At 63.7% G+C, this 162758-nt stretch carries 127 protein-coding genes, 1 tRNA gene and 1 pseudogene (1 of these 129 running past the window's edge); 59 read left to right on the top strand and 70 right to left on the bottom strand.

Translation table 11 applies throughout. The features are described from left to right. Window positions 1–1252, top strand: partial view of an alkaline phosphatase D family protein gene (locus NTD82_RS26675; protein WP_262130900.1) — the 3' portion only. The gene continues 650 nt to the left of window position 1, outside the view; only the last 1252 of its 1902 coding nucleotides appear in the window; its start codon lies off the left edge, out of view; it ends in the stop codon at window positions 1250–1252. Between the two features lie 36 nt (window positions 1253–1288). Here NTD82_RS26675 and rssC read toward each other — a convergent pair whose 3' ends face one another. From rssC to NTD82_RS26690, 3 genes are all read right to left on the bottom strand, one after another. Further along, on the bottom strand, window positions 1289–1771 hold the full coding sequence (rssC, locus tag NTD82_RS26680; RefSeq protein WP_095157885.1) for an anti-sigma factor antagonist RssC: 483 nt from the start codon (window positions 1769–1771) through the stop codon (window positions 1289–1291). After that, window positions 1768–2952: a two-component system response regulator RssB gene (rssB, locus tag NTD82_RS26685; RefSeq protein ID WP_110972653.1), complete on the bottom strand. Its 1185-nt coding sequence runs from the start codon at window positions 2950–2952 to the stop codon at window positions 1768–1770. The genes rssC and rssB overlap by 4 nt, the downstream gene beginning before the upstream one ends. A gap of 317 nt (window positions 2953–3269) precedes the next feature. After that, window positions 3270–3974: a VacJ family lipoprotein gene (locus NTD82_RS26690; RefSeq protein ID WP_095157888.1), complete on the bottom strand. Its 705-nt coding sequence runs from the start codon at window positions 3972–3974 to the stop codon at window positions 3270–3272. A gap of 169 nt (window positions 3975–4143) precedes the next feature. Here NTD82_RS26690 and NTD82_RS26695 point away from each other — a divergent pair, with 169 nt between their 5' ends. Both NTD82_RS26695 and NTD82_RS26700 read left to right on the top strand, forming a co-directional pair. Then, complete coding sequence (locus NTD82_RS26695) at window positions 4144–4734, top strand: phosphonoacetaldehyde phosphonohydrolase-related protein (RefSeq protein WP_110972655.1); 591 nt, start codon at window positions 4144–4146, stop codon at window positions 4732–4734. A 122-nt stretch (window positions 4735–4856) separates the two neighbouring features. Then, on the top strand, window positions 4857–5120 hold the full coding sequence (locus NTD82_RS26700; protein ID WP_095157892.1) for a DUF4404 family protein: 264 nt from the start codon (window positions 4857–4859) through the stop codon (window positions 5118–5120). A gap of 47 nt (window positions 5121–5167) precedes the next feature. Here the strand turns inward: NTD82_RS26700 and queF are convergent, their stop codons facing one another. Together queF and NTD82_RS26710 are read right to left on the bottom strand one after the other, a co-directional pair. Beyond that, entirely contained in the window at window positions 5168–5998 is an 831-nt protein-coding gene (gene queF, locus NTD82_RS26705) for an NADPH-dependent 7-cyano-7-deazaguanine reductase QueF (protein ID WP_262130901.1), read from the bottom strand. Window positions 5999–6055: 57 nt separating this feature from the next. Next, on the bottom strand, window positions 6056–6547 hold the full coding sequence (locus tag NTD82_RS26710) for a cupredoxin family protein (RefSeq protein WP_262130902.1): 492 nt from the start codon (window positions 6545–6547) through the stop codon (window positions 6056–6058). Window positions 6548–6700: 153 nt separating this feature from the next. Between NTD82_RS26710 and NTD82_RS26715 the strand changes: the two genes are divergently transcribed. Together NTD82_RS26715 and NTD82_RS26720 are read left to right on the top strand one after the other, a co-directional pair. Next, window positions 6701–7381, top strand: coding sequence for a heavy metal response regulator transcription factor (locus tag NTD82_RS26715; RefSeq protein ID WP_095157899.1), 681 nt, complete (start codon window positions 6701–6703; stop codon window positions 7379–7381). Beyond that, window positions 7378–8721, top strand: coding sequence for a heavy metal sensor histidine kinase (locus NTD82_RS26720; protein ID WP_262130970.1), 1344 nt, complete (start codon window positions 7378–7380; stop codon window positions 8719–8721). The genes NTD82_RS26715 and NTD82_RS26720 overlap by 4 nt, the downstream gene beginning before the upstream one ends. Before the next feature lie 9 nt (window positions 8722–8730). On the opposite strand, the gene NTD82_RS26725 is transcribed toward NTD82_RS26720, so the two are convergent. The 3 genes from NTD82_RS26725 to NTD82_RS26735 form a co-directional block, all read right to left on the bottom strand. After that, window positions 8731–9975 (bottom strand): lipoprotein-releasing ABC transporter permease subunit, encoded by a 1245-nt coding sequence (locus NTD82_RS26725; protein ID WP_095157903.1) that lies wholly within the window; start codon window positions 9973–9975, stop codon window positions 8731–8733. A 66-nt stretch (window positions 9976–10041) separates the two neighbouring features. Beyond that, window positions 10042–10725, bottom strand: coding sequence for a lipoprotein-releasing ABC transporter ATP-binding protein LolD (gene lolD / locus NTD82_RS26730; RefSeq protein ID WP_175653784.1), 684 nt, complete (start codon window positions 10723–10725; stop codon window positions 10042–10044). 7 nt (window positions 10726–10732) lie between these two features. Then, complete coding sequence (locus tag NTD82_RS26735; protein ID WP_262130903.1) at window positions 10733–11983, bottom strand: lipoprotein-releasing ABC transporter permease subunit; 1251 nt, start codon at window positions 11981–11983, stop codon at window positions 10733–10735. Window positions 11984–12077: 94 nt separating this feature from the next. Here NTD82_RS26735 and NTD82_RS26740 point away from each other — a divergent pair, with 94 nt between their 5' ends. Further along, window positions 12078–12665, top strand: coding sequence for a PilZ domain-containing protein (locus NTD82_RS26740; protein ID WP_095157909.1), 588 nt, complete (start codon window positions 12078–12080; stop codon window positions 12663–12665). 27 nt (window positions 12666–12692) lie between these two features. Next, window positions 12693–13415, top strand: coding sequence for a glycerophosphodiester phosphodiesterase (locus NTD82_RS26745; protein ID WP_095157911.1), 723 nt, complete (start codon window positions 12693–12695; stop codon window positions 13413–13415). A gap of 42 nt (window positions 13416–13457) precedes the next feature. Here NTD82_RS26745 and sthA read toward each other — a convergent pair whose 3' ends face one another. The 3 genes from sthA to NTD82_RS26760 all read right to left on the bottom strand — a co-directional run bounded on the left by sthA (window position 13458) and on the right by NTD82_RS26760 (window position 17600). Continuing rightward, entirely contained in the window at window positions 13458–14852 is a 1395-nt protein-coding gene (gene sthA, locus NTD82_RS26750; protein ID WP_095157913.1) for a Si-specific NAD(P)(+) transhydrogenase, read from the bottom strand. Between the two features lie 174 nt (window positions 14853–15026). Beyond that, window positions 15027–16049 carry an FAD:protein FMN transferase gene (locus NTD82_RS26755; RefSeq protein WP_262130904.1) on the bottom strand — a complete coding sequence of 341 codons (1023 nt, stop codon included), beginning with the start codon at window positions 16047–16049 and terminating at the stop codon, window positions 15027–15029. Window positions 16050–16136: 87 nt separating this feature from the next. Further along, window positions 16137–17600, bottom strand: a complete 1464-nt coding sequence (locus NTD82_RS26760) for a glyceraldehyde-3-phosphate dehydrogenase (RefSeq protein ID WP_095157917.1) — start codon at window positions 17598–17600, stop codon at window positions 16137–16139. Between the two features lie 169 nt (window positions 17601–17769). Between NTD82_RS26760 and mfd the strand changes: the two genes are divergently transcribed. From mfd to NTD82_RS26775, 3 genes are read left to right on the top strand one after another with little or no spacing between them, the layout of a single operon-like run. Further along, on the top strand, window positions 17770–21219 hold the full coding sequence (mfd, locus tag NTD82_RS26765) for a transcription-repair coupling factor (RefSeq protein WP_095157919.1): 3450 nt from the start codon (window positions 17770–17772) through the stop codon (window positions 21217–21219). A 10-nt stretch (window positions 21220–21229) separates the two neighbouring features. Next, window positions 21230–21802 (top strand): CsiV family protein, encoded by a 573-nt coding sequence (locus NTD82_RS26770; RefSeq protein ID WP_095157921.1) that lies wholly within the window; start codon window positions 21230–21232, stop codon window positions 21800–21802. A gap of 4 nt (window positions 21803–21806) precedes the next feature. Then, window positions 21807–25103: a DEAD/DEAH box helicase gene (locus NTD82_RS26775; RefSeq protein ID WP_262130905.1), complete on the top strand. Its 3297-nt coding sequence runs from the start codon at window positions 21807–21809 to the stop codon at window positions 25101–25103. 46 nt (window positions 25104–25149) lie between these two features. Here NTD82_RS26775 and nagZ read toward each other — a convergent pair whose 3' ends face one another. From nagZ to NTD82_RS26790, 3 genes are read right to left on the bottom strand one after another with little or no spacing between them, the layout of a single operon-like run. Then, on the bottom strand, window positions 25150–26148 hold the full coding sequence (gene nagZ, locus NTD82_RS26780; RefSeq protein WP_175653864.1) for a beta-N-acetylhexosaminidase: 999 nt from the start codon (window positions 26146–26148) through the stop codon (window positions 25150–25152). A gap of 22 nt (window positions 26149–26170) precedes the next feature. Further along, the gene (locus NTD82_RS26785; RefSeq protein ID WP_262130906.1) at window positions 26171–26695 is read right to left on the bottom strand and encodes a L,D-transpeptidase; all 525 of its coding nucleotides are present in this window, start codon (window positions 26693–26695) and stop codon (window positions 26171–26173) included. 45 nt (window positions 26696–26740) lie between these two features. Then, window positions 26741–27454, bottom strand: a complete 714-nt coding sequence (locus NTD82_RS26790) for a TetR/AcrR family transcriptional regulator (protein ID WP_262130907.1) — start codon at window positions 27452–27454, stop codon at window positions 26741–26743. Window positions 27455–27659: 205 nt separating this feature from the next. Here NTD82_RS26790 and lexA point away from each other — a divergent pair, with 205 nt between their 5' ends. Beyond that, entirely contained in the window at window positions 27660–28274 is a 615-nt protein-coding gene (lexA, locus tag NTD82_RS26795) for a transcriptional repressor LexA (RefSeq protein WP_262130908.1), read from the top strand. A gap of 13 nt (window positions 28275–28287) precedes the next feature. After that, a complete protein-coding gene (gene sulA, locus NTD82_RS26800; protein WP_095157933.1) occupies window positions 28288–28761 on the top strand; it encodes an SOS-induced cell division inhibitor SulA in 474 nt (157 codons plus the stop codon). Between the two features lie 57 nt (window positions 28762–28818). Here sulA and NTD82_RS26805 read toward each other — a convergent pair whose 3' ends face one another. From NTD82_RS26805 to NTD82_RS26835, 7 genes are all read right to left on the bottom strand, one after another. Next, on the bottom strand, window positions 28819–29052 hold the full coding sequence (locus tag NTD82_RS26805; RefSeq protein ID WP_095157935.1) for a hypothetical protein: 234 nt from the start codon (window positions 29050–29052) through the stop codon (window positions 28819–28821). Between the two features lie 51 nt (window positions 29053–29103). After that, the gene (locus NTD82_RS26810) at window positions 29104–29625 is read right to left on the bottom strand and encodes a DUF6586 family protein (RefSeq protein WP_262130909.1); all 522 of its coding nucleotides are present in this window, start codon (window positions 29623–29625) and stop codon (window positions 29104–29106) included. A gap of 157 nt (window positions 29626–29782) precedes the next feature. Then, complete coding sequence (topA, locus tag NTD82_RS26815) at window positions 29783–32392, bottom strand: type I DNA topoisomerase (protein ID WP_262130910.1); 2610 nt, start codon at window positions 32390–32392, stop codon at window positions 29783–29785. A 100-nt stretch (window positions 32393–32492) separates the two neighbouring features. After that, window positions 32493–32744 (bottom strand): DUF1653 domain-containing protein, encoded by a 252-nt coding sequence (locus NTD82_RS26820; RefSeq protein ID WP_095157941.1) that lies wholly within the window; start codon window positions 32742–32744, stop codon window positions 32493–32495. Between the two features lie 77 nt (window positions 32745–32821). Next, on the bottom strand, window positions 32822–33997 hold the full coding sequence (gene fadA, locus NTD82_RS26825; protein WP_095157943.1) for an acetyl-CoA C-acyltransferase FadA: 1176 nt from the start codon (window positions 33995–33997) through the stop codon (window positions 32822–32824). Window positions 33998–34028: 31 nt separating this feature from the next. After that, on the bottom strand, window positions 34029–36176 hold the full coding sequence (gene fadB / locus NTD82_RS26830; RefSeq protein WP_095157945.1) for a fatty acid oxidation complex subunit alpha FadB: 2148 nt from the start codon (window positions 36174–36176) through the stop codon (window positions 34029–34031). A 502-nt stretch (window positions 36177–36678) separates the two neighbouring features. After that, window positions 36679–37116 carry a hypothetical protein gene (locus NTD82_RS26835; protein ID WP_262130911.1) on the bottom strand — a complete coding sequence of 146 codons (438 nt, stop codon included), beginning with the start codon at window positions 37114–37116 and terminating at the stop codon, window positions 36679–36681. Window positions 37117–37225: 109 nt separating this feature from the next. Between NTD82_RS26835 and NTD82_RS26840 the strand changes: the two genes are divergently transcribed. Further along, entirely contained in the window at window positions 37226–37669 is a 444-nt protein-coding gene (locus NTD82_RS26840) for a universal stress protein (RefSeq protein WP_095157951.1), read from the top strand. Window positions 37670–37711: 42 nt separating this feature from the next. On the opposite strand, the gene NTD82_RS26845 is transcribed toward NTD82_RS26840, so the two are convergent. After that, window positions 37712–39631 (bottom strand): ATP-binding cassette domain-containing protein, encoded by a 1920-nt coding sequence (locus tag NTD82_RS26845; RefSeq protein ID WP_262130912.1) that lies wholly within the window; start codon window positions 39629–39631, stop codon window positions 37712–37714. A 205-nt stretch (window positions 39632–39836) separates the two neighbouring features. Here NTD82_RS26845 and NTD82_RS26850 point away from each other — a divergent pair, with 205 nt between their 5' ends. Next, a complete protein-coding gene (locus NTD82_RS26850; RefSeq protein ID WP_371864317.1) occupies window positions 39837–41762 on the top strand; it encodes a transglycosylase SLT domain-containing protein in 1926 nt (641 codons plus the stop codon). Between the two features lie 96 nt (window positions 41763–41858). On the opposite strand, the gene NTD82_RS26855 is transcribed toward NTD82_RS26850, so the two are convergent. Both NTD82_RS26855 and NTD82_RS26860 read right to left on the bottom strand, forming a co-directional pair. After that, complete coding sequence (locus NTD82_RS26855) at window positions 41859–42662, bottom strand: MOSC domain-containing protein (protein ID WP_262130913.1); 804 nt, start codon at window positions 42660–42662, stop codon at window positions 41859–41861. A 73-nt stretch (window positions 42663–42735) separates the two neighbouring features. Next, window positions 42736–43671 (bottom strand): chemotaxis protein CheV, encoded by a 936-nt coding sequence (locus tag NTD82_RS26860; RefSeq protein ID WP_095157957.1) that lies wholly within the window; start codon window positions 43669–43671, stop codon window positions 42736–42738. 384 nt (window positions 43672–44055) lie between these two features. Between NTD82_RS26860 and NTD82_RS26865 the strand changes: the two genes are divergently transcribed. The 3 genes from NTD82_RS26865 to NTD82_RS26875 all read left to right on the top strand — a co-directional run bounded on the left by NTD82_RS26865 (window position 44056) and on the right by NTD82_RS26875 (window position 46551). Further along, window positions 44056–44493 (top strand): histidine kinase, encoded by a 438-nt coding sequence (locus tag NTD82_RS26865; RefSeq protein WP_262130914.1) that lies wholly within the window; start codon window positions 44056–44058, stop codon window positions 44491–44493. A 502-nt stretch (window positions 44494–44995) separates the two neighbouring features. Further along, a complete protein-coding gene (locus NTD82_RS26870; RefSeq protein ID WP_256587814.1) occupies window positions 44996–45901 on the top strand; it encodes a sensor histidine kinase in 906 nt (301 codons plus the stop codon). Continuing rightward, a complete protein-coding gene (locus NTD82_RS26875) occupies window positions 45898–46551 on the top strand; it encodes a response regulator (protein WP_095157960.1) in 654 nt (217 codons plus the stop codon). Before NTD82_RS26870 ends, NTD82_RS26875 begins: the two co-directional genes overlap by 4 nt. Here NTD82_RS26875 and yegS read toward each other — a convergent pair. Beyond that, window positions 46535–47434 (bottom strand): lipid kinase YegS, encoded by a 900-nt coding sequence (yegS, locus tag NTD82_RS26880; RefSeq protein ID WP_095157962.1) that lies wholly within the window; start codon window positions 47432–47434, stop codon window positions 46535–46537. The genes NTD82_RS26875 and yegS overlap by 17 nt on opposite strands. A 304-nt stretch (window positions 47435–47738) precedes the next feature. On the opposite strand from yegS, the gene NTD82_RS26885 reads away from it, so the two are divergent. Continuing rightward, a complete protein-coding gene (locus NTD82_RS26885; protein WP_262130915.1) occupies window positions 47739–48977 on the top strand; it encodes a glycosyltransferase family 4 protein in 1239 nt (412 codons plus the stop codon). Window positions 48978–49073: 96 nt separating this feature from the next. On the opposite strand, the gene glp is transcribed toward NTD82_RS26885, so the two are convergent. Both glp and moaB read right to left on the bottom strand, forming a co-directional pair. After that, window positions 49074–50300 carry a gephyrin-like molybdotransferase Glp gene (gene glp / locus NTD82_RS26890; RefSeq protein ID WP_262130916.1) on the bottom strand — a complete coding sequence of 409 codons (1227 nt, stop codon included), beginning with the start codon at window positions 50298–50300 and terminating at the stop codon, window positions 49074–49076. Beyond that, complete coding sequence (gene moaB, locus NTD82_RS26895) at window positions 50284–50823, bottom strand: molybdenum cofactor biosynthesis protein B (protein WP_262130917.1); 540 nt, start codon at window positions 50821–50823, stop codon at window positions 50284–50286. Before moaB ends, glp begins: the two co-directional genes overlap by 17 nt. A 194-nt stretch (window positions 50824–51017) precedes the next feature. Between moaB and NTD82_RS26900 the strand changes: the two genes are divergently transcribed. The 3 genes from NTD82_RS26900 (at window position 51018) to NTD82_RS26910 (ending at window position 51961) form a co-directional block, all read left to right on the top strand. Further along, on the top strand, window positions 51018–51239 hold the full coding sequence (locus NTD82_RS26900; RefSeq protein WP_095157970.1) for a YgdI/YgdR family lipoprotein: 222 nt from the start codon (window positions 51018–51020) through the stop codon (window positions 51237–51239). A 140-nt stretch (window positions 51240–51379) separates the two neighbouring features. Then, window positions 51380–51456: transfer RNA gene (locus NTD82_RS26905), tRNA-Pro, on the top strand. 136 nt (window positions 51457–51592) lie between these two features. Continuing rightward, complete coding sequence (locus NTD82_RS26910) at window positions 51593–51961, top strand: glycine zipper domain-containing protein (RefSeq protein ID WP_095157972.1); 369 nt, start codon at window positions 51593–51595, stop codon at window positions 51959–51961. Between the two features lie 109 nt (window positions 51962–52070). Here NTD82_RS26910 and NTD82_RS26915 read toward each other — a convergent pair whose 3' ends face one another. From NTD82_RS26915 to NTD82_RS26925, 4 genes and pseudogenes are all read right to left on the bottom strand, one after another. After that, entirely contained in the window at window positions 52071–53654 is a 1584-nt protein-coding gene (locus NTD82_RS26915; protein ID WP_262130918.1) for a malate:quinone oxidoreductase, read from the bottom strand. 384 nt (window positions 53655–54038) lie between these two features. Continuing rightward, complete coding sequence (locus NTD82_RS29510; RefSeq protein WP_371864319.1) at window positions 54039–54806, bottom strand: methyl-accepting chemotaxis protein; 768 nt, start codon at window positions 54804–54806, stop codon at window positions 54039–54041. A 165-nt stretch (window positions 54807–54971) separates the two neighbouring features. Beyond that, a pseudogene (locus NTD82_RS29515) lies at window positions 54972–55664 on the bottom strand (methyl-accepting chemotaxis protein); the annotation flags it as partial. A gap of 215 nt (window positions 55665–55879) precedes the next feature. Continuing rightward, window positions 55880–57640, bottom strand: a complete 1761-nt coding sequence (locus NTD82_RS26925; protein ID WP_262130920.1) for an ABC transporter transmembrane domain-containing protein — start codon at window positions 57638–57640, stop codon at window positions 55880–55882. Window positions 57641–57886: 246 nt separating this feature from the next. Here NTD82_RS26925 and NTD82_RS26930 point away from each other — a divergent pair, with 246 nt between their 5' ends. Then, entirely contained in the window at window positions 57887–58060 is a 174-nt protein-coding gene (locus tag NTD82_RS26930; RefSeq protein WP_262130921.1) for a PA1571 family protein, read from the top strand. Window positions 58061–58248: 188 nt separating this feature from the next. Here the strand turns inward: NTD82_RS26930 and pdxB are convergent, their stop codons facing one another. Beyond that, on the bottom strand, window positions 58249–59394 hold the full coding sequence (pdxB, locus tag NTD82_RS26935; RefSeq protein ID WP_262130922.1) for a 4-phosphoerythronate dehydrogenase PdxB: 1146 nt from the start codon (window positions 59392–59394) through the stop codon (window positions 58249–58251). Between the two features lie 159 nt (window positions 59395–59553). On the opposite strand from pdxB, the gene NTD82_RS26940 reads away from it, so the two are divergent. Then, entirely contained in the window at window positions 59554–60945 is a 1392-nt protein-coding gene (locus tag NTD82_RS26940; RefSeq protein ID WP_262130923.1) for an MATE family efflux transporter, read from the top strand. Window positions 60946–60949: 4 nt separating this feature from the next. Here NTD82_RS26940 and tusA read toward each other — a convergent pair whose 3' ends face one another. Both tusA and rlmM read right to left on the bottom strand, forming a co-directional pair. Further along, the gene (gene tusA, locus NTD82_RS26945) at window positions 60950–61192 is read right to left on the bottom strand and encodes a sulfurtransferase TusA (protein WP_262130924.1); all 243 of its coding nucleotides are present in this window, start codon (window positions 61190–61192) and stop codon (window positions 60950–60952) included. Between the two features lie 27 nt (window positions 61193–61219). After that, window positions 61220–62284, bottom strand: a complete 1065-nt coding sequence (rlmM, locus tag NTD82_RS26950) for a 23S rRNA (cytidine(2498)-2'-O)-methyltransferase RlmM (protein WP_262130925.1) — start codon at window positions 62282–62284, stop codon at window positions 61220–61222. A 248-nt stretch (window positions 62285–62532) separates the two neighbouring features. Between rlmM and acnA the strand changes: the two genes are divergently transcribed. Then, a complete protein-coding gene (gene acnA, locus NTD82_RS26955; RefSeq protein ID WP_262130926.1) occupies window positions 62533–65232 on the top strand; it encodes an aconitate hydratase AcnA in 2700 nt (899 codons plus the stop codon). A gap of 608 nt (window positions 65233–65840) precedes the next feature. Next, on the top strand, window positions 65841–67406 hold the full coding sequence (locus tag NTD82_RS26960; RefSeq protein ID WP_262130927.1) for a methyl-accepting chemotaxis protein: 1566 nt from the start codon (window positions 65841–65843) through the stop codon (window positions 67404–67406). Between the two features lie 57 nt (window positions 67407–67463). On the opposite strand, the gene NTD82_RS26965 is transcribed toward NTD82_RS26960, so the two are convergent. Continuing rightward, window positions 67464–68366 carry an EamA family transporter gene (locus NTD82_RS26965; protein ID WP_262130928.1) on the bottom strand — a complete coding sequence of 301 codons (903 nt, stop codon included), beginning with the start codon at window positions 68364–68366 and terminating at the stop codon, window positions 67464–67466. A 114-nt stretch (window positions 68367–68480) separates the two neighbouring features. Here NTD82_RS26965 and NTD82_RS26970 point away from each other — a divergent pair, with 114 nt between their 5' ends. Next, window positions 68481–69263: an AraC family transcriptional regulator gene (locus NTD82_RS26970; RefSeq protein WP_262130929.1), complete on the top strand. Its 783-nt coding sequence runs from the start codon at window positions 68481–68483 to the stop codon at window positions 69261–69263. Window positions 69264–69277: 14 nt separating this feature from the next. On the opposite strand, the gene NTD82_RS26975 is transcribed toward NTD82_RS26970, so the two are convergent. The 4 genes from NTD82_RS26975 to NTD82_RS26990 form a co-directional block, all read right to left on the bottom strand. Next, the gene (locus NTD82_RS26975; RefSeq protein WP_262130930.1) at window positions 69278–70162 is read right to left on the bottom strand and encodes a pseudouridine synthase; all 885 of its coding nucleotides are present in this window, start codon (window positions 70160–70162) and stop codon (window positions 69278–69280) included. Between the two features lie 50 nt (window positions 70163–70212). Beyond that, window positions 70213–70524, bottom strand: coding sequence for a transcriptional regulator (locus NTD82_RS26980; protein ID WP_095157997.1), 312 nt, complete (start codon window positions 70522–70524; stop codon window positions 70213–70215). A gap of 94 nt (window positions 70525–70618) precedes the next feature. Continuing rightward, window positions 70619–71050, bottom strand: coding sequence for a D-Ala-D-Ala carboxypeptidase family metallohydrolase (locus tag NTD82_RS26985; RefSeq protein ID WP_095157999.1), 432 nt, complete (start codon window positions 71048–71050; stop codon window positions 70619–70621). Window positions 71051–71167: 117 nt separating this feature from the next. Beyond that, window positions 71168–71404 carry a glutaredoxin family protein gene (locus NTD82_RS26990; protein WP_095158001.1) on the bottom strand — a complete coding sequence of 79 codons (237 nt, stop codon included), beginning with the start codon at window positions 71402–71404 and terminating at the stop codon, window positions 71168–71170. A 169-nt stretch (window positions 71405–71573) separates the two neighbouring features. On the opposite strand from NTD82_RS26990, the gene NTD82_RS26995 reads away from it, so the two are divergent. Further along, the gene (locus tag NTD82_RS26995) at window positions 71574–73532 is read left to right on the top strand and encodes a monovalent cation:proton antiporter family protein (protein ID WP_262130931.1); all 1959 of its coding nucleotides are present in this window, start codon (window positions 71574–71576) and stop codon (window positions 73530–73532) included. A gap of 6 nt (window positions 73533–73538) precedes the next feature. On the opposite strand, the gene NTD82_RS27000 is transcribed toward NTD82_RS26995, so the two are convergent. Further along, window positions 73539–74747 (bottom strand): ammonium transporter, encoded by a 1209-nt coding sequence (locus NTD82_RS27000; protein WP_095158037.1) that lies wholly within the window; start codon window positions 74745–74747, stop codon window positions 73539–73541. Window positions 74748–75057: 310 nt separating this feature from the next. Between NTD82_RS27000 and NTD82_RS27005 the strand changes: the two genes are divergently transcribed. The 7 genes from NTD82_RS27005 (at window position 75058) to NTD82_RS27035 (ending at window position 83275) form a co-directional block, all read left to right on the top strand. Next, complete coding sequence (locus NTD82_RS27005) at window positions 75058–75372, top strand: YqjD family protein (protein ID WP_262130932.1); 315 nt, start codon at window positions 75058–75060, stop codon at window positions 75370–75372. A 9-nt stretch (window positions 75373–75381) separates the two neighbouring features. Beyond that, the gene (locus tag NTD82_RS27010) at window positions 75382–75750 is read left to right on the top strand and encodes a phage holin family protein (protein WP_095158007.1); all 369 of its coding nucleotides are present in this window, start codon (window positions 75382–75384) and stop codon (window positions 75748–75750) included. After that, a complete protein-coding gene (locus NTD82_RS27015; protein ID WP_095158009.1) occupies window positions 75747–76091 on the top strand; it encodes a hypothetical protein in 345 nt (114 codons plus the stop codon). The genes NTD82_RS27010 and NTD82_RS27015 overlap by 4 nt, the downstream gene beginning before the upstream one ends. A 100-nt stretch (window positions 76092–76191) precedes the next feature. Beyond that, window positions 76192–77355: an EAL domain-containing protein gene (locus tag NTD82_RS27020; RefSeq protein ID WP_095158011.1), complete on the top strand. Its 1164-nt coding sequence runs from the start codon at window positions 76192–76194 to the stop codon at window positions 77353–77355. A gap of 62 nt (window positions 77356–77417) precedes the next feature. Then, window positions 77418–78749, top strand: coding sequence for a deoxyguanosinetriphosphate triphosphohydrolase (locus tag NTD82_RS27025; RefSeq protein ID WP_095158013.1), 1332 nt, complete (start codon window positions 77418–77420; stop codon window positions 78747–78749). 229 nt (window positions 78750–78978) lie between these two features. Then, window positions 78979–79605 (top strand): response regulator transcription factor, encoded by a 627-nt coding sequence (locus NTD82_RS27030; protein ID WP_095158039.1) that lies wholly within the window; start codon window positions 78979–78981, stop codon window positions 79603–79605. A gap of 7 nt (window positions 79606–79612) precedes the next feature. Then, window positions 79613–83275, top strand: coding sequence for a transporter substrate-binding domain-containing protein (locus NTD82_RS27035; RefSeq protein ID WP_262130933.1), 3663 nt, complete (start codon window positions 79613–79615; stop codon window positions 83273–83275). 39 nt (window positions 83276–83314) lie between these two features. Here NTD82_RS27035 and NTD82_RS27040 read toward each other — a convergent pair whose 3' ends face one another. Next, a complete protein-coding gene (locus tag NTD82_RS27040; protein WP_095155712.1) occupies window positions 83315–83659 on the bottom strand; it encodes a YggL family protein in 345 nt (114 codons plus the stop codon). Window positions 83660–83873: 214 nt separating this feature from the next. Between NTD82_RS27040 and dacB the strand changes: the two genes are divergently transcribed. Beyond that, window positions 83874–85322, top strand: coding sequence for a D-alanyl-D-alanine carboxypeptidase/D-alanyl-D-alanine-endopeptidase (dacB, locus tag NTD82_RS27045; RefSeq protein WP_095155711.1), 1449 nt, complete (start codon window positions 83874–83876; stop codon window positions 85320–85322). An 11-nt stretch (window positions 85323–85333) separates the two neighbouring features. On the opposite strand, the gene NTD82_RS27050 is transcribed toward dacB, so the two are convergent. Together NTD82_RS27050 and rlmKL are read right to left on the bottom strand one after the other, a co-directional pair. Then, on the bottom strand, window positions 85334–87724 hold the full coding sequence (locus NTD82_RS27050; RefSeq protein WP_262130934.1) for a diguanylate cyclase: 2391 nt from the start codon (window positions 87722–87724) through the stop codon (window positions 85334–85336). Window positions 87725–87822: 98 nt separating this feature from the next. After that, window positions 87823–90015 carry a bifunctional 23S rRNA (guanine(2069)-N(7))-methyltransferase RlmK/23S rRNA (guanine(2445)-N(2))-methyltransferase RlmL gene (gene rlmKL, locus NTD82_RS27055; protein WP_262130935.1) on the bottom strand — a complete coding sequence of 731 codons (2193 nt, stop codon included), beginning with the start codon at window positions 90013–90015 and terminating at the stop codon, window positions 87823–87825. Between the two features lie 537 nt (window positions 90016–90552). Here rlmKL and rmf point away from each other — a divergent pair. Beyond that, complete coding sequence (gene rmf / locus NTD82_RS27060) at window positions 90553–90768, top strand: ribosome modulation factor (RefSeq protein WP_010223328.1); 216 nt, start codon at window positions 90553–90555, stop codon at window positions 90766–90768. 93 nt (window positions 90769–90861) lie between these two features. On the opposite strand, the gene NTD82_RS27065 is transcribed toward rmf, so the two are convergent. Continuing rightward, window positions 90862–91887, bottom strand: coding sequence for a quinone-dependent dihydroorotate dehydrogenase (locus NTD82_RS27065; RefSeq protein WP_095155709.1), 1026 nt, complete (start codon window positions 91885–91887; stop codon window positions 90862–90864). Between the two features lie 156 nt (window positions 91888–92043). Here NTD82_RS27065 and NTD82_RS27070 point away from each other — a divergent pair, with 156 nt between their 5' ends. From NTD82_RS27070 to cobA, 5 genes are all read left to right on the top strand, one after another. Continuing rightward, on the top strand, window positions 92044–93255 hold the full coding sequence (locus NTD82_RS27070; protein ID WP_262130936.1) for a CmpA/NrtA family ABC transporter substrate-binding protein: 1212 nt from the start codon (window positions 92044–92046) through the stop codon (window positions 93253–93255). Between the two features lie 13 nt (window positions 93256–93268). After that, window positions 93269–93844, top strand: a complete 576-nt coding sequence (locus NTD82_RS27075; RefSeq protein ID WP_095155707.1) for an ANTAR domain-containing response regulator — start codon at window positions 93269–93271, stop codon at window positions 93842–93844. Window positions 93845–94028: 184 nt separating this feature from the next. After that, window positions 94029–95240, top strand: a complete 1212-nt coding sequence (locus NTD82_RS27080) for a nitrate/nitrite transporter (RefSeq protein ID WP_095155706.1) — start codon at window positions 94029–94031, stop codon at window positions 95238–95240. A gap of 9 nt (window positions 95241–95249) precedes the next feature. Continuing rightward, window positions 95250–96920, top strand: a complete 1671-nt coding sequence (locus tag NTD82_RS27085) for a bifunctional protein-serine/threonine kinase/phosphatase (RefSeq protein WP_262130937.1) — start codon at window positions 95250–95252, stop codon at window positions 96918–96920. A gap of 28 nt (window positions 96921–96948) precedes the next feature. Then, window positions 96949–97692: a uroporphyrinogen-III C-methyltransferase gene (gene cobA, locus NTD82_RS27090; protein WP_262130938.1), complete on the top strand. Its 744-nt coding sequence runs from the start codon at window positions 96949–96951 to the stop codon at window positions 97690–97692. A gap of 67 nt (window positions 97693–97759) precedes the next feature. On the opposite strand, the gene NTD82_RS27095 is transcribed toward cobA, so the two are convergent. The 9 genes from NTD82_RS27095 to ppsA all read right to left on the bottom strand — a co-directional run bounded on the left by NTD82_RS27095 (window position 97760) and on the right by ppsA (window position 106196). Further along, window positions 97760–98797, bottom strand: coding sequence for an OmpA family protein (locus NTD82_RS27095; protein WP_262130939.1), 1038 nt, complete (start codon window positions 98795–98797; stop codon window positions 97760–97762). A gap of 108 nt (window positions 98798–98905) precedes the next feature. Continuing rightward, a complete protein-coding gene (gene sigX, locus NTD82_RS27100) occupies window positions 98906–99496 on the bottom strand; it encodes an RNA polymerase sigma factor SigX (protein ID WP_175653824.1) in 591 nt (196 codons plus the stop codon). Between the two features lie 88 nt (window positions 99497–99584). Further along, window positions 99585–100409 carry a mechanosensitive ion channel family protein gene (locus NTD82_RS27105; protein ID WP_095155701.1) on the bottom strand — a complete coding sequence of 275 codons (825 nt, stop codon included), beginning with the start codon at window positions 100407–100409 and terminating at the stop codon, window positions 99585–99587. Window positions 100410–100411: 2 nt separating this feature from the next. Beyond that, window positions 100412–100660 carry a CrfX protein gene (locus NTD82_RS27110; protein ID WP_095155700.1) on the bottom strand — a complete coding sequence of 83 codons (249 nt, stop codon included), beginning with the start codon at window positions 100658–100660 and terminating at the stop codon, window positions 100412–100414. Window positions 100661–100761: 101 nt separating this feature from the next. Next, window positions 100762–101757 carry a zinc transporter ZntB gene (locus NTD82_RS27115; RefSeq protein WP_095155699.1) on the bottom strand — a complete coding sequence of 332 codons (996 nt, stop codon included), beginning with the start codon at window positions 101755–101757 and terminating at the stop codon, window positions 100762–100764. A 28-nt stretch (window positions 101758–101785) separates the two neighbouring features. Beyond that, window positions 101786–102274, bottom strand: a complete 489-nt coding sequence (gene rraA, locus NTD82_RS27120) for a ribonuclease E activity regulator RraA (RefSeq protein WP_095155698.1) — start codon at window positions 102272–102274, stop codon at window positions 101786–101788. Window positions 102275–102366: 92 nt separating this feature from the next. Next, window positions 102367–102666, bottom strand: a complete 300-nt coding sequence (locus NTD82_RS27125) for a Rieske (2Fe-2S) protein (protein WP_262130940.1) — start codon at window positions 102664–102666, stop codon at window positions 102367–102369. A gap of 52 nt (window positions 102667–102718) precedes the next feature. Continuing rightward, complete coding sequence (locus NTD82_RS27130; RefSeq protein WP_262130941.1) at window positions 102719–103711, bottom strand: alpha/beta fold hydrolase; 993 nt, start codon at window positions 103709–103711, stop codon at window positions 102719–102721. Window positions 103712–103820: 109 nt separating this feature from the next. Beyond that, window positions 103821–106196 carry a phosphoenolpyruvate synthase gene (ppsA, locus tag NTD82_RS27135; RefSeq protein ID WP_095155695.1) on the bottom strand — a complete coding sequence of 792 codons (2376 nt, stop codon included), beginning with the start codon at window positions 106194–106196 and terminating at the stop codon, window positions 103821–103823. A 176-nt stretch (window positions 106197–106372) separates the two neighbouring features. Between ppsA and NTD82_RS27140 the strand changes: the two genes are divergently transcribed. Further along, entirely contained in the window at window positions 106373–107191 is an 819-nt protein-coding gene (locus tag NTD82_RS27140; protein WP_095155729.1) for a pyruvate, water dikinase regulatory protein, read from the top strand. Between the two features lie 162 nt (window positions 107192–107353). Here the strand turns inward: NTD82_RS27140 and NTD82_RS27145 are convergent, their stop codons facing one another. Further along, on the bottom strand, window positions 107354–112219 hold the full coding sequence (locus NTD82_RS27145) for an NAD-glutamate dehydrogenase (RefSeq protein ID WP_262130942.1): 4866 nt from the start codon (window positions 112217–112219) through the stop codon (window positions 107354–107356). Between the two features lie 341 nt (window positions 112220–112560). Between NTD82_RS27145 and NTD82_RS27150 the strand changes: the two genes are divergently transcribed. The 10 genes from NTD82_RS27150 (at window position 112561) to NTD82_RS27195 (ending at window position 125509) form a co-directional block, all read left to right on the top strand. After that, window positions 112561–112911 (top strand): hypothetical protein, encoded by a 351-nt coding sequence (locus NTD82_RS27150; protein ID WP_262130943.1) that lies wholly within the window; start codon window positions 112561–112563, stop codon window positions 112909–112911. Window positions 112912–113072: 161 nt separating this feature from the next. Beyond that, complete coding sequence (locus NTD82_RS27155; protein ID WP_095155692.1) at window positions 113073–114032, top strand: AAA family ATPase; 960 nt, start codon at window positions 113073–113075, stop codon at window positions 114030–114032. 4 nt (window positions 114033–114036) lie between these two features. After that, a complete protein-coding gene (locus NTD82_RS27160; protein ID WP_095155691.1) occupies window positions 114037–114981 on the top strand; it encodes a DUF58 domain-containing protein in 945 nt (314 codons plus the stop codon). After that, entirely contained in the window at window positions 114978–115472 is a 495-nt protein-coding gene (locus NTD82_RS27165; RefSeq protein WP_095155690.1) for a DUF4381 domain-containing protein, read from the top strand. Before NTD82_RS27160 ends, NTD82_RS27165 begins: the two co-directional genes overlap by 4 nt. Next, window positions 115465–116553: a vWA domain-containing protein gene (locus NTD82_RS27170; RefSeq protein WP_175653837.1), complete on the top strand. Its 1089-nt coding sequence runs from the start codon at window positions 115465–115467 to the stop codon at window positions 116551–116553. Before NTD82_RS27165 ends, NTD82_RS27170 begins: the two co-directional genes overlap by 8 nt. Continuing rightward, window positions 116550–118274, top strand: a complete 1725-nt coding sequence (locus NTD82_RS27175) for a VWA domain-containing protein (protein ID WP_262130944.1) — start codon at window positions 116550–116552, stop codon at window positions 118272–118274. Before NTD82_RS27170 ends, NTD82_RS27175 begins: the two co-directional genes overlap by 4 nt. Further along, window positions 118271–119890 (top strand): BatD family protein, encoded by a 1620-nt coding sequence (locus NTD82_RS27180; RefSeq protein WP_262130945.1) that lies wholly within the window; start codon window positions 118271–118273, stop codon window positions 119888–119890. The genes NTD82_RS27175 and NTD82_RS27180 overlap by 4 nt, the downstream gene beginning before the upstream one ends. Window positions 119891–120039: 149 nt before the next feature. After that, window positions 120040–121281: an exonuclease SbcCD subunit D C-terminal domain-containing protein gene (locus NTD82_RS27185; RefSeq protein ID WP_262130946.1), complete on the top strand. Its 1242-nt coding sequence runs from the start codon at window positions 120040–120042 to the stop codon at window positions 121279–121281. Beyond that, window positions 121278–124925, top strand: a complete 3648-nt coding sequence (locus NTD82_RS27190) for an AAA family ATPase (RefSeq protein ID WP_262130948.1) — start codon at window positions 121278–121280, stop codon at window positions 124923–124925. The genes NTD82_RS27185 and NTD82_RS27190 overlap by 4 nt, the downstream gene beginning before the upstream one ends. Continuing rightward, on the top strand, window positions 124922–125509 hold the full coding sequence (locus NTD82_RS27195) for a glutathione S-transferase (RefSeq protein ID WP_262130949.1): 588 nt from the start codon (window positions 124922–124924) through the stop codon (window positions 125507–125509). Before NTD82_RS27190 ends, NTD82_RS27195 begins: the two co-directional genes overlap by 4 nt. Before the next feature lie 122 nt (window positions 125510–125631). On the opposite strand, the gene NTD82_RS27200 is transcribed toward NTD82_RS27195, so the two are convergent. From NTD82_RS27200 to NTD82_RS27250, 11 genes are all read right to left on the bottom strand, one after another. Next, entirely contained in the window at window positions 125632–125811 is a 180-nt protein-coding gene (locus NTD82_RS27200) for a hypothetical protein (RefSeq protein WP_262130950.1), read from the bottom strand. Between the two features lie 121 nt (window positions 125812–125932). Beyond that, window positions 125933–127051, bottom strand: coding sequence for a lactonase family protein (locus tag NTD82_RS27205; RefSeq protein ID WP_262130951.1), 1119 nt, complete (start codon window positions 127049–127051; stop codon window positions 125933–125935). Beyond that, on the bottom strand, window positions 127020–127331 hold the full coding sequence (locus NTD82_RS27210) for a DUF5629 family protein (protein WP_262130952.1): 312 nt from the start codon (window positions 127329–127331) through the stop codon (window positions 127020–127022). Before NTD82_RS27210 ends, NTD82_RS27205 begins: the two co-directional genes overlap by 32 nt. A gap of 99 nt (window positions 127332–127430) precedes the next feature. Then, window positions 127431–129806 carry an efflux RND transporter permease subunit gene (locus NTD82_RS27215; RefSeq protein WP_262130953.1) on the bottom strand — a complete coding sequence of 792 codons (2376 nt, stop codon included), beginning with the start codon at window positions 129804–129806 and terminating at the stop codon, window positions 127431–127433. A gap of 20 nt (window positions 129807–129826) precedes the next feature. Beyond that, on the bottom strand, window positions 129827–130858 hold the full coding sequence (locus NTD82_RS27220; protein WP_262130954.1) for a WD40/YVTN/BNR-like repeat-containing protein: 1032 nt from the start codon (window positions 130856–130858) through the stop codon (window positions 129827–129829). 256 nt (window positions 130859–131114) lie between these two features. Next, window positions 131115–133772: an aminopeptidase N gene (pepN, locus tag NTD82_RS27225; protein WP_262130955.1), complete on the bottom strand. Its 2658-nt coding sequence runs from the start codon at window positions 133770–133772 to the stop codon at window positions 131115–131117. 13 nt (window positions 133773–133785) lie between these two features. Next, window positions 133786–134616, bottom strand: a complete 831-nt coding sequence (locus NTD82_RS27230) for a DUF2797 domain-containing protein (RefSeq protein ID WP_262130956.1) — start codon at window positions 134614–134616, stop codon at window positions 133786–133788. After that, window positions 134613–134873 (bottom strand): YeaC family protein, encoded by a 261-nt coding sequence (locus NTD82_RS27235; RefSeq protein WP_095155678.1) that lies wholly within the window; start codon window positions 134871–134873, stop codon window positions 134613–134615. The genes NTD82_RS27230 and NTD82_RS27235 overlap by 4 nt, the downstream gene beginning before the upstream one ends. 13 nt (window positions 134874–134886) lie before the next feature. Next, window positions 134887–135771 (bottom strand): rhomboid family intramembrane serine protease, encoded by an 885-nt coding sequence (locus NTD82_RS27240; RefSeq protein WP_262130957.1) that lies wholly within the window; start codon window positions 135769–135771, stop codon window positions 134887–134889. Continuing rightward, complete coding sequence (locus tag NTD82_RS27245; protein WP_262130958.1) at window positions 135768–136739, bottom strand: metallophosphoesterase; 972 nt, start codon at window positions 136737–136739, stop codon at window positions 135768–135770. The genes NTD82_RS27240 and NTD82_RS27245 overlap by 4 nt, the downstream gene beginning before the upstream one ends. Next, window positions 136739–137629: an NAD(+) kinase gene (locus tag NTD82_RS27250; protein ID WP_095155675.1), complete on the bottom strand. Its 891-nt coding sequence runs from the start codon at window positions 137627–137629 to the stop codon at window positions 136739–136741. Before NTD82_RS27250 ends, NTD82_RS27245 begins: the two co-directional genes overlap by 1 nt. 102 nt (window positions 137630–137731) lie before the next feature. Between NTD82_RS27250 and NTD82_RS27255 the strand changes: the two genes are divergently transcribed. Together NTD82_RS27255 and NTD82_RS27260 are read left to right on the top strand one after the other, a co-directional pair. Continuing rightward, on the top strand, window positions 137732–138694 hold the full coding sequence (locus NTD82_RS27255) for a DUF1853 family protein (protein WP_262130959.1): 963 nt from the start codon (window positions 137732–137734) through the stop codon (window positions 138692–138694). Window positions 138695–138799: 105 nt separating this feature from the next. After that, window positions 138800–139348: a cytochrome b gene (locus NTD82_RS27260; protein WP_262130960.1), complete on the top strand. Its 549-nt coding sequence runs from the start codon at window positions 138800–138802 to the stop codon at window positions 139346–139348. Here NTD82_RS27260 and NTD82_RS27265 read toward each other — a convergent pair. Both NTD82_RS27265 and NTD82_RS27270 read right to left on the bottom strand, forming a co-directional pair. Beyond that, entirely contained in the window at window positions 139345–140235 is an 891-nt protein-coding gene (locus tag NTD82_RS27265; RefSeq protein WP_262130961.1) for a 1-aminocyclopropane-1-carboxylate deaminase/D-cysteine desulfhydrase, read from the bottom strand. The two genes, NTD82_RS27260 and NTD82_RS27265, sit on opposite strands and share 4 nt — an antisense overlap. Before the next feature lie 278 nt (window positions 140236–140513). Then, window positions 140514–142550 (bottom strand): NADPH-dependent 2,4-dienoyl-CoA reductase, encoded by a 2037-nt coding sequence (locus tag NTD82_RS27270; protein WP_262130962.1) that lies wholly within the window; start codon window positions 142548–142550, stop codon window positions 140514–140516. 191 nt (window positions 142551–142741) lie between these two features. Here NTD82_RS27270 and NTD82_RS27275 point away from each other — a divergent pair, with 191 nt between their 5' ends. Then, window positions 142742–143860, top strand: coding sequence for a carbon-nitrogen hydrolase family protein (locus NTD82_RS27275; protein WP_095155670.1), 1119 nt, complete (start codon window positions 142742–142744; stop codon window positions 143858–143860). Between the two features lie 4 nt (window positions 143861–143864). After that, window positions 143865–144917, top strand: coding sequence for an AraC family transcriptional regulator (locus NTD82_RS27280; protein WP_095155669.1), 1053 nt, complete (start codon window positions 143865–143867; stop codon window positions 144915–144917). A gap of 571 nt (window positions 144918–145488) precedes the next feature. Here NTD82_RS27280 and NTD82_RS27285 read toward each other — a convergent pair. Beyond that, complete coding sequence (locus NTD82_RS27285) at window positions 145489–146385, bottom strand: DUF2242 domain-containing protein (protein ID WP_262130963.1); 897 nt, start codon at window positions 146383–146385, stop codon at window positions 145489–145491. Window positions 146386–146579: 194 nt separating this feature from the next. Here NTD82_RS27285 and NTD82_RS27290 point away from each other — a divergent pair, with 194 nt between their 5' ends. The 3 genes from NTD82_RS27290 to NTD82_RS27300 all read left to right on the top strand — a co-directional run bounded on the left by NTD82_RS27290 (window position 146580) and on the right by NTD82_RS27300 (window position 153589). Then, window positions 146580–148244, top strand: coding sequence for a cyclic peptide export ABC transporter (locus tag NTD82_RS27290; protein WP_262130964.1), 1665 nt, complete (start codon window positions 146580–146582; stop codon window positions 148242–148244). A gap of 75 nt (window positions 148245–148319) precedes the next feature. Continuing rightward, window positions 148320–150800, top strand: a complete 2481-nt coding sequence (locus tag NTD82_RS27295) for a TonB-dependent siderophore receptor (protein ID WP_410017092.1) — start codon at window positions 148320–148322, stop codon at window positions 150798–150800. Between the two features lie 326 nt (window positions 150801–151126). Continuing rightward, a complete protein-coding gene (locus tag NTD82_RS27300; RefSeq protein ID WP_262130966.1) occupies window positions 151127–153589 on the top strand; it encodes a TonB-dependent siderophore receptor in 2463 nt (820 codons plus the stop codon). Window positions 153590–154041: 452 nt separating this feature from the next. Here NTD82_RS27300 and NTD82_RS27305 read toward each other — a convergent pair whose 3' ends face one another. Together NTD82_RS27305 and NTD82_RS27310 are read right to left on the bottom strand one after the other, a co-directional pair. After that, window positions 154042–158169, bottom strand: coding sequence for an amino acid adenylation domain-containing protein (locus NTD82_RS27305; RefSeq protein WP_262130968.1), 4128 nt, complete (start codon window positions 158167–158169; stop codon window positions 154042–154044). A 13-nt stretch (window positions 158170–158182) separates the two neighbouring features. Next, window positions 158183–162758: non-ribosomal peptide synthetase (locus NTD82_RS27310; protein WP_262130969.1), on the bottom strand; the 4576-nt coding region annotated here is incomplete at its 5' end.

Consider the following 162758-nt stretch of genomic DNA (forward strand, 5'->3'; position numbering starts at 1 on the left):
GCCAGCGCTGAAAAGCAACGAAACCCTGCGCGAGCGCTTCTTCGGTGGCGTGCGCAAACCGATCTTCACCAGCAGCAATGCCGACAACCACTTGGTGACCTTCGGCGAAACCCTGGCGATGTACCTGCTGGTCTGGTCGCCCGTGCCGTGGACGCTGATTGCGCCGGACATGCCGCCGCTGAACGCCGAACACCAAACGCGCTACAGGCTGGAACAGGGTTGCCTGGATGGCTTCGTCGCCGGGCTGGGCGGGGTCGCCCGGGTGTTGGCGCACTTGCCGAGCCTGATGATTTTCGACGACCACGACATCACCGATGACTGGAACCTTTCGGCGCAATGGGAGGAAACCGCCTACGACCATCCGTTCTCGCGCCGGATCATCGGCAACGCCCTGCTGGCTTACCTGCTCTGCCAGGCCTGGGGCAACAACCCGGACGTGTTCGGTGATCTCCTGGAAAAATGCCGGCAACTCTTCGCCAGCACGGCGGACGACCGCCACCTGGACAGTCCGCAGCAGGATCAGTTGATCAACGACCTGCTGCGCTTCCAACAGTGGCATTACCAACTCCCGACCAGCCCAGCGCTACTGGTGCTGGACACCCGCACCCGGCGCTGGCGCAGCGAAAGCAATCTGAAGAAACCTTCAGGCCTGCTGGACTGGGAAGCGCTCTGCGAGTTGCAGCAAGCGCTGCTCGACCACCCGTCGGCGATCATCGTTTCGCCCGCACCGATCTTCGGCGTCAAGCTGATCGAGACGGTGCAGAAGGTGTTCAGCTGGTGCGGTTACCCGCTGCTGGTGGACGCGGAAAACTGGATGGCTCACCGCGGCGCGGCACAGGTGATCCTGAACATCTTCCGCCACTCGCGCACGCCGGGGCACTACGTGATCCTCTCCGGCGACGTGCACTATTCCTTCGTCTACGAAGTGCTGATCCGCCACCGCCAACGCAGTCCGCACCTGTGGCAGATCACCAGCAGCGGCATCAAGAACCGCTTCCCCGCGCGCCTGCTGGACACCTTCGACCGCCTCAACCGCTGGCTCTACGCACCGCGCTCGCCCTTGAACTGGTTCACCCGCCGGCGACTGATGGAAGTGGTGCCGCGCATACCCAGCCACAGCAAAGCCGGCGAGCGGCTGTGGAACAGCGCGGGCCTGGGCCAGGTGTTTTTCAATGAACAGGGGCAACCGGAGCGGGTGTTCCAGTTGAATGCGGATGGGTCAGAGGCGACGGAGTTTCCGCGGCGGGAATGACAAGGGCCTCATCGCGGCGATGAGGCCCTGAAGGGTTCAGCTACGCTCGAGCGCGTTCACCAGGTCATGGAAGGCTTCACGGTTGGAGTCATTCAAGCCCATCAGGATCTTGTGCGCCTCCAGCACCTTGGCCCGCACCACCTCTTCGTCCTGGTCCTGGGAAGGCAGGTCGGTCAGGCATTCCGGGCACGGAATCGGCCGGTCGACGATGTTGAACACCTGATCGAAGCCCATCGACTGCAACAGGCGAGTGATGTCGGCGTGGGTGGTCACCACGGTCGGCAGCAGGCCAACCTTCTGCCGCGACAGAATCGACAGCTTGGCCAACAGGCCGAGCGTGGTGCTGTCGATGCTCTGGGTTTCTGTGAGATCGATGACGATCGCCGAGAAATTCAGCGCGGTGAAGATCTTCTCAATAGTTGCATCCAGCGCCGAACACAGGGTCAGACGCACTTCACCGACAAACTTCAGAACAAAGGTGCCGCTCTGTTCGGCGAACTGGATTCTACCGGTACTCATTGAAGGTTCCTGCTCAACACCAATAGGGCGATATCATCCGGCATCTCCCCAAGCGTAGCCAATCCGAATCGTTGCCGCAGGCCATCCAGGCTGCCGCCCGCATCCCTGACAATCTCAGGCAGGGATGCTTCTTTTTCTTTGAGTGTTGCGCCGGGCAAAAGGTCCAGAATGCCATCAGATAGCAGGGTCAGGCTGAACTGCGACGGCAGCTCCAGGACGTGATCCTGGTACGTTGCTTCGTCGAACAGACCGACCGGCAATCCTCGGCCTTCCAGATAAAGGCTCTGCTCCGGGGTATACAGTACCGGCAGCGGCAGGTGGCCGCCGATGGCATAGGTCAGCAATCCGGTGTCTTCATCGATGACACCGCCAACCATGGTCACGTGCTTGCCCAGCTTGCAGTTGATCAGGCCGCGGTTGATGTGCCCGAGCACTTCCGACGGCTTGAAGTCCCGCAGGGTGCCGCTGCGCTTGAATTCGAACAGCAGGCGGGTGGTCATGAACTTCAGCAGTACGGTCACGAAGGCCGAGGACGCGCCATGGCCGGACACGTCCGCCAGGTAGAAGGCGATCCGCCGCTCGTCGACGCGGAAGTAATCAGCAAAGTCGCCAGAGAGATACAGCGACGGGATGATCTGGTGTTCGAAGGAAAACTCGCCAATGCTCCACGGACTTTCCGGGAGCATGTTCATCTGCACCTGGCGACCCGCTGTCTGGTCTTCCTGAAGCAGGTGGAGGCTGGCTTCAAGTTCGCGGTTGGCGGTTTCGAGCTTTTCCCGGTAGCGCTGGTTTTCCTTGATCAGGTACGCACGATCGAGCGCGCGGCGAACCGAGTGCTCGAGCACTGCGAGGTCTTCAAGCGGCTTGATCAGGTAATCGGCAGCGCCCAGACGCAGGGCTTCGACAGCATCGTTCATCACGCCCGCACCGGAAACCACGATCACCGGCAGGTCAGGCGCACGTTCGGTCACTTGTCGGATCAGCTCCAGACCGCCCATTTGCGGCATGCGCAGGTCACAGAGCACAAGGTCGGGACGATCCTGCTCGAAGACTTGAAGGCCCTGCTGGCCATTGCTTGCCTGCAGGACACTGAAACCGCTGTCTTCCAGGTAGGCGGCGAGGCTCTCGCGCACCACGTCGTCGTCATCGATTATCAGCAGCGTTGCACTGGTTTTCTGCATGTGGGCAAACGGCGCCAGAAATAGGTTGGCGTAAGCGGCTCGACAGGTTGGAGCACACGTACTGGATTCTCTTCTAGCCACTCTGTCTATCTGAGTTGTAGGTCAGAAAAAGCCGACCGACAACTTGCAGAGGTGCCCTGTAAGGCGCAGACGGTACTCCCATCCGCCAGGCGTTTCAAGCATGCACCGCCGCTCGCGTGCGGCTGTTTGCAGTGCAAATCACCGGTGGTTATAAAAACCCGGTTTGTGGCAACTCAATGGAAGGATGCCCCAATGAAAAAGGCGACCCGGAGGTCGCCTTTTCTACTTGCCGACGATCAGAAATCGTCTTCGACGTCGCCGTCCTTGACCTTGAACTCGCGGTTCTGCAGGTAGGCGTTGCGGATGAAGATGTACTTGTCGCCCTGGATCATCTTCTCCGCCGACAGCAGGCTGGCGCGTGTGTCGACCAGGTCGACGCCGATCGCGGTGTTGCGGGTCGGCACGTGATTCACGTAGCGGTAGGGTTCAGTGTAGGTATCGGGATACTTGCCCAGCGCATCGCGCACGGTGCTCGGACCCAGCAACGGCAGCATCACGTAAGGACCGCTGTGTACACCCCAGTAGCCCAGGGTCTGGCCGAAGTCTTCATCATTGCGCTGCAGGCCCATTTTGGTCCCCACATCGAAGAAGCCGCCAAGACCGAAGGTGGTGTTGACGATCAGCCGGGCGGTATCGACACCGGCCGCATGGGGCTTGAGCTGGAGGATGTTGTTGGCCAGGTTGGTCACATCACCCAGGTTGAGGAACATGTTATGGATGCCGTCTTCCACGAACTGCGGCGTTACAAACCGGTAGCCCTGGGCGATCGGCTTGAACGCATAGGTGTCGACCGTGTCGTTGAAACGGAAAATCGGCCGGTTGATGCTTTCCCAAGGGTCTTCCTCGGTAGCCGCCTGAGCCGCGAAAGGCGCCAGCAGCGCAGTTGCGCACACGCTGGCCCGGAACAAACGATCGAGCACGCTCGCACCGATCCCACGCATAGATGTTCTCCTGATGAACGCAACGCGCGAAACAGCTCCGCGCCAAAGTGGACGAGTATAAAGCCTAGTAACGTTTGCGTCGCAAATAGTTGACGCCACGCGCGTCAAACGCCCGTCACCAAATCGTCACGAACGGCCAGTAGTGTCCTGATATTTCAGGGATGTTGCCATGCCTCACGCGCCCGCCTTCACCGCGCTCCTGTTCGGACTTCGTGGCTGCCTGGTCGACTTCGGCGGCCGTAGCCTGGACAGCGCGCCGGACCTCCCCGTTCTCCCCACCCCCGGTGCCCTCGACGTACTCGACTGGCTACGCCGCCATCGCGTGCCCTGCGCCTGGCTGGACGAAGTGCCGGCGCACACCGGCCAACACCTGAGCCGCGCCCTGCCCGACTGGCTGGCGGCAACGCCGCACCACGACGCCAAGCCCTGGCCCGCGCCGGACGCCTGTTGGCGGGCATTGATGGCCATCGAGGCCAGGCAACTGGATGGCTGTGTGCTGATCAGCGGCGAACCGCGGCTGCTCCAGGCCGGCCTCAATGCCGGCCTGTGGACCATCGGCCTGGCGGCCTGCGGCCCGTTGTGCGGGTTATCCGAAACCGAGTGGCAAGCGCTGGACGACAAGCAGCGCGAGCACAAACGCGGCAAGGCCACCCTGCAACTGTTCAGCCTCGGCGTGCATTCGGTGATCGATCATTTGCAGGAGCTGGCCGACTGCCTCGCCGATATCAGCCAGCGCCGGCTCAAGGGCGAAAAACCCTGATCACCCGCGCTTGATCCGGATCATGCAAAGCCGGCCCGTGTGGATTAATCTGTCAGCCATGCATGGACCTTTCGCACAAGGCAGGGGTCCATGGCTGTGCCTACTGATAAAGGGAGATCACCATGCCTGCCCGCGAACTGCAAGAACAGCTCAACACCCTGCGCGAGCAACTGGAGCAAAACCCGCCGCTGTCGCTGGAAGAGCGTGAGCAACTCCAGGTGCTGATGCAGCAAATCGATGCCCAGATCAAACTGGAAGCGGCAACCCAGGACACCAACCTGGTCGACGGCGTCAACCTCGCCGTGGAACGCTTCGAGGTCGATCACCCGGGCCTGACCGCCACCTTGCGCAATATCGTTCAGAGCCTGCAAAGCATGGGGATCTGAACCCACCCCGCTCAAATAAAAAGCCCCGTCTAGACGGGGCTTTTTCGTTACTGCCGGACCAACCGCCGGTTATCCGGGCTCACCTGACCGAGGCTGCGGTACGGGTTGATGTCCAGCCCGCCACGGCGCACATAGCGCGCGTACACCGTCAGGTGCTGCGGATCGAGCAGGCGCTTGAGGTCGAGGAAGATGCGCTCCACGCACTGCTCATGGAAGTCCGCGTGCTGGCGGAAACTGATCAGGTACGTCAGCAGGCTTGCCGCATCCAGCTCCGGGCCGCGGTATTCGACGACCACGCTGCCCCAGTCCGGCTGACCGGTCACCGGGCAGTTGGACTTGAGCAAATGGCTGTGCAGGGTCTGCTCGACCACCTTGTCCGTGTTGCAACGCAGCAACTCAGGTTGCGGTTGCTCGTAGTTGCTGATGCTGACGTCCAGCTCGTCGATGCACTGGCCCGGCAACCCGGCTACACCCTCTTTTTCCACATCACCCAGGCGGCGGATACGCACGCTCACCGGCTTGCCGGCGGCCGCGCCGAGGTCTTTCTCCAGGCAGGCCTGCAGCGCCTGCGGCGAGTCGAAAGCAGTCTGGTTCAGCGAATTGAGGTAGAGCTTGAACGACTTGGACTCGATGATGTTCGGCGAATCCGCAGGAATGGCGAACTCACCGATGGCCACCACCGGCTTGCCCGATGGCAGCAGCCAGGACAGCTCGAAGCAGTTCCAGAAATCGGTGCCGTGCCACGGCAGGGTCTCGGCGCTGACGCCCAGCTCGGCCCATTTGGCGGTACGCGGGATCGGGAACAGCAACGAAGGCGTGTAAGTGGAAACGTATTCGCTGGCTTTACCCAGCGGGGAATGTTCTGCAGCGGGGTGCATGGCTCAAACCTGAAGGACGAAATTGCCGTAGTTTATCGGGTTTGCGCCTGCCTTTGGTCATTGCGCGATAGTCAGCTTGCCAACCATCCCGGCCTGATAGTGCCCCGGCACGTTGCAGGCGAACTCGATCGGGGTCGACTGGCTGAAGCTCCAGGTCAATTCACCGCGCTGGCCCGGCGCGACCATCACCATGTTCGGCTCGTCATGCTGCATCGCGCCGTGCTCCATTCCCCCATGGCCCATGCTGGCGTGGTCCATGGTCGCCATCGCCAGCATTTCCTTCTGGTGCTGCGCATGCATGGCCGCATCGCCAAGGTTGAACTCGTGGGCCACCTGACCCTTGTTGATCACCACGAAGCGCACCGTCTCGCCGGCCTTCACTTCCAGGCTGCGCGGCTCGAAGTACATGTCGCCCAGCACCACCTCGACGGTGCGCGTAGCCTTGGCCGCTGGCGCTGGCTGGCCGAAAGCGAACGCGTGTGCGCCCGGCGCGGCCATGGCCGGAAGGCTGAGCAGTGCGAGGACGGCAGCGGTTATCAGGGATTTCATCGGGGTGTTCCTCATCATCGATCGCTTCATGCCGCCATCGTGCAAAGCCGGCGCTGGCGTCCACCTGACGAAAAGATTACAACTTTGTCAGCTTCGCCCTGCCTGAATGCAGGAAAGGTATAACGTCCCTGCCCCACCGCCTCCGAGAACCCCATGAAACTGTTGATCGTCGAAGACCAGGCCAAGACCGGCCAGTACCTGCGCCAGGGCCTCAGCGAGGCCGGGTTCAGTACCGAGCTGGCCAACGACGGCGACAGCGGCCAGCACCTGGCCCTGACCGGCGACTATGACCTGCTGATCCTCGATGTGATGCTGCCCGGTCGCAATGGCTGGCAGATTCTCCAGGCTGTGCGTGACGCCGGCCTCAATGTGCCGGTGCTGTTCCTCACCGCCCGCGATGCCGTGGAAGACCGGGTCCACGGCCTGGAACTGGGCGCCGACGACTATCTGGTCAAGCCGTTCGCCTTCTCCGAGCTGCTGGCGCGGGTCCGCACCCTGCTGCGTCGCGGCCTCAACCCGGCTCAGGAAACCACCCTCGGCCTGGCCGACCTGCGCCTGGACCTGATCCGCCGCCGGGTCGAACGCGGCGGCCAGCGCCTGGACCTGACCGCCAAGGAGTTCGCCCTGCTGGAACTGCTGCTGCGGCGCCAGGGCGAGGTGCTGCCTAAATCGCTGATTGCGTCGCAGGTCTGGGACATGAATTTCGACAGCGACACCAACGTCATCGAAGTGGCGATCCGCCGGCTGCGTCTGAAGATCGACGATGCCCACGACAATAAGCTGATCCACACGGTGCGCGGCATGGGCTATGTGCTCGAAGAGCGTCCGGCCTGATGCTCCGGCTGTCCCTCGGCGCCCGCCTCGCCCTGCTGTTCGCCGCCTGCACCGCCGTGGTGTCGCTGCTGGCGGGGATCCTGTTCAGCCGCGCCAGCGAAACCCACTTCATCGAACTCGACCAGCAATTGCTCAACAGCCGCCTGCCGGTCCTGCAGCGCATGCTCGAGGGTGTGCACAGCAGCGCCGACCTCGCCTTGCGCCTGCCCGCCCTGCAGAGCGAACTGAGCCACCAGTCCGATCTGGCCCTGCGTATCCGCGGCACCGACGGCGAGATCTGGTTTGACAGTCGCGCGGGCCTACCTGATGCGCCGGCAGGGCCTGGCCTGAACACCCTGCGCGCCGAACATGCCGACTACCGCAGCCTCGGCGTGCAACTGCCAGACCTGCAACTGACGCTGCTGCTCGACATCACCCACCACCAGCACTTCCTGCAACGCATGCAGCGGCTGATCTGGCTGACCGTCGGCCTCTGCGCCCTGGCCACCGCCCTGCTCGGGGTCTGGGCTGCGCGCAGCGGCCTGCGCCCGTTGCGCCAGATGGGCGAGATTGCCGCCAGCGTTTCCGCCCGCTCGCTGACCACCCGCCTGCCGGTGGGGCAGATGCCGGTGGAACTGGCGGAACTGGCAACCACGATGAACGCCATGCTGGAGCGACTGGACGACGCCTTCCAGCGCCTCTCGGCCTTCTCCGCCGATATCGCCCATGAATTACGCACGCCGCTGTCGAACCTGCTGACCCACACCCAGGTCACCCTGACCCGGCCGCGCAGCCTGGACGAATACCGCGAAGCGCTGCACGGCAACCTCGAAGAGCTGCAATGGATGGCGCAACTGGTCAACGACATGCTTTACCTGGCCAAGGCCGACCACGGCCTGCTGATGCCCAACCGTGAGCCATTGGCGTTGCACGAGGAAGTCGATGCGCTGCTGGAGTATTACGCGCCACTGGCCGAGGACGCCCAGGTCCGGCTGGCGCGCAACGGCGCCGCCACGCTGGACGGCGACCGGCATATGCTGCGCCGCGCCTTGTCCAACCTGCTCGACAATGCGCTGCGCTACACCGCACAGGGAGGAGATATTCAGGTAGGTATCGAGGAAAGTGGCGGGCAACTACGCCTGGAAGTGGTCAACCGCGGCGAGCCGATCGATCCGGCGCTGCTGCCGCGGCTGTTCGATCGTTTCTACCGCGCCGACCCGGCACGCCGGGCCGGCAGCAGCGAACATGCGGGGCTGGGCCTGGCCATCACCCAATCCATCGTCCGTGCCCATGGCGGGACGCTGCGCGCCGAATCGGCCGATGGCTGGACGCGTTTCATCATCCAGCTACCGGCCGCCTGACAACGCCGTTTACTCGTAGCGCAGCGCCATGGCCGGCTCGACCTGCGATGCACGCCAGGCCGGGTAAATCGTCGCGAGAAAGCTCATCACCAGGCCGGCGCTGCAGATCAGCGCCACATCGCCCCACTGCAACTCCGATGGCAGCGAGCTGATGAAATACACGTCAGAGGTGAAGATATGCTGGCCGCTGATGCGCTCCAGCCAACCCACCAGCGCGCTGACATTCAACGCCGCTAACACCCCGAACACACCGCCGATCAGGGTGCCGACCACGCCGATCAGGCTGCCCTGAACCATGAACGCGCCCATGATCTGCCCGGGTGTTGCGCCGATGGTGCGCAGGATGGCGATATCCGCGCCCTTGTCGTTCACTACCATGATCAGGGTGGCGATGATGTTGAACGCCGCCACCGCGATGATCATCAGCAGCAACAGGCCGATCATGGTCTTTTCCATTTTCATGGCGCTGAACAGGCTGCCCTGGGTGTGGGTCCAGTCGTCGGCGCGGTACTGATCGCCAAGGCCCGCGACAATCGCCGCGGACACCGCCGGCGCGGCGTACAGATCCTTGAGCTTGAGGCGCACGCTCTGCACCTGGTTCGGCTCCCAACGCTGCATCTGCGCGGCGTCGGCCACATGGATCATGCCCATGGAGCCATCCAGCTCGGCGCCTACCTTGAAGATCCCGACCACGTTGAGGCGCTGCATGCGCGGGGTGATGCCACCCGCTTCGCTGCTCACCTCGGGCACGATCAAGGTCAGCTTGTCACCGACGCTCAGGCGGAAACGCCGCGCGGTGATTTCGCCGATGACCACGCCGAACTCGCCCGGCTTGAGGTCTTCCAGGCGACCCTGGACGATGTGCTCGGCGACGATCGAAACCTTGCCTTCCTGTTCCGGGTCGATGCCATTGATCTTGATCGGCTGCATCGAGCCCTTGTAGGAAAGCATGCCTTCCATTTCGGTGAAGGGCACCGCGGCGATGACCTCGGGATTCTTCAACGCGGCGGCGGCCACCGGCTGCCAGTCGTCCAGCGGCTTGACGCCGACGATGGTGGCGTGCGGCACCATGCCGAGGATGCGCGAGCTCATCTCGCGCTGGAAGCCGTTCATCACCGACAACACCACGATCATCGCCAGCACGCCCAGGGACAGGCCGATCATCGATGTCATGGAAATGAACGAGATGAAATGGTTGCGGCGCTTGGCGCGGGTGTAGCGCGCGCCGATGAAAATAGACAAGGGTCTGAACATGAACGGATGCACCCAGCAAGAATAACGGCCAGGGCGCCCGGCATCGGCACGGGCGCCCTCCTCGAATCAGATCGGAACCAGGTGACCCTCTTCCAGGCGCAGCACACGATCCATCTGCCGCGCCAGGTTCAGGTCATGGGTCACCACCAGGAACGCGGTCTGCGACGAGCTGCTCAGCTCGCGCATCAGGTCCTGGATGCCCTGGGCGGTGTGCTGGTCGAGGTTGCCGGTGGGCTCGTCGAGCATCACCAGGCCCGGCCGGTTGACCAGGGCGCGGGCGATGGCCACGCGCTGGCGCTCGCCACCGGAGAGTTCGGACGGCTTGTGGCTCAGGCGGTGACCGAGACCGACACGCTTGAGCAGCGCCTCGGCGCGCTCGCGGGCTTCCGGGATCGGCGTGCGGCCGATCAGCAGCGGCATGCACACGTTTTCCAGCGCGGTGAATTCCGGCAACAGGTGATGGAACTGGTAGACGAAGCCCAGCGCGCGGTTGCGCAGCAGGCCGCGGGCACGCTCGCCGAGGGCCGAAAGCTCCTCGCCGGCCAGCCAGACGCTGCCTTGGCTCGGCGTATCGAGGCCGCCCAGCAGGTTGAGCAAGGTGCTCTTGCCCGAACCGGAACTGCCGACGATCGCGACCCGCTCACCGGGGAGCAGTTCCAGTTGCAGGTTCGACAGCACCTGCACCGACTCCGGGCCTTCCTCATAGGATTTGCCCAGGTTGCGGCAACTCAGTACGGCTTTATCACTCATGCCCAACTCACTCATAACGAAGCGCCTCCGCGGGCTGGGTGCGTGCCGCACGCCAGGCCGGATACAGGGTGGCGAGGAAACTCAGGACCAGCGCCGCGCCACAGACCATCCACACGTCTTCGGCCATGATCCGCGACGGCAGGTAGTCGATGAAGTAGACATCGGCGTTGAGGAACTTGTGACCGATCAGCCGCTCGAGGCCGGCGATGGCGGCACTGACGTTGAGCGCCGCAAGGATCCCGACCGCGGCGCCGATGGCCGTGCCGACCACGCCGATCACCGTGCCCTGGACCATGAAGATCGCCATGATCTGCCGCGGCGTCGAACCAAGGGTCCGCAGGATCGCGATATCGCCGCGCTTGTCGTTCACCACCATCACCAGCGTGGAAATGATATTGAACGCCGCCACCGCGACGATCAGCAGCAGCAACAGGCCGATCATGGCCTTTTCCATGCGAATCGCCTGGTACAGGTTGCCGTAGCTGCGGGTCCAGTCGCGGGCATAGAACTCCTGCTCGCCCAGTTGCCGGGCAATGTTGTAGGCGTTGCGCGGGGCCTGGAACAGGTCGTCGAATTTCAGCCGCAGGCCCTGGACCTGATCAGCTTTCCAGCGGTGCAGGCGGGACAGGTCGGAGAGGTTGGTCAGGCCCAGGTAGCCGTCGATTTCACCGGCGCCGACATGGAAGATGCCGGTCACGGTGAAACGCTTCATGCGCGGGAACATCCCGGCCGGGGTGACAGTGACCTCGGGCGCGACGAAGGTCAGCTTGTCGCCGACGCTGACGCCCAGTTTGGCGGCCGCCTTGTCGCCGATCATGATGCCGAAGCTGCCGGGTTCCAGGTCTTCGAGGCGGCCTTCGCGGATGAAGTCGCCGATAATCGAAACCTTGCGCTCTTGCGCCGGGTCAACACCGTTGAGCAGTACCTTCTGTACCTTGCCTTCGTGGGTCAGCAAACCCTGCATCTGAGTGAATGGCGCTACCGCCAGCACGGACGGATTCTGCTTAACTCTATCGGCAAGGGCCGGCCAATCGCTCAGCGGTTGACCGGTCTCAAGCGTGGCATGAGGGACCATGCCCAGTACGCGGGTACGCATCTCATGATCGAAGCCGTTCATGACCGAGAGCACCACGATCATCACCACCACGCCGAGGGCGAGGCCGATCATCGAGGTCAGGGAAATGAACGAAACGAAGTGATTGCGCCGCTTGGCACGGGTGTAGCGCGTACCGATGTATACGAAAAGAGGTCTGAACATGTCGGGGCTTGTTCGGATGAAAGAGGAACGTCCTTGTGGCGGGGCCAGGACGGCGGATTTACACTCAGACCACCGCCGCTACCATGGGTTCGCCATGTCGACAATAGATGAAGAAGATCGCCGCGAATACTACCGTATCGAGGACCGGATCGCACTGGAAATTACCCCGCTGAGCGCGGCTGAAGCCCTTGGCACAGACTTGTTGCAGGATGATTCACCGCTGTTCAATCTGCTTAGCGAACTGCACCTCAGCGAGTTCGAATCCCAGCACCTGCTACGCCAGCTCAGCGAAAAGGATCGCACCCTGGCGGCCTTCCTCAAGGCCCAGAACAAACGCATCGACCTGCTCAGTGCAGTGGTGGCACAGACCCTGATCGGCGAGATTGGCGCGCCGCAGCCGGTCATCCTGTCCGAAGGCGGTGTCGAGTTCACGCACGCCAGCGCGTTCACGCCCGGCAGCCGCGTGGCACTGAAAATGGTGCTGATGCCGCGGGCCTCGGGCTTGCTGTTGCGAGCGAAAGTCACGCACTGTGACAAGAAGGCCGACGGCCATTACGAGATCGGTACCGAATTCGTCGATATCAGTGACGCCCAGCGTCAACTGCTGGCGCGCTACATCCTGCAACGGCAGGCGCAACAGCGCCGCCAGGCCCTGGAACAGAACGGCCCGGCAGCCTCCTGAGCTTCAGTCTTTCTTGAAGGAACAAACGTGACCCAGATTTACGGCCATCGTGGCGCCAAGGGCGAAGCCCCCGAAAACACCCTGACCAGCTTCCAGCAGTGCCTGAAACACGGCGTGCGGCGTTGCGAACTCGATCTGCACCTGTCAGCCGACAACGAACTGATGGTGATCCACGATCCTACCCTCAAGCGCACCACCGGCCGTCGCGGCAAGGTGGTGGAGCACAGCGCTGCGGAGCTTGTGACCTACGACGCACGCAACGGTGGTCCGGGCTGGGTGCAGCCGTGCCCGATCCCGCGCCTGGAAGAGTTGTTCGAGAAATGCCCGTTCGAGCACTGGCAACTGGAGGTCAAGAGCGCCTCGCGCACCCGCGCCGCCACCACGGTCCTGGCCATCCGGGAAATGGCCCAGCGCTTCGGCCTGCTCGACAAGGTGACCATCACCTCCAGCTCGCGGGAAGTGCTCGCCGCTGCCCTGGAACTGACGCCGGACATCTCACGTGGCCTGGTAGCGGAATACACCTGGCTCGACCCGCTGAAGGTCGCGCAGAACTATGGTTGTGAATTGCTGGCACTGAACTGGACGCACTGCAGCCCCGAACGCCTGGCCAAGGCCCAGCGCCAGGGGCTGCATGTGTCGGTGTGGACGGTCAACGAACCGGCGCTGATGCGTCGGCTCGCTGACTTCGGCGTAGACAGCCTGATTACAGACTTTCCCGGTTTGGCCACTGCCACCCTCGAGAATCGCTGAAATCGGTCTCCCCGGCCGGCTCAGGCCACCGGCCGGAGCCGCTCAAAAAAGCCGGTTGAGGCCGTCGTACGCAGCCACCCGATAGGCCTCGGCCATGGTCGGGTAGTTGAAGGTGGTGTTGACGAAGTACTTCAGCGTATTGCGCTCACCCGGCTGGTCCATGATGGCCTGGCCGATGTGGACGATCTCCGACGCCTGGTAGCCGAAGCAGTGCACGCCGAGGATTTCCAGGGTTTCGCGGTGGAACAGGATCTTCAGCATGCCTTGCGGCTCGCCGGCGATCTGCGCACGCGCCATGCTCTTGAAGAACGCCTTGCCGACTTCGTAAGGCACCTTGGCCTGGGTCAGCTCCTGCTCGTTCTTGCCGATCGAGCTGATCTCCGGAATGGTGTAGATCCCGGTCGGCACGTCGTTGACGAAGCGCCAGCTACCGTTGTCGACGATGCTGCCGGCCGCCGAGCGACCCTGGTCGTGGGCAGCACTGGCCAGGCTTGGCCAGCCGATCACGTCACCGGCGCCATAGATGTTCGGCACCTGGGTCCGGTAGGCTTCGTCGACTTCGATCTGGCCACGGCTGTTGACCTTGATGCCGATGTTTTCCAGGCCCAGGCGGTCGGTGTTGCCGGTACGGCCGTTGCACCAGAGCAAGGCGTCGGCCTTGATCTTCTTGCCCGATTTCAGGTGCAGGATCACACCGTTGTCCAGGCCTTCGACACGCTCGTAGTCTTCGTTGTGGCGAACAGTGATGTTGTTGTTGCTGAAGTGATAGCTCAGGGCCTGGGAGATTTCCGAGTCCAGGAAGCTGAGCAACTGGCCACGGTTGTCCACCAGTTCCACCAACACGCCGAGACCGCTGAAGATCGACGCGTATTCGCAGCCGATCACACCAGCGCCGTAGACGATCAGTTTGCGCGGGGTGTGGCCGAGGCTGAGGATGGTGTCGCTATCGTAGATACGCGGGTGGTGGAAATCGATATCGGCCGGGCGATAAGGACGCGAGCCAGTGGCGATGATGATGTGCTTGGCCACCAGCTTCTCGACCACACCGTTGGCGCAGACCACTTCGATGGTCTGCTCGTCGGCGAAGCTGCCGGTGCCGACGAACACGTCGACGCGGTTGCGGGCGTAGTAGCCGGTACGCGAAGCGACCTGCTTGGAGATCACCTTTTCCGCGCTTTTCAGCACGTCAGGGAACGAGAACCAGCGCGGCTCACCAATGGCCCGGAACATCGGGTTGGTGTTGAACTGCATGATCTGGCGCACCGAGTGACGCAGGGCCTTGGACGGGATGGTGCCCAGATGGGTGCAGTTGCCGCCGACCTGACGACGGCTATCGACCATCGCTACCTTGCGTCCTGCTTTGGCGGCATTCATTGCCGCCCCTTCTCCTGCGGGGCCGGAACCCAGCACCACTACGTCGTAGTTGTAGACAGCCATGCGTACTCCTTCAGAACAGGCCCGGGCGCCAGGTCAGCGGCCGGGGCTTCGATCATGACGCCTCGGGGGGCGCCATGAAAAAATTCGGGTGCAGTCTAATCAAGCTTGAACGGCGCGCACATTAACCCTTGGTCGCGTCGTAGGCTATTTTTCTCTGCACTACATGCAAGACATTCATTTCTCGTTCGTTGCGTCGCCCGTTCCGACGATTCGCTCGAATGCCGGGGTCACACGGGCAATGAACCCCGTCTCGGCCCGCACCACAAATACGGCGGCGAGGTCCTGTGCCACGGCAAACTCCCAGCCCTGCTCCGGGCCCAGTATCAGCAACAGCGTGGAATAACCGTCAGCCACCAGCGCGGAGGGATCGAACACCGTCACCGCCGCCAGCGCATGCGCGACCGGCCGGCCAAGACGGGCGTCGAAGGTGTGGGAAAAACGCTGGCCATTCTCCTCGAAATAGTTGCGGTAGTCACCCGACGTCGACACACCAAGGCCGTCGATACTGAGCACCTGCTGGGCAATCTGGCGGTCTTCGCGCGGCAGTTCCAGAGCGACCCGCCAGGGACTGTCGTCAGGCTTGTACCCCACGGCCTTGAGCTCGCCCGTGACCTCCACCAGCATATTGTTGATGCCCAGGGCGCGCAGGCGCTCGACGATCAGATCAACACTGTAGCCGGCGGCGATGCTGTTGAAGTCCAGCTCCAGGGCGATGTCCTTGCACAACTGCTCGCCGTCGATGCGCAGATGGCCCTGGCCAATACGCTGGCGCACCTCTGCCAGCCGGTTCGGATCGGGGATTTTCTCCTCCCGCGCCAGGGGACCGAACCCCCACAGGTCCAGCAGCGGCTCGACACTCAGGTCGAAGGCCCCACCACTTTCGCGCCACAGCGTGTCGCCCAGTTGCACCAGCTTGAGCACACCTTCCGGCATGACCTGACAGCTGCCTGCGGGCAGACGATTGAAGCGCGCGACCATGGAATCGCTACGGTAGGTGGAAAACTGCTGGTCGATGCTCGCGAGAATGCCCTCGATCTCGCGCTGCACCTGCTCCGCATCCGGCCCCTCGGCGGGCCGCACGTACTGCACGGTGTAGCTGCTGCCCATGGTGGGGCCGCTGATGCGCTCGACCGGGTCGTCCTTTTCGCAGCCGGCCAACATCAACAAAGCACAGAGGGTGCCCAAGGCTGCTTTCAAAACGCTCCTCCTTACTCGGCCGGCTTCACAACGCTCAAAAAAAACGGGAACCCGTAGGTTCCCGTTCTTTTCAACACACCAAGAAGCTTAGCGTGGGAATGCAGGCGGGTTCACACCAGCCATGTCTTCCATCACGCGCACTACCTGGCAGCTGTAACCGAACTCGTTGTCGTACCAGACGTACAGAACAACGCGGCTGTCGTTGCAGATAGTCGCTTCGGCATCGACCACACCCGCGTGGCGGGAGCCGACGAAGTCGGTGGAGACCACTTCCTGGGAGCTCACGTAGTCGATCTGCTTGTGCAGTTCCGAGTGCATGGCGGTCTGACGCAGGTACTCGTTGATCTCGTCGCGCGAGGTCGCCTTTTCCAGGTTCAGGTTCAGGATGGCCATGGAGACGTTCGGCGTCGGAACGCGGATGGCGTTGCCGGTCAGCTTGCCCTTCAGGACAGGCAGAGCCTTGGCGGCGGCGGTAGCAGCGCCAGTCTCGGTGATCACCATGTTCAGCGGCGCGGCGCGGCCACGACGGCTGCCCTTGTGGAAGTTGTCGATCAGGTTCTGGTCGTTGGTGAACGAGTGAACGGTTTCGACGTGGCCGTTGATGATGCCGTACTTGTCATTCACGGCTTTCAGCACCGGCACGATGGCGTTGGTGGTGCAGGAAGCGGCGGAGATGATCTTGTCGTCGGCGGTGATTTCGCCGTGGTTGATGCCGTGAACGATGTTCTTCAGCGCGCCCTTGCCAGGTGCGGTGAGGATCACACGGGCAGCGCCCGGGCAGGCCAGGTGCTGGCCCAGGCCGTCGGCGTCACGCCATACACCGGTGTTGTCGACGATCAGGGCATTGTTGATGCCGTACTGGGTGTAGTCGACTTCACTCGGGCTCTTGGCATAGATCACCTGGATCAGGTTGCCGTTGGCGGTGATGGTGTTGTTTTCTTCGTCGATGGTGATGGTGCCATCGAACGGACCGTGAACCGAGTCACGGCGCAGCAGGCTGGCACGCTTGACCAGATCGTTCTCGGCGCCTTTGCGCACAACGATGGCCCGCAGGCGCAGGCCGTCGCCGCCACCGGTTTTCTCGATCAGGATGCGCGCCAACAGGCGGCCGATGCGACCGAAGCCGTACAGGACAACGTCGGTGCCTTTGCGTGCGGAAGCGTTCTGCTGACCGACGACTTCAGCCAGTTCTTCGCGAACGAACTGCTCGGCGCTACGGCCATTGCCTTCCAGCTTGAACTTGTTGGCCAGCTTGCCGAGGTCAACCGAAGCAGCGCCCAGTTTCAGCTCGCTCATGGCCTTGAGCAGGGGGAATGTCTCGTGGACGGACAGTTCGGTTTCGTCAGTCTGGCGATGGCGAGCAAAGCGGTGAGCCTTGAGGATCGCGATCACCGAACGGTTGATCAGGCTACGGCCATAGATCGAGCTCACCACGTTGTTATTGCGGTAGAGCTGACCGATAAGCGGGATCATCGCTTCTGCAAGTGCTTCACGATCGATCCACTCACCAAGACACTGGTCGGGCTTCTGAGTCACGGGAACCTTCCACATGTAGGGACAGAAAAAAGGGGCTACATTATGACGCCGCATATCGCTTCGAGCAATGAGCGCCTGTCGACAGTCCCACCTGAAAGGATTTTGCCCGCTGCACGCCTGACAGCACGGGCATTGGCCCGTTACAATCGGCCTCTTTGTCGCAACGCTTGGAGCTCGACCTCCCGTGCCTGTTCTGCGTCTACCGCACCTTCCGGCCACTGCCGGCAAACAAACCTGGGGCAACCTGCCCGGCGCCGCACTCAGCCTGGCCATCGCCGAAGCTGCCAGTGCCGCCAAACGCTTCACCCTGCTGCTGACCGCCGACAGCCAGAGCGCTGACCGGCTGGAGCAGGAGCTGCGTTTCTTCGCGCCTGAACTGGCGGTATTGCCGTTCCCCGACTGGGAAACCCTGCCCTACGACCTGTTCTCGCCGCACCAGGACATCATTTCGCAACGGATCGCCAGCCTGTACCGGCTGCCGGAGCTGGACCACGGCATTCTCGTGGTGCCGATCACCACCGCCCTCCATCGCCTGGCGCCAACCCGCTTCCTGCTGGGCAGCAGTCTGGTGCTGGACATCGGCCAGAAGCTCGACGTCGAGCAAATGCGCACGCGCCTGGAAGCCAGCGGCTACCGCTGCGTCGACACGGTCTACGAGCACGGTGAATTCGCCGTTCGCGGCGCATTGATCGACCTGTTCCCGATGGGCAGCAAGCTGCCATACCGGATCGACCTGTTCGACGATGAAATCGAAACCCTGCGTACCTTCGACCCGGAAACCCAGCGTTCCATCGACAAGGTCGAGTCGGTGCGCCTGCTGCCCGCGCGGGAATTCCCGCTGCAGAAGGACGCCGTCACCCGCTTCAAGGCGCGCTTTCGCGAGCGCTTCGACGTCGATTTCCGCCGCAGTGCGATCTTCCAGGACCTGACCAGCGGGATCATCCCCGCCGGCATCGAGTACTACCTGCCGCTGTTTTTCGACGAAACCTCGACCCTGTTCGACTACCTGCCCCAGGACACCCAGGTGTTTTCCCTGCCGGGCGTGGAACAGGCCGCCGAACACTTCTGGAACGATGTGCGTGGCCGCTATGAAGAGCGCCGCATCGACCCGACCCGCCCGCTGCTGCCACCCGCCGAGCTGTTCCTGCCGGTGGAAGACTGCTTCGCCCGGCTCAAAGGCTGGCCGCGCATCGTCGCCAGCCCGGACGACATCGAGGGCGGTGGCGGCCGTGAGCGCTTCCCCGCGCGCAAGCTGCCGAACCTGGCCATCGAAGCCAAGGCCAGCCAGCCGCTGGCCGCGCTGTCGGCGTTCCTCGATGATTTCCCCGGCCGGGTGCTGTTCACCGCCGAGTCGGCGGGCCGCCGTGAAGTGCTGCTGGAGCTGCTCGAACGCCTGAAGCTGCGTCCGCAGACCGTGGAAGGCTGGGAAGACTTCGTCACCGGCAAGGACCGCCTGGCGATCACCATCGCGCCGCTGGACGACGGCCTGGTACTCGACGACCCGGCCGTGGCGCTGGTCGCCGAAAGCCCGCTGTTCGGCCAGCGCGTCATGCAGCGCCGGCGCCGGGAAAAACGCAGCGACGTCAACAACGACGCGGTCATCAAGAACCTCACCGAACTGCGCGAAGGCGCGCCGGTGGTGCATATCGACCACGGCGTCGGCCGCTACCTGGGCCTGGCGACGCTGGAAATCGACAGCCAGGTCGCCGAGTTCCTCACCCTCGAATACGCCGAGGGCGCCAAGCTCTATGTGCCCGTCGCCAACCTGCACCTGATCGCCCGCTACACCGGCAGCGACGATGCCCTGGCGCCGCTGCACCGGCTCGGCTCCGAGACCTGGCAGAAAGCCAAGCGCAAGGCCGCCGAACAGGTCCGTGACGTGGCCGCCGAACTGCTCGACATCTACGCCCGCCGTGCCGCGCGCAAAGGCTACGCCTTCGCCGACCCGGCCGCCGACTACGCCACCTTCAGCGCCGGTTTCCCTTTCGAGGAAACCCCGGACCAACAGTCCGCCATCGAAGCCGTGCGCGAAGACATGCTCGCCGCCAAGCCGATGGACCGCCTGGTCTGCGGCGACGTCGGCTTCGGCAAGACCGAAGTGGCGATGCGCGCGGCGTTCATCGCCGTGCACAGCGGCCGTCAGGTGGCGATCCTGGTGCCGACCACCCTGCTCGCCCAGCAGCACTACAACAGCTTCCGCGACCGCTTCGCCGACTGGCCGGTGAGCGTGGAAGTGATGAGCCGCTTCAAATCGGCCAAGGAAATCAGCAGCGCCATGGCCGAACTGGCCGAGGGCAAGATCGACATCGTCATCGGCACCCACAAGCTGCTGCAGGACGACGTCAAGTTCAAAGACCTGGGCCTGGTCATCATCGACGAAGAGCACCGCTTCGGCGTGCGCCAGAAAGAGCAGCTCAAAGCCCTGCGCAGCGAAGTCGACATCCTCACCCTGACCGCCACGCCGATCCCGCGCACGCTGAACATGGCGGTGTCGGGCATGCGCGACCTGTCGATCATCGCCACCCCGCCGGCGCGGCGCCTGTCGGTGCGCACCTTCGTCATGGAGCAGAACAAGAGCACCATCAAGGAGGCGCTGCTGCGCGAGCTGTTGCGCGGCGGCCAGGTCTACTACCTGCACAACGACGTGAAGAGCATCGAGAAATGCGCCGCCGACCTCGCCGAGCTGGTGCCCGAGGCCCGCATCGGTATCGGCCACGGGCAGATGCGCGAACGCGAACTTGAACAGGTGATGAGCGACTTCTACCACAAGCGCTTCAACGTGCTGATCGCCTCGACCATCATCGAGACCGGCATCGACGTGCCGAGCGCCAACACCATCGTCATCGAGCGCGCCGACAAGTTCGGCCTGGCGCAGTTGCACCAGTTGCGCGGCCGGGTCGGACGCAGTCACCACCAGGCCTACGCCTACCTGCTGACACCGCCGCGCCAGCAAATCAGCGCCGACGCGGAAAAACGCCTGGAAGCCATCGCCAACACCCAGGACCTGGGGGCCGGTTTCGTCCTGGCGACCAACGACCTGGAGATCCGCGGCGCCGGCGAGCTGCTCGGCGAAGGCCAGAGCGGGCAGATCCAGGCCGTCGGGTTCACCCTGTACATGGAAATGCTTGAACGCGCGGTCAAGGCCATCCGCAAGGGCACCCAGCCGAACCTCGACCAGCCGCTGGGCGGCGGGCCGGAAATCAACCTGCGGTTGCCGGCACTGATTCCCGAGGATTACCTGCCCGACGTCCATGCCCGCCTGATCCTGTACAAGCGCATCGCCTCGGCGGTGGACGAGGAAGGTCTCAAGGACCTGCAAGTGGAGATGATCGACCGCTTCGGCCTGTTGCCCGAGCCGACCAAGAACCTGGTACGCCTGACCCTGCTCAAGTTGCAGGCGGAAAAGCTCGGCATCAAGAAAGTCGATGCCGGCCCCAATGGCGGCAAGATCGAGTTCGAGGCCGAGACACCGGTCGATCCGCTGGTGCTGATCAAACTGATCCAGGGTCAGCCCAAGCGCTACAAGTTCGAAGGCGCTACGCAATTCAAGTTCATGGTGCCCATGGAGCGCGCCGATGAACGATTCACCACACTGGAAGCGCTGTTCGAGCGCCTGACACCGAAAACCGCTTGAAGGAAGATCCATGCGCGCCATTCGTAACCTGAGCCTGCTGCTGGCGTTGTGCTCGCCAGCAGCCTTTGCCGACACCCAATACCTGATCGAGATGATCCTGGTGCGGCAGAACGCCGTGCCTGCCGTCACCAGCCAGTTCGCCCCGGAAAACTGGAGCGATGGCGCCAAGCCGGTCGCCGACTACGACATTCGCCAGCCGCTCCTCACCGAGCAGGCCGAGCGCCTTGCCGCCGACAGCCAGTACAGCGTGCTGCTGCACAAGGCCTGGCAGCAGAACGTCGGCGCCGAAGGCTCGAAAATCGCCTTCAGCGATGGCCAGGAACAGTTCGGCCACTTCCCCATCGAGGGCAACCTGAGCGTGAGCGAAGGCCGCTTCATCGGCGTCGAGGCCACTCTGTGGGTCAACCAGTTCGACGCCAATGGCGGCGTGCTTCAGAGCGAGCAGTTCAAGCAAAGCAACAGCAACGTCAAGAACGCCGAGCTGACCTACCTCGATGGCGGACACCTGGCGCTGGTGTTGAAGATTCGCAAGGCCGGTACTCCCGCCAACGCAGCGCCCGACCCTGCACTGATGGAGCAGTAACGGAATGCCGGGGCCGCTCGATTCGCTGCTTGCCGACGGCAAGTGGAAAGAGGGATTCAGCCACAACGCCCTGAGTCGAGGACTACGTTATGCAGAAGATCAGCGTGTCAGCATCAAGAGCAACGGCGGCGACATAATCCTCGCCACCTGCGCAGGCTCAGGCGGCAATCGTTACCAGCAGACCATTTCCGCCTTCACTCGCGCGGGACGTCCCGGGCTTACTTGCCGCTGCTCGTGCCCGGTCAGCCAGAGTTGCAAGCACTGCGCCGCCGTGTTGTTCCATGCCCAGCAAAAGCTCACGGCCGGCACAGGGCAGGAAATGCCCAGCGACCTGCAAACCTGGCTGGACGGCCTCGAGAAGCCTCGCGCAGACAGCGGCGCGGCCAAACCGGACCGGCAAGGTCGCGGTGTCTACTACTTCATCCGGCTCGAAAACGGTACACCCTTCCTCAATGTGAAGAAGGGCACGCGCCAACCCGATGGCCGCATCCAGGTTGCCCGGCTGCACTCGATCTATGACCTGCTGTACGAACCGCCGAAGTTTGTGATGCCCGAGGACCGCGAGATTCTTCTGCGGCTCAACCGCAAGCCCGGCAGTTACCAGATGAGCTTCCCGCTAGACGACCCACATGACGGCGAACTGTTCCAGCAAGCCTTGGACACCGGCCGACTGATGATCGACGAGGACATGCCTCCCGTGCAGCCCGGCCCTTCCCGGCACGGCGAGTTTCGCTGGGTACGCATGAACAACGGCAACTACCGCGGCGACTGGTATGACGGCGAGGAGCCGGTAGGCATGACGCTCCCCTTCCAGCCGCTGTATTACTTGAGCGGATTGACCTTGCAGGCCGGCCTGCTCCAGCACGACCTGGACCCTTACGTCGCCCTGCAACTGACCCGCGCCCCGGACGTTCCGGAGCCGCTGGTGGCACAACTCAGCCACCGCCTGAGCGCGCTGAATCAACAGGTCCCGACCCCGACAAAATTGCAGGAAGAAACAATCGACCATCTAAGCCCTGTTGCCCACCTGATCCTGGGCAGCCACGAATTCAGCGCCTACGCCCCGAAAACCGGGCGCATGCAACGGCAACTGCAACACCGCGCCGCGCTCTCTTTCAACTATGACGGCGTCCGCGCCAGCGGCACCGACGGAAAATCCCCGACCCGCCTGGTCGGCAGCACCACCCAACATATTCAGCGCGACACACAGGCCGAACAGGTGTTCAGGAAAACCCTGCAACGCTGGGGCTTCAAGGTCGCCACCCGGCAAAGCAAGGCGCTGCCGGAGACTGCCGGGGAACTGCTCCTGCTCGACACCGACCAGCAGTGGCTGGCATTCGCCCGCGAGGGCATCCCGGCGTTGCGCGAGGCCGGCTGGGAACTCGAGATCCACGATGACTTCGCGTTCATCCTGCAGGAGGTCGACGACTGGTACGCCGATATCGAGGAAAATCCCAGCCAACAGTGGTTCGACCTGGAACTGGGCATCGTCGTCAACGGCGAGCGTCACAGCCTTCTGCCGATCCTCCTGCACCTGCTGCGCAGCAACCCCGAACTGCTTCGGTCCGGCGAACTGGCCAGACGCGGTGACGACGAACACCTGCTGATCGACCTGAATCGCCACCGCCATGGCAGCGCCGCAGCCCGCGTCGCCCTGCCCTACGCGCGCATCAAGCCGCTGATGGCCACCTTGGGCGAGCTGTACCTGACCGAAAATGATGGCCGCTCACTGCGCCTTGCCGCACCGGATGCGGCGCGCCTGAGCAACCTGGACGAGGTGCCCCTCACCTGGCTCGGCGGCGAACGTGTACGCGACTTCGCGACGCGCCTTAAAAGCGCCCAGTACACCGAAGTCCAGGCACCGGAAGGCCTCAATGCCACGCTGCGCCCCTATCAACTGGAAGGCCTGAGCTGGCTGCAAACACTGCGCAGCCTGGACATCGGCGGCCTGCTTGGCGACGACATGGGCCTGGGCAAGACCCTGCAGACCCTCAGCCATGTGCTGACGGAAAAGAACGCCGGCCGCCTGCAGAGTCCGGCACTTGCCGTCATGCCCACCAGCCTGATCCCGAACTGGCTGGACGAAGCCGAGCGCTTCACCCCGCAACTGCGCGTGATCGCCCTGCACGGGCCGGGCCGCACCAAGCACTTCGCCAATCTGAAGGACTACGACCTGGTACTCAGCACCTACGCGCTGCTGCCCCGGGACCTGGAGCACTTCACCCCGATCGACTGGCACCTGGTGATCCTCGATGAAGCGCAGAACATCAAGAACGCCACCAGCAAGGCCGCACAAGCCGCGCGCGAGCTAAAGGCCACCCAGCGCCTGTGCCTGACCGGCACGCCCATGGAAAACAACCTCGGCGAACTCTGGTCGATCTTCCACTTCCTGATGCCGGGCTGGCTGGGCGACAGCAAACGCTTCGCCCGCGACTACCGCACCCCGATCGAAAAACATGGCGACGGCGAACGCATGAGCCACCTGGCGGGCCGCATTCGTCCGTTCCTGTTGCGCCGCACCAAGGAGCAGGTGGCCAAGGAACTGCCGGCCAAGAGCGAGATCATCCACTGGGTCGACCTCAGCGATGCCCAGCGCGATACCTATGAAACGGTGCGCGTGGCCATGGACAGCAAGGTCCGCGCCGAAATCACCCGCAGCGGTGCGGCGCGCAGCCAGATCGTCATCCTTGATGCCCTGCTGAAGCTGCGTCAGGTGTGCTGTGACCTGCGCCTGGTGGCCAACGCCAATGTCAAAGGTCCGCAGTCCGACAAGGGCAAGCTGGGCAGCCTGATGGACATGCTCGATGAGCTGCTCAACGAAGGCCGGCGCATCCTGCTGTTCTCGCAGTTCACCTCGATGCTGGCGTTGATCGAAGAAGAACTGCAAAAGCGCAAGGTGAGCTACAGCCTGCTGACCGGCGACACCAAGGACCGTCGCACGCCCGTGCAGCAGTTCCAGAACGGCGAAACGCCCGTGTTCCTGATCAGCCTGAAAGCCGGCGGCACCGGGCTGAACCTGACTGCGGCCGATACGGTGATCCACTACGACCCCTGGTGGAACCCGGCCACGGAAAACCAGGCCACCGACCGCGCCTACCGCATAGGCCAGGACAAGCCGGTATTCGTCTACAAGCTGATCACCCGCGGAACCGTGGAAGAGAAGATCCAGAAGCTGCAAAAAGACAAAGCCGCCCTGGCTGCAGGGCTGCTTGAAGGAAATGAGGCGGGTCAGTGGAAGCTGGCGGCGGACGATATCGAAGCGCTGTTCGCGCCGCTGCCGGAAAGCAAGAAAGCCAAGTGATGAAGGCAACAGCCCGCCGCCTCTCGACGGCGGGCATGCTCGGCAATCAGTCGACCAACTGGGCCTGTTTCAAGGCGCCCAGCGCTTCCAGCCAGCGCGGCTGCTGGCGGTAGTCGGTACGAGCAAAGCCCTGGCCGCGCATGGCCGCGATGCGCGGCGATGGCGTGACCTTCAAGCGCTGGGCAGCACTCAGGGCCAGCTCGGCCGCCGCCCGGTCATTGCACACCAGGCCCATGTCGCAACCGGCGGTCAACGCGGCCTCGATGCGGCTGGCCGCATCGCCAACCACGTGGGCGCCGGCCATGGACAGGTCATCGCTGAAAATCACCCCGTCGAAGCCCAACTCGCCACGCAGGATGTCTTGCAGCCAGCGGCGGGAGAAGCCTGCCGGCTGGTTGTCGACCTGTGGATAAATCACGTGGGCCGGCATCACTGCGGCCAGTTGGCCGCTCAGACGGGTGAACGGCACCAGGTCCGCCGCGCGGATCTGCTCCAGGCTGCGCTCGTCAGTAGGAATAGCCACATGGGAGTCGGCTTCCGCCCAGCCGTGGCCGGGGAAGTGCTTGCCACAGGCGGCCATGCCGGCGGCGTTCATGCCGCGGATGAAAGCGCCGGCGAGCGCGGTCGCCCGCTCAGGATCGCCTTCGAAAGCGCGGCTGCCGACCACGGCACTGCGCTGGTGGTCGAGGTCCAGCACCGGCGCGAAGCTCAGGTCCAGGCCGACCGCCAGGACTTCAGTGGCCATCAGCCAACCGCACTGCTCCGCCAGGTACTCGGCATTGGGATTGTCGGCAATTGCACGCATCGCCGGCAGGCGCACGAAGCCCTGGCGCAGGCGCTGCACGCGGCCGCCTTCCTGGTCGACGGCAAGGATCAGCTCAGGGCGAATGGCGCGGATCGACGCGGTCAGCTCGCGCACCTGGCGCGGGCTGTCGATATTGCGCGCAAAAATGATCAGGCCGGCCACTTCGGGCTGGCGCAGGAGGTGGCGGTCTTCGGCGGTCAGCCAGGTACCGGCGATATCCACCATCAGGGAGCCTTGCAGGCTGGCACTCATAAATGATCCTTCAGTTGACGGGGGCGCTGGCCCACTGCGGGCAGGCGGCTTCTTCTATTTGCACCGGACAATGCGCCGGAACCCGCTCGAACAGGCTCACCAGATCGGCATTGCGCAGGCGCACGCAGCCATGGGACAGCGGCACGCCCATGGGTTCCGTGTCAGGTGTGCCATGCAGGTAAATATAACGACGGAAGGTGTCCACCGCACCGAGGCGGTTGCGGCCGGGCTCGCAGCCACTGAGCCAGAGAATCCGCGAGAGGATCCAGTCGCGCCCGGGAAATTGCGCGTGCAGGGCGGGCGTCCAGGTTTCGCCGGTCCAGCGTCGCCCGCGAAGCACCGCGCCTTGAGGCAGCCCGACGCCGATCTTCGCGCGCACCTGATGCAGGCCGCGCGGCGTGCAGCCGGAGCCATTGCTTTCACCTGGACCATTGAGCGCCGTGGACACCGGCAGACGCACGACCAGACGGCCTTGGGAGAACCCGTAGAGGCATTGGTCGGCGAGGGAAATATGCAGCAGATCGAGAGTAGACATGGGGCGCTAGCTTAGCCGAAGCCAGTCGTCGCGCCCAGTCGCGAATCAGGCCTTGGCCGGTGCCGGCGTGCTGCTCGACTTGTTGCGCGGACGCAATTGCGCGGCAGCCATCGCCTCGTCCGTGACACCGCTGTCGGCACGCATGCCGGCGGCGAGAAACGGCACCATCAGGCGCATAACCTGCTCGATGGAGGTATTGATGCCGAAATCGGTTTCCGCGATGGCCCGCAATGCCTTGATCCCGGACATGCTGAACGCGGCGGCACCGAGCATGAAGTGCACGCGCCAGAACAGCTCGATGGGCGGGATGCGCGGAGCGGCTTCATTGACCAGCAGCATGTAGCGGCGGAACACTTTGCCGTACATGTCTTCCAGGTAACGCCGCAGGTGCCCCTGGCTCTGACTGAAGGCCAGGCCCAGCAAACGCATGAAGATGGACAGGTCGTTGCCGCTGCGTGGCTGCACCACCAGCGCCTGCTCCACCAGCATCTCCAGCAGCTCTTCCAGGTTCGGCTTGTGCTCCGGACGCGCCTGTCGGCGATCCAGTTCACGCTCGAGGCTCTGGCAGAAAGGCCCGAGGAAACGCGAGAAGACCGCCTGGATCAGCGCCTTCTTCGAACCAAAGTGATAGTTGACCGCGGCCAGATTGACTCCGGCTTTGCTGGTGATCAGCCGCAACGACGTTTCAGCGAACCCTTTTTCCGCGAACAGCTGCTCGGCAGCATCGAGAATGCGTTCAACGGTTTCCGATTGGGCCATGGGTAATCCACCTGACAAACAGTTGTTTGAAACATACGTTTCATGGTCGTGACTGTCAAGTCAGGCGGGCAATTAGATCACAGCTTCAGGCGCCAGGCGGGCAAAGTTCACGCGGCTTTTTCCGACTGCTTGCAGCTTCATGCTTGCAGCGACACTTCTACTGTATATAATCCCAGTCACTGTATAAAAAGACAGAGCCATCGACATGCTAAAACTGACGCCACGCCAAGCTGAGATTCTGGCTTTTATCAAGCGCTGCCTGGAAGACAACGGCTTCCCCCCTACCCGGGCTGAAATCGCCCAGGAACTGGGCTTCAAGTCTCCCAACGCCGCCGAGGAGCACCTCAAGGCGCTGGCGCGAAAAGGCGCCATCGAAATGACCCCCGGTGCTTCCCGCGGCATTCGCATCCCCGGCTTCGAAGCACGCCAGAGCCAGGACGACAGCTCGCTGCCGATCATCGGTCGCGTGGCCGCCGGCGCGCCGATCCTCGCCCAGCAACACATCGAGGAATCCTGCGCCATCAACCCCACCTTCTTCCATCCTCGCGCCGACTACCTGCTACGCGTGCACGGCATGAGCATGAAGGACGTCGGCATTTACGACGGCGACCTGCTGGCCGTACACACCTGCCGTGAAGCGCGCAATGGTCAGATCGTCGTAGCCCGACTGGGTGACGAAGTGACGGTCAAGCGCTTCAAACGTGAAGGCAGCAAGGTCTGGCTGCTTGCGGAGAATCCCGAATTCGCGCCCATCGAGGTGAACCTGAAAGAACAGGATCTGGTGATCGAGGGTTTGAGTGTCGGCGTCATTCGCCGATAAATCAGGAGGCGTCATGCAGTTTCCACACGCACCACAGCAAGTACAGTTAACCCTGTTCGAGGCATTCCTGGCCCAGCCGGTCCTGCCGAAGCTGAAAACCGAAGCGCCCGCACGCGTCAGCAGCACCCCGGACGCGTTCAGCGAGTTGTCTTTCCGTGGTGCGCTGGAGCACTGCCAGAATCTGCTGGCGCCGATCCTGCGTGAGCTGAGTGAAGAACAGGATGCCCGCTGGCTGACCCTGATCGCCCCGCCCGCCAGCCTGACGCAGACCTGGCTGCGCGAAGCCGGGCTCAACCGCGAACGTATCCTGATCCTGCAACCACGCGGCAATCAAAGCGCGATGCAACTGGCCTGCGACGCCCTGCGCCTCGGCCGCAGCCACACCGTGGTGAGCTGGCTGAACCCGGTCAGCGCCGCCGCGCGGCAACAACTGACCCGTGCCGCACGCGCCGGTAGCGCGCAAAGCCTGAATATTCGTTTGGGCTGATACTTGAATTGACCCGCGAGAGTCCGGCTTCCTCATTGCGAGGAAGCCCGGTCACCATCAATGAAGGACCCGCGGACCTTCGTCCCGCTCGATCTCACCTTCCACCAGACGACCTGCCATCTGCACGCCAACGCTGAGCATGGCCTTGGCCACCTCTACATGCTGGCCCTGCAGGAACGCCTTGGCGTCTTCGGAGAAGTTCAGGGTTACCAACGAACCCTCGTCCTCGGCACGGCGCAGCTCGATCCGGCCATCAGGCAACTCGACAATTTCTAGAAAGGACGTGGGCATATCAGGAATGTTCTCCAGGAAAGACCGGCATTGTAACAGTGACCGTTACGATCAGCACTCACTCAACCCCTCGCGAAAACGGACGGCAAGCTTCTTCAGATTCTGCCGCCACTCCTCCAATTCCTCCCGAGAAAGCGGCGCCACCTCGGGTGCGTCGAGGCTGACAGCATGAATCAACGGCTGAGTAACATCGCCTTTCGGGGCTTTTGTTGCGACCGGCGGTTTGAACAAATCGGAATAAGCTTTTAACAGTCGTGCCAGCCAGGTCTCTGATTGCTGGGCCAGTTCCACCAGTTCGGCCATTTCCGGAATGGCGATCGCTTCCAGCACCTCAGGGGTCAGCAAGGCCTCAGCCCGTGGCGCGGCGGCCTGTGGCAACCGATAGAAGCCGGCGATTTCATGGCACAGCCCCAGCAGTGCACCGTAGAGGTGAAACAACGTTGACTCGCGCTCGGCCTGGAGCAGCGCCTGGGCGTTCATGGCCCGACTCTCCTGAGCCTTGCCCATACCTTCAAGCGCAAGGCCGGCGAAGAAAATTTTCTGATTGGTACGGGTATAGAGTTCCTGGGCCATGAAGGCGCTCTCCGATAAGGCTGCGGGGCGAGGTCTGTCAGTTTCGGGGAAGCGTTTCCCCCGCGCAAGGATCTGTGATGGATAAGGTCCGTCCAGACAAACAAAAAAGCCGTGCCCGACACTGTCAGACACGGCCCTCGAACGCGAAGATCAGCGCTTAGCGCTTGTCTTCGACCTTCCACGCATTGCCGTCATAGAACGCACGCCAGCCGGTCGGCTTGCCTTCCACTTCGGTCTGCACGTACTGCTCCTTGGTCTTGCGGCTGTAGCGAATCACCGCCGGGCGACCATCCGGATCCTTCTGCGGTGCTTCGCAGAGGAAGTGATACTTCGGATCGATCTCATGCTTGTGCGGGATGATCTCGATCACCAGCGGCGCGCGGGTTTCGCGGTTTTTCGGGAACTGGCTGGCAGCCAGGAACAGCCCGGAAGCACCGTCACGCAGCACGTAGGTGTCGTTGACCTTCTCGCACTTGAGCTCCGGCATGTCCACCTTGTCCATCTTCGGTGGCGCTGCTTCGCCGTTCTTGAGCAGCTTGCGGGTGTTCTTGCACTCCGAGTTGGTGCAACCGAAGAACTTGCCGAAACGCCCGGTCTTGAGCTGCATTTCACTGCCGCACTTGTCGCATTCCAGGCTCGGACCTTCGTAGCCCTTGATCCGGTAGTTGCCTTCCTCGATCTCGTAGCCGGTGCAGTCCGGGTTGTTGCCACAGATGTGCAGCTTGCGCTTCTCGTCCAGCAGGTAGGCATCCATCGCCGTCGAGCAGATCGGGCAACGGTGCTTGCCAAGCAGCACGAGGGATTCGGACTCGCCTTCGTCATCCGCGGCAATCTCGTCGCCCGGCACCAGGTTCACGGTGGCCTTGCAGCGCTCTTTCGGCGGCAGGCTGTAGCCCGAGCAACCGAGGAACACACCGGTGGACGCGGTGCGGATCATCATGTGCCGGCCGCATTCCTTGCATGGAATGTCGGTCGGGGTCGGCTGGTTGGCGCGCATGCCGTTTTCGCTGGCCTCGGCGACCTGCAGCTTCTTGCTGAAATCACCGTAGAACTCGTCCAGCACGTTCTTCCAGTCACGCTCGCCATGGGCCACGTCGTCGAGGTTCTCCTCCATGCCGGCGGTGAAGCCGTAGTCCATGAGGTTGGAGAAGCTCTCCGACAGGCGCTCGGTGACAATGTCGCCCATCTTCTCGGAGTAGAAGCGGCGGTTGTGCAGGGTCACGTAGCCGCGGTCCTGGATGGTGGAAATGATTGCCGCGTAGGTCGATGGACGACCGATACCGCGTTTTTCCATTTCCTTGACCAGACTTGCCTCGGAGTAACGCGCAGGCGGCTTGGTGAAGTGCTGGCTCGGATCAATCTGGATCAGCTTGAGCACTTCGCCCTGGTTCATTTCCGGCAGAACGTCGTCGTCGCCCGGTTTGCTTTGCTGCGGCAGCACACGGGTGTAACCGTCGAACTTGAGGATGCGGCCCTTGGCGCGCAGCTCGAAATCACCTGCGGCAACGCTGACAGTGGTCGACAGGTACTGCGCCGGTGGCATCTGGCAGGCCAGGAACTGACGCCAGATCAGCTCGTACAGGCGCTCTGCATCGCGCTCCATGCCGCTGAGCTTGCTCGGATGGGTATTGACGTCGGAAGGACGAATCGCTTCGTGCGCCTCCTGGGCGCCTTCCTTGCTGCCGTAGACCAGCGGGGCCTCGGGCAGGTATTTCTTGCCGAATTCGCTTTCGATGTAGCTGCGCGCCATCTCCAGTGCATCCGTCGACAGGTTGGTCGAGTCGGTACGCATATAGGTGATGTAGCCCGCTTCGTAGAGCCGTTGCGCCATCATCATGGTCTTCTTCACGCCGAAGCCGAGGCGATTGCTCGCCGCCTGCTGCAGGGTCGAAGTGATGAAGGGTGCCGACGGCTTGCTGCTGGTCGGGCGGTCTTCGCGCTTGGCCACGGTGTAGCTGGAAGACTTGAGCTTTTCCAGGGCCGCCATGGCCTGTGCTTCGTTCAGCGGCTTGAAGGCCTCGCCTTTTTCCCGGGCAACCTCGAAGCGCACCTTGGCGTTCTTGGCAGTACCGAGGTCAGCGTGGACTTCCCAGTATTCTTCCGGGATGAAGGCACGGATTTCCCGCTCACGCTCCACCACCAGCTTCACGGCTACCGACTGCACGCGGCCGGCCGACAGGCCCCGGGCAATCTTCTGCCACAGCAGCGGCGAGACCATGTAACCGACCACGCGGTCGAGGAAGCGGCGGGCCTGCTGCGCGTTGACCCGGTCGATATCCAGCTCGCCTGGCTGGGAGAAGGCTTCCTGGATGGCCTTCTTGGTGATTTCGTTGAACACCACGCGCTTGTAGCGGCTGTCATCCCCACCGATGGCTTCCCGCAGGTGCCAGGCAATGGCTTCCCCTTCGCGGTCCAAGTCGGTTGCGAGATAGATGGTGTCGGCATCCTTGGCGAGGCGGCGCAGCTCCTCGATCACCTTCTCCTTGCCCGGGAGAATCTCGTACTTGGCTTTCCAGCCATGATCGGGATCGACACCCATGCGGGCGACCAGTTGCTTGCGCGCCTTTTCCTTGGGCGACAGCGCCGGGGCCTCGCCCGCGGTCTTGCCACGCTTGGCAGCCGGTTCCTTGGTGGCACTGGCCGAACCGCTGGTGGGCAGGTCTCGGATATGGCCGATACTCGACTTCACCACGTACTGGTTGCCCAGGTACTTGTTGATGGTCTTGGCCTTAGCCGGGGATTCCACAATGACCAGCGATTTGCCCATGGATCGGAAAATTCCTGAATACTGAAAATAAAAACACGGCAGGTACCTGACGCGGCACCGCTATATATAGTGGCTATAGAATGAGGTCAAGCGCGGGAGTTCAGCCGCCTGCACCATCCGGACGGGAAAACAGTGTCGTTTCCGCCTCAATCAAAGCAAAGCGTGGCACCTGCTCGCCGTCAACTTCGACCGACTCGAGAAACATCGAAAGAGGCCTGACCCAAAGACCGAATTCGCCGTACAGGGCTTGGTAAAACACCACCCACTCCTCGGTCTCGGAATGCTGTGCAACGCTGAAGACACGGTACTCAGGCCCCTTGTAGTGCCGGTATACGCCTGGTTGTATCTGCATGCCGCTGGCCCTCTTGAAAAAAAATTCCGAAAAAACAAAAACCGGGGCACCAGGCCCCGGTTTGGTCAACCACGCGATCAGACGCGCTCAAAGACCGTGGTGATGCCCTGGCCGAGGCCGACGCACATGGTCGACACGCCGAAGGTACCGCCGTTCTGCTTCATGACGTTGAGCAGAGTGCCGGAAATCCGTGCACCCGAGCAACCGAACGGATGGCCCAAAGCAATCGCGCCGCCGTGCAGGTTAACCTTCTCGTCCATCTTGTCGAGCACTTTCAGATCCTTCAACACCGGCAGGGCCTGTGCAGCGAAGGCTTCGTTGAGCTCGAAAAAGTCGATGTCGGCAATGCTCAGACCCGCGCGCTTGAGCGCTTTCTGGGTCGCCGGCACCGGGCCGTAACCCATGATCGCCGGGTCGACACCCGCCACCGCCATCGAGCGGATCACGGCCAGCGGCTGGATGCCCAGGTCCTGGGCACGCTGGGCTGACATCACGATCATGCACGAAGCGCCATCGGTGATCTGCGAGGAAGTACCCGCAGTCACGGTGCCGCCTTTCGGGTTGAACGCAGGGCGCAGTGCAGCCAGGCTTTCCAGGGTGGTGTCCGGACGAATGGTTTCATCGTAGTCGAAGACCTTGAGGAAGCCATTCTCGTCGTAACCCTGCATCGGGATGATCTCGTCCTTGAACTTGCCTTCCACGGTCGCCTTGTGGGCGAGCTGGTGGGAGCGCAGACCGAACAGATCCTGCTGTTCACGGCTGATGCCGTGCATTTTGCCGAGCATCTCGGCGGTCAGGCCCATCATGCCCGACGCCTTGGCGGCGTACAGCGACATGTGCGGATTCGGATCGACGCCGTGCATCATGCTGACGTGACCCATGTGCTCGACACCACCGACGACGAACACATCACCGTTGCCGGTCATGATCGCCTGAGCGGCGGTGTGCAGCGCGCTCATGGACGAGCCGCACAGGCGGCTGACGGTCTGGCCCGCAGCAGTGTGCGGGATCTGGGTCATCAGCGACGCCATGCGCGCGATGTTCCAGCCCTGCTCCAGGGTCTGGTTCACACAGCCCCAGATCACGTCCTCGACTTCAGCCGGGTCGACCTTGCTGTTGCGCTCTAGGACTTTGCTGATCAGGTGCGCGGACATGTCTTCGGCGCGGGTATTACGGTGCATGCCACCCTTGGAGCGGCCCATCGGTGTGCGACCGAAGTCGACAATCACCACGTCTCTTGGATTCAGGCTCATATATTTTCTCTCGCTCTATACCGTTGGGCGCTTAACCGAAGAAGCTCTGACCATTTTTGGCCATTTCACGCAGCTTCGCGGTGGGGTGGTACAGCGGGCCCAGATCGGCGTACTTGTCTGCCAGGGCGACGAATTCGGCCACACCGATCGAATCGATGTAACGCAGCGCGCCGCCGCGGAAGGGAGGGAAACCAATGCCGTAGACCAGGCCCATGTCGGCCTCGGCCGCGGTTTCGACGATGCCGTCTTCCAGGCAGCGCACGGTCTCCAGGCACAGCGGGACCATCATCCAGTTGATGATGTCTTCATCAGTGACTTCGCGTTGTTCGAAAATGATCGGCTTGAGCACTTCGAGGACCGAGGCGTCGGCAACCTTCTTCGGCTTGCCGCGTTTATCGGTTTCGTAGGAGTAGAAGCCCTTGCCATTCTTCTGGCCCAGGCGGTTGGCTTCGTACAGCGCATCGACAGCCGAACGACGATCATCCTTCATGCGGTCCGGGAAGCCCTCGGCCATTACGTCGCGACCGTGGTGGCCGGTGTCGATGCCGACCACGTCCATCAGGTACGCCGGGCCCATCGGCCAGCCGAATTTTTCCATGACTTTGTCGATGCGGACGAAGTCCACACCAGCGCTGACCAGCTTGGCGAAACCGCCGAAGTACGGGAACAGCACGCGGTTGACCAGGAAGCCCGGGCAGTCGTTGACGACGATCGGGTTCTTGCCCATTTTCTTGGCGTAGGCCACGGTGGTGGCGACGGCCACTTCACTGGACTTCTCGCCACGGATGACTTCGACCAGCGGCATCATGTGCACCGGGTTGAAGAAGTGCATGCCGACAAAGTTTTCCGGACGCTTGAGCGCCTTGGCCAGCAGGTTGATGGAGATGGTCGAGGTGTTCGAGGCGAGAATCGCATCGTCCTTGACCTGGCCTTCGACCTCGGCCAGAACGGCCTGCTTGACTTTCGGGTTTTCGACCACGGCTTCGACGACGATGTCGACGTTGGCGAAATCGCCGTAGGACAGGGTCGGACGAATCGCGTTCAGCGCCTCGGCCATCTTGGCCGGGGTCAGACGGCCTTTCTCGACGCGCTTGCCAAGCAGCTTGGAGGCTTCGTTCAGGCCCAGCTGGATGGCTTCCTCGCGGATATCCTTCATCAGGATCGGCGTGCCCTTGACCGCGGACTGGTAGGCGATACCGCCACCCATGATGCCGGCGCCGAGTACGGCGGCCTGCTTCACGTCATGGGCGATTTCGTCGTGGGCCTTGGCTTTGCGCTTGAGTTCCTGGTCGTTCAGGAACAGGCCGATCAGGCTTTCGGCAACCGAAGTCTTGGCCAGTTTGGCGAAGCCGGCGGCCTCGACTTCCAGCGCCTTGTCCCGACCGAAGTTGGCGGCTTTCTGGATGGTCTTGATCGCTTCGACCGGCGCTGGGTAGTTCGGGCCGGCCTGGCCAGCAACGAAGCCCTTGGCGGTTTCGAAGGCCATCATCTGCTCGATGGCGTTGAGCTTGAGTTTTTCCAGCTTCGGCTGACGCTTGGCCTTGTGGTCGAACTCGCCGCTGATGGCGCGCTTGATCAGGTCCAGAGCTGCTTCAGCCAGCTTCTCGGGGGCGACAACAGCATCGACAGCGCCAACTTTCAGCGCATCTTCAGCACGGTTTTCCTTGCCCGATGCGATCCACTCGACCGCGTTGTCGGCGCCGATCAGGCGCGGCAGGCGAACGGTACCGCCGAAGCCCGGGTAGATACCCAGTTTGACTTCCGGCAGGCCGATCTTGGCGCTGCTGGACATGACGCGGAAGTCGGCCGCGAGGCACATTTCCAGGCCGCCGCCCAAGGCGATGCCGTTGATGGCAACGACAGTCGGCACGCCGAGGTCTTCGAAGTCGCTGAAAATGCGGTTGGCTTCCAGGTTGCCGGCGACCAGGTCGGCCTCGGGCAGCTTGAAGTTATCGACAAACTCGGTGATGTCCGCGCCGACGATGAAGACGTCCTTGCCACTGCTGACAATCACGCCTTTGATCGATGCGTCGGCCTTGATGGTGTCCACCGCCTGACGCAGTTCGTTCAGGGTAAGACGGTTGAATTTGTTGACGGACTCACCCTTGAGGTCGAACTTCAGTTCGACGATGCCGCTTTCAAGAGCCTTAACCGTGATGGCTTTACCTTCGTAAATCATCAACTGATCTCCACGATATGGAAGCTGAACTGTACACGCTGATCGCTGTGACGACGGTCGACCGGCTCATGGCCGTTGGATGTCGATCCGTTGTCCCAGACATACCCGTCAGCGCGATAGTCGGGATTCTGTACGAGCTTTCTGACGATACAAACGCTCAATTCATACGCCCGTTTGATTCGGGTGTGCACACAGTTACCGAAATGGTCGGCTTTGTCAAACCCCCATGAGCGCTGGACAAACGCGACTTTCCGGTCATTTCTGGTTGAGACTTGAGCAACTCGCCATGACGGTGATCCACCATCATTCACGTAAGCGATTAGACGTTGCGCGCGGCAAATGGATCCGGCGCATAAACAGCGTGGAGGAGAAAAAAGAAGGGCGTTTTACTGGGCACGAAAATAAATCGCGCACTACACTGCGAGCTACTGAAGCACTTCCCGGCCTGCCTGGCCTTTTTTTTCGATGCATACAGCCCGCCCGGGAAACCTGGCGGGCTTTTTCATGCGAGGGTTTTCAACGCCTCAGCAACATCCTGCAACACCGAGGCATCCTCACGCTCACCCCAGCAGAGGGCGACCATCTGCGCAGTGGCCTCGACTTTATAGACACTCGCCGGCAACCGCTTGAGCTGTTCCAGCACCCGCTCATCGTCGCAGGGCTCGCGCCACTGGTTGAGCCAGGTGCCCGGCGTGGTTTGCCAATAACACCAGACATCGCTGCTGCCACGGCGTCGGGCCTGATGGTATTGCGCACAGGTGCCCGGTGGTTCTTCCGGCAGCCAGTGCGGCCAGGTCTGCGGTGCAAGCTGCATCGCCAGCCCCATGCGTCGAGCCTCCAGGCGCAGCGCCATACGCCCGCTCATGCGCCGCGAAGGCAACAGCCAGGCCAGCGGACTGAGGATCAGCGCGAGGATTGACACTACTACCCAGACCGTCATATCTGTTATTCCTATCAAGACTTTGCAAATGAGCTGGTTAGCCGCACTGGATGCGATCAGCCTGAAACGGACCATACTTTAACTATCGCGATTGTCAGGAGAGCCTCTCATGCCCTACGAACACATACTGGTCGCCGTCGACCTGACCGAAGAATGCGACCCGGTCATCAAACGCGCCCGCGAGCTGGCCACCCCGGGCAATGCCAAAGTGTCGCTGGTGCATATCGTCGAGCCGATGGCCATGGCGTTTGGCGGCGACGTACCGATGGACCTGTCGCAACTGCAACAGCAGCAGTTCGACCAGGCCAAGGAGCGCCTGGAGCGTCTGTTCAACAAATACCCGGAAATCAATCGCGGCGATTCGCACCTGACCTATGGCCAGCCACGCCAGGAGATCCACCAGTTGGCCAAGGAGCAGAAATGCGACCTGATCGTGGTCGGCAGCCATGGCCGCCACGGCCTGGCCCTGCTGCTCGGCTCCACCGCCAATGACGTGCTGCACGGCGCGCCGTGCGATGTCCTGGCGGTCCGCCTGCAGAAGAAAGCCGAGTAACGCAAAAAGGCCCGGAGTTTTCGCTCCGGGCCCCTTCCCGCCTCAACCGTCCAGTTCGGCCCAGCGCTCGACCAGCACGTCCAGCTCTGCCTGCATCCGCTCGAGGTCAGCCAGCACCTTGCTGGTGTGCTCGCTGGACTTCTGATAGAAGCCCGCATCGGAAATCTGCAGTTGGATCGCGGCGATCTTCTGTTCAACCGCCTCAATCTGGCCCGGCAGGGCTTCCAGCTCGCGCTGGAACTTGTAGCTGAGCTTTTTCTTGGTATCCGCAGCCGCTGCAACCGGCGCAGCCTCGGCCACAGGCGCGGTGACCACCGCGGTGTTCAGCTCGGACTTGCCGGACTTGCTCTCGCTGACGCCCAGCAGACGCGGCGAACCGCCCTGACGGATCCAGTCCTGATAGCCGCCGACATACTCGCGTACCTTGCCCTCGCCCTCGAACACCAGGGTGCTGGTCACCACGTTGTCGAGGAATGCCCGGTCGTGGCTGACCATCAGCACGGTGCCCTTGTAGCCCGCCAGTACTTCTTCCAGCAGCTCCAGGGTTTCCACGTCGAGGTCGTTGGTCGGTTCGTCGAGTACCAGCAGGTTGGCCGGCTTGCTGAACAGCTTGGCCAGCAGCAACCGCGCACGCTCGCCCCCGGACAGCGCCTTGACCGGCGTGCGCGCACGCTGCGGGCTGAACAGGAAGTCACCCAGGTAGCTCAGGACATGGCGGCTCTGGCCGTCGATATCGATGAAGTCGCGACCTTCGGCAAGGTTGTCGATAACGGTCTTTTCCAGCTCCAGCTGATTGCGCAACTGGTCGAAGTAAGCCACTTCCAGACGCGTACCCGAATCGACCTTGCCGCCGGTCGGCTCCAGGTCACCCAGCATCAGCTTGAGCAGCGTGGTCTTGCCGGTACCGTTGGCACCCAGCAGGCCGATACGGTCCTCGCGCTGCAGGACCATCGAGAAATCCTTGACCAGGGTCGGGCCGCCGGGGTGAGCGAAGCTGACGTTTTCCAGCACCATCACCTGCTTGCCGGACTTCTCCGCAGACTCGATCAGGATATTGGCCTTGCCCTGGCGCTCGCGACGTTCGCTGCGCTCGACCCGCAGCGCCTTCAGCGCACGCACGCGGCCTTCGTTACGGGTACGCCGGGCCTTGATGCCCTGGCGGATCCAGACTTCTTCCTGGGCCAGGCGCTTGTCGAACAGCGCGTTGGCGGTTTCCTCGGCGGCCAGTGCGGCCTCCTTGTGCACCAGGAAGCTGGCGTAGTCGCCGTTCCAGTCGATCAGGCCGCCACGGTCCAGTTCAAGAATGCGCGTGGCCAGGTTCTGCAGGAAGGAACGGTCGTGGGTGATGAACAGCACCGCGCCGCCGAAACCGCTGAGGGCATCTTCCAGCCAGGCGATGGCACCGATGTCCAGGTGGTTGGTCGGCTCGTCGAGGAGCAGCAGGTCCGGCTCGCACACCAGCGCCTGCGCCAGCAGTACGCGGCGGCGCCAGCCACCGGACAGCTCGGCCAGGGTCTTGTCGGCCGGCAACTGCAGGCGGCTCAGGGTGCTGTCCACCAGTTGCTGCAAGCGCCAGCCGTCGCGGGCTTCCAGGTCCTGCTGGACGTGCATGAGTTTTTCCAGATCGGCATCGGTATGGATGTTCTGGCTCAGGTGGTGGTACTCGGCGAGCAAAGCGCCGACGCCGGCCAGGCCTTCGGCAACCACGTCGAACACGGTACGGTCGTCGGCTACCGGCAATTCTTGCGGCAGCTCACCGATTTTCAGCCCCGGCGCACGCCAGATTTCGCCGTCATCGGCCTTTTGGTCGCCCTTGACCAGGCGCATCATGCTCGATTTGCCGGTGCCGTTGCGGCCGATGATGCAGACCCGCTCACCACGGGCGATCTGCCAGGACACCTTGTCCAGTAAGGGCATGGTGCCAAAAGCGAGGGACACATCGCTGAATTTGAGCAGGGTCATGTTGTTCTCCAGAAAGCGGGCGCGCATTCTACCTGACTTGACCGGGCAACACAGTACACATGGCCGTCCGCCAGCCCGCAGCGCGTTACATCCGGATGCAAGCACAATGCTTTCATCCGGCGCGGGCAAACGGCTAAGCTTAAGCCCGTGAACCCACAGTGCTGGCGACGCCGACACTCGTTTTGGTCAACTGTCTGGAAGTATCATGCGCCGCCTGCTCAACATCGTTTCCTGCCTGCTCCTCTCGGCCTCCGTGGCCGGTGCCGTGCAGGCTGCCGACCTCGCCCAACAACGCCAGATGTACGACGAAGCCAAGCGCGCGCTGGCCAAGGGCGATACCGGGCCCTACCGACGTTACGCCGCCGCCCTGCAGGACTATCCGCTGGAGCCGTACCTGGCCTACGACGAGCTGACCGCGCGACTCAAGACCTCCAGCAATGCCGAGATCGAGAGCTTCCTGGCCAAGAATGGCGACCTGCCCCAGGCCAACTGGATGAAGTTGCGCTGGTTGCGCTGGCTCGCCGAGCGCGGCGAGTGGCAGACCTTCATCAAGTACTACGATCCCAAACTCAATTTCACCGAACTGGACTGCCTCAACGGCCAATACCAGTTGGGCCACGGCCTGCGCGCCGAAGGCTTCGCCACCGCAGAAAAACTCTGGCTGGTAGGCAAGTCGCAACCGGCCGCCTGTGACGTACTGTTCGACCAGTGGGCCGCCCAGGGCCAACTGACCGAAGCCAAGCGCTGGCAGCGCACCAAGCTGGCAGCCCAGGCGCGCAACTACGCGCTGGCCACCAATCTGGTGAAGACCCTGCCGACCCTCGGCGAACAAGGCCGCCTGCTGATCGATGTCGCGCAGAAGCCGGAACTGCTCAATCAGCCGTCGCGCTTCGTGCCGGTCAACGAAGCGATGTCCGATGTGGTCAGCCTCGGCTTGCGCCGCCTGGCCCGTCAGGACCCGGACCGGGCCATGGCGCTGCTGGACGACTACGCCACCCGCATGCATTTCTCCAGCGACGAAAAAGTCGCCATCGCCCGCGAAATCGGCCTGACCCTGGCCCGCCGCTACGACCCGCGCGGCCTCGACCTGATGACCCGCTACGACCCGCAACTGCGCGACAACACCGTCAGCGAATGGCGCCTGCGCCTGCTGCTGCGCCTGGGTCGCTGGGAAGATGCCTACGAACTGACCAAGCGCCTGCCGCAGGATCTGGCCACCACCAACCGCTGGCGCTACTGGCAGGCCCGCAGCCTGGAGCTGGCCCAGCCGCAGAACCCGCAAATCCCGTTGCTGTACAAGACCGTGGCGCGCGAGCGTGACTTCTATGGTTTCCTCGCCGCCGACCGCGCACAAACGCCGTACCAGTTGAACAACAAGCCGCTGGTGATCAGCCAGCAACTGATGAACAAGGTGCGCAATACCCCGGGCGTGCGCCGGGCGCTGGAATTCCATGAGCGGGGGCAGATCGTTGACGGTCGCCGCGAGTGGTACCACGTCAGCCGTCACTTCAACCGCGACGAAATGGTCGCCCAGGCGCGCATCGCCTACGACCTGCGCTGGTACTTCCCGGCCATTCGCACCATCAGCCAGGCGCAATATTGGGATGACCTGGATATCCGCTTCCCGATGGCCCACCGCGACACGCTGGTACGCGAAGCCAAGGTGCGCGGCCTGCATTCGAGCTGGGTATTCGCCATCACCCGTCAGGAAAGTGCGTTCATGGACGACGCCCGCTCCAGCGTCGGCGCCAGCGGCCTGATGCAACTGATGCCGGCAACCGCCAAGGAAACCGCACGCAAGTTCAGCATTCCGCTGGCTTCGCCGGCCCAAGTACTCAACCCGGACAAGAACATCCAGCTCGGCGCGGCGTACCTGAGCCAGGTCCATGGTCAGTTCAACGGCAACCGGGTGCTCGCCTCGGCCGCGTACAACGCCGGCCCGGGCCGCGTGCGTCAGTGGCTGCGCGGCGCGGACCACCTGAGTTTCGACGTCTGGGTCGAATCGATCCCATTCGACGAAACCCGCCAGTACGTGCAGAACGTGCTGTCTTATGCGGTGATCTACGGGCAGAAGCTCAATTCACCGCAGCCGCTGGTGGATTGGCATGAGCGTTATTTCGACGACCAGTGATTGAGTGCGGGGCCCGCTTTGGCGGGCCTTCGCGAGCAAGCTCGCGCCTACAATGCCCCTGTAGGAGCGAGCTTGCTCGCGAATGGGCCCAAGCTTTTACTCCAGCACCTCAACCGCCATCCCCACCTCAAGCACACCCTCGCCATCAGCCACCAGGTTCTGGCCGAACATGGCCTCCCCTTCTTTCTGCCGATAATTCATCAGCGTGGCAAACGGCTCGCGGTCCGGGCTGCGTTCGCCGGTGGCCGGGTCGATGGTGGTGAGGATGCAGCGCCCGCACGGTTTGACCACGCGGAAAGTCTGCTGGCCAATACGAATACGTTTCCAGCCGTCCTCGGCGAATGGTTCGCTGCCCTCGATAACCAGATTCGGACGAAAACGCATCATTTCCATGGGGCGACCGACCCGCTGTGTCAGGTCATCAAGCGACGCCTGACCAATCAGCAGCAGCGGGAAACCGTCGGCGAAGGCCACGCGGTCACTGTTTTCGCCATAGCCAGAAGGCAAGTAGCGTGTGCGCTTTTCAGGCACATGCACCAGGCGCACCGCACGCCCCATAAAGGCGCTCAGCCACTCCGCCGCCACATCGCCGGCATCCGGAACCTGGAGGGTATCGCGCCAGATGGTCACGCCACGCAGCGCATCGTCCGGGCTCGGCACCGCGACATGCAGCGTTGGCTGGCCCGGTGCATTGAGCAGCAGTCCGCCGTCAGCCGCATACAGCGCCGACAACTGGCTCATCTGTGGGAAAGCGCGTTGGGTCAGAAAACGGTTGTTGCCAGCATCCACCAGCATCCAGCGACGATCACCGGCCAGGCCCAGCAGCCCGGCGGGCGACTGCTGCAGCGCTTCGCCCTGCGCGGATTTGACCGGGTAACGATAAAGCGCACTCAAACGCATGAGCCGATGCTCCCTGACGAAAAAGCGCAGCTTACACCCGATGCCCGGCATTGGCTGCCGGGCAGGCGTGGGGTCAGACGGTGGCTTCGTCGAGCATCAGGCGCTGGCGAACCACATCCACCAGGCGGTCAGGCTGGAATTTGGAGAGGAAGTTGTCGCAACCGACCTTCTTCACCATGGATTCGTTGAAGCTGCCGGACAGCGAGGTGTGCAGTACCACGTACAGTGCGCGCAGACGCGGATCGTTGCGGATCTCCGTGGTCAGGCGATAGCCGTCCATTTCCGGCATTTCGGCGTCGGTGAAGATCATCAGCAGTTTTTCACAGACATCCTCGCCAGCATCCGCCCAGCCCTTGAGCATTTTCAGGGCCTTGAGGCCATCGCTGGCCACGTGCAACTTCACGCCCAACTGGGAGAGGGTTTCACGCAATTGCGCCAGGGCCACAGTGGAGTCGTCCACCAGCAGCACTTCGCGGCCATAGGCGCGGCGCAGGACCGGATCGTCGAGCTTTTCCCGGGAAACCTTGGCGTTGTACGGCACGATTTCCGCCAGCACCTTTTCCACGTCGATGATTTCCACCAACTGCTCGTCGACCTTGCTGATGGCGGTGAGGTAATGCTGACGCCCCGCGCTGGTTGGCGGCGGCAGGATGGCTTCCCAGTTCATGTTGACGATGCGGTCGACGCCACCGACGAGGAAGGCCTGCACCGAGCGGTTGTACTCGGTGACGATGATGGTGCTGTTCGGACCCGGTTCCAGGGGACGCATGCCAATGGCTTGCGACAGGTCGATAACCGGCAGGGTCTGGCCGCGCAGGTTGACCACGCCGCAGACGTAGGTGTGGCGCTGGGGCATCAGGGTCAGCTTGGGCAACTGCAGGACTTCCTGCACCTTGAAGACGTTGATCGCGAACAACTGCCGCCCCGCGAGGCGAAACATGAGGATTTCCAGGCGGTTCTCGCCTACCAGCTGTGTCCTTTGGTCTACCGAGTCGAGAATGCCAGCCATTGAATCCCCCAGGCTTGTTGCAAAAGGTAAATATGCATCGGCCTTATATCGGCCGCTTATGCGACAGCTTGACCCTATGAAGAAAATGCTGCGTGAAGCGTTGATATCACTTTAGCATCATGCTTTACTGCACTCACAGTTTTTCCTGCCATCCCGCTCCGCAACGGGGCCACACCTTAAATTCCTCATCAGGGAAACCCCTACCATCAATCGGGAGGGACCTGATGTTCGTGAAATCAGTTAGCCATTAATGTGACGCCATTCTCAATGCATGAATGGAGTCGGGCCCTTGTTCGCTATCACTTCGCTGTGGCCAGCCTCTGTCCCTGACCTATCACCCGTCTGCTTCCAGGCCTGTTGCCTATGCCAGCCAGGAGCCGACTGATGCTGAACGACTCACCGGATATGAGCCCGCTACACGATTTCCTGGATGACGCCTACGCACTCTTGAGCCGCGCCCACGACTGCTTGCAACATTTCCAGTTGATTGGCGAGGATGCGGATGCCAGTGATTGCCTGATCAGCACCCTCCGCACCCTTATGGAAAAAGCCGGGCCTCGGGAGCAGGTGCAGATCGCCGATTTCTGCGAGCAACTGATTGCCCTGCTGGAACCGGGCCATCCCCGTAACCCGCTGCGCGGAACGGCGCTGGGTATCCTTGAAGCATGCCTGAGCCTGCTGGCCTGGCAGATCGAGTTGATCGATCCGTTTACCGGCTCACTGAATCTGGATAGTGAAGAACAACAGGAGTTGCTCACACATCTGGACAAGGCACTCGATCCTGCGCGGACGCCGTGCAATCAATCCGTCGAAAACGTCTGATCAGCTCGCGCGCTGCATCCCAGAGCCTTCAGCAGCGCATGGAAAGATGATCGAAGACAAACAAACGACAACTAAGCTCACACGAAAAACTTGTCCGGCATACAGCATGCTAGTGTTTTGCGTGCACTAACGTGCAACTAAGCACAGCCTTCTAAAACAACTCTGCCGGTTTGGAAAAAGTACATCCGACTTTTTAATGAACGTTTAAGTTCGCCAGTCGTAGTGGCAAAGTGCTAGAATCCGCGCCAGGCGGAACGCCCGTACCAGCCCGCAAAACCTGACTATTCAGACCAATTATCGGCCCGCGACCATTCGACCCCGAAGTGATACCATGCGCCGCTCCGAGCCGGTTGCCGACTGTTGCCACTGCTGGAACATGGCGCTTTCAGCGCACTAAAAAAGTGCCTGATCGCCCGTTGCAACATGATGATAAAAGTTGTTGAAGGCCCCTCTAAAAAGCCTTTCAATCAACCCCGAACTGGCTTTGAAAAGTGATACTCCAGTGGCTTCATTTTCCGTGCACTCAAGCCTCAAGACCTTCACCCGGCACCCACGCGGCACGGCCCTGTTGCAGCGTGCGATAGCACTGACTTGCCTGGCTTCGCTGGCGGTTGCCCTGGCCTGCTACTTCAGCGCCACGCCACTGCCCCCGATCCTGCTGGTGCTACAGGCCATCACCCTGCTGGGCGTGCTCGTCACGATACGCAAACCCAAAGACGTAATCGTCATGACCCCGCAGGAGCTGGCCGACCGCCTGCTCAAGGTGCAGGAAAGCGAGCGGCTGCGCCTGAGCCGCGAACTGCACGACGACATCGGCCAACTGCTGACCGCCGCCAAGCTGCAGGCCGAATGGCTGCAACGGCGCCTGCCGGAAACCCTGCAGGATTCGTGCGCCGCCTTGCGCGATACCCTTGACGAAACCCTTTCCCACGCCCGCAGCCTGGCCACCAGCCTCGCTCCGCGCCAGCTCAACAGCCTCGGCCTGGAAGCCAGCCTGCGCACGCACCTCTCGCGCACGCTGGACAACACCGACGTGCGTTGGAGCCTCGAATGCAAAAGCCGCCTGGACGGCCTCCCGGAAGAGATGGTCATGGCCGCCTTCCGTATCACGCAGGAAGCGATAACCAACGTTTTGCGCCATGCCCGGGCGCGAAACCTGATCGTGCAGTTTCAGCGCAAGCCGGAAGGCCTGTCGCTATCGATCAGTGACGATGGCCAGGGTTTCCTGCCCTCTTCCCACCCCGGCGAGGAAGGCCAGTGCGGAATGGCCGGCATGGCCGAACGCGCGCACCTGCTCAATGGCAGCCTGACGGTCCACAGCGAGCCTGGCAAAGGCTCGCGGATCGACGCGCTCCTTCCCTGGGCACCCCGCTCGCGCGAGCGCGCCAACTCAAGTAAGACTTCATGACTTGTAAATTGCTGCTGGTTGACGACCATTCCCTGATCCGTGCCGGCGTCCGCGCCCTGGTATCCGATATTCCCGGCTACACCGTCGTGGGCGAAGCCAGCGATGGCAGCCAACTGGTCGACCTGATCCACGAACTGGACCCGGACATCGTCCTGCTCGACCTGTCGATGCGCGCCATCGGCGGCCTTGAGGCCCTCAGCCACCTGCAGGCCGAAGGCAGCCGCTGCAAGGTGCTGATCCTGTCGATGCACACCGACCCGGACCTGATCATGCAGGCGCTGGAAACCGGCGCCCATGGCTACCTGCTCAAGGACACCACCGCCACCGAGCTGGAACAGGCCCTTGCTGCCCTGAGCAATGACGAGCGCTACCTCAGCCCGGCCATCGCCCACACGGTGATCAACCAGGCGCTGCTGCGCACGCAGAAGGTGGAACCGGCGGAGAACCACAACCTCACCGCTCGCCAACTGGAAATCCTGCGCCTGATCGTGCGCGGCAAGTCCACCCGGGAGATCGCCAACGGCCTCGGCCTGAGCGTCAAGACCGTGGAAACCCACCGCTCGCAGATCATGAAGCGCCTGCAGATCTACGACGTGGCCGGTCTTGTGCTGTTCGCCGTGCGCGAGCAGATCATCAGCCTCGACGACTGAGCAGCGGCGACCCTGCCGGCATGTGCACCCGCAACGCGCCGGGCAGCACCCGGAAGCGCAGGCTTTCGCCTTGCAGCGGTTCGCCGTCGAGGTTGATGTCCAACCCTTGCGAGCCCTTGACCTCGACCCACGGCAGCCGGGCGCGGATGAACATGCTGTCCAGCCCCAGGCCGCCGCTGAGCAGGTCGCGCAGGGTGCCGACCACCTCCTGCGGCGCCGGCAGGATGCTAATGTCCAGCAGCCCGTCATCCACCAGCGCCTCCGGGCACAGCTCATGGCCACCGCCGGCCTGGCGGCCATTACCGATGCCCAACGCCAGCAACTCGCCCTGCCAATGGAAATCCGGCCCTTGCAGGCTGACGGAGGCGGCGCTCAACTCGCTGAAACGCGACAGACCGGTGAACAGATAGGCCGCGGCGCCGAGAACCTTTTTCAGGTCCTCCGAGGTGTTGGCGGTCACCTGGCTGCCAAAGCCACCGGTGCCCATATTGAGAAACACCTCACCGCCGACCTCACCCAGATCGATCGACGTCGCCTCGCCCTCCAGCAGCGCCAGTGCCGCCTGTGGTTCCAGCGGAATGCCAGCAGCGCGGGCAAAGTCGTTGGCGGTGCCCAGCGGCAACAGCACCAGGCTGGCATCGCTGTCGGCATCGGCCATGGCGTGCACCACATCCCGCAGCGTGCCGTCGCCACCACCCGCGATCAGCTGCGGATAACCGGCCGCCAGCGCTTCATGCACCAGCCGCTGGGCATCTCCGCCCTCCCAGGTCAGGCGCACATCCAGTTGCCAACCGCGCTCGCGCATGCCCTGCACTGCGGCGCGGACGTCTTCGTTCATCGCCTGCTTGCCATGCAGAATCAGCAGCGCTTTGCGTTCGCTCATCGATAGACCCCTTCTCGGCCGGACATTCAACTCCCTATCTCGACCACAACCGACAGGCAGTTGCTGCACATCGCACACGTAAAGTTCTGCAATCTTACGAATGACATTTGAAAGATCCCCCAAGCACGACCATGCTTCGACAAATAATTGGCTAAATTCACCAAGCCAATCAGACAAGTCACTTAATTGACGAAAGATGATCCGTGATGCCCGCAGCGTCGTCACGTCGGAGCCAGCACCGAGCTGGCGCCGCGGGCGTTTTCGTTCCACCCGCCCAAGCCCCTCCGGCAAGCGAGGAAGTGTCATGCGCGTACTTTGGACACTGCCCTACCTCCCCTGGCCCACCACCAGTGGCAGCAAGACCCGCCAGTTCAATCTGTTGCGCGGCCTGGCGCAGCGAGGTCATCGCATCACTCTGCTGACCCAGTCCAGGGTGCCCCTGACCGAGCCGGCGCGACAGGCGCTGATGCCGCTGGTGGAACGCCTGATCGTACTGCCGCGCCGTCCTTTGCACAGCCCGCTCAATCTGCTGGCGGCGCTCAATGTCAGCTACCCGATGCGCACCAGCATCAATGGCCTCGCTCCACACCTGCGTCACCGCTTCGAAGCGCTACTGCAGGAGCATTGGGACGTGATCCAGATCGAGCACAGCTACAGCTTCCAGCCGTTCGAACGGGCACTGCAGGCCAGCGGCCTGCCGTTCATCGTCAGCGAACATCAGGTCGAATGGCGCAAGGGCGCCGCCTGCCAGGACCGCCTGCCGCTATGGCTGCGCCCGTTCAACAGCTTCGACGGCTGGCGCTACCGCCATTGGGAAACCCGCGTACTGAAGCAGGCCAGCGAAGTGGTAGCAGTGAGCCCCTACGATGCCCGGCAGATCAGCGAAATGACCGGCCGGCCGACGCAGGTGGTGGTGAACGGCGTCGATTGCGACCACTACCAGGAGATCCGCTTCTGCCCGCGCAGCCAGCGCCTGTTGTTCGTCGGCAACTTCGAGCATTGCGCCAACCAGGAAGCCATCGAATGGGCGCTGGACGAGATCCTGCCGCAAGTCTGGCAAAGCAACCCGGCGGTACGCCTCGCCATCGCCGGCCATGCGCTGCCGGATCACTGGAAACTGCGCTGGGACGACCCGCGCATCGAGTGGGTCGGCTACCTGCCGGACCTGCGCGAACTGCAAAAACACTCAGCGATCTTCTTCGCCCCGCTGCGCCAGAGTGGCGGCTGCAAGATCAAGCTGCTCGAAGCCATGGCCGCAGGACTGCCAGTGGTGACCACCCGCGAGGGCGTTTCGGGGCTGCAGGTTCGTTGTGGCGAGCATTACCTGGGTGGTGATGCGGGAGACGACCTGGCCCTGACCATCACGCAACTGCTCAACCAGCCCCAGCGGATGCAGCAGTTGTCCGAGGCAGGACGAGTGTTTGTTCGCGAGCGGCATGACTGGAGCGTGGCGGCGGCACAGCTGGAAGGGGTGCATGCGCGGCTGGCCAGTCGGCCAGTGGCGATTGGGGATGTGATGGGCGGGATCATGCCGTTGACCTGAAAATGGGGTGGCTACACCGCATCGCGAGCAAGCTCGCTCCTACAGGCTGGAGCGAGCTTGTTCGCGATAAGGCCGCCGGACCGTCGCGATGCGACCTCAGCCAAGCAACTCACTCAGCGGAATGAACTGCACGATATCCCCCTGCATCGGCGTCGTGCCTTCCAGCACTTCCACCAGCCCCTCGGCCCAGGCGGCGCTGCGCAGCACGCCGGAGCTCTGGTTGCGGTAGATCAGCGCCTTGCCCTGCTCCAGGCGAGCACGCAGGTATTCGCGGCGATTGCCAGACTTCGGCCAGTCGAAGCCAGCCGGCACGGCGAACTGCAATGGTTTGACCTCCTGCACGCCCTGACGGCGCAGCAGATAAGGCCGGGTCAGCAAACCGAAAGTGACCAGCGTCGAAGCCGGATTGCCAGGCAGGCCGATCACCGGCACGCCGTTGTACTGGCCAACCGTCAGAGGCTTGCCGGGCTTGATCGCCAGCTTCCACAACGCAAGTTCCCCCGCCTCGCGCAGGGCGACACCCAGGTAATCGGCCTCCCCCACGGAAACACCGCCAGTGGACAGGATCAGGTCAACATCACCGAGCCCTCCCAGGCATTGCCGGGTCTGTTCCAGATCGTCCGGGAGGATTCCGGCATCCACCACTTCGCAGCCCAAACGCTGCAACCAACTGCACAGCAGGCGGCGGTTGCTGTTGTAGATCTGTCCCGGACCCAGCGGCTGACCCGGCTCGACCAGCTCATCCCCGGTAGACAACACCGCAACCCGCACCCGCCGCACCACCGTGACTCGGCCATAGCCGAGGGTGGCCGAGAGGCCCAACTCGATCGGGCCAAGACGGGTTCCGGCCACCAGCACCAGCTCGCCGGCACGGGTTTCCTGGCCTTGCGGGCGAATGTTCTGGCCCGTGCTCAAGGCTTCGGTGAAGCGCACGCGCTGGTCATCCAGCACTTCGGCGTTTTCCTGCATTTCTACGCAATCAGCGCCCGCGGGCACCGGAGCTCCGGTGAAGATTCGCGCGCACGTGCCAGGTTGCAGCGGCTCGGGCGATTGCCCGGCGAAGATCCGCTGGCTGACCGGCAGCGGCTCGCCCTGCCAGTCGCTCACGCGCAGGGCGTAGCCATCCATGGCGCTGTTCGGCCAGGGCGGCAGGTCGAGGGTGGCGTGCAGGTCATTGGCCAACACCCGACCCTCGGCATCCCCCAGGGTGACGTCTTCGACTTCAGTAATGGGCGCCGCCTCGGCCAGCGCCAGCAGGCGTTCGAGCGCCGCCTCGACCGGCAGCAGCGGCTTGGCCGCCGGCAACTCAGCCACGGCTTTCACAAGGCGCGGCTTGCTTCAGGTGCGGAACGAAATTGCACGGGCGATGGCGGTTGTCCAACTGCTCACCGAGAATGCCGTCCCAACCAGTGCGCACGGCATTGGTCGAACCCGGCAGGCAGCACACCAACGTGCCATTGGCCAACCCGGCCAAGGCGCGGGACTGCACGGTGGAGGTGCCGATATCGGCCAACGAAATCTGCCGGAACAGCTCGCCGAAGCCATCGACCTGCTTGTCCAGCAAACAGGTGACCGCCTCGGGGGTGCTGTCGCGACCGGTGAAACCGGTGCCACCGGTAATCAGCACGACCTGCACCACCTCTTCGGCGATCCAGGTGGCGACCTGGGCGCGGATCTTGTACAGGTCGTCCTTGAGCAGTACCCGCTCAGCGAGGTTGTGACCGGCCTCGGTGAGGCGATCGACGAAGACCTGGCCGGAGGTATCGGTTTCCAGCGTGCGCGTGTCGCTGACGGTCAACACGGCGATATTGAGTGGCACGAAGGGGGCGTCTGCCTTGGCTTTCATGGCATTGGGTCCGTTGGAGAATGGGAATGGGCGGTGTTATATCACAGGGAAAGAGGCCCCGCGCAGCCTAGCCGACCGGGTATTGCGCCCGGTCAATGACGCGATTAACCGCTACGCTAATGATCGCAAGGAACTTGCTGTAACCGTATGCGTCTGAAGAACAATACCCGGCCTTCACCTATTGGAGATTCACCATGATTCAACGGACCCTTCCCGCTTTCCTGCTCGCCCTCGGTATTGGCGCCCTCGCCGGTTGCGCTTCGCCGACCGTCATTACCCTCAACGATGGCCGTGAGATTCAAGCCGTCGACACCCCGAGCTTCGACGAAGATTCCGGCTTCTACGAATTCGAACAACTGGACGGCAAGCGCACCCGCGTCAACAAGGACCAGATCCGCACCGTCAAAGAGCTCTAAAAGCAGCCACACGTTTCAAGCCCCAAGCTGCAAGAGAAGACCGCGTCCCATCCCGCGCTTTCTTGCGGCTTGAAGCTTCCAGCGCGAAGCGGCTCCGCGGGGCTTGTAGATGGAAATATTTTGAGTAAAATTTTCCTCATCGGAGTGTAGCGCAGCCAGGTAGCGCGTCTCGTTCGGGACGAGAAGGCCGCAGGTTCGAATCCTGTCTCTCCGACCAGATCGCTCATCGTCCAAGCCCGCTTCTCGCGGGCTTTTTCGTGTACGCCCCCGTTTTTTCCTGGAGTGGTCCGGCAAGCCCGGAGTGCTTCATTTCGCGTGCCTGATCGCACGCTTTTTCCTTGAGGTTGTTTTTCATGCGCAAGACTTTTGTCGCCGTCACTCTGGGCCTGCTGTTCGCACAAGGCGCCGTCGCGGGCGATGGCACTGCTGCACTGGGCGGTGGCCTGGGCGGTGCACTGGGTAATGTGGTCGGCCAGCAGATCGGTGGCAGCACTGGCGCGGCGATCGGTGCCGGTGTCGGCGGCGCGGCGGGTGGTGCCGTAGCGGCGAAGAAAGGCAACAAGGCCAAGGCAGCGGTCGGTGGTGGCCTGGGTTCGGCAGGTGGTTCGTTGCTGGGCAACAAGCTCGGTGGCAGCACCGGTGCGACGATTGGCGCCGGCTTGGGCGGGGCCGCGGGTGGTGCGCTGGGCAATCACCTGGGGGACAAGAAGAAAAAGCACTGATTGTGGAGTGAGCTGATCAGGCTTTGCCGTTGATCGCGAGCAAGCTCGCTCCTACAGGATTTGCCTATCCCCGTAGGAGCGAGCTTGCTCGCGAAGCGGCCCAACTGCCTTACTGAGCAGCCGCCACTTCTTCCGGCAATACCGGCATGAAGGTCAGGCCCAGACGCGAGCTGGTCCACTCACGGGTCTGGTTGGTCAGCTCAAGGTTGTTGTTGAGCTTCTGGCCGTAGGTCGGAACGATCTTCTTCAGACCGGCCTGCCACTCAGGCGTCTTGATGCGGTCCTTGAAGGTCTTTTCCAGCACGCTGAGCATGATCGGCGCAGCGGTGGAAGCACCTGGCGAAGCACCCAGCAGCGCGGCAATGCTGCCGTCTTCAGACGCAACGATCTCGGTACCGAACTGCAGAATGCCGCCGTGCACCGGATCTTTCTTGATCACCTGTACGCGCTGGCCGGCCTGCAGCAATTTCCAGTCTTCGTTCTTCGCCTGCGGGAAGTACTCGCGCAGCGCCGCCATGCGGTCGTCGAAGCTCAGCATCAACTGGCCCATCAGGTAGGTGCTCAGGTCGATGTTGTCGATACCGGCATGGGTCATCGGCATGATGTTGTGGCTGGTCAGGGCCGCGAACATGTCCAGCAGCGAACCGTTTTTCAGGAACTTGGTGGAGAAGGTCGCGAACGGGCCGAACAGCAGGACTTCCTTGCCATCGATGACGCGGGTGTCCAGGTGCGGAACCGACATCGGCGGCGCGCCGACCGACGCCTTGCCGTACAGCTTGGCCTTGTGGCGAGCAACGATGTCCTGATTGTCGGTCATCAGGAACTGGCCACCCACCGGGAAGCCGGCATAGCCTTCGGCTTCAGGAATGCCGGACTTCTGCAGCAGCTTCAGCGCGCCACCACCGGCACCGATGAAGACGAACTTGGCCTTGACGCTGGACTCGACGCCCTTGTTGCCAAGGTCGGCAACGACCACGGTCCAGGTGTTGTCGGCATTGCGCTTGATGTCGCGGACTTCGTGGCGCACGTGCAGCTTGACGTTCTCGCTCTTGGTCAGCGAGCCCACCAACTGGCGGGTGATTTCGCCGAAGTTCACGTCAGTACCGATCGGCATGCGAGTCGCGGCGATCTTCTGGTCGGCGGCGCGGCCTTCCATCACGATCGGCACCCACTTGGCGATCTGGGCGTGGTCCTCGGAGAACTCCATGCCGCGGAACAGCGAGCTGTGCTGCAGGGCTTCATGGCGCTTCTTGAGGAACTCGACGTTCTTGTCGCCCCAGACGAAGCTCATGTGCGGCACGCTGTTGATGAACGACGTCGGGTTGCGCAGCACGTCCTGCTCGACCTGATAGGCCCAGAACTGCTTGGAGATTTCGAACTGTTCGTTGATCGCCACCGCCTTGCTGATGTCGATCTTGCCGTCGGCGCCTTCGCTGGTGTAGTTCAGCTCGCAGAACGCGGAGTGGCCGGTGCCAGCGTTGTTCCAGGCGTTGGAGCTTTCTTCGGCGACCTGGTCCATGCGCTCATAGATGTTGATCGACCACTGGGGTTCGAGTTCGTGGAGGTAGGTCCCGAGGCTGGCACTCATGATGCCGCCGCCGATCAGCAGCACATCGACAGTCTTTTCCGGTTCACTGGGCTTGGAACAACCAATGACGCTCAGGCACAGGAGCGCCAAAAGGATTTTTTTCATATTTCAATCCAATTGAAGTGAAGTGATTGGCCTGACCGCCGCACCCGGGTGCACGCCCTGGTTTTATGGTTTTGCTCACACGATGCCGAACATGCACAAGGCCCGGACGGTTGCGCCGGACCCAACACTGGCGAATGGCTGGGGTATCGGAGAAGCGGGGAGCGGTCTTTTGCCGTGGCTGCCGCGGCAGCCTCTGGTCTAAACACGGGACATGGCCCGCGCTGTCCGGCCTAAAGCAGGAAGCGGGCCAACTTCAGCTCGACCAACGGCTAATAGGCGAGGCGTGTGGTCGCACCCCATATTTGCCGGTTTTCATGGCGGGATCCCGCCAGGCTTGCTGCCTGTTTAGCCAGCAAGTGGCGGATTTCCCCCAGGCTTAAACGTTCAAGCGGACAAACGCGCGGTGACTGCACCCAGTTGCCCGGAGAGTTCATGCAGGCGATGGCCGGCGCGTTCGGTACGTTGCACGGCGCCCTGGTTGTCGGTGGCGATACGGGTGATTTCCACCAGATTGCGGGAGATATCCTCGGCAACGCTGGTCTGCTCCTCGGCGGCGGTGGCGATCTGCCGGTTCATGTCGCGGATCTCCTCCACCGCCAGGGTGATGCGTTTCAACATATCTCCCGCGCGCTGAACCTGCTCAGCCCCCTCCTCGCTCTGCGCCTGGCCCGCCTCGATCGCCTTGACCGCCTCCACCGCGCCGGACTGCACCGCACTGATGATCTGGTTGATCTCGGCAATGGATGACGCCGTGCGCTGCGCGAGGTTGCGCACTTCATCGGCAACCACGGCGAAACCACGCCCGGCCTCGCCGGCCCGCGCCGCCTCAATGGCAGCGTTGAGCGCCAGCAGGTTGGTCTGCTCGGCGATGCCGCGAATCACTTCCAGCACCTTGCCGATCCGCGCGCTGTCCTGCTCCAGATGCCGGATCACCCCGGCAGTACCGGCGATTTCCCGGTTTACCCGGGAAATGGTGTCGATGGTCGCCTGCATCACCTGCTCGCCGGCCTGGGCGCTGTGGTCGGCATCATCCGCCGCCCGTGCCGCTTCTGCGGCATGGCGGGCGACTTCCTGGGCAGTGGCGGACATCTCGTGCATCGCCGTGGCCACCTGGTCGGTGCGCTGGAACTGGTCGTCGGTCCCGCGGGCCATGCCGCCCGCCAGGGTGCGCAGCTCGCCGCTGGCGCTTTCCAGCTCGCCGGCGTTGTCCTGCAGGCGGCCAACGGTGTCGGCGAGGAAGTCACGCAGGGTGTTGGCCGCCACCGCCAGCCGACCCAGTTCGTCCTGGCGATCGCTGGCAACGCGGGCGTCGAAGCGGCCCTGGCTGAGGTGAGCGACGTACTCGATCAGGCGCCGGATCGGCTCGATCAAGCTGCGGTTGACCAACCACAGGCTGAACAGCCCAATCGCCAGCGCCGACAGCAACATGATCGACAGGCCCAGCCAGACGGTGCGCTGCGCCTGCTCGCTGAGTTCCCCGGCCTGCGCCGTGGACGCGGCGCGCAACTGGCTGACCAGTGCGCTCATCTGCTCGCTGGCCGCACGGTCCACGCCCTTGACCGCCAAGTCCCCCGCTGCCGGATCGGCCCCCGCCGCGAGAAACGCCTCGCGGCCGCGGGCATAGGCCTCGCCCAACTGCCGGTGACTGTCCTTCAACTGCACGAGGCTGTTGTGCAACGGCGCATCGCCAGCGTTCTCGCGCACCAACTGGCCGAGGATGTCCTGCACCTGGCGCTCCTGCGCCTGGAACTGCTGCCAGTATTTGTCCAGGTCCGCCGGCTGCTTGCCGCGCAGCAGCACGTTCTTCCACTCCTGGACCTGGATCTTGAATTGCAGGTTGGCTTCATCGATCTGCTGCGACGCCCGCAACGGACCGCCGACCAGTTGGCTGTAGCCATCCACACTGGCGGACAGCAGGCGGAAACAGACCAGGGCAATCAGCAGCATCGCCAACAGGCTGCCGGCAAGCAGGGCGAGGATTTGCATTCTCAGGGAGGTACGCAGAGGCATCGGCGGGATCTCGGAACAAAGGATGGAAACGGCGGCAATGGCCGAGCAAAGACATCCATGTCCTCGAATCACAGGCAAAAAAAAGCTGCCATCAGGGGACGGCAGCGAAACTGCATCGAGCACTTACGCAACAGTTGAAATCGATACTCTCAGGGGATCGCTACAGAAATGTGACAGCCGATACAAACCCTGTCACATATCTGTAAAAAACCGGTTCAGGGGCCGAACTGCAATTCCGCCAACCGCGCATACAGCGGGCTTTCGGCGATCAACTGCAGGTGCGTCCCCACCGCCACCACCTTGCCCTGATCGATCACCGCGATGCGATCGGCATGCTGCACCGTGGCCAGGCGGTGGGCGATCACCAGCGTCGTGCGCCCGGCCATCAAGGTCGGCAGGGCTTGCTGAATCAGGTACTCGCTCTGCGCATCGAGGGCGCTGGTGGCCTCATCCAGCAATAGGATCGGCGCATCCACCAGCAAGGCCCGGGCAATCGCCAGGCGCTGGCGCTGACCGCCGGAAAGGCCGAGGCCGGCGTCGCCGAGGTGGGTCTGGTAGCCGTTGGGCAATTGCAGGATGAATTCGTGAGCATGCGCGCTGCGGGCGGCGGCTTCGACCTCGGCGAAACTGGCGTCGGCGCGGCCGTAGCGGATGTTGTCCTCGACACTGCCGAAGAACAGCGCCGGGTTCTGCGCCACCAGGGCGAAATGCCGGCGCAGCTCCTGCGGATCGAGCCGGGTCAGGGGCTGGCCGTCGAGCAGAATCTGCCCTTGTTGTGGATCGTAGAAACGCAGCAGCAGGTCGAACAGCGTCGACTTGCCCGCGCCGGACGGCCCCACCAGCGCCAGGGTCTGGCCCGGCTCGACGGTCAGGTCAAGGCCATCAATCGCAGGTCGCGAGGCCCGCGACGGGTAGGCAAAGCGCACCGCCTGCAACTCCAGCCGGCCGCTCACCCGTGGCGGCAGACGCATGCCACCGTCCTGCGGCGCGACAATCTCGCTGCGCGCGGCAAGCAACTCGGCAATACGCTCGGCGGCGCCCGCGGCGCGCTGCAACTCCCCGATCACTTCACTGACGGTGCCGAAGGCGCTGCCGACGATCAGGCTGTAGAAGACAAAAGCGGCCAACTCGCCACCGGAGATACGCCCAGCGATCACATCCATCCCGCCGACCCAGAGCATCACCCCCACCGCACCCAGCACCAGCACAATCACCAGAGTGATCAGCCAGGCGCGCTGGACGATACGTTTGCGCGCCGTGGCGAACGCCGCCTCCACCGTTTCACGGAAACGCTGGCGATCCCGTGGCTGGTGGTTGTAGGCCTGCACCGTCTTGATCTGGCCGAGGGTTTCGGCGACGTAGCTGCCGACATCGGCGATGCGGTCCTGGCTCTCCCGGGACAACGAGCGCACCCGGCGGCCGAAGATCAGGATCGGCGCCACCACCAACGGTAGCGCCAGCACCACGATGCTGGTCAGCTTGGGGTTGGTGACGAACAGCAGCACGATGCCGCCCAGGACCATCAGCGTGTTGCGCAGGAACAACGACAGCGACGAGCCGATCACCGACTGCAGCAGCGTGGTATCGGCGGTCAGCCGCGACTGGATTTCGGAACTGCGGTTGTGCTCGAAAAAGCCGGGATGCAGGCCAATCAGGTGATCGAACACCTGTTGGCGAATATCGGCCACCACCCGCTCGCCAATCCACGACACCAGGTAGAAACGCGCGAACGTCCCCACCGCCAGGGCCAGCACCAAGGCCATGAACAGCGCGATGGACTGCCCGAGCAGGTCGGCCGAGCGGGTCACGAAACCCTGGTCCACCAACAGGCGGATGCCCTGACCCATGGACAAGGTGATGCCCGCTGTCACCACCAGCGCCAGCAAGGCGAGCAACGACTGTTTGCGGTACGGGCGAACGAAACGCCAGGCCAGTTGCAGGGCCTGGCGCTGACGCGAGGAAAGCGGATTGAACATGAGGGCTGCCGTCTGTCGGATCTGCCGTGCAGCCTACACCCGGGAGGCGCATTGCCGCCATTGAGCGCGGGGGTTTACAACGCCGGGGCGCAGGCCATAGACCGGATCGGTCTAAAGCACCTCTGGATCTGCACTGAACTTTCTGGTGGACTGATTGCTCGCATGATGTGAACGGCGATGGAGTTGTAACAGACCGGTCATCACGCGGATTTAATCTAGGCTTGCCACCTGAAGAGGAGACAGGAAATGAGCTTGCAACATAGCAGCGCGAATACCCAGCAACGTTCGGTACAACCTGTACCGGTGCACGGTTCGATCATCGACGCCCAAGGGCGCGAGATCCCGATCACCGAGCAGATGATCCAGCAAGCGTGCAGCGAACTGGAAAAAAGCCGGGTCGTACCGGCGAAGAAGAGCTGAAGCTCCACCTCATTCGAAACCCGGCGCCTGCGCCGGGTTTTTTATTGACGAAAACCGCTGGCTCCCGCCTCCGGCCCTACGCGAGCAAGCTCCCGCAAAAACGGCGTCGCTTCAGAAGTCGTCACTCACGCTGCCGGATGCAGGAGCCAGCAGCCTCGCCACAGCGAATGGATAAGCTCGCAGACCTGTCAGTTTTCCAGCACACACCCCAACGCCCGCACAATCTGGCGCAGCGCCGCCGACTCCCCGTCGATCCGCACCCGCAGCCCTTCGATTTCCCGCCGCACCGGATACCCCTTGCGCAACAGGTCGAAGTTCACCCGCTGCTGCGCCGGGTCCTCGCTCAAGCTGCGGCGGAAATCAGCATCGTCGCGTCGCGGGTCATAGACCGCCCGGCACAGCGTCGCCAGCGCCCAGACCGGATCGCTGTCGCCCTGCAACTCCAGCCGCGCCAGCCACGGGCGCGGCAGCAAATCGGCAAGCCAGACCTGCGCCGCCTCGCCACGCCAGGCGCAGAACGCCTGATAGATCTGCGCCGTGCCGCGCTGCTTGCCGTCGAGGCTGTAACCGGCGATATGCGGGGTGGCGATAACGCACAGGTCGGCCAGCTCCGGGTCCACTTGTGGCTCTTCTTCCCAGACGTCCAGCACCGCCAGCACATCCTCGCGATCCAGCAGCAGCTCACGCAGCGCAACGTTGTCGATCACCGGGCCACGGCTGGCGTTGATCAGCCAGGCGCCCTGGCGCAGGCTCGCCAGGCGCTCGGCGTCGAGCAGATGCCAGGTGGCCTGCTCGCCCGAGCGGGTCAGCGGGGTATGCAGGCTGATGACGTCGCATTCGGCGAGAATCTGCTCCAGCCCGACATACTCACCACCCTCCGTCGCCTGCCGCGGCGGGTCGCAGACCAGCACCTTCCAGCCCAGCCCGCGCAGCACTTCGACCAGACGCCCGCCGACTTCACCGGCGCCAACCACACCGTAGGTGCGCGACGCCAGGTCCGCGCCATCCAGCTCGGCGAGGGTCAACAGGCTGCCCAGCACATAATCCACCACCCCACGGGCATTGCAGCCCGGCGCGCTGGACCAGTGAATGCCGGCCTCGGCGAAATACGGCAGGTCCAGGTGATCGGTGCCAATGGTGCAGGTGCCGACGAAGCGCACCCGGCTGCCCTCCAGCAACGCACGGTCGACCTTGGTCACCGAGCGCACCAGCAACACGTCGGCATCGCGCACGCAGTCGCGGTCGATGGCCCGGCCGGGGTAACGGCGGATCTCGCCAAACCCGGCAAAGAAGGCATCGAGCAGCGGGATGTTTTCGTCGGCAACTATCAGCATGGTGCTCTCCTGTGGGGGAGCGCAGTGTAGGGCCGGGAGTGGGTAAGGGGCTACAAGGTGTTGCGATCGACCTGCACATCCAACCCACCCATTTCCTGACCAATGCGTCAGGGCGTAGACTGCCCGGTTTTCCGCACACTGCCACCGGACGACCGCCTAGTGACCCTTTCCGCTACAACCACCCTCTCCCGCCCCGCCCGAATACGCGCCGAAACACGCGGGCTGCTGCACCTCGCCACGCCGATCATCGTCGCGCAACTGGCGACCACCGCCATGGGCTTCGTCGATGCGGTGATGGCCGGCCGGGTCAGCCCGGAAGATCTGGCGGCGGTAGCACTGGGCAATTCGATCTGGATTCCGGTGTACCTGCTGATGACCGGCATCCTCCTCGCCACCACGCCCAAAGTGGCGCAGCGCTTCGGTGCCGGCCAGCACGGCGAAATCGGCCCGCTGGTGCGCCAGGCCCTGTGGCTGGGGCTGGTGGTGGGCCTGCTGGCGAGCGCCATGTTGCTCAGCGCCGAACCGATCCTGCGGCTGATGAAGGTCGATCCGCAACTGATCGGCCCGAGCATGGGCTACCTGCAAGGCATCGCCTTCGGTTTCCCCGGCATCGCCCTTTACTACGTGCTGCGCTGCTACAGCGATGGCCTGGGCCGCACCCGGCCGAGCATGGTCATCGGTCTGTGCGGGTTGTTGCTGAACATTCCGCTGAACTGGGTGCTGATCTACGGTCACTTCGGCATGCCGGCGCTGGGCGGTGTCGGTTGCGGCTGGGCCACCGGCATCGTCGGCTGGTTCATGGCCCTGAGCATGGCCGGCTGGAGCCGCTGGGCCCCGGCCTACGCCAGTAGCCGCGTACTGGTCAGGCTCGACCGGCCGCAGTGGGCGGTGATCAAGCGCCTGCTCGGCATCGGCCTGCCAATCGGCATCGCCGTATTCGCCGAATCGAGCATCTTTGCGGTGATCGCCCTGCTGATCGGCAGCCTCGGCCCGACCGTGGTGGCCGGGCACCAGATCGCCCTGAACATCAGTTCGCTGCTGTTCATGATTCCGTATTCGCTGGGGATGGCGGTGACCGTGCGGGTCGGTCAGGCGGTGGGGGCCGGCGACCCGTACCAGGCGCGCTTCGCCTCACTGGTCGGGCTGGGCACGGCGCTGGTGTTCGCCGCGTTCTCGGCCAGCCTGATCCTGTTGCTGCGCGAGCAGATCGCGGCGATCTACACGCCGGACACCACGGTGATCCAGATTGCCGCGATGCTTATCGTGTTCGCCGCGCTGTACCAGTTCTCCGACGCCATCCAGGTGATCTGCGCCGGTGCGCTGCGCGGTTATCAGGACACCCGGGTGACGATGATCCTGACCCTGTTCGCGTATTGGGGCATCGGTCTGCCGGTCGGCTACCTGCTCGGCCTGACCGATGTCTTCGGCCCGGCCAGCGGCCCGAGCGGGTTGTGGCAAGGCCTGATCGCCGGCCTGACCTGCGCGGCGCTGATGCTGTCGATCCGCCTGGCGCGCAGCACCCGCCGGCATATTCGCCGGGCGGGGCGTTGAAGGTTCAGGCGAGCTTCTTGCGGATCCAGTAGAGGTAGGTGCCGCCCTCTTCCTGCTGCTGCACCAGTTCGTGACCGAGGAATACGCAAAACTTGGGAATGTCGCGGCGGGTCGAGGGGTCGGTGGCGATGACCTTGAGCAGGCCGCCCGCGGCGAGGTCGCGCACGTGCTGGTGCAGCATCATCACCGGCTCCGGGCAGTTCAGGCCGGTGGCGTCGAGCACGGCATCAGGGGTGAGATCGGTCATTCGGGACTCCGTAATCAGTAAGCGAATTCAGCGCGGCTTGAGGTCGAGACGGCGCAGGTGGCAGGTCACTTCCTCACGGTCGTGATAGAGCTGCTTGCAGCCGATCGAGACCTTCACCTTGCGCGCCTTGAAGCCTTCCTCGATGCGGTCCAGCAGACGGCGCACTTCGGCGTAGCGCTGCTTCATCGGCAGCTTCAGGTTGACCACCGCCTCGCGGCAGTGCCCGCCGCCCAGCCATTCCTCGACCATCGCCGCGGTGCGCGCCGGTTTCTCGACGATGTCGCAGACCATCCAGTCCACGGTCTGCTTGGGCTTCCAGGTGAAACCGTCGACCATCAAATGCTGGACCAGCCCGGTGTCCATCAGGCTTTCGGCCATCGGCCCGTTGTCGATGGCGGTCACCAGCATGCCGCGGCGGACCAGTTGGTAGGTCCAGCCGCCCGGCGCGGCCCCGAGGTCAACGCCGGTCATGTCATCCGACAGGCGCTGGTCCCACTGGCCACGCGGGATGAAGTGGTGCCAGGCCTCTTCCAGCTTGAGGGTCGAGCGGCTTGGCGCCTCGCGGGGGAATTTAAGGCGCGGGATGCCCATCGGCCACATCGCCGAGTTGCCCGCGTCGGCCACGCCGAGAAACACCCGCCGACCGCTGACGAAGGTCAGCAACAGCCGCGCGCTCGGGCCGTCCTCGACCAGACGGCCGGCCTTGAGCAAGGCCTTGCGCAGCGGGCCTTCGAACTTGCGGCAGAAGGTCGAAAGCTCCTTGCCGTCGTTGCTGTCCATCACTTCCAGCCAGAGACTGCCGGCCACCGGGTAATCCGCCAGATGCTCCAGCAATACGCTGATGCGGTCGGTTTCCGGCAGCTCGACAAAGCTGCCCCGCGCCCATTGGCGAGGGAAGATCAACTGGTTGAAACGCAGCTCGCGCATCATCCGCTCGGCGCCTTCGGCGTCGTTGCAGATGAACTCGGCGCAGGCGCTCTGCGGCTTGGCCTTGGCATAGCCGGCAACGCCAAGACGCGCGGCGTGTTCACTGATCTCGGAACAGACCTCGCCCTCGAAACCGGGCCGGCAATGCATGAACAGGGTATTCATCACTCACTCCAGAACGGCTGGCAGCCGATGCGCCCCAGCCCTGACCGGGGACAAGCAGCCCCGGTGAAAATCGGCGAATGATAAAGGAGTTTCGGAACTGGCGACATGCCCCGCCGGTCCAGTAAAGGGTCAGGTCGATGAAACAGGACTAACCTGACTGTTCAGCCAGGTCCGTGCCGTGCGGATCGTCACAGAGCCGGTGAAGCGGCGACAGCAAGGCCGCTCACCGACTCAGAAGGAGTTGGTCAATGCCCTCGCTCGACAGCCTGAAAACCCTCAAGACCCTGGCGGTGAATGGCCGCCCTTATCACTACTACAGCCTGACCGAGGCCGCCCGCCAGTTGGGCGACCTGCAGCGCCTGCCGATGTCGCTGAAGGTGCTGCTGGAAAACCTGCTGCGCTGGGAAGACGGCAAGACCGTCACCGGCGCCGACCTTACCGCCCTCGCCGACTGGCAGCGCGAGCGCCGCTCGGACCGCGAAATCCAGTACCGCCCGGCGCGGGTGCTGATGCAAGACTTCACCGGCGTGCCGGCGGTGGTCGACCTGGCCGCCATGCGCGCAGCCATGGCCCAGGCCGGCGGCGATCCGCAGCGGATCAACCCACTGTCGCCAGTGGATCTGGTGATCGACCACTCGGTGATGGTGGACCGCTACGCGACCCCAAGCGCCTTCGCGCAGAACGTCGATATCGAAATGCAGCGCAACGGCGAACGCTATGCCTTCCTGCGCTGGGGCCAGAACGCGTTCGACAACTTCCGCGTGGTGCCGCCCGGCACCGGCATCTGCCACCAGGTCAACCTGGAATACCTCGGCCGCACCGTCTGGACCCGCGAAGAAGACGGTCGCACCTACGCCTTCCCCGACACCCTGGTCGGCACCGACTCTCACACCACCATGATCAACGGCCTCGGCGTACTCGGCTGGGGCGTGGGCGGTATCGAGGCCGAGGCGGCGATGCTCGGCCAGCCGGTGTCGATGCTGATTCCCGAGGTGATCGGCTTCAAACTCACCGGCAAGTTGCGCGAAGGCATCACCGCCACCGACCTGGTGCTGACGGTCACGCAAATGCTGCGCAAGAAAGGCGTGGTGGGCAAATTCGTCGAGTTCTACGGCGACGGCCTCGCCGACCTGCCGCTGGCCGACCGCGCCACCCTGGCCAATATGGCCCCGGAATACGGCGCGACCTGCGGGTTCTTCCCGGTGGACGATGTCACCCTGGATTACCTGCGCCTGTCGGGTCGGCCGGCGGAAACCGTGGAACTGGTCGAAGCCTATTGCAAGGCCCAGGGCCTGTGGCGCGTGCCCGGCCAGGAGCCGCTGTTCAGCGACACCCTGGCGCTCGACATGCTCGAGGTCCAGGCCAGCCTGGCCGGGCCGAAACGGCCGCAGGACCGGGTCTCCCTGCCCGGCGTCAGCCAGGCCTTCGATGATTTCCTCGGTTTGAACGTGCGGCGCACCAATAGCGGCGTCAACGGCGACCAACCCGGAGAAACCCGCTTCAGCCTCGACGGCCAGGAACACACCTTGAAAGACGGCGCCGTGGTGATCGCCGCGATCACCTCCTGCACCAACACCTCCAACCCCAGCGTGATGATGGCGGCCGGCCTGCTGGCGAAAAAAGCCGTGGAAAAGGGCCTGCAACGCAAGCCCTGGGTCAAGAGTTCGCTGGCCCCCGGCTCCAAAGTGGTGACCGACTACTACAACGCCGCCGGCCTGACCCGCTACCTGGACGAACTGGGCTTCGACCTGGTGGGCTACGGCTGCACCACCTGCATCGGCAACTCCGGGCCGCTGGCCGACCCGATCGAGGCCGCCATCGCCAAGGCCGATCTGGTGGTGGCGTCGGTACTGTCGGGCAACCGCAACTTCGAAGGCCGGGTCCATCCGCTGGTCAAGACCAACTGGCTGGCCTCGCCGCCGCTGGTGGTGGCCTACGCCCTGGCCGGCAGCGTGCGCGTCGACCTGAGCCGCGATCCGCTGGGCAACGACGCCAGCGGCCAGCCGGTGTACCTGCGGGACATCTGGCCGAGCCAGCAGGAAATCGCCGCCGCGGTTGCGCAAGTGGACACGGCGATGTTCCACAAGGAATACGCCGAGGTCTTCGCCGGCGACGAGCAATGGCAAGCCATCGAAGTGCCGCAGGCCGCGACCTACGTCTGGCAGGACGATTCCACCTACATCCAGCATCCGCCCTTCTTCGAAGGGATTTCCGGCCCGCCGCCGGCGATCGAGGATGTCCACGGCGCGCGGATTCTGGCCCTGCTCGGGGACTCGGTGACCACCGACCACATCTCGCCCGCCGGCAATATCAAGGCCGACAGCCCGGCCGGGCGCTACCTGCGGGACAAAGGCGTGGAGCCACGCGACTTCAACTCCTACGGCTCGCGGCGCGGCAACCATGAAGTGATGATGCGCGGCACCTTCGCCAATATCCGTATCCGTAACGAAATGCTCGGCGGCGAGGAAGGCGGCAACACCCTGCACATCCCCAGCGGCGAAAAACTGGCGATCTACGATGCGGCCATGCGATACCGCGACGAAGGCACCCCGCTGGTGGTGATCGCCGGGCAGGAATACGGCACCGGGTCGAGCCGTGACTGGGCGGCCAAAGGCACCAATCTGCTCGGGGTCAAGGCGGTGCTGGCGGAAAGCTTCGAACGGATCCACCGCTCCAATCTGGTGGGCATGGGCGTGCTGCCGCTGCAGTTCAGCGCCGGACAGGACCGCAAGCTGCTCAAGCTCAGCGGACGCGAGCAGATCGACATCCTCGGCCTTACCGGGGCGCGCATCGAACCACGGATGAGCCTGCACCTGCGTATCAGCCGCGAGGACGGGAGCGAGGAAACCATTGCCGTGCTTTGTCGCATCGATACTTTGAATGAAGTGGAGTACTTCAAGGCGGGCGGCATTCTGCATTACGTGTTGCGGCAATTGATTGCACATTGAGAGGAGCGAGTGATGGCTACCAAGTGCATGCCGGAAGTTGTTTAGCGCTCTCTAGATCGAGCGCCGCCCGCGCGGCGCATCGCGGATGAATCCGCTCCTACATTTTTTGCAACGTGCCATGACCTGTCAGAGAGGTGTTGCCCGCCTTTGGCTTTCGACGATGAATCGCGGGGCGGCTGTTGAGGTCGACTCGATACCGTGTCGTACCACCAAGGCGGTCAACCATGGCCTGACAGGTATAGGTACGTTGCAGCAAATGTAGGAGCGGATTCATCCGCGATGCGCCGCGCGGGCGGCGCTCGATCTTGAGGGCGCTGAAAACCTGTCGGCTAGCGCCTGGTCGCCATTACCCGGCTTCCTGACTGGCGCCTGCTGCACTTCGTATTTTTCACCCATCCGCGACACGCACCACTATGAACCATCGGTCACTCACTGACTTATGTTGCGAAAATGTGAAAGAATGCGCGCAAATTACTTGAACGTGACGACTTCACTTAGCTCACCCGCCTCAAGAGAATATTGAGCGGGATCAATAAAACCCAAATATTCATTCAATAATTTCGCGCGTTAGCCGATACCACGCGAAAGCCTTGCGGATTGAACAGCTTATGCGTAACAACCAGCCGATTACCCAGCGCGAACGGACTTTCCCTGCCCAACAACGGTTGATTTCGACTACCGATGCCAAGGGTGTCATTACGTACTGCAACGAAGCTTTCATCGAGATCAGTGGTTTCTCCCGGGACGAACTGATGCGTGCGCCACACAACCTGGTTCGCCACCCGGACGTGCCGCCTGCGGTATTTGCCCACATGTGGACCACCCTCAAGCAAGGCCTGCCCTGGATGGGCATCGTCAAGAACCGCTGCAAGAGCGGTGATCACTATTGGGTCAACGCCTACGTCACGCCGATCTACGACAACAACCAGATCGTCGGTTACGAGTCGGTGCGGGTAAAACCGACCGCCGAGCAGGTCCGCCGCGCCGAGGCGCTGTACAAGCGCATCAACGATGGCAAGTCGGCCATCCCGCGCCGCGACAAGTGGCTGCCGGTGCTGCAGGACTGGCTGCCGTTCATCATGGTCAGCCAGATCGGCTTCCTGATCGGCATCTGGTTGGGTCACTCGTGGGGCTTCGCCCTCGCCGCCGCACTCTCGGTGCCGCTCGGCCTGCTGGGCCTGAGCTGGCAACAACGCGGCCTCAAGCGCCTGCTGCGCCTGGCCGAACAGACCACGTCCGACCCGCTGATCGCGCAGATGTTCACTGACAGCCGCGGCGTCCAGGCTCGCCTGGAAATGGCCATGCTCAGCCAGGACGCACGCCTGAAGACCTGCCTGACCCGCCTGCAGGACACCGCCGAACACCTCAACGAGCAAGCCCGGCAGTCCGATGCCCTGGCCCACAACAGCTCGTCAGGCCTGGAGCGCCAGCGCGTCGAGACCGAACAGGTCGCCGCCGCCGTCAACGAAATGGCCGCCACCACCCAGGAAGTGGCCAACCACGTACAGCGCACCGCCGACGCGACCCAGGCCGCCAACCGCCTGACCGACCGTGGCCGCAGCATAGCCGGGGAAACCCGCGACGCCATCCAGCGCCTGTCCACTGCCGTGGGCGAGACCGGCCAGACCGTCACCCAACTGGCCCGCGACAGCGATGAAATCGGCGGCGTAGTGGATGTCATCAAGGGCATCGCCGACCAGACCAACCTGCTGGCACTGAACGCCGCCATCGAAGCCGCCCGCGCCGGTGAAATGGGCCGTGGCTTCGCCGTGGTAGCCGACGAAGTCCGCCAACTGGCACAGCGCACCAGCGAATCCACCGGGCAGATCCACAGCCTGATCGCCAAGCTGCAGCAGACCGCGTCCAACGCCGTGCAAACCATGGAAGCCGGGCACCGTCAGGCCGAAGAAGGCGTGGCCCGGGTCATGGAAGCGGACCAGGCGCTGGTGGGCATCAGCGAGGCGGTGGCCAATATCACCGACATGACCACCCAGATCGCCGCTGCCACCGAGCAACAGACGTCGGTGGCCGAGGAAATCAGCCGCAACATCAGCACCATCGCGGCGCTGGCCGACCAGACTTCCGAGCAGGCCCAGCATTCGGCCCAGCTCAGCGAAGAACTGACCCTCACCGCCACCACCCAGTACTCGCTGGTGGAACGCTTCAACCGCTAAGCGCGAAACGGTGAAACGAAAAGGCCCGGGAAAGCGATTTCCCGGGCCTTTTTCATTTCACGATGACTCCAGCCCGGCCTTTCGCCGAACTTCTCGCCCCAATGCCACTCGCCCTTTCTTCATGCCAATAGCAAGTGCAGACAAGATCAGCGCGATGGATATCCAGTCCCATCCGCTCGGAACCTGATGAACGATAAAGATCGAGCTGACAATTCCGAATACCGGAATCAAAAGTGACAGGGGCGCCACCTTCGAGACCGCATATTCACGCAGAAGGAAATTCCACCCCCAATAGCAAAAGTGCGTCGCGGCATACACCTGAAATGCCAGTGAAAAGAGTGCGCTTGAATCCATCGCTGATGCGAGATCATCAAAGGGTGCAGCCCCCTGTAGCCACCACGTCAGCAGCAGAAGCGGTATCGGAGGAAAGAGGCTCGCCCACACGACAAAGGCGAATATCTCCTTCACCTTGGAAATCTTGATGATGATGTTGCCGATACTCCATGCCACGGCGCTGATCATGACCAACAGGAAACCTGTAGACGTGGCTTTTCCAGGGCTGCCCAGCAGAATGCCGACCAGCCCTGTTGCAGCCAGCCCGATACCGATAAGTTGAGGCCAACTAAGACTCTCGCGGAACAACAGTACGCCCCACCCCAACGTGAAGAACGCACTGAACTGAATCAACAACGACGCACTGCCGGGCGGCACCCCCATGGCAATTCCGAGATTGATCAACGCCCACATGGCAACACCAAAAATCAAGCCATAGGCCACCAACCACTGCATGGCGACGTTTGGACGCTTCACGAAAAATACCCAGGGGAATGCGGCAAGCGCGAATCGAATGGCGGTCAAGAGCAACGGATCAATGTGGGCCAATCCCAGCTTGGTGATCGGGAAGTTGAATCCCCACACAGCTGTCACAAGGACAGCAAGGAGCAAATGTTTTCTCTGCATGGTCGGCGGTCTTTTCTAGTCCTGGCAGGAAGTAGCCTGGAAACGTAGGGAACTATGCCGCGCCAACGATTGGCCCACTTTCAATTTCAGGTCATGCAAAGATAAAATCAGGCCATGATGAAAGTTATGGTCAATCCCTACGAAGACACGCCCGGTGATGTGGTTGTGACAAGGCAAGACTATGCCGATGGCGAACTGTTCCCGATGCATAGCCATCGGAGGGGCCAGTTCGCCTACGCCGCTTGCGGCGTCATCACCGTCGAAACCGAGGCAGGCAACTGGGCCGTCCCGCCGCTACGAGCTATCTGGGTGCCCGCTGGATTGAGCCATGCCATGCAGATGCGTGGTCCCGTGACCATGCTTAACACTTACATTCGCCCGCACGCGGCACAAAGCGTCGGACTTCCCGAGCATTGCCAGGTCTTTGGCGTCTCGACATTGGTACAGCAACTGCTAGAGAAGGCTGTTGATGTTCCCGCCCATCACTCATCAAAAGGGCGCGATGCACACTTGATGGGACTGCTCCTCTATGAAATTGCCAATATGCCTGCGCTGTCGCTCAATGCGCCCATTCCCGGCGAACCGCGCCTTGCACTGGCATGTAACGGCTTCCTTGCTGCGCCTTCCCTGGAAATCGGAATCGACGACATGGCAGAGCGTGCTGGAATGAGTCGCCGGACATTCACCCGTCAGTTCCGAACCTATACAGGGATTAGCTACATTGAGTGGCGTCAACAGGCGTGTTTGTTGGCGGCCGTCGTTCGATTGGGGAATGGCGAACCTGTTACGCGCGTTGCCATGGATCTTGGATACAGCAGCCCAAGCGCCTTTGCGACAGTGTTCAAAAGCGCCCTTGGTGAGACCCCAAGCAGATACTTTCAGGGGCCTCAGTACTGACGGGTGTCAGGGGCCTACCAATCCAGCGACAAGCGGCTCTCGAAGTACCGCGCCTCGCCCGTCAACGGATCCTCGAAGCGCAGGCTCCGCGCCAGCAGCTTCAACGGTCTGGCGTAATCGTCCTCACCCTGTAGCACATCGGGGTAGAACGGGTCGTTGCAGAGCGGCGCACCGAGCGCCGCCATATGCACCCGCAACTGATGGGTCTTGCCAGTGACCGGCGACAAGCCATAGCGCCAAAGCTCGCCATTTTTCTCCAGCACCTCGGCCACGGTCTCGCTGTTGCTCGTGCCGGGCACTTCCTGCATGCGGAAAAATGGCTCGCCGCTGGCCATGCGGCTTTTGTGCACCAAGGGGAAATTCAGGTCCGGTAAGGCCGGGGCGATGGCCTGGTACTGCTTGTCGATGCGCCGGGTGGGGAACAGTTGCTGGTACGCCGAGCGGCTGTCCGGGTTGGCGGAAAACAGCACCAGCCCGGCGGTGTGCCGGTCGATGCGGTGCAGCGGCACCAGATGAGGGTTGTCGAGGCGACGGATCAGGCGTCGCAGCAGAGTCTGCTCGACATACTCGCCGGACGGCGTCACCGGCAGGAAATGCGGCTTGTCAGCCACCACCAGATGCTCGTCGACATGGAGAATGTGCTCCAGCACCGGAATCGGCTTCTCGTTGGGGACTTCACGAAAATAGTGAATGCGCAAACCCGGACGATAAGGATGATCGACGCCGATTGGCTGACCCTGGGCATCCAGTACCCGCCCCCGGGCGATGCGATCGAGCCACTGCTCCCGGCTGATCGTCTTGAAGTGATCGCACAGGCAATCCAGCACGCTGACCCAGTTGCCCGGCGGCAGGCAAACCGTACTGGCCTGATGCTGGGCCGGGTTGAAGGAAGCACTCATGGAAACACTCACGACCTGATGGCCGGCCATTATCGCGAATGACCGCCACCTCAGCCAGCCTCGACCGCCGCCTGGTCGCACGCGGTCTTCAACCAGCGCAGCACATCGACCGCCTCCCAGCGGCTGGCGTCGTACAGGGCGTAGGCCAGGCCCTGATAGCCGACCACGTCCAGCGGCCGGTGGAAGCCGGCGCGCTGGAACAACGCCTCGACCTCGGCAAAGCAGGTATTGAAGTGCACCTTGCCGAACGGCGTACGGTCGTCGGTGACCAGCCCGTCGATGCGCAGGTCCAGCACGGCTTCACTCACACGCTCGACGGACATGTGGTTGACGCTGTATTTCAGTTGTTCGACGTTGACCATCGCTGTTCTCCGGGCGCGAAAGAGCCGGCCCCAATACTGTATTTATATACAGGATAGGAGGCCGGCGGCATGGGCGTCAATCAACGCCCGGGGTTCATTGCAGGCCCGGCAGATAACCGGTGCCCTTGCGGATGGTCAGCACCTCGCGGCGCTGGCGGCCTTCGGCGAAGCCCAGATGAACCCAGCCGTCGAACTCGAAGATCAATTGATCGAACGACAAAGCGCTGTCCATGATTCGCTGCGCAAGGTCGCGCGGGGTCAGGGAGACGGCGATGATATCGGCGGCCAGTCCGTTGATATGCGCACTGGAACGGGAACCGCCGATGCGGCGGTTGAGCACTTCGCTGCGGTAGCCGCTACTGACCAGGATCGGTCGCGAAACCAGGCTGCGCACCGTTTCGAGGCTGCGGCATGTCTCTACAAGGTTGGCGATGGCCCGGCTATCAGGAACGTTATCGATGCCTTCGCGGCTGGCGACTTGCGAGGCGGTCATTTCGGCAAGGGTGAAATGCGGGGTGAGAAACATCGGAGCCACTCCTTTGGCTGGGGAATTGGCGCAGGCCACAGACCCGCGCCAGCGGATTCTCCAACCCGCACCCCAAGGATGCACCCGCACATGTGCATCGAGATGTTAATCACCGGCTCAGCGCAGGAAAGCCACCACCTGGTCCGCATCGAACGGCCAGTTCAGCTCGGCGCCGCTGTCGCAGCGGCGCAGGACCGGAATCAGCAACCCGTAGCGCTCCACCTGGAGGGCGTCGTCGCCGATGTCGACCAACTCGACCAGCAACCCATGCTCGACGAACGGCATGAGCAAGGCTTCGGCGACTTCGCACAGGTGACAACCCAGGGTGCCGAACAATTGGCATTCAGGAAGCATGAAAAATACCGATACAAAATGGACGATGGCGTCATTCTAGGGCCACGAAAAAACGCCGTCGAGACACACAGGACGACTACACCCCGGATTGACCTGGATCAATTCGCAATCCCGTGGAGGACTGTATTCTGGTCGTTTTTTTGCCGTTTTTTTACATGGAGTATGTGGTGTGTTTGCAAACCTGCTGATCATCCTGGCGTCGTCACTGGTCGTCATTGCCGTGTTCAGGCGCCTGCAATTGCCGCCTGTGCTGGGCTACCTGTGTGTCGGACTATTCGTCGGTCCGACGGCGCTGGACTGGGTCAACGAAAGTGAAGAGCTGCCCGACCTGGCGGAAATGGGCGTGGTGTTCCTGCTGTTTTCCCTGGGCCTGGAGTTCTCCCTGTCGAAAATGCTCGCCCTGCGCCGGGTGGTGTTCGGCCTCGGCAGCCTGCAGGTCGTCTGCACCGGCCTGCTCCTGGCCGGTGTGTTGTCGCTGCTCGGCATGAGCAGCACCGCCGCACTGCTGCTCGGTGGCGGGCTGGCGCTGTCATCGACGGCGATCGTCAGCAAGGAGCTGACCAGCCTCGGCGAAATCTTCAGCAGCCACGGCCAGAACGCGATCGGCGTATTGCTGTTCCAGGATGTGGTGGCGGTCCTGCTGCTGACCCTGGTGCCGGTGTTCGCCGGCGAAAGCGGCCAGGCCTGGTACTGGGCGCTGCCGCTGACCCTGGGCAAGACCGTGGTGCTGTTCGTCGGTCTGCTGCTGGCCAGCCGCTGGCTGTTGCCGCGGCTGTTCCACGAGGTGGCCAGCTCGCACTCGGCGGAGCTGTTCGTCCTGCTGGCGCTGGTGATCGTCCTGCTTACCGCCTGGTTGACCCACCTGCTCGGCCTGTCGCCCGCGCTGGGCGCGTTCCTCGCTGGCATGTTGCTGGGCGAAAGCAACTACCGGCACCAGATCGAAGCGGATATCCGCCCGTTCCGCGACATCCTGCTGGGTCTGTTCTTCGTCAGTATCGGCATGCTCATCGACCTGCAACTGTTCGCCAGCCATGGCCTGGAAATCCTCGGCCTGACCTTGGGTCTGCTGCTGTTGAAAGGTTGCGTGGTGGCGGCGCTGGTACGGGTGCGTGGCAGTGACGCGGAAACCGCCTGGCGCAGCGGCCTGGCCCTGGCCCAGGGCGGCGAGTTCTGCTTCGCGCTGATGGCGCAGATGCAATTGAGCAACCTGTTGCCGGAAGAACTCGGCCACCTGCTGCTCGCCGCGACCTTCTGCTCGATGCTGGTCACGCCGCTGCTGCTGCGCGCCGCGCCCGCCATCGCTCTGCGCCTGCACCGCAAGCCCAACGAAGAAGTCCACCTGGAAGAAATCGAAGCGCAGAGCGCCACAATGGACGGCCATGTGCTGATCTGCGGCTACGGCCGTGTCGGTCAGTCCATTGGCCGTTTCCTGCGGCGCGAGCAGCAAGCCTTCATCGCCCTCGACGATGACCCGGTGCGGGTCCAGGAAGCCGCCGCCGGCGAAAACTGCGTGCACTACGGCGACTCGCGCCGGGGCGAATTGCTGGAGGCGATTGGCCTGGACCGGGCACGCTTGCTGGTGATCGCGGTGGACAACACCGACGTGGCGATGACCGTGCTCAAGGCCGCGCGCCACCTCAACAGCCAGATCCCGATCCTGGTGCGCACCCGCGACGACAGCCTGCGCGACGAGTTGCGCGCCGCGGGCGCCAGCGCGGTGGTCCCGGAACTGCTGGAGTCGAGCCTGATGCTGGCGTCCCACGCGCTGATCATGCTGGGCGTGCCCGAAGCACGGGTCCGCGAGCGCATCGACGAAGTGCGGCAGAACCGCTACCGCTTGCTGCACGGTTTCTACCACGGCGCGCAAACCCATCTGGTCGACGCCGAAGGCAAGCCCAAGGTGCTGATGCACGCGGTCAATCTCGGCGCCGACGCCTATGCTTGCGGGCGCAAGCTGGAGGATCTCGGGCTGGAGCAACTGGGCGTCGAACTGCGCGCGGTGCAGCGCAACGGCAGCGAGCTGGCGGTGGATACCGCGACCTGCCTGCACGCCGGTGATGCCGTGCTGCTGTGCGGCCCGCTGGCCGCCATCGAGGCCAGCGAGTCACGTTTGCGCACCGGCCGCTGAGGCCGATCAGTCCTGGCTGGTGGCGCCGATCTTGTGGATCGACAGGTCGGCGCCGTAATACTCCTGCTCCTGGCTCAGGCGCAGGCCATGAACCCGCTTGATGCTGCCGTACACGACAAAACCGCCGGCCAGCGCCACGACCACACCGGCCAGGGTGCCGATCAACTGGCTGGCCAGGCTCACGCCACCGAGGCCGCCGAGCAGTTCCTGACCGAAGATGCCGCAGGCGATCCCGCCCCACACGCCACAAATGCCGTGCAACGGCCAGACACCCAGCACATCGTCGATCTTCCAGCGGTTCTGGGTCGCGGTGAAGCACCAGACGAACAGGCCACCGGCAATCGCGCCGGTGGCGAGCGCGCCCACCGGATGCATCAGGTCGGAGCCCGCGCAGATCGCCACCAGCCCGGCCAGCGGGCCGTTGTGCAGGAAGCCCGGGTCATTGCGACCGACCAGCAGCGCCGCGACGGTGCCGCCCACCATCGCCATCAATGAGTTGACCGCCACCAGGCCGCTGACCGCAGACAGGGTCTGCGCGCTCATCACGTTGAAGCCGAACCAGCCGACGATCAGGATCCACGACCCCAGCGCCAGGAACGGAATATTCGACGGTGCAAACGCCACCAGCCGGCCGTCGCGGTAGCGTCCGTTGCGCGGGCCAAGCAGCAGCACCGCCGCCAGCGCCAGCCAGCCGCCCATGGCGTGCACCACCACGGAGCCGGCGAAGTCATGGAAGCCCGCGCCAAAGCGCTCCTGCAGCCATGCCTGCACCCCGAAGTTGCCATTCCAGACGATGCCTTCGAAGAACGGGTAGACGAACGCAACGATCAGGAAGGTTGCGCACAATTGCGGGGCGAAGCGTGCACGCTCGGCGATCCCGCCGGAAATGATCGCCGGGATCGCCGCGGCGAAGGTCAGCAGGAAGAAGAACTTCACCAGGCCGTAGCCGTGTTCGGCGCCGAGGGTCGCGGCCGGGTGCAGGAAGTGCGTGCCGTAGGACAGCCAGTAGCCGATAAAGAAATAGGCCAGGGTCGACACGGCAAAGTCGCTGAGGATCTTCGACAGCGCGTTGACCTGATTCTTGTGCCGCACCGTGCCGACTTCGAGGAAGGCAAAACCGGCGTGCATGGCCAGCACCATCACCGCCCCGAGGAGGATGAACAGGGTATTGGAGCCCTGGACCAGAGAGTCCACGGCGCTTTGCAAATTTTCCATGAAGTCGGCAGACCTGCAAAATGAAAAAAGCACCAAAGCGGTTCGAAAGCCTTCCAGCGCGCACCAACCTGGATCAATTGGGCGCCCATCCGTGGCCGGAAAGACCGCTGCGTGGTGATTTTTCCTGGGTTCGTCTTGAATTGGGTTATGGTTTATCGGCCGTCCAGAGCAGCCCACGCCCGCAAACGGCGCAGGCGCCCGGCAAAGCGCACCACTGCGAAGCAAATGCTGTACCAGCCACATCGCAGTGAACCTTCCGCCTCACCGCGCACTCGAAATTCCAATTGCCAAACCCCTCATGGAGAATCGTATGGCCCGCAAATCCGCAGAGACCGCCCAGGACATCCTCAAGGCCGACTTCCAGGCGCTGGTGCGTGACACCGAGAAGCTTCTGGAACACAGCGCCACCCTCGCCGGCGACCAGGCCGACGAGCTTCGCGCACAGATCCACGACAGCCTGCTGCGCGCCCGCGAAACCCTGCAACAAACCGAAGACAACCTGCGCGTGCGCGGTCAGGCAGCACTGACCAGCACCGAAGATTACGTGCAGAGCAATCCATGGCAATCCATCGGCATCGCCGCCGGGGTCGGTTTCCTGGTGGGCCTGCTGGCCAGCCGGCGCTGAGGAACGGGCATGGAAAACCAAACCCCCGGCTCGTCTTCGCGGCGCCTCGGCGCCGCCATCCTCGGCCTGCTGCACGGCCATGTTGAGCTGTTCGGCATCGAGCTGCAGGAACAGAAAGCGCGCACGCTGAGCCTGCTGCTGTTTGCCGGGCTGGCACTGGTGTTCGCCCTGCTCTTGCTCACCGCACTGTCGGCCCTGCTGCTGGTGTTGCTGTGGGACAGCTACCGTCTTGCCGGAATCATCGGCCTCTGCGTGTTCTACAGCCTGGCCGCAGTGTTCTGCGCCATTCGCCTGAAAGCCGCGGTGCACGACGAATCCTCGCCGTTCAGCGGCACCCTCGAAGAACTTGCCAAGGACCGGGAGCGCCTGTTGCCATGAGCCTGACAGAACTTCCACAAACCACCGATCGACGCGAACTGCGCAAGGCGCTGGTGCGCCTGCGCATGGAAATGCACCGCCAGGAAATCCGCCACGAGGCGGGCCAGGCGCTCAAGCCACTGACTCGTCTGCGCAGCATGGGCGACAACCTGCAAAGCGGCCTGCAAGGCGGACTGGGCATCAAGCACGCGCCGCTGTGGGGCATTGGCGCGGTGGTGGTGCTGGGCTTTCTCACGGGCAAAGGTGCCCGCAGCGGCAACCTCGGCCGGCTGACCAAGCTCACCAGTAGCCTTTTGCCGCTAATTCGCCTGTTCATGCAATCACCGCCCAACCAGCGTTGAGCGAACTGGCGGCATTCTTGCAGAACGATGCCCTCAAGGCGGGCTCCGGTCCGCCGCCGCGCTTTCAAGCGTCCCGCGTCTGACTCAACAAGGAGCCGCCGTGTCCGACGAGCAACCGCTCGCCTGTTTCCAGCCGTTCATCGACACAGCCACAGGCCGTATCGCTGGCGTCGAAGCCCTGGGTCGCCTGCGCCGAAGCGATGGTCAACTGCGCTCGGTAGGGCCCCTTTTCAGTGACCCGCACATTCCCTCCAGCGAATTGCTGCAACTCGACCGGACCCTGCGGGAACAGGCCCTCAAACAATTTCGCCAGGCACCGGAAGACTGGTTCCTGAGCCTGAATATCTCGCCGCGCTGGGTCAGTGAACTGCAACCCGGTCAGCCGCTGCCGAGCCTGATGCAATTGCAGCAACAGGGCATCGACCCGCAACGGGTGGTCTTCGAGATCACCGAGCTGGGTGGCGACCCTGAACGCCTGTCCATGGTGGTGCGGCACTACCGGGAAGCCGGCGCGCGCGTTGCTATCGATGATTTTGGCGCCGGCTATTCGCAACTGGACCGGGTGTTGTCGCTGCAACCGGACATCCTCAAGCTCGACATGCGCCTGTTCCAGGCTGCGGCCCGCGGCGGACCGAGCAGCGAGGTGGTCAAGGCGCTGGCCCAGATGGCCGAGAAGACCGGCTGCTGGATCATCGCCGAGGGCGTCGAAACCGAGGCCGAACTGAACTTCGCCCTGGAATGCGGCGCACGCTACCTGCAGGGCTTTCTCTTCGCCGCTGCCGAACCCGGCTTCTTCCCGGCGCAGACCTTCGCCGGGCGCTTCGCCCAACTGCGCGAGCAGTACGTGCAAGGCAAGCTGGCCGAGCGCGCGCGGTTGATGCAGCGGCGCCAGCAACTGGTGGAACTGATGCCACGGCTGCAGGACTGGGCACTGACCAACGCGCCGATCGAAGCGCTGCCGGACCTTCAGGCCTATCCCTGGCTGCTGCGCTTCTTCCTGTGTGACCGCCACGGCACCCAACTGACGCCGAACCTGGAATGGCGCCAGCAAGGCTGGCACGTCGATTCCAGCTATCTGGGCCACAACTGGTCCTGGCGCCCGTACTTCTATCACCTGCTGGCCGAGGGCTGGGACGAGCGCCGACTGATCCTTTCCAGCACCTACCGCGACGCCACCACCAACCAGTACTGCCTGACTGCCGGGCAATTCTTCGATGGTGGACGCCGCCTGCTGCTGATCGATCTCGACGCCGCCGGACTTTGAGCTTGCGGCCCGGCGGCCGACACGGGAAGCTAGGCCCCTGCCCCTGATACGGAGAACCGGCCTTGGATTGGCACACACTGCTCACCCGCGAGCGCCTCGGCAAAACCCTGCACAGCCCTGAAGAGTTGGGTCGCAGCCCCTTTCACAAGGACCATGACCGCATCATCTTCTCCGGCGCCTTCCGCCGCCTGGGCCGCAAGACCCAGGTTCACCCGGTCACTAGCAACGATCACATCCACACCCGACTGACCCACTCGCTGGAAGTGAGTTGCGTGGGTCGCTCGCTGGGCATGCGCGTTGGCGAAACCCTGCGCGACGCCCTGCCCGACTGGTGCGAGCCGAGCGACCTGGGCATGGTCGTGCAATCGGCCTGCCTGGCCCACGACATCGGCAACCCGCCGTTCGGGCACTCTGGCGAAGACGCCATCCGCCACTGGTTCCAGCAGGCCGCCGGACGCGGCTGGCTGGATGCGATGAGCGAGGCCGAACGCGGCGACTTCCTCAACTTCGAAGGCAACGCCCAAGGCTTTCGTGTGCTCACCCAGCTCGAATACCACCAGTTCGACGGCGGCACCCGGCTGACCTACGCCACCCTCGGCACGTACCTGAAATACCCGTGGACCGCCCGCCACGCCGACTCGCTGGGCTACAAGAAACACAAGTTCGGCTGCTACCAGAGCGAACTGCCGCTGCTCGAACAGATCGCCCACAAGCTCGAACTGCCGTTGCTCGACAACCAGCGCTGGGCGCGGCACCCGCTGGTGTACCTGATGGAGGCGGCCGATGACATCTGCTATGCGCTGATAGACCTGGAAGACGGCCTGGAGATGGAACTGCTGGACTACGCCGAAGTGGAGTCGCTGCTCCTCGGCCTGGTCGGCGACGATCTGCCGGAAACCTACCGCCAGCTCGGCCCGCAGGACTCGCGGCGGCGCAAGCTGGCGATCCTCCGCGGCAAGGCCATCGAACACCTGACCAACGCCGCGGCACGGGCGTTCGTCGAGCAGCAGCGGGCGTTGCTGGCCGGCACGCTGGAGGGCGATCTGGTCGAACACATGGAAGGGCCGGCGAAACGCTGCGTGCTGCAGGCCAAGGACATCGCGCGCAAGAAAATCTTCCAGGACAAACGCAAGACGCTGCATGAGATCGGCGCCTACACGACCCTGGAAATCCTCCTCAACTCCTTCTGCGGTGCCGCCCTGGAACAGCATGGCGGACGCACGCCGTCGTTCAAGCATCGACGCATCCTCGACCTGCTCGGCAACAACGCTCCCGATCCAAACGCCTCGTTGCACGCGGCGTTCCTGCGCATGATCGACTTCATCGCCGGGATGACCGACAGCTATGCCAGCGAAATGGCCAGGGAAATGACCGGGCGTTCCAGTCCGGTCTGAACCTCACTGCCCGTCCGGCCCCGTCATCGGGCCGGACATTGAGGTAACAGGCGATATTGATGCCAATCGATAATTAGCCAAGCAACTTCAAAAACAAACTTTGTAGTAAATAGCAAAATACAAAGTAGGAAAATTCCTATATTAAAGCTCAACCCCACTCTATCTAAGTGCACGCTGCATATCTGGGCTATGGTGCCGGCTCTACATGAGTCCCTTTTGGAAGATGAGCATGCACTCTGTTTTTATTGTCGATGACCATCCTGTCATACGCTTGGCCTTGCGCTTGCTGCTGGAGAACGAGGGTTATCGGATCGCCGGGGAATCCGATAACGGTGTAGACGCCATGCAGATGGTCCGCGAAAGCCCGCCGGACCTGGTCATTCTCGATATCGGCATCCCACGGCTCGACGGCCTGGAAGTCCTTTCGCGCTTCAACAGCATGTCGCTGCCCCTGAAAATACTGGTGCTGACAGCACAGTCCCCGGCGCTCTTCGCCATTCGCTGCATGTTGTCCGGCGCTTGCGGTTACGTCTGCAAACAGGAAGACCTGAGTGAACTGCTAAGTGCCGTCAAAGCGGTTCTTTCCGGATATAACTACTTCCCCAGCCAGGCGGTCTATCCGTTGCGCCAACAGGTTGAAATCGAGGAAGAAATAGAACTGTTCAAGTCGGTCAATGATCGCGAACTCATGGTGCTGCAACTGTTCGCCCAAGGCAAAAGCAACAAGGAAATTGCCGAAGGCATGTTCCTCAGCAACAAGACTGTCAGTACTTACAAGAAACGCCTGATGCAGAAACTCAAGGCGCGTTCATTGGTAGAGCTGATCGAGATGGCCAAACGCAACGAACTGGTGTGACCCGACCATGCTCAAGTCCATGCTGCTCGGCCTGCTGCTGGTCATGGCCTACCTGAGCCCCGCGCTGGCAGACGACATCGGCGAGACCCACTACAAGCTGCTCAGCCGAAGCACCCAGATGCCGCTGGGCATCTCCCTGACGCCGGCCCAGCAAGCCTGGATCCAGACCCGCCGTGAACTGGTGCTGGGCACCTCGGCCCCGGACTACCCGCCGTTCGACATGACCGCCAGCGGCCGTGACTACGAAGGCCTCACCGCCGACTACGCCGGGCTGCTGGGCCTGACCCTCGGGCTACCGATCAGGATCAAGCGCTACGCCAGTCGCGACCTGGCCTTGCAAGCCCTGGTGGACGGCGACATCGACCTGCTGGGCAGCGCCAACAGCTATGACGTCGCCACTGCCGGCGTGGCCCTGTCCCAGCCCTACGCCGAAGACCAACCGGTACTGGTAACCCGGGAAAACGAGACCCGGCCGCTGGATACCGGCCTGAGTGGCCTGCGCCTGAGCATGATCGCGCACTACCTGCCGCTCGCCGAAGTCCGCGCCACCTACCCCCACGCCAGCATCAGCACCTACAGCTCCTACCACCACGCCCTGAATGCCGTGGCCTTCGACCAGGCCGACGTCTTCCTCGGCGACACCGTGTCGACTCACTACCTGCTCAATCAAAGCCACCTGCAAAACCTCAAGATGGCCAACTTCGCCAAGCATGAGGCCATGGGTTTCGGCTTTGCCGTCCACCAGAGCAACGCCGTGCTGCTGACGCTGGTCAACAAGACCCTGGAAGCCGTCACCAGCAGCACCCGCGCCAGCATCTTCCGGCGCTGGAGTGCCGGCAGCAGCATCCTGCTGACCGACCGCAAGCTGCAATTGTCGCCCAGCGAAGAACTCTGGCTGGCGAAGAACCCGGTCGTAAGGGTGACCGTCGACGAGCATGCCGCACCGCTGACCTTCTTCGACAAGTCCGGCAACCTGCGGGGCATCGCCGCCGACCTGCTCGAACTGATTCGCCTGCGCACCGGCCTGCAATTCGAAATCCGCCGCAGCAGCGGCATCAGCGACATGATCGATCAGTTGAACCATGGCCATGCCGACATGATCGCGGCGATCTCCTATAGCCCCGAGCGCGCAGCCACCTTGACCATCAGCCGACCCTACCTGGAAAACTCCTACGTGCTGGTCACCCGCGAAGGCAAGGACGCGCCCCAGTCCCTCGAACAACTGCAAGGCCGGCGCCTGGCGGTCACCCGCGGCAATATCCTCAACGAAAACATTCGCAAGCTGTACCCCGACATCCAGCTGGTGGCCACCGAAGACATCGCCGCGGCCGCCTCATTGCTGGCGCACCGTCAGGTCGACGGCATGGTCATGGCCCTGATCAACGCCAATTTCAACCTGACCACCCAGCGCGACCTGGTGATCCGCTCCACCGTCAGCGATGCCTCGGCCACCTTCTCCCTGGCGACCTCGCGCAACGCCCACGAACTCGCCTCGATCCTCGACAAAGCGCTGACCAGCATCGTCCCCGAGGAAATGGGCATCATCAACAGTCGCTGGCGCGCCTACAGCGGCAACACCTATTCCTACTGGCAGAGCTACCAGCAGACCATCCTCAAAGTGATCCTCGGCACCTTGGTCCTGCTGCTGCTGTCACTGGCCTGGAATGCCTGGATGCGCCGCCAGATCAAACAGCGCGAGGCCGCTGAACGCGCACTCAACGACCAGCTCGAATTCATGCGCGCGATGGTCAACGGCACGCCCCACCCGATCTATGTCCGCGACCGCGACGGCCTGCTGCAGACCTGCAACGAAAGCTACCTGCAGGCCCTCGGCGCCGGCCCCGAGGATGTCCTCGGCAAATCCATCGACGACGCCCCTCTGGGTGGCTCGGACGATGCGCGGAAAATCCAGGCCGACTACCTGCGGGTCATGAACGAAGGCCGCTCGCTGATCCTCGACCGACCGCTGATGATGAAGAACGTCGAGCTGACGATCTATCACTGGATCCTGCCGTACCGCGACTCCCTCGGCGAAGTCAAAGGCATCATCGGCGGCTGGCTGGACATCAGCGAGCGCCGCCAACTGGTCCACGACCTGCGCCTGGCCAAGGAGCAGGCCGATGCCGCCAGCCGCGCCAAAAGTACCTTCCTCGCAACCATGAGCCACGAAATCCGCACGCCGATGAATGCCCTGATCGGCATGCTCGAACTGGCGCTCAAGCGCCCCGACGGGCAGCCCATGGATCGCCCGGCCATCGAAGTCGCCTACCATTCGGCGCGGGACCTGCTGTCGCTGATCGGCGATATCCTCGACATCGCCCGCATCGAATCCGGGCACCTGAACCTCAGCCCCGAACGGGTCGACCCGGCGGAGCTGGTGCAGTCCACCACCCAGGTCTTCGAAGGGATGGCGCGGCAGAAAGGCCTGGAACTGACCCTCGCCATCTCCCGCACCGCGCACCGCGACGTACTGCTCGACCCCATGCGCTTCAGGCAGATCCTCTCGAACCTGGTCAGCAACGCCATCAAGTTCACCACCTGGGGCCAGGTCAAGATCGACTTGGCCATCTCCAACCTGCCCACCACGGGCGACGCCAACCGCGACGACCTGCAACTGGAACTGTCGGTCTGCGACACCGGTGTCGGCATCGCCCTGGACGACCAGCAGCGGCTGTTCCAGCCGTTCGCCCAGATAGAACCCGACAGCTCGCAAGCACGGAGCGGCAGCGGCCTGGGCCTGGTCATCAGCCGCAGCCTGTGCGAGATGATGGGCGGCAAGCTGAGCCTGTTCAGCAAGCCCGGCGAAGGCACGGAAATCCGCGTCAGCCTGCCGCTGCGCAGCCTGCCGGAGTGCCGCGAGCCCAAGCCCCAGGAGCTGGCGCCGCCGATGCCCGCTGCCGGTCTCAACGTGCTGGTGATCGACGACCACCCGGCCAACCTGCTGCTGGTGGCACAGCAACTGGAATTCCTAGGCGTGCAATACACCTGCGTCGACAACGGCGCTCAGGGCCTGGCAATGTGCGAGTCGGCTCACTACGACGTATTCATCGTCGACTGCAACATGCCACATATGGACGGCTACCAGTTCACCCGCGCGGTACGTTCGCAGGAACAGCAACAAGGCAGGACGCCCTCGACGATTCTCGGCTACACCGCCAACGCCCAGCCGGAAGTCCGCGAGCGCTGCGAACAGGCCGGGATGAGCGACTGCCTGCTCAAACCCATCGGCTTGCACACCCTTGGCCAGCGCCTCGCCAGCGTGTCAACGCAGCCAGCAGCCACCAGCCCTCCCGCGTTGTTTGATCTCAAGGGCCTCGAACCGATCATCGGCGACTGTCCCGCAGAACTGCGCCGTCTCTTGGAAACGCTGCTGCGCAGCAGCCCGGAAGACCAGCAACGGCTGCAGGAAATCGACACCCATGGCGACCCGCTACCGTTGCAGAATATCGCCCACCAGATTCTCGGGGTGGCACGCATCGTCCAGGCCGAAGCGCTGATGCTGGCCTGTGAAAAGCTTGAGGAAGTCTGTGAGCGGTTCGCACCGGAGCCGGTGCTGAGGCGCCGCAAGCGGCAAGTGCTGTATCAGATGAGACGGGTCGACGAGACCCTGCGGCAAACTCTGGCGAGCCTGCCAGAATCGACGGACGTCGATCAGGAAGGAAAAGACTGAAACGAACGCGGCAGCCACCAGGGCTGCCGCATTTGCTTGTCAGGCGACCGGGTGGACCGGTTTTTCCGGGTACCAGGCGTCCAGCAGCGGGCTGATTTCGATCTTGGTCAGCTCGCCACGGCCTTTCAGCCAGGCTTCAACGGTAGCGCGCTGCTCTTCGGTAGCCGAGCCACGCTTGGCCGAGCAGACCAGACCGAAGTCATCACCGCCGACATAGTCCAGACCGTTGGCATCCATAGCCTCTGTCAGGAAGGCGTCGAGGAAGGCGTCGATGGCTTCATCGCTCAGGTCTTCCTTGAATTCCAGGTTCAGTTCGAAACCCAGCTCCTGGAATTCATCCACACAGAGTTTTTTGCGCAGACGGCGGGAACGGTTGGTAGCCATGAAACAATCCTCTTGAGTATTAACGCGCGGCACTTTAACAGCTTCGCCCGTGCACTGCCCGATAAAACCCGACAATCCGCCACACGGACGCGCATTCGCGGCGCACGCGGGCGCAGGCTTGGGGCATAATGCGCGCTATCATTTTTTCATGCCGGGGCCATCATCCTGTTCAGCCCCGTTTTTTTCACCCCTCGCCCGCAGGGTTTCAGTGCTTATGACCCCATCCCTTCGCTCGCTGTTGTTCGCCGGTCTGCTCCTGCCACTCGCGCTGCCGGCCCATGCCGTCCCCGTCAGTAACACGCTGCCGCCCAAGGTCCAGCAAGCCCTCAAGAGCAACAAACTCCAGGATTCAGCCCTCTCGCTGGTGATGCTGCCGCTCAACGGCCCGGGCACCCCGACCATTTTCAACGCCGACGTCTCGGTCAACCCGGCCTCCACCATGAAGCTGGTGACCACCTACGCCGCCCTGGAAATGCTCGGCCCCACCTACCAGTGGAAAACCGAGTTCTACAGCGACGGCCCGCTGAGCAACGGTGTGCTCAACGGCAACCTGTACCTCAAGGGCGGTGGCGACCCCAAGCTGAACATGGAAAAGCTCTGGCTGCTGATGCGTGACCTGCGCGCCAATGGCGTGCAGACCATCACCGGCGACCTGGTGCTGGACCGCAGCCACTTCATCCAGCCGCAACTGCCGCAGTTCAACGACGATGGCGGCGATGAGAACAAGCCGTTCCTGGTCAAGCCCGACTCGCTGCTGGTCAACCTCAAGGCTTTGCGCTTCGTCGCCCGCAATGACGGTGGCCGAGTACTGGTCTCGGTCGAGCCGCCGATTGCCAGCATCCGCATCGACAACCAGGTCAAGGCCCTGCCGAGCAAGCAGTGCACCGGCGAAGTCCGCTACAACCCGGTGGTCCAGGCCGACGGCGTGACGGTAACGGTCACCGGCCAGCTGGGCGAAGGCTGCAACTCGCAGACCTACCTCTCGCTGCTCGATCACCCGACCTACGCCGCCGGCGCCGTACGGGCGATCTGGAACGAACTGGGCGGCACCATCCAGGGCCGCGACCGCGTCGAGGACGTGCCGAAAAGCGCACGCCTGCTGGCCCGCGCTTTCTCCCCTGATCTGGTGGAGATCATTCGCGACATCAACAAGTACAGCAACAACACCATGGCCCAGCAGTTGTTCCTGAGCCTTGGCGCGCGCTTCCGTACCGATGCCGACGGCGACGACGCCCGCGCCGCGCAGCGAGTCGTGCGCCAGTGGCTGGCGAAGAAAGGCATCACCGCTTCGCACCTGGTAATGGAGAACGGCTCCGGCCTGTCCCGTGCCGAACGGGTCAGCGCGCGGGAAATGGCCACGCTGCTGCAAGCCGCCTGGAAAAGTCCGTACGCCGCCGAGTTCATCAGCTCGTTGCCGCTGACCGGCATGGACGGCACCATGCGCAAGCGCCTCAAGCGCACCGCCATGGCTGGCGAAGCACACATCAAGACCGGCACCCTGAACACCGTGCGTGCCATCTCCGGCTTCAGCCGCGACAGCAACGGCACCACCTGGGCAGTCACGGCGATCCTCAACGATCCACGTCCGTGGGGCGCTTCAGCGGTGCTCGACCAGATCCTGCTGGACCTTTACAAGCAGCCGAAAGTGGCCGGCACCGAGTAAATACGCCGGGGTCAGAACTGTTCGGCTTCGACCCTGTCGCGGCCGCCCTGCTTGGCCAGGTAGACCCCGGAATCGGCACGCAGCAACAAGGCATCGGCGCCCTCACCGGGGCGCCAGCCCGCCACACCGAAGCTGGCGGTGACCCGGCCGACGCCGTCCACCGGCACGCTGCGCAGCCCCTGCCACAACTCCAGCGCCAGTGAGTGCGCCTGGGCGGCATTACTGCCCGGGCAGAGCACCATGAACTCCTCCCCTCCCAGCCGACAGAACACGTCAGTACGCCGCAAACGGTGGCTGATGCGCTGACACAGGTTTTGCAGCACGTGATCGCCGATGGCATGGCCGTACTGGTCGTTGATGTGCTTGAAGTGGTCGATATCCAGCATGATCACCGCCAGGTCCTGGCCACCGCGCTGGGCCCGCTCCAGCTCGGTCTTCAGGCGTTCCTGGAAGTAGCGGCGGTTGTGGATGCCGGTCAGCGAGTCGGTGACCGACAACGCGCGCAGCTCTTCCTCGACCCGCTTCAGGTCGGAGATATCCGTGAGGTAGCCGTGCCACAAGGTGCCACCATCCGGCAGCGACTCCGGCGTCGCCTCACCGCGAACCCAGCGCAGTCCGGCCTTGGGCAACTGCACCCGGTACTCCTCGCGCCAAGGCGTCAGTTGCTCGGCGGATTCGCGAATGGAATCACGGACCCTGCCCAGGTCATCCGGGTGGACGCGCTCGAACACCGCAGTGGCGTCCTGACGCAGCAGCATCAGGTCGACTTCATAGATATCGCGCAAGCCTTCGCTGGCGTAACTGAAGCAGGAGCTGCCATCAGGATCGAGACGGAACTGGTAGATCCCGCCGGGAACCTGCGCGGTGAGGTTTTCCAGCAACTTGTCCCGGGCCTCGAGGGCTTCGTGCACGCGCTTGCGCTCGGTGATATCGATGCAGATCGCAAGATGGCCAACCCACAACCCGTATTCGTCCAGCACTGCGGTCACCAGCATGTTCGCCGACAAGTGCGTGCCGTCCTTGCGTCGCAACGTCCACTCGCCGGGTTCTTCGTCGATGTCCGGGACACTGTCCACCAGCATCGCCTGGCTGCTGCTGATCTCGCGTCCGAAGCGCAGGCTCATCAACCGCGCGCGCTCCTGCACCTCCTGCGGCAACAGCAAGTGTTCCAGGGTCAGTTTGCCCACCGCCTCTTCGCTGCTGTAGCCAAGCATGCGCTCGGCGCCGGCATTGAAGGTGCTGATCTGTCCATGCAGGTCAGTGGCGATGATCGCCACCTGGGTCGCGGCCTCCAGCACGCTGCGCAACTGGTTGTGGGTATTGCGCAGGCTCTCTTCGCTGATACGCAGTTCTGCGGTGCGCTGCTCCACCAGGGTCAGGGCGCGCTGGCGCTGACTGAACAGGCTGAACAACAGGGCGCTGAGCAACAGGCTCAACAAACCGCCGAGAAACGCCACCGCCGTGGCCGACGAGCGATCGCCGTCGAGGAACACCTTGCTGGGGAACATGTTGAGTTGGTAGGAACGGTCGCCAAGGTGGAGCACCTGACGCATCGCCAGCGGCGAGTCGCCCACGGTATTGCCCGACTGGAACAGCGCCTCGGGCTCACCCTCGGCGGAAAGGTCGAGGATCCGCACCACCAGATTGTCGTCCTCGGCGCTGGGCAAGCCGTCGGCCATCAACTGGCGCATGCTCAGCACCGCCATTACATAACCCTTTGGCGCGGGGTCGGGCTGTTGCGGTGCGAACACCGGCGCCACCATGAGCATGCCGCGGGCGTAGGCCGGATCGACGCCAATCAGGTCGTACGGCGCCGACACCGCGATCGATCCGGGCGTCGAGGCGCGGATCAAGGCGTCGCGACGCACCGACTGCGACAGCAGGTCGAAACCCAAGGGCGGCGGCAGTTGGCTGAGGGTCTGACTGAACAGCACCGGGTAATACACCGGACGCACCTGAGAGGGTTGCAGCACGCCGCCCTCACCGAGTTCGCGGATGCTGAAATCGCGGCCGAGCAGTTCCCGGGTCTGCCGCTCGAAATCGGCGCGCTGCGCCTGGCTGACCCGCGGTGCCCAGGAATAGGCCTGGGAGCGGTGCAGCAAAGGCCTCACGTAACCGTCGAATTCGTCGCGGGTGATTTCCTGGGCGTAGACGAAGAAACGCCGCAGGCTGTCGAGGCGCTGCGTCTGGTCTTGCAGGCGCTCTTCGATGCGGCTGAAGCGTTCATTGGCGAGGAGTTCGAAGCGTTGCGCCAGTTGCTGCTGGTAGAGCTGCCAGGCGGCCAGCGCGAGCATGGCGGTCAACAGGCCGCCGACCACCAGCGCCACCACGGCGACCAGCCACGCGGACACCTCTTCGCTGATGAAGCCGAGCATCTTCGGGCGCAGGGTTGGGATCGACATGGTCATGACTCACAACATCGGCCCACGACGGCACTCAGGGCTCTCTTCAATAATAGCCAGTAGCCACGATTTTGAGAGTCCCGAATGCGTCATTTACTTCACCGTGCCTGGATGCGCCAGGCGCGGTGGATCTTGGTGTTGCGGGCGAAGTCTGGATCGATGGTCTGGGCGCTGATTTCCTCGATCGCGTAGCGCTCCTGCAGGTGCTCATCGAGCTGGAACTTGCGGAAGTTGTTCGAGAAGTACAGCACGCCGCCCGGCGCCAGGCGGGCTACCGCCAGGTCGAGCAGTTCGACGTGGTCACGCTGCACGTCGAACACCCCTTCCATGCGCTTGGAGTTGGAGAAGGTCGGCGGGTCGATGAAGATCAGGTCGTATTGCTCACGGTTGGCTTGCAGCCAGGCCATGACATCGCCCTGCTCCAGGCGGTTCTTGTCCGAGTAGCCATTGAGCGACAGGTTGCGCCGTGCCCAGTCCAGGTAGGTTTTCGACAGGTCGACGCTGGTGGTGCTGCGCGCGCCGCCCTTGGCCGCGTGCACGCTGGCAGTGGCGGTGTAGCAGAACAGGTTGAGGAAGCGCTTGCCCGCAGCTTCGCGCTGGATACGCATGCGCATCGGACGGTGGTCGAGGAACAGACCGGTGTCCAGGTAGTCGGTGAGGTTCACCAGCAGTTTGACGCCGCCTTCACTGACCTCGGTGAACTGGCCCTGGGTGTTCTGCCGTTCGTACTGGCGGGTGCCGCTCTGACGCTCGCGGCGCTTGAGGATCACCTTGCTCTGATCAACGCCGAGGGTCTGCGGGATTGCCGCCAGCGCGTCGAACAGACGGGCCTGGGCCTTTTCCGGATCGACCGAACGCGGCGCGGCGTATTCCTGCACGTGGACCCAGCCCTGGTACAGGTCGACCGCCAGCGAGTACTCGGGCATGTCGGCGTCGTAGACGCGGTAGCAGGTGATGTGTTCGCGACGCGCCCACTTGCCCAGTTGCTTGAGATTCTTCTGCAGGCGGTTGGCGAACATCTGCCCGCCTTCGCTCAGGCGTGCGGTCTCATTCGCCGGAGCCACCGCCGGACGCTCTTCATCCTGGTTGCGCTCGGCCGAACGGCGCTCGCCGGTCACGAACTGGTCGGGCTCGACCTTGATCAGCAGCAGCTTGCACGGCAAGGCGCCGTTCCAGAAGGCGTATTGCTTGTGGCTGCGGATGCCCATGCGCTTGCCCAGGTCCGGCGCGCCGGTGAACACCGCCGCTTCCCAGCCCAGGCATGCCTGGCGCAGACGCTCGCCGAGGTTCTGGTAGAGGTAGAGCAGGCTGGCTTCGTCGCCCAGGCGTTCGCCGTAAGGCGGGTTGCTGATCACCAGGCCTTTCTGGTTCTGGTCCGGGCGCGGCTCGAAGGTGCCGACTTCGCCCTGGTAGATCTTCACCCAGTCGCTCAGGCCGGCGCGCTCGACGTTGTTGCGGCCCGGCTGGATCAGGCGCGGGTCGGCTTCGTAGCCGCGAATCCACAGCGGTGGACGGGCCAGACCGGCTTCGGCGCGGGCCTTGGCTTCGTCATGCACCTTGCGCCACAGCGCCGGGACGTGACCGAGCCAGGAGGTGAAGCCCCAGCGCTCGCGCTTGAGGTTGGGGGCGATATCCGCGGCGATCATCGCCGCTTCCACCAGGAACGTACCGACACCGCACATCGGGTCAGCCAGCGCGCCGCCTTCGGCAGCGATCCGCGGCCAGCCGGCGCGGATCAGTACCGCGGCGGCGAGGTTTTCCTTGAGCGGCGCGGCACCCTGCTGCAGGCGGTAACCGCGCTGGTGCAGGCTGTGGCCGGACAGGTCGAGGGAGAGGATCGCTTCACCGCGCTCAAGGCGCAGGTGGACGCGCAGATCGGGGTTGAGCTTGTCGATCGACGGCCGCTCGCCCTGGGCGTTGCGCAGTTTGTCGACGATGGCGTCCTTGACCTTCAAGGCGCCGAAGTGGGTGTTGTCAATGCCCGAGCCATGACCGCTGAACTCCACGGCCAGGGTGCCGGCGGCGTCCAGGTGCTCTTGCCAGTCCACTTCGTTGACACCGTCGTACAGGTCGTCGGCGTTCTTCATGTTGAAGCGCTTGAGCACCAGCAGGACGCGGTTGGCCAGACGCGACCAGACGCACAGGCGGTAGGCGGTTTCCATGTCGGCCGAGCCGCGCAGCGCCGAGGTGTGCTCGCGCACATCTTCAAGGCCCAGGCCGCGTGCTTCATCGGCGAGCAGGCCTTCAAGGCCTTTGGGACAGGTAAGGTAAAGTTCGAAACGGTCCGACATGAGTCATCCAGCCTTGGGCATAGTGAAGGAGCGAGCGCATCGCCCTTCGAAGTTTGATCGGGCGCCTTCGGCAAGCACCCGAGTGGCACGCGTTGACGTACCGGGCCACCCGGCGAGCCCTTCTTGCGGAAGGCAAAAAGGCTTTGATCGCCGGGCAGAATGAAAAATTCGATGGCAAAAGGTTACAAAAGTGACCCTTCGTCGTTTTTACCCACCGGTGACGAGAATGGTTCCCGACGGTGGCAATTTGATCTACAGGTCAGGCAAACCCTGATGATAGCTGGCTTTGCCCCAACTCCCGCCTTGAATCAATTTTTTACTTATCCTCTCACCCATGGAAAAGTTACGTGCTTATGACAAATTGTTCGTTCACACGTCCATCCCCATTGGTTAGAACTCAACTCAGGTTGTCACCGCAACGGGACAACACTTCAAGCTCGCCACGCCGGCAGCGAGCGCAAAACCGGCAGAAAGAATCTGCCCGACCTCACACGAGGTCGACGGGACATTACAGTCAACAAATGAGGGCAGTACCCTATGAGAAGACTTAAGCGTGATCCGTTGGAAAGAGCATTTTCACGTGGCTACCAATACGGGGTCACCGGCAAATCCCGCGAGCTTTGCCCCTTTACCCTACCGTCCGTACGCCAGGCATGGATCAATGGCTGGCGTGAGGGACGAGGTGACAACTGGGATGGCATGACCGGCACCGCAGGTATCCATAGACTCAACGAACTTCACGCCGTTGGCTGAACGAGGAGCTGAACCGAGTTACCATGCGCGCCCCATCCGGGCGGCGGGCTGAGGCCCAGGGGCCCCTTGAAGGGGCCCTTTTTTATGCCCGCTTCAGCGCCCCGGCATCGCGGCGATGGCGTCCACGGCCTCGCGAATCAGCGCCGGTCCCTTGTAGATGAAACCCGAATAGATCTGCACCAGGCTCGCACCCGCCGCGATCTTCTCTGCGGCATGACGGCCTTCGGTAATCCCACCCGCAGCAATGATCGGCATCTTGCCCGCCAGTTCACCGGCCAGCACCTGGACCGTGTGGGTGCTCTTGTCCCGCACCGGCGCGCCCGACAGGCCGCCCGCCTCGTCCGCATGCTGCAGACCTTCGACGCCTTCACGGCTGAGGGTGGTGTTGGTCGCGATTACCGCGTCCATGCCCGACTCCAGCAGGGCCGACGCCACCAGTGCGGTTTCTTCGTCAGTCATGTCCGGGGCGATCTTGATCGCCAGCGGCACACGCTTGCCATGGGTCAAGGCCAATTCTTCACGGCGCACAGCCAAAGCATCCAGCAACTGCTTGAGCGAATCGCCGAACTGCAGGCTGCGCAGACCCGGGGTGTTGGGCGAGCTGACATTGACGGTGACGTAGCTGGAATGGTTGTAGACCTTGTCCAGGCAGATCAGGTAGTCGTCTACCGCGCGCTCGACCGGGGTGTCGAAGTTCTTGCCGATATTGATGCCGAGCACGCCGCGGTAATTGGACGCACGCACGCGGTTGAGCAGGTTGTCCACGCCGAGGTTGTTGAAGCCCATGCGGTTGATGATCGCCTCGGCCTCGGGCAGGCGGAACAGCCGTGGTTTCGGGTTGCCCGGTTGCGGACGCGGGGTCACGGTACCGATCTCGACGAAACCGAAGCCCAGTTGACCGAAGCCGTCGATGGCCGCGCCGTTCTTGTCCAGCCCCGCCGCCAGACCCACAGGGTTGGCGAACTCCAGGCCCAGGACCTTTACCGGCAAGCGCGCCGGCGCCTTGGTCAACAGCCCGTTGAGGCCCAGACGGCCACCGGCACCGATCAGGTCCAGCGACAGGTCGTGGGAGGTTTCCGGGGACAGTTTGAACAACAGCTGGCGGGCCAGGTTATACATGGGCGGGCTTGGCTCAAGGTGTGGAGAGGCGGCGATTATAGCCAGCCCCGGGTTGCGGCGACAGGGCCTTGGCATATGCGTTGCTTGACTCCACCCACAGGGCCGCCGCGCAACCCGCGCCGGCCGCCGCTTTATCTGCCGGGCGATCCCACCGCGATGAATGACATTCCCTCCTCCCCCCTGGCCTGGCTGCATGGCAGCGACGCCCCGGAAAAGACCAGCCTGAATATCGGCTTCATGGCCCTGAGCGACTGCGCTTCGCTGGTGGTCGCCGCGACCCAGGGCTTCTCCCAGCCCCACGGCCTGACCTTGAACCTCAAACGCCAAAGTTCCTGGGCCGGCCTGCGCGACGGCCTGCTCAGTGGCGAACTGGATGCCGCGCACTGCCTGTATGGCCTGACCTACGCCGTGCACCTGGGCATTGGCGGTGTCGGCGCCACACCGATGGCGGTGCTGATGGGCCTGAACCATAACGGCCAGAGCATCAACCTGTCGCCCGCCCTGCAAGCGCAAGGTGTGGGCAATCCCGAGGCACTCGAACGCCGCGTGCACCAAAGTCAGGCAAAACTCACCTTCGCGCAGACGTTTCCCACCGGCACGCACGCCATGTGGCTGTATTACTGGCTCGCCAGCCAGGGCATTCATCCATTGCATGACGTCAACAGCGTGGTAGTCCCGCCGGCGCAAATGCTCACCCACCTGCGCGCCGGGCGCATCGACGGTTTCTGCGTCGGCGAGCCGTGGTCGGCCAATGCGGTGAACCAGGGCATGGGCTTCACCCTGGCGACCAGCCAGTCGATCTGGCCCGATCACCCGGAAAAAGTCCTCGGCACCACCCGCGCGTTCGTCGAGCAGTACCCCAACACCGCGCGGGCGCTGGTGTCGTCGATCCTCGCGGCGAGCCGCTTTATCGAAGAAAGCCCGGAAAACCGCCACGCCACCGCGCAATTACTGAGCGCCGACAACTACCTCGACACCCCGCTGAGCGATATCGAACCGCGCATGCAGGGCGACTACGCGGACGGCCTCGGCAACAATTGGCACGACGCCCACGGCCTGAGCCTGCACAACAATGGCCTGGCCAACTTCCCGTACCTGTCCGACGCCATGTGGTTCATGACCCAGTTCCGCCGCTGGGGCCTGCTGCGCGAAGACCCGGACTACCTCGGCGTCGCCAGCCAGGTGCAGCAACTGAGCCTGTACCGCGATGCCGCCGCCAGCATGGGTGTCGAGTGTCCGTCGGCGTCGATGCGCAGCAGCCAGTTGATCGATGGAACGGTCTGGGACGGCTCCGACCCACGGGGCTATGCCCACGGATTCCGCCTGCACGCCCTGGCCGACCAGCCAGCGGCGCAGGCCGGTCGCTGAGAGGGCCGCCCAGATGCTGCGAATCCTGTTGATCGATGACACCGAAAAGAAAGTCGGCCGACTCAAGGCCGCCCTTGTCGAAGCCGGCTTCGAGGTCATCGAAGAATCCGGCCTGACCATTGACCTGCCGGCACGCGTCGAAACGGTGCGGCCGGACGTGATCCTGATCGATACCGAGTCACCGGGGCGTGACGTCATGGACCAGGTGGTGCTGGTCAGCCGCGACCTGCCGCGGCCGATCGTGATGTTCACCGACGAGCACGACCCGAGCGTGATGCGCCAGGCGATCCAGGCCGGAGTCAGCGCCTACATCGTCGAAGGCATCCACGCCCGCCGCCTGCAGCCGATCCTCGACGTGGCCATGGCCCGCTTCGAAAGCGACCAGGCGCTCAAGGCCCAGCTTCACGCCCGCGACCAGCAACTGGCCGAGCGCAAACGCATCGAGCTGGCCAAAGGGCTGCTGATGAAAATGAAGGACTGCAACGAGGAAGAGGCCTACACCCTGATGCGGCGCCAGGCCATGAGCAAACAGCAGAAGCTGATTCAGGTGGCGGAGCAGATCATTGCGATGAATGACTTGCTGGGTTGACCTGTGGGCCTTGGGGTCCGCAGATCAACCCAAGCAGAAGAAACTGGCCCACCTCTTGCTTTGATCCACCCCGGTAGCCAACGGCGGTTGCCCCCAAACATTCGACAAAGACGTCGCTCTCCCCCTCGCCCCCAACGCGAGCCGGGAAGCGGCGTTTTTTTGTTTCAGCCCCGTGAGGTGTCCCATGAATACAAGCTTCTGGAAATCCGGGCATGTCCCGACCCTGTTTGCCGCCTTCCTGTATTTCGACCTGAGCTTCATGGTCTGGTACCTGCTCGGACCGCTGGCGGTGCAGATTGCCGCCGACCTGCAATTGACCACGCAACAGCGCGGGCTGATGGTCGCCACGCCGATTCTCGCCGGTGCAGTGTTGCGCTTCGTCATGGGCGTGCTGGTGGATCGCCTGTCGCCGAAGACCGCCGGGCTGATCGGCCAGGTGATCGTCATCGTCGCGCTGTTCTGCGCCTGGAAGCTGGGCATCCACAGCTACGGCGACGCCCTGCTGCTCGGGGTGTTCCTCGGGGTTGCCGGGGCCTCTTTCGCGGTGTCGCTGCCGCTGGCTTCGCAGTGGTATCCGCCACAGCACCAGGGCAAGGCCATGGGCATTGCCGGCGCGGGCAACTCCGGCACCGTGTTCGCCGCACTGCTGGCGCCGGTGCTGGCCGCCAGCTTCGGCTGGAACAACGTGTTCGGCTTCGCCGTGCTGCCACTGCTGCTGACCCTGGTGCTGTTCGCCCTGCTGGCGCGCAACGCTCCGCAACGGCCCAAGCCCAAGGCCGTGGCCGATTACCTCAAGGCCCTCGGCGACCGCGACAGCTGGTGGTTCATGTTCTTCTACAGCGTGACCTTCGGCGGCTTCATCGGCCTGGCCAGCGCCCTGCCCGGCTATTTCAACGACCAGTACGGGCTCGACCCGGTCAAGGCCGGCTACTACACCGCTGCCTGCGTCTTCGCCGGCAGCCTGATGCGCCCGCTGGGCGGCGCCCTGGCCGACCGTTTCGGCGGCATTCGCACCCTGCTGGCGATGTACAGCGTGGCGGCTGTCTGCATCGCGGCGGTGGGTTTCAACCTGCCCAGCTCGGTGGCGGCGCTGGCGTTGTTCGTCTCCGCCATGCTCGGCCTCGGTGCCGGCAACGGCGCGGTGTTCCAACTGGTGCCGCAGCGCTTCCGCCAGGAAATCGGCGTGATGACCGGGCTGATCGGCATGGCCGGCGGCATCGGCGGCTTCCTGCTGGCGGCGGGCCTGGGGACCATCAAGCAGTACAGCGGTGACTATCAGTTGGGCCTGTGGCTGTTCGCCAGCCTCGGCGTACTGGCGTGGTTCGGCCTGCATGGCGTGAAACGCCGCTGGCGCACCACCTGGGGCTCGGCCGCCGTCACCGCGGCGCGGGTCTGAGCCGAGGCCATGGCCCTGCAACTGAGCATCGCCCAGGCCAGCGCCAGCGGTCCGCGAGAGGAAAACCAGGACGCCACGCGACTGGTCACCCCCGCGGCAGAGCTGGCCGCCAGCAAGGGCTACCTGTTCGCCCTCGCCGACGGTGTCAGCCAGTGCGCCGACGGCGGGCTGGCGGCCCGGGCCAGCCTGCAATCGCTGGCGCTGGACTACTACGCCACGCCGCCCACCTGGGGCGTGGCACAAGCGCTGGACCGCCTGCTGCTGGCGCAGAACCGCTGGCTGCGCGCCAACGGTGGCGGCCAGCCGCTGCTGACCACCCTGAGTGCGCTGGTGCTGCGCGGGCAGCGTTTCACCCTCGCCCATGTCGGCGACTGCCGGGTCTACCGCTGGCACGCCGACCACTTGCAGCGCATCAGCCAGGACCATGTCTGGGACCAGCCAGGCATGCAGCACGTGCTCAAGCGCGCGCTGGGACTGGATGAGCACCTGCTGGTGGACTACCTGGAAGGCGAACTGCGCTGCCACGAAAGTTTCGTGATGCTGAGCGACGGGGTCTGGAGCACGCTCAACGAACAGCAGATCGGCGCAGTGCTGCGCGAAGCCGCTGATCTGGAAGAAGCCTGCAACACGCTGGTGCGCATGGCCCACCTGGCCGGTAGCCAGGACAACGCCAGCGCTGTGCTGGTGCGGGTCGAACAACTCGGCGCAAACAGCCTCGGCGACACCCTGGCGCAGTTGCAGCAATGGCCGCTGCCGCCCGCTTTACGCCCTGGCCAGACATTCGAAGGCTGGCAGGTGGAATGTGTGCTCGGCCAAAGCCGCCAGTCGCTGCTGTACCGGGTTCGCGACCGCCAGCAGCAACCCTGGCTGCTCAAGACCCTGCCCGCCAACCGCGACCAGGATGTCGCGGCCCAGCAAGGCTTGTTGATGGAGGAATGGTTTCTGCGCCGGGTCGCCGGGCGCAGCTTTCCCGAGGTGCACCCCGGCAGCCAGCGCCAGCACCTGTATTACCTGATGCGCGAATACCCCGGCCTGACCCTGGCGCAGCACGTCGAACAACAGGGGTTACTGGCCCTGCCGCAATGGCTGGACATCGCCCGGCAAACCCTGCGTGCTGTGGGCATGCTGCACCGGCGCAATATTCTTCACCGCGACATCAAGCCGGAGAACCTGCACCTGGGCAATGACGGCCAGGTGCGCCTGCTGGATTTCGGTCTGGCGTATTGCCCGGGACTTTCCGAAGACGGCGCCCACGACCTGCCCGGAACCCCTTCATTCATAGCCCCGGAAGCTTTTCAGGGACACGGCCCCACCGTGCAGCAGGATCTCTATGCGGTAGGCGTGACCCTGTTTTACCTGCTCACCGGCCACTATCCCTACGGCGAGATCGAAGCCTTCCAGCACCCGCGTTTCGGCACACCGGCCAGCGCCGCACGGCTGCGCCCGGACCTGCCGGACTGGCTGGAGCGCAGCCTGGCGCAGGCGCTGAACAGCGACCCTCGGCAACGCTTCGAAACCGCCGAGCAATGGCTATTGCTGCTCGAACAAGGCGAACACCAACCCCAGGCCCTGCGCCCACGTCCGTTGCTGGAGCGCGAGCCGCTGAAAGTCTGGCGCGGCCTGGCGCTGCTGTCGTTGCTGCTCAACCTGATACTGCTGATCAGCCTGCTAAAGGCCTGACACCCCCTGACCTGACGAGGAACCGCTCATGAACGCAAAAATCTGGCTGGTGGGTGCCGGCCCCGGCGACCCGGAGTTGCTGACCCTCAAGGCCGTGCGTGCGCTGCGCGAGGCCGAGGTGGTCATGCTCGATGATCTGGTCAACCCGGCAATCCTCGAGCACTGCCCGCAGGCGCGGGTGATCCGGGTCGGCAAACGCGGCGGCTGCCGCTCCACGCCGCAAGCGTTCATCCAACGCCTGATGCTGCGTCACGCCCGCCAAGGGCGCTGCGTGGTCAGGCTCAAGGGTGGCGATCCCTGCGTCTTCGGTCGGGGCGGCGAAGAAGCCGCATGGTTGCAGGCCCGCGGTGTCGAGGTGGAACTGGTCAATGGCATTACCGCCGGTCTGGCTGGCGCAACCCACTGCGGTATTCCGCTGACCCTGCGCGGGGTCAGTCGCGGCGTTACGCTGGTGACCGCCCACACTCAGGACGACAGCAGCCTGAACTGGCAGGCACTGGCGCAAAGCGGCATGACCCTGGTGGTGTACATGGGCGTGGCCCGGCTGACCGATATCCAGCAAGGGCTGTTGGCGGGTGGTATGAGCAAGGAAACGCCGGTGGCGATGATCGAAAACGCTTCGCTACCGCAGCAACGGGAATGCCGCAGCCAGCTTCAGTGCATGGCAGTAGATGCCGCGGCCTTCGAGCTCAAGAGCCCGGCGATACTGGTCATCGGCGAGGTTGTGAGTGGCGCGATTGCCAGTCTGGAACTGGAGCGCGAGGCGGGCTGAGGGGGGTAAATCGCAGGCAAAGAAAAGCCCGGCCTGAGCCGGGCTTTTCAGTAGTGCGTCAGACCAATTACTTGGCTTGAGCTTCTACTTGAGCTTCAACGCGACGGTTGACAGCGCGACCAGCTTCGGTGGCGTTGTCAGCTACCGGACGGGACTCACCGTAGCCAACCGATTGAACGCGGCTCGACTCAACACCGTACTGACCGGTCAGAACCTGCTTGACGGCGCTAGCGCGACGCTCGGACAGTTTCTGGTTGTAAGCGTCAGGACCGACGGAGTCAGTGTGACCTTCAACAGTGGTGGTGGTCGACGGGTACTGCTTCATGAAGTCAGCCAGGTTCTTGATGTCGCCGTAGCTGTTTGGCTTGACGACCGACTTGTCGAAGTCGAACTTGACGTCCAGCTCAACGCGAACGACTTCGGCAACAGCCGGGCAGCCATCAGCGTCAACGGTAACGTTGGCTGGGGTGTCAGGGCACTTGTCGACGTTGTCGCAAACGCCGTCGTTGTCGCTGTCGGAGCAGACGTCAGCAACTGGAGCAGGTGCTGGAGCAGCGGCTGGCTTGGAGCCGCCACCGAAGTTCAGGCCGACACCAACGCTTGGCGCCCACTCGGTGTCGCCCTGGTCGATGTTGTACTGAGCTTCAACGCCAGCACGGGCGTAGAAGTTGTCGGTGAAGTACAGCTTGGCACCAGCGCCCAAGTTGGCGAAGGTGGAGCCGTTACGACCACCGCGGCCGGTCTGGCCGATGCTCTGGTCAGAGAAACCAGCGGATACGTATGGACGCACCAGGTCGCCTGGGTTGTTGAAGTGGTACAGAGCATCCAGGGCGGTGTTCGAACCCTTGATGTTCTTGCCATCTTCGCCACGGGCGTTATGAACTTCGTCATAGCCCAGACGCAGTTCAACGTCGTCGGTCAGGAAGTAACCGATCGAACCACCGAACAGGTTGCCGTCGTTTTTGAAGTCGCGCTGGCTGTCGAAGTATTCTTTCTTGTAGAAGCCTTCGACCTCGACCGCGCCTTGGCCTTGTGCCAGAGCGCCGAGCGAAGTTGCGGCAACAAGAGAACCAATGGCCAAGCCCAAGGTGTTTTTCAATTTCATCCGTTAAATCCCCATCTGGTGATAGTTAAGCAGTCCCACAACTCAGGGGGACAACTCGTCGGCAAGTCTAGCAGAACTCGCCAAACCGTTAGAGAATTTTCCGACAGACTAAGTTTCAACCTGCCCGGAAAATTTCTCTCGTAGCTTGTCCAGCGCACGCTTGTAGCGCATTTTCGTCGCGCTCAAGCCCATATGCATGATGTCGGCAATTTCCTGAAATTCGAGTTCTGCGACAAATCGTAGCACCAGAATTTCACGGTCAATGGGATTCACGTGAATCAGCCATCTGTCCAGTCCGCCCTTCTCTTCAGGCTTCGGAGACTTCTCTTCAGAGGCCTCTTCAACCGGATCCAGACTCAAGGCATCCATCAACCGACGCTTACGCCGCTCCTTGCGATACTGGGTAATGCATTCGTTATAGGTAATGCTGTAGAGCCAGGTCTTGAACTTCGATTTACCTTCGAAGTTCTTCAAACCGTAGAGCACCTTCAGCATCACCTCCTGACAGACATCGTCGGCATCGCGATCGTTCCCGAGATAACGTGCACAGACGTTAAAAAGGGTTCGCTGATAGCGCCGCATGAGCTCTTCATAGGCGCGGGTAACATGAAATAGTTCCTCATGCGAACGCGCCACAAGCTCCTCATCGGTGAGCTCGCGGGGGTCGTAACGCATGGGCAACGAGTGGACTTTATTCAAAAAAAATCAGGCCGACAGTCAGGTATTCGTCGCCGCCAGCCCGGAGGGGGCCATTTTGCGGCGGCATACAGTAGCAGGATTTGCCCGGTCAGCGGCTATTGACCCGCTGTTCCAGCAGCGTGCGGTTGGACAGCGAAACCAGCTCGCCGTCATCCGTCAGCACGACTGTCTTGACCGTCCCGATCTCTTCGATCTGCCCTTCGACGTCTCCAATCTGCACCTGCTGGCCCACCTGATAGAGCTCGCGCACGTAGATGCCGGCAAGAATCTGCCCGGCAATTTCACGGCTGCCCAGGCCCATTGCCAGCGCAACGGCCAGACCAACGGTAATCAGACCGATGACGATCACGTGGTTGAGCAGGTCGGTTTTCACTTCGAGCTGGCTGATGGCCACCGAAATGCTGATGACGATCACCAGGCCCTGGGCGATGCGCCCAACGCCCGTGGCGTACTCCAGGCCGATGCCTTCGGCGGCGCCACGCACCAGACCGTTGACCACCTGAGCCAGCAGTACGCCGACCAGCAGCACCAGCGCCCCGCCGAAGACTTTGGGCAGGTACAGGGCGAGCATGTCCAAGGTCGCCGAGACGCGCTCAAGGCCCAGGGACTCGGCAGCCGAGACCAGGAACACCAACAGGATGAACCAATAGACGATCTTGCCGATCAGGGTCGAAATCGGCACCTGGATACCGACCCGGCTGAGCATCTTGGTCAGGCCGGTGCCGCCCATCAGGCGATCGAGGCCAATTTTGGCAAGCAGTTTGGACAGCAGGGTGTCGAGCAGCTTGGCGACAACGAAGCCAAGCAGCACGACAACCAGCGCGCCAAACAGATTCGGGATGAAGTTCGCGACTTTGGTCCACAACGCGGTCATCGCGGTGACCAGGCTCTGGGTCCAGAGATCAAGTTCCATATTCAATCGGCCTTATCAGCTTTACGGACGGAAGCGGTGCGGCGGACCGGCGCAACGTGCGCCGAGCCATTATTGATGGCGATCATCAGCGCCTGGCTCCAGCGGCCAAGCAGGCTGAACAGATCGCCGGCGCCGACCTGACGGTTGGCGGTTTTCAGGACACGCCCGAGGCAGGCATCGTCATCGCGGTCCTGACCGGACGGCGACGCGTTGAGCATGTCTCGCAGGGATTGTTCAAACGGATCGTGCATGGGCACCTCGCGCAATGTCAGTCAAAGACGAGACGCTCGTCCCATGGGTCACATGAACAATTCGTACAGAGGTCAGGGAGGAAATCGACACGTCAGCGCTCTCAGACCCAACGCAGGCGGCGGAACAGCCACCATTGGCCCAAGGCCAGCCCCAGCACCAGAAAACTGGCGAACAGGAAGCCATAGGGGCTCTCGGAGCCGGGAATGCCGCCAACGTTGATGCCCAGCAGCCCGGTAACGAAGCTCATGGGCAGGAAGATGCAGGTAATGATGCCGAAACGGTACATGGTGCGGTTCATGCGTTCGCTCAAACGCCGGTCCTCGCTCTCCAGCACCAGCGCCACCCGCTCGCGGGTCAGCTCCAGCTCTTCCAGGTAGCGGGTCAGGCTGTTGTTGAGCTCGTTCCAGTAGTCGGCGTCGTCTTCGACGAACCACGGCCACTTGTTGCGCGCCAGTTGCGCGTAGATTTCCCGCTGTGGCGCAAGGAACCGGCGCAAGCCTGCGGCGCGGCGGCGCATCTGCTGCAGGTCGCCATGTTCCGGGGCATAGCGGTCGTCGGCCTCGAGCTTTTCTTCCTCGATATCGACCTGTTCGGAAAGGTCGGACACCACCGCCTGCACCTTGTCGGTGAGCAACTGGGCAAGGGTCAGCAGCAACTCGGAGGCGGTCTTCGGACCGAGCCCTTCATCCAGTTGTTGCAGCAGTTCGTCGGTAGCCCGCAACGGCCGCAAACGCAGGGAAATCACCCGCTGGGCCTGGGCAAAGATACGCACCGAGACCATGTCTTCAGGCTCGGCGCCGGGATTGAGATTGATGCCGCGCAGGAACAACAGCATTTGCGCGTCGGGCAGCGGCAACAGCCGCGGTCGGGTGTTTTCTTCCAGCAGCAGGTCGCAGGCGAACTGATTCAGGCCGCTGTCCTGGCGCAGCCAGGTCTGGGTTTGCGGATGACCGCGGTCCCAATGCAGCCAGAGACTCTGCTCCGGCTGCAGGACCAGATCGTCCAGTTCAGTCCGAGCGATGGAACGCGCACCGCCCCTGCCATCGAGAACCAGGGCATGAACCAGCCCCCACTGCGCGTTTTCTTCCTCGAACATCCTTTCTCCATCGACCTGTTTTAAGTGGTTACTCGGGCATCTTCAGCGGACTTGGCGAAACGATCACGCCGTTGTTGTCGGCATAGATGTACTCGCCCGGGCGGAAGGTGACGCCGGCGAAGGTCACCGCGACGTTCAGGTCGCCGATGCCACGCTTGTCGGTCTTCATCGGGTGGCTGGCCAGCGCCTGCACGCCCACGTCGGTCTGCGCCAGGACATCCACGTCACGCACGCAGCCGTATATCACCAGGCCTTCCCAACCATTTTTGGCGGCCTTTTCGGCAAGCATGTCGCCCAGCAGCGCGCGGCGCAGCGAACCGCCGCCGTCGACCACCAGGACCTTGCCCTTGCCGTCGAGATCGACCTGCTCCTTGACCAGCGAGTTGTCCTCGAAGCACTTGATGGTGACGATCTCACCGCCGAACGAATCGCGGCCGCCGAAGTTGCTGAACATCGGCTCCAGCACCTGTACCAGCTCAGGGTAGGCGTCGCACAAATCGGGCGTTACGTAATGCATGAGAAACTCCTGTCATTGATCAAGAAATGGATGTCGGAACTCACACGATCATTGAAACAGACGAAGCCTGGCAATACGGCTTTAGACCCAGGCTACACGTCGATTCCAACACGGTCACCTTCATACGCCAACCTGAAGATGTTCAACCCCGGACACCCCGGCTGCACCGCTCGCCCCGAAGACAGGCTGAACGCCAGACCGTGACGCGGGCAGCGCAGTTGGTCGCCTTCCAGCGTCGCGGCACTGAGCGGCGCGCCCTGATGCGGGCAACGGTCCTCAATCAGCACCGGCCGATTGTCCACGACCAACAGCAGGAGCGTCTGGCCGTTGACCCTGAACGTCCTGCGATAACCTTCTTCGAGATTGATCAAACGCTCGAGCGGAACGAACATGGAAAACGCCCAGAAAACATAAAGTGACCAGAAATACGACAAGCGTCACATCTTAGCCGCTAACCGGCTCCGGAGAAACGCCTGCTTCTTGCCCCGTAATCGCCAGCGGATCGCTCAACCAGCGCTCCACCAGCGGCCAGACCTGCGCCTGCGCGGGTTTGCTAACCAGCATATCCACATGTCCGAAGTTGTCGAACCCGTCTTCCTGGCCCAGCCGCAGAAAACGTTTGTGCTCGCTGCCGATCTGCTCGAACAGCTTGCGGCACGCCCACACCGGATCCTGATGATCACCCGCGCCTGCCACTGCCAGTACCGGCACCTGAACCTCGGCCAGACCAGCCCACCAGTTCCGCTCCTTGTCGCCGAAACGACCGAAAAGACCGAACCAGCGCATGCTTTCGATGGCCAGGCCGATCGGCTCGTCTTCCGGACCACGCTTGAGGCGCGAACCGGACAGATGGGCAAAGCGCTTGAGCAGCACGCGGCCGCCCCACTCCACCGGCGGAATCTTCAGCGGCCAATAGGTACGGCTGACCTGGGTGCCGAAAAACGCCGCGCTGGCGATCAGTTCTTCATTCAAATAGCGCCCACCGAGCGCCGCCGCCAGGGTCGTGCCGCCCAATGAGTGGCCGAGCCAGTGTGCGGGCCGGCCGGTTTGCTCGTTAACGAACGCGGCAATGGCCGGAAGGTCGTAGCTGGCGTAGTCGGCGACCCGGTTGTAACGGTAATCGCGGTTGCGTGGCGACAGGCCATGGCCGCGCATTTCCGGAATCCACACATCGAACCCCGCCCGCGCCAGATGAGCGCCCAGGCCGATGCCTTTGGGCGAAAACCAGAAACGCCGGTTGGAAAAACTGCCATGCAGAAGGATGACGGGCGCGCCGCGCACATCGTTCTGATCGGCCATGCCAAGGCGGGTCAACGCCAGCTCGACACTCCGGTCAGGGCTGTTGCCGGCCTTCAGGCGGTACACGTCCTCGCTCAGGTCGCCGCAACGTTCGGCCCTGAGCAAGGCCACGGGAAAAAGACTACTGCTGCTTTGCATAGGGGTTCTTGCACAAAAAAGGGCGCGTCCGTCAATGGACCCGCCCTGGATGAAACCGTTGAAGCGGTCGCTGCCGGACTTGCGCAGACGACCGCTCCAGTACCCGCGATCAGTTCGCGTTCTGACCTTCAGCCAGGAAGAACCAGGTTTCCAGTACCGAGTCCGGGTTCAGCGAGACACTTTCGATGCCCTGTTCCATCAGCCATTTGGCCAGGTCAGGGTGGTCCGAAGGGCCCTGACCGCAGATGCCGATGTACTTGCCGGCCTTGTTACAGGCCTGGATGGCATTGGACAGCAGCTTCTTGACCGCCGGATTACGCTCATCGAACAGGTGCGCGATGATGCCCGAGTCACGGTCCAGGCCCAGGGTGAGCTGGGTCAGGTCGTTGGAACCGATGGAGAAACCATCGAAGTACTCGAGGAACTCCTCGGCCAGGATGGCGTTGGACGGCAGTTCGCACATCATGATCACGCGCAGACCGTTGACACCACGGCCCAGGCCTTTCTCGGCGAGCAGGTCGACGACCTGGCTGGCTTCGCCCAGGGTACGCACGAACGGCACCATGATCTCGACGTTGGTCAGGCCCATGACATCGCGAACACGCTTGAGCGCACGGCATTCCAGGTCGAAGCAGTCACGGAACGACTCGCTGATGTAACGCGAGGCACCGCGGAAGCCCAGCATCGGGTTCTCTTCTTCCGGCTCGTACAGCTTGCCGCCGATCAGGTTGGCGTATTCGTTGGACTTGAAGTCGGACAGGCGAACGATGACCTTCTTCGGCCAAAACGCTGCGGCCAGGGTGCTGATGCCCTCGACCAGCTTCTCGACGTAGAACTCGACCGGGTCGTTGTAGCCGGCGATGCGCTTGTCGACGCTCTCTTTCAGCTCTTGCGGCAGGCCCGCGTAGTTCAGCAGCGCCTTCGGGTGCACGCCGATCATGCGGTTGATGATGAATTCCAGACGCGCCAGACCGACACCGGCGTTGGGCAACTGGGCGAAGTCGAAGGCGCGATCCGGGTTGCCGACGTTCATCATGATCTTGAACGGCAAATCAGGCATGGCGTCGACCGAGTTCTGACGAATGTCGAAGCCCAGCTCACCTTCGAAGATGAAGCCGGTGTCGCCTTCGGCGCAGGAAACGGTGACGCCCTGGCCGTCTTTCAGAACCTGGGTGGCGTTGCCGCAACCGACCACGGCCGGGATACCCAGCTCACGGGCGATGATCGCCGCGTGGCAGGTACGGCCGCCGCGGTTGGTGACGATGGCGCTGGCGCGCTTCATGACCGGTTCCCAGTCCGGGTCGGTCATGTCGGAAACCAGCACGTCGCCCGGCTGGACCTTGTCCATCTCGGAAACGTCGTGGATCACGCGAACCTTGCCGGCGCCGATGCGCTGGCCAATGGCACGGCCTTCAACCAGAACGGTGCCCTTTTCCTTCAGCAGGTAGCGTTCCATGACGTTGGCGCTGGAGCGGCTCTTCACGGTTTCAGGACGGGCCTGAACGATGTACAGCTTGCCGTCGTCGCCGTCTTTGGCCCACTCGATGTCCATCGGACGCTGGTAGTGCTTCTCGATGATCATCGCCTGCTTGGCCAGCTCGGCCACTTCGGCATCGCTCAGGCAGAAACGGGCGCGGTCGGCGCGATCCACGTCGACCACCTTGACCGAACGACCGGCCTTGGCTTCGTCGCCGTAGATCATCTTGATCGCCTTGCTACCCAGGTTACGGCGCAGGATGGCCGGGCGACCGGCTTCGAGGGTGTTCTTGTGAACGTAGAACTCGTCCGGGTTGACCGCGCCCTGGACCACGGTTTCACCCAGGCCGTAGGCGCCGGTGATGAAGACCACGTCACGGAAGCCCGATTCGGTGTCGAGGGTGAACATCACGCCCGCCGTTCCGGTTTCCGAACGGACCATGCGCTGCACGCCGGCAGACAGGGCGACCAGTTTGTGGTCGAAGCCCTGGTGCACGCGGTAGGAAATGGCACGGTCGTTAAAGAGGGAAGCGAACACTTCCTTGGCCGCGCGGATCACGTTGTCCACGCCGCGGATGTTCAGGAAGGTTTCTTGCTGGCCGGCGAAGGAAGCGTCCGGCAGGTCTTCGGCGGTGGCGGACGAACGCACGGCGACGGCCATGTTGTCGTTGCCCTGGGCCATTTCGGCGAAGGCGGTGCGGATTTCCGCATCGAGCCGCGCCGGGAACTCGGCATCCATGACCCACTGACGAATCTGCGCACCGGTCTTGGCCAGGGCGTTGACGTCATCCACGTCCAGCGCGTCGAGCGCGGCGTGGATCTGATCGTTCAAACCGCTCTGTTCGAGGAAATCACGGTACGCCTGAGACGTAGTGGCAAAGCCGCCGGGGACCGATACACCGGCGCCCGCGAGGTTACTGATCATCTCGCCGAGGGATGCGTTCTTGCCCCCCACGTGCTCCACATCATGGACGCCGAGCTTATCGAGGGAAACTACGTACTCTACCAAGGTGATCTCTCCACTAACTGTGTTGGAAAAGCTCAGGACGCCGGCGTACCCCTGTGGGATCGACCGGGCGCTTGTGGCCTGGACCTGGAAAATAAGTGAGAATGCCGACGATCTCGTTCGGCAAACCGAACCTATCATATCCAAGATTCGTCACCAGCTTAAGGCCCATGGCGCAAATGAAACGATCTGCTTTCTTCATTTCCGACGGCACCGGCATCACTGCGGAGACCCTCGGGCAAAGTCTTCTGGCGCAGTTCGAGAACATTCCGTTCAATAAATTCACGCGACCCTACATCGATAGCGTGGAAAAAGCGCGCGTCATGGTACAGCAAATCAACGCCGCCGCTGAGCGTGACGGCATGCGCCCGATCATCTTCGACACCATCGTCAACCAGGACATCCGCGAGATCCTGGCGACCTCGAACGGCTTCATGATCGACATCTTCTCGACCTTCCTGGCCCCGCTGGAGCAGGAGTTGACCGCCCATTCGTCGTACTCGGTGGGCAAATCCCACTCGATCGGCGGCAACTCCAACTACATGGAGCGCATCGAAGCGGTCAACTTCGCCCTCGACAACGACGACGGCGCTCGCACCCACTACTACGACAAGGCCGACCTGATCCTGGTTGGCGTGTCTCGCTGCGGCAAGACCCCGACCTGTCTGTACATGGCCATGCAATTCGGTATTCGGGCGGCGAACTACCCGCTGACCGAAGACGACATGGAGCGCCTGCAACTGCCGACGGCCTTGAAAAATCATCAGCACAAGCTGTTCGGCCTGACCATCGACCCGGACCGCCTGACCGCCATTCGTCACGAGCGCAAGCCCAACAGCCGCTACGCCAGCTTCGCCCAGTGCGAGTTCGAAGTGCGCGAAGTGGAGAATCTGTTCCGCCGGGAGAATATTCCGAATATCAATTCCACGCATTTCTCGGTGGAAGAGATTTCGGCGAAGATTCTGGTGGAGAAAGGGGTGGAGCGGCGGTTCAAGTAAAACGCTGATTTTGTTGGGATCTCAAGGTCGTCATCGCTGGCAAGCCAGCCACAAAGTCCGGTGTAAGCAATACCTGTGGAGCTGGCTTGCCAGCGAGGCGGCTTGAAGCCCACAAAAAAGCCCCGGCATCACTGCCGGGGCTTTTTCATTTCAGCTCACACCTCAGGAAGGCAACACCGTCGCCTGCCCGCTCAGCGCCAGGTCCACCAGCTCGCGGTTGGCGACCGCGTACATGGCGTAATCGGTGCCGGTCGCGGCGCGCAGGTCGTCGAGCATGGCGCGCCAGCGCTCGACCATCACCCGGTGCTGCTCCATCCACAGCGCCACGCGGGCGTCCATGTCGTCCGGGGCATCGGCCATTTGCAGCACGGAAATGGTGATCGCGCGCTGTTGCAGGTCGATATCGTCGCGGAACGCTTCGCGGGCCAGGGCCTGCCAGTTGTTTTCCACCGGCAGGTTGCTGATTTCCTGCAAGTACCAGGTCAGTTCCAGCGCACTGCCCACGGCGAAGAACGCCTTGGCCACCTGTGCCGGGTCGTGGCCGGTGACGTCGGACGCCTCGATGATCGGCAGCAAGGTGTACAGGTGCGTGGTGCCTGCGACCATGCGGGCCAGCAATTCCGGCACGCCGGCTTCGACAAAGCTCTGGTAGCGGGTCTGCCAGCGGTCGCGGGTCGGGCCTTCGAGCAGTTCGTCGAGTTTCAGGCCCAGCGCGGCGATCTGTGGACCGAAGTGCGCGACGTCACGCCCGGCGTCCTGCTCGTTGCGGCGGCTGCGCAGGAACCAGCGGGTCGCGCGGCGGCCCAGGCGCATCAGTTCGTCCATCAGGGTCAGCTGGACTTCCGCCGGCACCTGGTAATCCAGCGCTTCGATCTGACGGAACCAGTGCGGCAGGTGGAAGATGTCACGCACGATCACATATGCCCCAGCCACGTTCGCCGGGCTCATGCCGGTGGACTCTTTCAGGCGCTGGACGAAGGTGATGCCCATGTTGTTGACCAAGTCGTTGGCGATCTGGGTGCTGACGATCTCGCGTTTCAGACGGTGACGACGCATGGCGTCGGCGAACTTGTGCACCAGCGACGGCGGGAACGCGGTCTCCATGTCACGCGTCAGGTAGTCGTCATCCGGCACCAGCGACTTGAGCAGGGCTTCCTTGAGGTCGATCTTGCTGTAGGAGATCAGCACCGACAATTCGGCGCGGCTCAAGCCTTGGTTGGCCGCAAGGCGCTCGGCCAGTTGCTCTTCCGACGGCAGGAACTCGATCGCCCGGTCCAGCTTGCCGCGGCTTTCCAGGTCGGCCATCAGGCGCTTGTACTCGGCGATGCGCTCTCTGGCCCGGCGCGCGGCCAGGGACAGGGCCTGGGTCTGTTTGTAGTTGTTGCCCAGCACCAGCGCGGCCACTTCGTCGGTCATGCTGCCGAGCAACTGGTTGCGCTGTTTCTCGGTCATGTCGCCGGCCTGCACCACTTCGTTGAGCAGGATCTTGATGTTGACCTCGTGGTCGGAGCAGTCCACGCCACCGGCGTTGTCGATGAAGTCGGTGTTGGTGGCGCCGCCGTTCAGGCCGAACTCGACCCGGCCAAGCTGGGTCATGCCCAGGTTGCCGCCCTCGCCCACTACCTTGCAGCGCAGCTCGTTACCGTTGACCCGCAGCGCGTCGTTGGCCTTGTCGCCGACATCGGCGTGGCTTTCGCTGCTGGACTTGACGTAAGTGCCGATACCGCCGTTCCACAGCAGGTCCACCGGCGCTTTGAGCAGTGCGTTGAGCAGCTCGGTCGGGGTCAGTTTGTCGGCTTCGATGGCGAAGCGTTCCTTCATCTGCGGGGTGATGGCGATGCTCTTCGCGCTGCGCGTGAAGATGCCGCCGCCCTCGGACATGATGCTGGTGTCGTAGTCGCTCCAGGCCGAACGCGGCAGGTCGAACAGGCGCTTGCGCTCGGCGAAGCTGGTGGCCGGATCCGGATTAGGGTCGATGAAGATGTGCAGGTGGTTGAAGGCTGCCACCAGTTGCAGGGTCTCGGACATCAGCAAGCCGTTGCCGAACACGTCGCCGGCCATGTCGCCGACGCCGACCACGGTGATGCTGTCTTTTTGCACGTTGATACCGCGTTCGCGGAAGTGGCGCTGCACGCCGACCCAGGCGCCACGGGCGGTGATGCCCATTTTCTTGTGGTCGTAGCCGGCCGAGCCGCCCGAGGCGAAGGCGTCGCCGAGCCAGAAGCCGTAGTCGATGGCGATGCCGTTGGCGATGTCGGAGAAGGTCGCTGTGCCTTTGTCGGCCGCTACCACCAGGTAGGGATCGTCTTCGTCATGCCGCACCACGTTGGCCGGTGGTACTACGCCGCCGTCCTTGAGGTTGTCGGTGATGTCCAGCAGACCGGAGATGAAGATGCGGTAGCAGGCGATACCTTCAGCGGCGATGTCATCACGGCTGCCGCCCAGCGGCAGGCGACGCGGCAGGAAGCCGCCCTTGGCGCCCACCGGCACGATCACCGAGTTCTTCACCTGCTGGGCTTTTACCAGACCCAGCACTTCGGTGCGGTAGTCTTCCTCGCGGTCCGACCAGCGCAGGCCGCCCCGCGCGACGTTGCCGAAGCGCAGGTGCACGCCTTCGACCCGCGGCGAGTAGACGAAGATCTCGAAGCGCGGCACCGGTTTTGGCAGTTCGGGGATGAGCTTGGGGTTGAACTTGAAGCTGAAGTAGGACTTGTTCTGACCGTTGGCGTCCGGCTGATAGAAGTTGGTGCGCAGGGTCGCCTTGATCAGGTCCAGGTAGCGCCGCAGGATACGGTCTTCGTTGAGCACCTGGACGTCGTCCAGTGCCGTGAGGATCGCCTGTTCCAGACGCTGCTGCTTGTCATCGAGGTCTTCGCTGGTGAGCTTGCGCGCCAGGTAGAAGCGGGTCTTGAACAGGCGGGTCAGCTCGCGGGCGATGTCGGTGTGGTTGTTCAGGGTGCTGGCGATGTAGCCGAGGTCGAAGCCCAGGCGGATCTGCTTGAGGTAGCGGGCGTAGGCACGAAGCAGCGCGACGTCGCGCCACGGCAGGCCGGCGGTCAGGACCAGGCGGTTGAAGGCGTCGTTTTCCGCATCGCCGTTGACGATGTGGACGAAGGCGTCCTGCAGGGTGTCGTTGAGCTGCTGGATATCCAGCTCGACGCCCTCGGCGGTGGTGAAGGCGAAGTCATGAATCCAGAACTCGCGGCCATTGCTGTGGCGCAAGCGATACGGGAACTCGCCCAGCACGCGCAGGCCGAGGTTTTCCAGGATCGGCAACACGTCCGACAGGGCAAGCGGGGTATCGGCGTGGTACAGCTTGCAGTGCAGTAGCTGTTTACCGGTCTGGGTCAGCGGCTGGTAGAAGCTCATCACCAGCGGCTTGCCCTCGGACAGGTTGAGCAGGTGCTGCATGTCCACCACCGCCGAGTGCGCGGCGAAACGCTCGCGGTAGCCGGCCGGGAAGCCTTTCGGGAAGTCCGCCAGGACGTTGGTGCCCTGGGCTTCGCCGAAGTTCTCGACGGTCAGCGCGGCGTAGTCGTCCTGCCACGAACGGCAGGCCTGGATCACTTCGTTTTCCAGTTGTTTGGCGTCGATATCGATGCGGTTCTTCGGATCGACCCGCAGGATCAGTTGCACCCGCGCCAGCACCGATTCGGAGAAGAAGGTCCAGAACTCGCAGTCGCTGGCCTTCAGGCGCTCCATCAGGACCTGCTGGATCTTCTGCCGCACTTCGGTGGAGTAGATGTCACGCGGAACGTAGGCCAGGCAGTAGCAGAAGCGACCGTACGGGTCTTTGCGCAGGAACACGCGGATCTTGTTGCGCTCCTGGATCTGCACGATGGACATGACGGTGCTGAACAGCTCGTCCACCGGGGTCTGGAACAGGTCGTCGCGCGGCAGCACTTCGAGGACCTGGGCCAGTTCCTTGCCCAGGTGCGCCTTGGCGTCGAAGCCCGAACGGCGCTCGACTTCGGCGACCTTGCCGCGAATGTACGGGATCTGGTGCACGCTCTCGCCGTACACCGACGAGGTGTACAGGCCCATGAAGCGGCATTCCTTGATGACCTTGCCGTCGGCGTCGAGCTGGCGGATCGACACGTAATCCGGGTAAGCCGGACGGTGCACGCGGCTCGGGTGAGCGGCCTTGGCGAAGGACAGCAGCAGCGGTTCGTTCAGGTAGTTGACCGCGTAATCTTCGATACGCAGGTCTTCGGTGGTCAGGCCGGCGCGCAGCAGGCGGGTCAGGCCGAGGAACGACTGCTCGTCGTAGACCAGTTGGCCGCCCTGGGCATCGCCGTTGACCACGAATTCTTCATAGCCGAGGAAGGTGAAGTGGTTGCCCACCAGCCACTCCAGGAAGCTCTGGATCTCGGATTTCTCGGTTTGCGCCGGGGCATACGGGGTCTGCTCCACCAGCGCCAGCAAGTCGCGGACCTTGGCCTTCATCGGCTCGAAGTCGGCCACGGCGACGCGCACTTCGGCCAGCACCTGGGTCAACTCATGGGTCAGCACGCCGAGTTCGGTGTTGTTGGCGCAGCGGTCGATCTCCAGGTACATCAGCGATTCTTGCAGCACGTCCTCGCCGTGGGTGCCCTTGGGCAGGATTTCCAGCAGTTCGCCCTTGGCCCCGCGACGCGTGCTCAGCACCGTGGTCTGCAGGGTGTGGATGCTGTAGCCGCGACGGTTCAGCTCGGTACGCACCGAGTCGACCAGGAACGGCAGGTCATGGTGCAGGACTTCCACGGCGGTGTGGGTCGACTGCCAGCCATGACGCTCGTAATCGGGGTTGTAGACGTTGACCTGAGGTTGGCTGTGATCGAAGCGCTCGATCATGCGCCAGGCAGAGAGGGTGCAACCGACCAGGTCGGACAGGCGCCGCTGGGTCAGTTCGTCCAGAGAGATGATGCCGAAGAACTGCTCGGCGAACAGCGCCACTTGTGGCAGTGCCTGCTCGCTGATGTGCTGGGCCAGGGCCGCTTTCAGTTGATGCTGGAAGTCGGCTTTGCTGGCTGCGGTGAAGAACGCCATCTGTGGTACTCCGCTTGGGCTTTGTTATTGGGTGAAGCGTCGCGCGTGTCCGCTTTATCCCGCATCAACCATAGCCAATGACGGGCAAAGCGCAGAGGAAATCCGAAAGAGCGGGTGCCGGGATGACCGACTGGTCACACCGGGATGGACATCTGCAAAAACCACTGCCACTGAAGCCGGCTGCGTCTTTACGGGTGTCCATCGACAACGCAGCTTAACGACAGCCCACCCGGCCCTGCTTGCGGCGCTGCGACATATTCGGACAACGAGGAGCAACGGAAGATTTATCCCGTGAGCGAACACTGGCACACTCGCGTTTCAATTCCTTTATCGAGCCGCCCATGCAACTGACCGCCCAACTGGCCTTCGCCAACCCTTGCGATGATGAAGAAGACAACCTGGCCACCGTCGGCTGCCAAAGCGACAAGAACCAGTTGTTCATCATCAGCCGCTACCCGCACGAAGACAGAGTGGACCTCATGCTCGACGAAGAAGGCGCCACCGTCCGCGACCTGAAGGTGACACTCAGCGACACCCGCCTGCTGGTCGAGCTGGCGGCCGGGTCTACCGACCTGTTCGAAGACGATGTGCTGGAAATCCGCCTGGACAACGCCATCATCGACGCGGATGAAGTCGAACAGACCCTGCGCGTGATCCTCGACGGCACCGGCACCTTCGTCAGCGAGCGCTGAGTGCAACAGGGCCGGGCAGCGCGCCCGGCCCCTTGCCGCGATCTGCCCCCGAAGAATTTCCCCCGGCACCGTTAGTCGGCGACCCCACGGATGGATTAAAGTATCAACCCCTGCCCGGGGCCGTTCGCCGGCCCCGCGCGTCATTCCAGGAACCGTCGACGATGGAACACCGTGAAGCGCTGGTCGCGCTGCGCACCTTTCTTTCAACCCAGATCCTTGGCCAGGAAAAACTGGTTGAACGCCTGCTGATCGTGCTCCTGGCCGACGGCCACATGCTGGTCGAAGGCGCACCGGGCCTTGCCAAGACCAAGGCCATCAAGCAACTGGCCGACGGGATCGAGGCGCAGTTCCATCGCATCCAGTTCACCCCCGACCTGCTCCCCGCGGACATCACCGGCACCGAAATCTATCGGCCGGAGACCGGCAGCTTCGTGTTCCAGCAGGGGCCGATCTTCCACAACCTGGTGCTCGCCGACGAAATCAACCGGGCCCCGGCCAAGGTGCAATCGGCGCTGCTCGAAGCCATGGCCGAGCGCCAGGTCAGCGTCGGCCGCAGCACCTACGAGCTGTCGCCGCTGTTCCTGGTGATGGCCACGCAAAACCCGATCGAGCAGGAAGGCACCTACCCGCTGCCCGAAGCCCAGCTCGACCGTTTCCTGATGCACGTGAAGATCGGCTTCCCGGACGCCTCGGTGGAGCGACGCATTCTGTCGCAAGCCCGCGGCGAAGCCCTCAACGGTGAAACCAAGCCGGAACGCCGGGTCACCCAGCAGGCGATCTTCGCCGCCCGCAAGGAAATCCTCGGCCTGTACATGGCCGACGCGGTGGAGGAGTACCTGGTGCAACTGGTCATGGCCACCCGCAACGGCGCCAAGTACGACGCCGAGCTGGGTGACTGGATCGCCTACGGCGCCAGCCCGCGCGGCTCGATCGCCCTCGATCGCTGCGCCCGGGCCCACGCCTGGCTGGCCGGGCGCGACTTCGTCAGCCCGGAAGATATCCAGGCGGTGCTGTTCGACGTGCTGCGTCACCGCGTCATTCTTTCTTTCGAAGCCGAGGCCGCCGGTATCGACCAGGACCGGGTGATCCAGCGCGTCCTCGACGTCGTCGCTGTCGCCTGACCCCATGCCCAGCCAACTGTTGAACGCGCCCGGCATCCGCATCAGCCTCGCCGAGCTGATCGAGATGCGTCACCGGGTGCGTGAGGTACGCCTGTTTTCCGCCCCCGGCCAGCGCAGCCCGCTGGTCGGCCTGCACCACTCGCGCCTGCGCGGGCGCGGTGTGGACTTCGACCAGGTGCGGGTCTACCAGGCCGGCGACGACGTGCGCAACATCGACTGGCGCGTCACCGCCCGCACCCAGGAGCCGCACACCAAGCTGTTCCACGAAGAGCGCGAGCGGCCGATCTTCATCCTCGTCGAACAAAGCCGGCGGCTGTTCTTCAGCTCTGGCCTGATGTTCAAGTCGGTGCTCGCCGCCCAGGCTGCGGCGCTGTTCGGCTGGGCCGCGCTGGGCCACAACGACCGGATCGGCGGCCTGGTGTTCGGCGACAACGAGCACTACGAAATCAAACCGCGACGCAGCAAGCAGAGCCTGCTGCAACTGCTCAACCGCCTGGCCCGGGTCAATCAGTCGCTGCACACCGAAGCCGTGACCCAGGGCGACAACCTCGGCACCGCGCTGCGCCGCGCCCGCGAGGTGCTGCGTCCCGGCAGCCTGGCCATCATCATTTGCGACGAGCGGGCGCTGAACCCCAGCGTCGAACAGCAACTGGGCCTGCTGTCGCGGCATTGCGACCTGCTCCTGCTGCCGCTCTCCGACCCGCTCGACCACGCCCTGCCCGCCGCCGGCCTGCTGCGCTTCGCCCAGCGCGGCGCGCAACTGGAGTTGGACACCCTCGATGCCAACCTGCGCCAGAGCTACCGTCAACTGAGCGAAGCGCGGATCGCGCGCTGGGAACTGCTCGCGCAGAAACTGCGGGTGGTGTTGATGCCCTTGAGCACCCAGAGCGAAATGATCGAGCAATTGCGCGAATACCTCGACCCCCAACGCGCCGGCAAGCCGCGATGAACCCTCTGGCGCAACTGCAACCGCTGATCGCCCCCGAGCCGATCAGCGCCTGGCCCCCCGCTCCCGGCTGGTGGGCGCTGCTGCTGATCCTGCCGTTGCTGGGCTGGGGCCTCTGGCGGCTGCGCCACTGGCGACCGCGCAAAGCGCCGTTGCCACGCGCCGAGCAACCGCTGGACCCGATCCGCGTCGCCGCCCTGGCCGAACTGGCGCAGCTGCCCAAACCCTACGACGGCGCGCCGGCCGGCGCCTGGCTGCAGCAGATCAACGCGCTGCTCAAGCGCCTGTGCCGCAACCACTACCCGGAAAGCCACAGCCACACCCTCAATGGCCGGCAGTGGCTGGCATTTCTCGACAACCGTTGCCCGGCCGCCGGGCTGACGCGCTGGATGGTGCTGGTGGAAGGCGCCTACAAGCCCGAATGCCGGCTGGACGACAAAGCCATCGCCGGACTCAACCAGTCCGTCGAAACCTGGATTCGCAAGCATGTTTGAACTGGCCTGGCCCTGGGTCTTCGCCCTGCTCCCGCTGCCCTGGCTGGCACGCCTGGTGCTGCCGGCCGCGGACAGCGGCGAGCCGGTGCTCAAAGTCAGCTTCCTCGACGAGCTGGAAGGCCTGGCCGGTCGCCGCGCGCGGCTGAACCTGCCGACCTGGCGTCAGCAGGCGCCGTTCGTGCTGATCTGGCTGCTGCTGTTGCTGGCCGCCGCCCGCCCGCAATGGCTGGGCGAGCCGCTGCCGGTAGCCGCCAGCGGGCGCGATTTGCTGGTGGCGGTGGATGTCTCTGGCTCCATGGACTTCCCCGACATGAGCTGGGAAGGCGAAGACGTCAGCCGCCTGGTGCTGGTCAAACAACTGCTCGGTGACTTTCTCGAACAACGCGAAGGCGACCGCGTCGGGCTGATCCTGTTCGGCAGCCAGGCCTACCTGCAGGCGCCGCTGACGTTCGACCGACGTACCGTGCGCAGCTTCCTCGACGAGGCGCAGATCGGCATCGCCGGCAAGAACACCGCCCTCGGCGACGCCATCGGCCTGGCCGTGAAACGCCTGCGGATGCGCCCGACCGACAGCCGCGTGCTGATCCTGGTCACCGACGGCGCCAACAACGGCGGGCAGATCCACCCGCTGACCGCGGCGCGGCTGGCGGCCCAGGAAAGCATCCGCATCTACACCATCGGCATCGGCGCCAGCGCCGAGGAAAACGGCACCGCTGGCCAACTGGGGCTCAACCCCAGCCTTGACCTGGACGAAGCCTCGCTGCGGGAAATCGCCCAGATCACCCATGGCGAATACTTCCGCGCCCGCGATGGCGCCGAACTCAAGACCATCGGCGAAACCCTCGACCTGCTGGAACCGGTGGAACAACAACCAACCCAGGCGCGCACCGCCGAAGCGCTGTATGCCTGGCCACTGGCGGCGGCGTTGCTGCTCAGCCTGGCGTTGGTGCTGCGCGAACGCTGGCCCGACCATCTGGTGCAAAAGCTGCTGCAACGCCTGTTGCGTCGCCCGGACTTTCTCCAGCCGCACCCGGAATGGCGCGAACGGCTGAAACGCCTGCGCCTGCGGAGGCGCCGATGATCGACCTCTGGCCCTACTGGCTACGCCCACTCTGGCTGCTGTTATTGCCCGTGCTCGGCTGGCTGCTGTGGAAACTCTGGCACCGGCAGAAACGCGCCGGCCGCTGGCAGATGATCCTGCCGCCGGCCTTCCACGGCGTACTGCTCGGCGGCGGCAGCGGCCACGACAGCAAACTGCCGTGGATCGCCCTCGGCCTGGCCTGGTTGCTGGGCGTGCTGGCCCTGCTCGGGCCGAGTTGGCAGCGCCTGGAAGAAACCCGCCAGCGCCCCGCCGACCCGCTGGTGATCCTGCTCGAACTGACCCCGGCGATGCTCGCCGAAGACAGCCCACCCTCACGCCTTGAACAGGCGCGGCGGAAAGTCCTCGACCTGCTGAAACACCGCAGCGACAGCCAGACCGCCATCGTCGTCTATGCCGGTAGCGCGCACACGCTGGTGCCGCTGTCGGATGACCTGGGCACCAGCCGCAACCTGCTCGAAGCGCTGGAACCGGGCATCATGCCGCAACCCGGACAACGCGCCGACCTGGCGCTGCGCAAGGGCCTGGCACTGCTGGCCCAGGGCGCCCTCGGCCAGGGCCGGGTGCTGCTGATCGCCTCGTCTCTCAGTGAAGAAGAACGCCAGGGCATCGCCCAGGCGCTCGGGCGCAACGGCCCGGCCCTGCTGATGCTGGGCGTGGGCAGCGCCGAAGGCGCACCGGTGAAACAGGCCAGCGGCGAATTCATCAAGGACGCCGACGGTGCGATCCTCCTGCCGCGACTGGACAGCGCCAGCCTCAAGCCCTTTATCAACGACCTCGGCGGCCGCTACCGGCATGCGCGCATCGACGACCTCGACCTGCGCGGCCTCGGCCTGTTCGACAACCCCCGGGCCCTGAGCAGCGACGGCCAGACCGTGCAGCTCGATAACTGGGCCGACCAGGGTTACTGGCTGCTGCTGCCCCTGTTACTGCTGGCCGCCTGCGCCGGGCGGCGCGGCTGGCTGTTCTGCCTGCCGCTGTTGCTCTGCCTGCCGCAACCGGCCCACGCCTTCGAATTCAGTGAGCTGTGGCGCCGCCCCGATCAGCAGGGCCAGCACCTGCTGGAAAAAAAGCGTCCGGCCGAAGCCGCGAAGCACTTCAAAGACCCGCAATGGAAAGGCTGGGCCCTCTACGAAGCCGGTGACTACGCCGGCGCCGCCCGCCAGTTCGCCCTCGACGACAGCGCCAGCGGCCACTACAACCGTGGCAACGCCCTGGCCCGCGGCGGCGAGCTGGAAGCCGCGGTGGATGCCTACGAAGAAGCGCTGGAGCGTCAGCCCGATCTGCAACCGGCGCTGACCAACAAGGCCCTGGTGGAACAACTGCTGCAACAACGCCAGCAGGAACAGCCACCGGAGCAAAAGGAACCCGAGCCGGAAGACACGCAACAGTCCGGCCAGCAGATGCCCGGCGACAGCAACGAGAACAGCCAGCAAAACAGCAACCAGAGCGAAACCGGACAACCCGGCGACGAACCGGAAGAACACCAGGAACCCGGCGACAGTCAGACGCAGCAGAACAGCAGCGGCGATGACGACGAATCCGTGACCCAGCCGCCGCAGCGCCCTACCGGCAGCAACCTCGACGTCGAACAGCGCCAGGCGCTGGAACAATGGCTGCGGCAGATCCCGGACAACCCGGCGCAACTGCTGCGGCGCAAATTCTGGTACGAACAGCAACAACATCAGGAAACCCATCGATGAGCCGCGTCTGCGCCTTCGTGTTCTGTCTTCTTTTCGGCCCGCTGGTTCAGGCCGCGGAGCTCCATGCCAGCGTCGACCGCGCCCGGCTGAGCACCGCCGAGACCCTGGAACTGACCCTGGAAATCCAGGACGTGACCCAATTCGGCAAGCCGGACCTCGCGCCGCTGCAGGCCGACTTCGAAGTCCGCGGCACCCGCCAGCTCAACAGCCTCAACACCCTCGACGGGCAGAACGAGGCCACCACCCGCTGGGTGGTCACGCTGATGCCACGGCGGGCCGGCACCCTGCAAATCCCGCCGCTGCACCTGGGCGAGTTGCACAGCGAAGCCATCGAATTGCAGGTCGAGGCCGCGCAGGACAGCCCGGCGACGATCCTCGCCCCGGTGTTCATCGAAGCCAGCCTCGACCAGAACGACATCTACGTGCAGGCCCAGGCGGTACTGACCCTGCGCATCTACCACTCGGTGTCGCTGTACGACGACAGCAGCCTCAGCCCGTTGCAGATCGACGGGGTGAAGATCGAACCGCTGGGCGAGTCGCGCACCTACGAAAAACTGATCAACGGTATCCGCCATGGCGTGATCGAGATGCGCTACGCGCTCTACCCGCAGCGCAGCGGCGAAGTCACGGTGCCGCCCCTGACCTTCAGCGCCACCAGTGCCGGCAGCGACAGCGACAACCCGGGCAACCCCGGCAACAGCCAGGTGCGGGTCAGCTCGCGCGAGTTGCCGTTGCAGGTGCGCCCGATCCCCGCCGACTACCCGGCGGGCCTGGCCTGGTTGCCGGCGCGCAGCCTGACCCTGGAAGAACACTGGAGCCCGGACCCGAGCCAGGGGCCGACGCAGATTGGTGATTCGCTGACCCGAACCATCACGATCAAGGCCGAAGGGCTCTCCAGCACCCAATTGACGCCCCTGCCCGGCACCGAAGTGCCGGGGCTGCGGCGCTACCCGGACCAGCCACAACTGCGCAACCAGATCGACGAACGCGGCCTGATCGGCAGCCGCGAAGAACGCGAGGCCCTGGTGCCGACCCACAGCGGCGCACTGGAGTTGCCCAGCCTGGAACTGGTCTGGTGGAACACCCGCGAAAACCATCTGGAGCGCAGCAGCCTGCCCGCGCGCAGCCTCAACGTGCAGGACAACCCGGCGCTGAGCGCGGAAACCCCGAGCGCGACACCGGCAAGCGACGGCCAGCCGCTGTGGCCGTGGCAACTGAGCACGTTGGTGTTGGCGCTGACCACGTTGGCCGGTTTCGCCCTGTGGTGGCGCGCCCGTTCGCAGCCGGCGGTGCTGCGTGCTGCGCAGACCGGGCCGAGCCCGCGCACCCTGCTCGACGACCTCAAGCGCGCCTGCCAGGCCAACGACTCCCACGCCACCCGCCAGGCCCTCGACGCCTGGGCCCGGCAACAGCCGCAGACCCTGGCGGACATGGCGGCGCGCTTCGTGCCGCTGTCCGATGCCCTCGACGGTCTCAACAGCGCGCTGTACAGCGAGGCGGGACAGTATTGGCAAGGCGATGAACTGTGGCGGGCGATCAGCACCATTCCCACGGCGGAACAGGCGCAGCCGGCGCAGGGCGAGAATGGCGGGTTGCCGCCGTTGTATCCGAAGTAGGGAATCTGCAGCGCTCTCTAGATTGAGCGCCGCCTGTGCGGCGATGAGGCCCTTCAAACATCACCCAAAACCCTGACCCAATCACCGGACCCATCCCACATTCGGGTACCATATCCGGCTTTTAGCCGGCTCCCGTCACAGGATTACCAATGCGTCTGTTTCACACCTCCGACTGGCATCTGGGACAAACCCTGCACGGCCAGGAGCGCGATTTCGAACATGCCTGCTTTCTCGACTGGCTGCTGGGCCAACTGAAGCTGCGCGAGCCCGATGCCCTGCTGATCGCCGGCGATGTCTTCGACACCGTCAACCCGCCGGTCAAGGCGCAGGAACGGCTCTACGACTTCATCGTCAAGGCCCACGAGCAACAGCCGGGGCTGACCATCGTGATGATCGCCGGCAACCACGATTCCGGCTCGCGCATCGAACTCCCCGCAGCCCTGATGCGCCGTCTGCGCACCCACGCCGTGGGCCGGGTGCAGTGGCTGGACGAAGGCCAGCTCGACAGCGAACGCTTGCTGGTGCCGCTGACCAACGCCAAGGGCAAGGTCCTGGCCTGGTGCCTGGCGCTGCCGTTCCTGCGACCAGCAGAAGTCACCGGCCCGCACCTGGGCGAGGACTACCTGCGCGGGATTGGCCAGGTCCATGAAAAGCTCATTGCCGCCGCCCTCGACCGCCGCGACCCGAAGCAGCCGCTGATCGCCATCAGCCACGCGCATATGGCCGGCGGATCGATTTCGGAAGACTCCGAGCGCAGCCTGATCATCGGCAACGCCGAAGCCCTGCCGGCCAGCCTGTTCGGCGCCGAGATCGGCTACGTCGCCCTCGGCCACCTGCACAAGCCGCAAAAGGTCAACGGCGAGGACCGCATCCGCTACTGCGGGTCGCCGCTGCCGCTGTCGTTCTCGGAAATCAAATACCCGCACCAGATCCTCGAAATCGAGTTCAAGGGCAACAAGTTGCTCAGCGTCGAAAGCCGTCACGTGCCCCGCGCTGTGGCCTTGCAGCGGCTCGGTCCGGCGCCGCTAGCGGAGCTTCTGACGCAACTGAACGAACTGCCGGCGGTCGATCTGCTGGACGACCCGCAACGCCAGCCCTGGCTGGAAGTGCGGGTGCAACTGGACGAGCCGCAAGCGGACCTGCGCCAGCAGATCGAAACCGCTCTGCAAGGCAAGGCCGTGCGCCTGATCCGCATCGCCGCCGAATATGCCGGTCGCGCCGGAGCCGACGGCGACGACGACACCCGTCTGGTGGAACTGGGCCAGCTCAAGCCCGAAGACCTGTTCGCCCGCGCCTGGGAACAGGCCTATGGCAACGCCGCCGATGAACAGACCCTGGCCGACTTCGCCCTGCTTTTGCAGGACGTTCAGCAAGAGGAGGAGCAGCCATGAAGATTCTTGCCATTCGCCTGAAAAACCTCGCCTCGCTGGCCGGTCCGTTCGAAATCGACTTCACCGCCGAACCCCTGGCCAGCGCCGGCCTGTTCGCCATCACAGGGCCCACCGGCGCCGGCAAGAGCACCCTGCTCGACGCCCTGTGCCTGGCGCTGTTCGGCTCGGTGCCGCGGCTGGACAATATCGGCCGGGAAACCAAGGTCCCCGACGTCGACGGCGAAATCCTCACCAACGACCCGCGCACCCTGCTGCGCCGCGGCACCGGCAGCGGTTTCGCCGAGGTGGACTTCGTCGGCATCGACGGCCGCCGCTACCGTGCCCGCTGGGAAACCAACCGTGCCCGTGACAAGGCCACCGGCAAACTGCAAGGCAGCCGCCAGAGCCTGCACGACCTCGACAGCCAGCAACTGCTGAGCAACCAGAGCAAGCGCGAGTACGAACAACTGATCGAGTCCCGCCTGGGGCTCAACTTCGCCCAGTTCACCCGTGCGGTGATGCTGGCGCAGAGCGAGTTCAGTGCCTTCCTCAAGGCCGACGACAAGGAGCGCAGCGAGCTGCTGGAAAAGCTCACCAACACGGCGATCTACAGCCAGTTGGGGCGGCGCGCCTTTATCAAGGCCAAGGACGCGGCCGACAGCTACAAAGCCCTGGAGCTTGAAGCCAGCGGCGTACTGCCGATGAACGCGGAAGAGCGCACGGCCCTCGATGAACGCCTCGGCGAAGCCCAACAGCAACTCAAGGCCGAACAGGCGCAACTGCGCCAGCTCGAACAGCAACGCACCTGGCTCAACGAGCTGCACGCCTTGCAGGCGCAGCAGGGCGCCGCGGCCGCCGACCTGAGCAACGCCCGCCAGGCGTGGGAACAACTGGCCGGCGAACGGCTGAACCTGACCCGCCTGGAACAACTCGCGCCGCAGCGTCATCAGTTCGCCCGACGCCAGGAGTTGCTCAACCAGCTCACGCCGTTGGCCAGCGCGCTGGAACAGCAGCGCCGGCAACAGGCCGAACTGGGCAATCGCCAGCAGCAACTGGAACAGGACCTGAACGGCGCCCGCGAAGCCCTCACCCGCGCCCTCGGCGACCAGACCGACAGCGCACCGCGCCTGCGCCAGGCCTTCGACACCCAGCACAACCTCGCCCGCCTGGAGCAGGAACTGACCCGCGACCGCGCGTTGACGCTGCAAGCGCAGCAAGCGTGCGAAGAAGGCCGCAGCCAACTGGCGAGCCTGATCGAACACCAGCAACGCCACGAACAGACCCTCGCCAGCATTGCCGGCCAGCTTGAACAAAGCGCCGCGCTGGCAAGCCTGGGCAGCGCCTGGAACGCCTACCGCAGCCAGTTGCAACAGGTGATGCTCACTGCCAACCGCCTGGGCAAGGGCCGCGAAGAACTGCCGAGCCTGCGCCAGACCGCCGAAACCCGCGCCCGTCAGTGCGAGGAATTGCGCGCCGAACTGGCCGTGCTGTTCCAGGAAGCCGGCGCCGAACCACAGGCCCTGGCCGAACAGATCGGCCTGCTCGGCACCCTGCTGCAGGACAACCGCAAGCTGCAACGCGGCTTCGAGGAACTGGCGCGGCTGTGGGGTCGTCAGCAGGACGTCGAGCAGCGCCTGCTGGCCCTGCGCGAACGCCAGTCCGGCGCCCAGCAAGAGCGCGCGCAACTGATCGCCGCCGGCTTGCAGGGCAAGCAGGAACTGGAAGCCGCGCAGCAAGCGCTGACCCTCACCCGCCAGTTGCTGGAGCGCCAGCGCCTGGCTCGCAACGCCAGCGTTGAAGAACTGCGCACGCAGTTGCAGGACGAGCAACCCTGCCCGGTCTGCGGCAGCCTGGAACACCCCTACCATCAGCCGGAAGCGCTGCTGGAAAACCTCGCCCGCCACGACGAAAGCGAAGAGGCCAACGCCCAGAAGGCGGTCACCGAACTCACCCAGAAGCTGGACGAATTGCGCTCCCAGCTCGGCGGCGTCAACGGCCAGCTCAAGGAGTACCTGCACCAGCAGGAGCAACTGAACACCCAGCTCCAGGCCCTGGCCCCGGAACTCGAAGCCCAGCCGCTCTACCCGCAACTGGCGGAACAGAACAGCGCCTCCCGCAGCCAGTGGCTCGACCTGCAACTGCGCCGGCTGAACGACGACATCGCCCGCGACCAGCAGCGCCAGAACGCCCTGCTGACCCTGCAACAGGACGCCGCCCGCCTGCAGCAACAACTTCAGGCCGCCAACGACGCCAGTCAGCAGGCCACCCAGCAACTGAACCAGCAACAAGACGCCCTGCACGCCGACGAACAGCGCCTGCAACAGGAACTGGCCCACTTCGAACCGCTGCTGCCGGCGGATATCTTCACCGCGCTGCGGGACAAGCCAGCGGAAACCTTCCTGACCCTCGACCAGCAACTGAACACCCGCCAGCAACTGCTCGACCAACAGAAAGACGAACAGCAGGAACTCAACGAACGCCTCAAGCAGCGCGAAGCCCTTGAACTCAAGCAACAGGCCCGTCAGCAGGAACAGGACAAGCTGCAACAGCAGCTCGTCGCCAGCGAGGCCCAGCAACAACAGGCCCGCGAAGCCCTGACCGCGCTGATCGGCGAACATGCCGACGCCGAGGGCTGGCAGCGTCATCTGGAACAGGCCGTGGAACAGGCGCGCAACGCCGAAGCCGCAGCCAACCAGCAGTTGCAGGAAGCCCGCACCCAGGCCGCGGCCATCGCCAGCGAACTCAAGGCCCGCGAAGAGCAGCACGCTCACCTGGAGCAGGAAAAACAGCAACTCGATGCCGCCATCGCGCAATGGCGCGAGGCGCACCCGGAGCTGGACGAACAGGGCCTGGACGCCCTGCTCGGCATGGACGACGAACAGGTCGCCAGCCTGCGCCAGCGCCTGCAAACCGCGGAAAAAGCCATCGAACAGGCCGGCGTGCGGGTGCAGGAGCGTGACGCGCGCCTGCAACAGCATCAGGCGCTGAACCTGACCGAACAGCAGCCGGAAGAACTGGAACTGGCGCTGCAGGCCAGCCAACAGCAACTGGACCAGCACGAACACCACTGCGCCGAACTGCGTGCGCAGCAGGCCGAAGACCAGCGCCGCCAGCAGGCCAGCCAGGCCCTCGCCGAACGCATCGCCCAGGCCCGCGGGGAATGGCAGCGCTGGGCGCGGCTGAGCGAGCTGATCGGTTCGGCCAGCGGCGACACCTTCCGCAAGATCGCCCAGGGCTACAACCTCGACCTGCTGGTGCACCACGCCAACCAGCAATTGCGCCAACTGGTCCGGCGCTACCGCCTCAAGCGCGGCGGCAGCCAGCTCGGCCTGCTGGTGCAGGACACCGAGATGGGCGACGAACTGCGCTCGGTGCACTCGCTGTCCGGCGGCGAGACCTTCCTGGTTTCGCTGGCCCTGGCGCTGGGCCTGGCGTCCATGGCCTCCAGCACCCTGCGCATCGAATCGCTGTTCATCGACGAAGGCTTCGGCAGCCTCGACCCGGAATCCCTGCAACTGGCCATGGACGCCCTCGACGGCTTGCAGGCCCAGGGCCGCAAGGTCGGGGTGATTTCCCATGTGCAGGAAATGCATGAGCGGATCGGCGTGCAGATCCAGGTCCGCCGCCAGGGCAACGGCCTGAGCACCCTGGAGGTGGACGGATGATCCTTTACTCGTTCCGCCGCTGCCCCTACGCCATGCGCGCGCGACTGGCGCTGCGCTACGCCGGGGTGGCGGTGCGCGTCGAGGAAGTCAGCCTGAAAGCCAAGCCCGCCGAAATGCTGGCGCTGTCGCCCAAAGGCACCGTGCCGGTGCTCAGAGTCGACGGGCGGGTACTGGAAGAAAGCCTGGACATCATGCGCTGGGCCCTGGCGCAGAACGATCCACAGGACTGGCTGCTCAAGGACGGTCCATCAGCGGCGAGCGAGCAGTTGATCGCCCGCAATGACAGCGAATTCAAGGTGCACCTGAACCACTACAAATACGCCGAGCGCTACCCGGAGCAATCCCGGGAGCACTATCGGCGGCAGGCGGAAGTGATTCTTGCGGATCTGGAACAGCGCTTGAGCGAGCGACCTTACCTGCTGGCAGACCACCCGACCCTGGCGGACGCCGCCTTGCTGCCGTTTATCCGCCAGTTCGCCGGGGTCGAACCGCAGTGGTTCGCCGAGGCGCCCTACCCGCGCTTGCGCGCGTGGTTGCAGGGCTGGCTGGAATCGGAGCTGTTCAAGGCGGTCATGGCGCGGTGATGTTCAGGGCCTCATCGTTGCATGGGTATCTACACATCGCGCAAGCAATCGCAAAGCGTCGGTCACCTCAATCCGCTCCCACACTTACCTGCGAGATGAGGCCCTCAAGACCACCACAAACCTCAATGACTGACCTTGTGATCCAACGCCGCATAGAAATTGGCACTCTGCCGCAGATAGTCAGCCGTATAGCTCGGCGTGGCCGATTTACGCTGATTGATTTCAACATGGGCATGGGCGGCCTGGACCACGGACGCGGAAATGGCTGAAGCGGCAATCACAGGGAAAAGATTGAAATTCATGGCAAGGCTCTCGAAGTCGGTAGTGTGAAGAGGCCGTCTGGGGCCGTGGTTCAAAACTACGCCGCTACCGCCGCGAGAAAAAATTCATTGCGCCAGTAACCGATATCGATGCCATTGATAGTCAGTCGATGAACTTCAGGTCCGACGGCGCCGCCTGTTTGAACCGCTGCACCACCTCACCCAGCAAACCGCTGACCGTATCGCGGCGGATCACCACGATGGTGTCGCTCTTCTGGTTGGCCACCAGTACAAAGCGCTGCCCCGGGTCGAGGCTGAACTCCCGCGGATGATCGCCTTCCACCGAACGCCGTTGCAGCAAGGTCAGCCGCCCACCATCGGGATCGATGGCAAACACCAGCAGTTCATTGACGCTGCCGCGGTTGCTGACATAGAGAAAACGCCCATCCGCCGAACCGTGCAGCGCGCCGCCGGCCTTTGCCGCGGGGTCATCGCTGTCGGTCAGCGCTGCGGTGTCGATCAGCCTGAGATGGCCGTCGTGATACTCGAACGTCGCCACCTGCGCGCTCATTTCCAGGGTCAGCCAGGCGTGCTTGCCATCTGCACTGAACAGCAGATGCCGCGGCCCGCTGCCGGGCGGCAGCGCCACCGAATCGAACGCGCTCAGCGGCTGCGCGGCATTGCCGTCATAGCGGTAGCTGAAGACCCGGTCCGCGCCGAGGTCGCTGGCGAACAGGTAGCGGCCGTCCGGCGATGACACCAGCGAATGAACATGGGGCGCAGCCTGGCGTTCGGGATTGACCTGGCTGGCGGCGTGACGCAGTCGCTGCACCGCCGCGCCCAGCCGGCCGTCCGCCTTGACCGGCAGGACACTGAGGCTGCCGCCTTCCGGGGTCGAACCGCCATAGTTGGCGACGAACAGAAAACGCCCGTCGTGACTGAGGCTGGAATGGGTCGGCTCACCGCCCTGGCTGCCGACCTGATTGAGCGGCGCAAGGTGATGGGCCGAATCGAGGCTGAACGCCGACACCTCGCCCGCCGCCTGCTCGTTGACCGCAAACAGGTGGTGGCGGTCGGCAGACAGCGTCAGCCATGACGGGTTGCTCGCCGGCTGCACCTGCAAGGGCGTCGCGTCGATCTGGCCGCTGGCGCCGTTGAAACGGTAGCGGTAGATACCTTCGCTGGCGCCGTCGGTGTAGCTGCCCACCAGCACTTCATGCCCGTGGGCCGCCGCGGTCAGCAACATGGCACTAGCGATCAGCCGGTTCAGCAGTGCTTTCATCGTCGCCCTCATCGGCTTCGTCGCCCTCGTCATCTTCCGAGGCCCGCAGCGCGCTCAGGCACACCAGGCGGTGCTCGCCGCTGTCACCGACGATCAGCCAGTCCTCGCCCTCAGCACGGGCGGCGGCGATCTGCTCGGGGGTGAAGGTCCAGCGCTTGAGTGCGCGGCCGTCCATGCACTCGATGCGCAGGCTGCTGTCGTCGTAGGTGAAGTCAAAGGCATGCAGGCCGTCGATCAGCAACATGTCGCAGGCTTGCAGGGCTTGGGAAAGGGTGGTCATTACGCAACTGCCATGAATGGGGAAAGGCGCAATGATAGCCCAAATGCACCGCGGGCCAGACGTTGTGGCGTCTGGCCCGCGGTTTCACTCAGGCGTGGATCAGTGAGCGAAGATCGATTTGCTCTGCTGTCCGGCCATTTTCTCCGGCTTGATCAGGAACCGCGCCAGCGCCGGCAGCAGCCACAGTGCGCCGAACATGTTCCACAGGAGCATGAAGGTCAGCATCAGGCCCATGTCGGCCTGGAACTTGATGGCCGAGAAGATCCAGGTGCACACGCCGATCGCCAGGCACAGGCCGGTGAACAGCACGGCCTTGCCGGTGGAACGCAGGGTCTGGTAATACGCCTCCTGCAATGGCAGGCCCGCCCGCAGGAAACTTTCCAGGCGGCTGTAGATGTAGATCCCGTAGTCCACGCCGATACCCACGCCCAGCGCCACCACCGGCAGGGTGGCGACCTTGACGCCGATGCCCATGAAGGCCATCAGTGCGTTGCCCAGCACCGAGGTCAGCACCAGCGGCAGGACGATGCACAGGGTGGCGGCGAAGGAGCGGAAGGTGATCATGCACATCACCGCAACGCAGATGTACACCAGGATCAGGATGGTCAGTTCGGCGGACTTGATCACCTCGTTGGTGGCCGCTTCGATACCGGCGTTACCCGCCGCCAGGAGGAACTCCAGGCCTTCCTGGTTATGCGTGTCGGCGAAGGCCTTGACCGCCGCGACCACGCCATCAAGGGTTTCCGCCTTGTGGTCGTTGAGGAATACCAGCACCGGCGCCAGCGAGCAGTCGCCGTTGTACAGGCCATCGGCGCGGGATACCGAGGTGTTCAGCACTTCCGGGTTACGCGACAGGCTTTCCCATTTCAGGTTGCCCTCGTTCATGCCCTTGATCATCTGCTTGGACACGGTCACCAGGGAGATCGCCGACTGCACGCCCGGGGTGTTTTCCATGGTCCACATCAGCTCGTCGATCGGCGCCATGGTCTTGTACACCGAGCACTGCTCCGTCGGCGTCTTGACCATCACCACCAGCACGTCGGAGCTGGTCGAGTAGTTGTCGATGATGAAGGCGTTGTCTTTGTTGTAGCGCGAGTCCGGACGCAGTTCCGGCGCGCCCTGGTCGAGGTCGCCGATCTTCAGGTTCTGGCTGTACCAGAGGCCGCCGCCGAAGGCGACCAGCGCCAGGAGCACCGACACCCGCGCCACGTTCGGGCTGGCGAAGTTGGACAGCAGGCGCCAGAACGGGTGCTCGCAGGTCGCATCGCGCTTGCTGCGCTCGATGGCCTTCTTGCTGATGCCGACATAGGAAATCGCCACCGGCAGCAGGATCAGGTTGGTGAAGACGATCACCGCCACGCCGATGGACGCGCCGATGGCCAACTCGCGGATCACCCCGATATCGATGATCAGCAGGGTGATGAAGCCCACGGCGTCGGCCAAAATGGCGATCATCCCCGGCAGGAACAGTTGCCGGAACGTGCGTCGCGCTGCGGTCAGGGCGTTGTCGGCGTCACTGGATTGCAGGGCGATGCCGTTGATCTTCTGCACCCCATGGGAGATGCCGATGGCGAAGATCAGGAACGGCACCAGCATCGAATACGGATCGAGCCCGAAACCCACCACGTGCATCAATCCGAGCTGCCAGACCACCGCCACCAGGGTGGTGGTGAGCACGGCGATGGTGCTGCGGATACACCAGGTGAACCAGTACAGCAGGACCCAGGTGATGCCCAACGCGATGGCGAAGAACGCCGCGACCATCATCAGGCCATCGATCAGGTCGCCAACTTTCTTGGCGAAACCGACGATGTGAATCTTCACATTCGGGTTCTGCGCTTCGTACTTGTCGCGGATCTTCTCTTCCAGTTCGTGGGAGAACTTCTGGTAGTCCAGCTTGATCTGCCGCCCCTGGTCCTGCGGGTCGGGATAGGACTCTTGCAGCGGAATATCGACGATGCTGGATTTGAAGTTGTTCGCCACCAGACGGCCGATCTGGCCGGACTTGAGCACGTTGTTGCGCAGGGCGTCGAGGCTTTCCGGCGAACCGTTGTAGGTGTTGGGGATCACTTCGCCGCCGGAGAAGCCTTCTTCGGTCACCTCGGTCCAGCGCACCGCGGGGCTCCACAGCGACTTCAGCGCCGAGCGGTCAACGCCAGGGATGTAGAAGACTTCGTCATGGATTTGCCGCAGCGTCTCCATGTAGTCCTTGTCGAAGATATCGCCGTTGACCGCCTCCACCGAGATACGCACGGTGTTGCCGAGGTTGGCCAGGTCATTGCGGTGCTCGAGCATGTTCTGGATGAACGGGTGCTCCAGCGGAATCATTTTTTCGAAGCTGGTGGACGGGCGGATCAGCGTGGCCTGCCAGAACAGGAAGATGCTGACCAGCAGGCAGATACCAATCACCACCGGACGGTTGTTGAAGATCAGGCGCTCGAGCAAGGTCGGCTTGTCCTGATGGTGTTGGCTCATGGTGAACGACTCCCGACTGGTCATGGTTGCGCCCTCTCGGCACCGGTGGCGGCGGCGAAGTGTGCGCCGCCCTGCCCCACCAGGATCAGATTGCCGTCAGGCAGGCCGCTGGCTCCTGCCAGCGCGAGGCGGTCGGCGCGGTTGAAGACGCTGAAGGTGACGCCATCGTCGCTGCTGCGCAGGACAGTCCCCCCATTGCCCACAAGTACCAGACTGCCATCATCGAGAAGCGTAGCGCTTGAGAGGCCGAATTCGAGCGTCCCGCGTGTGGCTTTCAAGCTGATCTGCTGCCAGGTGTCACCAAAATCGCTGGAGCGGTAAAGGTTTCCGCGCAAACCATAGGCCAGCAGGGTCTGCGGCTGAGCGGTGCCGATCACACCGAAGAACGAGCCCTCGTAGGGGCTTTCGACTTTCTGCCAGGTCTGCCCGACGTCGCCGGAGCGGAACATGGTGCCCTGCTCGCCGACGATGAACAGGCCGGCGTCCTTGATCTGGGCGATGCCGTTCAGGTGCAGGCCGTCGGGGTTGTCCAGGCGCTCGCTGATGTCCTGCCAGTGCTGGCCGCCGTCGGTGGTTTCGAGAATTGCGCCGTAGGCGCCAATGGCCACGCCGTGCTGGGTGTCCTGGAACCAGACGTCCAGCAGCGGGGCTTCGCGGGAAAGGTCTTCGAACTGCTTGGTCCAGGTCGCACCGCCATCGCTGCTGGCGAGGATCTGCGCGTCATGGCCGACCGCCCAGCCGTGCTTGTCATCGACAAAGGTGACGGCGGTGAGCAATTGACGGGAAGGCACCTTGGCCTGGGTCCAGGTCGTGCCCTGGTCATCGGAGAACAGAATGTGGCCGCGGTCGCCGACCATCACCAGCCGTGAACCGGCCTTGGCCACGTCCAGCAGCAGACTCTTGTCAGCCTTGGCCGAAACCGTGGACCAGACCTCAGCCTCTGGCGTTGCTGCCTCGACGCTGTTGGCCCACATGCCCATTGCCAGCAGCAATGCCGCACTGGCGGCCAGTGCCCATGGGCGCGCACGGAGCGCGTTACCAGTACCCGCCATTCCAGGCTCCGTCATAGATCTGTTCCCCGATTATTGTTATTTGGGTCAATCCATTTGCAGGTACTGCGAAAAACCGTGTTCCAGAGCCCTGCAATAGCTGAGGGCCATCCTATCGGGGATTGCGAAGGGCTGACAACGAACGGGACGTTATCTTTTGTTAAGCGCCTTATCGCGAGCAAGCTCGCTCCTACAGGGATTGACGCTGTCCTTGTAGGAGCGAGCTCGTCGGGACGCCGAACCGTCGCGATGGGTCGGATCAGGCCAGGCTCTTGCTCACCACTTCAAACACATCACTGGACAACTTCCCGGAATCACGAATGCGCTCCAGCTCACCCTTCATCAGCGCCTGACGCGCCGCGTCGTATTTGCGCCAGCGGGTCAGCGGCGCCAGTTGCCGCGAGGCGATCTGCGGGTTGAGGGCGTTGAGTTCGATGACGATGTCGGCCAGGAAGCGATAGCCGCTGCCATCCGCCGCATGGAAGTTCACCAGGTTCTGTCCGGCGAAGGCGCCGATCAGGGCGCGGATCTTGTTCGGGTTCTTCAGGGTGAACGCCGGGTGTTCCATCAGCGCGCGCACCCGCGCCAGACCGCCGGGCAACATGCTGCCGGCCTGGACGCTGAACCACTGGTCCATGACCAGCGGGTTGTCCTTGAAGTGCTCGGCGAAGGACGCCAGCGCCTTGGCCCGCTCGGCCTCGAACGGCGAGTTGACCAGCACCGCCAGCGCGGTCAGGCGCTCGGTCATGTTGTCACAGGCGTCGAACTGTTCCAGGGTCGCTTCCAGCACCTGCGGCTTGCCGCTGAGCATCAGGTACGACAGGACGATGTTCTGCAGGCTGCGGCGGGCGAAGTGCTCGGCTTCGGCAACATACGGCGTCTCGCGGGAGACAGCGCGGTTGACCTGGTAGCGCGACCACAGCGCCTCGAAAAGGTGTTCGGCCAGTTGCTGACGAGCGAAATCGCGGGCGGCGTGGATTGCATCGACGTCGGCGACTTCGCTGATTTCGGTGAGGTAGGCCTCGCTCGGCAGCGAAAGCATCTCGGCGACCATGGCCTGGTCGAGCTGGTCATTGCCCAGCACGCTGCCCAGCGCGGTGACCAGACGCTGGTCGAGCACCAGCGCGGCGCCTTGCTGGTGCTGCGCGATCAGTTCCTGCAGGACTTGCACCGACAGTTGCTGGCCCGCTTCCCAGCGGTTGAAGCCGTCGCTGTCGTGCTGCATGAGGAACATCAACTGGTCGCGGTCGTAAGGGAAGCTCAGCTTGACCGGCGCGCTGAAACCGCGCAGCAGCGACGGCAGCGGTTTGGCCGCGATATCGACGAAGGTGAAGGTCTGCTCGGCGTCGGTCACCGACACCACGCGGGACGTGCCGGCAGCGGCAGCTTCGCCGCTCAGGCGCAGCGGCAGGTCGTTGCCTTCGGCGTCGAGCAGGCCCAGTTCCACCGGGATCACGAACGGCTTTTTCTCGACCTTGTCCGGGGTTTCCGGGCAGCTCTGGCGGAAGGTCAGGCTGTAGGTCCGCGCGGCGGCGTCATACGATTCGCTGACCGCCAGGCGTGGCGTGCCGGCCTGGCTGTACCAGCGCTTGAACTGGGTCAGGTCGACGCCGTTGGCATCTTCCATGGCCTTGATGAAGTCGTCGCAGGTCACGGCCTGGCCGTCGTGGCGCTCGAAATACAGGTCGCTGCCCTTGCGGAAGCCCTCGGTGCCCAGCAGGGTGCGGACCATGCGCACCACTTCCGAACCCTTCTCGTAGACGGTCAGGGTGTAGAAGTTGGAAATCTCGATAAAGCTGTCCGGGCGCACGGCGTGGGCCATCGGGCCGGCGTCTTCGGCGAACTGGTGGGTACGCAGGTAGGCCACGTCTTCAATGCGCTTGACCGTGCGCGAGTTGACGTCGGCGCTGAACTCGGCGTCGCGGAATACCGTGAAGCCTTCCTTGAGCGAGAGCTGGAACCAGTCGCGGCAGGTGACGCGGTTGCCCGACCAGTTATGGAAGTATTCGTGGGCCACCACCGCTTCGACCCGCTGGTGCGCGGCGTCGGTGGCGGTTTCGGCGCGGGCCAGCACGCAACTGGAGTTGAAGATGTTCAGGCCCTTGTTTTCCATGGCGCCCATGTTGAAGTCGTTGACCGCGACGATCATGAAGATGTCCAGGTCGTACTCGCGACCGTACACCTCTTCGTCCCAGCGCATGGACTTCTTCAGGCTGGTCATGGCGTGCTGGCACTTGTCGATGTTTTCCGGCTCGACATAAATGCGCAGGGTCACGTCACGCCCGGACTGGCGGGTGAACTTGTCTTCGACACACCACAAATCGCCCGCCACCAGGGCGAACAGGTACGCGGGTTTCTTGAACGGGTCTTCCCAGGTCGCCCAGTGCCGGCCGTCTTCCTGCGGGCCGCTGCCCACCGGGTTGCCGTTGGACAGCAGGACCGGATAGCGGTGCTGCTCGGCGATCACCGTGGTGGTGAACACGCTCATCACATCCGGGCGGTCGAGGTAATAGGTGATCTTGCGGAAGCCTTCGGCCTCGCACTGGGTGCAGAACATGCCGCTGGACTTGTACAGCCCTTCCAGCGCGGTGTTGCTTTCCGGGTGGATGCGCACGCTGGTGTCGAGGGTGAACTGCTCGGCGCCCGGCTGCACGGTCAGGTGGCTGTCGCTGAGCTCATAGTCGGCGGCGGTCAGTTCGCGGTCATCGAGAACCACGCTCAGCAGTTCCAGGTGCTGGCCGTCCAGCACCAGCGGCGGCAGGCCCGCGCCACGCGCCGGGTTGCGGCGCATGACCAACTGCGCATGGACCAGCGTGTGGTCCTCGAACAGCTCGAAGGTCAGGTGGGTTTCGTCGATCAGGTACTCGGGCGCCTGATAGTCCTTGAGGTAGATCACTTGCGGCTGTTCGGTACGCATGTGGCGGTCCTTTTTACTGATGCACGGCCAGTTGATAGGCCGTGTACTTGCGAATGTTGATCACGCCGGTGTCAAAAATCAGGTACTGGCCCTTGATGCCCAGCAGCGTGCCTTCGGCCACCGGGTTCTTGTCCAGGTTGAAGCTGACGATCTTGCTCGGGTAGGCCTCGACCGGATAACGGATTTCCAGCGGCTGGCTATCGTGCAGCGGCTGGATGGCGTGCAGGCCGAAGCGCTCCTGCAAGGCCTTGAGGCCCTCGGCGCAACTGTCGAACAGTTGCTCGCGCACGGCCACCAGGTCCACCGCCTCGGCGTCACCCTTGAGCAGCGCGCGCCAGTTGGTGCGGTCGGCCACCTGGCTGCGCAGCAGGTCTTCCACCAGGCCGGACTGCTGCCGCGTGGCGACCCGCAGAATCGGCAGCGCCTGGCTGGCGCCCTGGTCGAGCCAGCGGGTCGGCAGTTGGGTGGCGCGGGTGATACCGACCTTGATGCCCGACGAGTTGGCCAGGTACACCACGTGGTCGGTCATGCAGAACTGCTCGCCCCAGGACGGCTCGCGGCAGGTGCCGGCGTCGTAGTGGCAGCGCTCCGGGCTCATGATGCAGACGTCGCACTGCGCCAGTTTGGTCATGCATGGGTAGCAATAGCCCTGACTGAAGCTGGTCTTGGTCTTGCGTCCGCAATGGCTGCAGTGGATGGCGCCCAGGTATTCGAGGCGCACGGTCTGGCCGAGCATGGGGTTGACCGGAACTTCCACGTCATCGAGGCGGAAAGCGTATTGCACGACCGGCGTCTCGAGACGCGCGGTCATTTTGCGAATGGAACCACGGCCGACTTCGATCAATGGATCGCATCCGACTTGAACAGGATATTCGGCACCGTGATGGACTTCGACGCACATTCCTGCGGGCCCATGTAGCCGGTGCGCTGCTCTTCGGGCAGGTTCTGGATTTCCCAGGCGATGACCGCCTGCAACGACAGCTCGCGCTGCTCGGCGGTGAGCTTGCGGCCATCGGACCATTTGCCGATTTCCACGGCCAGCTTCAGGCTCTCGTAGATTTCCGGGGTGATGTTTTCGATCATTTGCGCAAAAGTGGACATAGCGTCTCCCAAATCAAGCGGTCAGTTTACGCCGGGCCAACGCCCCGCCCAAGAGCCCGCTCAGGCATCCGACCAACAACCCACCCACGTGGGCGGCGTTGGCGATCTGGCCGAAACCGAGCAGGGTAATGAATCCGGTAAGGCACAGCAGCAACCAGATCAGCATCATTGCCACCGTGCCACGGGGCAGGCGGAACGTCGCGTCGGGGGCCAGCCACTGATACAGCCAAACATGCCCGAGCAAGCCATACAGCACGCCCGACAACCCGCCGAACAGGCTCGCGCCTTCGAACAGGTATTGCGCCGCGTTGGACACCAGGCCGAACAACAGGGTGAGGCCGAGCAAGACCCAGCGCCCTTGTCGCTGCTCGACGCGCCGACCCAGTTCCAGATACCAGAGGCCGTTCATGGCTAGGTGGAGGAAGCTGAAATGCACCAGCATCGGGGTGATTAGGCGCCACCACTGGCCGGCCTGAAGGCTGACGTCCAGCGGGGTGAAGTAGACATAGTCGCCATTCACATGGAAATCGAGGAAGGTCAGCCAGCGCAGGGTCGCGAGGTTGTCACCCAGCCCGGTGACGACCGCCACCACCACGCTCAGCAGCAACACGGCGGCGGTGGCCTTGCTGTTGCGCAGTTGTTCGACGAAACCAGGGCGTGACGGCCTCGCGGGCGCCGGCGGCAACGGCTCGGCGCGCTGCACTTCGCCGTTGGGGTCGCCTTCGGGGTAGTGCTGGTACAGCGTGCGGATCTGCTCGGCCATGGGCTCCGCGACCCACAACACCTGCTCGTCGCCTTCGACGGAAACCCGGTGCCACACCTGAAGGCGCTGCAGCATCTCGACGAAACCGCCAAGGTCGATGTCCAACGGCAGGCGCAGCACCTGAACCACATTCATTGGCTGGCCTCCGGCCGTTCCACGTCGACCCAGACGAACTTGCGCGGGTCGATCCGGGTTTCATCGTCCAGCCGGTACGCAACCAGCTTTCCGTACAACACGGCACTGTAGTCCAGGCAGGCCAGGTTGGCGCGGATCGGCGCCGGCTTGCCGCTGCGCCAGTAATGCCCGACGAACAGCATCGGCTCGTCCTCGGCATAGCGCAGCAGGGCGTTTTTCTGGCTGCGACTGAGCGGCGCACTGGCCACCGCATCCGGCAGCGCATCGGGCTGGAACACGATATCGCCGTAGGTTTGCGGGTCTTCTTCCCAGAACTTGGTGCGGAAGAACGCCCGCGTCAGGCCGTCACCCCCGGTCAGGGTCAGACCGTCCGGCAGGCGCATGTCGGTGCCGCGCAGCAGGCGGTTGCACACCAGGTGGGCGAAGCTGTCGGGCTCCGCCGAGGCCTGGACGAAGGCCTGATCGATCACGCCAGCCGGGTGTTGCTGGCGCAGGGCGTCGATCAGGCGAGCGTCCCAGCATGCATGCACTAGGCGGAAACGCCCGGCATCGATGAACAGCGGCAACTGGTAGAACCAGCCGAGGAAGTCGTGCCAGTCACCGGGATGGTGGTCGAACTGCGTCAGGGTTTCATCGATCAGCCGGGCATGGCGCGGCGTGTGCTCGCGCACCCAGGTTTTGCCGGTGCCGGGCGCCGCCGGGGTGGTCCAGCCGAGAGCGTTGTATTCATGGTTGCCCATGATGCAATGGGCCTGCCCGGCCTCGACCATGTCGTGGACGATATGTAGGGCTTCGCGAATTCGCGGGCCGCGGTCGATGATGTCGCCGAGAAACAGTGCCTGACGCTGAGCATGCCGCCACACGCCGCCCACCCGCTTGTAGCCAAGCGCGTCGAGCAAACGTTCGAGGGTGTGGGCACATCCGTGTACATCGCCGATCAGGTCGAAACTGCGCGCTGGATCGAGCATCAGTCGCCTCCACCACCCAGACGGCTGCCCCAGCCGAGCTTGGTCCGGCAGACCTCGTAATAGTTGTGGTCCAGCGGATGGATCAGGCGCAGTTTCTGCGGTTTCTTGTTCACCGTGATGGTGTCGCCGGGGGCGCAGGTGAAGTGGTTCTGGCCGTCACAGGAGACTTGCGGGTAGATCTGCAGGTCCTGGGAGACAACGATTTTCAGCTCGCTGTTGCCATCCACCACGATCGGCCGCCCGGACAAGGTATGCGGGTACATCGGCACGATGACGATGGCGTCGAGCTTGGGGTGCATGATCGGCCCGCCCGCCGACAGCGCGTAGGCGGTGGAACCGGTGGGGGTGGCGACGATCAGGCCGTCGGCCTTCTGGCTGCAGACGAACTGGCCATCGATGTAGATCTCGAATTCGATCATCCGGGTCGATTTGCCCGGGTGCAGGACCACGTCATTGAGCGCGTCGCCCTGGCCGATGGCCTCGCCGTGACGGCGTACTTCGGCCTGGAGCAGGAAGCGGTTCTCGACCAGGTAGTGACCGTCGAGCACTTCGGCGACCTTCACTTCCAGCTCATCGGGGCGGATATCGGTGAGGAAGCCGAGGCTGCCGCGGTTGATCCCCAGCACCGGGATATTGTGTCGCGCCAGGGCCCGCGCGGCGCCGAGCAGGCTGCCGTCACCGCCGACGACGATGACCAGGTCGCAGACCTCGCCCAACAGCTTGCGCGAGGACGTCTGCAGGCCGTGGCCCGGCAGGACTTCGGCGATGGTGTCCTCGAGAATGACGTGCAGGTGCCGGTTCAGCAGGAATTTTTTCAGGCGGCGAATGGTATCGAGCACCTGGGAGCTGCCGAGGCGACCGATGATACCGATATTGCGAAATTGCTCCATGGGGCTCCTGCAAGGCTCTGCGGCGGTAAAAGGGCACGGCGGCCAAAGGCCCGATTATGGGCGAAAGCGCCGGCCAGCGGCAAACGCGGCTATGCTCGCTGGATGAATCCGTTCGCCGCCCTGCACGACCTGCCCCGCCACCTGCGCCAGCCTGCGGTCCGCGACCTGGCCTGGGCGCTGCTGTCGCCGCCGCTGCTGGAAACCGCGCCCTGGCCGCAGCGCCATCCCCTCAGCGGCAGCGACTGGCGCGAAGACCCGGACGGCCTGCGCGACTGGCTGCTGCGCCTCGACCTCGATCCAGCGCCGCTGCTGGCCTGGCTGGCGCGCTCGGTCAGCCGGCGGCTGGGGCTGTATTACGAGCGGCTCTGGCAGTTCGCCCTGACCCAGGCGCCCGGCGTGGAGTTGCTGGCCGCCAACCTGCCGATCCGCCAGGGTGGGCACACCCTCGGTGAACTGGACATCCTGCTGCGCGACCGCGAAGGCGTGCATCACCTTGAACTGGCGATCAAGTTCTACCTCGGCCCCGGCAACGGCGACGGCGTCGACCCGGCGCACTGGCTCGGCCCCGGCTGCCACGACCGACTGGACCGCAAACTGAGCCACCTGGCCGAACACCAACTGCCGATCTCGGCCCGCGCGGAAAGCCGCGACGCCCTCGCGAGTCTTGGCCTGGATCAGGTGCAGGCGCGCTTGTGGCTGGGCGGTTACTTGCTCTATCCCTGGCCCGCCCACGCCGACTCTCCCCACGGCGCGCACCCGCAGCACCTGCGCGGACGCTGGCTGCATCAGCGTGACTGGCCGGCATTCCATGCCAGCCACGCCGACGGGCGCTGGCAACTGCTGCCCCGCCAGGCATGGCTGGGACCGGCCCGGGTTGCGACGGAAGAACTGTGGAGCGAGGAGCGCCTCCAGCTCTGGCTCGCGGCCCTTGACCCATTGGCCCAAGCCCAGTTGCTGGTGCGCCTGGAGCCGGGGGACGACGGTGACTGGCAGGAAGCCGAGCGTTTGTTCCTGGTTGCGGATCGCTGGCCCGACCTGCCCGAAACCTTGACCCAGACGCCTTGACCACGGCTTTATTTGCCGACTTCGCCTATCGCAATGCCGCGCAGCGATTAGAGTTGAAGATCAGCGCCAGCAAGAGCGCACTCCCTGACCTGACGAGGAATCCCCATGACCCTGACCAATACGCGAGAGCGCTACGGCAGCCTGTCCATCGCCCTGCACTGGCTGATGCTGGTGCTGCTGGCCGCGGTGTACGCCTGCATCGAATTACGCGGCCTGTTCCCCAAGGACAGCGCCGAGCGGGAACTGATGAAAACCCTGCACTTCATGCTCGGCCTGACCGTGTTCGTGCTGGTCTGGTTGCGGCTGGCCCTGCGGCTGATCCGCCCGACACCGCGCATCATCCCCGCCCCGCCCGCCTGGCAGACCGGCCTGGCGCACCTGCTGCACGCGGTGCTGTACGCGCTGATGATCGGCTTGCCGCTGGCCGGCTGGACCATTCTCAGCGCCGCCGACAAGCCGATCCCCTTCTATGGCCTCGACCTGCCCGCGCTGGTGGCGCCGGACAAGGACCTGGCGCGCTTCGTCAAAGGCTGGCATGAGTGGTTTGGCGCGCTGGGCTACTGGCTGGTGGGGCTGCACGCGGTGGCCGGGCTGTATCACCACTATGTGCGCAAGGACAATACGTTGCAGCGGATGCTGCCGGCCAAGGACTAGGCGAAACCGCGTCGGCCCTGCAACCCGCCAGTATGGACAACGATCAACCGGGTGCCCGCGTCAAAGGCCCCGGTTTCCACCCGCTGCTTCAGCGCCAGCAGCGCTTTTCCGGTGTATACCGGCTCCAGCGGCACGCCAGACTCGGCCTCGCTTTGATCGATGAAGGCCAATAATTCATCGTCAACCTTGGCGAAGCCGCCGCGGCTGGCGTCGTGCAGGTGATAGCCGGCGAGGCTGCCGGTCAATGCCGGCACGCCCTCTTCCACGCCATATCCCGCTGGTACGGCCAGAGCGCCATGCACCGGATGAGCACCCTCTTCCGCCAGCACCAACCCGGCCAGGGTGGTGCCGGTACCGACCGCCAGCCACCAGGCGTCGTAGTCGCTCCAGCCGAGTGCCGGCAATTGCGCCCGTGCCTGCTCGACGATAAGCGCGCAGCCACTGGCGCCCACTACACCGCCGCCGCCCTCCGGCACACAATGCCAGCCGGGGTAGCGCGCTTGCCAGGGCTGCCAGAAGTCCGGTTCGTTGCGGGCGCGATAGCCGCCATAACCGAGCCAATGCAACTGCATGCCGAATGCTTCGAGGTCACGGGTGGTGGGGGTGTCTTGCGGGTGACCGCGCAGCAGACCGGCAGTGGCGAAGCCGAAACGCTGACCGGCTGCGGCCAGGGCGTGAAGGTGATTGGAGTGATTGCCGCCGAGGCTGATGATCCCCGGCGCGCCGCTGCTGCGGGCGATTCGCAGGTGTTCGAGCAGCTTGAACCACTTGTTGCCGCTGATCATGGGGTCGATCAGGTCGAGGCGCAGGACGGCGGCCTGGATACCGGCTTTGGTTATCCAGGGCAGAGAAAGAAGTTGTAGAGGAGCTTGGGGGAGATTGAGCATGCCGCCGATTCTACAGGCGGCATCTGCCGCGAGGGAGCAACTGTCTTGCTCGAAATCTGAACGTTTGCTCGCGCCCCTGTGGGAGTGGCTTCAGCCGCGAACGGCGGCGAAGCCGTCGTAAAACCTGAATCCCCGGGCAGGCTGATACACCTCGGAGGCCGCTGCGCGGCCAATCGCGGCTCAAGCCGCTCCTACAAGGTCTTGTGTCAGGCAATAAGCCCGTGCATGACTGCGGATGGGAGCGGCACCCGGCCAACTCCCACAGGGCAAGCTGCCCGTCAGAGCTCAGCGGCCAACCGCGAACCCTGGTTGATCGCGCGTTTGGCATCCAGCTCCGCCGCCACGTCCGCGCCGCCGATCAGGTGCACCGACTGCCCCGCTGCCACCAGGCCGTCATGCAGTTCCCGCAGCGGATCCTGCCCAGCGCAGATAACCACGTTATCCACCGGCAGCACCTGCGGCTCACCTTCGCCAATGCGGATGTGCAGGCCGGCATCATCGATCCCCAGATAATCAACGCTGTTGAGCATCTGCACCTGCTTGTTCTTCAACCCGGTACGGTGAATCCAGCCGGTGGTCTTGCCGAGGCCGTCGCCGACCTTGGTTTTCTTGCGTTGCAGCAGGTACACCTGGCGCGCCGGCGCATGCGGCGCGGGCTTGATTCCGGCGACACCACCGCGGGCTTCCAGGCCGGTATCGATGCCCCATTCCTTCCAGAACGCTTCGCGGTCCTGGCTGGTGGCAACGCCCTCGTGAACGAGGAATTCGGAGACGTCGAAGCCGATGCCGCCTGCGCCGATCACCGCTACGCGCTGCCCCACCGGTTTGCGCTCCAGCAGCACGTCGAGGTAGTTCAGCACCTTGGGATGCTCGATGCCGGGAATCGCCGGCAGGCGCGGGACGATACCGGTGGCGAGGATGATTTCGTCGTAACCGCCGGCTGCCAGTTGCGCCGCGTCGACCCGGGTGTTCAGGCACAGCTCGACGCCGGTGGTCTGCAATTTGCGACCGAAGTAGCGCAGGGTCTCGTAGAACTCTTCCTTGCCCGGCACGCGCTTGGCGACGTTGAACTGGCCGCCGATCTGGCCCGCGGCATCGAACAGCACCACCTGGTGGCCGCGCTCGGCCGCCACGGTCGCCGCCGCCAGGCCCGCCGGGCCGGCGCCGACCACGGCAATGCGCTTGACCCGGGTCACCGGCAGGTAGTTGAGCTCGGTTTCATGGCAGGCGCGCGGGTTGACCAGGCAAGTGGTCAGTTTGCCGCCGAAGGTGTGGTCCAGGCAGGCCTGGTTGCAGCCGATGCAGGTGTTGATTTCATCGCCGCGTCCCGCCGCCGCCTTGTTGACGAACTCCGGGTCGGCCAGGAACGGCCGGGCCATCGAGACCATGTCGGCATCGCCCTCGGCCAGCACTTGCTCGGCGACTTCCGGGGTGTTGATGCGGTTGGTGGTGATCAGCGGAATCTTCACCGCGCCACGCAGCTTGGCGGTGACCTTGCTGAAGGCCGCACGCGGCACTTTGGTGGCGATGGTCGGGATACGCGCTTCGTGCCAGCCGATACCGGTGTTGATAATCGTGGCGCCGGCCTTTTCGACAGCCTGGGCCAATTGCACGATTTCCTCCCAGTTGCTGCCGCCTTCCACCAGGTCGAGCATCGACAGGCGGAAGATGATGATGAAGTTCGGGCCTACCGCCTCGCGCACACGGCGGACGATCTCCACCGCCAGGCGCATGCGGTTCTCGTAGCTGCCACCCCAGCGGTCGGTACGGTGGTTGGTGTGGGCGGCGAGGAACTGGTTGATGAAGTAGCCTTCCGATCCCATGATCTCGACGCCGTCGTAGCCGGCGCTCTGGGCCAGTTGCGCGCAGTTGACGAAGTCGGCGATCTGCTTCTCGATGCCCTCTTCGTCGAGTTCCTTGGGCTTGAACGGGTTGATCGGCGCCTGGATGGCGCTCGGCGCGACCTGCTTGGGGCTGTAGGCGTAGCGGCCGGCGTGGAGGATCTGCAGGCAGATCTTGCCGCCCGCCTCGTGCACCGCTTCGGTGACGATGCGGTGCTTCTCGGCTTCTTCCGGGGTGCTCAGCTTGGCCGCACCGGAATACACGCCGCCTTCCACGTTAGGACCGATGCCGCCGGTCACCATCAGGCCGACGCCACCACGGGCGCGCTCGGCGAAATAGGCCGCCATGCGCTCGAAACCATCGGGCTTTTCTTCAAGGCCGGTGTGCATCGAGCCCATCAGGGTGCGGTTACGCAGGGTGGTGAAGCCGAGGTCCAGAGGAGCGAGCAGGTGCGGGTAGTGAGCGGCGGTCATGGTGGTCTCCACAAGCGAATCACGGAATGCAGGGCCTCGTCGTGCGAACCGCGGGCCCTGTCGGTTTGTATGGAGCCGACATTAAAGGGCACCCCGTCGGCGCTCAATGACCGAAAGTGACAAGTTATTGATCCAACTGCACCGGGGCGACTAACCTAGTGTCCGAATTCTTACCCGGCCTTGTCCGCCACATGCGAAAACTTCTGTCAGGCGCCCTGGCGCTTGTTCTCCTCGCCGCCCTTGGCGGTTATCTGATCTGGGCCGAGCAGCGCCCGGAGGGTCATTACCTGTCCGATCTGCGGATCGAGCTGGCGCTGAGCGAAGGCATCCCCAGCGGCCAGGGCAACCTGCTCGGCATCGAGCCGCTGCTCTACCCCGGTGATTACCAGAACCTCACCCGCCTGCACCGCAAGCTCGCCGCCTACCTGGAGCAAGCGCGGGTCCAGGGCCTGGTCAATGAGCGCACCGTGGTGATCCTGCCCGAGCACATCGGCACCTGGCTCTGGGCCCGTGGCGAGAAAAAAGAGATGTACCAGGTCACCCACCTGCGCGAGGCGCGCCAGTGGCTGGAACTGAGCAACCCGCTGCGCTACGGCCTGGCAATGGTCGCGGCGCAAGGCGACGACCGCCGCGCCGACGCCCACCTGCGGATGAAGGCCGGGCAGATGGCCGCCGATTACCAGCAACTGTTCGGCGGGTTGGCCAAGGAATTCGGCGTGACACTGGTAGCCGGTTCCATCGTGCTACCCGAACCGTACCTGGACCACGGCATCCTGCGAGCCGGTTCCGGCGCCCTGTACAACAGCAGCCTGGTGTTTGCCGGCGACGGTTCCGTACTCGGCCAGCCGCAACGCCAGCAGTACCCGGACAGCAGCACCCGGCGCTTTATCCGGCCGGGCACCGCGTACCCACCGCAAGTCCTGGACACCCCGGCCGGGCGCCTCGGCGTACTGGTCGGCAGCGATGCCTGGTACCCATCCAACTACCAGCAACTGGCGGGCCAGCACGCGCAGATCATCGCCAACCCGGCGTTCGTCGATGGCAGGGGCGTTTGGGCCGGGCCCTGGCGCGGCAACCGCCATCAACCGCTGGCCGCTGACCTGAGCCTCAAGCCGGGCGAAGTCAGCGAGGATCAGGCCTGGTATCGCCTGAGTTCCGACGGCGTACCGGCCGGAGTCGCCAGCCTGAGCGTGTTCCTCCGTGGGCAGTTCTGGGAAGTCCGTGGCGAAGGCCTGGGCTTCGCCAACCTCAATGGCCTTCACCACGCCAGCGCCAGCCATGGCGCGCGGCTGCTGAACCTGTGGCTGTAGGTCCGTGAGCCGCCCACGGGTACGTCTGGGTGACCTTTCGGTCGGCTTTATCCAGAACCTGGAACAGGCCCTGGCCGAACGCGGCCAGGACCCTGCGCCGTTGCTGGAGCGCTATGGCCTGACCCCGCAACGTCTGGCCGAACCCGGCGCACGGCTGTCGATTCCGCGCTACATGCACCTCGGCCACGCCGCCATCGAACAATCCCGCGAGCCGGCGCTGGGTCTGCACATGGGACGCCTGAGCCGGCTGGGCCAGGCGGGCCTGGCCGGCGTGACTGCGGCCCAGGCGCCCAACGTGGGCGAAGCGGCGCGCACATTGCTGCGCTTCGAACCGCTGTACGCGGCCAACTACCGCGGTCAGTCGAGTTTCGAGGAAGACCGTCATGGCGCCTGGCTGCGCTTCTATTCCATCAGCCCGTACAACGCCTACAACCGCTTTGTGGTGGATTCGCTGCTGTCCGGCTGGCTGGCGCAACTTTCGGGCCTGGCCGGCCAGCCGCTGCAGGCCGAGCGGATCGAAATCGAGTTTGATGCCCCGGCCTACGCCGAGAGCTATCAAGCACTCAGCCTGGCGCCGGTGCAGTTTGGCGCCCAGACCAACCAGTTGCGGTTGAGCCGCGCGGTTCTGGACCTGCGCAACCCCGCGCATTGCCCCAGCACCTGGCAGCACCTGCTGCAACTCTGCGAGCAGGAACTGCTGGAGCGCACCCGCATCCGCAGCCTCGGCGAGCGCATCGCCCATTTGCTCGGGCCGCTGCTCAACGGCGGGCGGGAGCCGGACCTGGAAGAAGTGGCGCGGCGCCTGCAACTGCCAACCTGGACACTACGGCGCAAACTCGCCGAAGAAGGCACCCAGTTCCGCGCCATTCTCAACGACACCCGTCGGGACCTGGCCATGAGCTATATCCGTGACACCGAACTGGCGTTTGGCGAGATTGCTTATCTGCTGGGGTTTGCTTCGGCGGAGGCGTTTCAGCGGGCGTTCAAGCGCTGGAGCGGCGTGACGCCGGGGGAGTTTCGGCGGAGTCAGCGGCGGTCGGAAAAGATCAGCGTCTGACGGTTTGGTTTGTGGACTTATCAGATCGAGCGCTGAAAAACTGTCGACATGCGCCTGGTCGCCATTACTCGGCTTCCTGACTGGCGCTTCATGGTCTTCATACAGCCACAAGATATGTAGATACCGATACAGCGATGGTGGTGGTGAAATCGCCGGCGTTATCGCTACGGTTCGCCCTCCCCCCGACAAGCTAACTCCCACAAGGCCCGCAGCCTCGCCCCATCGAATGGATCAGCTTGCTGTTCCCACCCCCAAGGCTCGCTCCACTACTCCGCGACACAAATAAAAAAAGGCCAGTGCAAAAACACTGGCCCTTTCATTTCAATCCCCGCGTCGTGAAGCTCAGGACGCTGTTCAAAGCTCGGTAGCATCATCGGCTGGCTCTGGTGGATCCAGCTCCAATGCTTGGTATTCGAGAAGTTCTTCCTGGTAATCGTCCATTTTCACCTGCTCCGTTTCGGTCTGTTCATCTCTGATTCAAGGTTCACCCTAAAGTGCACCGGTGAAGGAAAAATGACAACATCGTGTAGGAAAATAAACGTAGCAGGTGTTACAGGATTTATCCCCCGGGCTAGAGCGCTGCGGGGGTGTCGCCGCTGGTCGGGGTTTGTGGCGTTTCCGTGGTCGGAACGCTACTGGCGGGAACCGCAGGTTCAGTCACTGCTGGCGCGGCAACCGGCTCGGCGCTGATCGGCGCGGCTTCGGCGGGCGGTGCGATGGGCTGGGAACCTTTGCTGTCATCGACCAGCGGCGCGGCCTGGGTTTCCACCACCGGCGCGGCGACCGGTACGGGCGCGGCTTCCGGCGTGGCGCTCACGGCGGCGGCCTGGGCGGCAGGCGCGGTAGCGGGCATTTCCGGCACACCCAGCTCAACGGCCGGCTTGGTCGGGACAGCGGCTTCAGGCGCGACAGCTTCAGGCACCACGGCCTTCTTCTTCGTCGGCTTGGGCAGGAAGCTTTCCACCAGGGCGAAGTAGCGATCGTAGAACTGGGTCGAGGTCACCGTCTCGCTGGCCACCTTGACCATGGAATCGTCGGACGAGCCGATCGGCATCGATACCGAGCCGAGCACACCGACACCCAGGCTCGCCGAGGTGTTGGATTTCTTCAGCGCGTAGCGGTCCTGCAGGGCGTTGGCGAACATGGTCGAGCGCTGCGCGCCGCTCATGTCGTTGGCGCAGACCACGTTGAAGGTGATCTGCAGGTGGCTGTCACCCGTCTGCTGGAAACTCTTGTTGCCGTTGACCTGGCCTTTGTCGCTGGAGGTGATGATGTAGCCCTGGCTCAGCAGCGCGCGACGGGCGGCTTCGCAGGAGCCGGACTCGCTGACCGGGAAGCTGCGGGAGAAGGTCCCGGAATCATCGAAATTCTCGTGCTCATAGACAGCGGCTTTCTTCGAGGAACAGCCGGCGACACCCGCCAGCACAAGGGCCAGCCCGAGCGCACCGAGGACGGTTGACTTTGACATTGCAAATCCTGGAGGGGAGAAACGGCGCCTATTGTGCAACACATGGCGAGTCACTGAAACCGCCCGTCGGTGAATCAGCGACAGAATTCATCTGTCCGACAGATGGCAGGGCTTCCCGGCCCTTTAAATTTCCCCTGTTGCACCTCGTCCTCTCCCTGATGGCAAAAACCCTCAGCGACCCGAGAGACCACCGCATGACGCTCAACACCGAAAACCTGACCGGGGAAACCCTGCGCATCCTCAAGCCGTACTGGTGGCTGGTGGTGCTCTCCACCGTGCTGGGGATCGTCAGCGGCCTGAGCGTCACCGGCCTGCTGGCCACCCTCAACAACGCCATGACCCAGGACGGCGGGCCGAACGTCAATTCAGCGCTGATGTTTGCCGGTCTGCTGGTGCTCACCCTCGCCTGCTCCACCCTGTCGAGCCTGTTGAGCAACAAGGTCGGCCAGCGGGTCGTGGCCAACCTGCGCCGCGAACTGGCGGCAAAAGTGCTGGTGGCACCCATCGAGCAACTGGAGCGCTATCGCTCGCACCGGCTGATTCCGGTGCTGCTCAATGACGTCACCACCCTGAGCAACTTCGCCCTGTCGGTGGCGCCGATGGTGATTGCCTTTACCGTGACCCTCGGCTGCCTGAGTTACCTGGCATTCCTCTCGTGGCAGATCCTGTTACTGACCCTGGTCACCGTGGCGATCGGCAGCGGCGCGCAGTACCTGGCGCACAAAGCCGGCATGCGCAGCATTGTCGCGGCCCGCGACGGCGAAGACGAATTGCAGAAGCACTACCAGGCACTGTCGGCCGGCGCCAAGGAGCTGCGCATCCAGCGCCGTCGCCGCCAGCACATGCTGGATGAAAAGATCTTCGCTACCACCGAACGCATCTGCACCTCGAACATCCGCGCGGCCAATATCTTCGTCAGCGCCGAGACCTTCGGTTCGATGCTGTTCTTCGCCGTGATCGGTATGGCTGTCGCCTTCCAGGCCCTGTGGCCGGCAGCGGAAAAAACCGTGCTGGGCGGTTTCGTGCTGGTAATGCTCTACATGAAAGGCCCGCTGGAGCGACTGGTCACCGCCATGCCGATCATCTCCCGGGCCAAGATCGCCCTGGGCCGGATCGCGGAACTGTCATGGAAGTTTTCCTCGCCGGAGCCGCACCTGCTGGTCAGCGACCGCCCTTCTGCCCTGCAGAACATGCAGACCCTGGAACTGCGGAACGTGCGCTACGACTACCCGCCGGTGGAAGGCGGCGAGTCCTTCCACCTCGGCCCGATCAACCTGAGCATCAAGCAGGGCGACATCGTGTTCATCGTCGGCGAGAACGGCGGCGGCAAGACCACCCTGATCAAGCTGCTGCTGGGCCTGTACACCCCGCAACAGGGCGAAATCCTGCTCAACGGCGCGGTGCTGCAACCCGAAGAACTGGACGACTACCGGCAGTTGTTCACCACCATCTTCGCCGACTACTACCTGTTCGACGATCCGCTGCCGGGAGATGCACCACTGACCGGCGATGCCGCGAAATACCTGGAGCGCCTGGATATCGCCCACAAAGTCAGCATCCGCGACGGCGCCTTCACCACCACCGACCTGTCCACCGGCCAGCGCAAGCGCCTGGCGCTGATCAGCGCCTGGCTGGACGAGCGTCAGTTGCTGGTGTTCGACGAATGGGCCGCCGACCAGGACCCGGCCTTCCGCCGAGTGTTCTACACGGAGCTGCTGCCGGAGCTGAAACAGCAGGGCAAGACCATCATCGTCATCTCCCACGATGACCGGTATTTCCCGGTTGCTGATCAACTGGTGCGGATGGAAGGCGGACGGATCAGGGTCGAGCAGGTGCAAGAGCAGGCAATGCCAGCCTGACAACTGCTGCTAACCTGCCGCACGCGCCTTTCAGACCGGTTGCCGGAGGGGGTGGTGGTAGGCAAGTGCCATCACATGCCAGAATGTGATACTCCACACAAATGGATATCATTTTCTTTGGCATCCCGACCCTCTTCATCCTCTTCCGCGTTACTGCTGAAGCTTGTCCTGCGGGTAAGGAAACCCGCCCTGACAGCCGCCGTTGCGCTCCTTGCCCTGTCGCAGAACAGTCAGGTTCGCGCTGCGGAAAAGGACTTCAACATTCCCGCGCAACCCTTGTGGAGTGCCCTGCAGGAGTGGGGCCGGCAAAGTGACCTGCAAGTGCTGGTCAACCCGGAGCAGATCCAGGGTGACGTCAGCCCGGCGGTGCGCGGTCGCTATTCGCCCGAACAGGCCGCCCGCCTGCTGCTGAAAAACAGCAACCTCGACTACAGCCTGCAGGGTGACACCCTGACCTTGGGCACGGTCGCAAGCCCCGCGGTGCTGGACATGGCGCCCACGTCAATCAGCGCCAAGCCGCTGGATGCCACCAGCGAATTCACCGGGTCATATGCCGCCTCCGCGGTGACCATTGGCAAATCGACACAAACCCTGCGGGAAACCCCTCAGTCGGTGACCGTCATGACCCGCCAACTGATGGACGACCGCCACCTCACCAGCCTCGACCAAGTGCTGGCGCAGACACCGGGAATGACCTTCGGGCAGCGTAATTTCGGCTCTCACCTCTACCAGTCACGCGGGTTCGTACTGGGGGACGAGAGTTACCTGATGGACGGGATTTCCGGCCAGGCCTACAACATCACCGCCTGGCTGCCGGTTGACATGGCCATCTATGACCGGGTGGAAGTGCTACGCGGCGCCTCGGGACTGCTTATCGGCCCCGGCAACCCGGGCGGCGCGGTGAACCTGGTGCGCAAGCGCCCCACCGCCGAACCACGGCTCACGGTCATGGCCCGCGCCGGCTCATGGGATGACTACCGGCTCGACCTGGATGGCAGCGGCAAGCTCAACGAAGAAGGCACCCTGCGCGGGCGCTTCATCACCGCCTACGGGGACAAGGGCTCCTACATCGATGAGAAGAAATCCACGCAGCCGCTGCTGTACGGCATCGTTGACGCCGACCTGGACGACGACACCGTCCTGACCGGCAGCCTTCGCTACCAGTCCGGCCAATTCAAGGGCTACTCGATCTACGGACTGCCGCGCTACAAGGACGGCAGTTCCCTGGACATCTCCCGCTCCACCGCGCTGGTTCAGGACTGGAACGAGCATGAAGCCGAGGTCACCGAGGCCTTCACCGAACTCACCCATCGCTTCAACGACGACTGGAGCGCCACGACCTCGGTGATCCACTCCAAGGGCAGCTTCAACCTGGCAGTGGCATATGCCCGCGGTGCGGTGGACCCGGTCACGCAAAGCGGAACCGCGTTCAGGGGCGTTGAATTCCGCCACACCGACATCGACAGCACCGGCGTGGACAGCCATGTGGAAGGTCACTTCGAGTGGTTCGACCTGCCGCAGCAAATCACCCTCGGCGCCAACTGGTCCAGGCAGGACGTGCTGGAAAAACGCGTACCGGTGGCCGTGAACATTCCTGTGGATATCTTCGACGTCGATCACCATGCCTTCGCCAGGCCGGCGCGCCCCGCCTGGACTTCGATCAACCAGTCGGTTGACCAGCGCAGCGGTGTCTACACCAACGCCCGCCTGCACCTTGCCGAACCCCTGACCCTGGTGCTGGGCGCGCGGCTCAGTTGGTACAAGTACGACTTCAACTACAAGCTTGCCAGCGGCGATTTCACCGCGCGCCAGGACCACCGGCTGACGCCCTTCGCGGGCCTGATCTACGACATTGACGAGCAGTGGTCCTGGTACGCCAGCTACGCCGACATCTATCAGCCGCAAAGCGTCTACCGCACCTCCAGCGGCTCGACCCTCGACCCGGCAGTGGGCACCAACTATGAAACCGGGATCAAGGGCGAACTGCTGGACAAGCGGCTGAACCTCTCCCTGGCGCTGTTCTATATCCACCAGGACGACGTGGCCGCCCTCGACACGACCAGCCTCGACAAGTGCCTGACCAACGACCCCACGGGCACCTGCTACGTCAATGGCACCACCCAACGCAGCCGCGGCGTCGACTTCGAAGTCAGCGGTGAAGTCCTGTCGGGGCTGCAGGTGCTGGCGGGCTACACGTTCAACATGACCCGCAGCAGTGCCGGCGGGCCGGTCTCCAACGAAACCCCGAAACACCTGGCACGGCTGACCACCCGCTACACCCTGCCCGGCGATTGGAACCGGCTGACCGTGGGTGCCGGCGTCTCGGCCCAGTCCGGTTACTCCTGGAACAACAGCCCGGGCCAGAACTACGGCTCACCAGGGCGGGCGATCTGGGATGCGCGGGTGTCATGGAAACTGGACGAGCACTGGACCATCGGCCTGAGCGGGGAAAACCTGCTGGACCGCAAGTACTACTACTCGGCCAATGCCCTCGACCGCGGCAATCTGTTCGGCGACCCACGCAGCTACATGGCCACCCTGCGCGGCGATTTCTGAGCCGCGCGACACCGCCCTCCCCCCGCTTCCAGACCTGTTGGCGCCCGCACACGGGCGCTTCCGCGCGCCAGTAAAAAAGCGCCATAAAAACGGCGAACCTCCGTAAACGCGCAGATTTGCCGCGATTTTTCGCGATCTGCGAGAAAGTGAAAATTCCGTTAAATCCGCGCAGGTGCAACTCGTTCTCTTCAACGACGAAACGCGCTCGACCTCTAGAAAAGTGCCAAGGCCTCGGCCTGCCTGCAGAGCACTTCCTGCCAACGAGCCGCTGCCGCGACGGCCGTCGCCCATCCCGACACACAACCATTAGAACGAGTTTTCCTTCCATGCACACACCGCCTCGACTTACGCCACTGAGCAAAGCCCTGCTGCTGAGCCGTGCCTTGCGCGCCAAGCCTTCGCTCGCCGCAATCGGCATGGCACTCACCCTGCCGATCGCCGCCCAGGTACAGGCTCAGGAAGTGGAGTTCAACATCCCGGCACAGCCATTGGCGGGTGCCTTGAGTGAGTTGGGGCGTCAAGCCAATCTGCAGGTGCTGTTCAGCACTGAAGACGTGCGTGGCAAGACCGGCAGCGCAGTGCATGGCCGCCTGACCCCGCAACAGGCCGCCGGCAAACTGCTCGGTGGCTCGGGGCTGTCCTACAGTGTGCAGGGCGACACCCTGACCCTGGCCGCCAGTGATTCGTCGGCGTCGGTCAACCTGGCCCCGACCTCGATCAACTCCCACGCCCTGGGCACTACCACCGAGAACACCGGTTCCTACACCACCGGCGCCGTGACCATTGGCAAAGGCGCGCACTCGCTGCGGGAAACCCCGCAGTCGGTGTCGATCATCACCCGCAAACTGATGGACGACAAAAACCTCAACACCCTGGACCAGGTGCTCGCGAAGACCCCGGGCCTGTCGTTCACCCAGCGCAACTTCGGCTCGCACCAGTACCAGTCCCGCGGCTTCGTGCTGGGCGAAGAAGCCTTCATGATGGACGGCATTCCCGGCCAGACCTACAACCTGACCGGCTGGATGCCGCTGGACATGGCTTTCTACGACCGCGTCGAAGTCCTGCGCGGCGCCTCCGGCCTGCTGGTCGGCGCTGGCAGCCCGGGCGGTGCGATCAACCTGGTGCGCAAGCGTCCGACCTCGGAACCGCAGTTCTCCATCACCACCCGAGCCGGTTCCTGGGACAACTACCGCATGGACCTGGACGGCAGCGGCCGCCTCAACGACGAAGGCACCCTGCGCGGTCGCGTGGTCGCCGCCTACGAGGACCGCGGCACTTACCTGGATGGCCAGGAAACCCAGACGCCGCTGTTCTACGGCATCGTCGAAGGCGACCTGTCGGAAGACACCACCGTGGCGCTGAGCGTGCGTCGTCAGAAAAGCAATATGAACGGCTACTCCATCTACGACCTGCCGCGCTACAACAACGGCAACTCGCTGGACATCTCCCGTTCCACCACCCTCAGTCAGAACTGGGCCTACAAGGACAGCGAAACCGACGAAGCCTTCGCCGAACTCACCCACCGCTTCAACGACAACTGGACCAGCAAGACCACGCTGATCCATACCGAAGGTGATTTCGCCTCGGTCGTCCCTTATGCCCAGGCCTTGGGCTCACCGATCGGCATCAACCCGATCACCAATGCCGGCGCCACCTGGCGGGGCGTGGAATTCCGCGACGTCAGCATGAAAGGCAATGGCGTCGACAGCTTCGTGGAAGGCAACTTCGATGCCTTCGGCCTGACGCACGAGGTCACGGTGGGCGCCAGTTGGTCGAAGCAGACCGTCGGCACCAAACGCGGTGTGGTCACCGCTGGCATCGTCAACACCCCGGTCAACGTGTTTGACGTGAACCATAATGCCTTGATCAAACCGGCACGCCCGGCCTGGTCGCAAATCAACGAATCCACCGAAGAACGCAAAGGCATCTTCGCCAACACCCGCATCCACCTGAGCGAGCCGTTGAGCCTGATCCTGGGTACCCGTCTGAGCTGGTACAACTACGACTACAACGACAAGATCGGTACCGGTGACTACGAGAACAAACAGACCCGTGAGTTCACCCCGTTCGCCGGCCTGATCTATGACATCAACGAAAACTGGTCCTGGTATGCCAGCTACGCCGATATCTTCAAGCCCCAGGCCAACTACCGCAGCGTGAGTGGCTCGCCACTGGATCCGGCCGTCGGTACCAACTATGAAACCGGGATCAAGGGCGAACTGTTCGACAAGCAACTGAACGTGTCGATGGCGCTGTTCTACATCAAGCAGGAAGACGTACTCGGCGAAGACGTCGCCAACCGCGGCCGCTGCCCGTCCAACGACGCGGCCGGTACTTGCTACTTCAACGTCACCACCCAGCGCAGCAAGGGCGTCGACCTTGAAGCCAGCGGTGAAGTCTTGCCGGGCCTGCAAGTCATGGGTGGCTACACCTACAACATGACCAGCAGCAGCTCCGCATCGCCGCTGACCACCGATACCCCCAAACACATCGCGCGCGTGAGCACGATGTACACCCTGCCCGCCGAGTGGAACCGCGTGTCCGCGGGTGTTGGCGTTTCCGCCCAGTCGGGCTTCAGCAACAAGACCAACGGCGTGGAATTCGGAGACGGTGGCCGGGCCATCTGGGACGCACGCGTCGCCTACAAGCTCGACGAGCACTGGAGCGTCGCGGTCAACGGCGAAAACCTGTTCGACCGCCGCTACTACATCTCCGCCCCGGCACTGGACCGCGGGAATATCTTCGGCGCACCGCGCAGCTACATGCTGACCCTGCGCGGAGATTTCTGATCGGTTACTGACTGACGCGTGACAAAGGAAAGGCCAGTCGGGTTACCGACTGGCCTTTTTTGGTTCTTCACGGAATACAGGGGAGCTTTGGGCTTGGGTGCTCTGAGCTTATCCGTTCGATGTGGCGAGGCCGCCGGCCCCTTTCGCCTTTACGGCGAGTCCATTTTGTCTTGGCAAATTAGACGAAAACCGCTGGCTCCTGCATCCGGCCCTACGCTGCGCTCCGGGTCCCCTCCCTCCGGTGCCTTTCGGAGGCCACGCGGCCTTCTGACGCCGCAATCTGTGGCGTCTGAACTTGCGTGCATCAAGAGCAACAGCAAAAGCAAATCAGTGGCCCACAAAAACGGCTAGCACCGCGCCCCCTGTGGGAGCCGGCTTGCCGGCGATGCGCCGCATGGGCGGCGCTCGATCTTGAGAGCAGCGAAAAACTGTCGGCTGGTGCCTCACACCACTCACTCAACCCCCTCCAACCGCCGCATCAAGCTCTCCAGCAATGCCGGACTCAAGATCACGTCATCATGCTTCTGCCCCTGCAGCGTCTCGGACCACAGTCCACTCACCGCACAACCGCCACGCAACAAAGCCTCGTCGGCCTCGACCTGCCCGGCATTCCTGCTCGCCCCTGCCCACCAGCACTGCGGCACGACCTTCAGCGGCTTCAAGGCGAATGAGCGGGCCAGGGCCATGTTCACGCCGAGCAGTTGATAGCCACCGGCAATCTCGGCCTGTACGGCGATATCCCGGTGCACGGCGCGCAGCGCCTCGGGGGCCGCGCCGCTCTGTTCGGCGACCCGGTCAATCACCCAGTCGGCAGCCTCCGGCGAGTCGGAAAAACGCGCCGTCGCTTCGTCGATCAAGCCCAGCACCGTCTGTTCGCCAATGCCTGGAGCAAAGGCCAACAGGCTCTTCACCAGGCCATCCCACGGACCTTCAGGCTTCGCCTCGACAGGCGCTTCAACCTGCGCAACGGCTTCGCTCGCCTCCGTCGGCAGGAAAGTGTCGATCAGCCCCAGGAAGCCGACCGTCTCCCCCGCCGACTCCAGCGCGTGCGCCACATCCATCGCCAGCGCACCACCCAAAGACCACCCCAGCAAGTGATAGGGACCGCTGGGCCGGGCTTGCCTGATCTGCTCGACGTAGTACGCCACCATCCCGTCCCAGGAGGTTTCGAACCAGCCCGGCACCACATGGCTCTTGTTGACCACCCCCAGCACGCTGCGCTGACCGCTCAAATGCCCGGCCAGCGGGTAGTAAGCGTAGGTGCCGCCACCGCCCGGCGGCAGGCAGAACAGCGGGGCCTTGTCGCTGCCAGCGCTGTTCATGCTGATCACCGGCTTGCTCACCCGGCGCTCCCCCGCGTTGACGAAGTCCGCCAGTTCTTCGAAGGTTTCCAGCAGAAGAAAATCATGCAGGCTGATGCTGAGGGAGAACGCTTCGCGGATCCTGCCGACGACGCTGATCACCAACAACGAATGCCCGCCCAGGGCAAAGAAGTTGTCCTTGAGGCCGACCCGCTCGACCTTCAGCACATCAGCCCAGATCTGCGCCAGACGCCGCTCGCGCTCGGTGCGCGGCGCTTCATAAACGGCCTGGGCCTGACTGGCATCGGGTTTCGGCAGGGCCTTGCGGTCCAGTTTGCCGTTGGGGGTCTGCGGCATCTTGTCCAGCCACACCAAGTGGCTTGGCACCATGTAGTCCGGCAGGCTGGCCTTGAGATGGGCCTTGAGTTCGGCGCGCAACGCGTCGGTGCTGGCACTGCTGTCACTGGCGACCAGCCACGCAGCCAGTTGCTTGATACCGTCCACGTCGATATCGATCACCACCGCTTCGTGCACCGCCGGGTGCTCCAGCAGCCGCGCCTCGATCTCGCCCAGTTCGATACGGAAGCCGCGAATCTTCACTTGATGGTCGAGACGTCCGGCGTACTCGATCACGCCATCGGCGTGGTAACGCGCCAGGTCGCCGGTGCGGTACAGGCGGCCGCCATTGCTGGAGAACGGATCAGGGATAAAGCGCTCCGCGGTTAACGATGGGCGCTGGTGATAACCACGGGCCAGGCCGTCGCCGCCGATCAGCAACTCGCCACGGGCACCCACCGGCAGCACGTCGATATCGTCGCTGATGATATGCAGCGTGGTGTTGGCCAGTGGCTTGCCCAGCCACACGTCGTCGGCGCGGGTCAGGTAATGGCGCGCCGACCAGATGGTGGTTTCGGTCGGACCGTAGACGTTCCATACATGCCCGGCCTGATCGATCAGGCGCTGGGCCAGTTCGGCACTCAGGGCTTCGCCGCCGCAAAGAATGGTCTTCCCGTTGAGCGTACCGGCCGGTGCCGCGTCGAGGATCATTCGCCAGCTCGATGGCGTGGCCTGGATCACCGTCACGTTCTGCTTGTCGATCACGTTCAGCAGCGCTTGCGGGTCCTTGTTCTGGTGCGTGCTCAGCAGCACCACCGCGGCGCCGCGAATCAGCGGCAGGTACAGCTCAAGACCGGCGATATCGAAGGACAGCGAGGTCAGTTGCAGGACCCGATCTTCGCCCGTCATGCCCGGCTTCTCACCCATGCTGCACAGGAAGTTGACCAAAGCCTGATGGTGAATGGTCACGCCCTTGGGCAGACCGGTGGAACCGGAGGTGTAGATCGCGTAAGCCAGATTGTCCGGGCCAGCGAGTACAGGCAGGTTGTCCTGGCTGTAGCCATCCAGCCAGTCCCCGTCCTGGTCCAGGCACAGGTTGGCGATGCCGGCCGGGACCGGCAGTTGCGCCAGCAGCGCGGACTGGGTCAGCAGCAGTTTCAGGCCGCTGTCCTCCATCATGTAGGCCAGGCGATCCCGCGGGAAATCCGGGTCCAGCGGCACATAGGCGCCGCCCGCCTTGAGGATCGCCAGCAGGCCGACCACCATCTCCAGCGAACGCTCCAGCGCCACGCCCACCAGCACGTCCGGGCCCACGCCCAGCTCGCGCAGCTTGTGGGCCAGTTGATTGGCGCGGGTGTTCAGTTGTGCATACGTCAGGGACGCATCACCGAGCACCAGCGCGGTAGCGTCCGGCGTCGCCAGCACCTGGGCTTCGAACAGCGCCGGCAGGCACTGCTCACGGGGATACTCGGCCTCGCTGCGGTTCCACTCGACGAGAATCTGCTGGTGCTCGGCGGCATCCAGCAGCGGCAAGGCCGCGACCCGCCGGCCGGCATCGACGCAGATGCCTTGCAGCAGATTGCGCCAGTGGCGGGCGAAGCGTTCGATGGTCGTGGCGTCGAACAGCGCGGTGGCATAAGTGATCGCCGCGCCGACACCGTTCTCGTGCTCCAGCGTCTCCAGGGTCAGGTCGAACTGCGCGGTCTGCGACGACGACGCCAGCTTCTCGACGCTCAACCCCGGCAAGGTGCGACCCTGTCCGGAATTGCGCGTCTGGTGGTTGAACATCACCTGGAACAGCGGGCTGCGGCCCAGGTCGCGCTCCGGCTGCAACGCCTGCACCAGTTGCTCGAACGGCAGGTCCTGATGAGCCTGGGCCTGCACGGCGGTGTGCTTCACCTGTTGCAGCAACTGATTGAAAGTGGTGTCGAAAGCGAACTCGGCCTTGAGCACCTGAGTGTTGACGAAGAGGCCGAGCAGCCCTTCGGTTTCCGCACGATTGCGGTTGGCAGTGGGCACGCCCACGCGCACGTCCGCCTGGCCGCTGTAGCGATGCAGCAAGGTCTGGAACGACGCCAGCAACAGCATGAACAACGTCACCCCGTGCTGCCGCGCCACCTCCTTCAAGGCCTGCGCCAGATCAGGCGCCAGCTCGATATCGAAGCGCGCACCGGCATGGCGCTGTACCAGCGGCCGCGGCCGGTCCGTCGGCAACTCCAGCACCGGCTGCTCGCCGCCCAGTTGCGCGGTCCAGTAGCCCAACTGGCGCTCCTGCTCGCCGGCTTCCATCCAGTTGCGTTGCCAGATCGCGTAGTCGGCGTACTGGATCGGCAACCCCGGCAAGTGCACGGGTTCGCCGCGGCTGTGACCGGCATACAGGCGCACCAGCTCATCAACCATGATCGGCATCGACCAGCCATCGGACACGATATGGTGCTGCACCAGGGTCAGGACATGCTCCTCCTCGCCGAGGCGCAGCAACCTGACCCGCAGCAATGGGCCTTGTTCGAGATCGAAAGGTCGGCGCAGTTCCTCGGTGACCCGTGCCTCCAGGTCGGCGGCGGCCAGCGGCTCCACCGCCAACAGGAAAGGCGACGCCGGATGCACGATCTGCACCGCGGTGTCGCCATCCTGCCGGAAGCAGGTGCGCAGGGTTTCATGGCGGGCAATCAGGGCGCCGAACGCGGCTTCCAGCGCCTGGATATCCAGTTGCCCCTTGAGTCGCAGCGCCACCGGAATGTTGTAGGCGGCGCTGTGCGGCTCCAGTTGCCAGAGAAACCACTGACGCTGTTGAGCGTAGGAAAGTGCCGAGCTGGCTTCGACCTCCCGTTTGAAAATCGGGGTGACGCCATACAAATTCACCCCTTGCCGCTTGAGCAGCACCGCCAACGCTTTGCGTTCCCGGGCAGACAGCGATTTCACAGAGTCGAGCAGCTCTTGCACGTTGGGTCTCCTGCTAAGCGATCAAGTTATCGATTTCCTCTGCACTAAGACGTTTGAGTGCCTCCAGGGATTTAGTCAGTTCGTCCTGGGCGCTGCCCGCCTGGCCCTGTTTCTGTTCAACCACCTCGCAAAGATCGGCCAGGGTGCTCTTCTCGAACAGCTCGCGCAGGGCGATTTCGCACTGCAACTGATCACGGATACGCGCCAGCACCTGAACCGCCAGCAACGAATGGCCACCAAGGTCGAAGAAGTCGTCGCTCATGCCGACCTTCTCGACTTTCAGCACGTCGGCCCAGATCGCCGCCAGTTGCTGCTCCAGTTCGGTGACCGGTGCGACATGCGCGGTCTGCGCCTGAGTGCTATCCGGCTGTGGCAGGGCCTTGCGGTCGAGCTTGCCGTTCGGGGTCAGCGGTAATTGGTCGAGGAACAGCCACTGCGTCGGCACCATGAAGGCCGGTAGATCCTTAGCCAGCAGCGCCTTGAGGTCGGCCACGGCGGGCTGATCCTGATCGGCGATGAGGTACGCCACCAACTGCGTGCCGGTGCCATTTTCCTTCGCCAGCACCACCGCCTCGCGGACGGCGGCATGCCGGAGGATCTGCGCTTCGATTTCGCCCAGTTCGATACGCAAGCCGCGAATCTTTACCTGATGGTCGATGCGGCCGAGGTAGTCGATCACGCCGTCGGCTCGGTAGCGCACCAAGTCACCGGTGCGATACAGACGGGCGCCCGGGGTGAACGGATCCGGCACGAAACGTTCGGCGGTCAGGTCGGGACGCTGGTGATAACCACGGGCCAAGGAATCACCGCCGACGTACAGCTCGCCAGCGCTGCCCACCGGGCAGACTTGCAAATTGGCGTCCAGCACATAGGTGCGCACGTTGCTGATCGGTCGGCCAATGGCGGCGATCGCGGTATCAACTGGACCTTCGATCAGCAGACTGCTGGTATCGATGGTCGCTTCGGTCGGACCGTACAGGTTGTAGACCTGGCCGTTCCACTGCTGACGCAGTTGCTCCACCAGCGCCGCGCTCAGGCCCTCGCCACCGAAGGCCAGGGTGCGCAGCGAATCCAGTTGGCCGCCCTTCACTTCCGGCAACAACGCCTGAAGTACCGACGGCGCCAGTTGCAAGATGCTGATGTGGTGCTCGGCCACTTCACTCCAGAGCAACGACAAATCATCGCTCAGCGCCGGGCTGGCGAGCACCAGTTGCGCGCCGTTGAGCAGCGGCAGCCAGAACTCCCAGACCGAGGCGTCGAAGCTGAAGGCGGTCTTTTGCAGGACGCGGTCATGCGGCGCCAGTTTCAGCTCGTTCTGCATCCACAGCATGTGGTTGGTCAGCGCGCCGTGGCGGATTTCCACCCCCTTCGGTCGTCCGGTCGAACCGGAGGTGTAAATGACATAGGCAAGGTTGTCCGCGTGCAGATGAACCTGCGGCGGCGCGATCTCGGTGCTGTCCTGCCAGTCGATCAGCAGGTCCAGCTCCAGGCTCCGTACCTTCTCGCTCACCGGCAATTGCGCCAGCAGCGACGACTGGGTCAGCAACAGGCGAATGCCACTGTCGCGCAGCATGTAGTCCAGACGCTCACGCGGGTACGCCGGGTCCAGCGGCACATAAGCGCCGCCGGCCTTGAGGATCGCCAGCAGGCCGACGACCATTTCCAGGCTGCGCTCCAGCGAAATCCCCACCAGCACGTCCGGGCCCACGCCCAGTTCACGCAGATGATGCGCCAGGCGGTTGGCTTGGCGGTCCAGTTCGGCGTAGCTCAGTTGCCGTTCGCCAAGGATCAGCGCCACAGCCTCTGGCGTGGCCTGCACCTGCGCCTCGATCAGGTCCTGAATCGGTGCGTCGGCAAAGGCCACCGCCGTGTCATTCCAGTCATGCAACAGGTGCTGGCGCTCGGCGTCGTCCAGCAGCGGCAGTTCGCCCAGCAATGCCCGGGCGTCGCTGGCCAGCGCCTGCAACAGGTGTTCGAAATGCCTGGCCAGTTGCGTGATGGCCGGCGCATCGAAATGACCGCGGTCATAACTCATCGACAGCACCAGTCGCTCGCCTGCCTCCACAGCCAGGGTCAGCGGATAGTGGGTCTGCTCCTGCGCGATCACGTTGTCGAACACCAGCGACTGCGGCGATGCCTGTTGCAGCGCTTCGGCGATCGGGTAGTTCTCGAAGACCATGATCGAGTCGAACAGCGACTCGCCACCCCAGCCCGCCCAGCGCTGGACTTCGTACAGCGGCGAATGTTCGTGCTCGCGCAAGGCCAGGTTGAGGGCCTGCACTTGCTGCACCCATTCGCCCACGGTCTGCTCGGCACGCGGGCTGCCCGCCACCGGCAGGGTGTTGATGAACAGACCAAGCTGCTCTTCGACACCCGGCAGGTCCGCCGGACGCCCGGCCACAGTGGCGCCGAAGGTGACGCTGGCCTGGCCGGTGTAGCGTTGCAGCAGCAACATCCACGCCGCTTGCAGCAAGGTGTTGAGGGTCACGCGCTGATCCCGGGCGAACTCGCCCAGACGCGTATTCGCGGCCTCGGCGAAGACATGGCGGTGCTCGCCATGCCCCCGTCCCTGCTCCGCCGCGTGGAAGCACGGCACCAGACGGGTCGGCTCATCCAGCTCAGCCAGTTGTTCGCTCCAGAAGCGTTCGCTGGCCTGGGCATCCTGGCCGTGCAGCCACTGGATGTAATCCTGGTAGCGACCGCGTGGCGCCGGCACCGCTTCGCCGCGGTAGTGCATCAGCACCTCGCCCAGCAGGCGCGAGCTGCTCCAGCCGTCGAGCAGGATATGGTGGCTGGTGTACACCAGATGCCAACTGTCCTCACCGGTGCGCAATAGGGTCAGGCGCAACAGGGCCTCGCGCTCCAGGTCGAAACCACGCTGCTTGTCGGCCTCGGCGTAGGCGGCAAGCGCCGCCGGCAGGTCGACGCGGCCGCGCCAGTCCTGAACTTCGAACGGCACCGCCAGTTGTTTGCGGATCACCTGCAATGGCTGGCCGAAACTGCTGACGAAATTCGCCCGCAGCACGTCATGGCTGTCCACCACCGCCTGCCACGCCGCCTGGAAGCGCGGCACATCGAGGCCGCGCACGTCGGCGCGCATCTGGTTGATGTAGCTGGCGCCTTCTTGCTCGAACAGGCTGTGGAACAGCATGCCCTGCTGCATCGGCGACAGTGGATACAGGTCGGCGATTTCGCCGGCCGCCAGCGGGAACTGGTCCAGTTGCAGTTGGCTCAGGCCGGCCAGCGGGAAGTCCGACGGCGTCACGCCGCCCACGCCAGCGCTGACACAGTGCGCGATCAATCGGGCCAGTTCGTCGGCGTAGTCGTCCGCCAGGCGCTGGATGGTCGCCAGGTCGAACACCTCGCCACTGAAGGTCCAGGCCAGCGACAGTTCGCCGCCGGCGACCTGGCCGTCGATGCTCAGCAGGCTGCCCAGCGGCGCCAGCGGGCTGACGCCCTGGCCACAGCTTTCGCTGGCCGGAACCAGCAGGCCGTCGCTGACACCAGCATCGAACTGGCCGAGGTAGTTGAAGACGATGTTGCCTTGCGCCAGCGCGCCGAGGGTGCGCCGCGCCTGTTCGTCGCCCAGATGACGCAGCACGCCGTAACCGATGCCCTTGTCCGGCACCGCGCGCAGTTGCTCCTTGATCGCCTTGATCGAGTCGGCCAGTTCCAGCGCCGGGGTCAGCTTCACCGGGTACAGGCTGGTGAACCAGCCGACGGTGCGGGTGATGTCCAGGTCGTCGAACAGCTCTTCGCGGCCATGGCCTTCCAGGCGCACCAAGGTCTCGGCGCGACCGGTCCAGCGCGCGATGACTCGCGCCAGCGCGGTCAACAGCAGGTCGTTGATCTGCGTGCGGTAGGCCGCGGGGGCGTCCTGCAGCAATTGGCGAGTCAGCTCGCGGTCGAGTCGCGTCGCGACCGACAGCGCATGCCGTTGCTGCTGGCTGCCGTCGACGCGGTCGCACGGCAGCTCATCGCTGACGCCTTGCAACTGCGCCTGCCACCAGCCCAGTTGCGCCGCCAGCGCCGGGCTGCCGGCATGGCGTTGCAACTGCTCGGCCCAGTGCTTGAACGAGCTGGTCTTGCGTGGCAAGGCCAGCGCCGCGCCGCTCGCCAGGGCGGTATAGGCGTTCTGCAAGTCTTCCAGCAGGATCCGCCAGGACACGCCGTCCACCACCAGGTGATGGATCACCAGCAGCAGGCGCTGCTCGCCCTCGGGCAGGTTGACCAACAGCGCGCGCAGCAGCGGACCGTTTTGCAGATCGAGGCTGCGTTGGGCGTCATCGGCCAGTGCGCTCAATTGATCGCGGCTGGACAGTTGGCGCACCCACAACGACTCGGTGGCCTGCGCCTGGAAATACGCGCCGTCACGGCTGAAGCGCGCCCGCAGGACATCGTGCTGAGCCAGCACGGCCTGCAACGCCGCCGCCAGCACATCAGCCTGCAACGCTTCACGCGGCGCCAGCATCAGCGCCTGGTTCCACTGGTGCGGTTGCGGAATCTCGCTGTCGAAGAACCAGCGCTGGATCGGCGTCAACGGCGCCTCACCGATAACCGGCCCCTGCTCGGCCTGCACCGCCGAAGCA

It is taken from the genome of Pseudomonas sp. 5P_5.1_Bac1 (genome assembly GCF_025466015.1).
In the GTDB taxonomy this organism is placed as follows: domain Bacteria; phylum Pseudomonadota; class Gammaproteobacteria; order Pseudomonadales; family Pseudomonadaceae; genus Aquipseudomonas.

Coding starts and splice junctions, on each gene's coding strand:
- rssC (WP_095157885.1), bottom strand. CDS start 1,771: ATGAGTACCGGTAGAATCCAGTTCGCCGAACAGAGCGGCACCTTTGTT.
- rssB (WP_110972653.1), bottom strand. CDS start 2,952: ATGCAGAAAACCAGTGCAACGCTGCTGATAATCGATGACGACGACGTG.
- NTD82_RS26690 (WP_095157888.1), bottom strand. CDS start 3,974: ATGCGTGGGATCGGTGCGAGCGTGCTCGATCGTTTGTTCCGGGCCAGC.
- NTD82_RS26695 (WP_110972655.1), top strand. CDS start 4,144: ATGCCTCACGCGCCCGCCTTCACCGCGCTCCTGTTCGGACTTCGTGGC.
- NTD82_RS26700 (WP_095157892.1), top strand. CDS start 4,857: ATGCCTGCCCGCGAACTGCAAGAACAGCTCAACACCCTGCGCGAGCAA.
- queF (WP_262130901.1), bottom strand. CDS start 5,998: ATGCACCCCGCTGCAGAACATTCCCCGCTGGGTAAAGCCAGCGAATAC.
- NTD82_RS26710 (WP_262130902.1), bottom strand. CDS start 6,547: ATGAAATCCCTGATAACCGCTGCCGTCCTCGCACTGCTCAGCCTTCCG.
- NTD82_RS26715 (WP_095157899.1), top strand. CDS start 6,701: ATGAAACTGTTGATCGTCGAAGACCAGGCCAAGACCGGCCAGTACCTG.
- NTD82_RS26725 (WP_095157903.1), bottom strand. CDS start 9,975: ATGTTCAGACCCTTGTCTATTTTCATCGGCGCGCGCTACACCCGCGCC.
- lolD (WP_175653784.1), bottom strand. CDS start 10,725: ATGAGTGATAAAGCCGTACTGAGTTGCCGCAACCTGGGCAAATCCTAT.
- NTD82_RS26735 (WP_262130903.1), bottom strand. CDS start 11,983: ATGTTCAGACCTCTTTTCGTATACATCGGTACGCGCTACACCCGTGCC.
- NTD82_RS26740 (WP_095157909.1), top strand. CDS start 12,078: ATGTCGACAATAGATGAAGAAGATCGCCGCGAATACTACCGTATCGAG.
- sthA (WP_095157913.1), bottom strand. CDS start 14,852: ATGGCTGTCTACAACTACGACGTAGTGGTGCTGGGTTCCGGCCCCGCA.
- NTD82_RS26760 (WP_095157917.1), bottom strand. CDS start 17,600: ATGTGGAAGGTTCCCGTGACTCAGAAGCCCGACCAGTGTCTTGGTGAG.
- NTD82_RS26770 (WP_095157921.1), top strand. CDS start 21,230: ATGCGCGCCATTCGTAACCTGAGCCTGCTGCTGGCGTTGTGCTCGCCA.
- NTD82_RS26775 (WP_262130905.1), top strand. CDS start 21,807: ATGCCGGGGCCGCTCGATTCGCTGCTTGCCGACGGCAAGTGGAAAGAG.
- NTD82_RS26785 (WP_262130906.1), bottom strand. CDS start 26,695: ATGTCTACTCTCGATCTGCTGCATATTTCCCTCGCCGACCAATGCCTC.
- NTD82_RS26790 (WP_262130907.1), bottom strand. CDS start 27,454: ATGGCCCAATCGGAAACCGTTGAACGCATTCTCGATGCTGCCGAGCAG.
- lexA (WP_262130908.1), top strand. CDS start 27,660: ATGCTAAAACTGACGCCACGCCAAGCTGAGATTCTGGCTTTTATCAAG.
- sulA (WP_095157933.1), top strand. CDS start 28,288: ATGCAGTTTCCACACGCACCACAGCAAGTACAGTTAACCCTGTTCGAG.
- NTD82_RS26805 (WP_095157935.1), bottom strand. CDS start 29,052: ATGCCCACGTCCTTTCTAGAAATTGTCGAGTTGCCTGATGGCCGGATC.
- NTD82_RS26810 (WP_262130909.1), bottom strand. CDS start 29,625: ATGGCCCAGGAACTCTATACCCGTACCAATCAGAAAATTTTCTTCGCC.
- topA (WP_262130910.1), bottom strand. CDS start 32,392: ATGGGCAAATCGCTGGTCATTGTGGAATCCCCGGCTAAGGCCAAGACC.
- NTD82_RS26820 (WP_095157941.1), bottom strand. CDS start 32,744: ATGCAGATACAACCAGGCGTATACCGGCACTACAAGGGGCCTGAGTAC.
- fadA (WP_095157943.1), bottom strand. CDS start 33,997: ATGAGCCTGAATCCAAGAGACGTGGTGATTGTCGACTTCGGTCGCACA.
- fadB (WP_095157945.1), bottom strand. CDS start 36,176: ATGATTTACGAAGGTAAAGCCATCACGGTTAAGGCTCTTGAAAGCGGC.
- NTD82_RS26835 (WP_262130911.1), bottom strand. CDS start 37,116: ATGACGGTCTGGGTAGTAGTGTCAATCCTCGCGCTGATCCTCAGTCCG.
- NTD82_RS26840 (WP_095157951.1), top strand. CDS start 37,226: ATGCCCTACGAACACATACTGGTCGCCGTCGACCTGACCGAAGAATGC.
- NTD82_RS26845 (WP_262130912.1), bottom strand. CDS start 39,631: ATGACCCTGCTCAAATTCAGCGATGTGTCCCTCGCTTTTGGCACCATG.
- NTD82_RS26850 (WP_371864317.1), top strand. CDS start 39,837: ATGCGCCGCCTGCTCAACATCGTTTCCTGCCTGCTCCTCTCGGCCTCC.
- NTD82_RS26855 (WP_262130913.1), bottom strand. CDS start 42,662: ATGCGTTTGAGTGCGCTTTATCGTTACCCGGTCAAATCCGCGCAGGGC.
- NTD82_RS26860 (WP_095157957.1), bottom strand. CDS start 43,671: ATGGCTGGCATTCTCGACTCGGTAGACCAAAGGACACAGCTGGTAGGC.
- NTD82_RS26865 (WP_262130914.1), top strand. CDS start 44,056: ATGCTGAACGACTCACCGGATATGAGCCCGCTACACGATTTCCTGGAT.
- NTD82_RS26875 (WP_095157960.1), top strand. CDS start 45,898: ATGACTTGTAAATTGCTGCTGGTTGACGACCATTCCCTGATCCGTGCC.
- yegS (WP_095157962.1), bottom strand. CDS start 47,434: ATGAGCGAACGCAAAGCGCTGCTGATTCTGCATGGCAAGCAGGCGATG.
- NTD82_RS26885 (WP_262130915.1), top strand. CDS start 47,739: ATGCGCGTACTTTGGACACTGCCCTACCTCCCCTGGCCCACCACCAGT.
- moaB (WP_262130917.1), bottom strand. CDS start 50,823: ATGAAAGCCAAGGCAGACGCCCCCTTCGTGCCACTCAATATCGCCGTG.
- NTD82_RS26900 (WP_095157970.1), top strand. CDS start 51,018: ATGATTCAACGGACCCTTCCCGCTTTCCTGCTCGCCCTCGGTATTGGC.
- NTD82_RS26910 (WP_095157972.1), top strand. CDS start 51,593: ATGCGCAAGACTTTTGTCGCCGTCACTCTGGGCCTGCTGTTCGCACAA.
- NTD82_RS26915 (WP_262130918.1), bottom strand. CDS start 53,654: ATGAAAAAAATCCTTTTGGCGCTCCTGTGCCTGAGCGTCATTGGTTGT.
- NTD82_RS29510 (WP_371864319.1), bottom strand. CDS start 54,806: ATGGCCCGCGGGACCGACGACCAGTTCCAGCGCACCGACCAGGTGGCC.
- NTD82_RS26925 (WP_262130920.1), bottom strand. CDS start 57,640: ATGTTCAATCCGCTTTCCTCGCGTCAGCGCCAGGCCCTGCAACTGGCC.
- NTD82_RS26930 (WP_262130921.1), top strand. CDS start 57,887: ATGAGCTTGCAACATAGCAGCGCGAATACCCAGCAACGTTCGGTACAA.
- pdxB (WP_262130922.1), bottom strand. CDS start 59,394: ATGCTGATAGTTGCCGACGAAAACATCCCGCTGCTCGATGCCTTCTTT.
- tusA (WP_262130924.1), bottom strand. CDS start 61,192: ATGACCGATCTCACCCCTGATGCCGTGCTCGACGCCACCGGCCTGAAC.
- rlmM (WP_262130925.1), bottom strand. CDS start 62,284: ATGAATACCCTGTTCATGCATTGCCGGCCCGGTTTCGAGGGCGAGGTC.
- acnA (WP_262130926.1), top strand. CDS start 62,533: ATGCCCTCGCTCGACAGCCTGAAAACCCTCAAGACCCTGGCGGTGAAT.
- NTD82_RS26960 (WP_262130927.1), top strand. CDS start 65,841: ATGCGTAACAACCAGCCGATTACCCAGCGCGAACGGACTTTCCCTGCC.
- NTD82_RS26965 (WP_262130928.1), bottom strand. CDS start 68,366: ATGCAGAGAAAACATTTGCTCCTTGCTGTCCTTGTGACAGCTGTGTGG.
- NTD82_RS26970 (WP_262130929.1), top strand. CDS start 68,481: ATGATGAAAGTTATGGTCAATCCCTACGAAGACACGCCCGGTGATGTG.
- NTD82_RS26975 (WP_262130930.1), bottom strand. CDS start 70,162: ATGAGTGCTTCCTTCAACCCGGCCCAGCATCAGGCCAGTACGGTTTGC.
- NTD82_RS26980 (WP_095157997.1), bottom strand. CDS start 70,524: ATGGTCAACGTCGAACAACTGAAATACAGCGTCAACCACATGTCCGTC.
- NTD82_RS26985 (WP_095157999.1), bottom strand. CDS start 71,050: ATGTTTCTCACCCCGCATTTCACCCTTGCCGAAATGACCGCCTCGCAA.
- NTD82_RS26990 (WP_095158001.1), bottom strand. CDS start 71,404: ATGCTTCCTGAATGCCAATTGTTCGGCACCCTGGGTTGTCACCTGTGC.
- NTD82_RS27000 (WP_095158037.1), bottom strand. CDS start 74,747: ATGGAAAATTTGCAAAGCGCCGTGGACTCTCTGGTCCAGGGCTCCAAT.
- NTD82_RS27005 (WP_262130932.1), top strand. CDS start 75,058: ATGGCCCGCAAATCCGCAGAGACCGCCCAGGACATCCTCAAGGCCGAC.
- NTD82_RS27010 (WP_095158007.1), top strand. CDS start 75,382: ATGGAAAACCAAACCCCCGGCTCGTCTTCGCGGCGCCTCGGCGCCGCC.
- NTD82_RS27015 (WP_095158009.1), top strand. CDS start 75,747: ATGAGCCTGACAGAACTTCCACAAACCACCGATCGACGCGAACTGCGC.
- NTD82_RS27030 (WP_095158039.1), top strand. CDS start 78,979: ATGCACTCTGTTTTTATTGTCGATGACCATCCTGTCATACGCTTGGCC.
- NTD82_RS27035 (WP_262130933.1), top strand. CDS start 79,613: ATGCTCAAGTCCATGCTGCTCGGCCTGCTGCTGGTCATGGCCTACCTG.
- NTD82_RS27040 (WP_095155712.1), bottom strand. CDS start 83,659: ATGGCTACCAACCGTTCCCGCCGTCTGCGCAAAAAACTCTGTGTGGAT.
- dacB (WP_095155711.1), top strand. CDS start 83,874: ATGACCCCATCCCTTCGCTCGCTGTTGTTCGCCGGTCTGCTCCTGCCA.
- NTD82_RS27050 (WP_262130934.1), bottom strand. CDS start 87,724: ATGTCGATCCCAACCCTGCGCCCGAAGATGCTCGGCTTCATCAGCGAA.
- rlmKL (WP_262130935.1), bottom strand. CDS start 90,015: ATGTCGGACCGTTTCGAACTTTACCTTACCTGTCCCAAAGGCCTTGAA.
- rmf (WP_010223328.1), top strand. CDS start 90,553: ATGAGAAGACTTAAGCGTGATCCGTTGGAAAGAGCATTTTCACGTGGC.
- NTD82_RS27065 (WP_095155709.1), bottom strand. CDS start 91,887: ATGTATAACCTGGCCCGCCAGCTGTTGTTCAAACTGTCCCCGGAAACC.
- NTD82_RS27070 (WP_262130936.1), top strand. CDS start 92,044: ATGAATGACATTCCCTCCTCCCCCCTGGCCTGGCTGCATGGCAGCGAC.
- NTD82_RS27075 (WP_095155707.1), top strand. CDS start 93,269: ATGCTGCGAATCCTGTTGATCGATGACACCGAAAAGAAAGTCGGCCGA.
- NTD82_RS27080 (WP_095155706.1), top strand. CDS start 94,029: ATGAATACAAGCTTCTGGAAATCCGGGCATGTCCCGACCCTGTTTGCC.
- NTD82_RS27085 (WP_262130937.1), top strand. CDS start 95,250: ATGGCCCTGCAACTGAGCATCGCCCAGGCCAGCGCCAGCGGTCCGCGA.
- cobA (WP_262130938.1), top strand. CDS start 96,949: ATGAACGCAAAAATCTGGCTGGTGGGTGCCGGCCCCGGCGACCCGGAG.
- NTD82_RS27095 (WP_262130939.1), bottom strand. CDS start 98,797: ATGAAATTGAAAAACACCTTGGGCTTGGCCATTGGTTCTCTTGTTGCC.
- NTD82_RS27105 (WP_095155701.1), bottom strand. CDS start 100,409: ATGGAACTTGATCTCTGGACCCAGAGCCTGGTCACCGCGATGACCGCG.
- NTD82_RS27110 (WP_095155700.1), bottom strand. CDS start 100,660: ATGCACGATCCGTTTGAACAATCCCTGCGAGACATGCTCAACGCGTCG.
- NTD82_RS27115 (WP_095155699.1), bottom strand. CDS start 101,757: ATGTTCGAGGAAGAAAACGCGCAGTGGGGGCTGGTTCATGCCCTGGTT.
- rraA (WP_095155698.1), bottom strand. CDS start 102,274: ATGCATTACGTAACGCCCGATTTGTGCGACGCCTACCCTGAGCTGGTA.
- NTD82_RS27125 (WP_262130940.1), bottom strand. CDS start 102,666: ATGTTCGTTCCGCTCGAGCGTTTGATCAATCTCGAAGAAGGTTATCGC.
- NTD82_RS27130 (WP_262130941.1), bottom strand. CDS start 103,711: ATGCAAAGCAGCAGTAGTCTTTTTCCCGTGGCCTTGCTCAGGGCCGAA.
- NTD82_RS27140 (WP_095155729.1), top strand. CDS start 106,373: ATGAAACGATCTGCTTTCTTCATTTCCGACGGCACCGGCATCACTGCG.
- NTD82_RS27145 (WP_262130942.1), bottom strand. CDS start 112,219: ATGGCGTTCTTCACCGCAGCCAGCAAAGCCGACTTCCAGCATCAACTG.
- NTD82_RS27150 (WP_262130943.1), top strand. CDS start 112,561: ATGCAACTGACCGCCCAACTGGCCTTCGCCAACCCTTGCGATGATGAA.
- NTD82_RS27155 (WP_095155692.1), top strand. CDS start 113,073: ATGGAACACCGTGAAGCGCTGGTCGCGCTGCGCACCTTTCTTTCAACC.
- NTD82_RS27160 (WP_095155691.1), top strand. CDS start 114,037: ATGCCCAGCCAACTGTTGAACGCGCCCGGCATCCGCATCAGCCTCGCC.
- NTD82_RS27165 (WP_095155690.1), top strand. CDS start 114,978: ATGAACCCTCTGGCGCAACTGCAACCGCTGATCGCCCCCGAGCCGATC.
- NTD82_RS27170 (WP_175653837.1), top strand. CDS start 115,465: ATGTTTGAACTGGCCTGGCCCTGGGTCTTCGCCCTGCTCCCGCTGCCC.
- NTD82_RS27175 (WP_262130944.1), top strand. CDS start 116,550: ATGATCGACCTCTGGCCCTACTGGCTACGCCCACTCTGGCTGCTGTTA.
- NTD82_RS27180 (WP_262130945.1), top strand. CDS start 118,271: ATGAGCCGCGTCTGCGCCTTCGTGTTCTGTCTTCTTTTCGGCCCGCTG.
- NTD82_RS27185 (WP_262130946.1), top strand. CDS start 120,040: ATGCGTCTGTTTCACACCTCCGACTGGCATCTGGGACAAACCCTGCAC.
- NTD82_RS27190 (WP_262130948.1), top strand. CDS start 121,278: ATGAAGATTCTTGCCATTCGCCTGAAAAACCTCGCCTCGCTGGCCGGT.
- NTD82_RS27195 (WP_262130949.1), top strand. CDS start 124,922: ATGATCCTTTACTCGTTCCGCCGCTGCCCCTACGCCATGCGCGCGCGA.
- NTD82_RS27200 (WP_262130950.1), bottom strand. CDS start 125,811: ATGAATTTCAATCTTTTCCCTGTGATTGCCGCTTCAGCCATTTCCGCG.
- NTD82_RS27205 (WP_262130951.1), bottom strand. CDS start 127,051: ATGAAAGCACTGCTGAACCGGCTGATCGCTAGTGCCATGTTGCTGACC.
- NTD82_RS27210 (WP_262130952.1), bottom strand. CDS start 127,331: ATGACCACCCTTTCCCAAGCCCTGCAAGCCTGCGACATGTTGCTGATC.
- NTD82_RS27215 (WP_262130953.1), bottom strand. CDS start 129,806: ATGAGCCAACACCATCAGGACAAGCCGACCTTGCTCGAGCGCCTGATC.
- NTD82_RS27220 (WP_262130954.1), bottom strand. CDS start 130,858: ATGGCGGGTACTGGTAACGCGCTCCGTGCGCGCCCATGGGCACTGGCC.
- pepN (WP_262130955.1), bottom strand. CDS start 133,772: ATGCGTACCGAACAGCCGCAAGTGATCTACCTCAAGGACTATCAGGCG.
- NTD82_RS27235 (WP_095155678.1), bottom strand. CDS start 134,873: ATGTCCACTTTTGCGCAAATGATCGAAAACATCACCCCGGAAATCTAC.
- NTD82_RS27240 (WP_262130957.1), bottom strand. CDS start 135,771: ATGAATGTGGTTCAGGTGCTGCGCCTGCCGTTGGACATCGACCTTGGC.
- NTD82_RS27245 (WP_262130958.1), bottom strand. CDS start 136,739: ATGCTCGATCCAGCGCGCAGTTTCGACCTGATCGGCGATGTACACGGA.
- NTD82_RS27250 (WP_095155675.1), bottom strand. CDS start 137,629: ATGGAGCAATTTCGCAATATCGGTATCATCGGTCGCCTCGGCAGCTCC.
- NTD82_RS27255 (WP_262130959.1), top strand. CDS start 137,732: ATGAATCCGTTCGCCGCCCTGCACGACCTGCCCCGCCACCTGCGCCAG.
- NTD82_RS27260 (WP_262130960.1), top strand. CDS start 138,800: ATGACCCTGACCAATACGCGAGAGCGCTACGGCAGCCTGTCCATCGCC.
- NTD82_RS27265 (WP_262130961.1), bottom strand. CDS start 140,235: ATGCTCAATCTCCCCCAAGCTCCTCTACAACTTCTTTCTCTGCCCTGG.
- NTD82_RS27270 (WP_262130962.1), bottom strand. CDS start 142,550: ATGACCGCCGCTCACTACCCGCACCTGCTCGCTCCTCTGGACCTCGGC.
- NTD82_RS27275 (WP_095155670.1), top strand. CDS start 142,742: ATGCGAAAACTTCTGTCAGGCGCCCTGGCGCTTGTTCTCCTCGCCGCC.
- NTD82_RS27285 (WP_262130963.1), bottom strand. CDS start 146,385: ATGTCAAAGTCAACCGTCCTCGGTGCGCTCGGGCTGGCCCTTGTGCTG.
- NTD82_RS27290 (WP_262130964.1), top strand. CDS start 146,580: ATGACGCTCAACACCGAAAACCTGACCGGGGAAACCCTGCGCATCCTC.
- NTD82_RS27295 (WP_410017092.1), top strand. CDS start 148,320: ATGCCAGAATGTGATACTCCACACAAATGGATATCATTTTCTTTGGCA.
- NTD82_RS27300 (WP_262130966.1), top strand. CDS start 151,127: ATGCACACACCGCCTCGACTTACGCCACTGAGCAAAGCCCTGCTGCTG.